We start from the raw sequence: 230,686 nt of genomic DNA on the forward strand, positions 1-230,686 counted from the left end.
AGTAAAAATTTGTTGTTCATAGTTTGCTGAGATCCATACAATGAGTGCTAAGATGGTAACTTTCATTCCGACCTTTGCCTTTTGAAAAACATTCGCACAAAGGACCCCAATAATGATAGATAAGGCAGGATAAATAGGGAGTATATACCACCTAATTTTCGTCTCCGCCATTGAATAAAGGATGAGCGGAATGAAAAGCCATAAATAAAGCCCGATTGCATAGCCATTCAAACTGGGCTTTATTCTATTGGAAGCTTTATATAAATTAGCTAATGTTAAACCGATCAACAACATGATCCAATCCTTTGAAAATCTCCAGATTATCTCTAAATAATAGAGTCTTGAACCAAAATGCCCTTCAATGGTGGTTGATGATCTTTTTAACAAATCATATGTAATCATATTTTTAAAAAATTCTATCCCATCATATTGATATCTGAGTAATCCCCATATGATAATGGGGCCGAACATAAAGCTTAACAATAGAACCCAATTTTTTAAGGTAAGGCGTTTATAAACACCTGTAAAAATAAGATAGAGAAAAATTATAATAAAAAGATTACAAGCATGCCAGCTCTTAGTTAAGAAGGCTAAAGAGAATGAGATGGCAGATACATAAAACCATTTAGACGAATGCGCGCTTAGTACTAAAGAAAGTATAGAGGAAGTGAATAATAATACAAAAAGAGAATCCGCATCAGCTGTTCTTGCACTATGATTAATTAAAAATTGTGTACTGGTAGCTAATGATAGAGTAGCTATGAATGATGCTAGGATGCCATGCTTCTTTAAAACAAAAAGGAATATGATCAAAATTGTAAGCAAAGCTGATGCAGCTGAAAGGAGTCTTAAACCGAGTGTATTAAACCCGACTAATTTGTACCCGGCTATTGTTATTAAAAAACTAAGTGGAGGTTTTAAGTTCCAATAATCAATTTTATTTTTATATGTATTAACAATAAGATTGTTCTTTTTTAACATTTCATAGGCACTTGCTCCGTGTCTTGCTTCATCCCAACTGAAAATTGGAAAATCGGATAAACCATAGAAAATATTATAAAAAGCAAGGATTAATAAAATAGTAGCGATCAGGGTATAAATTATTTTTGATGTAAAGTATGAACGAAACATTTACATCCTCCTGATAATGTTAGACTTAAGGTAGTTAGACCGAGTTTCATGATGATTCCCACCTACATTAATCGGATTCCCTGCTCGAAGAACTTTCATACCTTCCATGTTCAACCAAAATAAACAGAACGCATGAGAAAAAATATATGAAAAAGTGTTGACGATTCTAAAATGGGGTGTTATTATATTCAAGCAGTCGTTGATAGCAACACTCATTGAAAAAGTATTTAAAAAGTTATTGACAATAACTTAGTGAAGTGTTACTATGATAAAGCTGTTTTAAAAAATTGTTCTTTGAAAACTAAACAAACAAAAACGTCAACAATAAAAATATAGTGAATCTAGTATTCACTAGCCAACGTAACATTTATGAGCTAACTCATACTCTTTAATGGAGAGTTTGATCCTGGCTCAGGACGAACGCTGGCGGCGTGCCTAATACATGCAAGTCGAGCGAATCTTGAGGGGCTTGCCCCTCAAGATTAGCGGCGGACGGGTGAGTAACACGTGGGCAACCTGCCTGTAAGACTGGGATAACACCGGAAGTCGGCGCTAATACCGGATAATTCTTCACCTCTCATGAGGTGAAGCTGAAAGTCGGTTTCGGCTGACGCTTACAGATGGGCCCGCGGCGCATTAGCTAGTTGGTGAGGTAACGGCTCACCAAGGCGGCGATGCGTAGCCGACCTGAGAGGGTGATCGGCCACACTGGGACTGAGACACGGCCCAGACTCCTACGGGAGGCAGCAGTAGGGAATCTTCCGCAATGGACGAAAGTCTGACGGAGCAACGCCGCGTGAGTGATGAAGGCCTTCGGGTCGTAAAACTCTGTTGTTAGGGAAGAACAAGTATCGGAGTAACTGCCGGTACCTTGACGGTACCTAACCAGAAAGCCACGGCTAACTACGTGCCAGCAGCCGCGGTAATACGTAGGTGGCAAGCGTTGTCCGGAATTATTGGGCGTAAAGCGCGCGCAGGCGGTCCTTTAAGTCTGATGTGAAAGCCCACGGCTCAACCGTGGAGGGTCATTGGAAACTGGGGGACTTGAGTGCAGAAGAGGAAAGCGGAATTCCACGTGTAGCGGTGAAATGCGTAGAGATGTGGAGGAACACCAGTGGCGAAGGCGGCTTTCTGGTCTGTAACTGACGCTGAGGCGCGAAAGCGTGGGGAGCAAACAGGATTAGATACCCTGGTAGTCCACGCCGTAAACGATGAGTGCTAAGTGTTAGAGGGTTTCCGCCCTTTAGTGCTGCAGCTAACGCATTAAGCACTCCGCCTGGGGAGTACGGCCGCAAGGCTGAAACTCAAAGGAATTGACGGGGGCCCGCACAAGCGGTGGAGCATGTGGTTTAATTCGAAGCAACGCGAAGAACCTTACCAGGTCTTGACATCCTCTGACACTCCTAGAGATAGGACTTTCCCCTTCGGGGGACAGAGTGACAGGTGGTGCATGGTTGTCGTCAGCTCGTGTCGTGAGATGTTGGGTTAAGTCCCGCAACGAGCGCAACCCTTGATCTTAGTTGCCAGCATTTAGTTGGGCACTCTAAGGTGACTGCCGGTGACAAACCGGAGGAAGGTGGGGATGACGTCAAATCATCATGCCCCTTATGACCTGGGCTACACACGTGCTACAATGGATGGTACAAAGGGTAGCGAAACCGCGAGGTGGAGCCAATCCCATAAAACCATTCTCAGTTCGGATTGTAGGCTGCAACTCGCCTACATGAAGCCGGAATCGCTAGTAATCGCGGATCAGCATGCCGCGGTGAATACGTTCCCGGGCCTTGTACACACCGCCCGTCACACCACGAGAGTTTGTAACACCCGAAGTCGGTGGGGTAACCGTAAGGAGCCAGCCGCCTAAGGTGGGACAGATGATTGGGGTGAAGTCGTAACAAGGTAGCCGTATCGGAAGGTGCGGCTGGATCACCTCCTTTCTAAGGAAAATGTCCTAACGGACATCACAGATTGTTCGACGGATTTTGTTTGTTTAGTTTTGAGAGAACAATCTCTCAAAACCTTGTTCCTTGAAAACTAGATAATCGTATAAGAAGAAGTCAAGAAAGAACCGAGTAATCGCCATTTTAGTTTTCTCTCTTATTTAATTAAGAAGAAAAAACCTTTTAGGTTAAGTTAGAAAGGGCGCACGGTGGATGCCTTGGCACTAGGAGCCGATGAAGGACGGTACTAACACCGATATGCTTCGGGGAGCTGTAAGTAAGCTTTGATCCGGAGATTTCCGAATGGGGGAACCCACTGCTCGTAATGGAGCAGTATCTTTATCTGAATACATAGGATAATGAAGGCAGACCCGGGGAACTGAAACATCTAAGTACCCGGAGGAAGAGAAAGCAATTGCGATTCCCTAAGTAGCGGCGAGCGAAATGGGAACAGCCCAAACCGAAAGGCTTGCCTTTCGGGGTTGTAGGACACTCTACATGGAGTTACAAAGGAACGGGGTAAATGAAGCGATCTGGAAAGGTCCGTCATAGAAGGTAAAAACCCTGTAGTTGAAACTTCGTTCCCTCCTGAGTGGATCCTGAGTACGGCCGGACACGTGAAATCCGGTCGGAAGCTGGGAGGACCATCTCCCAAGGCTAAATACTCCCTAGTGACCGATAGTGAACCAGTACCGTGAGGGAAAGGTGAAAAGCACCCGGAAGGGGAGTGAAACAGTTCCTGAAACCGTGTGCCTACAAGTAGTCAAAGCCCTTTTATGGGTAATGGCGTGCCTTTTGTAGAATGAACCGGCGAGTTACGATCCCATGCAAGGTTAAGTTGATGAAACGGAGCCGCAGCGAAAGCGAGTCTGAATAGGGCGATTTTAGTATGTGGTCGTAGACCCGAAACCAGGTGATCTACCCATGTCCAGGGTGAAGGTAGGGTAACACCTACTGGAGGCCCGAACCGACGCACGTTGAAAAGTGCGCGGATGAGGTGTGGGTAGCGGAGAAATTCCAATCGAACTTGGAGATAGCTGGTTCTCTCCGAAATAGCTTTAGGGCTAGCCTCACGTTGTAAGAGTCTTGGAGGTAGAGCACTGTTTGGACTAGGGGCCCTCATCGGGTTACCGAATTCAGACAAACTCCGAATGCCAAAGACTTATCCGTGGGAGTCAGACTGCGAGTGATAAGATCCGTAGTCAAAAGGGAAACAGCCCAGACCACCAGCTAAGGTCCCAAAGTATACGTTAAGTGGAAAAGGATGTGGAGTTGCTTAGACAACCAGGATGTTGGCTCAGAAGCAGCCACCATTTAAAGAGTGCGTAATAGCTCACTGGTCGAGTGACTCTGCGCCGAAAATGTACCGGGGCTAAACGTATCACCGAAGCTGTGGGTGGACACCATTAGGTGTCCGCGGTAGGAGAGCGTTCTAAGGGCGTTGAAGCTAGACCGTAAGGACTGGTGGAGCGCTTAGAAGTGAGAATGCCGGTATGAGTAGCGAAAGATGAGTGAGAATCTCATCCACCGAATGCCTAAGGTTTCCTGAGGAAGGCTCGTCCGCTCAGGGTTAGTCGGGACCTAAGCCGAGGCCGAAAGGCGTAGGCGATGGATAACAGGTTGATATTCCTGTACCACCTCTTTATCGTTTGAGCAACGGGGGGACGCAGGAGGATAGGGTAAGCGCACTGCTGGATATGTGCGTGTAAGCAGTTAGGCTGGTGAATAGGAAAATCCGTTCACCGTGAAGGCTGAGCTGTGATGCCGAGGGAAATATAGTACCGAAGTTCCTGATTCCACACTGCCAAGAAAAGCCTCTAGCGAGATAAAAGGTGCCCGTACCGCAAACCGACACAGGTAGGCGAGGAGAGAATCCTAAGGTGAGCGAGAGAACTCTCGTTAAGGAACTCGGCAAAATGACCCCGTAACTTCGGGAGAAGGGGTGCTCTTTGGGGTTAATCGCCCTGAAGAGCCGCAGTGAATAGGTCCAGGCGACTGTTTAGCAAAAACACAGGTCTCTGCGAAGCCGCAAGGCGAAGTATAGGGGCTGACGCCTGCCCGGTGCTGGAAGGTTAAGAGGAGGGGTTAGCGCAAGCGAAGCTCTGAATCGAAGCCCCAGTAAACGGCGGCCGTAACTATAACGGTCCTAAGGTAGCGAAATTCCTTGTCGGGTAAGTTCCGACCCGCACGAAAGGCGTAACGATCTGGACACTGTCTCAACGAGAGACTCGGTGAAATTATAGTACCTGTGAAGATGCAGGTTACCCGCGACAGGACGGAAAGACCCCATGGAGCTTTACTGTAGCCTGATATTGAATTTTGGTACAGCTTGTACAGGATAGGTAGGAGCCTTTGAAGCCGGAGCGCCAGCTTCGGTGGAGGCATTGGTGGGATACTACCCTGGCTGTATTGAAATTCTAACCCGCACCCCTTATCGGGGTGGGAGACAGTGTCAGGTGGGCAGTTTGACTGGGGCGGTCGCCTCCTAAAGAGTAACGGAGGCGCCCAAAGGTTCCCTCAGAATGGTTGGAAATCATTCGCAGAGTGTAAAGGCACAAGGGAGCTTGACTGCGAGACCTACAAGTCGAGCAGGGACGAAAGTCGGGCTTAGTGATCCGGTGGTTCCGCATGGAAGGGCCATCGCTCAACGGATAAAAGCTACCCTGGGGATAACAGGCTTATCTCCCCCAAGAGTCCACATCGACGGGGAGGTTTGGCACCTCGATGTCGGCTCATCGCATCCTGGGGCTGTAGTCGGTCCCAAGGGTTGGGCTGTTCGCCCATTAAAGCGGTACGCGAGCTGGGTTCAGAACGTCGTGAGACAGTTCGGTCCCTATCCGTCGTGGGCGCAGGAAATTTGAGAGGAGCTGTCCTTAGTACGAGAGGACCGGGATGGACGCACCACTGGTGTACCAGTTGTCTTGCCAAAGGCATCGCTGGGTAGCTATGTGCGGACGGGATAAGTGCTGAAAGCATCTAAGCATGAAGCCCCCCTCGAGATGAGATTTCCCATAGCGTCAAGCTAGTAAGATCCCTGAAAGATGATCAGGTTGATAGGTCAGAGGTGGAAGCACGGTGACGTGTGGAGCTGACTGATACTAATCGATCGAGGACTTAACCAAAAATGATTATTCGTTCTTTACACTTCTTTTTGATTATCTAGTTTTGAGGGAATGAACCTCAATTCAATAAGTCTGGTAATAATGGCGAGAAGGTCACACCCGTTCCCATACCGAACACGGAAGTTAAGCTTCTCAGCGCCGATGGTAGTTGGGACGAAAGTCCCTGTGAGAGTAGGACGTTGCCAGGCGGAAAGACAAAGAATTTATTCTCTGTCTTTTTTAATCCCTATTGTAAGGGTGACATTATTTTACTATAGTATTTTGACTCCGATGGTGTTAAAATACTAGTGTAGATTTGTTATCGGTATAAAACTTTTTTCGAAAGAAAATCTTTCGTAGAAGTTGACAATAACGAATCGTTATGGTAAGATAATTTTTGTCGCTAAGATAATTAATTGTTCTTTGAAAACTAAACAAACAAAAACGTCAACAATAAAAATATAGTGAATCTAGTATTCACTAGCCAACGTAACATTTATGAGCTAACTCATACTCTTTAATGGAGAGTTTGATCCTGGCTCAGGACGAACGCTGGCGGCGTGCCTAATACATGCAAGTCGAGCGAATCTTGAGGGGCTTGCCCCTCAAGATTAGCGGCGGACGGGTGAGTAACACGTGGGCAACCTACCTGTAAGACTGGGATAACACCGGAAGTCTGGTGCTAATACCGGATAATTCTTCACCTCTCATGAGGTGAAGCTGAAAGTCGGTTTCGGCTGACACTTACAGATGGGCCCGCGGCGCATTAGCTAGTTGGTGAGGTAACGGCTCACCAAGGCGACGATGCGTAGCCGACCTGAGAGGGTGATCGGCCACACTGGGACTGAGACACGGCCCAGACTCCTACGGGAGGCAGCAGTAGGGAATCTTCCGCAATGGACGAAAGTCTGACGGAGCAACGCCGCGTGAGTGATGAAGGCCTTCGGGTCGTAAAACTCTGTTGTTAGGGAAGAACAAGTATCGGAGTAACTGCCGGTACCTTGACGGTACCTAACCAGAAAGCCACGGCTAACTACGTGCCAGCAGCCGCGGTAATACGTAGGTGGCAAGCGTTGTCCGGAATTATTGGGCGTAAAGCGCGCGCAGGCGGTCCTTTAAGTCTGATGTGAAAGCCCACGGCTCAACCGTGGAGGGTCATTGGAAACTGGGGGACTTGAGTGCAGAAGAGGAAAGCGGAATTCCACGTGTAGCGGTGAAATGCGTAGAGATGTGGAGGAACACCAGTGGCGAAGGCGGCTTTCTGGTCTGTAACTGACGCTGAGGCGCGAAAGCGTGGGGAGCAAACAGGATTAGATACCCTGGTAGTCCACGCCGTAAACGATGAGTGCTAAGTGTTAGAGGGTTTCCGCCCTTTAGTGCTGCAGCTAACGCATTAAGCACTCCGCCTGGGGAGTACGGCCGCAAGGCTGAAACTCAAAGGAATTGACGGGGGCCCGCACAAGCGGTGGAGCATGTGGTTTAATTCGAAGCAACGCGAAGAACCTTACCAGGTCTTGACATCCTCTGACACTCCTAGAGATAGGACTTTCCCCTTCGGGGGACAGAGTGACAGGTGGTGCATGGTTGTCGTCAGCTCGTGTCGTGAGATGTTGGGTTAAGTCCCGCAACGAGCGCAACCCTTGATCTTAGTTGCCAGCATTTAGTTGGGCACTCTAAGGTGACTGCCGGTGACAAACCGGAGGAAGGTGGGGATGACGTCAAATCATCATGCCCCTTATGACCTGGGCTACACACGTGCTACAATGGATGGTACAAAGGGTAGCGAAACCGCGAGGTGGAGCCAATCCCATAAAACCATTCTCAGTTCGGATTGTAGGCTGCAACTCGCCTACATGAAGCCGGAATCGCTAGTAATCGCGGATCAGCATGCCGCGGTGAATACGTTCCCGGGCCTTGTACACACCGCCCGTCACACCACGAGAGTTTGTAACACCCGAAGTCGGTGGGGTAACCGTAAGGAGCCAGCCGCCTAAGGTGGGACAGATGATTGGGGTGAAGTCGTAACAAGGTAGCCGTATCGGAAGGTGCGGCTGGATCACCTCCTTTCTAAGGAAAATGTCCTAACGGACATCACAGATTGTTCGACGGATTTTGTTTGTTTAGTTTTGAGAGAACAATCTCTCAAAACCTTGTTCCTTGAAAACTAGATAATCGTATAAGAAGAAGTCAAGAAAGAACCGAGTAATCGCCATTTTAGTTTTCTCTCTTATTTAATTAAGAAGAAAAAACCTTTTAGGTTAAGTTAGAAAGGGCGCACGGTGGATGCCTTGGCACTAGGAGCCGATGAAGGACGGTACTAACACCGATATGCTTCGGGGAGCTGTAAGTAAGCTTTGATCCGGAGATTTCCGAATGGGGGAACCCACTGCTCGTAATGGAGCAGTATCTTTATCTGAATACATAGGATAATGAAGGCAGACCCGGGGAACTGAAACATCTAAGTACCCGGAGGAAGAGAAAGCAATTGCGATTCCCTAAGTAGCGGCGAGCGAAATGGGAACAGCCCAAACCGAAAGGCTTGCCTTTCGGGGTTGTAGGACACTCTACATGGAGTTACAAAGGAACGGGGTAAATGAAGCGATCTGGAAAGGTCCGTCATAGAAGGTAAAAACCCTGTAGTTGAAACTTCGTTCCCTCCTGAGTGGATCCTGAGTACGGCCGGACACGTGAAATCCGGTTGGAAGCTGGGAGGACCATCTCCCAAGGCTAAATACTCCCTAGTGACCGATAGTGAACCAGTACCGTGAGGGAAAGGTGAAAAGCACCCGGAAGGGGAGTGAAACAGTTCCTGAAACCGTGTGCCTACAAGTAGTCAAAGCCCTTTTATGGGTAATGGCGTGCCTTTTGTAGAATGAACCGGCGAGTTACGATCCCATGCAAGGTTAAGTTGATGAAACGGAGCCGCAGCGAAAGCGAGTCTGAATAGGGCGATTTTAGTATGTGGTCGTAGACCCGAAACCAGGTGATCTACCCATGTCCAGGGTGAAGGTAGGGTAACACCTACTGGAGGCCCGAACCGACGCACGTTGAAAAGTGCGCGGATGAGGTGTGGGTAGCGGAGAAATTCCAATCGAACTTGGAGATAGCTGGTTCTCTCCGAAATAGCTTTAGGGCTAGCCTCACGTTGTAAGAGTCTTGGAGGTAGAGCACTGTTTGGACTAGGGGCCCTCATCGGGTTACCGAATTCAGACAAACTCCGAATGCCAAAGACTTATCCGTGGGAGTCAGACTGCGAGTGATAAGATCCGTAGTCAAAAGGGAAACAGCCCAGACCACCAGCTAAGGTCCCAAAGTATACGTTAAGTGGAAAAGGATGTGGAGTTGCTTAGACAACCAGGATGTTGGCTCAGAAGCAGCCACCATTTAAAGAGTGCGTAATAGCTCACTGGTCGAGTGACTCTGCGCCGAAAATGTACCTGGGCTAAACGTATCACCGAAGCTGTGGGTGGACACCATTAGGTGTCCGCGGTAGGAGAGCGTTCTAAGGGCGTTGAAGCTAGACCGTAAGGACTGGTGGAGCGCTTAGAAGTGAGAATGCCGGTATGAGTAGCGAAAGATGAGTGAGAATCTCATCCACCGAATGCCTAAGGTTTCCTGAGGAAGGCTCGTCCGCTCAGGGTTAGTCGGGACCTAAGCCGAGGCCGAAAGGCGTAGGCGATGGATAACAGGTTGATATTCCTGTACCACCTCTTTATCGTTTGAGCAACGGGGGGACGCAGGAGGATAGGGTAAGCGCACTGCTGGATATGTGCGTGTAAGCAGTTAGGCTGGTGAATAGGAAAATCCGTTCACCGTGAAGGCTGAGCTGTGATGCCGAGGGAAATATAGTACCGAAGTTCCTGATTCCACACTGCCAAGAAAAGCCTCTAGCGAGATAAAAGGTGCCCGTACCGCAAACCGACACAGGTAGGCGAGGAGAGAATCCTAAGGTGAGCGAGAGAACTCTCGTTAAGGAACTCGGCAAAATGACCCCGTAACTTCGGGAGAAGGGGTGCTCTTTGGGGTTAATCGCCCTGAAGAGCCGCAGTGAATAGGTCCAGGCGACTGTTTAGCAAAAACACAGGTCTCTGCGAAGCCGCAAGGCGAAGTATAGGGGCTGACGCCTGCCCGGTGCTGGAAGGTTAAGAGGAGGGGTTAGCGCAAGCGAAGCTCTGAATCGAAGCCCCAGTAAACGGCGGCCGTAACTATAACGGTCCTAAGGTAGCGAAATTCCTTGTCGGGTAAGTTCCGACCCGCACGAAAGGCGTAACGATCTGGACACTGTCTCAACGAGAGACTCGGTGAAATTATAGTACCTGTGAAGATGCAGGTTACCCGCGACAGGACGGAAAGACCCCATGGAGCTTTACTGTAGCCTGATATTGAATTTTGGTACAGCTTGTACAGGATAGGTAGGAGCCTTTGAAGCCGGAGCGCCAGCTTCGGTGGAGGCATTGGTGGGATACTACCCTGGCTGTATTGAAATTCTAACCCGCACCCCTTATCGGGGTGGGAGACAGTGTCAGGTGGGCAGTTTGACTGGGGCGGTCGCCTCCTAAAGAGTAACGGAGGCGCCCAAAGGTTCCCTCAGAATGGTTGGAAATCATTCGCAGAGTGTAAAGGCACAAGGGAGCTTGACTGCGAGACCTACAAGTCGAGCAGGGACGAAAGTCGGGCTTAGTGATCCGGTGGTTCCGCATGGAAGGGCCATCGCTCAACGGATAAAAGCTACCCTGGGGATAACAGGCTTATCTCCCCCAAGAGTCCACATCGACGGGGAGGTTTGGCACCTCGATGTCGGCTCATCGCATCCTGGGGCTGTAGTCGGTCCCAAGGGTTGGGCTGTTCGCCCATTAAAGCGGTACGCGAGCTGGGTTCAGAACGTCGTGAGACAGTTCGGTCCCTATCCGTCGTGGGCGCAGGAAATTTGAGAGGAGCTGTCCTTAGTACGAGAGGACCGGGATGGACGCACCGCTGGTGTACCAGTTGTCTTGCCAAAGGCATCGCTGGGTAGCTATGTGCGGACGGGATAAGTGCTGAAAGCATCTAAGCATGAAGCCCCCCTCGAGATGAGATTTCCCATAGCGTCAAGCTAGTAAGATCCCTGAAAGATGATCAGGTTGATAGGTCAGAGGTGGAAGCACGGTGACGTGTGGAGCTGACTGATACTAATCGATCGAGGACTTAACCAATAGTAATGATTATTCGTTCTTTACACTTCTTTTTGATTATCTAGTTTTGAGGGAATGAACCTCAATTCAATAAGTCTGGTAATAATGGCGAGAAGGTCACACCCGTTCCCATACCGAACACGGAAGTTAAGCTTCTCAGCGCCGATGGTAGTTGGGACGAAAGTCCCCGTGAGAGTAGGACGTTGCCAGGCTTTTATTTTGGAGGATTAGCTCAGCTGGGAGAGCATCTGCCTTACAAGCAGAGGGTCGGCGGTTCGATCCCGTCATCCTCCACCATATTTTTTTGCCGTCGTGCTGAAAAACTAATATTACCATCTAAAAAATGCCGGCCTAGCTCAATTGGTAGAGCAACTGACTTGTAATCAGTAGGTTGGGGGTTCAAGTCCTCTGGCCGGCACCATTTTTTTAATAATGCGGGTGTGGCGGAATTGGCAGACGCACCAGACTTAGGATCTGGCGCCGCAAGGCGTGGGGGTTCGACTCCCTTCACCCGCACCATTTACATTTAAATAAATTGCGGAAGTAGTTCAGTGGTAGAACATCACCTTGCCAAGGTGGGGGTCGCGGGTTCGAATCCCGTCTTCCGCTCCAATGTTGCCGGGGTGGCGGAACTGGCAGACGCACAGGACTTAAAATCCTGCGGTAGGTGACTACCGTACCGGTTCGATTCCGGTCCTCGGCACCATTTTAAAAGATATGCGCCAGTAGCTCAATTGGATAGAGCGTCTGACTACGGATCAGAAGGTTATGGGTTCGACTCCTTTCTGGCGCGCCATTTTTTTACGGGAAGTAGCTCAGCTTGGTAGAGCACTTGGTTTGGGACCAAGGGGTCGCAGGTTCGAATCCTGTCTTCCCGACCATATTTAATATAATCATTTGGGGCTTTAGCTCAGCTGGGAGAGCGCCTGCTTTGCACGCAGGAGGTCAGCGGTTCGATCCCGCTAAGCTCCACCAAATAATATCATACGGAGGAATACCCAAGTCCGGCTGAAGGGATCGGTCTTGAAAACCGACAGGCGGGTTAAACCGCGCGGGGGTTCGAATCCCTCTTCCTCCGCCATGTTATTTTTTTTTATATTTAGCTTAATAGTTTCTATTGTCGCGGGGTGGAGCACGTTCGAATATGCTTCTTCGAATGTCTACAGCGCACCGATTGAGCTGCTGCTTGAGTAAGCTTTCTGAAATCGGGGCGGTTACCCAACTAAGAGCATGATTAATCTAAATAATTTTCTATTATCGCGGGGTGGAGCAGTTCGGTAGCTCGTCGGGCTCATAACCCGAAGGTCGCAGGTTCAAATCCTGCCCCCGCAATATGGTCCGGTAGTTCAGCTGGTTAGAATGCCTGCCTGTCACGCAGGAGGTCGCGGGTTCGAGTCCCGTCCTGGACCGCCACTATTTTTTAAGAAGAAAAATGGAGGGGTAGCGAAGTGGCTAAACGCGGCGGACTGTAAATCCGCTCCCTCAGGGTTCGGCGGTTCGAATCCGTCCCCCTCCACCATTTAGGGGTATAGTTTAAAGGTAGAACGAAGGTCTCCAAAACCTTTGGTGTGGGTTCAATTCCTGCTACCCCTGCCAATAGCGTAATGGCGGCTGTGGCGAAGTGGTTAACGCATCGGATTGTGGTTCCGACATTCGTGGGTTCGATTCCCATCAGCCGCCCCATAATAATCTAAAAAAATTTTTGGGCTATAGCCAAGCGGTAAGGCATCGCACTTTGACTGCGACATGCGTTGGTTCAAATCCAGCTAGCCCAGCTTATGGCAGCATAGCCAAGTGGTAAGGCAGAGGTCTGCAAAACCTTTATCCCCGGTTCGAATCTGGTGCCGCCTCCAAAAAATTTTGCGGGTGTAGTTTAATGGTAAAACTCCAGCCTTCCAAGCTGATGTCGTGGGTTCGATTCCCATCACCCGCTCCAAAATGGGCCTATAGCTCAGCTGGTTAGAGCGCACGCCTGATAAGCGTGAGGTCGATGGTTCGAGTCCATTTAGGCCCACCATAATTTTCCGCAGTAGCTCAGTGGTAGAGCTATCGGCTGTTAACCGATCGGTCGTAGGTTCGAGTCCTACCTGCGGAGTATATTTTCAGGAAAAATGTGTTAAAGCTGAAACATTCATGTTTCAGCTTTTTTTCGTTAGAAAGAAATTCCTATATCTGCCAGCAAAAAGTATGGAGAGGGATTGTGTTAAAGAGATAGTGCCCATGGTTAAAGAAAAAGAGGTAGCACGGGAACTAAAGAGTCCTACTAGTTCCCGTGCTCAAGAAAAACCAAGCGAGTAGAGGCATTAGTCGCAAAAACTCGAATTCACCTTATCCTATATTTTACCAATTCGGAATAATTGTGATTCCCCAAGATAAATTCCATCAAATAAATATATAATAAACTTAATATATATATATAGAAAGGAAACAACAAATGGGAAAAAGTAAACTGACATTTGAGGTTCAAGAAAATGAGTCTATTGGTGAATGTATCGAGCGAATGAAAAAGCTAGGGTATTCACCAACACGAAGGATAGAGAAACCAATTTTTCAAGAAGTCATAAATAATGATCAAACAACCTATGAACCGATCGGCAGACAAATTATTTTTGAAGCAAAAGAAAACGGTTAAAAATACGAACGTTAAATATTAACAGAAAAATATTGTTCGTTTTTGTTGACCGTTCTTAACATTAGTTGTTAAAATGAATGTGCGATAAGTTAATAGACGAATAACCCTCGTATAATAATGGGAATATGGCCCGTAAGTTTCTACCCAATTACCGTAAATAATTGGACTATGAGGGAAAGTGGATTGTATCAGAAATGATTAGCTTTTTTCGGTCATTTCATGGTACTTTTTCTGAGCGATTTATAAGCCCGGACAGACTGCTTTCTCTCACCAAGAAATATGGAGAAGAATCTGTTTTCGGGCTTTTTATTTTGATCATTTTGAGGTGGTATAACTTGGAAATGAAAGTAGCCGTCATTATGGGTAGTAAATCAGATTGGGAAACCATGAAGCATACCTGTGACGTTTTAGAAGCATTAGAGATTCCATATGAAAAAAAGGTAGTATCAGCACATCGTACGCCAGATTTGATGTTTGAGTACACTGAAACAGCCAGACATAGAGGAATTCAGGTGATTATTGCAGGAGCCGGAGGAGCCGCACATCTTCCTGGTATGGTTGCTGCGAAAACAACCCTTCCCGTCATCGGTGTTCCCGTTCAATCAAAGGCCCTAAATGGTCTTGACTCGCTTTTATCGATTGTTCAAATGCCTGCTGGAGTCCCGGTAGCAACTGTTGCGATTGGTAGGTCCGGAGCAGCCAACGCTGGGTTGCTTGCTGCCCAGATTTTGTCGATTACTGACAAAGAATTAGAAAAAAGGATAGAAAAGAGACGAGAAACAGCGAAAATTGCAGTATTGGAAAGTAGTGATGAACTTGTCTAAAAGGCATATACTGCCAGGACAAACTATTGGCATTATTGGTGGGGGACAACTTGGCAGAATGATGGCTCTTGCTGCAAAAGCAATGGGATACAGAGTCGCCGTACTTGACCCAGAGCCAGATTCTCCTTGTGGTCAAGTGTCTGATGAAAAAGTGGTAGGTGCATACGACGACCTGTCAGCTATTAAAAAGTTAGCAGAATTAAGTGATGTTATAACATATGAATTTGAAAACATCGATGCAGCCGCACTTGCATGGCTTTGTGAAAATGCTTATGTGCCACAAGGAACGAAGCTGCTTGACATATCACAGGATCGGATCAAGGAAAAGAGAGTCATTCAAAGCGCTGGTGTACAGGTAGCTCCTTTTGCAGTCATTCACTCGTTAGCAGAAATATATGATAATATGGAAAGGCTTAGCTATCCGGCAGTGTTGAAGACTTCTCGTGGAGGTTATGATGGGAAGGGCCAGCTAGTAATAAAGGAAAGTCAAGATATCGTAAAGGCTTCAGCCCTTCTTGAGCATGGTCCATGTGTCCTTGAAAAATGGGTTCCTTTTAAAAAAGAAATATCGGTCATCTTAACAGGTAGCATAAGCGGTGAAATCGCAGTGTTCCCCGTTGCGGAAAATACTCACTTTAACAATATTTTACATCAAACCATTGTACCGGCAAGAATTAGTGAACGTGCAAAAGATAAAGCAATTCAATATGCTAAAAAGCTTGCTCAACAATTTCATCTTGTCGGTACCTTGGCAGTAGAGATGTTTTTGACCGATGATGATGAGATTTACATAAATGAGCTTGCTCCTAGGCCTCATAATTCAGGTCATTATACGATTGAGGCTTGTGAAACTTCGCAATTCGAACAGCAGATCAGAGCAGTTTGTAATTTGCCGCTTGCATCGACTGATCTATTAAAACCAGCCTTAATGGTCAATATATTAGGAGAGCATCAAGCAATGGTATTAGAAAGAATGCCTGAGATGAAGGATTGGAAGGTACACTTTTACGGAAAAAAAGATCCTAAGGTAAAAAGAAAAATGGGCCATGTTACCATTCTAAGGGAGTCCGTTGAGACTGCCATTGAAGAAGCAAGCAAGAGCAATATTTGGGTAACTAATTAAGAAAAAAGTTTGGAGGCAAAGTTATGATCGATCGTTATACTCGCCCGGAAATGGGAGCAATTTGGACAGAGGAAAATCGTTTCAAAGCATGGTTGGAAGTTGAAATTTTAGCTTGTGAAGCATGGTCTGTTCTTGGGGATATTCCAAAGGAAGATGTTCAAAAAATTCGTAAAAATGCATCCTTCAATGTAGAGCGGATTAAAGAAATTGAAGAAGAAACAAGACATGATGTTGTTGCATTTACAAGAGCCGTTTCCGAAACTCTTGGCGAAGAACGAAAATGGGTTCATTACGGATTAACTTCAACAGATGTGGTAGACACTGCCCTTTCTTATCTATTAAAACAAGCGAATCAAATTTTATTAAAAGATATTGAAAATTTCATTGAGATTTTGAAAAACAAAGCAAAAGAGCATAAGTACACGGTTATGATGGGCCGTACACACGGTGTTCATGCAGAACCAACAACATTTGGCTTAAAGCTTGGCCTTTGGTATGAAGAAATGAAACGAAACCTGGAACGCTTCAAGCAGGCAGCAACAGGAATTGAGTTTGGAAAGATTTCTGGAGCAGTCGGCACATATGCAAATATCGACCCGTTTGTTGAAAAATATGTTTGCGAAAAGCTTGGGATTCAGCCAGCACCAATCTCTACGCAAACCCTGCAGCGTGACCGTCATGCCCATTACATGGGAACCTTAGCATTAATTGCCACTTCTATTGAGAAGTTTGCGACAGAAGTACGTGGGCTGCAAAAGAGTGAAACACGTGAGGTTGAGGAATTCTTTGCTAAAGGTCAAAAGGGTTCTTCGGCTATGCCACATAAACGAAATCCAATTGGTTCTGAAAATATGACAGGAATGGCAAGGGTCATCCGCGGTTATATGCTTACTGCTTATGAAAATGTAGCATTATGGCATGAGCGTGATATCTCCCATTCATCAGCAGAACGCGTCATTCTGCCAGATGCCACAATTGCTTTAAACTATATGCTTAATCGTTTTGCCAATATCATTAAGAACCTGACTGTTTTCCCTGAAAATATGAAACGGAATATGGATCGTACGCTTGGATTGATTTATTCACAGCGCGTTTTACTTGCTCTCATTGATAAAGGTCTCTCCCGCGAAGAGGCATATGACACTGTACAGCCAAAGGCTATGGAGGCATGGGAAACGCAGGTGCCATTCCGCCAGTTAGTTGAAGGTGAAGCGAAAATTACATCATTGCTGTCTCCAGAAGAAATTGCCGACTGCTTTGATTACCATTACCATTTGAAAAATGTCGATACCATTTTTGACCGTTTAGGTTTAGGCGAATAAGGGAGGGGGGTATACTCCTCCTTCCCAAACTTCGCAACGCAAAGATTCCCAATATTGAAAAATCAGGAGGCATTCCCATGAAAGAACTTCTCTATGAAGGAAAGGCAAAGAAAATTTATAGCACGGACGATAAAAATGTAGTTTTGGTTGAATATAAGGATTCTGCTACAGCTTTTAATGGGGTAAAAAAAGCGGAGATTACTGGTAAAGGCCGTTTAAATAATCAAATTACTAGTTTGCTCTTTTTGAAGCTAAAAGAACAAGGAATTGACTCCCATTTTATCGAGCAACTGTCTGAGACGGAGCAACTTGTTAAAAAAGTATCAATTATCCCTCTTGAAACAGTCGTTCGAAATTTTGCAGCCGGAAGCTTTTCTAAAAGATTGGGAATTGAAGAAGGAAGACCGCTAAAGAAACCGATCGTAGAGTTTTACTATAAAGATGATGAATTGGGTGACCCGCTGATTACAAACGATCACATTCTTGAATTGGAAGCAGCGACACTCGAAGAAATTGAAGTTCTTAAAGAAAAGGCACTACAAGTTAATGCAGTTTTATCAAGCTTTTTTGATGGACTTGGAATTCGCCTGATTGATTTTAAATTAGAGTTTGGTAAAGACCAGACAGGCAAAATTCTGCTTGCCGATGAAATTTCCCCTGATACATGCAGATTATGGGATAAACAAACAAATGAAAAGCTCGATAAGGATGTATTCCGCCGCGATTTAGGCAGTTTGACAGATGCCTATGAAACTATTCTAGCAAGATTGGGAGGAACACAAAATGTATAAAGTTAAGGTATTTGTAACGTTAAAGGAAAGTGTATTGGATCCACAAGGAACGGCTGTAAAGAATTCATTGAATTCTTTAAATTATAAAGAAATTGCTGATGTAAGAATTGGGAAATATATGGAATTAATCGTGGATAAATCTGATCGTAATCTTGATGAAGTTGTCAATGAAGTTTGCGACAAGCTCTTAGCAAATCCGATTATTGAGAACTATCGGTATGAAGTAGAGGAGGTCGTTACTAAGTGAAATTTGCGGTAATCGTCTTCCCAGGCTCCAATTGTGACATTGATATGTATCACGCAATTAAGGATGAACTTGGTGAACAAGTCGAGTATGTATGGCATGACGCAGAAAATCTTGCTGAATTTGATGGAATCTTGCTGCCAGGTGGATTTTCATATGGCGATTACTTAAGGACTGGTGCGATTGCCCGTTTTAGTAATGTCATGAACGAAGTAATCAAAGCTGCAGAAGCTGGCAAACCAGTTTTAGGTGTCTGCAACGGATTTCAGATTCTTCTTGAAGCAGGGCTTCTTCCAGGGGCAATGAAACGAAACGAGAGTCTTCATTTTATTTGTCGGCCGGTCGAATTAAAGGTTGAAAATAATAAAACGATGTTTACAGGTGAATATAATGAAGGTGAAATTATTACGATTCCAGTCGCACATGGTGAGGGAAACTACTATTGTGATGAAGAAACCTTTCAAAAGTTAAAAGAGAATAACCAAATCGTATTTACTTATGAAAATAATCCTAATGGAAGTTTGGCAAATATTGCAGGAATCGTAAATGAAAAAGGAAATGTTCTTGGAATGATGCCACATCCAGAAAGAGCGGTTGATGAGCTTTTAGGCTTCGCTGCTGGCTTAAAATTATTTCGATCAATTGTAAAGCATTGGAGGGAAGCAAATGTTATCAACGCTTGAACCAAATCCACAGCAAATTAAGGCAGAAAAAGTATACAAACAGATGGGATTATCCGATGAAGAATTTACATTGATTGAAAAAATTCTTGGACGTACTCCAAACTATACAGAAACAGGTCTTTTCTCTGTTATGTGGTCTGAGCATTGTAGTTATAAAACATCAAAACCAGTTCTTAAGAGATTCCCAACAACCGGGGAACGAGTTCTTCAAGGTCCTGGAGAAGGGGCGGGTATTGTTGACATTGGCGATGAGCAAGCGGTTGTTTTTAAAATCGAAAGTCACAACCATCCATCTGCCATTGAGCCCTATCAAGGAGCAGCAACAGGCGTAGGCGGAATTATCCGTGATGTTTTTTCAATGGGTGCAAGACCAATTGCCATGCTTAATTCACTTCGCTTTGGTGAATTAGATTCAGCAAGGGTCCGATATTTATTTAAAGAGATCGTTGCAGGGATCGCGGGTTATGGAAATTGCATCGGTATTCCGACTGTAGGTGGGGAAATCCAGTTTGATCCATCTTATGATGGCAATCCGCTCGTAAATGCGATGTGTGTCGGCTTAATCAATCATAAAGATATTAAAAAAGGGCAGGCCCATGGTGCAGGCAACACAGTGATGTATGTTGGAGCGAAGACAGGCCGTGACGGAATTCATGGTGCCACTTTTGCCTCCGAGGAATTATCCGCTGAATCGGATGAAAAACGTTCCGCTGTTCAAGTGGGCGATCCGTTCATGGAAAAGCTCTTGCTTGAAGCATGCCTGGAACTTGTTCATTATGAATCCCTTGTTGGTATTCAGGATATGGGAGCAGCCGGTTTAATCAGCTCTTCATCTGAAATGGCAAGTAAAGCGGGAATGGGTCTTGAAATGAACCTGGATCTTGTACCGCAGCGTGAAACAGAAATGACCCCATATGAAATGATGCTTTCGGAATCTCAGGAACGCATGTTGATCGTGGTTAAAAAAGGTCAGGAGCAGGAAATTGTTGATCTGTTTGCAAAGTATGGCTTAGAAGCTGTCTCAATCGGAAAAGTTACAGATGATAAAATGCTGCATTTATACCATAAAGGGGAATTGGTTGCAGATGTTCCAGTTGATGCTTTAGTAGCAGATGCACCTGTTTATCAGATGCCATCACAAGAACCTGCCTACTACCAGGAATTCCAAGCAATCGAAAATACAGTACCTCAAGTAGATAATAATAAAGAAACACTTTTAAAACTTTTAAGCCAGCCTACCATTGCAAGTAAAGAATGGGTATATGACCAATATGACTATATGGTACGGACAAACACAGTTGTTGCTCCAGGTTCTGATGCCGCAGTTCTAAGAATCCGCGGAACACGTAAAGCGTTAGCGATGACAACAGACTGTAATGCCCGCTATGCCTACTTGGATCCAAAAGTGGGCGGAGCGATTGCTGTAGCTGAAGCAGCGCGCAATATCATTTGTTCTGGTGCAGAGCCATTAGCAATCACCGATAACTTAAATTTCGGAAATCCGGAAAAACCTGAAGTATTCTGGCAGATTGAACAGGCTGCAGATGGAATGAGTGAAGCATGCCGCGCATTAAACACACCTGTTATCGGCGGAAACGTATCATTATACAATGAAACAAGCGGTACGGCGATTTACCCAACACCAGTTGTTGGAATGGTTGGACTAGTGAAGGATCTTAACGATATTACAACCCAGCAGTTTAAAAATGCCGGTGATTTGATCTATATAGTAGGGGAAACGAAGGATGAGTTTGGCGGCAGTGAACTGCAAAAGATATTAAATGGCAAGATCTTTGGTAAAGCTCCGGAATTAAACATTGAAGTTGAAAAAGAAAGACAAGACCAGATTTTGAAAGCTATTCAGGCTGGAGTAGTTGAATCTGCCCACGATCTTTCCGAAGGTGGACTGTCTGTGGCCTTATCAGAATGTCTCTTTGGAGCAAAAAATCTTGGAGCGACTGTAAAAATTTCTGGGAACCCAATTTCCGCTTTATTCAGTGAAACACAATCCCGTTTCCTTATTTCTGTGAAAAAGGAAAACCAAAGTGAGTTTGAAAAATTAGTAGAAGCAGAACTTATTGGGGAAGTAACATCATCAGAAAACTTACAAATTTTAGCTGAAGAAGCTCCTGTTTTAGAAGCCTCTGTTGTTGAGTTGAAAGAAGCCTGGAAAGGGGCGATTCCATGCCTGCTGAAATCAAGGGATTAAATGAAGAGTGCGGTGTTTTTGGAATTTGGGGACATATTGATGCAGCACAAATCACGTATTATGCGCTGCATGCCCTTCAACACCGCGGTCAGGAAGGTACAGGGATCGTGGTTTCCGATGGAAAAACACTGAAGGGTGCAAAAGGTGAAGGGCTTGTTACCGAAGTGTTTTCCTCTGATGTGATTCAAAAATTAACAGGAACAGCAGCAATTGGTCATGTTCGGTATGCAACAGCGGGCGGAGGCGGATATGAAAACGTCCAGCCGCTCTTGTTCCATTCTCAAACTGGCAGCCTTGCACTTGCCCACAATGGAAATCTTGTGAATGTTAGGTCATTGAAACATCAGCTTGAAGGACAGGGAAGTATCTTCCAAACGAGTTCAGATACCGAGGTTTTAGCGCATTTAATGAAACGGAGCGGTTATCAGGCAGTAAAGGACCAGGTTAAAAATGCTTTAACGATGTTAAAAGGGGCTTATGCTTATTTAATCATGACAGAAACGGAAATGATGGTCGCCCTTGACCCTCAAGGATTAAGGCCGCTTTCACTTGGCAGCCTGGGGAATGCATTTGTTGTTGCTTCTGAAACATGCGCACTTGATGTCGTTGGCGCAGAGTTTATCCGTGACATTATGCCTGGGGAATTGTTGATCATCAACGATAATGGAATGACATCAGAACGCTTTGCTGTTAATACTAAAAGATCCATGTGTGCGATGGAATATATTTATTTTTCAAGACCAGACAGTGATATTTTAGGAATCAATGTACATTCTGCACGTAAAAGAATGGGTAAACGCCTTGCAGCGGAAGTACCAATTGAAGCAGATGTGGTTACAGGTGTTCCCGATTCAAGTATCTCGGCAGCAATTGGTTATGCGGAAGCCTCAGGTATTCCTTATGAAATGGGATTAATAAAGAACCGCTATGTGGGCAGGACTTTCATTCAACCATCTCAGTCGTTAAGGGAGCAAGGCGTAAAAATGAAGCTGTCTCCTGTTCGCGGGGTTGTTGAAGGAAAGCGTGTCATCATGGTTGATGATTCAATTGTTCGGGGGACCACAAGCAGACGGATTGTAAAAATGTTAAAGGATGCAGGTGCGTTGGAGGTTCATGTCGTGATTAGCTCTCCACCGATTAAAAATCCTTGCTTCTATGGCATTGATACTTCATCGAAGGAAGAATTAATTGCCTCTGATAAGTCTGTTGAACAAATCAGGGAAATAATCGGTGCGGATTCCCTTACGTTCATTTCTTTAGAGGGTATGATTGAGTCAATTGGAAAACTTGATGATGGAGAGTCATCAGGCTTTTGCCTTGGCTGCTTTACTGGGAACTATCCGACAGAAATTTATCCAGATACATTGCAATACTATTACCAGAGTAAATAAATTAAAAAGCGGAAGCGACCGTTTAGCGACGTATGGACTGGAGCCAACCGACTGAGATAAAGGAAACACGAAGAGCGTAAGCGATTCGATGTTGACTTATCGTAGGGAGGTGGGCGAAGTACACTAGTCGCTGGGAGCTGGAGCTAGACAATTTGGGGGTGCCAACAATATGTCAAATGCTTATAAACAAGCAGGTGTAAATATCGAGGCCGGATATGAGGCTGTTACAAGAATGAAAAAACATGTCCAAAAAACAGTTAGGGCCGAGTATTAGGCGGCTTGGGCGGATTTGGAGGCATGTTTGATCTTTCAGTTCTAAACCTAAAAGAGCCAGTGTTAGTATCCGGAACGGATGGAGTTGGCACTAAACTGATGATCGCCTTTATGATGGACCGTCATGATACAATCGGGATCGATGCAGTAGCTATGTGTGTGAACGATATTGTCGTTCAAGGAGCCGAGCCACTTTATTTTCTTGATTATATTGCTTGCGGTGCAGCCGATCCGGCTAAAATTGAAGCCATTGTCAAAGGTGTGGCAGACGGCTGTGAGCAGGCAGGCTGTGCCTTAATTGGCGGCGAGACAGCTGAGATGCCCGGCTTGTATGACCAGAATGAATACGATCTTGCTGGATTTGCCGTTGGTGCAGCGGAAAAATCAAAATTGATTACAGGCGAAACGATTCAGCCTGGAGACGTGTTGATCGGACTTTCTTCAAGCGGTATCCATAGCAATGGTTACTCCCTTGTTCGAAAGGTATTTTTCAATGATGCAAAATGGTCGTTAACAAAATATGTAGAAGAACTAGGCTGTACACTTGGCGAGGAGTTGCTGAAGCCTACAAAAATATATGTAAAACCAATTCTTGCAGCACTAAAGAAGTTTAATCTTAAAGGGATTGCTCATATTACTGGCGGCGGATTTATTGAAAATATTCCAAGAATGCTGCCAGAGGGTTTAGGGGTAAAAATTAAGGAAAACAGCTGGCCGGTTCCACCTGTTTTTGATCTGATTTCTAAGCTTGGCCAAATTGAGCCAAAAGAAATGTACAATGTCTTTAACATGGGCATCGGTATGGTTATTGCTGTAAGTAAAGAGGAAGCTCCAGGCTTACTTGAACTATTAGCTCAATCTGGTGAAAAAGCCTTTGAAATTGGCGAGGTAACGAATCAAGAGGGCGTTGAAATTAATTAACGATTACGAGGTGTAAAAATGAAAAGTATCGCCATTTTTGCCTCTGGAAGTGGAAGCAATTTTCAAGCGATTATTGATGCCATTCAAGAGGGTAAACTTGATGCGCAGGTGAATCTTCTTGTTTGTGATCAACCGAATGCCTTTGTGATCGAACGTGCTAAAAATGCTGGCATTCCAAGTTTTGTTTTTCAAGCAAAACAATACAAGAGTAAGGAAGCATACGAAACGGAAATAATCGAGGAATTAAATAAACGGGATGTTGAATTTGTAGTATTAGCTGGTTATATGCGCTTAATTGGTCCTGGGTTCTTGAATGAATATCAAGGCCGTATTGTAAATATTCATCCATCCTTGTTGCCTGCTTTTCCGGGCAAGGATGCAATTGGTCAAGCGATCAGGGCAGGGGTAAAGGAAAGCGGCGTAACCGTTCACTTTGTCGATGAAGGCATGGATACTGGTCCAATGATCGCCCAGGAGGCTGTTTCCATTGATGTAAATGATACAAGCGAGAGCTTGCAACCAAAAATTCATGCGATTGAACATAAGCTGTATCCAGCTGTGCTCCAAAGACTATTTTCCCAAGGAGGAAATAAAAATGACGAAAAAGCGCGCACTTATTAGTGTTTCAGATAAAACAGGTGTGATTGATTTTGCTAAAGAATTAATTGAGCTCGGCTTTGAAATTGTTTCAACAGGCGGTACGAGTAAAGCTCTTCAAGAAAATGGAGTTCCAGTTATCGGAATCAGTGAAGTTACTGGATTTCCTGAAATTTTGGAAGGCCGTGTAAAAACCCTTCATCCAATGGTACATGGCGGCTTGCTTGGAAAACAGGACGATGAAGACCATTTAAAACAAATGAATGAACATCAAATCAAGCCTATTCATTTAGTGTGTGTTAACCTCTATCCATTCCAACAAACCATTGAAAAACCAGATGTAACAGTTCCGGATGCCATTGAAAACATCGATATTGGCGGACCTTCAATGCTTCGTTCTTCTGCAAAAAATCATCAGTATGTTACGGTTGTTGTTGATCCAATCGATTATGAAAAGGTAATCGCTGAATTCAAAGAAAATGGTGAAACTACGCTTGAAACAAGAAGAAAGCTTGCAGCAAAAGTATTCCGTCATACAGCAGCATACGACGCCATTATTGCAGATTATATGACCAACTTGGCACATGAGGAAACACCAGAAAAACTAACGGTTACATATGAATTAAAGCAGACACTTCGTTATGGGGAAAACCCGCATCAAAAAGCTGCTTTTTATCGTAAACCGCTGGGATCTAAGTTTTCAATTGCCAGTGCTGAGCAGCTTCATGGGAAAGAACTTTCTTATAATAATATCAATGATGCAAATGCAGCACTTGAAATTGTCAGAGATTTCAATGAGCCAGCTGCAGTAGCAGTTAAACATATGAATCCATGCGGAGTTGGAATTGGAAGTACTGCGTTTGATGCATTTACAAAAGCATTTGCGGCTGACCCTGTTTCGATTTTTGGCGGGATTGTTGCCTTTAACCGTGAAGTAGATGCGCAAACAGCCACAAAGCTTCATGAAATATTCCTTGAAATCGTAATTGCTCCCTCATTCTCAGATGAAGCTATGACTATTTTAACGGGGAAAAAGAATATTCGCTTATTAACAATTCCTTTTGACCAGCAGGAAAAACCAGAGTCGAAGATGGTAACCATTGAAGGTGGCTTATTGGTACAAGATCAGGACCGCTATACATTAGATGATGCGACCATTACAATTCCAACAAAGCGCCAACCGACAGAAGAAGAATGGAAAGCATTAAAACTTGGATGGGCTGTTGTGAAGCATGTTAAATCAAACGCCATTGTTGTTGCAGATAAAGATATGACACTTGGAATTGGTGCCGGACAAATGAATAGGGTTGGCTCTGCGGAAATTGCTCTTAAACAAGCCGGTGACAAAGCAACAGGTGCAGGACTCGCTTCAGATGCTTTCTTCCCTATGGACGATACTGTGGAAGCAGCAGCTAAAGCAGGTATTACAGCGATTATCCAACCTGGCGGATCTATTAAAGACGCAGATTCGATTAAAAAATGTGATGAATACGGAATTGCCATGGTATTTACGGGAGTAAGACATTTTAAACATTAATGGATGGAGTGGTGCAGGTGAACGTATTAGTGATTGGACGCGGCGGAAGAGAGCATGCCATCTGCCGAAAAGTTAGCGAAAGTGCCTTGGTTGAAAAAGTATTTGTTGCACCTGGAAATGACGGAATGGTGGATGTTGCTGAACTAGTTCCAATTGATGAAAAGTCTGGAGAACAGCTGATCCAATTTGCCAAGGAACAACAGATCGGTTTGACCATTATCGGACCAGAAATTCCCCTTCTTGATGGTCTTGCAGACCAATTTCAAGCGGAAGGATTGAAGGTATTTGGGCCAAGTAAGGCTGCTGCTGAAATAGAAGGAAGCAAGTCTTTTGCCAAAGAACTAATGAAAAAATACAAGATCCCAACCGCTGCATACGAGGTTTTTACTTCTTATGAAGAAGCAAGTAAATATGTGGAAGAAAAAGGGGCACCAATTGTCATTAAGGCCGATGGTCTTGCTGCTGGAAAAGGTGTTACTGTTGCTATGACGAAAGATGAGGCTTTAAAAAGCTTAGAAGAGATGTTACTTGGCAAAAAATTTGGTGAAGCCTCAAGCCAGGTTGTCATCGAAGAATTTTTAAGCGGGGAAGAGTTTTCATTAATGGCTTTTGTTAATGGTGAAAACGTGATTCCGCTTGAAATTGCACAGGACCATAAACGGGCTTTTGATGGTGACCAAGGTCCCAATACAGGGGGCATGGGAGCATATTCACCTGTGCCACACATTGGTGATGACACGGTTAAAGTCGCCATTGAAACGGTTTTAAAACCTGCAGCACGTGCAATGATTCAAGAGGGAAGAAGTTTTTGCGGTATTTTATATGCAGGGCTTATCAAAACGGCTGATGGTCCAAAGGTTATTGAATTTAATGCCCGCCTTGGTGATCCAGAGACGCAGGTGATTTTACCAAGGTTAACATCAGATTTGGTTGGAACGATTTTAGAAATCCTTGAAGGTGGTACACCTAAGCTTTCTTGGGACCAAAAGAAGATGATTGGTGTTGTTGTTGCTTCAAGTGGGTACCCTGAAAACTACGAAAAAGGTGCGGTCCTTAAGGGAATAGAAACTTTTTCAGATGAGATTTTTACTTTCCATGCAGGAACTGTAAAAAATGAGTCAGGAGAATTTGTAACGGCCGGAGGCCGAGTTCTCCTTGTGGGTGCAAAGGCAGAAAATTTAGGGGAAGCAAGTAAAAAGGTTTACAAGGAATTAGAGAAATTAAACTGTGACGGAGTTTTCTACCGAAAAGATATTGGATATAAAGCTATCGGGCACCTCACTTATTAGAAATTTCAGAGTCTCCTCTGCCTAAAGAAGGCAGAGGAGACAACTTTACTATTATGGTTAAATCATTTGCTCTTCAAAAATCCCTTCCATGGAGTCTCTTGATGCATTACAGCTATCCGCATGGCTTTGTTTGCTTTCATTTTGCTTATTTTTTTCGTATAGGAGAGTTAACGGGCAGAAACGAAGAATGCCTTCAGCAACCTTCATGGCACCAAGCATGGTCAAGATTAAATAAGAATCACGCCATGGGCGCTTTACAATTTTTGCTGTACTCCAAGCCACTACGGTCAGTCCTAGGGTAATTCGAATTAAGGCGTTAACGATATTTATATTTTGTTTTACAATCATAATTGTTCACTCCTTCACAAGGTTTCAAAAAATGTTCAAACTTCTTTAATGCGTTACTACCATATATATGGTAGTATTAACTTACAAGTTTTTGTAAGGGCTTTCTTTTATAGAGATATAATATTACTATCCGAATATTTTGTAATTTAAACTGAAATTTTATTATAAATTGTTATTTTAATAAAACGAAAAGCTTTACTTAACTAGAATAAACTATTATCCCAAAAGGAGGGATGGACATGCTTGAACAGCGTTATCGATGGAAAAACAGGCAAATACGTGAACATGTATCGGTACTGGAAGGCAAAACTTCTCCCACCATTTTATTAAAAAATGCATTATATTTAAATCAAGCTCTACGTCAATGGATACGCGGGAATATTTGGATTTACCAAGATCGGATCGTTTATGTTGGTAACCAATTACCGGAATGTGTGGAGGACTGCGAAATTGTTGATTGTACAAATGAAATCATTGTACCCGGATATATTGAGCCACACAGCCATCCGTTTCAGTTATATAATCCCCATTCTATTGCAGAATATGCAGCAAAAACAGGAACAACAGCCTTAATCAATGACAACATGGCCATTATTTTGCACTTAAATAAAAAGGAAGCGTTTTCATTGATGAGGGATTTGCGGTCGATTCCCTCAGCGATGTTTTGGTGGTGCCGTTTTGATGCACAGTCAGAGATCATGCATGAGGAAGAAATTTTTTCACATAGTAATGTTAAATCATGGTTAGAACATGATGCCGTCTTACAGGGCGGTGAACTATCCGGCTGGCCAAAGCTATTGGACGGCGATGATATGATGCTTCATTGGATCCAAGAAGCAAAAAGGATGCGTAAACAGATTGAAGGCCATTTTCCGGGTGCATCCGAAAAGACGCTCGCAAAAATGATGCTGTTTGGGGCAGATTGTGATCATGAAGCAACATCAGGTGAGGAAGTATATGACCGTTTAATGCAGGGGTATATGGCAACATTGCGTCATTCATCAATTCGTCCTGATCTGCCTAATATATTAGATGAATTAAAACGGTTAGGCGTTCAAGCCTATGACAAATTGATGCTTACAAATGATGGATCTTCGGCCAGCTTTTATAAAGATGGCATGATCGACCGAATGATTAAAATTGCGATTGACAAGGATATACCGCCAATTGATGCATACAATATGGGAACCATAAATGTTGCACGGTATTATCATATTGAACATTTACATGGAAGTATTGCAACAGGCAGAGTTGCTAATCTCAATTTTCTTTCGGATATTAAAAACCCAACGCCAACAGCTGTACTTGCAAAAGGAAAGTGGATTAAGAAGGAAGGAAAAGAATACCAAGCTTTTACGCCATTAAATTGGGATGAATATAATTTAAAACCACTAAAGCTTGATTGGGATTTAACGTATGATGATTTACAATTTTCCATGCCATTTGGGATTAAAATGGAGGATTCCGTTATCACTAAGCCTTATTCAATTTCGATTGATTCCTTAGATGATATGCTTTCCTTTGACCATGATGAGTGCTTTTTTGTCCTTATTGATAAAAATGGTAATTGGCGGATAAACACATTCTTAAAAGGATTTGCGAACAAGTTATCAGCATTGGCCAGTTCATTCTCAAGCACGGGAGACATTATATTAATTGGAAAAAGCAAGGCTGATATCATTTGTGCTTTCAATCGCATGAAAGAACTGGGCGGGGGGATTGTCTTAGCTGAAAATGGACAAATTGTTTCCGAACTGCCATTGCCGCTTCATGGGATTATGTCCGATCTATCTGTTGAGGAATTAATGGGTCAGGAGCAAAATTTACAGGAAGAATTAAAAAAACGCGGCTACTCATTTAGCGATCCTATTCATAGTTTACAGTTCTTTTCCGCAACTCATTTGCCATATATTCGTATTACACCAAGAGGAATGTATGATGTTATGAACAAAACAGTACTCTTTCCGTCAATAATGCGTTAAAATGTAAAAGTAAATAGTGTTAATATAAAGACTTAAGTACGGGCGGAGGAAAATAGGGATGTGTTAAGGTAATGAAAAAATGGGCGATTTTGCTGCTGGCATTTCTGTTACTCCTTGCTGGCTGTGGTCAAAAACAAGCTAATAATAGCAGCCAAAAAGAAGTTAAAAAGCCAGAAAAAAGTGAAAAGAAAGTAAGCGATGTCATTACTGAACCAAAAGACCCATATACCTTTCCACTAACAGGTAAGGGCTCAAAAACAAGCACTGACGGCAGGGCTGTTGCCGTTATGATTAATAATCACCCGGATGCAAGACCTCAATCTGGATTGAATAAAGCCGATCTTGTTTATGAGTTGTTAGCGGAAGGAGATATTACTCGCTTTCTTGCCGTTTTTCAAAGTGAAAAACCTGAAAATATTGGACCTATCCGCAGTGCAAGAGCGTACTATCTAGAATTGGCAAAAGGGCTAAGTGCTTTATATATTGCACATGGTTATAGTCCAGAGGCAAAACAAATGTTAGACAATGGCTATCTTGATAATTTAAATGGGATGGTTTATGACGGTACTCTTTTTCAAAGAGCAAGTTTTCGGAAAGCACCGCATAATTCATATATTACATATGAAAATGTGCTAAAGGGTGCTCAGCTGAAAAAATATTCGATGACAGGTGCGCCGCCAGCTTTTTCATTCTTAACCGATGAGGAGAGTAAAAACATAACAAGTGACACAGCCACATCTGCACTCATTACCTATTCATCAAACAAAATGTTTGATTGCTTGTATCAATATGATTCCGAACTTGGTCGATATAAGCGTTTTTCAGGCGGGGCACAAACGGTTGACCTAGAAACTAAGGAGCCCATTCTGCTGGATAATATTTTTATTGTCGAGGCGGTACATCAAGTAATCGATTCTGCGGGTCATCGTAATATCAATTTACAGTCTGGCGGAAAAGGTTATTTACTCCAAAAGGGTAAGGTGAACCAAGTTGAATGGAAAAATGTGAACAATCGAATTGTTCCATTTAAAGATGGTAAGGAAGTCCCTTTTGTTCAGGGGAAAACGTGGGTGAATGTTGTCCCAACAACCCCAGGCCTGCTAAAGAGTGTATCATTTAATGTAAAATAAGACTAAAAGGGGCATAATGGATGCAAATAGATAAATTACGAGGAAAAGAACTTGATCAATTGTTTAAAGCCGTTCTTTCTTTAAAGGATTTAGAGGAATGTTATCGTTTTTTTGATGATTTATGCACAATTAATGAAATCCAATCGTTAGCACAACGACTTGAAGTAGCAAGAATGTTGCGCGAAGGAAACACCTATCATAAAATTGAAACAGAGACAGGGGCAAGTACAGCCACAATTTCACGTGTGAAACGGTGTTTAAATTATGGAAATGATGCTTATGAATTAGCCCTTGAACGGATTAAAGAGAAAAAAGAAACCCCAATAGACGAATCCTAAAAAGCCGAAGTGAAAACAAACTTCGGTTTTTTCTTTTACTGGATATCATTTCTATCATTACAACTACTGTTTTCTTTTTGAATCGTTTCAGCTAATGCTATAATGTTGTAATGGAATAGTGAATTGGAGGATTTAAAGGATGTATAACTTTCGAGAATGGCGCCACGTGTTTAAACTTGACCCTAATAAAGAACTTTCTGATCAGGATCTGGAAAAAATCTGCGAATCAGGAACTGATGCAGTCATTGTTGGTGGAACAGATAACGTCACCCTCGAAAATGTCCTGGACTTAATGGCAAGAATCCGGCGTTATACCGTTCCATGCGTACTTGAGGTTTCAAGTGCCGAGACCGTAACACCAGGTTTTGATCTATACTTTATTCCCACCATTTTAAACACTAGTGATGCTAAATGGATTACCGGACTGCACCATCAGGCAGTAACAGAATTTGGTGAAATTATGAATTGGGAAGAAATCGTCATCGAAGGCTATTGCATCTTAAATGAAGAATGCAAGGCAGCAAAGCTTACAAGTGCCAATACAAATTTGGGTGTTGAGGAAGTTAAAGCCTATGCCATGATGGCAGAAAAAATGTTCCATCTGCCGATCTTTTATCTTGAATATAGCGGTATGTATGGTGATGTAAACCTGGTTGCTGAGGTGAAGAAAATCCTCGGAGAAAATACCATTCTATTTTATGGCGGCGGTATTTCCAGCTCTGAGCAGGCGCATGAAATGTCCGAGTTTGCTGATGTTACAGTTGTAGGAAATGCGGTTTATGAAAATCTGAATGCAGCCATAGGTACAGTTAAAGCAGTAAAATCTGTGCTTTCTTAGCCATTGTTAATTTTTCGAAAATAAGTTAAACTTTAGAGAACAAATGTTTGTATAAAGGGTGAAATATAAATGCAATATTTGACGGATAAGCTCCTAAATGGCTTAAATCCTGAACAGCAAAATGCAGTTAAAGCTACTGACGGCCCGTTATTAATCATGGCTGGCGCCGGAAGTGGAAAAACAAGAGTATTAACCCACAGAATTGGTTATTTAATTGTTGAAAAAGGGGTTAATCCATATAACATCTTGGCGCTTACATTTACGAACAAAGCAGCCCGCGAAATGCGCGAACGGATCGGAAAAATGATGGGCGGTACAGCTGATGAAATATGGATCTCCACATTCCACTCCATGTGCGTTCGAATACTAAGGCGCGATATCGACAGACTTGGATTTAACCGTAACTTTACAATCCTTGATACCACCGATCAGCAATCTGTCGTTAAAGGAATTCTCAAGGATAAAAATATTGATCCGAAAAAATTTGACCCGCGTGCCATTTTAGGTTCGATTAGCTCCGCAAAAAATGAAATGATTGATCCTGAAGAATACGCAAAGCTTGCGGGCGGTTATTTTGATCAGGTGGTAAGTGATGTTTACACGGAATATCAAAAGCGCCTCCGGAAAAATCAGGCACTGGATTTTGATGATTTGATTATGACGACGATTCAATTATTTAAACGGGTCCCTGATGTTCTTGAATATTATCAACGTAAATTTCAATATATTCATGTCGATGAGTATCAAGATACAAACAAGGCACAATATTTGCTTGTAAAGCAATTAGCGAACCGCTTTAAAAATCTTTGTGTGGTCGGTGACTCTGATCAGTCGATTTACAGATGGCGGGGAGCGGATATTGCCAATATTCTTTCCTTTGAAAAAGATTATCCCAATGCAAAAGTGATACTGCTGGAGCAAAATTATCGCTCGACAAAACGGATTCTTTTAGCAGCCAATAAAGTGATTGAAAACAATGCTAATCGAAAAGCTAAAAATCTTTGGACGGAAAACCCCGAAGGCAACAAGCTGGTTTATTACAGAGCTGATAGCGAACAGGGTGAAGCCCAATTTGTTGCAGGTAAAATCAAAGAATTAACAAGGGACAAGTACAAGTATTCCGACATTGCCGTTCTTTACCGTACCAACGCCCAATCCCGTGTAATGGAGGAAGTACTTCTAAAATCAAATATTGAATACTCCATTGTTGGCGGAACTAAGTTCTATGACAGAAAAGAAATCAAGGATATGTTGTCTTATTTACGATTAGTCTCCAATCCGGATGATGATATTAGTTTGCGGCGTGTTATTAATGTTCCAAAAAGGGGAATTGGTTCAACATCCGTTGATAAAATCGCTAATTTTGCAGCAATGCATGATCTATCCCTCTATCAGGCTCTTGAATCGATAGAATTAGTTGGCTTAAGCCCAAAAACAACTAAAGCAGCTATTGAGTTTCGTGATTTAATCGGCAATTATACCCGTATGCAGGAGTTTCTTTCCGTTACAGAGCTGGTTGAGGAAGTTTTGGAAAAGTCAGGTTACCGTGAAATGCTAAAGGCTGAAAAATCACTTGAAGCCCAAAGCCGCCTTGAAAACCTTGACGAATTATTATCTGTTACAAAAAGCTTTGAAGAGTCAAGTGAAGATAAAACCTTGGTTGCTTTTTTAACAGATTTAGCTCTTGTAGCTGATATTGATTCGATGGATGACGATGGTGAAAAAAGTGATGCGGTTGTTCTCATGACGCTGCATTCAGCTAAGGGTTTAGAGTTTCCTGTTGTTTTTCTTATTGGTTTGGAAGAAGGAGTATTCCCGCATAGCCGTTCCTTAATGGAAGAAGCGGAAATGGAAGAGGAACGTCGTCTTGCCTATGTTGGGATCACAAGGGCAGAACAAACCCTGTTTCTTACGAATGCCCAAATGCGAACATTGTTCGGTAGGACCAACATGAACCCTGCATCCCGATTTATTAAGGAAATTCCTGTGGATCTTATAGAAGGTGTTGAACCTGTCTCAAAAGCTGGCTCGCCGTTTGGCTTAAAAGGGAAGGCATTTGGTGCTTCTGGTGCTTCGTTGGGGTCAACAGTGGCAAGGAAGTCTGTCATGCTTCCTGTTAGGTCAGCCTCATCGACAGGTGGGGATGAACTTTCCTGGAAGGTAGGCGACAAAGCAGCACATGGCAAGTGGGGGACTGGAACCGTTGTAAGTGTTAGAGGTGAGGGTGAATCTACTGAACTTGATATTGCTTTCCCAAGTCCAACAGGTATTAAACGTTTGCTGGCCAAATTTGCGCCAATTAAAAAAGCTTAATGTATGAAAGGGTTGGATATATGGACCTTAATGCAGCACAACAAAAAGTTAACGAACTGCGGGATTTATTAAATCAATATGGTCATGAATATTATGTTTTAGATAAACCAACAGTTCCAGATGCAGAGTATGACCGTTTGATGAGAGAATTAATGGATCTCGAAGAAAAGTTTCCTGAACTAAAATCAGCGGATTCGCCGACAGTACGCATTGGTGGCACTGTTTTAGATATGTTCGAAAAAGTCGTTCACGAGATTCCTTTGCTTAGTTTAGGAAATGCCTTTAATGAACAGGACTTGCGGGATTTTGACCGTCGCATCCGCCAAGTTGTTGGTGAAGATTATTCCTATGTATGTGAATTAAAGATTGATGGCTTGGCAGTATCATTGCGCTATGAGAATGGATTATTTGTCCAAGGTTCCACTCGCGGGGATGGTACGATTGGGGAAGATATTACTTCAAATCTTAGGACGATCAAATCACTCCCGCTCCGTCTTCGCGAAAATGTTTCAATTGAAGTGCGCGGTGAGGCCTTTATGCCAAAGCGTTCTTTTGAAGCATTGAATAAGGTGAAAGAGGAACGGGGAGAAGAACCGTTTGCCAATCCAAGGAATGCGGCAGCAGGTTCCCTCCGTCAGCTGGATCCTAAAATTGCCGCAACACGCAATCTTGATGTCTTTTTATATGGAATTGGAGATGTTGGGGAAAGCGGAGTCGTATCACACAGTGAGGGGCTTGATTACCTCGATCACTTGGGATTTAAAACAAATAAAGAGCGAAGAAAGTGTGCCAACGTCGATGCTGTGATTGAATTTGTGAATAGCTGGGTGGAACGGCGTCCGAACCTTCCATATGAAATTGATGGTATTGTGATTAAGGTGGATTCTCTGGCACAGCAAAGTGACTTAGGGACCACTGCTAAAAGTCCGCGTTGGGCGATTGCATTCAAATTTCCGGCTGAAGAAGTTGTGACGACGCTTTTAGCGATTGAATTAAACGTAGGAAGAACGGGTGTAGTAACACCTACTGCTGTATTAGCACCTGTAAAGGTTGCCGGATCGACGGTTCAGCGGGCTTCTTTACATAATGAGGATTTAATCCGTGAAAAGGACATCAAAATTGGCGACAAGGTTGTTGTTAAAAAAGCTGGGGATATCATTCCAGAGGTCGTAAACGTGATTGCGGAACAACGAACAGGCGAAGAAGTTGATTTCCAGATGCCGACGCATTGTCCTGAATGTGAGAGTGAGCTTGTTCGGCTTGAGGGTGAAGTGGCCTTACGATGCATCAATCCGAAATGTCCTGCGCAAATACGCGAAGGCTTGATCCATTTTGTTTCACGAGATGCGATGAACATTGAGGGCTTGGGTGAAAAAGTAATCAGTCAGTTATTTTCTGAAAAGCTTATTAAAGATGTCGCTGATATTTATAAGCTGACAAGTGAGCAGTTGCTCGGACTTGAAAGAATGGGAGAGAAATCTGTCTCCAACCTCATTACTGCGATCGAAGCTTCGAAATCCAACTCGCTTGAAAAATTGTTATTTGGGCTTGGAATTCGCCATGTAGGAGCCAAAGCTGCCAAAACGCTAGCGCAGGTCTTTGGAACAATGGACAAGTTAGCCGAAGCCACCGAGGATGAGCTCAAATCTATTAATGAAATCGGCGATAAGATGGCTGATTCGATTGCTGCTTTTTTTACAAAAGAGGAAGCACAAGAGCTGCTTAAAGAGCTGGTGATAGCCGGAGTAAATATGGAATATAAAGGTCCGATGCCGATTTCAGTGGAGCAATCCGACAGCTTCTTTGCTGGCAAAACAGTTGTTTTAACCGGGAAACTTGAGCGTCTCACTCGAGGCGAAGCTAAGGATAGAATTGAAAGCTTGGGTGGCAATGTTGCAGGGAGTGTCAGCAAGAAAACAGATCTGGTCATTGCTGGAGAAGATGCTGGTTCAAAACTAACAAAGGCAGAGCAGCTTGGCATTGAAGTTTGGGATGAGGATAAACTGTTGGAAGAATTAGAAAAATAAGAGGTGTTAACGGCGTGAGAAAACTCTCATTACTCGCCTTTTCTCTGATCTTTTTGCTAAGTGCGTGCAGTGCACCAAATTTTCAAAAGCAAAATGATGTGGTTCAAACGAATAAAAAGTCAAGTGGAAAATCCATTATTCCGAAGTATAAAATTTCAGGGGATTACTACCAGACTATTCTGCCGTTTGTGCCAGGAGAAACACGAGGTATGGTCGTAAGTAATTTGAATACAAGATATGATATCGATGAATTTGAAACTGGATTAATGCGAGTAGCACAAAATAAATTTAATCCAAGTAAATATTTTTTCCGTGAAGGCCAGGAAATTAAAAGGGCCGATGCCCAAGCTTGGCTTGGCAGAAAAACGGACCAAAACAGTAATGGACTAAATCCGACTGATACTGCAGGAGATAATTCAACACCAATGTATTTGTCGCAAATCCTGGAGCATGACTATATGGTCAAAGATAGCAATAATACAGTAAAACTTGGCGGGGTCGTTATTGGTCTCGCACTAAATTCAACCTATTATTATCAAACGGTCCAGTATGGTCCTACCTATGAAAAAGCCATTTCAGATCAAGACCTAACGGCACAAGGAAAACAAATGGCACAAACAATCTTGACCAGATTAAGAGATATGAAGGATCTTAAAGATGTTCCGATCACTTTTGCTTTATTTAAAGCACAAAGCAAGTCATCTGTCGTCCCGGGAAACTTTTTCTCTTATAATGAAGTTGATAACAGCAGTTCAAGCCTAGGAAGCTGGAGCAGTATTAATGAGAAATATTCTTTATTTCCATCAACTGAAGCTCAAAACGATCATCGTGATGACTTAACGGCTTTCTTGAACTTCAAGCAAGATGTGGAACAATATTTCCCTAATTTCAATGGAGTTATTGGGAAGGCGTTTTATGTAGATGACCAGCTTCAAAATCTTGATATTAATATTCCGATTCAGTTCTATGGAAAAACTGAAGCCATTGGATTCACCCAATATGTAACAGGATTGGTGATGGAGCATTTTCCAAAATATATCACTGTCACAGTAAATGTAAGTTCCGTAGATGGTCCAGAAGCCTTGATTGAGCGTAAAGCAAATCAAAGTGAACCATATGTTCATATCTATTAGTTTATCCTTCGCGCAAGTACCAAAAAATGGTACCTGCGCTTTTTTATTGTTCATCTTTTCTTGTAAATTTAGATAGTGACAAAAATGTGAAAGATTTCACATAAATAAGCAAAATGTGACGTACTTCACAAATTTTTAGTGCTACTTGAGTTTACAATATTAGCATAGAGAAAACGTCAATCAGCCATATTTTAATATAAATCATTAATCACAAGAGGAGAGGTCAACGATGCATAAGAAAAAGCTAGTCATGATCGGGAATGGAATGGCCGGGGTAAGAACAATTGAAGAAATTATCAAGATTGCACCTGAAAAATTTGAAATTACGATTTTCGGAAAAGAGCCATACCCAAACTATAATCGGATAAAGTTATCCAACATCCTCCAAGGGGATACAAGTTTTGATGAAATTATCATTAACTCATTAGAATGGTATGAAGAAAACCAAATTCAATTATATACAGGCGAAACTGTTGAAAAAATTGATGTACAAGCTAAGCAGGTCGTGACTGCAAACGGACTTGTTGCAGCGTACGACGAACTGATTATCGCAACAGGTTCAGAGTCGTTTATTTTACCAATCCCAGGTGCGGATCAAGAGGGTGTAACCGGTTTTCGTGATATAAATGATTGTGAAATGATGATCAATCAAGCTCGCAATTTTAAAAAAGCAGTCGTCATTGGCGGCGGACTGCTTGGACTTGAAGCGGCTAGAGGCTTGCTGAACTTAGGCATGGAGGTTGAGGTAGTCCATTTAATGGCGGATTTAATGGAGCGCCAGCTGGATCCTGTTGCATCATCCATGTTGAAAAAGGAACTCGAGCAACAGGGTATGAAATTCTTAATGGAAAAAGCAACCGTTGAAATTCTAGGTGATGATCGGGTTACAGGCCTCCGCTTTAAAGATGGAACAGAAACCAAAGCCGATTTAGTTGTCATGGCGATTGGAATAAAACCAAATACTCAAATGGCTAAAAACAGCGGCATTTGTGTTAACCGAGGAATTATGGTTAACGATTTTATGGAAACAACCAGTGAAAATGTTTATGCGGTTGGTGAATGTGCTGAACACCGTGAGATTGTCTACGGTCTTGTTGCACCGCTTTATGAGCAAGGAAAAGTGCTGGCAAGCAAAATCTGCGGCAAAGAAACAAATCCATATGAAGGCTCTATTACTGGTACGCAATTAAAGGTTGCTGGAGTAGACCTGTTCTCAGCAGGAGAAATTTTTGAAGATAACACAACAAAAGCGATTAAAATTCATAATGATTTTGATGGAGTTTATAAAAAAATCCTTATCAGGGATAACAATATCGTCGGTGTTGTTCTTTATGGTGATACAAAAGACAGCACCAAGTTATTCCGGATGCTGACCAAAAAAGAAGACATTAGCGGCATGACAAGTACTTCGATTCTACAAGCGCAAGATGGCGCCGGTGACAGTAATGATGTGGCGTCAATGCCGAATGATGAATTAATTTGCGGCTGCAACGGCGTTACAAAAGGTGCGATTGTGGAAGCCATTAACTCCCAGGGATTAACTACCCTTGATCAAGTGAGTCAATGCACTAATGCCGGCCGTTCATGCGGCCGCTGCAAACCAATGGTGAGTCAAATTTTAGCTCATACCCTTGGTGATAAATTTGATGCATCAGCTCAAAAGACAAGCCTTTGCGGCTGCACTACTTTAAGCCGCGATGAAGTAGTTGCGGAAATTAAGGAAAAAGGCTTAACAACAATTAAAGAAGTCATGAATGTACTTGAATGGAAAAATGAAGAAGGTTGTACAAAATGCCGCCCTGCTCTTAACTATTTACTTGGCATGATCTATATGGATGAATACAAGGATGACCGTGATTCCCGTCTCGTCAATGAAAAAATGCACGCTAACATTCAAAAAGACGGAACATATACCGTTATCCCAAGAATGTATGGCGGTGTCACAACGGCTCAGGATTTGAAAACAATCGGTGAAGTAGCTGAAAAATACAATGTACCACTGGTAAAGTTAACCGGCGGTCAGCGAATTGGTTTATTCGGTGTTAAAAAAGAAGATTTACCTGACATCTGGGCTGATCTTGATATGCCATCAGGATATGCCTACGGTAAAACACTGAGAACGGTGAAAACTTGCGTTGGTGCAAAATTCTGCCGCTACGGAACGCAGGATTCAATGGCATTAGGCATTGAACTTGAGAAGAAGTTTGAACGTCTGGATACACCACATAAAGTAAAAATGGGCGTATCTGCCTGCCCAAGAAACTGTTCTGAGGCAGGAATTAAAGACTTAGGTTTTGTAGGAATTGATGGAGGCTGGGAGATTTACGTCGGCGGAAACGGCGGAGTTGATCTTCGTCCTGGTGATCATCTGATGACGGTAAAAACTCAGGATGAGGTTATGGAAATCGCTGGTGCTTACCTCCAATATTATCGGGAAACAGCCAACTATTTAGAAAGAACTTCAAAATGGCTTGAACGAGTAGGACTCAGCCACGTTCAGGAAGTTCTGGCAAACGAAGAAACAAGAAAAGCGTTAAATGAGCGTATGGACAAAACTTTAAGTAAATATATTGAACCTTGGAATGAAGCCATCCAAAGTGAGGAAATTCAACATAAATATTATGCCAAGCATGAGATTTTAGTAGGGAGTGAATCTAAATGAATCAAACTATTACACGTGTAGCTGTGGCTCGTTATTCTGAACTACCTTTAAAAGCTGGATATGCAGTGAAAACCGAAGATACTAAATTAGCTTTATTTAAACTAACCGATGGCTCAGTGCGGGCGATCGAAAACCGCAGCCCCAACCCAAGGGGAGGGGTCTTATCAGATGGTATGGTTAGCGGTGAATATATCTTTGATGCTATTTATGATTGGAAAATTTCTTTAATAGACGGTAAGGTTCAAGCACCTGATGAAGGACAAGTAAGGATTTATCCCGTTGAGATCGAGGAAGATATCGTATATCTACTGAAGTAGCCTTTATGTGACCGAACGAGCGTGAAAAGGAAAGCAAAGGTAACAGAGAGAGCGTCTATGTGACCCAACGAGCGTGAAAGGAAAAGCAAGGGTAACATAGGGAGGTTCAATGTGACCGAAAGAGCGCAAAAAGAAAGTTAAAAGTAACATAGAGGTTCAATGTGACCGATCGGGCGTAAAAAGGACGGTTAAGGTCACATAGAGGTTCAATGTGACCAAACGAGTGTAAAAAGGAAGGCAAAGGTAACAGAGAGAGCGTCTATGTGACCAAACGAGCGTGAAAAGGAAAGCAAGGGTAACATAGAGAGCATCTATGTTACCTAATGAACTAGAAAAATGATAATAGGGTAACAAAGAGAAAAAAATCTAGAGGAGGGGGCAGCTATATAAAGGCCTCCCTCTTTTTAATAATATAAAAGTGGTATTTTTTAAGCAATGAGGTTATAATTTAATTCACAGTAAACAGATTGGATATGTATGTGTTTATCAAATCTGAGTATTCATTTTAAAAAATTACTATTTAAACAGTAAATCATGCATAATAAAAATAACGATGTGGAGTACTTAGCGCAAGCACCCAAAGGAAGCTTGCCTTTTTTATAGCTTAGAAAGGGGCTTAACATGAACAAGGGGAAGGTTATTTTAGTAGGTGCAGGGCCGGGGACATTGGACTGATTACAGTAAAAGGTTTGGAAGCGATCCAACAAGCAGAAGTGATTCTTTATGATCGGCTTGCGAATCCAAAATTATTGGATTTTGCACCTAGTGATTGTGAGTTAATCTACGGCGGCAAGCTACCTGACCGCCATTTTCTAAGACAGGAACATATCAATGAATTGCTAGTGGCAAAGGCACTCGAAGGAAAACGGGTTGTTCGACTTAAAGGAGGAGACCCGGTGTTTTTGGCAGAGTGGGAGAAGAAGCCGAGTCCCTTGCTGAAGCTGGAATTCCGTTTGAGATGGTTCCAGGTATTTCATCGGGTATTGCTGCCCCGCTTTATGCCGGGATCCCTGTTACGCACCGGGCACATGCTGAATCGTTTGCTGTCGTTACTGCACATGATAAATCACAGGACGGTAAGCCGCTCCTTAATTGGGAAGGACTTGCAAAGGGTGTGGATACCATTGCTTTTTACATGGGTGTTGGAAATTTGCCGTTTATTTGTGAAAACTTAATTAAGTTTGGCAAATCGGCCCATACGCCTGTTATTTTAATTCAATGGGGTACCTTTGGCCGCCAAAAAACATTGGAAGGAACATTAGCAGACATTGTTGTGAAGGTCCAGGAAGCTAAATTCAGCAATCCATCGATTATCCTTGTCGGGCCAGTTATTTCCTTACGCGAAAAAATTAGTTGGTTTGAGAAAAAGCCATTATATGGCCGCCAAATTTTACTTGCTCGTACAGGTGAAAGTAAAAGTGAATTGGCAAAGGAATTGATGAATCTCGGTGCAGATGTGATTGAATTCCCAAAATGGAAAAAGACTAAGTTACCAGTGGAGCAAAAAATCTTAGCCAAATTACCAACTTATGAAAAAATCCTATTTACTGCACCTGAACATGTCAGTGAATTTTTTATCACTCTCATTGAAAACGGAATTGATATTCGCAAAATCAAAGCTGATCTTTTTGGGGGCTCTGTCAAAACCATTAAGGCTTTGAATGAACGGGGGCTTACAGCCAGTCTTGCTGAGGAAATAGCGGAAACTGAAAATCTGCTTCTAGTTGGGGATGAGCGGTTAGATTCTAGAGCAGTTGATATTATGGTAACAAGCAAAAAAGAACTTGACCCGCAATTTTTCCCGATTTTTAAAAGAATGCTTGGGGAAGCCGATATTAATACAGTAGTTTTTCCTTGTAAAGCAGCAGTTGCACCCTTTGTGGCGGGAGTCAATGAATGCGGTCTAAACCCATATGAACTTTTAAAAGACACTGCCATCATCAGCATGGGACAGCAAACATGGAACAAATTAGAAGAAATGGATTTTGCACCGAAGGGAATGCCTTCTAAAGCGACAAGGGAAGTATTAATTGAGTATTTAATACAAATGAACAACCTCTGAGGTGATTTCATGGAATCTTATTACCCTATCATGCTGAAACTTGCTGGAAAAAAGGTTGTCGTGGTTGGCGGTGGAAGGGTAGCGGAAAGAAAAATTTCTGGTTTAATCGCTACAAAAGCCAATATTACGGTTATTGCTCCGGAGATCAGTTTGGAGCTCCAATTGTTTGTAAAGACTGGGAAAATTGAATGGCTGGCCAAGATTTTTTCGGATGAAGACATCGAAGGGGCCTTTCTGGTTTTCGCAGCAACAAATGACAGAGAACTTAATCAAAAGATTAAAGATGCTACGGAAGCAAACTCTCTAATCACAATTGCTGATGATCCTGAGGAATCTGATTTTCACGTTCCTGCAAAAGTTCAGCGCGGCAGGCTGACAGTTGCAGTTTCTACTGGAGGGGCAAGCCCTACCTTAGCTCGAAAAATACGTAGTCAGCTTGAACAAGAATTTGATGAACGGTATGAGGACTATTTGAATTTCCTTTTAGCAGCAAGACAGCAGATCCTGCAAGAAGTGAAGGATCCCTCACTAAAAAGCAAGCTGTTAAACCAAATTGTTACCCCGCAATTTTTAAATAGTAAAAATAGACTAGCAGATTTTCAAGCGTTATATAAGGAATTGATCCATCACTGAACAAATGCAGGTCCCTAAGAACGGGGACCTGCATTTTTTATATTTAAAACCTAGTTAATTTTTACCAAAAATAACTTTTAAATAAAAAATTCAGAAAAAACAGTTCCATTTTTAGAATCTGTGTTATATAATACAAAACATGAGGTGTTACTGTATTATAACAAAGGGGTGGTTTTATTAGACTAGCGAAGGTTTTAAGCTCTACGCCCATTATATTTAACAATGTGGGATGAGATTCTTTAGAAATATTTTTTAATTAGATTTTCCTGTTATCAAAGTTTAAATGCGCTAAAAAACAATATTAATAGACTTTTATTTTTAAGGAGGAATTTATAATGGCAGATCAAAGAGCAAAACAATTACAAGAATCATGGGAACTCGATAATCGGTGGAAAGGAATCCAAAGACCATATACAGCTGAAGATGTTATCAGACTTCGCGGATCCATTGACATCGAACATACGCTAGCAAGAAAAGGATCAGAAAAGCTTTGGAAATTATTGAACGAAGAAAGTTATATTAATGCCCTTGGTGCTCTTACTGGAAATCAAGCTGTCCAACAAGTAAAAGCAGGACTAAAAGCCATCTATCTTAGCGGCTGGCAGGTTGCCGCAGATGCAAACCTCTCAGGACATATGTATCCTGACCAAAGCTTGTACCCAGCAAACAGTGTTCCAAGTGTTGTAAAAAGAATTAACCAAGCATTGCAGCGTGCTGACCAAATTACACATGGCGAGGGAGACCACTCCATTGATTGGTTTGCGCCAATTGTGGCCGATGCCGAGGCAGGCTTTGGTGGACAGCTAAACTGCTTTGAGTTAATGAAAGGAATGATTGAAGCCGGTGCTTCAGGCGTCCATTTTGAAGACCAGCTTTCTTCAGAGAAAAAATGCGGCCATCTTGGCGGTAAAGTTCTGCTCCCTACGCAAACAGCTATTCGGAATCTGATTGCAGCCCGCCTTGCTGCAGACGTAATGGGTGTTCCGACTGTACTTGTTGCTCGTACCGATGCGAATGCCGCTGATTTAATTACAAGTGATGTTGACCCAACTGATGCTCCATTTATTACTGGTGAGCGGACATCAGAAGGATTCTTTAGAACGAAGGCCGGGATTGACCAAGCAATCGCTCGTGGCTTAGCATATGCTCCATATGCCGATCTAATCTGGTGTGAAACGTCAGAACCAAACATTGAGGAAGCAAGAAGGTTTGCTGAAGCAATCCATGAAAAATTCCCTGGTAAACTATTAGCTTATAACTGTTCGCCATCATTCAACTGGGAAGCAAAACTTGATAAGAATACTATTGCAAACTTCCAAGAAGAGCTTGGAAAAATGGGTTACAAGTTCCAATTCGTTACACTTGCTGGTTTCCATGCTCTGAACCACAGCATGTTTGAGCTTGCACGAGGCTACAAGGACCGTGGAATGGCAGCATATTCTGAATTACAGCAAGCAGAGTTTGCAAGTGAAAAACATGGATATACAGCAACAAGACATCAACGGGAAGTTGGAACAGGGTACTTTGATCAGGTTTCCATGGTCATCACTGGGGGAACTTCATCTACAACAGCATTAAAAGGGTCTACAGAAGAAGCTCAATTCACTTCAAAATGATAAAAGATCTAGTCCTTCCCGGCATTAAGGGAAGGGCTTTTAGCTTTGTGAACCAAGTCCATTAAGATGTGAAATGTAAGGGGAACTAATTTTTGTATAAATCACAGAATCTTAATATTTGCGTAACATAATTTTTAATCTATTGAATCATGTTGTTAACAAAAAACTGCTAATCTATAAATAGGTTGGATAGCATGCGTGGCTATCATTGTATTTGGCGAAGGCGGGGCCAATACACTTTATCAATATAATAAAAACTATTTTTCTAACTTTTATGTATAAAAGATTCATAATTTGGGAAGAAAGTAGATAACGAAATCTTACCAAAGGAGGAAATCAAAATGAGAATGGAAATGTCAGGATTTATTCAAAAAGATCAATTTGACTTAAACTCCTATTTAACGTATTTATTTAACAAATTACAGGACCCTAAAGTGGAAAATAAGAAAATATTTAGACCACATGGAGGAAAAGGACAGAGTGAATGTAAATAATAAGGTATAAGCGGCTTTTTATTCTTTGATGGGTAAAGGGCCGCTTATTTTATTTTTACAGATTAATGGAAAGGAACGTTTTTTTTAGGGAAACATATGTATTAAAGGAGAATAAGATGTTATTCATGATTGGAGTTGGTCTATTTGAATAAGCCGTCTGTTGATGATGTGCTAAAAGAAGGAATGTATGGGCCAAAGAAAATCAAGCCTGAGGAAAAGCGCCAATTTTTAGGTACCTACAGGGAAAGAGTAATCATTGCACTGAAGGTAGGCCAAGTAGTGGAACAAAAGGTATACCCGCAGGTGGAGCAAACTATGAAAGAGCACCCAACCTCGCATCTATTTTTAAATGGCAATATCAGTTATGAGCAATTATCCAAATATGTAAAACTGGCAAATAAGTACAAAATTGAAAATACAATTGTGACCAACAAAGAGCATGAGACGGAAATTGGTCTTGTGCTGGCAATGGCTTATGCAATCGATAAAGAAGACATATATGTAGAGAATCCAGAGGAACAGTCAAATCAAACCTCGAATGTAAAAAAGAAAAAGTCTTCATTTTTTGCTAAGTTATTTAGACGCAACAAAGTGTGAAAATACTCCTTAAAGTTAAAATTTCCCCATACTTTTAATTTTTGATATATAATGAAAAGGAAAAATAAAGGATAGCACTAGGGGAGCCTGGGAATGGCAGGCTGAGAAAAAGACCCAAATCTTTGACCCTATTACCTGATCTGGATTATGCCAGCGTAGGGAAGTGTATGCACATACGTACATGCGGATTCCTATTGAGTTGGAGTCCTTTTTCTGTTCCCCTGGTGCTTTCTACAAGATAAGGGGAAATCACGATGAAAAAGACACAAAAACTAACATTAACGGCCATGCTAATTGCCATTGGTACGCTAACGAGCAATGTTTTATTTATTCCGCTTGGTCTAACGAAACTTTTTCCAATGCAGAGTTTTATTAATGTTCTAACGGCTGTCATGCTTGGACCGTACTATGCTTTAGCAGAAGCTTTCTGTATTTCAGTATTAAGAAATATCCTTGGAACGGGTTCAATTTTTGCTTTTCCTGGAAGTATCATTGGAGCCTTGTTGGCAGCAGTATTATTCAAAAAAACAAACAAATTATTTATGGCTTTCTTTGGAGAAGTAGTTGGTACAGGAATTATCGGAGCGATCGCCTGCTATCCAATTTCTACATTGTTACTTGGAAAACAAGCAACCTTATTTGGTTTTATTCCGCTGTTTATTTTTAGTGCTCTTGGCGGAGCCTTAATTGGCCTTCTTGTTTTGGCTGTCTTCATGAAAAACAGTGCTGTTGCAAGGATGATCAACCAAACTGGGCATGTAGGGAAACATTAATATTACCTGATCTGTAAGATGTAGAATCCAGGTTCGGGGATGTAGAATCGTTATGAAAAGATGTAGAATCCCAAACTGAAATGTAGAATCATTCTGTAAAGATGTAGAATTCGAATGTAAATATGTAGAAACGACATGAAAAGATGTAGAATCAATCCCAAGCTAAGATCTACTCAAACTCAACTATCGGCGAAGAAATTTTGCCGATAGTTTTTTATTTTTCAGAAAAAAATCTAATGTAAACGTTTTCTAACTGTTAATGATCGCTTTCGATCGTTGCGAGGTGACTAAATTATTTGGTATGATCAAATAATGAGGATTGAACCGATAGGAGGTAAAGAAAATGTCGCAAATCTCAATAGATCAGGTTAAACATGTAGCCAATTTAGCAAGATTGGCCATAACTGAAGAAGAAGCAGAAAAATTCACAAAACAGCTTGATGCCATTATTACATTTGCTGAGCAGCTGAATGAATTGGATACTGAAAATGTAGAACCAACCTCACATGTATTGGACATTAAAAATGTCTTACGTGAAGATGTTCCACAAAAGGGGCTGCCACAAGAGGAAGTACTCAAAAATGCACCTGAAGAAAAGGATGGCCAATTCAAAGTACCATCTATTCTGGGGGATTAAGGAGGAGAAACAGTGAGTGTATTTGATCATAAAGTTGCTGAGCTTCATCAACTTTTACATAAAAAAGAACTAAGTGTATCCGACCTCGTAGCTGAATCGTATAAGCGTATTGGCGAAGTGGACGGTAAAGTTCAAGCATTTTTAACATTAGATGAAGAACAGGCAAGGGAATCGGCGAAAAAGTTTGATGATCGTTTGTCTACTGACGACCAAAAAGGCCTGTTGTTTGGAATGCCAATCGGCGTTAAAGATAATATTGTTACAAATGGTTTACGGACAACCTGCGCAAGTAAAATTTTAGAAAACTTTAATCCGATTTATGATGCAACTGTTGTTCAGAAACTGCAAAAAGCAGAAACGATTACAATCGGAAAATTAAACATGGACGAGTTTGCAATGGGCTCATCCAATGAAAATTCAGCTTACCAAAAAACGAAGAACCCTTGGAATCTTGAAACCGTACCTGGCGGCTCATCAGGTGGCTCAGCCGCAGCAGTAGCAGCAGGGGAAGTATTATTTGCTCTTGGTTCAGACACGGGTGGATCCATTCGCCAGCCAGCCGCTTTTTGTGGAGTTGTAGGCATGAAACCAACATATGGCCGTGTATCCCGCTTTGGGCTTGTAGCGTTTGCTTCATCACTAGACCAAATTGGACCAGTTACTAGAACGGTTGAGGATAATGCTTATCTCCTTCAGGCTATTTCCGGTGTTGACCCAATGGATTCTACCTCTGCAAATATTGATGTTCCTAATTTTGTAGAGTCACTGACAGGCGATATAAAGGGTCTTAAAATTGCGGTGCCGAAAGAATATCTTGGCGAAGGTGTCAGTGAAACCGTGCGTCAATCTGTACTGGATGCCCTTAAGGTGTTAGAAAAACAGGGAGCCGTTTGGGAAGAAGTGTCATTACCACATTCTAAGTATGCACTGGCAACCTATTATCTCTTGTCTTCATCAGAGGCTTCGGCTAACCTTTCCCGTTTTGATGGAGTTCGCTATGGATACAGAACGCCAAATGCTGAGAATTTAATGGATTTATATAAAAATACCAGAGCAGAGGGCTTTGGTGATGAAGTGAAACGTCGGATTATGTTAGGCACATTTGCACTTAGCTCTGGCTATTATGATGCTTACTATAAAAAAGCACAAAAAGCCCGTACCCTTATTAAAAAGGATTTTGAGGACGTTTTTGAAAAATATGATGTGATTGTAGGACCAACAACGCCTACTCCAGCTTTTAAAATTGGTGAGAAAATTGCTGATCCTTTAACGATGTATGTAAATGATATCTTAACGATTCCTGTAAACCTTGCAGGGGTTCCAGGAATCTCTATTCCGTGCGGATTCGATGGGGGTCTTCCATTAGGTTTGCAAATTATTAGCAAGCATTTTGACGAAGCAACCGTTTATCGCACAGCGCACGCATTTGAACAAGCAACAGAATATCATAAGCAAAAGCCACAACTGTAGGGGGTGAAAGAAATGGAATTTGAAACAGTGATCGGACTTGAGGTCCACGTAGAATTAAAAACAGAATCAAAAATCTTTTCGTCCAGTCCAAACCGCTTTGGAGCTGAGCCGAATACCAATACACACGTCATTGATTTAGGCTATCCTGGGGTACTGCCAGTCTTAAATAAAAAGGTAGTTGACTTTGGCATGAAAGCAGCAATGGCATTGAATTGCCAGATTGCAACCGATACGAAGTTTGACCGTAAAAACTATTTTTACCCGGATAATCCTAAAGCCTATCAGATTTCCCAGTTTGATAAACCAATTGGAGAACATGGCTGGATCGATATTGAAGTTAACGGTTATAAGAAAAGGATTGGTATTACAAGAATTCATCTTGAAGAGGACGCTGGAAAACTGAACCATGGCCGCGGCTACTCGCTGGTGGATTTAAACCGTCAGGGAACGCCGCTGATCGAGATTGTATCTGAACCAGATATTCGGACACCAGACGAAGCTTATGCTTATCTTGAAAAATTAAAATCAATTGTCCAATATACGGGTGTTTCAGATTGTAAAATGGAGGAAGGCTCACTGCGTTGTGATGCGAATATTTCCATTCGCCCTGTTGGACAAGAAGAATTTGGAACGAAAACAGAGTTAAAGAACTTGAACTCTTTTAACTTTGTCCGCAAAGGGCTGGAATACGAAGAATGGCGGCAAAGAGAAGTAGTAAAGTCAGGCGGAACGATTGATCAAGAAACACGCCGTTTTGACGAATCATCGAATACAACAATTTTGATGCGTGTCAAAGAAGGATCTGATGATTATCGCTACTTCCCAGAACCAGACCTTCCTGATTTGTATATTGATGAGGAATGGAAGGCAAGAATTCGCGCCGAAATTCCTGAGCTTCCAGATTCCCGCAGGAAACGTTATGTAGAAGAACTTGGTCTTCCCGTTTATGATGCCGAGGTTTTAACGGTAACAAAAGAGATGGCTGACTTCTTTGAAGCAACGATTAAGGGCGGTGCAGATCCAAAATTAGCGTCCAACTGGATCATGGGCGATGTTTCAGGATATTTAAATGCAGAACAAAAAGAATTGGCTGATGTTCCGTTAACACCAGAAGGTCTTGCAGGTATGATTAAGCTAATTGAAAATGGGACTATCTCCTCGAAGATAGCAAAAACTGTATTTAAAGAACTGATTGAAAATGGCGGAGATGCGGAACAGATTGTAAAAGAAAAAGGACTAGTGCAGATTTCTGATGAGGGCGCATTGCTTAAAATCGTAACCGAAGTACTTGATGCTAATCCGAATATCATTGAAGATTATAAGAATGGCAAAAAGAAAGCAGCAGGTTTCTTTGTAGGTCAAATCATGAAAGCCACAAAAGGACAGGCTAACCCGCAAATGGTAAATAAGCTTATTGAAGAAGAAATACAGAAGAGGTAATGTATTGAAGCTGGCAGAGAACACTCTGTCAGCTTTTTTCGACTTTCTTTTTATATTTCCTGGGGAAACTTTCTTTATATAACAACGATTTATAGATTTTTAATCAAACGTTTGTTTAAAAATCGGCTAGAAAAACTTGTAGATGAATGTAAAAGTTTTATATGGAAGAAAACAAAAATATAGACAACTTTTTTATATCATTTTTCTAAAAAAGCCTTAACAATAAAGTATTTTATGAATTTAATCAAACGATTGATTGAAATAATATCTGTCGTAATGAGTCAGGGGTTAAAATAGCAGCAGGGATGAAGCGCTAAATAGAAGAATATAAATAATAGGACGGGATGTAGCTCAGTTGGGTAGAGCACTTGGAAGGGGCGGAAGGGTCAATTCCAGTTATCCAAACTAAAAAAGGTCCCTTCGTTATTAGAAGGGACCATTCTATTAGCCATGCTTTAACAATTTGACGCTTTCCTGAAAATCTTCTTCAATCTCGTTGTTTTTCCGATATGTCATGTAACTGACTACTACAGAAACTACTAAGTTAAAGACAAATCCAGGCACTATTTCATAGAGAGTATCACCAAGACCAACATTTTTCCAAACAATAACAGTAACAGCACCAACAATCATTCCGAACAAGGCTCCCCAGTTGGTCATCTTCTTCCAAAATAAGCTTAAGAGAATAGTTGGGCCAAAGGAAGCACCAAAACCTGCCTATGCATAGGCTACAAGGTTTAGAATCGTATTGTTTTGCTTAAAAGCAAGTGCTGCTGCTACAATGGAAACGATTAGAACAGCCATTCTTCCAAGGAAAACTAGTTCCTTGTCCTTTGCATCTTTACGGACAACCATTTTGTACAAGTCCTCAACTAGAGCACTTGATGTTACTATTAATTGCGAAGAAACGGTGCTCATAATGGCTGCTAAAATTGCTGCTAATACGAAGCCTGCAAACAGTGGGTGGAATAGAATTTGTCCAAGTTGAATAAACACCGCTTCGGGGTTTTTCAATGAGTACTGGTGATTCTGATGGAAAAAGGCTAAACCAATAAGAGCAGTAAAGATTGTACCAAGTAAAGAGAAGATCATCCAGCTCATACCAATTCTACGTGCATTCTTAATTTCTTTGACAGTCGTAATTGCCATAAACCGTACAATGATATGAGGCTGGCCAAAGTAACCAAGACCCCATGCCATAGCCGAGATAATTCCTAATAAAGATGTTCCCTTAAATAAGTCTAAAATGGTTGGATTAATCGAGTGAATGGTCTCAAATGTTTTAACTGGTCCACCGGTATGGAAAATTCCAATTGCCGGTACGAGCAATAGTGCGATGACCATCATCAAACCTTGGATAAAGTCTGTGTAACTAACGGCAAGAAAGCCGCCAAAAAGAGTATAGGCAATACAGACGCCGCCTACAATATAAAGACCAGTATGATAGCTTGTATGGAATGAGCTTTGAAAGAATACAGCACCTGAAACCAATCCTGCAGAAACATAAAAAGTAAAGAACGCTAAAATAACAATTCCTGAAACAATCCGAAGCATTTTCGTATTGTCTTTAAAGCGGTTTTCTAAGTAGCTTGGAATCGTAATAGAATCATTTGCTACTTGTGTGTAGGTACGTAATCGGGGGGCCACTAATAACCAGTTAAGATAGCAACCGATTGTTAATCCAATGGCAATCCATGCGTCCGCCAATCCGGTGACATACACACCTCCAGGCAATCCCATCAAGAGCCAGCCGCTCATATCGGCTGCGCCTGCACTTAAGGCGGTAACTGCTGGACCTAACGATCGTCCTCCCAGCATGTAATCAGTAAGATTGCTCGTTTTCCGGTAGGCATACCAGCCAATTAAAAGCATACCGGCTGAAGTAAATTCCAATGGAAACAAGCTGTAGAGTTTCCTTTGACATTCATTACCCTCCATTAAAATTATTTTTTTATTCTTGAATTAGAATTCATATTTATAAAATTCTAAATGTAAAAAGTAAAACATCGCCACTATATTGCCCAGGACCACAAACGAGTTTACTTTATCATAAAATATTATTTTTACTAATATTTTATATTGAATAAAAATTCTATTAACTTTATTTATAATACAATTTTTCATGCTTAGTCAATATGATTACTTTATTAATATAGAAAAATATTTTACCATTCTTTCAAGTGGCTTCATAAATTAGCTGCCGCTGCTATCGGTATGATGTATTAACTTTTTGAGAAATATTTCCGAGTTTTTTTGCAAAAAAGGAAAAATGAGTTATGATAATAGTCGGACGTTTCCAAGGGAGATTGGTACGTTTTATTCTATTTTTATACAAATGCAGACCTTTCATAAAATGAGCGAATTTTAGTAATAGGATGATGACGATGAAAAGAGCAAGACTTATATATAATCCTACATCTGGGAGGGAGATTCTTAAGCGTAATCTGCCGGATATTCTTCAAAAGCTGGAAGTAGCAGGATATGAGGCTTCCTGTCATGCAACAACAGGTGCTGGAGATGCTACAAATGCAGCAAAGATTGCGGTTGAACGTGAGTACGATGTGGTAATTGCTGCAGGCGGAGATGGAACCATCCATGAGGTAGTAAACGGAATTGCCGAGCAGAAGTTTCGTCCGAAGCTAGGGATTATTCCTGGGGGACAACCAATGATTTTGCCCGTGCATTGCAGATACCGCGTGATATCGGGGCTGCGGTTGAGATCATTACAAAAGGGGATACCATTCCTGTTGATATTGGCAGGATTAATGATAAGTATTTTATCAACATTGCTGGCGGAGGAAGGATTACTGAGCTTACCTATGAGGTGCCCAGCAAATTAAAAACAATGCTTGGCCAGCTTGCTTACTATTTAAAAGGAATGGAAATGCTACCTTCTATTAAAGCTACCGATTTAAGAATCGAATATGATGGCAAGCTTTTTGAGGGAGAAGCTATGCTCTTCCTTGTCGGTTTGACCAACTCAATTGGCGGATTTGAAAAATTGGCTCCTGATTCTTCTATAAATGATGGATTGTTTTCGTTGTTAATTTTGAAGAAAATTAATCTTGCTGATTTTATTCGAATTGCAACATTAGCTTTAAGAGGTGAACATGTAAATGATCCAAATGTGATCTACACTCAGGCAAATCATATAAAAGTGGATTCAACTGAAAAGGTTGCTCAATTAAATTTGGATGGTGAATTCGGCGGGTTGCTTCCTGCCGAGTTTGAAAACCTTTATCGTCATTTAGAGGTGTTTGTTCCGATCGAAGATATACGACCCCTTGATAAACCAACCGATTGGATATCTGGAACAAGATACAGTTAAAACAAGTTCGTTTCCAACAGGGACGAACTTTTTCTTTATTTAATAAACTGTTAAACTTGCGATAAAGCCGACGGATTTTGCTTAACTGGCGCTTTTTACCTAATAGGTATTTCTGCAATTTTGCAAATAGTGTTATAATGACATAAGAAAAGACAGGATTCCAGACACTATTCAAGGGGGCTGAGGGGGAATGGCAGGCAAAGCGTTAATCAACATCGATTATACATATGATTTTGTAGCGGATGATGGGGCATTAACATGTGGGGAACCTGGACAAAAAATCGAAAATAAAATTGTTGAACGAACAGAAGCCTTCATTCGGAATGGAGATATTGTTGTGTTTGCAATAGATTTGCATGATCAAGATGATTCCTATCATCCTGAAACTCAATTATTTCCACCACATAATATTAGAGGAACAAAGGGCAGAGAGTTATTTGGGGAATTAAAAAACGTTTATGAAAAAAATAAAGAGCTTGAGAATGTTATTTATATGGATAAAACACGTTACTCAGCCTTTGCGGGTACAGATCTAGAGCTGAAATTAAGGGAGCGCAGAATAACGGAAGTGCATCTTGTTGGAGTTTGTACGGATATTTGTGTCCTCCACACAGCAGTTGATGCGTATAACAGGGGATTTAAGATTGTTGTTTATAAAGATGCGGTTGCTTCCTTTAACCAAATGGGTCATGAATGGGCGCTGGGGCACTTTGAGCAGGCAATGGGGATAATAGTTAAATAAACAATAGATGGTTTGCTGTATAACACTCACACATGTCGGAGGTCAATATGAAACATATTTATCAGGATGATAGTTTAACTCTTCACACAGATCTTTATCAAATTAATATGACAGAGACATATTGGAGAGATGGGATACATAATAAACGGGCGGTCTTTGAATTGTTTTTCCGAAAGCTCCCATTTGGAAACGGATATGCGGTTTTTGCAGGTTTAGAGAAGGTAATCCAATTCATTCAAGATTTTCGTTTTACTGATGAAGACATAAAGTATTTGAAAAACGAAGTGGGTTACAAAGATGACTTTTTGGCTTTTCTTAAAGATCTGCGTTTCACGGGAACCATTCGATCCATGAGAGAGGGAGAATTGGTTTATGGAAATGAGCCGATCATGAGAATTGATGCCCCTCTTGGTGAAGCTCAACTGATTGAAACAGCTCTGCTTAACATTGTGAATTATCAAACATTAATTGCCACTAAAGCATCACGAATCAAGCAGGTAGTGGGCAATGAGGTAGCAATGGAATTTGGTTCAAGACGTGCCCAGGAAATGGATGCAGCAATCTGGGGGACAAGGGCAACCTACCTTGCAGGTTTTGACGCAACAAGTAATGTACGGGCAGGTAAATTATTTGGAATTCCAGTTGCAGGCACCCATGCACACTCGATGGTCCAGGCCTATAAAGATGAATACATTGCGTTCCATAAGTACGCAGCAACACATAAGGACTGTGTATTTTTAGTGGATACATACGATACACTCCGACTCGGTGTACCAAATGCCATCAAAGTAGCAAATGAACTCGGCGATAAGATCAATTTTATTGGCATCCGCATTGATAGCGGTGACTTGGCCTATTTATCAAAAGAAGCACGCAAAATGCTCGATGAGGCTGGGTACAAGAGTACTAAAATTTTTGCCTCAAGCGATTTAGATGAATATACAATTATTAACCTGAAGGCTCAAGGTGCACAAATTGATAGCTGGGGAGTTGGGACTAAGCTAATAACGGCGTTTGATCAGCCTGCACTTGGAGCAGTATACAAAATTGTCGCCATTGAAGATGAGAATGGAAACATGGAGGACACGATTAAAATTTCATCAAACCCGGAAAAAGTAACAACTCCAGGGTTAAAGAAGGTTTATCGAATTATTAATAACGTGAACCACCATGCAGAAGGAGATTATATTGCAATGGAGGAAGAAAAACTGCCAGAAAAACGGCTAAGAATGTTCCATCCAACGCATACCTATATTAACAAAGTTGTGACCAATTTTTCTGCCCGTGAACTGCACGAAGAAATTTTTGTGAATGGTGAATTAGTTTACGAATTGCCTCCAATCGAGGAATCTCGCGAGTATTTAAAGCAAAACCTTGCATTCCTATGGGATGAATACAAGCGGATTTTGAATCCAGCCGAATACCCGGTTGACCTAAGCAAAAAATGCTGGGATAACAAGCTGAAAAATATTGAAGAAGTGAAAGAAAAAGTCGAAGCGATGCGAAGCTAAGATTAAGGACGCCCTATTTTTGGGGCGTTTTTTTTATTTGATAAAACGTTTGAATAAAAGTGGGGAAAAGCTTGGTAAATGACGGTTTGGGGAAAGAAGGGAGAGGAGAAGCGGCCCAAAACTTAGTTTTTAGGTAGACAGCTGCCACTTGCCATACAGGCACACCCTCTTACAGTGGATATTTTTCATATAATATCTGTGTCTACTTTTTAGTTTAGATAGCATCAGATTTTTCGTTGCGTGATATCATTTGAAGATAACGATAAACACTTGATTCCGACATTCCCATTATCTCAGCAACTTCATTTATTGTACCTTTAATATCAAATACCCCATATTCCTTTAATTTGGAAATAGCAAGTTTCTTTTGTTCAGGTGATAATTGAGCACCAGATTCTAATATATCTTTATCTATTACTGTATAAATGATATCACGAACATTACCGGTAAGTTTTTCAACTGGGTGTTCCTGATCATTGTTATTTTCAATACGCTTTATATCTAAGCTTAGATTAGCCAGCTTTAATACATCCTTTGCGACTTTCCAATAGGTATCTGCATCAAAGTTTATACATAAAAGGCCCTGTAATTGACCTTGACCATCTTTTATAAACAAAGTTGATGAACGAAATTTTTTACCTCTTGGTCCTTCACCAACATAATTTACAACATGATCATTATTTAAATATACTTTCTCATCAATTAGCTTTTTTGCATAGTTAGTTAATGGGCCGCTTAAAGATCTTCCACTTAATTCTCCATTGACTATGTGACCGATTTGAGAACCTCCATTAGGATTTAAAACATGTAAAACAAATTCATAATTAGATCCCAAAATTTCACCGAAATAATTCATTATATTTTTATAGTGTCGAAATAGCTCATTATCCAATTAATTATTCCTCCTTCTACGAAACGCTTTCTTTTTCATGGGGAGCAACGTCAATCTTTAGAGTTTTTAACTAATTAAACGAAGAAAATTATATATAATACTAAAAATTATAACAGACTTTGGCAACATTCCAAGGAGTAATAATAAATTTCTATAAAAATAATTTATTATTATTATTTCGTTGACATCACGTTCTTTTATGTGATACTTTTTACATGTAGTAATAAAAAATAATTATTGCAATAAATTATTCCGAAAATTTGAGAAAGGATTGGGTTAAAAATTTAAAGTTTTATAACAATCCATATAGGGGTTTTCGCAATCACGGGAGTCCTCGGGTGAATCAATTTTAATTGATAATAATGAAAACCCTTACGCGATGAGTGCCATTGATGTTTAGTGATAATTCTAATACGATATCAGTTGCTATTGAACCTCTTAGATAAGTCGATATTATCTAGCTAATCCTGTCCCGATTTTTGGAACATATAATGCAAGAATAATAGCAGAAAAAGCAACTACATATTTCGGATTGGTAATTCCAATAACTGGTATGGCAACTTTGGGAGGAATCTTATATGAATATGAATGTAGTACCTATTAAAGAAAAAAAGGTAGTTAATTACAAAAGCTGTTTTGATGTGATAGGACCGATTATGATAGGTCCCTCCAGTTCACATACTGCAGGTGCCTTAGCTATTGGAACAGTTGCCAATAAATTATTTCAAGGTCTTCCAAAAAAAGTGGTGGTAAAGTATTATGAATCATTTGCTGAAACCCATAAAGGACACGGAACGGATTATGCCATTATTTCTGGGATCATCGGATTTTCTACTGATGACAGTAGAGTGCCTGATGCTATTAAAATAGCAGAATCTAATGGAATTGATATTACCTTTATTGAAGAAGTAGATGATAGTCCTGCAGGTCATCCAAATACAGTAGATGTTTATTTGGAGGATGAAAGTCGAAGTATTAGAACGATGGGTATTTCGGTAGGTGGGGGATTAATTGAAGTCAAACATATTGAAATTGAGGGTTTTAGCTTAAATCTTCAAGGACCATTGCCGATTATTATAGCAATTTCCGAAAGAGATGACCTTGAAATGATCTTACGCAGGATCTTTAAACAATATAATGTGGAAATTAATAATTTTAATAGTTTGGAGAAAAACGGAAAATATTTATATGAATTTGCTTTGGAATCTCAATTACCTAGTGATGTTCAGAAGGAATTAGAGATTTTTAGCAATACAGCTAATATCATTATTCTTTAATTATATTAGGGAGGTGGAAAATTTTATGTACATGACCATAAAAGAAATTATAGATGCGGCTAATAAAAGACAAAAGCCAATCTATGAATTAGCAATCGAGCAGGAAATCAAGCAAACAAAAAGTTCTTATGAAGAAGTTTGGCGTAAAATGGAAAAGAATTTAGCGGTCATGGAAAATTCCGCAAATAAAGGTATTGAGGGCAACGGAGTAGTTTCTCCGACTGGTTAACCGGAGGAGATGCTGTTAAAATAAAAAAATATCGTGAAAGAGGGAACACTCTTTCCGGAGATTTGATGATGTTAGGGGTCCAAAGTGCTGTCGGTGTTAATGAAGTAAATGCTGCGATAGGGGTTATTTGTGCAACCCCAACAGCAGGTGCGAGTGGAACGATCCCGGGAGTACTATTTAGTATTAAAGATTCGCTACAGTTAAGTCATGAAGATATGGTCCATTTTCTATTCACTTCAGCTTTATTTGGAATGATTGTAGCAAATAACGCTTGTATTTCCGGAGCATTCGGCGGCTGTCAAGCTGAAGTAGGCAGTGCTTCAGCAATGGCGGCAGCAGCAGCAGTAGAAGCTGCTGGAGGAACACCACAGCAATCTTCTGAAGCATTCTCAACTGCGCTGCAAAATTTACTCGGTTTAGTTTGTGATCCGGTGGCGGGTTTGGTAGAAGTTCCGTGTGTAAAGAGAAATGCCGTTGGAACAGCAAATGCTTTAGTAGCAGCGGACATTGCATTAGCCGGCGTAGGCAATATCATCAATGCTGATGAAGTCATTGAAGCGATGTTAAAAGTAGGGAGACAGATGCCTCGCGAGTTAAGAGAGACAGGTTTAGGCGGTATAGCAGCGACACCTACAGGAGTTGCTATTAAAAATAAAATTTTTGGTGAAAAAAAATAATAGGTTAACGAGGAGGAATTAGAGTATGAATGGAAATACAGCTAGAAAACTTGATCTAATAGATGAAAGTATTGTAGAAAACAGTAAGCAATTTCCAGATCCTAAAAAATGGCATAAACAAGATACCACCTGGGCATTGAGCCTTTTTGGAACAGCAATTGGAGCAGGAGTACTCTTTTTACCTATTAATGCAGGAGCAGGAGGTTTATTTTCATTACTGCTCATTACCATACTGGCATTTCCTGTTATGTTCTTCTCGCATAGAGCGCTTGCTAAAATGATTTACTCTTCCGAAAATGCTGAGGAGGGAATTACAGGTACGGTAAGAAGTTATTTCGGAAATACTGCAAGTAAAGTTTTTAACATTGTATTTTTCCTTTCAATCTATACGATCGTCCTGTTGTACTCGGTTGCGCTAACAAATACTGCAAATAGTTTTATCGTGAATCAATTACACATGCCGGCACCGCCAAGAGCTATTTTATCGCTTGTATTAGTACTCGGTCTTATAACTATATTGAATTTTGGCCAAGAAATTACTGTAAAGGTAATGAGCACGCTTGTATATCCTTTTATCGCTTCACTGCTTTATATCGCAATATCTTTGATTCCAAATTGGAATACGTCAATGCTTAGTTTTTCAAGTGTTTCTGCTGGTTCAACAGGAACAGGGTATATTGGAATGATCTTCTTGGTTTTACCAATTATCGTATTTTCATTTAACCATTCGCCTATTATATCGCCATTTGTTATTAAGCAGAGGGCAACGTATGGTATAGAAGGTACTGACGCTAAATGTGCCCAAATACAAAAATTCACTTATATTTTAACATTCAGTGTCGTTATGTTCTTTGTTTGGAGCAGCTGCTTGAGCTTAACTCCACATGATCTACAAATTGCAAAGGAACAGAATCTGTCAATCCTTTCATATCTTGCAAATCGTCTTAATTCGCCATTAATCACGATTGCAGCTCCTATCATTGCATTGGTTGCTATCACCAAGTCCTTCCTTGGCCATTATGTAGGAGTATACGAGGTAATGCGTGACATAATTCTTGAAACTAGCAGAGCACGTGGGAAAAACCCTTCAGAAAAAACAATTAAGTATTCAATTCTTGTCTTTGCAGTATTAACATGTTGGTATGTTGCTTATGCAAATCCGAGCATTCTTGGAATTATCGATAGCCTCAGCGCGCCATTAGTTGCTGCTATCTTATGTATTTTACCAATGATTGCGATCCGTAAAATTCCTGCACTAGCTAAATACAGAGGAAAACTTAGCAACGTGTTTGTCCTTATTATCGGTTTGCTAACTATCATAGCAAGTATTAAAGGATTTTTCTAATTAAATTCGCACCAAATCTGAGGGTGGTACGGCATGTCCGTACCATCCTCTGAATTTTGTGACCAGTGAGGAAAGCTTGACTATTTCAACAGTATTTTGAACAAAGTAAAACAAATGAACAGGGTTTTCCAATCATTCGTGTGCTCGACTATTGGATGCCCTTTTCTGCTCATTTAAAGGGTATAATAAAAGTTCTTAATTTATTATTTGCGCAGGAATGGCTGCTATCAAGGAGTGACACCATGTCTTTTACAAACTTGCAGGAACTAATTGGAATGGCAGAGCAGGAGAACACAACCATTTCAGAATTAATGATAAAAACAGAAGCGGTACAGAATGGTTTATCTAGAGCGACAATTATTGAAAAAATGTCAGAACAATTTAAGGTCATGGAGGAGGCTGTCCGCAAAGGAACTCAGAATCCAGTAATGTCTCGTACTGGTTTAACTGGGGGAGATGGAAACCGTCTTTATGAGTATGCCAATAAAGGGAACTCCTTTGTTAATTCCACTACCTTACATGTCGCAGCCAATGCTCTGGCCGTATCAGAAGTTAATGCGGCAATGGGGAGAATTGTCGCGACACCTACGGCCGGTGCGGCGGGGATTTTGCCAGCTGTACTTGTTCAGGCTCTAGACAGCGGAAGATTTACCCGTGACCTGATTGTACAGTCAATTTTCACTGCTTCTGCACTTGGCTTAGTGATTGCTAATAAAGCCTCGATATCAGGGGCTGAAGGAGGTTGCCAGGCCGAGATTGGGTCAGCAACTGCAATGGCTGCAGGTGCATTAGTGGAACTAGCTGGCGGAACACCGAAGCAGGTGGGAAACGCGGTCGGGATTGCGTTGAAAAATTCATTGGGATTGGTTTGTGATCCTGTTGCCGGGCTGGTGGAAATTCCGTGCATCTATCGCAACGGATTACATGCCATTACCGCTCAAGCTGCGGCAGATATGGCGTTAGCTGGGGTGGTTAGCATCATTCCTCCAGACGAAGTCATTCAAGTGATGCATGAAGTCGGACAGCAAATGCCCGAATCGTTAAGAGAAACGGGAATAGGAGGTTTGGCTGGAACTCTAACAGGGCAAAAATTAAAAGAGAAGATTCTAGGGGGAAAATCTAGTGACGGCGCACCAGCAAAATACAAAAGCGCATATGAGATCATCGGTCCTGTAATGGTAGGACCTTCGAGTTCTCATACTGCGGGGGCTGTTCGGATTGGTAATATTGCTTACCAGCTTTTAAAAGAAAAACCTCTATTTGCAAAGTTTACACTGATGGGCTCTTTTGCTGAAACTTATCAAGGACACGGGACAGATTTAGCTCTGATAGGAGGCGTCCTGGGGTTAACAACAATGGATGATGACATTCCGAATGCGAAAGAAGTAGCTGAAAAAAATGGACTAAAATATGAATTTACAAAACGAGTTCTTGGGAGCTACCATCCGAATACCGTTTTGATTGAATTAGCGGGAGAATCGCATGAGGTAAAGGTATTAGCCAGCTCATTGGGCGGAGGTAAAGTGGAAGTTCAGGAATTTGAAGATTATCCGTTAAAATTTAGCGGTGAACGCCCAACCCTTGTGATCCGTCATTCTGATCGAAAAGGAGTAATTGCGGAACTATCGAAGATTCTGCAGGAAAAAGGGTTCAACATCGCCCGTATGGCAAATGAACGTTCGAAAATCAAAGGTCCTGCGATTACGATTTGCGAAGTTGATAATCCCGTTGACGAGAGTCTTTTAACTCTACTAAGAAGAGAGATTCCGACTATAGAAGAAATTCTTTTGGTTCAAACCGTGTAAGGGATGATAAAAAAAAACCATGGCAGATTTCGTCGCCCATGGTTTTTTTTATCAATAAGCGCTTACGGTTTAATTAGAACTATTACTAGCTATCATCGTGGAAAAAAATCAATAATGATTTTGAGGTATTCAAACCAGGGTAGATTCGCATCTTTAATAAAAATAATCCAGAATATCAAAGATAAATCCATATTATCAAAATAAATTAACGGTTTTACCTCTCTTTATCGTCATCCTTATGTATATTGGTTTTTTTGCAAGCAGCGACGTACTCGGTGCTCAAGCGATCAGCAGTGCTTTTTCACTCCCGGTAAACTGGGGTATTATCTTGGTTAGTTTAATCGCATTTGTTATTACTCTTTTTGGTTATGACTTAATTCATAAGATGGAGAAACTTTTTGCTATTATTTTTGCCATCGTATTTATTTTTGTAACGGTAGAAGCTTTTCGTCTTCCGATGTCAGCTCATGCTTGGGCACCAGGTCATCTTGCGATAGGACCATTTTTATTAACGGTAAGTATTGCTGCAACATGGCAACTAACGTATGCCCCTTATGTAGCTGATTACTCAAGATACTTGCCAAGTAATACGCCTTCTTCAAAAACATTTGCTTATACTTATGCTGGAACGGTTATTGGTACTGTATGGATGATGTGTTTAGGTGTTATCTTAAAGGCACTTATTCCTAAATTCTTGAGCAATTCCAGCGCAGCTCTTGCAAAACTTGTCGGTCCTCAATTTGCTGTTGTTATGTATGTGGTAATTGTTCTAGGTGTTCTAGCAGTCAATGTGCTTAATCTTTACGGGGCTTTTATGTCGATTACAACAACTTTGGAGGCTTTTACAAAATTAAAAGCAACAACGAAAGCCCGCTTTTGGCTGGTCTTATTTACTCTCATTATCGGAACATTTTTAGCCATCTGGGGTAATGGTAATTTCTTGGGTAATTTTGAAAATTTTATTCTGCTGCTTTCCTATTTTATGGTTCCTTGGACGGCTATTAACTTGATTGACTATTATCTCTTGCGTCGTGGAGATTATCAAATATGGGATGTTTTTGATGTAAACGGGCAATATGGGAAATATAATTGGGTTGCCATTACTGCATACCTTATTTCAGTTATCCTGGAAATTCCATTCGTAAATACGACCATGTATGTTGGACCTATATCTAAAGCTTTACACGGAACAGATATTGCTTGGATAATGGGGCTTATTGTACCTTTAGCGTTTTATTACTTTCCTATGAGAAAAAAGATGAATCAGCCTATAAGCAATCTGGTATTATCCAATGTACTAGAAGCTGAGGAGTAAATGTTTTATTAGGGTGGCCCCGGTGGGGTCACCCGTATTTTTTATTTACCGTAAATATTTTTCCATGGACAAAGCTGAATAGATAAATATACGTCTTAAGACTTAGAATCTTTTCAGATTGAAGGTCTATGGAATAAACGGACAGTTGGTGTATGATGGAGTGAGAAAGAGATTTGAAAAATTGAAACCTGTATGCGACTTTGTTCGTATTATGTTATCAGGAGGGTCTTTACCATGAACCCATTTTTAGCTTTTTTAATCAAAATATCGATCGCTGTTCCGATTATGGCTGTCATAGGTTTGGTAAGTCTTTTTGGATTTCATCAAGGATGGCTGTCGATTGGCATTTCCGTAGTGGGAGGAATACTCAGCTACTGGTTTACTTCCCTTTCTTTAAATCATCGCTTTTTAAAAAAGCAGGGATTAACAAGAAGAGAATACCGCTATATAAAAGGAAATTTGGATGAGGCGAGAGGAAAAGTGATTCGCCTGCATAAATCCTTATTATCGATTCGTCATATTCCTTCCATCAAGCAACGAGTTGAATTAATAAAAGTCTCGAAGAAAATTTACAGTTTAACAAAAAAAGAACCAAAGCGTTTTTTCCAAGCTGAAGAATTTTATTTTTCCCATTTGGATTCCGCTGTCGAGCTTGCTGAAAAGTATGTATTTCTTTCCAAACAACCAAAAAGGACACCGGAACTCGATCAGTCTCTACATGAGGCACTTTGGACACTGGAGAAGCTGAATAAAACGGTCGAAGAAGATTTATATAAGGTCATTTCAAATGATATTGAAAAGCTGGACTTTGAAATTGATGTTGCCAAGCATTCGTTAAAAAAACATGAACAATCTTAATTGGATGGAAAGCGGGAGATTTTATGGAAGAAAAGAGTCCAAATTTAATGGATGAGTTATTATCAAATCCGTTTGGAAGCAGCCAGCCATTGCCGAGTCTGCAGCCAGAAGAGAAAAAAGAGCTTAAACTCATTGATCGGCTTCCTGAAGAAAATCGGGCTCGAGCTTATCAGCTTGCACAACAGATTGATCCGAAAAACCACGAGGCCATCATTTCCTTTGGAACACCTGCACAGTCCAAGCTGTTGTCATTTTCACACGTCATGCTTGAGCATGTACAAAAGAAGGATGTAGGTGAAGTCGGTGAGATTATCAGCGACTTAATGAAAAAGTTAAATGATGTTAATCCAGATGAGCTAAGTTCTGAACGAAAATCACTTTTTTCACGCATGTTTAACAAATTTTCCAGTTCAGTCCAAGAAGTGCTATCGAAATATCAAAAAACTGGAGCACAAATTGATCGGATCAGCGTACAACTGGAGCGGAGCAAAGGTGCCTTGATTTCAGATATAAATATGATGGAAAAGCTCTATGAAAACAATAAAGAGTATTTCCAGGCATTAAATGTCTATATCGCTGCAGGAGAAGTGAAGCTTGATGAGCTTTATCAGAAAACGATCCCCGAACTGAAGAAGGCTGCAGAAGCAACAGATGACCAAATGAAATTTCAAGAAGTAAACGATATGCTGCAATTCGCGGACCGCTTGGATAAGCGCCTCTATGATTTGAAGCTGAGCCGCGAGATTACGATTCAAAGTGCACCGCAAATACGTTTAATTCAAAATACCAACCAAACGCTCGTGGAAAAAATTCAATCTTCGATCATGACAGCCATTCCATTATGGAAAAATCAAGTTGCCATTGCATTAACATTAATGAGGCAGCACCATGCAGTCGAGGCGCAAAAGCAAGTATCGAAAACAACCAATGAGCTGTTACTTAAAAATGCAGAAATGTTAAAAACCAACACCATTGAAACGGCAAAAGAAAACGAGCGCGGCCTCGTTGATATTGAAACCTTAAAGAAAACCCAAGAAAGCTTAATCACCACCCTAGAAGAAACGCTAAGGATTCAGGAAGAAGGGCGCCATAAACGCCGTCAGGCCGAGCAGGAGCTTGCTTCAATGGAAAATGACCTCAAGCAAAAACTATTGGAGATAAAAGGGAATTAATTGAATTTCGGCTGAATGAGGTATACACTAAAGATAGAAAAAGCCCCATGGCATGTACAACAAGTACATTTCCAATGAGGGCTTTTTTTAATGGGGGCAGCTCCACTATGCGGACCACTTTATTACTTTTTCGGGGGCAGTCCCTAGAAACTTTTTGTGGTGGAACTTTTTTAAAATGATGATGAAGCCAAAACAAGGCTTGGGATCCTTCATGCGGACCATGAAAGACAAAATCAGGCTAGGAAATACAGGAAATATCCTTCATGAGTACGATGAAAGACAAAACCAGGTTAGGAAATACAGGAAATGTCCTTCATAAAATTGGTGTAGAAAAAGTATTCTATTCGTAATAAGTCCATTGATGAACCCCCATAATTTTATAATGCTTCCCTAATATCCTACTAATTCTCTTCTTGGAATCAATGCCCTCGCACCACTCAAAAATCTCATTGGTTGTAATCTTTTTTTCTGGAAACAGGAGTTTGAATTCACGCACGTGACGTAACACTGCTGATTCAACATCCTCTACGTGATAACATTGTCCACATACACATTTGTTTCCCACAACATAGATGAAAAAGGAATGGCACACCTTACATATGAGTCCCTTTTTCAATCTAGGATAATCATAAGCTGGTAGCCTTTCATAAGGGGATTCATCGATATGCAGCGAAACTAATTTGTCTGTAAGTCTCTCGTGCATTCCATTTAGTTTGGAAGGTGTTGTACTAAGTCTTTTCATGTAACGGTTAAGCTGTGTAGGAAAAATGATTGGAGCGTTTAGAGGAGCTTGGTAAAGAGTAAATTCCGAATTGATAAAGACAACCGATCCTTCAATTTGGATAGAATATCCAAGGCTTTGGAATAATTGGCGCAATAGTGATTCACTTCGCCTTAACTGAAGTAAGGGATCTTTAATTTCTGTTTTGTTTTTGATGTACAATTTATCCTCTTCGTAAAAAAAGTCACCTTCATAATTTTTTACCTCAAAAACCCGAATGATTTTTTGAAAAATTATGAGTGTATCGATTTGAAATACACTGTTATTAAACATTAGCCTCAGGTCATTTAAAATATAGCAATCACAATTAAGTTTTTCAGTTAATGAATCAAACATGACCTCACCATCATAACCTTTTTTTAGGTTAAAATAGTTCTGTTTGTCCTCAGTAAGTAAATACATTCTAGTGTCTAGTGATTCAAGAATTGCTAATTTTGCAGGTTTAGTACGGATTTTTTTTAACATATGTCACTTCCTTTCATCTCTATTTTATAAAAATATCCGGCGCTATTTATCAGAAATAAATGGATAGTTCGTTAACAATTATCCAGCTCCTAGCTCTTTTCGCATTGTCTGGTGCTTTGTGATACAATTTTGCTAGCGATTATCTTGCAAAGGAAGAAAAAAATGAACAGAACATTACCTGTAACGAAAAATGATTATATAGATGTGGTTTTTGAGGATTTGACCCACGATGGTGCGGGAGTGGCAAAGGTCGATGGTTATCCGCTCTTCGTTCCAAATGGGCTGCCAGGTGAAAAGGCAAAGGTAAAGGTCATTAAAGTAAACAAAAGCTACGGGATTGGGCGGTTAATTGAGCTCTATGAAAAAAGTCCATATCGAGTTGAAATTGAACAACAGGACTTACATAAATATGGAGGCTGCCAGCTTGAACATATCAGCTATGAGGGTCAGCTAAAATACAAAGAAAATCAAGTTCGCCAGGTACTAACCAGGATTGGCAAACTGGAGGATGTTGTTATTCATCCTATTTTAGGAATGGACAGCCCTTGGCGTTATCGGAACAAGGCACAGGTTCCTGTTGGTGAGAAAGATGGGAAGCTGATTGCCGGGTTTTTTAAACCAAGAAGTCATGAAATAGTCGACACGAATGAGAGTTTGATTCAGATTAAAGAAGTTAATGAAGCTGTGAATGCTGTAAAAGAGATTTGCAGCCAGCATAGTATTCCTGCCTATCAAGAAGAAACACATAAAGGTGTGCTCCGCCATATTATGGCTCGTTACGGAAAACAGACTGGAGAACTTATGGTCGTTCTGATTACCAGAACTGCGGAGTTGCCTCATAAAAATAAATTGGTGGATGAAATCGTTGCACGTCTTCCACATGTGAAATCGATTGTACACAATGTGAATTCGAAACGAACTAATGTCATTTTAGGAGAAAAAACTACTGTTCTTTGGGGAAATGAAGTGATCTATGACTATATTGGTAATGTGAAATTTGCCATATCAGCATTATCCTTCTACCAAGTAAACCCGGATCAAACAAGGGTCCTATACGAGAAAGCTCTGGAGTATGCGGATTTAAACGAGAAAGAGACAGTAATCGATGCTTATTGCGGCATTGGCACGATCTCGTTATTTTTAGCCCAGAAAGCACGAAAGGTCTTTGGAGTTGAAGTTGTATCGGAAGCGATTGAGGATGCAAAACGAAATGCCAAGTTAAATGGCATCAATAATGCCGAGTTTGCCGCAGGGGAAGCAGAGGTTGTGATTCCAAAATGGTATAAGGAAGGGAATGCAGCCGATGTTATGGTGGTAGACCCGCCTCGTAAAGGCTGTGATGAAGCATTGCTTCAAACAATTATTGAGATGAGACCTAAAAAGGTTGTCTATGTTTCCTGCAACCCGGCGACATTGGCTCGGGATTTACGGATTTTAGAGGACGGAGGCTACAAAACGGTTGAAGTTCAGCCAGTTGATATGTTTCCGCAGACGACACACGTTGAGTGCGTCTCGAAGATAGCTTTAAAAGAAGAAGCAGGAGCCCAATAAGGGTTTAAACCTGCTTCTATTCAAATGTTGGGGCCGAGAATCGATAGTGGATGATGGGGGGGTTCCATCATCCACTACTTCAATTCGATTAATTAAACGATGTAAAATCTCAGGTGTTAACTCATCAAAATTTAGAAAATGAAGAAGTTCTTGTTTAAGCTTGTCAAGGTTATTAATAACTTCTTCACTTTCTAAGACAGATAACATTTCATTTTTCTTCTTTACTAATTGGGCTAATTCATTGTTATTGTCTTCGATAATTTCTAAATAGTCATCTTGAGTGATTGCTTTGTCAGCTAGCAAATTGATGTACTTCTTTTTACAGCCTTTTTAATACATCAATTTGCTTATTTAGTTTATAGAGCTTTTGTTGAAGATCTTTCTTTGACTTTTTTGATTTTGTCTCCAATTCCTTTAAATAATGTTCTTTATCGATTTGTTTAAGGAGCGTTTTTATATCGGACAAAATCGTATCTTTGAGAAAGTTCTCTTTAATGGTGGAGCACTACAAGCTATATAATTTGTATTAGTTTTAATGTGCTCCATCAACAAGCTGCTTCATTGAGTTTAACTTGGAAGAAAGCTCAAGAAACCAATCTTCATCACCTGTTGATAATGCCAAGTCTATGAGAAATATAATTTGTTCCTTGTTTACCGCCTTAGAAGGTGGCAGTTTCTTAACACTTTTGCTTAAGATCGGAATTGTTTTGCCAATCGTTTCCCGATTGTCACTTGTAACAACAGTTACTTTAACAACTCCATCCAGAATACTCAGTGATTCAATATAACCAATTATTAATTGCCCATCCACTGATTTTCCCTTAATCCAATCACCTGTTTTTAAAACGGAATTATCATGGGTCAACATCTCTTTTCACCTTCTTAAATTATTTTTTTATTTTATGAATGTAATCTTAAGAAACTCTTTTTTGAGCTAAAGCCATCGGGATAGGCTAACTTGATAAATCTGTAATTTTTTTTATTACATTTTAATTAAAAAGAAGTCTGCGACAATAAATCTGTGAAAGCTGCTTATTGTTCTTGGTTGACAAGATCGACAACTTCTTTAATTGTATAGTTTCTTAAATATTCGCCCAAATGTTCTTCCGCACCTAAGAAAATTGTAAATAGTACTCTATGCATATTTGCGCCCACAATACACTTTTCATTTGAATCAGGACACTTTGGCTGCAAAGCACCTTCAGAGGTGATCTTATATATATCCCAGAGATTAACTTCGCTGGGGTCTAGAGTAAAAATGAATCCGCCGCCAGTTCCCTCTTTTGATGTTATAAATCCATGTTTTTTTAACAAGCTTAGTACTTTACGAATACGTACCTGGTGGACACAGGCACTCTCTGAAATAGCATCACTTGTTGACATCCAGTCGGCTGCAACGCAAGATAAGTTAAACTATGAACCGCAAGGGTAAAATCACTATTCATGACGTGCCTCCTAAGAAATTAAAAAAGCTACTTATTACTATTACATCTAGCTTCTGCATTTTTTCAGTTTGAACATAATGTAATAATAAATGTTACAGTTTAACTTGTCAAGGTCTAACCAGGAATTAGTAATTTTCGTTATATTTTAAATTTAAATATACCATTGTTTTTTAACTTAATATAGTGCTATTTTCCATTGTGAAGAAATGTTACTTTAGGACTCTGTTGACAAATCAGAGTTTGAGAAGGGACATTGACAGGTTCTCCTAGGCAAAGAGTACAGATCCTTTGTCCCCATTCATTTTATATAATATCCAAAGGTATTTTTCTTGTTGGTTTTGGAAATACCTCGTCAAGTCTGTTCAGATCTTCTATGGTCAATTGAATAGAAGCAGCTTGAGCATTGGCTAAAACATGTTCTTCCTTAACAGCTTTTGGGATAGCAATTACGTTGTTCGAACGAATGGTCCACGCAAGAGCAATTTGTAATGGTTGCACATTATATTTTTCTGCAATCTCAATGATGGTTGGATCGCTTAGTAATTGTCCTCTTAAGCTCCCTCCCTGGGCCAGGGGACTATAGGCCATGATTGGCATGTTATGTTCATGATGCCATGGTAGGAGATCATAATCAATTCCTCTAGAACCTAGATGATATAACACTTGATTTGTCACACATTTTTTTCCGTTAGCGGTATCCCACAACTCTATCATATCATCCGTATCAAAATTAGAAACTCCCCATCTTACAATTTTACCATCCTTGCGCAGTCTCTCCATTCCTTCAATCGTTTCTTCCAAAGGAACACGACCTCTCCAGTGTAAAAGATACAAATCAAGATGATCTGTTCCTAGTCGTTTTAGACTATTTTCACATGCTCTTTCAATCAAATCTAACCCGGAATGATGAGGATATACTTTCGATACTAAAAAAACTTTATCTCTACGCCCCTTGATTACCTCACCAACTAAACATTCGGAATCGCCATTTCCGTACATTTCAGCCGTATCGATTAGCTTCATGCCTAGTTCTATGCCAAGTTGCAAAGCTTTGATTTCTTTGTTTTTCGATTGAGGATTTTCACCCATGTACCATGTTCCTTGACCAATACTTGGAAGAAAGGTTCCGTCAGGTAAAGTTACTACACGTTTTTCAAGTGAATTCTTAATTCTCAATATTTTTTCATGGTCACGTATACTCATTTTCATCATTCCTTTCATATCTCACCTTGTTTTTCTTGAACTGCAATTCTTCAATCATTACCATTTATTAAAAAATTAGATTATTATTTAAAAAATAAATGTGGCTATACATTGTTGTAGTATAGCCACAAAAATAACATTATAATGCTCACTTACACCAAGTGAGCCCCGCCATCAATAAGAAGAACAGTACCAGTTGTAAAACCATTTTTCACTAAGTACACGTAGGCCTCAGCAATGTCTTCAGGCTGTGCCACGCGATTAACAGGTAGCTGCTGTGCAATGTTGCTGTATAAATTTTGTCTTTGCTCGTCAGGCATTCCTCCGTAGAGTGGGGTGTCTACGATACCAGGTGAAACAACATTTACCCGTATAGGAGCCAGGTCTACTGAAAGCCCTCTAACCAATCCATCGATCGCTGAATTGATCGAAGCAAGTGTAGTTGCCCCCTGTGGTGGACGGATTCCATAAACACCAGAGGTCAATGTGATAGAACTGGTATCATTTAAGTACGGAATAGCAGCACGAACGGTTAAGTATTGCCCCCAAAACTTACTATCAAACGCTTCTCTAACATCCGCAACAGGTAAGTCACTAAAATGACCCATTGCACCTTCACCTGCCGTAACGACAAGGTGATCAAAATTCCCTACCATTTTAAAAAAGTCAGCTAGTTTTTCTTCACTGCGAAAATCAATATTGTATGCTTCCACATTACCACCAAGTACATTCTTTGCCTCCGATAGTTTTGCATCAGAACGACTTGCAATAATGACTTGAGCAGATTCATCAAGAAATGCCTTTGATGCTGATAATCCGATACCAGAAGTACCTCCTATTACAACCACACGTTTTCCTTTTAATGACATTGTATGAACCCTCCTTAAAAAATTCTTTTTAGGTTGTATCTGAAAACAATATTACATACTACTTTTAGTGAAAATAATATAAACCAACGCTTCATTATTTTATTTTTCTAATAGTTTTAGCGCTTCACGATTGAATGCCGGGATATCATCTGGAAAACGGCTAGTCACAATATTATTGCTTACCACAACTTCTTCATCTTTGTAGTTAGCCCCTGCATTTTTTAAATCATTACGAATAGATTTGAAACCAGTTATGTCGACGCCTTTTAATAGGTCAGTATCGATCAATACTTGTGGTCCATGGCAAATGGCAAAAACAGGTTTGTCTTTTTGAATAAATTCTTTTGCGAATTGACCAAAGCGGTCATCTTCACGTAGTAAATCAGGGGAGAAACCACCTGGAATAAGCAAAGCATCAAAGTCTGCAGAATTAACTTCATCAATGGCTTTATCAATTTTTACGGTTGCGCCTTTTTTTCCAGTTACTTCATTTCCTGCATGTTTATCAATTGTAATCACTTGATGACCAGCTTCTTTGAATGCTTCTGCAGGTTCTGTAAATTCAACATCCTCAAATAAATTGGTGATAAGTGTAGCAATTTTTTTGCCCAAACTAAAAACCCTCCTTGTAATCGAAAAAACTTATTATTCTCACAAAAAATGCTTATATTTAATGGAAGCGGTGGGTTCGAAATTTACATCCGAACCACACTCTATCCAACTAAAATGTAGAACTAACGTAATGCTTTAACAAGGGCTTTTCCAAATTCTTTCGCACCTTGTGGACCATCGCCAGTAATAATATCATCATGGGCAACAACATGTTGTTCAACATATTTAACGTCAACAGCTATCAATTCGTTCTTTTGAACATCTACTGGATAGCAAGTTGCTTCTCTTCCAGAAAGCAAACCAGTTTTAGCAACTGTAACAGCCCCTGCACAAATTCCCGTTACAAGAACTTTCTCATTGTAAGCTCGCTTCAAAAAGCCTTGTAATTCTTGATTTCCCCATAGATGATCATTTGTACCAGATCCTCCAATTACCGAAACAACATCAAATTCTGTGGGCGATACGTCTGAAAAGATAACCGAAGAAGTTGCTTTCCCATCATAGTCACCAGTAATTTCACCTGCCACGGTGCTAGCAATGGTTACTTCGACTCCTGCATTTTCAAGCTCTTCTTTTGGATGGAATAACTCATCTTCATTAAAACGTTCTGGCGGTATAATTAAGAGTGCTTTTTTACTCATTATTTTTTCCTCCTCAAAAAGAAAAAGATTTGTTGATAACACTTTTTCATATATTCGTATTTTTACCTGTTACTGTTAACAATTTCAGCGAGCTGTGCAAGTTCTAGTGTATTTCGAAAAGCATCAGCTGGAGAACTTCCAACGTGCAATCGGTGAAAGGTCTAGCAATGAGAATAGTATATCAAATACTTTTTTTGTATGTTCAGATATAGATTCATCCTCTTTCTAAAAAGTCTGTATTACATATGCTTTGAAATTATTTCTGTCAAAGCTTCTTTTGGATAGAACCCGATAAGCTTATCTACAGCCACTCCGTCTTTGAAAAGAATCAAGGTTGGAATGCTCATGACTCCAAATTTTCCTACTGTTCCTGCGTTTTCATCTACATTGAGCTTGATAATTCTAACTTTGTCACCCATTTCACCATCGATTTCCTCCAATACAGGTGCAATCATTTTACAAGGACCACACCATGGTGCCCAAAAATCCACTAAAACCAATCCCTCTGTGATTTCAGTGCTAAATGTTTGATCTGTTACGTGTGAGATAGCCATTATTATATCCTCCAATTCATTGTTATAATTTTAATAAAATTATTTTTTAATGCTTACAAAAAATACAAAATTACCCCCCTTTTTAATGTAACAAAAAAAGTTACAGTTTGTTTTTATAAAACGAACTGTAATAAAATAAGTTACAGTATAGACATTACAAAGCAATGGTCTGGTAAATGTCCCTAACAAACTAATTTTAATAGCCACTTTTCAAATTGATTGCTTCCTGTTCAAAAGGAATTACTGTAATTTTAATATTTACAGTTTATGAAGTCAAGAAAAATTAACTCGATATTTTCAAATTCCATTATAGTGGGTATACACCGATGAAAAGTTCTCATCGCATGTTGCGTTTTTCGCCTGAAGCAGATTTTTGTTTATTTTGTTTATGATAATACTCGAAAGTATCTGACTTTGCTAATGCCTCCTATTTCACCTACAACGGTATTTTTGTGTTGTGCTATTTCCGATAGATCTGGTGGAGTAGAGGATTAGTGATCTTAGGTTCGAAAACGACTAAGGTAAAAATAAACTATTTAAAAAGAAAGAAGTGAAGGTTTTGTTTAGATATAAATGTCTCCATTGTGTAAGTCTTAATAGAAGTTTACGGGAAAATTTTATGTTTAAAAGAAATACCTCGTCCTAATTTTGATTTTCAAGGTGCATGAAATAGGGGGACAGCTACTCCACTTGATAGTCGAGCCAGATTCACAGACGATTCGTCAATATGAAAGTGTATCCGACATAGAAGGTCACTTTTCATTTAAAGTTGAGAACTATTACGACACTCTTAAATGGCTTTCAAGTCAAAGTATGGTTCGCTTTTTTAATCTTTCGTCATAAACCCAGAGAGACTAGTCAGTATATTGCCACAATATTAATTGCAATCTTTTTGTATCAACATCTAGATATTCTTCCTAATGAACATTTTTTGCTTTATATAAATAAACACAAATAAAAACGGAATGTATAAATAAACAAAATAAAAAGCAATTTTTGAATAAATTTCACCTAATCGTACGATTAGACTATTCTCAATCAGTAAATTAGCTAGAAAAAAGAATAATACCAAGACAATTAATAAGCTTAATCGGTGCTTCAAATTTACTAATTTCTTAAGGCCGCGGCAGGCTGCCCATATTTTTAAACTGACATTAGGCAAGATAAGCAGCAGCCAGATAGAGACAACAATATATTCGACCCTTTCTATAAGTGGAAATTGCGCAATTTTCATCAAATTTAATGTAGGCCATAAAGTATTTTTTAAATGCTCTTGGCTAAAGAATGCAAATGAAATCAGCGCTACAACCAAATAAAGTAAGGTTGAAAACAGCAGTCCAAAGTGGGCCCATTTTTGTGATTTACCAGAGTTCTTAACAAATGGGTAAAACATAAATAATGGTTCAAAACCCAAGTATTGAAACAACATCTCTTTTGAAGATAACAAGATGTCCATAGCTGAATGATTAAAAAGCGGCAATAAATGTTCCCATTGGGCAAATTCTAAGGCAAAGAAAATAAGGGGAGTTAAAATAATAAAAGGAATGATCGTTCCCCAAAAACAAATACCAGTAATTACTCGGAATCCGCTTGAAACCGTATAATAGATAAGCATTAGAAATGGGATGCTGATTTGCCATGTCTTCATTAAGGGGAAAATCCACACCTGAACCACTTCAATATAAACACGGAAAACAATAAGGGCCAGTACAAGAAAATAAAAAATAATAAACAGGTTGATGATGCCGCCAATCCATTTCCCAAATAAAAATCTTTGAATATAAATAATGTCGTTATCGGCAATCGCCAGTATTCGATACATCATCCAAATTAATATATGGATACTTATCCCAGATATTATAATGGAAATCCATGCATCATAGCCGGCATTCTTAATAATGTTCCTCTGGAAACCCATAATACCTACACCAATAATATTAGGGAAAATTAAAAAGAAGACTAAATAAGGTGATACAGTATATTGCTCTCTAATTAAATTTTTCAAATGGCATCACCTCTATAATTAATGTACGATTGATTCCAGAGTTTCATGGCATCTGTCTGTACTCTTGTTTTGAGTTTGCAGTGTTTCAATTATTTGAAATTTATCGAAAGTCCGATCATTTAGAGATCCTGTTAAAAAGACAAGAAAGTAGCTAAGTGAAAAAGATGTTTGCTTTTTCCTTTGTCATTCATCAAACTCACTTCCTTTTTTGTCTGGGCGGCTAGGATTATATCTCCAAAGAGAGTTAGGACGCAAGAAGCCTGGTCTTTTAGTTGTTATACTATATGACGCACGTATTAAGCTATCATTTAAATCACCAGGTCTTAGTGGATATAACGGAACGGTATAAGGCGATTCTAAGGATTCTAAACGAGTAAGATGCACGATTAAAAAGCATAAACCTAGTACGATACCAAATCCCCCCCAGATCGAGGAAATAATAATTAAAGGAAATCGTAGGAAACGAATCGTGTTAGACATCTGATAGATGGGTGTTGTAAACGAAGCTAAAGCCGATAGAGCCACAATGATCAATAATACGTTGCTTGTAAACGCAGCCTCTACTGATGCTTGACCGATAACAATACCACCTACGATACCGAGAGTTTGTCCTACTTTGGTTGGTAAACGTGCTCCTGCTTCACGCAGTAATTCAATTGTAAACTCTAAAAAAAGCACTTCCAAAACCGGTGGAAACGGAACGTTATGCCGAGAGAAACTAAGCGGGCCAAGTAAAACTTTAGGAATCATTTCATAATGATACGTTAAAACCGCTATATAGATAGAAGCAGAGAATATAGAAAATAGAACACTAAATATTCGTATCAAACGGAAGAAGGAGCCAAGCACCCACGGTAAGTAGTAATCTTCTGGAGAAATAAAAAAATCCGACAATGTAGCGGGTCCAATAATCGCATATCCTGATCCATTACTAAACACAGCTACCTGTCCCCTAATTAAACTAAAAACTGTCCGGTCTATTCGTTCGGTTGATAACAGAAGGGGAAACGGCGTAAAACCATTATCAGAAATCATTTGATGTAATTGAGAAGAATCAAAAACGACATCAAAATCAATCTTCTTTAAGCGTTGGGTCATGGTTTCAATGTACTTTTTATTAGTAACCCCCTCAATATAAGCCACGATGACTTTGGTTTGGGACATAGACCCTATGTTGATTTCTTCCGTAATTAAATCAGGTGTATTAATCTGCTGTCTTAATAAATGGATATTAATATTTACGTTTTCAACAAAACCGATTTGCGGGCCTACCACACTGAACTCATTTTCTACATTATTTTGCTCACGAAGACCGACTTTTTCGTTAGATAAATTAATTAACGCAACCTTTTGATCATTTTCTTTAATTTGCAGAATCGCATAGCCTTTAAGCAGTTTTGATTCGATTATCTCAATGTCTTCAGTAACCAAAACATCCTCAATTGGGATTAGTAGCTTAATATCCTCAATTTTCTTAATATGACTGATATTAAAAGATGGTTCCTGAAAAATAAGCAAGACTCTGCGCTGAAGCAGTTGGCGATCAATTAAGGTATTATAGTAAGAAAGGATGAAATGTCCTTTTTTATTCATAAGTGAAAACTGACCGAAATCATTTGATTTACTAGCCTTCGTAAATAATTGCTCGATATTTTGAGAAATTCTTTTCTTTTTCTGATTTTTATTCCTTAAAAGCTTTTGTTTGAAGAACATCCAAACACCTCACACTCAGCATTCCCTACAATCATTCTGTTGCATTATATTTTCTTTTAAATTCAGGGATTTTTCTTAACTACTTTATTATTTCCAGCCCTATCATGAATATCCCAATTTAAGCTTTGGGAATAGGAAAATTACTTCATAATGTATTCATGATAGTGGACATCTATTTGGACTAAAAACTAGATTGGTATGGTTACTTATGAAAGGTGTTCGTTGGGGGTCCTTGATTACTATTATCGGGATTTATCCTGCCGTTTGCTTCAATATGGAGTAAGGCTTTTTTCTTCTTCAACTATTGGAGTTTAGCTGATCAAGGATTCACACTATGTTACAACGCTTTAACATTATATTAAATGTCTCGCACTCTAAATTACTGTACAATTCCAGAGTTTACAATATGGATATGTGTATGTACTGTTGGTTTGAGTTTAGGATAATTTTGCCTAAATTTTTGATAGTTCCAATTCCTGGAGTGAGCTCTTACCTTATCCCCAAGCCCAATCGGGTCTACGCTGTACTTTTGAAACAATGAAACTAAGTCCGACACTTCATCATTAAAATAGTTTTGTAATAACTTTTCTGTATAGTTATTCTTTTCAGATATTATTGATGATTGCGGTTCATATCTAACCTGAGCATTAAGCGTTAAATCAATTAGGATACGAGGAATAGGCTTGTTGGTTTCAACGGTGTAGGTTGTTTTGGAAGCAAGATTTCTCAACAATAAGCTAATCTCTTGATTATTAACTTTTATTTTGGCTTTATAGTTTCCATTTCCGAAATGTTGCTGCAATAGCATTTTTAAAATAAAAGCCTGTCTCATATTAATTTTTTGGACATACTGCCCATGTCTTAACAAAGCTAAACCGTTAATCTTCAATTGACCTTTTTCAATGATGATATAAGGTAAGCATGCGTCCTTTCCTTCCGTATAATAATCGCTTAAAAATACATGCAGGTTCATTTTGGGTAGATTTCCTTTTTCGATATTGTGATTGATTTTTTCACTTATATGAAATGGAAGCTGGACTTTTTCACTTGACGTTAAAATCTCTTCAGCCGAAGGATCGGCTATAGCGATCTGCATACGACTCCCAGCAGTCGGGTCTTTACTGAGACTTATTAAAGCTTCAGCGACTCCTCTTTTTGCAAACTCTTTACCAAACAAAACCATGTCCAATTTTCCTATTCCGATCGGGTAAGCGGCTTTTGTATCCAATCTTGGAAGGATGTCCTCAAACGTACCGGTAACGGTTTTAAAATCTTTTAATACGGTTTTCCCTTTTTCCGTGAAGAGAGGATAGATCACCATTCCTTCGATTTTGTCTCCTTTCTTATCATAAGCTAGTGTATCAATGATTTGAATTTTATCGATAATTCGGTCATTACCACACCCTGATAATAGAACAAGAATGAACACTTCTACGAGGAAAAGGATTTTATTTTTTCCTTTTTCATTCATTAACGTCACTTCTCCTTCTTCAGGATCAAACTTACTATTTAATTATGTTTTCCATCTCTTTCATTATTATCCAATATCTCATTCAAGAGGCTAGTTTAAGTACAGTAATTTTTAAAAGTTACAAACTCTAATGCGTTCTGATATCTAATCCATAAATTTACAGTTGACTTCACAAACTGTAATGTTTAAATTTACAGTATAGTCGGTAGGAAATGGGCTTAATAATATGAAGGAGTGTGTGTAAGTATGGTAAATCTGTATATAACACCAAGTTGTACTTCTTGCCGAAAAGCAAAAGCATGGCTTGAAGAACATCATATTGAGTATATTGAAAGAAACATATTATCCAATCCCCTTACAGTCGATGAGATTAAATCAATTCTTCGCTTGACTGAAGATGGGACTAATGACATTGTTTCAACTAAATCAAAAACATTTCAGGAATTAAATGTAAATATTGAATCTCTTCCGCTTAATGAATTTTATAAATTAATAATCAAGTACCCTCAAATGTTGCACCGGCCAATTATCCAAGACGAAAAAAGATTACAAGTTGGATATAACGAGGAAGAGATCCGCAGTTTTTTGCCTCGTAGACTTCGCATATTTTCGAATGTCGAATGGCAAAAAGTGGCCAATTAATATTATTTCGGAAGGAGGAAGAAAGTGATGATTGAAGTATTCGTTACAGTTAATTATAAAGATAAAAATTATCAAACCAATGTCATTGTAAATAAAAAAATGACATGGGAAAAAATTAAACAGTTAGCAGAAGAACAAGTAAAAAAACAATGGGATTTTTAAACCTACTTATACAAAAATTTCAAAACACGCAAATTTGTTTACGCACCTTTAAGGAAGAGAACGTGATGCGTAAAGCTTTACAGGACGCTTGGAATTCCTTATTCATGGTTAAGGGTTGATACAACACTTCTAATTAGATACTTGACAAGAAAAACTGTAATATTTATTATTACATTATGTTGATTGATTTTAAAAAAAGATGCAGAAGCTATATGTAAAGCAAAAAGGTGATTAGCTGTGTTGATTTCTAAGGAGGCAGGCCATGAATAGTGATTTTACACTTGCCATTCATAGTTTAACTTATCTTGCGTTGCAGTCGGACCGTATGTCAACAAGTGATGATATCTCAGAGAGTGCTGGTGTCCACCCAGTACGCATTCGTAAAGTGCTAAGCTTGTTAAAAAAACATGGATTTATAAAATCAAAAGAAGGAACCGGCGGCGGATTTATTTTTACTCTAGAGCTGAGTGAAGTTAATCTTTGGGATATATATATGATAACCTCTGAAGGTGCTTTGCAGCCTAAGTGTCCTGATTCAAATGAAAAGTGTATTGTGGGCGCTAATATGAAAAGAGTATTATTTACAATTTTCTTAGGTGCGGAAGAACATTTGGGCGAATATTTAAAGAACTATACAATTAAAGAAGTTGTCGATCTTGTAAATCAAGAACAAAATAGCGGCTGTGACTGATGGCCGTAGACTTCTTTTTTTAAAATGTAATAAAAAATATTACAGATTTATCTAGGTGATATATCCCCGATGGCTGTAGCTTAAAAAAAGGTACTTTCTTGATTACATTCATAAAATACAAAAATAACTTAAGAAGGTGAAAAAGGATGTTGACGAATGGTAATTCCGTTTTGAAAACAGGTGATTGGATTAAGGGAAAATCAGGGGATGGGGAATTAATAATTGGTTATATTGAGTCACAGAGTATTCTGGATGGAGTTGTTAAAGTAACGGTTGCAATGAGTGACAATCGTGAAACGCTTGGCAAAACAATTCCGATTTTAAGTAAAAATGTTAGGAAACTGCCACTTTCTAAGGCGGTAAACAAGGAACAAATTCTATTTCTAATAGACTTGGCATTATCAACGGGGGATGAAGCATGGTTTATTGAGCTTTCTTCCAAGTTAAACTCAATCAATCAGCTTGTTGATGGAGTACATTAAAACTTATACAAATTATATATAGATTTTTAAATTAAATTACAATGTGTTTGGAAATATTCATTTTTTGTGAAAAATTTGCGATTATCCAATATATTTTTATTTTTTGAGGAGTGTTAAACATGGCTAATATGAAAGTAAATGTGAACGCTGTTTGGAATGACGGAGTAAAAGGGAATGGAACGCTTAATGCAAACTTCCTTGAAACAAAAATTGCAATACCTGCATCCATAGGAGGAAGCGGGGATGGAGCAAATCCAAAAGAGGTACTTGTTTCATCTGTGACAACTTGTTATATAGCAACTCTTGTGTTTGTGCTCGAAAGTAGAAAGTTACCTGTAGTGGAGCTTACGGTGGGTTCTGAGGCCAACATAGCTGATAATGAGTTTAAAATTACGCATTATCCACATATTGTTTTATCCTCTGATGCAACTCAAGAACAGATCGAATCCGCACAAAGAGCTGCAGAAGCGGCAGAAAAGGGATGCGAAGTGGGAAATCTATTGAAAAAAGCAGATGTAAAAATTGAGGTTCAAGCCAAAGTTTCCGCTAAGTAAAGCATTGACCTGAATATTTAAATAATTTGTTAGCGTAGAGGGGCAGGCAAATGAAGCACATAATGTGAATTTTGGCAATGCATCAAGTATCCACTCATTTGGGCGGGAAGCACGTCACCTGTTAGATCAGGCTCGTGAGACGATAGCTGCTAGCATTGGGGCAAAGCAAAATGAAATTATTTTTACCAGCGGCGGAACTGAAGCAGATAATATGGCACTTTTTGGCGTTGCCGAAAGCTATCAAAAAAATGGAAAGCATATTATCACAACTCAAATCGAACACCATGCTGTTCTGCATGCGTGTCAAAAATTAGAGAAAATGGGCTTTGAAGTTACCTATTTGCCAGTAGATAAAACAGGCAGAATTCGTTTAGATGATTTTAAGGCTGCTTTAAGAGATGATACGATTCTCGTTTCTGTCATGTATAGCAACAATGAAGTCGGAACACTACAGCCAATTGCAGAGATTGGCCAGATACTGGCAGAACATCAGGCCTTTTTTCATACGGATGCGGTTCAGGCCTATGGTATTGAAGATATTGATGTGAATAAAAGCTCCATTGATCTCTTAGCGGTTTCTGCTCATAAAATTAATGGCCCAAAAGGAACCGGCTTCTTATTTGCCAGGGAAAATGTAAAGCTGGCTCCGCGTTCCTTTGGTGGTGATCAAGAAAAGGAAAGGAGAGCAGGGACAGAAAATGTGCCATCCCTTATCGGCTTTCGTGAAGCTGTCCTCATCTCACAAGAGGACAGCGCGGATAAAAGAGAAAAATTTAAACAATTTAAAGAAACGTTTATTAATGTCCTCAAACAAGAGGATGTAGAATTTTCCTTAAACGGATCGCTTCAAGATTCTCTGCCACAAGTATTAAACTTGAGCTTTCCGGGTACTAATGTCGAAACAATGCTTGTCAATTTGGACATGGCCAGGATCGCAGTATCCGGCGGTTCAGCTTGTACAGCAGGATCAGTTGAACCTTCACATGTGCTTGTAGCAATGTTTGGGGAAAATTCAGAGCGTTTGATCAATTCCATTCGGTTTAGTTTTGGTTTCAACACGACAGATGAACAGATTGTAGAAGCTGCCCATGAAACTGCAAAAATTGTGAAGCGCTTAAGAAAATAAATCTTTTAAAGTATGTTTCACGGAAAGTCGAAGTGAAAGAATTGGCAACAAAGGATCCAAAAAATATAAGAGTTGTTGTTGGAATGTCTGGTGGTGTGGACTCATCAGTTGCAGCCCTTCTTTTAAAACAACAAGGCTATGATGTTATCGGTATTTTTATGAAAAACTGGGACGATACAGTTTCAAAAGATGCCAACTTAGAACAAATCAAAGGAACCATGCATTCTTCAGGAGAAGGAAAGTGGACAGTGGAAACGGCTTTGGATTTGTAGGCAGCCATCCCTGTGATTGCCATGTCTCTTTTGATGCGCTATCGCTCCTTAGATCATGACACCTTTACCGGGAAAGTGGTCGCTGCTCTTCGGAACGAGTTTGGTGGACATGAAGTCGAAAAAAGCAATTAGCCTAATATTGAGTGGATTTTAGTAAACAAGCTACTTAAAATATCAAAACAATCCGCAAAGTGAAAAAGGGAGTGAAATCATGAATGTAATGGATGCAAAAATCATTAGTACCCAATATGGTTTGGAGACCTATTTAGACGTTGTAAAAAATGTTGATGTAAGAGATCTTCATTATCCTACAGAGACAGAACTCTTTTATGAAATCACAGTAGGGATAGAGTATTTTCTATTAAAGGAAGAAAGATATTATGACAGTAGAAAGAATTATTTTCGTATCCGTATGGATTCCGATTTCGGTTCAGTAACGCTCGTAGAAACAAAAATGGAAAGTTTATTTGCTGTCAAAAATGAAGGCGAGAGAGACACAACAAAGGAACTGGTTGGAGAATGGCTTATAAAGACCCATGCTTTCAAACAAGTTATCAATGAACTGATTGTTCAAAAGAAAATGGAAAACGTTCAAACAGAGGGGGATATTCAAGTAGTACTAGGAACTATAAGATTCCTAGAGAAATTACTCGAGATCAAAACAGAAGACATTTTAAGTACCAATGTTGAGAGAGACCTTGAGTATGTTCATTAGTAACTTTTAAGATAATGACCCTCATTGGATAAGTAAAGTGCTGGAGGGAAAAGAAGATACGATCAGAAGAGTACTAGTTGATCAACTTTTTACATGGTTGTGACGAACGTAGAAAGTTTACGTTCGTCACGATATTCTAGAAAAATCATATCATACGGCGTTATTTCTAAGTTAGAGTACGTTAAATGTATAAGGAATGTGTTATCTTTTAGAAAGGGACGATGATGAAATGGTTACAGAAATCCAACTAAATGATACTAAAATTAGAATCACACAATATGATGAAAAAAAGATAGAAGGTAAAACTCAGATATCGGTAACTTTTTATGTTACAAGTGACGACTACCATGACATAGCAACGTTATTTTACAAAGGAACATTTGATGTAATCGTACTCGAGAGACATCTTGAGTTCCGCGGAACGATTCAAGAATATTCAACATCAATTACGAATCTATACGAAAAAGGGCAAATTGGTGAATATAAACTGACTTTGAAAGAAGCGGAATAATAGAAAAGGGGATTTTCATCTTATGAAATTAAGCATTTTAGATCAGTCTCCCATTTCAACTAATCAAACGGCAAATGAAGCATTACAGGAATCAATGAATCTCGCACGCATAGGGGAGACATTAGGATATTCACGTTATTGGATTGCTGAACATCATGCAATGCCAGGGCTTGCATGCTCCGCGCCCGAGGTAATGTTAGGTTATATTGGGGCAAATACAAAAAATATACGAATTGGCTCTGGAGCAGTTTTATTGCCATACTATAAGCCGTATAAAGTAGCAGAAACCTATCACATGTTATCCACTCTATTTCCTAATCGAATTGATGTAGGGATTGGAAGGGCACCGGGTGGTCCTGCTGAAGCATCAAATGCATTATCGGATAACTATTTACAAAATGTCTATAAAATGCCTGATTTAGTAAATGAATTAATTAAATACATAGATAATGAAGGGACCGTATTAGAGGCTTCTCCGTTACCGCAAATTAGTCCTGATCTATGGATGTTAGGTACAAGTAGAAAAAGTGGAAATTTTGCGGCGGAAAACGGTTTAGCCTATAGTTTCGGACAATTTATGAGTGATGAAAACGGAGCAGAAATCGTCCAACAATATCGTCAGTCATTTCAACCAAGAAAAAAAGGCCAAAAACCATACGTCATTATGGCTTTATCAGTAATATGTGCAGAAACTACTCAAAAAGCAGAAGAAATTGCTTTAAGTTCAATTGTTTGGGAACTACAAAATGAGAGTATGGAAGGAAACAAAGGAGTTCCTTCTGTTGATGAGGCAAAAAAAATTCTATTAAATCTACGTAATCAAAAGTCTATTGAAAGAATAAAAAAGAAAATGATTATAGGTACTCCTAATGAGGTGAAAAGTAAAATATTAGAAATTCAATCTCATGTATTAGCAGATGAAATCATGATTGTAACTATCACTTATTCATCAAAGGATAAGCATCAATCATATCGATTAATCGCAGAACAATTTATTAAATTATGATTGCTTGAAAATTTTAGTAAAAGGTTTAGCTGTATTTAGAAGTGGTATCCTCTGTTAATTTTGAAAAACAATATTGGGACCAGGTTTTTACTCATTTTTTAGAGGAATATAAAGCTGGCCGAACACCTAATCCAGACGTCATGTGTAACAAAGAAATTAAATTTAAAGCCTTTTTAGAACATGCGATTAACCTTGGAGCTGAATATGTGGCAACAGGTCATTATGCTCGGGTTGTTTATCGTGATGGGGAATATAAAATGCTTCGGGGGATTGATCAAAATAAGGACCAGACCTATTTTCTTAACCAATTATCACAGGAACAGCTCAGCAGAGTACTGTTCCCGATAGGTGAACTTGAGAAATCAAAAGTTCGTGAAATTGTCATGGAAGCAGGCCTTGCGACTGCAACGAAAAAAGACAGTACCAGAATTTGCTTCATTGGCGAGCGGAATTTTAAAGATTTCTTAAGTAATTATCTTCCTGCTAAAAATGGAAAGATGGAAACCTTTGATGGTGAAGTTAAGGGTACGCATGATGGATTAATGTACTATACTATTGGCCAGCTCCATGGACTGGGAATTGGCGGTTCAGGTGAACCCTGGTTTGCGATCGGCAAAGATTTAAAACGTAATGTTCTTTATGTTGGACAAGGGTTTCATCATGAAAAACTACATTCTGATTCCATTATCGCCGACAAAGTCAGCTGGGTATCCAATATTATATATATTTTAGGATATTTGGAATGTTATAATTCCAATACTTGTTCCGCTAAATATATAAAATAAAATTTTATACATGTAAAGCTTTACTTGATCCATTTTTATTTGATAAGTACTACCGAAAGCTTCGTGTGAAGAAGAAAACAAATTTTATCTTATTAGAAGTTTTTACAAATAAAATGATTGTTATTGGTTAACCTATTTCTGAAAAGTTAGGGAGGGTGATAAAAATGGAACAGGTTAATCACCAAGATAGGATTAATGCTTCAGAATATGGTGTTATTTGGTCTCAATATGTCAATGACAGTATGTCACGTTGTGTTCTTCGATATTTATTAAATGATGCTAAGGATGAAAATACTCGTGATTTACTTCAATTTGCCCTGGAACTATCAGAAACTCATTTAGTGAAAACGAAACAAATTTTAACACAAGAAAACTATCCTATTCCAATCGGGTTCACAGATAAAGATGTCACATTAGACGCCCCTAGTTTATTTACTGATACATTTAAAATTGTTTATTTGCAAATTATGACGATTCACGGTTTGACGAGATATGCAGGTGCCACTAGTGTCTGTATACGAGAGGATGTCAGAAAATACTTTATTGATTGTACTTCTCAAACGTTGGAATTATATGATAGGGTTACAAACGTCGCTTTATACAAGGGGATTCTTAGTAAACCTCCTACTTTAAACAATCAACAAAACATTGATTTTGTAAGGAAGCAAAACTATTTAACAGGCTGGTTCGGAAAACGTAGACCCATCAATGCAATAGAAATCAGTGGAGTACACCTTAATATGCAGAAAACAATGGTGAAAATGGTGTTAGAGTTAGGATTCAGTCAAGTATGCCACTCTAAAGAAGTACGAGTCTTTATGGAACGTGCTCGAAAGCTTTGTAAAAGACACTTTCATATTCTTGGTTCAATTTTAGAAGAGGAGAATCTTCATATTCCAAGGATATTTGAAACAGAAGTAACCGATTCAACAGTCGCACCCTTTTCGGATAAGCTTATGCTATTCCATATAGCAACACTGCTTTCTGCCGCACTTGGTTATTATGGTGAGGCGTTATCAATGTCTCATCGAAGAGACATGTCCGCCGACTACACACGAATGAATATAGAAATTGCCCTAATTGCAGAAGATGGAATGAATCTTTTAATAGAAAGGGGCTGGATGGAACAACCTCCCACTGCTGCAGACCACGAAAGCTTGGCAAAGGATTAGAAGAATGTAGATGCAAAAGAAAGGTTATTTTGGTACAACGCTTTTCCTGAATTTGGACAATTGTTTAATGAAAAATACATCAAAGAGAAATTTTTCATACTATTAGAGTTAATTATTAGTATGAAATCCAATTTTAACGAGGTTATTTACCTTAGTATTAATGGAGAGATCGAAAAGGCTATTTTCACATACAAATTACCAATGGCTTATGTTTTATCAATGTGTATACTTTTTTTCAATATGAGATGAATTCAAGGATGCAGGCGGAGGAAAAAAACCATATTCTTTCCTGCCTATTCTGTTACAGTAGGTATTATATACTCAGCAAAAATTACATTGTTCGGACTTTTGTTGGGAGCAGTTTGGTTTCCAATGTAGTGTTATTCCTGGAATCTTTATATGATTTTGTCTAAAAAGGATTTTAAGTGAAAAAATAAACGATCCAGTTTAATGAAAATATATGTATCCCTTTAGAACTAGGAGAGAATACATAATTTTTTTTCTGTATCTATTCCCTGGTATAGATTGTAATCTGACTTTTCACAGTTTCTGTCATTGCCTCATGTCGTTTTTATACCTTCATTGATTCGCGTAGTTCTTCTAAGTTATTACAAAATCCGCGAGATGATCCCCCGCGGATTATATTTATTAACCATTCAGTTTTTTGATGAATTCCTTCATGAGCATGGGAACTTCAGGCCATGCCTGACCGAAAAATAAATTACCGTCAACCGCAACCGTCTTCAACAAGGAGGACCTGAAACAGTTACGAATTTCATAATAAATTATCCAGACCCAAATCATCCTGCCAAATTGTAAACGTAATAAAAAGAGAACAGGGTAGTAAACCTTTCTTTTTATTGCTTATAGCATTGAGATAACAAACATTATTCTCGGTGTAACTGTGGTCTTTTATTTCCTATCCAAAGGAAAAGAACGTCATGCTAGTTGCTTCGAACTTATTTTACATTCGTTAAAGGTTTAGGGTGAAGATGATAGTCCACGTTAATCTTCATTCGTTTCCAGTAATGCGACCATTGTTTTTCACTTAGTGGTTTCTCCCAGGGGTTAAGGGAGAGTGTTCCAATCTGTAATGGGTCCACGTTCCAATTTTGCATATTTTTAAAAAAATCCATTGATTGTTTATCCAAATAGGACTCGATCTCTTTATTAAGACTCGCTAGTTCATCATGATCAAGTATATTTTTATTTCCTCTATACTCCTCGATTCTACTGTTCAGATTGACTTTGATTGACAGGGACGAATAGTTTTGATCTAATTTCATATGGACATTTGAGCGAACATGACCTAACATGACGGATGATGTCGGTATAGGAAGATATTTAAGGTAGTGATTGTTGTTCATGAGTTGGATAATTTGATCGTCTGTGTTTTTGACGGTCGCTATTAGTTTGTCGTGATGGAACAAAGCCGTTCCTTTATATGTGAAATTTTCTTTGTCAACCTTAAAGACTGGCAGAATTGGATACGAAAATGGGGAATAGAACGTCTTCATAAATTGATGTAAATTAACGACAGTAATCTCCCCCTGATTACTTTCCTCGTAGTGTCTGAGCATGCGATAAAGGAAATAATCAAGGTTTGTTTGCTTAACGAGTTGTTTTTTTATGTAAGTGTCAAAATTCCCATCCACAATGACGAGATAAAGACGTTGGGAAACATCAGGGTCTGTAGCTACGGTATTTAGCAGCGATAGAATTCCTTTTTTTGCAAGCCTTTCATTGATTAACAACATTCGAAGTTGTCCGGGTTTCAATTCACGGTAATAAGCTAAATTAAAGCGCTTTGTCCCCTCATTCAGCAAGTCAACTTCTCGAGTCAGCAGATACTTCTTTTCTTTAATCAGTGGCGGCGCCATCGTGCTGATTTTTAACTTTCCTTCTCTTCCCTCATCCATATACCAGAACACCACAGGGGCGATTTCTTCAATTATATTGTTCTCCGAAAATGGGGAAGAACATCCTGTCGTCAACACGCTCCTTTGGATTGATGGAAACCAACAGGAATGCTGGAACCAAGAAGTAGGTGAATGCCCCCAACCATATTTGAATATTGAACCAAATGTTCTGTTCTGGTTCTGATTCCCAGAACCACGTATATATAGCCATCATACATACAAAAATGGTAATACAACTGGACATGAACCCTATTCTGGTGGTCTGTTCATGTATCCTTCCACCGATGATTCGGAAAGCCCCATAAAAGAATAACAAGAGGATGGCAATAAAAAAAATGTAATTAAACAATTCTATACAAATCAAAATGATATCAATTCGCTCAAAAATAGGAGACTGCAGGTACCGAACCATATTAACAACTGGAAAACTGGTTTTGCTTAAGTAATTGGAACCGAAAAACAGTAACGATGTAACAAAGAATAACAAATATTCTAGGATAGTCAGGGCATTCCCAACGGCCCAATATTTTGACATCTTTTGTTTCAGGTTTAACCAAGGACCTAAACATATCAAATATTCTGGTCCTGAAAAAGATGACCCAATCAATAACAACCCTTTCAAAGAATGCATCGACCAATCTGTCGGTATCAAGGGATATAAATCTTGAAGTGATCCAATCTTCATAAAGAAAAAGAAAACAAATATTGTAATAATCAGCATACTACTTAAAAATGCAATCACAATAAAACGAATTGTGTTCTCCATTCCATGACTGGCTACAATAACACTAATCAGAAAAATAAAAAATAACAGCCAATTTGAATGCATAGTTGCGAATAAAAATTGGTGAATGATATCCGCGTAACCCAGTGTGATGATGGTCATTTTGAATACAATCAAAAATAAACCGATAAAAGCAAAAAAACGAATCATCGGTTCACCAAAAAGCTGCCTGAATCCTTGGTAACCTTTTGCAGGATACCCTGAAGCGAACACTCTGGATAATATCATGAGATTAATCTGCGATAACATTCCTATCGCGACAATTCCCCAAATCATGTAGGAATGTACCAAATACATGGGCATAATTAAGGTAAAGTAAAGTATTTGCATTCGGTTCACCATCAACATAACATAAATACCGCCTAGGGTGGTAGACGTTTTTTCAAATAACGAAAATGCTTTCACGCTACCATCTCCTACGATTGACTCGCCATTTCTTTAGGGGATGTAAGGATTCAGGTCGCTCTTTCGTCCAAATTAATGGACCCCGAATGAAAAGATCCAACCAATCCTTCCCGTAAAATGGGGTTAGTGGTGCTAAATAAGGTTGTTTCAATGAAGTAAGTGCATTCAGATGAGCCAGAATTCCAATGATCCCAAGCGTCATTCCAGGTCTTCATTTAAATCATTTAATATCATTAGCGTGCAAAAAGAAATAAAAAAGGATAGCAATTTGCTATCCTTTACGCTTACAAATTATCTACTTTTGGGTGAATACACTACTTAGTGGAAACTTTTCCTTGAACCTCAATTTTAACATCTGCTTTTTTCAATAAATTTCCCACTTCACATCCCTTAACTGCCGCTTCTGCAGCTCAATGTGCTGATTCTATCTGTTCTTGTGTTGCATCAGAAGATAAAACAATATGTGGATGATGGGTAATTTTAAACTCATTTTCAGAAATGTTTGCTCCAGAATCCACCGTAAGTTCCACTACAGGTAGCTTTCTACTTTCGAGCACAAACACAAGAGTCGTTGTATAACAAGTTGTCACAGACGAAACAAGTACCTCTTTTGGATTTGCTCCATAGTATATTTCAAATTCCTGGCGTTCGCTTGAGGATGCCGAAATTAGGTAAGGAAGTACATTCATATTAGCAATTAAAATTTCATACATAGACAAAGGTAGCGGTTCCGCTGTCTTCACTGTATGGAACTCTTGGGGTTCCCTTTTCACATTGTGATGGAAATATTGATAATTTGAATAATTATCCTTGTGATAAATTCATTTCTTTTTTGAAATCTTCAATCCGTTTTTTTCCCCATTCATACATCATTTCCACGATTGGAAGTAAAGTCATTCCAAGTTCCGTCATCGAGTATTCGACTTTTGGTGGAACTTCAGGATAAACCTCTCTATGAACAATTCCATCTTCCATTAGTTCGTGCAGCTGGTTGGCTAGAATTTTATGGGAAATTTTAGGAAATAGCCTTTGGAGGTCACTAAACCGATGTGGACCTTCCACACCAAGGTGCCATAAAATGACAATCTTCCATTTTCCACTAATAATCGATAAGGTCAGTTCTTTTTCACAATTAAAATCGCCGTTTATAATCTTTTCTTTGATTTCTTCCCGTAATGTATCAGACATGACTTTTCCTCCCTTTTATATAGTAACTTATTTGTAACCTTCTTACAAAAAAGTGCATTCTTCACGGCAAGAAAAGTAAGCAGTAATATGAAATAGTCTTAAACATAAATCTTTTTTATTTTGAGGAGGAAAATATAATGAGTAAAAAAGCACTCTTAATTATACCGCCAGAACGATTTAATGAGGATGAATTATTCCATCCAAAAGAAGAGCTAGAAAATGCTGGAGTCGAAGTAACCATTGCAAGCACCGTAACAGGTGAAATTATGGGGGACTATGAAGGTAAAGCAACTGCTTCAGTTATCTTTTCAGAGGTATCCCCTACTGATTTTGATGTTGTATCGGTAATTGGAGGATCTGGTACAAATGATCATCTATGGGAAAATCGAGAATTACAAGGCTTTTTGAAGGAAGCTTATAATGAGAAAGTTCTTGTAACAGGAATTTGTGCAGGAGCTGTTACGGTTGCTAAAACCGGCTTGCTTTCTGGAAGAGAAGCAACTTGCTATCCAGTAGATGTTCAAAAGAACGAATTGATAGCTGTTGACGTTAAATATGTTGAACAACATGTTGTTGCCCATGATGATATTATTACTGGCGATGGTCCACAAGGTGCGAAAGAATTTGGAAAAGCCCTTGTTAAAGCATTACGTTAGTTCTACATTTTAGTTGGATAGAGTGTGGTTCGAAAGTAAATTTCGAACCACCGCTTCCATTAGATATAAGCATTTTTGGGAATACATCCACCAAAGGGAGCAACTACTCTTGCTTCCATTAATTCAGCGATTTTGATGGATTGGTTAGAGGGCTTTCAGTAGACTTATCCCCAATTAGGGTAAACGTTGTTTCGCCAGGTATCGTAGACACCCCACTCTACGGAGGGATGCCTGACGAAGACCGGAAAATTTGTACAACAGCATTGCTCAGCAATTGCCTGTTAGACGCGTTGCACAGCCTGAAGACATTGCTGAAAACAAAGGCAGCAATTCCGCTGCCTTTAATAATTAGGAAAGTTTATTTTATAGGTCTATATCTTTTCATAACTTTTACTTATAGATCTTTTTGATCAACGTTTAGTTCAATCAAATTTCCATCTGGGTCTGCACAGAAAATTTGAGCGAATCCACTTTTTCCGTATGGTTGTTCCAGGAATTCAACTTGATTCTGCTTTAGCCATTTAAGAGTCTCATAATAGTTCTCAACTCTAAGGGCAAAATGACCTTCTCTGCTGGATAAGCTTTTATTCTGACGAATCGTTTGTGTAGCGGGCTCGACGATCAAATGGAGGTGCTGTCCCTCTATTTCGTACCATGCACCTGGAAAATCAAAATCAGGACGGGGTAATTCTTTTAACCATAAAATTTTCCCGTAAAATTCTTTTGCTTTTTCCAAATCTGTAACATTAAGACTTACATGATGGAGACATTTATATTTAATCAAAACCTTCACTTCTTTCATTTTAAAGTGCAGCCGTTGCTGAAATGAAATGCATTGGCAAAGTTCTATACTTTAATATATTACGATAAACAATAATGAATAATCCGCATCAGGTGATAAAAATCGCGAGAGCAATGTACAGTTCATAACGAATTAATTTTTCTTGACTTTATTAACTGTAAATATTAAAATTACAGTAATTCCTCTTGAAGAGGAAGCAATCTAATGAAATAGTGACACTTTACGCAATTCAGTCTATTTAGCATATTTACCAGATTATATGGCTCACTATAGAGCCATGGCTTTTTCTATCAATACTGTAATTTATTTTATTACAGTATAAAATGGCTAGTAGACTCTTTTTTAAAACGAACTGTAGCTTTTTCTATTACATTAGGGGGGATACTGTATATTTTTCTGTGAGAATCAAAATTGTTTTTATAAAAGTGATAAGAATGATATTGGAGGAATAAATAATGGCTATCTCACACGTAACAGATGAAACGTTTAATGCTGAAATTAAAGAGGGATTAGTATTAGTGGATTTTTGGGCACCATGGTGCGGTCCTTGTAAAATGATTGCACCTGTATTGGAGGAAATCGATGGAGAAATTGTTGATAAAGTTAGGATTATCAAGCTTAATGTAGATGAAAACTCTGAAACCGTAAGAAAATTTGACGTCATGAGCATTCCAACGTTGATGCTTTTTAAAGACGGAGAAGTTGTAGACCAGGTTATCGGTTTCCAACCAAAAGAAGCTTTGACTGAATTAATTTCAAAGCACGTGTAAAACAGAAATTATTTTAGAAAGAAGATAAAGCTATGTCTAAAAATACAAAAAAAGTATTTGATATACCGTTTTCCGTCTTAGATCTTTCACCGATTGCTGTTGGAAGTACTCCAGCTGATGCTTTTCGCCATACACTGGAACTTGCACAGCTTGCTGAAAAATTAGGATATAAACGTTACTGGCTGGCTGAACATCATAATATGCCGTTTATTGCAAGCTCTGCCACTTCGGTAGTGATCGGACATGTAGCAGCTGGCACATCAAAAATTCGGGTAGGATCGGGTGGAATTATGTTGCCAAATCACGCTCCACTTGTTATCGCAGAGCAATTTGGGACACTTGAATCTTTATATCCAGGACGAATTGACCTCGGAATTGGCCGAGCACCTGGTACAGATCAACTGACTGCCCGTGCTCTGAGACGTGACTTGAGAAGTACTGGTGATGACTTCCCAGAACAATTAGCAGAATTGCGCAGCTATTTTAATCCTGATTTAGCACCGGGAAATCAACACGTTAAAGCAGTTCCTGGTGAAGGATTGAATATTCCAATATGGTTGTTAGGTTCGAGTGGTTTTAGTGCCAAACTTGCCGGAGAGCTTGGTTTGCCATTTGCCTTTGCTGGCCATTTTTCACCGCGTAATACGCTGCCTGCTCTTGAGTTATATCGTCGTGCCTTTAAGCCTTCTGAAGTATTGGATAAACCCTATGCAATGGTCGGTCTAAATATCATTGCAGCTGAAACGGATAAACAGGCACGGCGTTTAGCGACTACTTTACAACAGCAGTTTTTGAATTTAAGACGTGGTAACGAAGCCCCGTTGCAGCCGCCGGTTGACGACATTAGTGAAGTGGCGAGCAAATACGAAATGGAAGCATTACAGGAACAGTTAAGCTCATCTATCGTTGGCTCCCCACAGACAGTGAAACAAAAGCTGCAGAAATTTTTAGAGGAAAGCCAGGCTGATGAAATCATGGCCATAGCCCAAGTTTTTGACCAAAAGGCCCGTCTCTACTCTTATGAAATTTTGGCGGAAATTACGACCAGTGGAAGTTAAGAATACGTTTTTAACGGTACAAGAATTTTTTAAGTAATGGCAAAAAGATTGCTACACTTGCTAAAGTTGAATGGAATAAAGTTTTCAGGTACAACCTAAAAACAATTTTTTAAGGAGTGTTCTTACAATGCCATTAAAAGGAAAACGTGTTGTCGTAATAGGAGGTACTTCTGGTATCGGATTATCTGCGGCAAAGGCATTTCTTGATGAATTGGCTCAAGTCATTATTGCGAGCCGTTCTGAGGCAAAATTATCTGAGGCAAAGAAAGTGCTTGGTGGTAATGTAGAAGCATACAATATTGATTTTCGCAGTGAAGAATAATTAGCTGACTTTTTTAAAATGGTAGGTAAATTTGATCACCTTGTCGTTACCGCAGGTGAAGGCTCAATGGGTCATTTTAGTGACTTACCTGTTGCAGATGTTAGAGAAGCGTTTGATAGTAAGTTTTGGGGACAATACTTATCGGTTCGCGCTGCTATTCCGTACTTAAATGATAACAGTTCAATCACATTGACCTCAGGTGTTTATGGGGTCCGTCCACCACAGGGGGCAACTACTCTTGCTTCGATAAATTCAGCGATCGATGGATTGGTTAGAGGGCTTTCAGTAGATTTGGCCCCTATACGAGTAAATGTTGTTTCACCTGGTATCGTAGACACCCCACTCTACGGAGGTATGTCTGATGAGCAACGACAAAATTTATACAGCAGCATTGCACAACATTTGCCTGTTAAACACGTTGCACAGCCGGAAGACATAGCTGAAGCATACGTGTACTTAGCGAAAAATGGATTTACAACTGGTACTGTACTTCTAATTGAGGGCGGGGCCCACTTGGTATAAAAGAAAGTTATAATAATTATTTTATTGAGGCTATACTAAAAGAATGGTATAGCCTTTTTCTTATTCCATTAATAATAATCCAATGTACTTGATATAATAGTAAGGCGTTAATGTTCTTGGACAAATCCAATATATCTCACCATCTTGTAAAAGTGTTTTAGGGTTTTCTCCTGATGAATTCAATGACAAACACTTCTCGATTCTATTTCATAAAGATGATATAGAAGAGGCTCTTCAAGACTTTAAATGGGTTTTATTGGAGCGACGAAGTGGGAGAAGCACTTATTGTCTCAAAAAAAAGATGGCTCCTTTTATTGGGTAGAAGTTCTTTGCAAACCAGTCATGGACCCAGTTTTTTTGTTCTAATAATGATAGGAGTTTATGATGTAGCTTCATTTAAGTTTTAAGTAGCTTTTAATCCTTAATATTTAAATAATACTAGATGGTCCTATTAAGGATTCAAGTGGTATTCCTAATATTATAAGAGAGATTTTGGAGAAACCCGTATTTCTTAATTTAGCGAAAGCTTGAAATAATACTGGAAAATCTCTATCATCTTTTAGTTTTCTAACCTCATCTTTATATACATGTAGCAGCTGTTTTCCGAAAAGGAAAGGGGGGCAAAGACTATTTATAATGGGAATAAAAAATTTTTTTATATGCACTGAAGCAAGTTTTGGGAAGATTAGGTTAAGTCTTTATTTTTTCAACAAAAGGGCCATATAGTGGAATAAATGGTTTAAAGAAAAACACCATGTTCGGTTGCTTTTCTTTATCGAACTGCTTTCATTTTTTAAAATTTAGGATCTGGAGAATTGATTCGTAACATACAGTTCGATAATAATTATGTAAGCTATCATCATCCCTCATTAACCACTGAATTAAGCTACCATCAATCATACACCGAATACTAATGGCAGATTGCTCGATATTATCTACTTTAAACACATTCTCTTCGATTCCTAGTGTGATAATATTTTTACCGATAGACCAACAGTTTTCGTAAAATTGTTGGTTAACTTCTTTATACCGATTATTATTTTTCACCTGTGCTAAAAAGTCTAAGTATACACGATAAAAAATTTTATTTTCTTTAGGACTGATGAAGACCTGATTTATATATGCTTCTAGCTTTTCAATTGCTGTTTCCTTTTCATCAATAGATTTAGCTTCTTTTTCATAAATTCTTGTCGTAATCCATTCAAATAAGTGAGCAAATACATCTGCTTTATTTTCAAAATAATAGTTTGTTACTCCTTTACTTACCTCTGCATAATCTGCAATATCCTGCAATGTCACAGATTCATAACCTTTTTCAGATGCAGCTTGAAAGGCAGCTTTTAATATTTGTTTGCGTCTTTGTTCAGCTTTTTTAACCATTCAATCGAACCTCCATTTGAAACCTAAAAATATTATACAAAATATTATCAACTTGTACGAGTAATTTTATACTGACCGGATAAAATATATTGACCAGTCAGTATAAAATGCATTACGATAAATTTAGATTTAAGATTAAATAACTAGTTTGAAAGGGGAAATCTTTAGATGCCAAAGGAATTTAGCGCTCTTGTCGTAAATAAAACGGAGGAAGATTTTTCAGTAAATATTGAATCATTATCTTTTAATGACTTACCAGATGGAGATGTGACGATACGAGTTCATTACTCAAGTGTAAATTATAAAGATGGTTTAGCAAGTATTCCAAACGGAAAGATTGTTCAAAAATACCCCTTTGTTCCCGGAATTGACCTTGCAGGAACGGTTACTTCATCAAACGATTCTCGCTATAAAGAGGGTGACAAGGTTATTGTGACAAGCTATGAATTAGGTGTTTCTCATTATGGCGGATACAGTGAATATGCAAGAGTTCCGGGGATTGGGTAGTACCTCTGCCAGATAATTTGACATTAAAAGAAGCAATGATCTTTGGGACTGCGGGCTTTACAGCAGCTCTTTCAATTCATCAATTAGAAAAAAATGGACTAACGCCAGAAAAAGGTCCTATTTTAGTAACTGGGGCAACTGGTGGCGTAGGGAGTATGGCAGTTTTAATGCTTTCCAAACGAAATTATCAGGTAACAGCAAGTACAGGAAAAGAATCCGAATATGACTACTTAAAGAAATTAGGAGCAAAAGAAGTTATTTCGCGCGAAGATGTTACACCAGAAAAAATTCGTCCTCTAGGAAAGGAGCGCTGGGCAGGTGCAGTTGACCCGGTAGGTGGTAAGACATTAGCATCTATTTTATGCAACACTAAATATGGAGGATCCGTTGCTGTAAGTGGATTAACTGGAGGAGCAGAAGTGCCAACAACCGTTTTTCCTTTTATCCTTAGAGGTGTCAATTTATTAGGAATAGATTCGGTTTATTGTCCAAAAGATTTAAGAGAAACTTTATGGAACAGAATGGCAACTGACTTAAAGCCAGAAGGTTTAGGGACAATAATAAATGAAGTATCATTAAGAGAGTTACCCCAAACTTTACCTGACATCTTACAAGGTAAAGTAAGAGGCAGAACAGTTGTGAACATACTGGTTTAAAGTAAAATAACTTTTCAGTATCCTCTTGCAATAATAGTAGAATTTATTTTCTTATTCAATTAGAGAGCGCTTATCTTGAATAAAGTATAAGTAATGATCATCAACAATCGGAGTGCGTTTATAGGGTAATGAAGAAATCCTAATTTCTCAATTTTAATGCTGAGAAATTGGGATTTTTATATTGGAATTTCCTTAACGTTGTAAATTCGCCTTTTTTTACATTACCAATATTAACCCTTGTTTTGTTAACATTTTCGATTATTTACAGGAATAACACAGCAATTTCAACTATAAGAAAGTTGAAATTCGTCAACCGTCGACAGTTGACGAATGACGAATACCGTCGATGGCAGGCTGTTATCGCTCGCCGTAGAGGACAGAAAGTTGGATGGGCTAGTTTCTATAGACATTCGAAGTAGAGCAATCTGGGTAAACCGTAGCAGAAGTGCATAATGAATACCCGCTAATTCAAAAACAATCAGGTTATAGCGAAAGGCTATTGGAAAGAAAAATTCAATGGTCGCGTTAAAAGAATTTAAAGTTGATCGTCAAACCTCAGTTTGAACAACCAAGTAATACATTGAAAAAGCTGAAAAATATTCAAAGTATTTGGTATCCATTTTTAGAATCACAAAGGCAGTATCTAAAAAGCAAAATTTTGGTTATAAAAAAGTGCAGCTTTGTTAATGGCTGCACATTTTTTAAGGGTTACATATCAACTTATTCGCCAAGCAGGGATCAAGCCTTTTGGGGTTTATGTACCACCAAAAGAAGATTGGATTCATTTAGAGAGTGGAAAATCCACCACTTTAAATTGTATGTAACGATACTTGAATAAAAGAAAGTTAGGTTGCAACCTTTTTTTATTGAGCAAATGGACAGTTTAATATTTGGACTGGATTTTTATGGTGAATTGTATATTAAATGTTTGTTTAATAAAAGGTGATTCTTCACGTTCGATTAGACCTAGCATAGTTTTACTAACTCCTATCAGCTCGGCAAAGGCTGTTAATGTGGAAATATTGTTAAAAAATAGGTTGAATTTTCTAATTTTTACGAATATAATAAATCTAGTGAATGACATTCACTAAAAATAAGATAGATTTTTGTTGTTACATTCTCAATATAGTAAAGAGAGGTGAAAAAACAATTGGAAACTAAAAAAGGTAGTTCAACTTCATATGGAAACGTTGCCCATGCTTTAGATATTTTACTAGCTTTTAAAACGAAAAGGGGATTTACTCTAGCTGAGATGTCCGAAACATTAAATATAAGAAAAAGTTATTTATTGAAAATCCTGGATAATCTGCAAGAAAAACGATTTATTATGCAGGATTCCGAAACGGGAAAATACCAACTAGGTCTGGCTTGTTTAGAATTGGGAAATGCGTTTGAAAAGCGTTTGGATATCCGAAAAGTGGCCAGTCCTTCACTTGTAGAATTATCGACTGCCACGAATGAACTTGTACACTTAGGTGTGATGGATGCTAATGTAGTCGTTTTATTAGAACGGGTTTCGGTGAATGATTCAAACTTGGGCTTACAGTTTCACTTATCATTAACCTCTCCTCTATATTCAACGGCACTAGGGAAGGTGTTACTGGCCTTTAGTGAAGAAGGCAAAGTGAATCAATATCTTTCTACAACGAACCTGGTGCCATGTACAATGCACACAACAGTCGATCCTGAAATTTTCCGTCTCGAATTAACACAAATTCGAAAGGATGGCTACTATCTATCATATGAAACCTTTGAAAGTGGAATTTCCTGCGTTTCCGCTCCTGTATTTGCAAAAAATGGAATAATCAGGGCTGCTATTAGCATTTGTGCACCTACAATTCGAATTATGTCCAAAAAAGATGAGTTAGTAAAACTTTTACTCGATACAACTTCCAAGGTATCCGAGAAATTAGGATATGACTCTCAATTATTAAAGGTGGCCTATAATAATTGATCGCAGTAAAAAGGGTGGCTTTTTGCGTTTAATGTACCATAGCAAAGGCCGCCTGGCAATCTTTCAAAACAATGAAAACGCTTTATATTAAGTGCATCATCATGATATTCCTCTTGAGTTTAAAATGAGAATGCTATTTCTTAATCATGTATAGCAGCAGCTATTGTAATGTAATTTCGTTTTGATTTATCTTTCCTTCTATGAATTACTAACATGATCAAAAAATTGCAATGACACTTGTATTCTTGTTTACAACATGAATTGACCTCCTAAAAGTAGTAGATTAACAGATTACCTTACATTCAAAATTATTATTAAAAAGAAAATTTATTGAGAGGAAGTGTAATATGTCTCAACAAGCTCAAGTAAGAACTGTAGTCCAACATGAAGTTTCAAAGAAAGTTACAAACAGGGCATTATTAGCAAGTATGATCGGGAGCTCAATTGAGTGGTTCGATTTCTTTCTTTATGGATCATTGGCAGCATTAGTGTTTAATAAACTGTTTTTTCCGACTCATGATCCGGTAGTTGGCTTACTGCTTTCATATCTATCATTTGGACTTTCCTTTTTCATTCGTCCTTTAGGCGGAGTCATTTTCAGCCATATTGGCGATAAGATTGGAAGAAAGAGAACATTGGTGTTGACATTATCCCTGATGGGTGGAGCAACTTTTCTAATAGGCTTATTGCCTGATTATAATGCCATTGGAATATGGGCACCTATTTTACTAATCACGATGCGCTTGCTCCAAGGTCTTGGCATCGGTGGGGAGTGGGGTGGCTCCGTACTATTAGCAGTAGAATATTCAAATCCAAAAAACCGTGGCTTTTTTGGTAGTATTCCCCAGTTGGGTGTACCAGTCGGAATGGTGCTCGGAACGGTTGCCATTTCATTAATCAATAATTTACCAGAATCACAATTTCTATCATTTGGCTGGCGCATACCTTTTATTCTAAGCGCTGTGCTGATTATATTCGGTCTTTGGATACGAAGTGGCATAGAAGAAACACCGGCCTTCAAAGAAGCAAAAGAAACTGGTAACATCGCCAAGGTTCCGCTTGTTGAAACCTTCCGTCATCACTGGAAATCTGTGTTAATCGCTGCATGTGCTAAATTCGTTGAAACAGGACCATATTACATCTTTGCAACATTTTTAATCGCGTACGCGACGAACTATCTTGGTTATAAAACTTCTACTGTGCTTAATGCAGTCACAATTGCTAATGTCGTAACCATTATCATGATCCCAACGATGGGGAAACTGTCTGATAAAGTTGGCAGAAAGCCTTTATACATAGGCGGAACAATTGGAACGATTTTGTTTGCTTACCCTTATTTTTATCTGTTATCGCTAAAATCAGATCTTTGGTTAACAATAGCGACCATTATAGCAGTCGGAATTATCTGGGCACCAATAGAGGCCGTAATGGGAACTATGTTCTCAGAAATCTTTAGCACGAATATCCGTTATACAGGTATTTCAGTAGGAAATCAAATAGGTGCTGCTGTATTCGGAGGTACAGCACCGATGGTCGCTCTTGCATTGCTTAGTGCTTTTCATAACTCATGGGTACCTGTGGCTAGCTATATTGTCCTTGCAGGCACAATTTCTCTTATTGCCCTAGTGGCAATAAAAGAAAAGAGAAATGATGAATTATAGGTAATGAGATTGAAAAATTGAAAGATTTTTTATGCGTAATTTTTTTAGTGAATTTCATTCACTAAAGTAAAAAAGGGAATTGATAGTTTCTGCTAAGAAGTTGTCAATTCCAAAAAATACTGAGTTGCCAGATTAATAGACGGACGAAATATGGTAAATCTAAAAGAATCAAAATTGGAGTGAAATACATGGAAACTGCTGTACAAAGAGCATCATCAAAACCCAGTACTGGTTATGGAATAATTGATTGTGATGTACATCAACATTTAAATAGTTACGAGGAGTTAAAACCATATATGCCTAGAGTATGGTGGGATCGACTTAAAGAATATAATGGAACGTTTCCCTCTCTCGTTTGGCGTTCTATTCCATTAACTCGTCGAGATGCATCACCAGAAGAGGGGAAAATCCCAGGTTCTGACCCTGAATTTGCAAAAAAGCACTTTTTAGACAAACATAACATAAGTAAGGCGATTCTAACAGGAAGTTTACTTACCCTCTCTACTCATCCTAATCCTGATTACGCCGCTGCTATTGCAACTGCATTTAATGATTACACCTTTGACAAATGGATTTCCAGTGATGACAGATGGCGGGCATCCATTGTTGTTGCAACTCAAGATCCGCTATTGGCGGCAAAAGAAATAGATCGTCTGGGCTCTCATCCTAAAGCTTGTCAAGTGGTAGTTACGCCATCATCCAGTCAGCCATATGGACAAAGATGGTTCTATCCAATTTTTGAGGCATGCGTTCGAAATAATTTACCGATTGCTCTTCACAGTGGAGGGGAGGGAGAGGGAATAAACACTCCTCCAATCTCAGCTGTAGGACAACCAACAACAAACTTAGAGCGCCATAATATTTTACCAATACACCAAATGTCACAGCTAAATAGTATTGTTTGCGAAGGTGTCTTTGAAAGGTTTCCAACGCTCAAAGTGGTATGTGTAGAAGGTGGTTTAGCATGGTTGCCACATTTAATGTGGAGGATGGATAAGAACTATATTGCGATGAGAAAAGAAGTACCTTGGTTAAAGCGTAAACCAAGTGAATATATCATTGATCATTATCGTTTTACTACACAACCAATTGAAGAACCTGAAAACTTTGATGAGATGATCCAAATGCTTAAATTTATGAAAGCAGAAAAAACAGTCTTATTTGCATCAGATTATCCACATTGGGATTTTGATGACCCAAAATTTGTACTTCATAAACTACCAGAAGAGATGCGAAGACGCGTAGCCTATGAAAACGCAGCTGAGTTGTATCAATTGAATGACATTCATAGTTAAAGAGGAGGATAGATATGAAGGAAGTTCTAAAAAAAGAAAAACCTAAATACGAGGTAGCAGAGGTCGGAGAGATAGAAGTTGGCTGTTGCAAAATTGTCACAGTGAATGGACGTAGCATTGGTATATATAATGACGGCAAGAAATTTTACGCTATTCGTAATGTATGCCCCCATGAACAGGCCGAATTGTGCAAAGGTACATTTTCAGGAACAACTATGCCCTCAAAACCACATGAATATATTTACGGTATGGAAGGTGAAGTGCTACTTTGTCCTTGGCATGGTTGGGAGTTCAATATTAATAATGGCGAGTGCATAGGGGATCCAAAATACAAGGTCAAAACATATGAAGTATCTGTTGAAAACAACAGAGTTATGGTACAAATCTAGGTTAAATTAAATCGTTTTTTATTTAAAAAAATCATAAATCCAAAGAGGTTACTGTAGAAAGGAAGTTATCAGCCATGTCTTTTAAATATTTTATGCCAACACAAGTGGAAAGCGGTAATGGTATCTCCAATAAAACAGGGGAATTGATTAAAGAATTGGGAGCTGCAAGAGTACTCATCGTAACGGATAAAGGGGTACGGGCAGCTAATCTATTAGAAGGAATTGAGAAATCTCTTCAGGCGGTAAGCTTAGATTATGAAATTTTTGATGATGTAGAGCCAAACCCTTCCGCTGAAACAATTCGAAGAGCTATTGATTATCTGAAGGAACATAATAGTGATGCTGTATTAGCGGTAGGCGGTGGGAGCAGTATCGATACCGCAAAGGCAATAGCCTTAATGGCAAAAAATCCCGGCGATATTTTAGATTACGAAGGTGTAGGAAAGATCATCAATCCTCCACTTCCTTTGATTGCCATTCCAACAACGGCAGGAACAGGCAGTGAGGTAACGAATTCCACTGTTATTACAAATAAAGAAACTTCCTTTAAGTTAGCAGTACTTAGTTCTTATGTTTATCCAAAACTAGCTATTCTAGATCCGGCACTAACTCTAAATTTACCTCAGGGGATAACAGCCTCAACCGGTATGGATGCATTGACCCATGCGATTGAGTCTTATACTTCTAAAGCTGCCAGCCCTATCAGTCAGGCTCTTGCGATTCAAGCTGTTAAAATGATCGGTGAGAATTTAACGAAATGCTACTTTGTTGGAACAGACATCGAAGCAAGGGAAAATACGCTTGTCGCTTCTTTGATGGCTGGAGCAGCATTTGCACAGTCACGCTTAGGAAATGTGCATGCCATTTCTCATACACTTGGAGGGGTCTTTAATATTCCGCATGGATTTGCAAACGCAGCTTTGTTGCCTTTTGTTATGAAATTTAATTTGCCAGCTTGTGCGGAACAATACAAAGATATTGCGGTGGCCCTAGGGAATGATGTTAGCGGTTTATCAACGATAGAGGCAGCTAAAAAAGCAATTGACACGGTCATAGAAATGAACAAATCCATGAACATTCCACTCAACATCCAGGAGTTAGGCGTTTCATTGGAGTATTTGCCAAAATTAGTACAGGATTCTATGAGAAGCGGAAATGTGTTGATCAATCCTAGACTTACAAAAGCTGGAGATATTCAATCAATTATTGAAAAAGCATATTATGGAAATTTAGAAGAAACCGAAGCAGGTGATATTCCACAGCCGAAGATCCCTTCCCTAATATAGGGTTAGGAATCTACAAAAAGAAATTTTGATAAACACGAAGAATAATAGGCTGGAGCAACAAATGTGTGGAAATTGATTCGTATGAAAGGAAGGAAAATGAAATGCAAAACACAATTGAAAAAGGTGTAAAGACTTATTTGAATTATATAAATGGAGAGTGGAGTACTTCATCAACAAAGGAAGTACTAAGCAGTATCAACCCTGCAAATAAAGATGAAATTGTCGGGTATGTGCAATCTTCTTCTCGTGAAGATTTGGATACAGCCGTTGCTGCAGCAAAAGAGGCGCAAAAAGCGTGGAGGAAGCTGTCGGGAGCGGCAAGAGGTGACTTTTTATATAAAGCAGCTGCTATTATGGAAAGCCGTCTGGAGGAAATTGCCGAGTCGATGACTAGAGAAATGGGAAAAACATTTATGGAATCAAAAGGGGAAACCGCCCGTGGAGTAGCGATTCTTCGTTATTATGCAGGTGAGGGGATGCGTAAAGTCGGTGACGTCATACCTTCACAGGAAAGTGATGCATTGTTGTTTACAACGCGAGTTCCACTTGGTGTGGTTGGAGTCATTGCGCCATGGAATTTTCCGGTAGCGATCCCTATTTGGAAGATGGCCCCTGCACTTATTTATGGAAACGCAGTTGTACTAAAGCCTGCCAGTGAAGTAGCAGTTACAGCAGCTAAAATTATGGAATGCTTCGATGAAGCGGGTATCCCGGCGGGTGTTGTCAATGTGGTGACAGGCAAGGGAAGTGTAATTGGACAGGGAATTATCGACCATCCGGATATAAACGGTATTACTTTTACAGGATCGAATACAGTAGGAAAACAGGTTGGAAAGGGAGCACTTAACCGTGGAGCAAAATATCAGCTTGAAATGGGCGGAAAGAATCCGGTGATTATTTCTAAAGATGCAGATCTCGATCTTGCGGTTGATGGGACGATTAGCGGCGGTCTGCGTTCAACAGGACAGAAATGTACTGCAACAAGCCGTGTTTTTGTTCAAAGTGCTGTATACGACGAGTTTAAGGAAAAACTGCTGGCAAAAGTAAAGGAACTGAAAGTTGGAAGCGGAATGGAAGGGGAAACCTGGATGGGTCCTTGCGCGAGTGAAAGTCAACTAAATACGGTTCTATATTATATTGAAAAAGGAAAAGAGGAAGGAGCAACCCTTCTATATGGCGGCGAGAGACCAAGTGAAAATGGTTTAGATAATGGGTTCTATGTACAGCCAACTGTCTTTGAAAATGTAACAATTGATATGGCTATAGCTAAGGAAGAAATTTTTGGCCCTGTTCTTGCCTTAATCAAAGTCGAGACAATCGAAGAAGCATTAGAACTTGCCAATGATACTGAGTTCGGCTTGAGCGCATCGATCTATACAAAAGACATCCAAAACATTCTTTCGTTCATTAACGAAATAGAAGCCGGCCTTGTAAGAGTGAATGCGGAAACAGCAGGTGTCGAGCTTCAGGCACCATTTGGTGGAATGAAGCAATCCAGCTCACACTCACGCGAACAAGGACAAGCAGCAATCGAATTTTTTACTTCTATTAAAACTGTATTTTTAAAAGCATAGATTTCTGTTTATATAAAAGTTTATAAAAATAAATGTATCCGCCTTATTGGGTCTCGTACTCGTTATAGAGAATGAGACTTTCTTTTTGTTCTTTTCATTTTCAACAGTGTGCTGAGCCGTCATCAACGCGTTGAGTAGATAAAGAATGTAAAGAAATTAAGGTGAACTTCAAGGAATTATGGAGGTAGAGAAATGAGTTCACGCCAACAGGTAAATCAATCGCAAATTCAAGAAAATGATAATCCCTCAGAACCGTCTGCCAGACTTAACCTGCTTATATTTGGAATTATCTTTATCGGAATGAACCTTCGGGCACCGCTGACTTCAGTCGGTCCTTTAGTAGGTATGATCCGTGATGATTTAGGAATATCAAATACTTTGGCGGGTGTATTAACTACCTTTCCTTTACTCGCATTTGCTTTGGTATCTCCATTTGCGCCAAAGTTGGTTCGGAGGTTTGAGATTAATAAGGTGTTACTTGCAACATTGCCATTATTAATAATCGGTATCATTTTACGTTCTGTATCCGGGATTGGTACCTTACTTTTAGGTACAACTGTACTAGGGTTTGCTATTTCAATTTGTAATGTTCTATTGCCAAGTTTAATTAAAAAAGAATTTCCGAAAAAAATTGGATTTTTAACTGGTATTTACTCAGTATCTATGAATTTGTGCGGAGCGGTTGCCTCAGGAATAAGTATCCCTCTTGCTTCCGATTTGGGACTTGGATGGAAGGGGGCTATAGGCTGCTGGGCTGTTCTTGCTTTCATTTCGCTATTTGTTTGGTTGCCTCAAACCCGTTATGGGCAGAAACAGATATCAATCGGTATATTAGATAGTAGAGAGGAGTCAGTAAATATATGGCGTTCCGAATTAGCTTGGAAAGTCACTTTTTTTATGGGCCTGCAATCTTTAATGTTTTATACAATTGTCGCTTGGTTGCCCGAAATCCTTTTTGAACGGGGATTAAATTCTAGCTCCAGTGGCTGGATGCTTTCATTACTTCAGTTCTCCTTGCTTCCGTTTACTTTTATCATTCCAGTTATTTCGGTACGTATGACCAGTCAACGATTATTAGTCATTTTTATATTTCTTTTGTTGGTTGTTGGTTACTCGGGTCTTTTGATTGGAGGAAACTCACTGATCCCGGTTTGGGCTATTTTGATTGGCATTGGGGTGGGGTCTGCATTTAGCTTAAGCATGATGTTCTTTACTCTTAAAACCCAAAATTCTCGCCAAGCAGCAGAATTGTCCGGGATGGCCCAGGCGATAGGATATCTTCTTGCCTCAATAGGACCAACCCTTTTTGGCTGGATGCATGATATAACCCATAATTGGACGCTTCCACTGATCATATTGGTTGTAGCTGCAGTTTTCCTTTTAATTTTTGGTCTTGGTGCGGGAAAAAACCAATACGTTTCATTAAATTAGATGTTCCATTTGCATCTGAAAGTTAAAATATAAAATCTTTTTAACCTTCTGGAGGATTGGAAATTCCATCCTTTCCGTCTGGAAGGTAAAAAATAAACTCTACACATAATAATTTGGTAAACGTAATATACCAATATATTAATCAATCACACACTACTACCTGCTTTCTTTTTTCTTATCCCAATAAAATTAGCTTCTTTTATATAAAAATAGAGTAAATTTTGACATTAATTGCTATTATTTTTGTTTATTTGTATATAATATTAAGAATATTAAAAATATATTGACTTTTTAAATAGATTTAAATACAATATCATTAGTGAATATCATTCACTAAATATGATTATTTTCAAAATTTGAATCGACGGCCAGGAGGTGAAAATAATAGATCAAAAAAATTAAATTCATCGTTCTCAACAGATGCTTTAGCTGAAATACAAGACGCTAGGAACAAGAAAATTACGATCCAGAATTAAGGTGTGGAATCATTTAACTAGTCAGAATATTAAAAATTCATTCGTGCAGTTAGATCAAAATGAAAGAAATACAATTCGTTTCCACAAAAAATAATTACATATGCCAAAACTCCAATATGTAATTTAAGTTTTTTATTGAATTATCTTTAGAACAATAAAAGACCAAAGAGGATTTTAAAAAAGTTCAGCCGAAGGAGTGATCCCAATGGAAGGAATTGAAGTGAAACAAACTGGAACAAAAAATAAAGTAAAACGTTCTTTTATTGACAGTGACATCCACAATTACACTTCACTTGATGAAATAAAAAAATATTTGCCTCGAGTTTATCGTGATCAAATCGATTTGTGGGGATGGAGGCTTCCTGGTTCTTTATATTTAAACGGAGGAATTAAAGGTGGACAAAGAGCCGATTCAATTCCACCTAGTGGAGGTTTTCCTGGCAGCGACCTGGACTTCATTAGAAAGCAATATTTGGATCCATTCAATGTAGAGTATGGTATTTTAACCGGCAGTGACTATTCTTGTCAGGCAACACCTGATGTGGACTATGCCGCAGCAATCAGTACAGCGATTAATGAATATACATTGGAGCAATGGGTTGAGAAGGACAACAGGTTGAAAGGATCCATATTGATCCCAAAACAGGATCCGGAACTTGCTGTAAAAGAGATTCATCGTTTTGGTTCACACAATGACATGGTACAAGTCATTGTTGCAAGTGGTGCGGAAAAGCCTTATGGAAATCGATTCTATCATCCGATTTATGAGGCTTGTGTTGAACATAATTTACCTTTTACTATACACGTGCTTATGGAAGGGGTTGGTGTAAATCCGCCTACGACTGGTGCTGGTTGGGTTTCTTATTACCCTGAGTATCGGGCCACCCGTCCACAAGTAATGGCAGCCCATCTAGCAAGCTTTATCTATGAAGGGGTCTTTGAAAAATTCCCTACCTTACAGGTCGTACTCCAGGAGGCGGGTGCGTTTTGGGTTGCACCTTATTTATGGAAGATGGATGAGGATTGGAAAGCTCTCCGGTTTCAGACGCCATGGGTAAAAAAGCGGCCTAGTGAATATTTCCGAAGTAACATTAAAGTATCCTCACAGCCACTTGAACCGACGCCAAATCAAGAAATGTTTAATCAAATGATGAAGGCTATTTACGCTGAGGATACTTTACTATATTGCAGTGATTATCCGCATTGGGATTTTGATTCTCCATCCAATACTTTTCCAAAGCTTGAAGATTCGTTATGGGAGCGAATCTTTTATCAAAATGCCGCTGATTTATATAAATTACCAGCGAGAAAAGATTTCAAGGAGGAGATCCATTAATGAACGGTGTTCTTGTAGGAAAAACTTCTGAGATTCCAGAAGGAGAAAAAAAAATTATTACTGCCAATGGCAAGAGTATTGGTGTTTATAACATTGGTGGAGAATTTTTTGCTATCCGAAACACATGCCCACATCAGGGAGCAGCTCTTTGTTCGGGTATTACAACCGCATTTATCGACTCTTCCGGTCCTGGAAATTTTACTTACCAACGTGAAGGAGAAATCGCCCGTTGCCCTTGGCATCAATGGGAATTCGACATTAAAACAGGGTGTATGATAGTCGATCCGAAAAAAAGAACGAAGAGCTATGAAGTAACAGTAGAACGATTCGATGTTTCGGTTGAAGACAAAGGGATATATGTCCATATTTAATAATTTTTGAGTTTTATATAGGGTTTATAGAAAAAATATAAAAAAAGACCATATATATTTTTTTGCCTCGAAGCTTTTACTGGGCTCCAATTCGAAGAAGTAGTAAAAGGAGGGATTTTATTCATGGAAACACAGGAACAATCAAAAAAAATTTCGAGCAAAGCACTTGTAGCGAGTTTAATAGGAAGCTCGATCGAATGGTTCGATTTCTTTCTCTACGGTACCCTTGCTGCACTTGTATTCAATAAAGTATTTTTTCCTGCTTCCGATCCAACAGTGGGATTGCTTATTGCCTATGCATCGTTTGCACTTCCGTATTTTATTCGCCCGTTAGGTGGCATTATCTTTAGCCATATTGGGGATAAAATAGGAAGAAAGAAAACGCTTGTCTTGACATTATCATTAATGGGAAGCGCAACAGTGTTAATCGGATTGCTACCTACCTATAAAACTATTGGTATTTGGGCTCCTATCTTGCTCATTTTACTAAGGCTTATTCAAGGGCTTGGTATCGGAGGAGAATGGGGTGGTGCCTTGTTATTAGCAGTAGAGTACGCTCCTAAAGGGCGGAGAGGTTTCTTTGGAAGTGTTCCACAAATGGGTGTAACCATCGGAGTGCTTCTTGGCACACTTGCTATTACAGCTATGAAAGCCTTATCTGCCAATCAATTTATGGCATGGGGCTGGCGTCTTCCGTTTATTCTAAGTGCAGTGCTCGTGTTCATTGGTTTATGGATTCGTAAAGGAATTAAAGAGACACCGGCATTTCAGGAGGCAAAACAGAAAAACAATATTGCTAAGGTTCCACTATTTGATACTTTCCGTAACAACTGGAGATCAGTAGTTATTGCCGTGGGATTAAAAGCTGGAGAAACTGCTCCATTTTACATTTTTTCAACGTTTATTATTGCCTATGCAACAGGGAAGCTTGGTTTCTCTTCTACACCCGTACTAAATGCAATTACAATAGGAACTCTTGTTACAACCTTAGTTATACCATACATGGGTTCCCTATCTGATAGAGTAGGAAGAAAGCCTCTCTTTATCATCGGAACTATTGCTATAATTTTGTATGCGTTTCCATATTTCTATATTCTCTCTCTTGGATCAACTGTATGGTTAACGATCGCGACAATTATTGGTCTAGGTATTCTCTGGGCACCTGTAACCGCTGTATTGGGTACATTGTTTTCTGAAATATTTCCTACGAACGTTCGTTACACAGGTGTAACAATTGGCTATCAAATTGGAGCCGCACTGGCAGGAGGTACAGCTCCATTGATTGCAACTGCTTTAATGAATGGTTTTCACAATTCATGGGTTCCTGTTGCAATCTACATGATGTTTATCGGAGTAATTTCTCTTATCTCCATTTTCAGTGTCCGTGAAACAAAGGACCGCAATATTGAGAAAGAGGATAAAAAAGCTGAAAATTATGGTTATACAGAAATGATTATCAAGTAAAGAGAATACGGACAAGGTGTATTCCTTGTCCGTATTTTTTTCCGTGGATAATTGGCTGTACTTTTAAATAATATGGGGAGGTAATTTATGCGAGTTATTCGTTTTTTAAATGACGATAAAAAATCAACTCTCGCTGCTCTAACAGATGATGGGAAAATTTATGCGCTGCCACAACAAGACTTTTTAGAATTGGTTGAGCTTGCAAAACAGAAAGAGAGTTCACCACTAACTGTAGTTCAGGACATTATTAAAAGGAATGAACCAATTCATAGATCTTTTGAGGAATTGACATTGTTGGTTCCAATTTCTGCCCCTGAAGTTTGGGCATGTGGCGTAACCTACGAGAAAAGTAGAGATGCGAGAAATTATGAATCGACTGTAGGAGAAGTGAAAACAGATACTTTCTACGATAAAGTTTATGACGCAGACCGGCCAGAGATTTTCTTTAAATCAACAGCAGCTCGTACTGTTGGACCAAAAGACGACATCTATATTCGCAGTGATTCCAATTGGCAAATTCCAGAACCAGAATTGGGCCTAGTACTAAATAAAGATGGAGAAATATTAGGTTTTACGATCGGGAATGATATGAGTTGTCGAGATATTGAAGGTGATAATCCACTTTATCTTCCACAAGCCAAAATATGGAGAAATTCATGCTCTATTGGCCCAGCTATTCGATTGTCGGAAACGGTTGATGATCCATATTCATTTGGGGTAATTTGTAAGATATACAGAAATGATCAAATTGTGGTAGAAGGTTCAGCAAATACCAGACAGTTAAAAAGAAGATATGAAGAGTTAATCTCTTATCTTTTACGGGATAATCTTATTTTTGAGGGAACCGTTTTATTAACTGGAACATGTATTGTTCCTCCAAATGAGTTCACATTGGAAGACGGTGATCGAATTGAGATAGAGATATCAGGTATAGGCGTATTAACGAATTATGTAAAAAGATAGCAAAGTGATAATACTTATTACTTCACGATGATAAAGTCGGCTGAAAGCGTTTATACATAGGCGGGGCAATTGCCGAATTGTATTAGTTTCCAGAGGGCAAGCGATATAAAAGAATTTGATCATTTATTTCTGTATTGTTCCATAATCGAACCCTATGAGGAAGATTTACCTTACACCTAGGAAGGAATTGATTTCAAACGAATTTACCCTGATAGTAATGTTAAACTCGGAGTTATGCAGAGTGCAGGGGATGAAGAGTATGAGATTGTATTATTCCTAAATTTCCGAATTATTATATTTAGGTGAACGCCCGGAGGATGCAGAACATACAGTCTTACCTGTAGTAAATGAGTTCAATCGTTCCTTTTTGATAGATTTGGCATTGAAAACAATGGATTATGATTGGGCTTTTGAGTTACAAGTAAGGTAAATCTAAGATTGAAACAAGTAATCCGGATTGTGGATCAGCTGGGATTTTATAAGGGCAAGATACTCTAATATTATAGAAGAAACTCGTAAAAATAGCCTATGCTTCAATCGGGAGCATAGGCTATTATGTTAACGAGGTTAACCAAAATTATCAAAATTTGGTTGTTAGGTTCAAGCGGATTTAGTGTCTAGTTGACCGGAGAACTTGGTTTGCCATTGGCTTTTGCCGGCCATTTCTCACCACATAGCACATTGCCTTCTCTAAACTTATATCGACGTTCATTTAAACCTTCTAAAGTACTGGACAAGCCGTATGCAATGGTCGGGCTAAACGTGATTGCAGCAGAAACGGATAAAGAAGAACAGCTTATTGCAACTACTCCCCAGCAACAGTTTTTGAATTTAATGCGTGGTAAGGATGTGCCGCTCAACCACCAGTTGATAACATTCATGAAATGGCAAGCAACTATGAAATAGAGGGTCTTCAAAATTCATTAGGTTTCTCTTTTGTGGGCAGCCCTAAAACAGTGAAAGAAAAGCTTCAGAACTTTATAGAGAGAAGAGGGGCTGATGAAATTATGGCGATTGCCCAGGTGTATGATCACCAAGCACGCCTTCATTCTCATGAAATTTTGGCAGATATTAAAAAAGGGGAATAATGGTAAATGGCTTGGAGGAAACTCCAAGCCATTTTTTGTGACTATTAAACCGATTGGATTGTTTGATCCTGTGAAGCAGAAGGTTTTAAATCTGTTCGATCTAAGAAGAAGGAAGCTAAGGTTCCTCCAACCAATCCCCAAAAAGGTGCCCCGATATGAAAGAGAGAAATTCCAGAAATTGTAATCAAAAATGAAAATAAAGCACCTGTTTTAAAACGCCCTGAAAAGCTCGCCTTCAAAGAGTCAATCAGGACATTAATCATGGCCAGCCCGCCCAGCATTTTAATTAATGAGGAGGGAATCAAATGGGGAACGGCTGCCGCCATTGGTGCAAAAACAGCTAATAAACATGATAAAATTCCTAATACGATTGCAGCGGCATAACGATTTTCTTTCAATCCAGATTCTTTACTTGCTAATAAGGCAGTCATTGGACCGGCAATACAAGCAGAATGGCCGCCCATAAATCCATTTAGAATCGATCCAATCCCGCTCCAACTCGTCATAGAATTAATAGGCGGGAGATAATTCGCACTCTCCAGAACAGCAATTCCTTGAGCATTTTGTATTGCGATGACCGTAAGCACTAACGGAATAACCAGTTCTCCCATCACAGATAGCTTAAATGAAGGAAAGACCACGTGCGGTATAGCCAAAGAAAATGATACACCATGAACTTGAATTCCTGGTAATACTTTTATTAAAACAATAGATGTGAGAATAGCCCCAACAATGGGAGGGAATTTTTTTGACAGCTTTCCGAAAAAAGAAAGAACAAGAAATACTAGAAAAGGAATTCCATTTAACAAGGGATTGTCAAGAACAGAACGAAACATATCTTTACCAAAAGGAAGAAGTACGCCGGAAACCATTCCCATCATGACTGGCATAGGAAGGACCTTCATTAATTTATCGATCATTCCAGATATTCCTAAAAGAAAAATGAGGATGCCTGTCACGAGATAGGCACCAACTACCTGGCTAAATGTGTAATGAGATAAGGATGCTCCAACAAGAATTGCACCAGGAATCGAAAAAGCATATCCAATCGGCTGGCGATAATAAAAGGAGAGACCAATCGATAGCAATCCCCCAATTCCATAAATAGTAAAGATCCAGGATGTAATCGCTGAATCAGATAGGTGGCCTTTCGAAGCTGCTTGTAAAACAATCAGTAATGGTCCAGTTGCGCCGAATAGCCAGGCCACAAAACCATTTGAAATATTTCCAATCGATAATAATCGGGGAAATTCAACAATATTCTTCTTCCACAAAGTACTCACTCCTAAAATAAGCTATAGTATAGTATACTATATTAAAATAGATAAAATGTATATAAAAATATACTAAAAATATGGAGGGCCGAATGAAGGGATTAGAAGATGAACAAACAAGAAAATTAATTCAACAAATGGGCGGGCTGCTTCGGAAAATTAGAAGCGAACAAAAATTGAGCCTCGAGGAGCTTGCAGAAAAAACAGGTGTTAGCAAGCTCACGTTAGGAAAAATTGAAAGAGGAGAAACGAATCCCACATTAGGAGTTGTATGGAAAATTACAGAAGGGTTATCGATCCCTTTAACAAGAATTTTAGTAATGGACGATCATGTCGATCTTTCGAGATGTGGAGAGGGCTTTATGATTTATGGGCCAGACCAAACATGGAGAGTAGAGACAGTTTTTCGGAATACAGATGGACCAACAATGGAAATATATCGAGCATTTCTTGAACCGCAAGCCATGTACTCTCCGGAGCGGCATCATAAAGGAGCAATGGAATTTGTGACGATAATGAGGGGAAATATCAGCTTTAAAGTAGAGGAGAAGGTATACCAACTCAAACAGTTTGATTCCATTAAGTTTGAAGCTGCGAGCAAACATCTTTATAAGAATATCGGTGATGAAGAGGCCGTTTTACATGTAGTGGTGAGATATTCTTCTTAACACTTCAAAGATTAATTTTTTTCATAAAAACCCAAGTGAGTAACCTCACTTGGGTATGTAATTTCAATCCTTTGGAAGAGATGGAACAATTTTACGTTTAAAATAATCAATTAGCATGGCGGGTCTGTTGTTGTAAACAGCATAGAAAATCAAGGCTATGATGTAGACTATCAATCGTAAAAACATTAAAAGAACTAAAGGTGAAAATAAATCATTATATGGTTTACTATAACAATTATCGTTGTCAATAGAATTTAAAAAAGATGACCCCAATTCAATATAGGAATCATCTTTTAGGTGTCTTAACTCTTTTTTTCATATGTCTTTGACAGTTTGTAGTATAGGATCTCCGGCAATTGGGCGCTTTAATATAATAAGGAATATAATTGAAAAGCCTAAAATATGCATGCTTTTATGCGCTCTTGTATATTTTGGGCCTTTTAAACATTCATAAAACATACGTTCAGTCAAAACCTTCTTAGAAACTCTCCATTATCACAGAACCAATTATGCAAATGAATGATTAGAGTGGCTTCCAGGTCATAGATTGGTAGATCATGGACCACCCGCGTGTAAGAACTGTGAGGAAGGTGTGAAATATGACCACAAAAAGGACAAATTGCCGATTTAGTCTCTAGTTTAAAAACTAGGGTTATACGATTGTCCCCTTATCAAAAGGGTATAACCTATAGTGCCAAGCTGGGAACCCAGATGATGATGCCGTTTAATACCTGAATTTCTTCATCTTGTCATTTGCTTTTTAAAGCATAAACAGTTTCACCTGACAGACTTTTTAAATTTCGAAAACAACCAATTCCATCATCTTTTCGTATATAAAAACTTATTAAGAAACATGCACTAGAAAAAATATCAATCATATATAGGAGATATCCGTTTGAATGCTTGAGGAGGATATTATGAAACCTATGTTACCTAGTGAAAAATATTTCGGTAATTTAGAACTAGTTTATGCATTTTATGGGGCTATGCCTACAGGTGTTACTGTTTCAGAAACCGGTCGTATTTTCATTTGTTTTCCGAAATGGGGAGACGATGTTAAATTTACGGTGGCGGAAATTGTTGAGGATAAATTGCAGCCTTATCCTAATTTACAAACCAATTTGGTTAACCCCGAGAATATCACAATGACTTTCATCAGTGTCCAAAGTGTAGTTGCTGATGGAAGGGGAACGCTTTGGATATTAGATACAGCGGCACCCAATTTTTCTGAACCTATTAAAGGGGGGGCAAAATTAGTCGCTGTTGATTTAGAAACCAATACAATAAGAAAAGTATATACTTTTACAGAAGATGTTGTCCTGCCTACAACTTATCTGAATGATGTCCGTTTTGATTTTCGTGTTGGAAAAGCTGGTTATGCCTATATAACCGATTCTTCTTCTAAAGGACCAGGAGCTATTATCGTCGTAGATTTATCAAATGGAAATGCGTTTAGACGGTTAAATGGGGCAAATTCAACTTCACCCGATCCCTATTTTTTACCGAAAGTAGAAGGTCAAATTTTAATGAATCGAAATAAAGACGGTTCAACTTCTCCATTTAGATTGGCATCTGATAGTCTTGCGATTTCTCCCGATGGAAAGATATTATTTTTTGCTCCACTAACCAGTCGTCATTTGTTCTCGATCTCAACAGAAACCCTGAGAGACAGATTGATACCGAACATGGATTTACCTTATCATGTGGAGTATTGGGGAGAAAAAGGTGCGTCTGATGGAATGATCACCGATGCAAAGGGAACTGTTTATGCTGGAGATTATGAAAACAACAGTATCCGTAAGATATTGCCAAATGGCATAATGGAAACTATCGCACATGATCCGAAAATTTTGTGGCCGGATACTTTTTCAATTGGTCCGGATCAATATTTGTATGTCATTGTGAACCAATTACATCGACAGCCTAGATTTCATTATGGAAAAGACTTGCGACAGAAACCTTTTAGTTTACTTCGTATCAAAATTGATGAATTTCCTGCTCCGAACTTTTCATAATAAAAATAGTCAATTAATTGTTTTCAATTATATAGTGTAAAACAAACTCGAGTAAGCAAGAAGTATTAACTTTATTTACTTCTGCAAAATAAACTCAAAATGGTTTAATTGGAACAGTTTATTTGGTGAGTGTTAAACTGTTCCTGGAAATTTTTATAATGTCGGTAAGTTCAATGCTATATTGATATTATTTAAATCCAAAGTGATCTGTTCGTTTGTATCCCAAGCATGGTACCATCCTTTTTCTACCATATATGCGGATATTTGTTCATGCATATCAAGAGCTTCCACTAAATGGCGAGTGAGCATTTCTTTAATTTCCGGTGTTCCTGCCTCCGTAGCTGCCATGGCATAATTTCTAATTCCACTTTTAGCTGAAATGAGTAGATCCATTGCAACGACTTGATCCGATAGTCGGTCCATGCCCGTTAAAGTTTCAATGATTGGATTCATGTTCATTCATCTCCTAATTTACTGCTTAGCGTTGGAAAGGATAGAAGCATATTCTTGTAATTGTCTCGTAGACACATCAATGTCTTGCTGCATAATATCTTTTAATAGCTGATCTGTAACTAACGCTTTCATCGTTTTGGATTTAGTTAAACAAGTGGTTTTAAATGCAGCTATCTCATGGACCTCAAGAATTTCATGTAAGGCGTAGTTCATTTTTTTTATCTCCTTCCTCAAGGTTTCAACACGACTTTTATACAATCATCCATTTTTGTGTCAAAAATCTCATAGCCACGCTTTGCTTCACTAAGTGGAAGTACATGACTTACGACATCTCCTGGATCAATTTTTCCGGTCTGAAACTAATTCAAACATATATGGCATATAGTGGATGACAGGTGCTTGACCGGAGCGGATATTGATATTTCGCTGCATAATATCTCCAAGAGGGAAACCATTATATCTGCCGCCGTAAACGTCAGTAACTTGAATTGTCCCGCCTTTACGCAAAAAATCCTCCTCAAATATGATCTCGCTTTCATTTAAAAGGTAAGGTTTATTAATTTTATATATTTGCGCAAAATTAAATAGGTTTGTCCATATTATGTGATATCAAAATAAGCGTGTCAATACGATTAAGAAAATATGTGTGTCAAATATGGTAAAGAAAAAATTTGTTATCATTCCTTTTAAAAAACGTTAGATTATTATATTTTTTGGAAAAAAATATATTTTAATAGAGGGAAATTCAATATTGACTCTAAATTTGACCGGTGCTAAACTGTGTTTGTAAACGTTTTACGTAAATATAGTAAACGATGAAACGTTAAACCCGTAAATTTTCCCTTTAAACTTTGGGTTTAATAAGAACGAAGAAAAAATCAGTAAAATTTTTCTGGACGGAAGGAGCAGTTAAAATGAATGTAGGTTACATGACCAATGCTTTTGGACCACTTGTTGGATCAGGTGGAGGAGTTACCTCAGCGAAGGATATACGCTATGTCACGATGTGCGACGATGAAGAAGCGGTCAAAGAGATTGCTTCAAAGGGGTTTAATTGCATCGAAATTTTTGACGGGAATCTTTCATTATATGAAAATGAACCAGAAAAATTTACGAAGTTGTTAGAAAAATATAATGTTTCTCTGCTTGGTGTTTATATTGGAGCGAACTTTATATATGAAGATGCCTTGGAAGATGAGCTTTATCGAATTGAAAAAGTAAGCGCTTTGGCCTCTAAACTTGGAGCAAAGCACATCGTTCTTGGGGGCGGCGCTGTCCGGGCCAAAGGGATTTTGGAAACAGATTATAGTTTGCTTGCAAAAGGATTGGATAAAGCCAATGAGACCATAAAAAAATATGGTCTAACTGCCAGCTATCATCCGCATCTAGGCTCGATGGCTGAAACACCGAAACAAATTGATAAGCTTTTTGCCTTAACGGATATTCCTTTCTGCCCGGATATCGCCCATCTTGTTGCCGGCGGGGGAGATGCCCTGGAATTAATTAAAAAATACTATGACCGAATTCATTATGTGCACCTCAAAGACTTAAAAGACGGAGAGTTTCTGCCGCTTGGGAAAGGGAAAATCGAACTGAAGTCAATTATTTCCTTCTTAAAAGAACAAAATTATGCTGGAGATTGGCTTGTTGAAATTGATGGATATTCAGGATCTCCGATTGAAGCGTGTGAAACATCCCGTAACTTTTTGGAAGGAATTCTTCTATAATTTTCAGTAAAAATGTCATGAAAGACCGCTTCTTTTAGCGGTTTTTTTCTTTCTTTCAAATAAATTATGTAAGTGGAGTATCGACCGTAACAATAGGTTCGAATGCAATGAGGGATCCATTTTGCTGAAAGGTACGGTAATGTAAAAAAACTTAAATAAAATTATAGAAAAATATAAGAAAAAATCACAAGAAAAATAAAATATGTATATTGACTGCCTATTTTGAAAGTGCTATCATGTGTTAAAGGGAAAATTTACGCAAATATTTTTACAGAAAACAGTTTAATAGAAATTAGTCCACTTACGGCTTCCGAAGGAATTTTGAATGCCGAATATATTTTTTCGAAATAAATAAACTCTTGGAGGTATTTTTCATGAAAAAACTAAATGTTGGTCTTGTTGGTGCAGGATTTATGGGAAAAGCTCACGTTGTTGCGTATTCAAATATGCCAAAATTCTTCTGGCCAGCTCCTGCGGTGCCAGTATTGAAAACGGTATGTGATATTGTTCCTGAAATTGCAGAAGACGCAAAAGATCGGTTCGGCTTCCAACAATGGACCACTGATTGGAGAGATATCATTAATGATCCGGATATTGATGTAGTCAGTATTTGCACACCAAATGACGCACATGCAGAGATTGCCATCGCTGCGCTAAATGCTGGAAAACATGTTTATTGTGAAAAACCAATTGCAAATACAACTGAAGCAGCGAAAGCAATGGCTGATGCGGCTGAAGCAGCGAAAGCAAATGGTGTTATCAGTATGAATGCTTACCAGTACAGAAGAGTCCCAGCTCTTGTATTGGCAAAAAAATTCATTGATGAAGGTTCTATTGGTAAAATCCTGAATGTACGTGCTACCTACTTACAAAGCTGGAGCGCTGATCCAGATTCACCGCTTTCTTGGAGATTCCAAAAGAAAATTGCTGGCGCCGGTACACTAGGTGATATTGCTACACACGTCATTGATATTTCTCAATATTTAGCTGGTGATATTGAAGAGGTTGTATCCACTGTAAAAACATATATTAATGAAAGACCGGTTAAGAAGGAGGAGTTGACCTCTTAGGTACAGTGAAGCTTGGAACAGATGCAAAAAGAGAAGCTGTCGATGTAGATGATGAAGCTTCCTTCTTAGTTAAGTTTAAAGATGGAGCAGTAGGAAGCATTGAAGCTACTCGTAATGCTTGGGGAAGAAACAACTTCATTACTGTTGAGGTTCACGGAACAGAAGGTTCGATTTACTTTAACTACGAACGTTTAAACGAACTTCAAGTCTGCTTTGCGAAAGATCCGGATGATAGAAGAGGCTTCAAAACAATTTATACAGGTCCTGCACACTTCTATGGAGAAGTTACATGGAATATTCCAGGAATGAACATTGGTTATGGTGAATTAAAAACAATCGAAGCGTACGAATTTATCAAATCAGTTGTAACAGGTGAACAGCCTTCCACTTGCTTTGCAGAAGGATATAAAGTGGATCGGGTTTGTGAGGCAGTGTTGAAATCTTCTGAATCCCGCCAATGGGAAAAGGTTAACAACAGCGTATTAGTTTAATAAGACCTCCTGGGAATTACGGGATAATCGAATTAATAAAAAGGAACGGGAAAATTAAATCCTGTTCCTTTTTATATTTTTATATAGAACTTGCATAGGGTACACTTCTTTAGGAAAATAATTCCACCAAACAGAGAACAGGGATGAAAGGGGAAAAAGATGTTAGATCTATTTCATTTAAATATATCGGAATGGATATGGTTAATGATAGCTACGGCATTAATCGGATTTTCGAAAACGGGGATTAGTGCTTTCTTGATGCCAGTTATTCCCATGGTTGCGGTGATTTTCGGAGGGAAAGAGGCTACAGGAATTTTATTACTAATCTTAATTGCAGGGGATATTTTTGCCATCATTTTTTATCACAGACATGCTGACTGGAAAAACATAAAAAATCTGTTGCCATGGGTAGTTGTTGGTTTAGTTTTGGGGCTTGTAGTTGGCGATTATACGAATGATCAACAATTTAAATGGATTATTTCCATTTGTGTTATTCTATGTTTAATTATTTTAATATACATGGAAAAAAAGGGAGAGGAAGCCAAAGTTCCAATTGGTGCTTGGTTTTATATTTTAACAGGGGCTCTCAGTGGTTTTGCAACGATGATTGGTAATGCTGCAGGACCCATTTTTAGTGTGTTTCTGCTTGCAAAAGGGTTTAATAAAAATAAATATCTGGGCACAACAGCCTAGTTCTTCTTTATCATCAATTTAATAAAGGTGCCGTTGCAAACAATGTTCTGGCATAATATTTATTATAAAACAGTTTTACTTGCTGTTTTGATGATTCCGGCAATTGCGATTGGTGCTATATTGGGTGCTTTCATTATTAAAAAAATCAATGAAAAGCCTTTTCGATTATTAATTATCGGAGTAACAGCTATTTCCGCCATAAGATTATTGTTCTAATGTAAATAGAGTTAACATGAATTTAAAAAAGCTTGCAGGGTAAGAATCCACTGCAAGCTTTTGGTTTTTTAGAAAACCCCATTAACTTAACCCGATATATCTTGGATGATCTTTTAATGCTTCCTTTAATTCGGCCGGCGGCTCTTCTCGATATACTTCCACCCATGATTTGGGCAGATTTTCTGTGGTCACAAAGAGCGGATCTAAACCAATGAAAGACGGTACATTTTTTCCGATCAGTGCATTTGCTGCTGCCAAAGCCAGTGTTTGCCCCTGCTTGTAAGGGCATTGAGCACCAATCATTTTTACCATCCCGCCTTTGGCCATATTTAAAGCAATGGGAAACTCCAAATCAGAGGTTACGATTGCCACATCGGAACGGTCAATATCAGCGAGAGCCTGCATCGATTTTACTGCAGGGCCTTCCCAAGAGGTATAAATGCCTTCTATCTCTGGGTACAGATTCATCAATTCAATGGTTTTTTTGTAAGCATCTTCTTCAGAATCGAAAGTAACTTTACCGCGTACTTTAAGTTCGGGGTATTCTTCTGTAAGAATTTGCTCTGCAGCGTTATCGCGCTGATTTGTGGCATAAAACTCTGCACCATACTTCATTATGCCGATGTTTGTTTTATTATGTTTTGTCATGTATTCCCCTAAGCCTCTGCCCAAAAGGCGCCCATGGTTTCGCTCATTGACAGAAACACAGGTAACATAGTCCTTTGGGGTTAATCCATTCGGAACATTTGTAATTAACACAAGTTTTGTCTTGCTTTTAGCCACTTTTTTAAAAGCATTTGAAGTCTTCGTGTTATCTGTTGGAATGCTAATAAGTATATCAGGTTCCAATGAAAGCAGACTCTCGAGCTGTTTGCTTTGCAGTACAGGATCGAAATGGGCATCTGTAATGGCGATCAGGGATATTCCCAAAGAATTAAATACATCTTTGATGCCTTGCTCATGCAAATTCATCCATGCCTTTCCTGTATAATGAAAGGATACGGCTGCGGTGTAATTTCCATCCCGAATTAATTTCTTTTCTGTATCAGTTAGATGTAAAAGTTCGGAAGAGGCAGCTTTTTCTCCAAAAGGCCCCCTGCCAATGCCAATCGTTGATTCCCTGACGCGAAGTTCGGTAGGAACAACGATTTTTTTATGTTCACCATAGGGAGTTAATTTTAAATTTGGCTCATCACTGTCTTCGGCCGTGTTAATACGGGCAAGGAGAGATTCTGCTGCCTCGATGGCGATTTTTTCGGTGTTTTGGGCGACCGTGGTGATCGCAGGGGTATGTAAGGAAGCCCACTCGAAATCATTAAAACCGACAACCGAAAGGTCTTTAGGACAATGGATATTATTTTCCTTGATAAATTTAAATACCGCCAGAAGGGTATTGTAATTGGCTGCGAAAATCGCAGTCGGAGGATTTTGGCCTAAGAGCAGCTCCTTTATTTTAGAGAATATGGAGTTCTCGTCAGCTAAACCACTTATAATATATTCTGGGTTAGAACGAATGCTATTATCCTCAAGTGCCTGTTTAAAACCGTTAATTCGTTCTGTAATAGCATAAGAGTTTGGATCTTCGCATAGGAGTGCAATGTTCTCGTGGCCGCTCTTAATCAAATGGTTGGCAGCCATGTAGGCGCCTTTTACATTATCGGATAGAATGACATCGGCTCCAACTCCATCCAGCATTTTTCCGACAAGAACAATAGGAATCTTCGTACGTTTAAGTAATTTTATGATTGGGTCATCCAATTTATCTACAAAAACAATAACGCCCAGGGCGTTGGGCTGAGATAAAAGAAGTTGTGAATATAAATCAAGCTTTTGTTTTTCGTTTGTTGGACTAACAGTAATCAAAGAATAGCCAGCCGCATTGATCTTTTTTTCAATTTGCTCCTCTGCCTCCAAGTGAAAAGGGGTATGTGTGTCACCGGCAATCAGCACAACATATTGCTGTTCTGTGGTAACGGGTGCCGAAGCCTTGCCTTTCTTTACAACAAAGTTTGGCGGGAATTCTAATGAGTTAATGGCATCTTCTACTCGTTTGACCAATTCTGGGCTAACGTATCTTGTTTTGTTGACAACATGGGATACGGTTGCAGCAGAAACACCTGCCATTTTTGCGATATCATTAATCGTTGCCATTTCTATTACCATCCTTACTTGATATCCGTATAAAAAAATATAGAAAAATTTTCTTAACAGTATAGTATTACAATTTTCCTTATTATATATTATCCCATTAAATGAGTAGTTAGGACAATAAGTAATTTACTAAAAGTAAAGTTAAAGTATTGACTATTTTAATAGGAAAGCGCTACAATAGCAACATAGAGAAAAATTTGCGCAAATATATTAAAACCATTACCGTAAAGGAGATAATCTATCTATGAAACTGGGATTTGTAAGCGCTATTCTTGGGGATTCTACGTTTGAAGAAGTTATTGATACAGCAGCAGAACTTGGATATGAGTGTGTAGAGGTTGCCTGTTGGCCAAAAGAAAAGGCCGCCCGGCGTTATGCGGGTATTACGCATATTGATATTGAAGAACTTTCTGATGACCAAATTGAATATATTAAAGATTATTGTAAACAGAAGGGTGTTGAAATCTCAGCCCTCGCTTATTATCCTAATACTCTCGACCCTGATCTTGAAAAACGGACAAAATATGTCGAGCATTTAAAAAACATGATCCGAACCGCACCAAAATTAGGTGTATATACTGTAACCACTTTTATAGGAAGGGTGCAGGATAAGACGGTTGAGGAAAACCTTAAAATATTTGCAGAAGTGTGGCAACCGATTGTGGCCCTCGCTGAAGAATACAGTGTACGGATTGCCATTGAAAACTGCCCAATGTTATTCACTGTTGACCAGTGGCCAGGGGGACAAAACTTAGCCACAACACCAGCCATTTGGAGAAAAATGTTTGAGATTATCCCAAGTGACAATCTCGGCTTAAACTATGACCCATCCCATTTTGTCTGGCAGCATATTGATTATATCCGTCCACTTTACGAATTTAAGGATAAAATTTTTCATGTACATTATAAAGATATCAAGCTTTACCCTGAAAAACTTAATGAAGTGGGCATTATGGCTTACCCGCTGGAATATATGTCACCTAAACTTCCTGGACTGGGCGATGTAGATTGGGGTAAATATGTTTCTGCTTTGACAGATATCGGTTACGATGGGTATACGTGCATTGAAATTGAAGATAAAGCATTTGAAGGAACGGCAGAAAAGATAAAAAATTCCATGGAATTAAGCTATCGTTATATGAGACAATTTATCATTTAATCACTGTTTCTAGTCTCTGTTCATGATGCGAATGATTAAAGACCAACTGAGGGATTTTCGGAGCTTGCTTGAAGCAACGAATGTTCCTTTTTTTAGATATAACAGTTTTTATGATACAAGGCGCTTCATGCCTGCAATTAGTTTATAAGGCGGGGGTAAAATGAGAAAATTAATAGGTATAGATTTAGGTGGAACAACTGTTAAATTCGCCATTTTGACTGAAAAAGGGGAAATCCAGCAAAAGTGGAGCATCGAGACAGATATTCGAAATGAAGGCAACAATATCATTCCCAGCATTGTCGAATCGATTAATCATCGTCTAAATATATATGGATTATCAGCTAATGATTTTCTGGGGATTGGGATGGGTTCCCCTGGAACCGTTGATCGTGAAAATGGGACAGTTATAGGGGCGTACAATTTAAATTGGAGCACATTAAAGCCAGTGAAAGAATTAATTGAAGCTGGAACTGGCATTCCCTTTTACATTGATAATGATGCCAATGCAGCAGCTTTAGGCGAGAGTTGGAAGGGTGCCGGAGAAGGCGGTGCCGATGTTGTCTTTATCACACTTGGGACAGGGGTTGGCGGTGGCGTTATTGCAGAAGGGAATTTAATTCATGGTAGAGGATCAGCGGGAGAAATTGGCCATATTATTGTAGATCCAAATGGATATCGGTGTACTTGCGGCAATCACGGCTGTCTCGAGACAGTTGCCAGTGCAACAGGTATTGTCCGATTAGCTCGCGACTTGTCTGAGAAATTTGCTGGCGAATCGGAATTGAAATGGTTCATTGATGATGGCCAAGAAGTAACCTCTAAAACGGTATTTGAGCTGGCAAAACAGGAAGATAGACTGGCTGCTATCGTAGTGGATAAATTTTATTTTTATTTAGGACTAGCTTGCGCCAACATTGCTAATATTTTAAACCCTGAAGCTATTGTTATTGGTGGGGGAGTGTCGGCTGCAGGGGAAATGCTACTAAAAGGCGTAGAAGAAAACTTCCATAAATTTGCCTTTCCACAAGTCAAAACAAGTACGGAAATAAAACTAGCCCAGTTAGGAAATGATGCAGGAGTAATCGGAGCTGCATCATTAGTGAGCCATGCCAGAAAGAGATATTAGATTAAAGTAATTTAATAGATTATTTAGGAAAAACGTTTTTACATCTATTCTTAAAGCTGTACAACTCTATATACCGTAAGTAAATAGCGTGCGAGTATTTTATGGTAGATGTTAATTAGACCAATCATTTTTTCAATTAGATGTAAAGCATTACATCAAACGAACTACATGAGGGATGACGATGAGAATTTTGATTGCAGATGATAATGCGGCTTCTAGAAAATTGCTGAGGCAAATGGTTAAATACATGCCTAACTATCAAATTATCGGAGAAGCAGTAAATGGTGAGGATTTAATCAACAAAGTATTTATGGAAAAACCGGACGTTGTTTTAGTAGATATCAGTATACCGTTATTGGTTGGAATAGATGCGGTGAAATCTTGCAAAAAAATTGTGCCTTCTTTACAAGTAATCATCATCGCCGGTAATGATGAATATGCTTTGGAAGCTTTCGGGGTGCAAGCAATCGATTACATTATTAAACCTATTGAACGGAACAGGCTGATCGCAGCTTTAGAGCGCGCGTCTGCCTTTCAGAATCGGACTGTTTTGATGCAGCAGCCGCCAATTAAAAAGGATTTAATGATTAAACAGAATAATCAATACTTTTTTATACCTTTAGATGACATCATTTTTATTAAAAAGGCAGACCGCAAATCTGTCATTCACACTATGAATGAAAAAATAGAGTTCAATGAAGCTTTAACCAATCTTGAAGAAATCCTTGATTCACGGTTTGTATCATCCCACAGGTCATATATTATTAACTTGCAATATTTATACAAGATAGAAGTGTCAGGTCAAGCCTATGTAGCTCATTTTAAAAATTACAATGATACAGCAAAAGTTTCTAAGACTAGATTAGCAGAATTGCAGAAAAATAAATCGTTGTGAGGTCCGGTTTCACTGCCTCTATTTTTTTAGCTGAAATAATAAAAAGCCGCCCCAATTCCTGATGCTAAGGACACTCTAGCATAACCTGACAAGACTTACCCTAAACCATCATTATTTAAAAATTGTGTAGGTTTTGCTCGAATGGAAAAATAGAGTGTCCGAATGAAATGAAAATGGTTTCAAACGGACGAAATCATCGTTTTAAGCCAATTAGACATCATTTTTGTAATCGATTACAATTTCCTTATAGAGTTAGGGAAAGGAAAAGGGGAAAAATGGTTGGGATTGTGGATGTTGCAAAAAGGGCAAATGTTTCAACTGCCACAGTATCAAGAGTACTAACCAAGCCTGAAGCGGTAAAGCAAGAAACCACCGAAAAAGTATTAAAGGCGATAAAAGAAATGAATTATCAGCCTAATGCCTTAGCCCGGCATCTCAGAAGACTTGAAACCAAAACCATACTGGTTGTTGTGCCTGACATTACTAATCCATTTTTTTCGAAGGTGCTAAGGGGAATTGAGTCTATTGCTGCTGCGAATGGATATCAGGTATTACTTGGAGATACAGAAAATAATGTGGAACATGAAAAAAGGTATCTAAATATCCTTCAACAAAAAAAGGCAGATGGAATGGTGTTGTTAACCGCTAGAATCGATTCCGATCTTGTGGAGAAAGTGGCCCGAAGTTTCCCGGTTGTTCTTGCATGTGAGTATATTGAAGGTCTAAGAATCCCGACAGTATCCATTGATAATATCAGCGCTGCCAGAAAGGCAACGGAATATTTAATCGAAATGGGGCACGAACGAATTGGCTGTATCACGGGACCTCTCAATGTTGTATTGAACACATGCCGTCTAAAAGGATTTTATCAAGCCATGGCGCGGAAGAATCTTCGGGTTGATCCCGTTTTGGTTCAAGAGGGAGACTTTTCTTTTGAAAGCGGTTTTAATCTTATGATGAAATTTTTCGCGCTAGATCAACTTCCAACCGCGATATTTGTAGCAAACGATGAGATGGCGATGGGGGTAGTAAAAGCAGGGAAAGTGAAGGGAATAAGGGTGCCTGAGGATCTTTCTATTATTGGGTTTGACGATTTGGAATTTTCCTCGATTATCGAACCGGCGCTCACAACGATTGCCCACCGGCGTTCGAAATTGGAAAAAACGCGATGGAATTATTGATAAGGCTCATGAATAAAGAGGATGTCCGGCGGGACCAAATCATTTTAGCTGATCACTTGATTGTAAGAGAGTCATGCCGAAGTATTTTATAAAAGAAAATGAAAAGGTTTACACATTCAATATCAACTCGATGTTTACCTTAAAATGAAATCCATTACATTTGGGGAGGTGATGCATGCCATTGGCTCGATCTGATTCTCACTGTATATAAAATAAACGAAGAGATTCAGTAATCTACTGGAAGGCGCTCCGAAATTAGAAAAATAGATCCAAAAAACTTTGAGACTAAAATTGTACCCAAATAATCATTTTAATGGAGGAAATTATGAAAAGATTATTTTCAGTATTTTTCGTCGTTTTGTTATTTAGCAGTATAGCACTAATGGGGTGTGGCAAGAGCAATTCCAAAACCTCAAGTGCTGTATCGACAAATGCTGCAGCTGATGATCCAACTACCGGTTCGATTACGATTAACCCAGCATTGCCGACTGGCGGACAGATTCTAAGTAAAGGCCCCCACGGAGAAACTGCAGTTCCGGCTAGTACGTTGAAATTAACTGAAGCTGATATTGCTAAAATCAAAAAAGGCCATTATAAAGCAGCACTTGTCATGCACTATGCAGGAAATGACTGGGCCACGGCACAAATCGCCGGATTAAAGGCAACATTCAAGCGGATGGGCATTGACGTAATCGCTGTTACGGACGCTCAGTTTAAGGCTGAAAAGCAGGTTTCTGATATAGAAACTGTTCTTGCCAAAAAGCCGGATATTATTGTCAGTATCCCTGTTGATGCTGTTTCAACGGCAGATGCCTATAAAAAAGCGGCTGAAGCAGGTGTGAAACTTGTTTTCATGGATAACGCCCCTAATGGATTGCAGGCTGGAAAAGACTATGTAAGTGTTGTCTCTGCGGACAACTACGGAAATGGTGTTGCAGCGGCTGATATTATGGCAAAACAGCTTGGTGGAAAAGGAAATGTGGGAGTTGTCTACCATGACGCTGATTTCTTTGTAACAAAACAAAGAACAGATGCGTTTGAACAGACTATAAAGGAGAAATACCCGAATATTAAAATTGTAGCACGTGGCGGAATCTCAAGTCCTAATGATGGTGAAAAGGTGGCATCTGGTATGTTAACCAAAAACCCAAATTTAGATGGAATTTTCGCAGTATGGGATGTTCCGGCAGAAGGCGTTCTTGCTGCAGCCCGCACAGCTGGAAAACAAAAACTAGTCATCACAACTTGTGACTTGGGAACAAACGTTGCTCTTGATATTGCCCAAAATGGACTTATTAAAGGTTTAGGGGCTCAGCTTCCATATGACCAAGGTATTTCAGAAGCCATTTTAGCCGGCTATTCATTACTTGGAAAACAAGCACCCGCATATGTAGCTGTTCCTCCTTTAAGTGTAACCAGAGATAATATTTTAAAATCTTGGAAACTAGTTTACCATACGAATGCTCCGGACACGATCCAAAATGCAGCGAAGTAATTGATTGAAAGATATTTCGCTAAGAACTTATATTTAAATGCCTTTTTGACTCTACTTTACTCAAATTACTAAAACGCAACCAATAGGCAAAATAATTTTTATAGAGGCTGCTCGTTGAAGAGCGGCCTCTAGTAAAAAAGAAGGTGAAAACACTTGGAACAGGCAATTCTTTCAATGAAAAATATTTCAAAATCCTTTAATGGAGTCACCGTTTTAGACTCAGTTGATTTCTCTTTGAAAAAGGGTGAAGTTCATGCCTTAATGGGGGGAAACGGAGCCGGAAAATCCACATTGATGAAAATACTTACGGGTGTGTATACAGCAGATAGCGGAAGTATTTATATTGAAGATAAACAAGTGGAAATAAAAGATACCAACGATGCAAGAGCAAGTAAAATATCAATGATTTATCAGGAGTTTAGTCTCATACCCACTTTAACAGTTGCCCAAAATATTTTTTTAACCAGAGAATCAAAAACAGCCATCGGCTTGCTAAATGACAGAGAATGTATCGAACGTACCAAGGACTTATTAAATGAATTGGAAGTGGATATAAATCCGAACGATGTCGTTCAGAATCTTGGAGTGGGCTATTGGCAAATGACTGAAATCGCAAAAGTCTTATCCCAGGAAGCAAAAATATTAATAATGGATGAACCGACTTCTTCCTTAACCAAGAAAGAAACGGAAGTCCTATTCTCATTTATCAATAAGCTAAAAAATAAAGGGATTTCCATAATATATATATCCCATCGTATGGATGAAATATTTGAGGTCTGCGACAGAATTACCGTTTTAAGAGATGGTAAGAACGTTGTGACAGAGAATTGTAAAGATATTAGTATGGAAACCGTGATTCAACATATTGTCGGCTCGCAAATGGATAAGGCATTTGAATGGAAGGAACGCATATATTCCAATGATGCCACACCAGTTTTAGAAGTAAATCATCTGACTGTTGGGAACAAAGTGCAAAATGTGAGTTTTAAACTTTACCCCGGAGAGATTTTAGGCATCGCCGGCCTTATGGGCAGCGGTCGGTCGGAAATGGCACGAGCGGTTTTTGGTATTGACGCAAGGGATAGCGGCGAAATTATTGTAAAAGGCAAGAAACAGACGATCAAGAGCCCTTCAGATGGAATTAAAGCCGGCTTGGCCCTTATACCTGAGGATCGTCGCGTGCAAGGTCTGGTTCTCGAACATTCCGTAAAAGATAATTTAATTCTGCCTTTCCTCAAAAATCTGAAAAAAGGATTTTTGCTGGATGACCGCAAGGCTGATGAACTTTCTAATTCACTTGTAAAAAAGTTAAATATCAAAACGGATGATATTTTTAAAATGACGAAACTGTTATCCGGAGGCAATCAGCAAAAAATCGTTTTGGCCAAATGGCTCTCCAATAACCCGGATGTGTTAATTTTGGATGAACCAACCATTGGTGTTGATATCGGGGCAAAGACGGAGATTATTGAAATTATTCGCGAATTGGCAGACAGCGGCAAGGCGATTATCGTGATTTCTTCGGAACTCCCGGAGCTTTTGGCTGTAAGTGACAGGGTCATTGTGTTGCACGATGGAAAAGTCACGAAGGAATTAAAGAGAAAAGAAATTAGTGCAGAGGAGGACCTGCAACATGCCATCCAAGGACTATGAAATTAAAGTGGATAACCAAGCAGTTGGTACAAAATTAAAAGTTGTTAAAAAGTTTGATTGGCGCAATTATATTGTATACATCGCCTTTATTGGCGTCATCATCTACTTCTCTATTACATTAGGAGATCAGGGATTTGTTTCCACCGACAATCTATTAAATATTGTTCGTCAGACTGCCATGATTTCGATTATGGGTATAGCGATGACGTTTGTAATCTCTACAGGCGAAATCGACTTATCGGTTGGATCAATTACAGCGCTTTCATCTTTAGTTGCTGCATTAGCTTTACAGGCTGGATTTGGCCTTGTCGGTGGTTTAGTTGCCGGAGTTGGTTCAGGTCTTTTGGTCGGTTTAATAAACGGATTATTAATTACGAAAGTTGCCATTCCTTCTTTCCTTGTAACTCTTGGAACAATGGGAATCGTCAGAGGGGCAGCTATGTGGATGACAAATACTGCTCCAGTTCCTATTATTGATAATAATTTTAACTGGCTGTTCGGTTCAGGGGATATCGGCTTGATCCCAATTCTATTAGTTTGGACATTAATCTTTACTGTCATTGGGCATATCCTTTTGAAAAAAACAGCTTTTGGCCGACAAACATTGGCTACAGGCGGAAATGAAAGTGCAGCGAAATTTTCCGGTGTAAAAACGTGGAAGATTAAATTATTTGTATTTTTAGGTACTGGATTGATGGCCGGGTTTGCTGGTGTTCTGTATGCAGGCCGAATGCATGCCGGACGTTATACTTTCGGAGACGGGGATGAACTTTCCGTTATTGCTGCAGTTATCCTTGGAGGTACTGCGCTGACAGGTGGAATGGGGACCGTAATCGGAACTGTTATCGGTTCATTAATGATTGGAGTTATTAATAATGGACTCATTATTATGGGGCTGGATGTCAGTCAGCAAATGATGATTAGAGGTTTAATCATTATTCTTGCTGTAGCTTTCGGTAAAAAATCAGGAGCTAAATCATAATAGGTCCAGATACATTTATGTAACAAATCAGCGATATGAAGGATTTGTTGCTCGGTAAAAAGCAAAATATCCCGATATTAATCTTGTAGTAGTCCAAGGATTCCAGGATCCGAACAAATCCCAAGAAGTAGTAGATGCTTTATTGACCAGATTTCCTAAATTAAAATGAATGTATGCCTGCTGGGATGTTCCTGCAATGGGTGCTTTAGCAGCAGTAAGCGTCAGGTTAGCCATCAAGACTGCACAAATAAACTTAGTACCAAGAATGTAGTTATGAAAATATATTCTTTGGGTTCATTACTTTAAAGACCGTGCCGAAAGCTCGGTCTTTTTACTTACAATAAATTATTTTATTTATAGTTGATACCAAAAATCCTGGTAAAAGACAATTTTTAATGAAATCAAGATTATACCTATAAGCTGCTTTGTATACTTATTCTTAAACAAATTTCAAATTTATTAGATTTTATTGAACGATCTATAAAAATCACCAATACTATGTAAAACCCCTGTCGTTAGGAAAATAGGCAAAAAAGTGGTAAAAGGGCTTTCTATTAAAACTCATAAAGAAAAATTGAATTCCTTTATGTAATCCATTACGATATTCTTATAAAGATAAACTGAAAGGGAGAAAAAATTATGGTAAGAATTGCTGACGTTGCAAAAATGGCAAATGTCTCAACTGCTACTGTCTCCCGGGTCATAAGCAATGCGGGAACTGTGAAACAAGAGACAGCCGATAAAGTATTGGAAGCCATAAACAAATTAAATTACAAACCAAACATGCTGGCAAGGCAATTGCGAAGATTAGAAACGAAAACCATTATTGTCATCATTCCAGACATAACCAATACATTTTTTTCAAATGTCTTAAGAGGGATTGAATCGGTGGCAACTGAATATGCATACCAGGTGCTCCTGGGTGATGCTCAAAACATCGTAGAACGTGAGAGCAGTTATTTGGCTGTTTTAGGAGAGAAAAAAGCGGACGGTGTCATACTATTAACTGCGAGGACGGATCAAAGGGCATTGGAGGAGATATCAAAAGAGTTTCCTGTTGTACTGGCTTGCGAATACTTTGAAGGTTCCAATTTGCCCACTGTTTCCATCGATAATATCAGCAGTGCCAGAAAGGCAACTGAACATTTAATCAGCTTGAACCATAAGAGAATAGGACATATTTCAGGGCCCCTTAAGGTGGTGGTCGGCCGTGATCGTTTAAAAGGATTTAATCAAGCGATGGCACAGCATGGCCTATTTGTTGATCCGCTTTTGGTTCAGGAAGGTGATTTCTCCTATGCGAGCGGCTTTAATTTGATGAAGAAATTATTGACATTGGAAGTTCCTCCTACAGCAGTTTTTGCAGCAAACGATGAGATGGCTATGGGAGCTATTAAAGCCGCCAAGTCTAAAGGATTTAAGGTCCCGGAAGATTTATCGGTTGTCGGTTTTGATGATATTAAATTTGCTTCCATCTTTAACCGGCCCTTACGACGATTGCGCAGCCAACGTTCGACATGGGAAAAAAAGCAATGGAACTGCTTTTAAAATTAATCAATAATAAAGAATTGGGAAAAAATCAAATAATACTTGCTGATGAACTCATTGTACGTGACTTATGCAGAGAAAGAATTTAAAGCGATTGGCATCAGGATTTATCAATCTAAAGGGGGAATGTTCTTTATACTTCCCTTTTTATTTGTTTAGGTTCAAATGCAATGAAGGATCCATTTTGCTGAAAGGTAGGGTAATGTAAAAAAAACGAAATAAAATTACAGAAAAATATAAGAAAAAATCATAAGAAAAATAAAAAAATGTATATTGACTGCCAATTTTGAAAGTGCTATCATATGTTCAAGGGAAAATTTACGCAAATATTGTTGTAGAAAACAGTTTAGTAAAAATTAGTACACTTACGGCTATCAAAGGAATTTGAATGCTGAATATAGATTAATATTTTTTATAAATGTAATCCATTACATTATCCGTTACTCCATCAAAGTCAATAGGAGTTAAATTTTCCCTTAGTCCAAGCTTTTTATTTTTTGTTACCTGTGTAATCGATTACATTTTTATTTCCGATTATAAAAAATAGGAGGATGAAGGCTTAATCCGGTATTTACTCATTTTGGCAGGATATTATTTAAAGTTGAATTAATGGAAAATGTAGTGAACTTCACAGATAGGAGAGAATTCTCCTCCTGACAAAAAAGCATAATAAAATTCGAGGTGTTAAAAATGAAAACGGTTGTAGGCGAACAACGTACTATAGGCGGTCTTCCGATGGGAGTGGTTTGGGGATTTGTTGCAACATTAATTTTCATGGCCGGGGACGGCCTCGAGCACGCATGGTTATCTCCATATCTTATTGAAAAAGGATTGACTGTGCAGCAGTCTGCCACTCTTTTTGCAGTGTATGGAGCCGTGTTAGCTGTTGCATCTTACTTTTCTGGGGTACTCACCGAAATGTGGGGACCGAGGAAAGTAATGATTATTGGATTAGCCGCTTGGCTCATTGGCCAGGTTTTATTTATTGAATATGGTTTAAAGCCAAACAATTACGCCCTAATGTTACCAACGTATGGAATAAGAGGCTTAGGTTATCCTTTATTTTGTTATTCATTCTTAGTGTGGGTTACTTACCGCAGTCCAGATCGCATCTTGGCTACAGCTGTAGGATTGTTTTGGGCTGCCTGGAGCGGCGGACTCTATGTTGTTGGAAGTTTCTTCCCTGCCTTTATGCTTCCAAAAATCGGATACATCGGGCTGTTGTGGAGTGCAGTGGTTTGGGTATTTGTTGGCGGTTTAGTTGGTGTGCTTGTGGTTAATGACGATGCAAGGTCACAAGGCGGCAATCCAAAAGAAAAGTTGAAGAGCTTATTAAGTGGATTAACGATTTGTATTGAAGAACCGAAAGTCGCAATAGGCGGCGTGGTCCGGATTATCAATTCCACAGGCATCGGTTCATTGCCAATCTTTTTCCCGTTGTACTTGCATTCTAAATATGGATTCACGACTGAACAATGGCTGCAAGTTTGGGGCACAATGTGGTTTGCGAATATCATATTTAACCTGATCATACCTTATATTAGCGATAAATGGCTGGGCTGGCGCAAAACAATTATGTGGCTGGGCAGCTTCGGAATGGGTGTGATGCTGCTGGTTTTGCTTTACACGCCACAGGTCTTTGGAAGCAATTTCTTGGTCTTAAATATTGTCGGGATTATCATGGGTATTGTTCTCTGCGGTTTCGTTCCTCTTTCTGCTCTTGTTGCATCAATGGCTCCTGAGAAAAAAGGGTCTGCGATGGCGATTGTAAGCTTTGGTGCGGGAATGTCTTACTTTATCGCACCGGCAATTGTTGGGGCTTTCATTGGACTTATTGGTGTACATGGGGTTATTTGGGTGTTTGCGGGTATGTACTTCCTTGGTACAGTTTTAATGCACTTTATGAAACTGCCATCTGAAGACAAAAAAAATCAAAACGATATTCATTTGGAGAAACAAGTAGGTTAAGACTATGTGGACTGACAAAAATTAAAAGGTCTTTATCTCGGAAGGAAATAAAAGTGATTATTATACACGCATACTTCAAGGTAAATCCGCAGTACCGTAAAGAATTTCTTGAGCTGGCTGAACATGTAACATATCCTTCTCGAGCTGAAGAGGGAAACATAAGTTATCATTGCTATAAAGATCCAGTACGGGCTAATCACTTTCTATTTTTAGAAAAGTGGAACGATGAATCAGCAATCCAGGAGCATGAAGGAACTTCTCACTTTAAAAGCTTTGTGAAAGAAGTTTCGAAATTTTTAATCGCCCCCATTAAGGCAGAATTATATAATGCAACCGTAAAACAATAGTTGCTAAAGGATAAATGGAAAATTTTTGGAATGTATCAGAACTCTCTTAAAAAAATGAAATAAAATGAATCTGGAATGATGGTTTTATGAAGAGAGGCTGCAGAAGTTTTAGGGTAAGTTAATTTTGAGAAGTAACGATTCTGAACAATATAAGAAAAATAACAAGTAGGTGGAAAATAAAATGAGAAAATTAAATGTTGGAATGATCGGCGGAGGCTTTATGGGGAAAGCACATGCACTTGCATATGCAGCAATGCCAATGTTCTTTTGGCCGGCACCAGCGATTCCACATCGCCATACCATTGTAGATGTCAATGAAGCATTAGCAAAAGAAGCTGCAGCAAAATTAGGTTTTGAAAATTATTCAACCGACTGGAGAGCAGTCGTCAATGATCCCGAAATTGATGTTATTGATATTGTAACTCCAAATAATACGCATGCTGAAATTGCTATTGCAGCAGCAAAAGCCGGTAAGCATATAATCTGTGAAAAGCCGCTGGCATTAGGGGCGGAGCAATCTAAGGAAATGCTGGAAGCAGTAGAGTCAGCAGGTGTTAAGCATGCGGTAGCTTTCAACTATAGAAGAACACCTGCCGTTGCACTTGCGAAAAAATATATCAAAGAAGGCCGAATTGGTAAAATTCTTAATTTCCGTGGTACCTACCTCCAGGACTGGTCTGCTGATCCGAATTCACCATTATCATGGCGTTTCCAAAAGAAAATTGCCGGGTCAGGTACATTAGGGGATATTGGAACACATGTAGTTGATTTAGCGCGTTATCTGGTGGGTGAAATTACAGATGTAAATGCTGTTACAAAAACATGGATTCCAGAAAGACCCCTTCAAACAGGCAGTATCGACAATCTAGGGACAGTTAGAAGCAGTGGAGCAGATGTACCAAAAGGTGCAGTTGATGTTGATGATGAAGTTATGACAATGGTTAAGTTTGAAAATGGAGCTATTGGAAGTATTGAAGCAACTCGTAATGCTTGGGGACGCAACAACTTCATAACCTTTGAAATTCATGGTGAAAAAGGTTCTTTATTTTTTAACTATGAGCGGCGTGATGAGCTTCAAGTTTGTTTTGCAGATGACCCAAGCGATGCAAAAGGCTTCAGGACAGTGTATACAGGACCGGCCACGCCATATGGTGAAGGATTATGGCCTATTCCTGCACTAGGTATTGGCTACGGTGAAACAAAAATTATTGAAACCTATGATTTCTTTAAAGCCATTGTTGAAGATACACAAGCTTCACCAAACTTCGGTGACGGCTATCGTATTGAGGTAATCGCAGATGGCATCCTTAAATCAGCTCAAAAGGGTGAATGGGTAAAAATCGATAAAACCCAACTGTAAAATAATAACAAAAGGAGGCTTCTACAGGGGTTGAAGAAGTTTCCTTGTTACTGTTTATTTCTCTAAAAGAGTATTTTATTTATTATTCAGGGGAAGACTCGGACATCACAAAAAAATTTAAAGGTAAACGCTACTACATCAAAATATTTCTGCGATCACCACTCAACACATGTGGAGTGCTATTCACTACTCGTATTAAAATGATAGAAATGTTGACGTGTTTAAAAGAGCTCTCTGATGGCAGAGGGCTCTTTTGATTAATGCATGACGTAGAAAACAAAACTGAACAGATTAACCGCAAGGGTCGTTTTTTGTAGATACAAAAATACTGTGTATCGAAAAGGTTATTTCTTGAAATCATAAAAACAGTTCTACTAAAAAATGAAGAAGCAGAGAGACTTTGCTCTTCACTTTCCTTCACACTTTACCATATTAGTCGGGGGCAGTTTATAACATTCATCTCAAATCAAGACTTTATGTAAAAGAACCGTCACACGCTTACCCAACACTTTCGATTGACGTTGCACCTGAACGACGGCGCTCGAGTTCTACATCCATTTCTGCCCGTTTACCATCGAGTTTGTAGGGAATTATGGTGATTCCGATCAGTACACAGAGGACTAGTGGTACCCAGATAAAACTTATTTCAATATAATTTAAAGCGGTTGCAGTTTGTTTAACATTCGGAATATACCCCCCCATTTTCAGAAGAGCTCCTACAAGTGCACTCCCAAGGCCCAAGCTGACTTTTACAGAAAAGCCTTGAAAAGCTGCAACCATCCCTGCGATACTTCGATTATTTTTGTACTCTGAATAATCAATAATATCTGGCTGAATCGCAAAGGTTGTCCCGAAGATGCCATAAATGCCAAGCCCGGTAATCGCCAAACCTGAAATCAGTACAACTGGTGATGTCTTTCCGAAATATATTACTAAATCTCCAACAATATAAATGACCGTGCTTAAAAGCAATACATTTTTCTTCGGCATTTTCTTTTGAAGCCAAGGTAAAATTAGCAGCATTGGCAGACCAGATAGAATTCCAAATAGACCTACAAACGTGAGCCAATCCGTATGTCCCAGATTATAAGTGAAATAGTAGATTACAGTTGAATTTCTAATTACAAAAAGAGCAAAATAGAGAAAATTCAAGACAAAGAAAATTAGTGCCTGGCCAGTCAATCCTTTAAAATCCTGTTTAAAAGAGGATTTCCCGGTTTGAACGGACGGTGGAACCACCTCTTTTGTATTCATAAAGGTAAACACAAATACAAACACAGCTGCGATGCCGTATAATGTCATCGTAATTAAATAACCTTTATGGTTATCTCCGTGACCAAAGAAGTTAACTAGCGGTGTCGTAACCGACATGACTAAAGCGGTTCCAATTAATGCACAAATCATTCTGGTCGATACTAACCAGTTTCGTTCATGGTTATCAGAGGTTAACCTTGGTACAAGTGTATTTAATGGTATATTTACCACCGAATAAGCAATATTCAATAAGCAATAAGTGATATAAGCCCATAGAATTTTACCTGACATACTGAAATCGGGAACAATAAAGGTCATGATTGTAAAGACAGCAAATGGAATTGCTCCAATCAGAATATAGGGCCTTCCTTGCCCCCATCTAGTATGAGTTCTATCAACCAATAATCCCATACCTGTATCGGCAAAAGCATCTATGACTTTGGTTACTAACATTAAAGTACCGGCAACGGTTGCGGTGATTCCAAAGACATCCGTATAAAAAAACAGCAGGTATGATGCCATTGTACTAAATACGAGGTTGCAGGCGAAATCACCAGCCCCGTATCCAATTCTTTTTTTCCATTTATCCATCTGCATCACGTATCCTCCTTTTAATATTGGAATATTTGTTTAAAGCAAAAGCCCAAATTATATTGTAGCGAGTCTTGTCAACGCTTTCATATCAGACTTTAAATTTTGATAGATCGATTTATAAACTTTGTAATAGTCATTATATTTTTCATGATTCTGTTGATTTGGCAAAATCTTTTGATCTAACACCTGCCACTTCTTCACGTCTTCATAAGATAGAAGACCGGTTCCTATTCCTGCAAGCATTACATCCCCCATATTCGCTTCGACATCATGAATTGGACAGACCACTGGATAGCCTGTGACATCGGCAAAGATTTGTCTCCACAATTTTGACTTGGTGACCCCGCCAGCAAGCAGGATATATTCTCCGAATCTTTCTCCAGTTGTTTCCATCGCATCTCTTAAAGAAAATGCTACCGCTTCCAGAAAGGCACGATAAATATGCGCTTTTGTGTGTGCCAAAGAAAGCCCCACGATGGTTCCTTTTGCGTCAGAATCCCAAATCGGACTTCTTTCTCCCATAAAGTAAGGAAGGACAACCAACCCCTCGCTTCCAACTGGAATGTCCGCAGCCAGTTCATTTAAAACATCATAAGCATTTTTCCCGCCCGCTTTTTCTGCTTCCAATTCAAATTGACACATTGTTTGACGGAACCATTTCACAATCGCTCCAGCTGTCGCTCCGCCGGCAAAATAATAGGAAAGTTTTTTTGCATCATATAAATAAGGCCAAACAATTAGATCCTTGCCTTTCACTGGTTTATCGGAAATTAAGGCTGCGCACATCGAAGTTCCAATAGCCGCCGCATAAATACCAGATTCAAATACACCAAGGCCGATATTGGCAGCACCGCAGTCAATACCACTGGCGATTACAGGCATTCCTTCCGAAAGGCCCAGCTCCAACGAGACTTCTTTTGTCAATCCTCCAACAATATCCGTTGATTCCACAATTTTATCTGGCATCAAGGACAGAGGAATTCCCATTGCATCCATCATTTCTTTAGACCAGGTTCGTCTATTCATATCGAAAACTCCGCCGATATTTCCTGCAGAAGAATAATCAATCGCAATTTCTCCGGTCAGTTTATAAATCACATAATCATTCGGCGGGAGAAAGAGCTTGGTCCTCTGCCAATTTTCCGGTTCGTGATTTTTCATCCATAACATTTTGGTATAACCGTAATAAGGGTCGGCACCATTATGGGTAATTTCCTGAAGTTTTTCTTTTCCAATATGATTTAAGACCCATTGTGTTTCGGCTTCTGCTCTTCGGTCCATCCAAATCATGCAAGGCCTAACAGGTTCCATTTTTTCGTCCAATGGAATTCCCGAACCCCCATATAGCCCGCTAATGGCGATTCCACGGATTTTTTCGATAGGAATTTCTGACTTTTGTACCGTGTTTTTAATCGATGTTTTCGTTGCATCAAGCCATACATCTGGCCACTGCTCTGCCCATAATGGCTTTGGTGTTAACACATCGTATTCTTGAAGATCTTGAGCAATCAGATTGCCTTCTGTATCCATTAGGACCGTTTTGGTTCCGGATGTTCCGATATCTGTACCGAGTAAGTAATTCATAGAAGCTTCCTCCTAAAGAATTTTATTAATCTATTAGTCTATTAAATACAAGTGAAAGCACCATCGATGACAAAGTCAGATCCTGTAGTAAAGCTGCTAGTATCTCCTGCTAAATAAACGCAAATGGACTGAAGTTCTTCTGGTCTACCCATTCGGTGAAGCGGTGCCATTTCATTCCACTGTTTGATCAATGGCTGTAAGCTTGGAGAATTTAAGGTAAGTTCTGTTCCAATATATCCTGGACTGATACAATTTACCCGAACACTTCTTGATGCCCATTCTACTGCCAGCGATTTGGTTAACTGGATGACTCCTGCTTTGGAGGCATTGTACGAACACTGCGGCTGCGGCACATTCACAATATGTCCTGACATCGAAGCAGTATTAATAATCGAACCGCCACCTTGTTTTAACATGACTTTTCCAGCTGCTTGGGCCGTTAGAAATACACCTGTAAGATTAATATCAATGACTTTTTTCCACTGTTCAAAGGTCATTTCCTCTGCCGAAACATTCAGGCAGATTCCAGCATTACAGAACGCAACATCTAAACGTCCAAAAACCTCGAGTACCTTTTCAATCATGGTATCAACATCTTCTGGGTTGGTAACATCTGCTTTAATCGCAATTGACTTAATCCCATTATTTTCTTCAAGCTCTTTTGAAGTCTTTGTGGCTTCCTCGATATCCAAGTCAACAATCGCTACGTCCGCTCCAGCTTCAGCGAAAGCGGTTGCAACACTTTTACCAATTCCCCTTGCCCCACCTGTTACAAAAATTTTCTTTCCGTCTAGTCTCATTTTTTCAATAATGCCCATATTTACCATCCTTTTTGTAAATATATTTTGTAAAACGATTTTATAAAATATATTTACATAATAAAACGTTTTTCTTTGATAGTCAATAAGATAAATTCGAAATTGACAGATACCTTCGGAACAACTGTGTTTGTATCAGTTTTTGTGATATATTAAAAAAAGATTAAATTAAATGATTTTATAAAACTATTTTATAAAATGAGGTATTTTCATGGAAAATAGCATCACATTTAAAGATATAAAAAAAGGCAACTACTCATCGATCTACCATCTCATTTATAAAAATGAGAAGCTTTCTAAACAAGAGATTGCCAATCAACTTCAATTGAGTTTACCAACTGTAACTCAGAATCTAGTTCGCTTGGAAAAAGAAAAGCTGATAGAGAAGAGTGGACAGTTTGAATCTTCCGTTGGCAGGAGAGCAGCTGCTTATTCTATCTGCCCTCGGGCTCGTATCAGCATTGGGGTAGAGATTCAGAAAAAGACTGTCCAAATTCTAGCCATAGATTTGCTTGGTCAGGCCTTTCAGCAAGAGAGACTAATGATGAATTATGCATATGAAGAGCGTTATTTCAAAGCGTTAAGTGAGGTTGTCAAGTCTTTTATAACATCTCTTGATGTGACACAAGAGCAGGTTCTAGGTATTGGCTTTGCCGTACAAGGATTAACATCCAATGACGGAAAAAAAATCACTTACGGAAAAATATTGATCTCTACAGGGTTAGATATTGAAATGTTTTCACAGTATCTTCCTTATAGATGTATGTTTTTACATGATGCCAAGTGTGCGGCAACAACAGAGTTGTGGGTAAGAAATGATATTGGCGATGCGGTCTATCTATCGATTGGTCCGCACCTTGGGGGTGCGATTATCATAAATAATCAAATTTATATGGGAAAAGAAGGTCATGGTGGAACGGTCGAACATATGACGATTAATACTGATGGTCCTACTTGTTACTGCGGGAAGAAAGGATGCATGGAGACATATAGCTCTTTGAATGCGCTTCTAGAGGAAGATGAATCCCTAGATTTCTTCTTCCAACAGTTACGTTCCGGTATCTCTTCTTATGTGAAGAGGTGGAATTCCTTTTTAGACCATTTAGCCATTTCGATCAACAACATCCATCTTGTCCTGAACAGAGAATTTATTCTTGGTGGCCATCTATCTCCCTACTTAACGGAAGAAGATATTAAAACTCTTCATGAAAAGGTCAATGAAAAAACGGCATTTCCTAGCAATGATCCATTTATTTATATCAGCCGTTCACCGGTAAATGGAGTAGTACCTATAGGCGCCGCTATACCATTTGTTCAATCATTTTTGAATGAAATTTAACTGAGCATGGTTCGAAGAAAGGCAACTAACTCTTTGTGATTTTAATTGAATAAAGTGAAGAGGCTTTTATTAAAAGTAAAAGCTACCAAGTGAGAAACCGTTCAAACTACTTAGTATGAACGGTTTCTTTTTTGTTTATTAATGAACTGGGAGTAGAAACCTCACTGTTAGTATAAAATGTACATAGTAAATAAATATTTATTATAATGTTGAATTTATATTGATTTGTTTTGAATATAGTAATAATATTATTACTGTTATCAAAGGGGATGTAGTAATGATAAATGAGGAAATTGCTAAAGAGTACATTGCGTTAATACCAAATTTATTTATTAGCTTTAAGGAGTTAAACAAAGATGCTTCCGAATTAACTCATATTCAGAATCACGTAATAGAGTTTTTATATATGCAACAAAGAGCATTGAATATCAAGGAAATCAGCAAAGGGTTGGGTATTACAAAGCAACAGCTAACAAATGTTATTAGTGATTTGCAATTGGGTGGGTACTTGGTTAAAGTGCCTGATACTAAAGACAAACGTGCAGTGCAAGTTTTGATCACACCAAAAGGTAAAGAAATCCAACAAAAAAAATGGACTGAGATCTATCAAAAATTCACAAGTAACTTATCGAAATTAACGGATGAAGAGAAACTGGATATAGCCTTTTCTCTTCATAAAGTAAACGTTCTATTAAAAAAGATGGAGGGATAATATGAGCCAAAGAGAACTATCTGGATTAACCTTTGGAATTTATCCATTAAGTGTGGCAGGAACACCTTTTGGGCTGGCTCAAGGCCCAGAGGATAATTATGAAAAGATTCAAATAGCAATACGTGATCTTAAAGGTGATTCAAAAAAGCTATTTTCAAGAAACTATCTCATTTATTCAAAGAAATGGGAAGAAAAAATGTTAGCACGTGCAGAGCAGTATCTTGATGCTGGTTTATTAGAAGATGTGACCTTGGGGGTTGGTGATTGGACGGACGAACAGGAAACAGAAATAGATATTTTTAATTGGCTTGAATTTATTCGAAATGTTATTACTATACACGGCTCTCGTTTGACCTCTCTGCAAATAACAAACGAACCTAATCTATCCTTTATGGAAGGTTCAAAACCGTATATCATGCAAGCCCTTGTGGAAGGAGTTATTACAGCAAAACAAGAAGCCAAGAAGCTCAATCTACCATTAAAGATTGGGTTCGGTTCGGTTCCTGAAAGTCAGGCGGCGGTTCCTCATTTTTGGGAAAACCTTGCTAAGGCAGGTGGGGAATTATTTTTAGATTCCGTTGATTTTGTTGGACATAATTTTTATGTGGATGTATTCGATGAACAGCCAATAGATTTAAAGGACATACCGACCTCAGTTGAACGTACGCTTCGGAATCTAAGAGAAATACATCTTCGCACTGCTGGGATCCCTTCATCAGTTCCTATACGAGTTACAGAAAATGGATGGCCAACTGGAAAGAATCCTATTACTAATAGACAGAGATCCTATGAGGACCAATCAAAAATTCTTGAAGTCATTATTCAAACGATTTATAAATTGCGTTCGGAACTTACTATCTCACATTATGAACTATTTGGTCTCCGAGATGCAGATAGTAATAAAGAGGACTTATTCCATCAATATGGAATTATGCGGGATGATTACTCTCCTAACCGGCTTATTTTATATTCAAAAAGTTAATTCAAGAGCTGGGAGAATGAAAAGAGACGAAGAAGAAGCAGGAACCCAATAAGGGTTCCTGCTTCTTTTAATATTTGTACTCCAAAACTGAACTAACTACCAAAAGGTGTTTTTGTATTTGAATTCCTTTTATTTTGAAATACCTTGTTCGTTTTTGGGTACCAATGGAATTCGATTGTAGATGGTGATAACAACACGACCAATTGGTGCAAAAACTGATTGCATTGCAAAAACAAGTCCACTTACTACCAGTGATACGATGATACTTGCTAGTACATCAAATGGATAATGGTTTCCTACATATACACGGGAAATCCCTGTACATAGCGCAAACAAAAGCATACCAATTCCAATCTTACGATGCTTTCGCCATAATATCGCTAAAGCAATTGAAAATGTCCCCGTTGCATGATCACTAGGAAACGAAGAATCCTTTACGTGCTGAACCAGAAGATTCACATGGTGGGTCACAAATGGACGATTCTCATAAAAGATATGACCTAAAATAAAATTAATAACCAAACCTATCACAGCAGTTATGACTGCATTTACAACTGTATATTTTTCTTTTTCTTTGCCCAAAAACCACATTAAAAGCAAAACCAGTGCAAAAAACGGAAATGCAAATTGGGTAAAGAAAACCATTAATCCGTCTAAAAAAGGCTGATGGCCTGCATTATGATTAATTGCTTGAAATATTTCGTAATTCATTTCGACCCCTCACTTCTATTTGAACTTTTGATGTCTATCATCTATTTAATCAAGGCTCTTGCCATAAAAATGACAAAAATAAGTATAGCAAAATAAATCTTATTGTTCACTAAGAAAAATCTTAAGAATTTCTTAAGACGGAAAATGTATTGCTTCCAAGCTTTAATAATACTACGCTGATTTCTTCCTGCTTTTAAGTACTTTTACAGCTAAAAATACTAATATAAAGAACACAATAGCTGCAACAACGTATGCGATAGGGTGTAAGAAGTTTTGTATATGATCCCAATTGTTGCCTAGTACATATCCTACGTAAGTTAGGATTGAAGACCAAATTACACTACCAATGGCAGTGTAGATTAAAAATTTACTGAGAGACATTCGTGCAATTCCGGCAGGTAAAGAAATAAAAGTACGAATAGCTGGTAAAATACGTGAAACAAAAACCGTGATTTCACCACGTTTATCAAACCATTTTTCAGCAGATTCTAAATGTTTTTTTGATAGGAATACATATTTTCCAAAGCGGTCGATGAATCTTTTTCCACCCCAAAGCCCAACCACATATGCAATTAAAGATCCGATGATATTACCAAGAGTTCCAATTACAATAACTCCAATAATATTTAAATGGCCTGTTGAAACTAAATAGCCACCAAAAGGCATAATCACTTCACTGGGAATGGGGATACAGGCACTTTCCAAAACCATTCCTAAAAGGATCCCCCAATATCCAATGGAATTGATCCAGTTTATTGCTATGTCTCCCAATTGATGTAAGATACTCACTTTAAACTCACCCTTATATACTTTTTTGTAAAAATCTTTGACAATACTATATAACAGTTTGCCATAATAAATGCATTTTGCAACTTAGTAATTTATTAAGTTTTTCTTAATTTATTAACTTAAATAGAAAAAACCCCAATTCAGGGTTTTACATTGGGGGGCAACATTATAGTTCCTTTTTAGGGTAAGTACCAATATTTTCATTTGCTTAATTACTGAAAATTTATAACTAAAATGTACGATAAGCCTATTAATATCAAAATTTAGAACTTAATAGACACTTAAGATACATTTAATTAATTCTTAATAAATAAAGATAAATATTATATTATAGTTAAATTTGTTGATTTTATTGAGTAAAACAGAAAGGAAGTTATGAATGCAACAAGCAGATCAAAATAAATTGAAAATATTACTTAACAAGGTACCAGAAGTGACTATTTTTTTCTGGATCATCAAAATTTTATGCACCACAGTGGGTGAAACATTTGCCGATTTTTTGAATTTCAACCTTGGATTTGGATTAACTAACACTACCATCATTATGGGAGTAGCATTTTTTATTCTATTATTTTTTCAAATTAGAGCCACGAAATACGTTCCAGGCATCTATTGGACAACGGTTGTACTTATAAGCGTTTTTGGAACTTTGGTAACTGATAATTTAACAGATGGTATGGGTGTACCTCTTGAACTTAGTACAGCTGTTTTCTCCGTGCTGCTAGGATTAACTTTTTTGTTTTGGTACCTTAGTGAAAAAACACTGTCGATTCACTCGATTTTCACAAGAAAAAGAGAAGTTTTCTATTGGCTCACCATTCTTTTCACATTTGCACTGGGTACTGCGGTAGGAGATTTATATTCCGAACAACTTGGTCTTGGGTATCTTAACACAGGAATTACAGTCATTATTATCATAGCTTGTATATTCTTTGCATGGAAATTAAAACTTGATGGGGTACTAGCATTTTGGATTGCCTATATTTTGACTCGCCCGCTTGGAGCATCTTTAGGAGATTTCCTTTCTCAACCAAAGGTTAACGGTGGGATTGGTTTGGGTACAACCTTGACTAGTGTCATTTTCCTACTAGCTATTTTAGCGATAATTGTTTTTCTTGCGGTTTCAAAAATTGATATAAATGCAAAGAGTAAAACAGCACAAACTGACCAAACAAATGGAAATAAGAAAAATGTAATAACCCAAACCATAGTGGCACTGTGTGTTTTCTTAGTTGTTGGTATTGGGGGTTATGTGTGGAGGAGTAATAATATAGTATCTAAAAATGTTTCTTCACAAGCTACATTAGGTGGAGAATTATCTGGCTTTATTAAAATCGAAAATGACATGTTAACAGATGTAAACTCCAAAAACTACACTTCAGCTAAAAAAAGTGCTGACGATTTGGAACATCAATGGGACACATCCGAAGCGAAGCTTAGAAAAATCGATGGCACCACATGGACGAAAATCGATGGCACAATTGACATTGTGTTAGCAGCTGCTCGTTCGGCCAATCCTGATGCCAGCAAGTGTCAAGCGGCATTAAATAATTCACTCAGTGTGCTAAACACAGCTAATAAATCAGCCGCAAATACTGCATCTTCAACAACATTAGTTGGTCAATTAACAGATTTCACGACCATTGAGAATAGTATGCTAAAAGATGTTAACTCCAACAACTTTATTTTGGCGAAGAAAAGTGCGGATGATCTGGAACATCAATGGGATACATCAGAGCCTAAACTTAGGAAAATCGATGGCACCACATGGACAAAAATTGATGGTACGATTGACGTTGTGTTAGCAGCTGTTCGTTCATCAAGCCCTGATGTGAGCAAATCCAAATCTGCACTTACCAAATCGCTCAGTATTATAAATGGTGTAAATAAATAGAAATCTTAAAAGCCCCTTTCATGAAAGAGGGAGGAATAAGACTAGGATTCAATGTATGAAATAAAGCTGTCATAATTGGCGGCTTTTTCTATTATCAAAGAAAAGTCAATGAAATCGTTAGTCTTATTATTTTTCTTTTATAATCAACGTTTTTCTGAAGTTCTATTTTTACTCTTAAGAAATTCTTAAGAATGAACATGCTATTGTGGATGATATGGCAGCAATTTTATTGGTTGAGTGTTTATTTAAGATAGTAGAGGTCGTGTATACTTGGATAACTTTATCAAAACCGACATTGAAGCAAGCTGCGGAGAAATCATACTCAGTATACCAATATGATTTGAATAACAGGCTGGTAAAAGCAGGGACACAAGACACATAAAAAAAGTAAGAGCATCTAAATAAGTGGGGGAGAATAATGTCTATAAATAAAGAAAAAATCCTTATACTTACAGGAAATTATGGTGATGGTCATGTTCAAGTTGCCCAAGCTATATATGAAGCCATACAACTTAGATTTCCAACATTAGAACCAGTGATTATTGATTTTATGGAATACACACATCCGTATTCCAAACATGTAAGCCGTTCTCTTTACTTCCAAGGAATTAAAAAATTTCCTAAAGTGTATGGTTATGTATACCAAAAAACACGGAGAATGAACACGATCTCTAAAATGATGAAGAAGATATTCTCTACAGGTATGGGACGAATGTTAAAGTTGATTGAGGAAGTCCATCCGACAGTTGTTGTCAGTACGTTTCCTTTAGCAGCAGCTGTTCTGTCAAAATTAAAGTCTTTAGGATTAACAGATATTCCTGCCATTACAGTCATTACGGACCATACCGATCATAGCTGCTGGATTTATCCGTATACAAATAAATATATCGTTGGCTCTGGAGTTGTCCGTGACTCTCTGATTAATTTAGGAGTAGGAGAAGAGAGAATCTCTGTTACAGGTATTCCTATTCGTCAGCTTTTTTTACAATCGCTTCAAAAAGAAACAATTTTTAAGAAACACAATTTAGATCCAAATTTGCTTACCGTATTAATAATGGGAGGCGGTTGCGGATTAATTGGCGATGGTAGTTCCACTATTAAGGAGTTTGAAAAATTACCGCAGACTGTTCAATTTATCATTGTGTGTGGACGTAACGAGAAGCTTCAAATGAAATTAAAGGATAAGCTTCAAAATTCGAAACATCACATCCATCTCACTGGTTATATCAATAACGTTCACGAGTTAATGGCTGTTTCAAATCTCATGGTCACGAAGCCAGGAGGAGTCTCAACGTTTGAGGCGATAGCCATGGAATTACCAATGCTTTTATATAAACCGATTCCAGGTCAAGAGCAGGATAACGCCAAATTTCTGGTTCAATCAGGGGTAGCGATTCAAGCTATGAAGGAACGGGATTTAATTGATCACATATCCAAAATATTGAGCAATGCAGAATTACTTCAACAAATGAGTGAAAATGCGAAAAACTTTCATCCTAAAGAATCTGCCTTTGCATCAGCAGAAGTAATTATCAGGACAATGAAGGTTCATAACAATTTACAGGATCAATTGTTTACGTGTGGTTAATCAATAAAAAAGGAGGAAATATCAAGCCGAGGAATGTCTGGTGTAAGAATTGATGAATTATAGACTTTAAAGACTTTAGTACAAAACTTTAGTCTTTTTTCTTCAACATTTTGATAATTAATAAATATTTAATGATTTCTTAATATAGTGTTTATCCCACATATCTAAACTTGTTTATAGCAATATATTTATTGAGTTCAAGACACATTCATTATTTTGTATATATGTGTGATCAATTAACATATGGAAATTAATTTCATTAAAGGAAGCAGTGAGTAGATGTCAATTCGTTTTAGGCTCGTTATTTCTTATTTAACCATGATTCTTGTTCCTATTGTTTTTATTATTTGTTCCGCCTTCCTAGTGGCACTGCTTTTCAGAGGGGATCTTAAAGAAATAAAAAACATCTACTTGCCGCCTGAACACAAACATGAAATATCCAAAAGTGATAAGTTACTTATCAACTTACGTATTCAAACATTGAAGAAACCAGGTGAATTTTCTAATCAAGTCTATTTAAAGAAGATAAGTAATCAATTAAAGAAAGAAGATGAGGCTGGACTCATTATTAGAAAGGGAAATAATATTATATTTAATTCGTCATCGCTAAAGAAAGTAGACAAAGATGAGCTTCCTCTATTTGGAGTATTTGGTGATGTAAATCCAGTTGATGATATAAACAATCAAGTTATTTCTATACAAAAAATTGATTTTTTATTTCCAAATCATGAAGAGGGAACCATTTTTTTAATTACGGAGGCAAGCAATCTTACCAAATATGTTCACTCGTTTTTCCCGCTATTATTTATTAGTCTCATTCTAATCTTAGTTATCACCAATGGGACACTTACTTACTTTGTATCAAAAAGAATCATTGTTCCTATTAAAGAATTACAAAAGGCAGCGAAAGAAATAAAGGAAGGAAATCTCAATGTTCCAATCAAGCCTCATTCAAATGACGAATTAGGTCAACTTGCTCTAGGTTTTGATGAAATGAGAATAAGATTAAAAGAATCTATTGAGCAACAATTAGCCTATGAAGAAAACAGAAAAGAGCTGGTAGCAAATATATCACATGATCTAAAAACGCCAATTACTACTATAAAAGGATATATTGAAGGAATTCGAGATGGGGTTGCAAACACGCGGAAAAAATAAATCGTTATATTCAAACAGTTTATTCGAAGTCCATCGACTTGGATCATATGATTGATGAGCTGTTCTTATATTCAAAATTGGACTTACACCGTCTTCCATTTCATTTTGAAAAAATTCTTTTTGACCAATATTTACAGGATTTTGTAGAAGAACTTCGTTTAGATGTAGAAGGACAAAAGGTAGAGGTAGAATTAACAATAGAAAAAAATAATAACTACGAAATATACGGTGACAGGGAACATTTAAAACGGGTCATCATGAATATTGTCAATAATTCTTTAAAATATATAGAAAAAGATAATAAAAAGCTTTCATTTCATCTTTCTACTATAGATTCAAAAATTCTTTTTAAAATGGCAGACAATGGCCCTGGTATTGCAGAAGAAAACCTGCCGTTCATCTTTGACCGCTTTTATCGTGCAGACATGGCGAGAGGAACTGAGAAAGGCGGAAGCGGACTTGGATTGTCCATTACAAAAAGAATTATTGAAGAACACCAAGGTAATATATGGGCAGAAAGTAAGAAAGGACAAGGCACTACTATTCTATTTACTTTGGAAAAAGCAGGTGATATAAATGAAAACCATATTAATTATAGAAGATGACAAAAGCATTGCTGAGTTGGAGAGAGACTATTTAGAAATAGAGGGTTTTTCTGTTGACATTGCATTTACAGGACAGGATGGATTGAAAAAGGCATTGTTCAACGAAAAAATAGACTTAGTATTACTTGACCTTATGCTTCCCGGTACAGATGGATATCAGATCTGTAAGGAAATAAGAACTAAGAAAGATATCCCTATTCTGATGGTTTCTGCCAAAAAAGAGGATATTGATAAAATTCGAGGTTTGGGATTAGGTGCAGATGATTACGTAGTGAAACCATTTAGTCCATCCGAGCTCGTTGCAAGAGTAAAGGCACATCTTTCGCGATATGATCGGCTCATTGGCAAGGAAATTGGGAATGAAGAGATTATGATCCGTGGTTTAAGAATTGACCAAGGTTCAAGAAAAGTATTTGTTAACAACATTGAAGTGATCCTTACGGCAAAGGAGTTTGATATTTTAACATTTTTGGCCCTCCATCCAAATCATGTTTTTAGTAAAGAGCAATTATTTGAAAAAATATGGGGAATTGATTCATTGGGAGATATTTCTACCGTAACTGTTCATATTCGTAAAATTCGTGAAAAAATCGAAACTGAATCTTCAGATCCTCAATATATTGAAACTGTTTGGGGGGCAGGCTACAGATTTAAGGGATAGAGAAAATCAATATGCAAAAAAAGGAGGGAGTTCATATGAGGGTTAATAAAGTTTTAATTCGGGATATAGAGGTCCCAATAAAAGATGGAATAGTTCGAAGGTTAAATTTTGGAGATAAGATGTCTGTAGAGGTAGAACTGAATGTCCATCCAACAGTGGTAAACTTTGTGAATGTATCTGGATTTTTTAAAGAACGAGTAAGGATTCTAACTGAGAATGAGGCTGAAATTACAGGGAAGTTTACCATACTCACGGGAACATCTGGTATCTTGCTAACCAGTGATAATAATGATGTAGATGTCTCAGATGAATTCAATCTTATTCCTTCTTATTCAAGTACGTTTTTCCCTAACTCGGATCGAGAGTGCTCTCTTAATAACGAGTTAAAGTCAAAACAAATATCCGTTTTTATTACTTTTTTAACAAGCTTACTTGAGAGTGAGATAAAAGATTCAGGAAACCATGAGTTTATATTTGCAGTAGCAGAAAAGTTAAAACAAGGGCAAAGTCTCAACAACTTTGATCAATATATCATGAAAGAAATTCGTTATTTCTTGGAAGATACTATAAATGACTCAAGGTGTTTTTGCAAAGTAACTAAATAAAAGTTTGTAAAGTAGTTAAGCCACGGTCATGTTTGCTTAAGTGCTACTTCTTAAAGGAGTTTTTTCAATGATTAAGCCTTTTTTAACGATTGTTGTTCCATGTTTCAATGAGGAAGAGGTATTTATAAAGACATCAAATCAATTAACAGCTGTAGTAACTGATTTAATACCGAAAGAAGGGAACTTTGTCTCTTTATTTAAATCTTATCGATTGAAGGTTATTGCCTCTAATCAATGGGGTTACATGGCTTATAGATAAAGTTGAGGACCATTTCAAGGTAAATAAGAAGGAAAACAAAATAATAGGAAATGATTATCAACCTAGAGGAGTTATTAGATATGAATAAAGGAATATATCCAGAAAACACAAAACAATTACTCACCAAAGTCCCTGAAATCACAATCTATTTCTGGATCATAAAGTTATTATCAACAGCAATGGGGGAAGCAACATCAGATTATCTCGTTTTTCATATAAATCAATATCTTGCTGTTATATTAGGCACGGTAGGATTTATTGCAGCATTAATCCTACAATTTAAAGTTAAACATTATATACCGTGGGTTTATTGGTTTACAATCTGTATGGTTAGTATTTTTGGAACAATGGCAGCAGATGTAGCACATATTGTTCTTCTTATTCCATATTGGTTGTCTGCAGTAGTGTTTTTCCTTGCTTTAATGATTATTTTTCGGATGTGGTTTAAATTAGAAAACACCTTGTCCATTCACAGCATCTATACAAAACGCCGTGAATTATTTTATTGGGCAGCCGTACTCGCAACATTTGCAATGGGAACAGCAACAGGAGATTTAACTGCTGAAACATTTCATATGGGATTTTTAGCCTCCGGGATCATGTTCGCAATTTTGTTTGCGATTCCTGGATTATGTTTTTGGTTATTGGGAGCAAATGAAATTGCAATGTTTTGGATTGCCTATATTTTTACTCGCCCATTAGGTGCATCGTTTGCAGATTGGATTGGTAAGGAGCCAAGTACTAGTGGATTAGGATATGGAACGGGAATAGTTAGTGTGATTTTGACTATTATCATTGTTATATTTGTTGGATATTTATCTGTAACTCATAAGGATGTTCAAGAAAAAACAAAAGTAGCTACTGAGAAATCGAATAAGCTTAAAACTGAATGAGAGTGGTCATACTTGGCGGAGTGAGAATTGTAACTCACTCCTTTATTTAATTTATTTATCCGTTCTTAATTTCCATAGTGTTTAGTTTTTGACGATTTTGTGAAGTTTTTCATATACCCATACTAGTAAAAGTATATCGTGATACAATTCACATATAAGCTCCTAGGAGGGATTTACAGATGAAAAAAAAGATCATTATTATTGGCGGAGTTGCGGGGGGAGCCACTACAGCAGCTCGATTAAGAAGATTAGATGAACAAGCTGAGATTATCCTTTTTGAAAGAGGCGAATATATTTCTTTTGCAAACTGCGGGTTACCTTATTATATCGGTGGAACTATATCGGAACGTGATCAACTTTTAGTTCAAACAGTGGAAGGTATGTCAGAGAAGTTTCATTTAGACATTCGTAATTTATCAGAAGTGACAAAAATTAATCGTGAGAAAAAAACGGTTGAAGTAAAAAGTGTTAAGACAGGTCAAATTTACGAGGAGTCATACGATAAACTTGTGTTATCTCCTGGTGCAAGTCCAATAAAACCACCTATCCCAGGAATTGAAAAAGCAGAATCCTTATTTACTTTAAGAAATATTCCAGATACCGATAAAATTAAATCATATGTAGTAACTAGGAAACCTAAAAGAGCTGCAGTTATTGGTGGAGGTTTTATTGGGATTGAAATGGCCGAGAATCTTTTCGATTTAGGAATTCAAGTAACCCTTGTTGAAATGTCCAATCAAATCATGGCACCGATTGATTACGAAATGGCAGCTATTTTACATTCACACCTCCGTGAAAAAGGAATAAATTTGGTGCTAGAGGACGGAGTTGCGGAGTTTAGAGAAAACGGGAAGATCGTAAGCTTAAAAAGCGGTAAACAAATTGAAACGGATATGATTATATTAGCAATTGGAGTCAAACCGGAAAACCAATTAGCCATTGGGGCAGGCCTGGAAGTTGGGGCTCGGGGAGGCATAAAAGTAAACGAACACCTACAAACGGAAGATCCTGATATTTATGCCATAGGAGACGCTATTGAGGTGAAAGATTATATTAATGGTCAGCCAACTCAAATCCCACTTGCATGGCCAGCCAATCGTCAAGGGAGAATCGTTGCAGATCATATAAATGGAATACAAGCTAAATATAACGGAACGTTAGGGACGTCGATTGCTAAAGTTTTTGATATGACTGTAGCTGCAACTGGTAATAATGAAAAAACATTAAAACGTCTTGGAACACCTTTTGAAGTAGTTCACGTTCACCCTGGTTCACATGCCGGATATTATCCAGGATCATTTCCTATTTCCTTAAAATTAATTTTTGATAAGGAAACTGGGAAAATTTTTGGTGCTCAGGCAGTTTCTTATGATGGGGTGGATAAACGAATTGACGTCATTGCAACAGCCATAAAAGGTGGATTGACTATCTTTGATTTGCCGGATTTAGAATTAGCTTATGCACCTCCATATTCCTCTGCAAAAGATCCGGTTAATATGGCTGGATACGCTGCATCCAATATCGCAAATGGATTAGTTGAAACTGTTCAATGGCATGAAATGAATGAAATTATTCAAAATGGCGGTTTGTTAATTGATGTTAGAGAACCAATTGAAAGGGAAATGGGATATATTGAAGGATCCATCAACATTCCCTTGGGTCAATTGCGGGACCATCTTTCTGAATTACCAAAGGATCAAACAATTTATTTGACTTGTCAGGTAGGGTTAAGAGGATACCTGGGTGCAAGAATTTTAATGCAGCATGGATTTAAGGTGAAAAATCTTGACGGTGGTATCAAAACTTATTCCTGTGTATTCGAACCTAATGCAATAGAGAATTGCGGGACTTCTATCAATGATTCAGGGGTCATGGAAACAAAATCAGCCGTTTTAAAACAGACAATTTTAGTTGACGCCTGCGGATTACAATGTCCTGGACCAATTATGAAAGTTTATCAAACCATGAATAAAATGAATTCAGGAGAAATATTGGAAGTTCATGCTACAGATCCGGGGTTTACAAAGGATATCAAAGCATGGACAAATAAAACTGGAAATACCTTATTAAAGACTGCTTTCGAAGATAAGAAATTTAAGGCAATAATCCAAAAAGGAATCCAAAATGAAGTTGCTGCCACAAAGGATACATCAACTCTTCCAGAGAAAGATGGAACTACCATGGTTGTATTTAGTGGTGATCTGGATAAAACGATTGCCTCGTTTATTATTGCTTCTGGTGCTGCAGCAATGGGGAAAAAGGTAACCATGTTTTTCACTTTTTGGGGTCTCAATGTATTGCGTAAAAAAGACGCTCCGCCAGTTGAAAAAGATTTTATGGAAAAAATGTTTGGAATGATGATGCCGAAGGGTATTGAAAAACTGCCTCTTTCCAAAATGAATATGGGAGGAATGGGGGCAAAAATGATCAATCATGTCATGGAAAAGAAACACGTGGATAATTTAGAGACTTTAATGAAAAATGCCCTTGATGCAGGCGTTAAGTTAGTGGCTTGCTCCATGTCCATGGATATTATGGGAATTAAAAAAGAGGAATTAATAGATGGTGTCGATATTGGGGGAGTTGCCACATACCTTGGAGACGCTGAACAATCTGGACTTAATTTGTTTATCTAATGTTGTTGAAATACTATAGGTGATCGAAATAGATTGCAGTTTCTGTAGAGATTGAATACTGCTGAAAGAACCAGCCCCTGATAGACAAAGGATTTGGTCTTTCAGGGGGCTGGTATTGTTTAATTTTTTTCTTTTCTTCTTTTTTGCCTGTTGTTTGTTTGATTTTAATAATTTAAAACACAAAACGTAATACCATTATCGAGATGATTCCCGCTACAACTGTTCCTAATAAACTGCGTGTTACAATGGCGATAGTAAAAGCAGGCAACGCGGCAATTAGTTCAAGGTTTTTTTGCAAAGGTTCCAGTTTTCCGTTGGGCATTAGCAACTCTTGCCCCACTAAGGCTGCCATTACAGCAATGGGAACGTAGCTCAACCAGCGCATGGCCCATTTTGGCAGTTCAACACGACTCAGAATCGCAATTGGAAGCACTCTTGGAATAAAAGTTACAAGGGCTGAGCCAAAAATAATTAAAAAGATTGACCATCTTACTTCCATTTTTCCACCGCCATTCCTATGGTGGAGGCAATGATTGTCGCCACAATGACACCTACGCTTCCAGATGCTACTAAACTTACTCCGACAACAATGGCAACCGCACTTAGAGCAACAATCACATCTCTCAGCAATTTTCTTCGGCTGACCATTTGCAGGACAAGAAGGCCAATAAACATTCCCGGCAATGCAAAATCAAGACCGAATTTTTCCGGGCTCGAAATCCATGCTCCAAAAAATGCTCCTGCAATATTGGCAAGGAACCAATTTAAATAAGCCGTTACATTGAGACCATACATCCATTTTTCGCTGAGCCATTTCTTACTTGCTGCTTCATTCATTGCCACACCAAATGTTTCATCAGTAAGTAAAGAACCGATTAATATATTCTTGAAGGGTGTAAGATGACGGAAATAGGGCGATATAGCTGCGCTCATTAAAAGATGGCGGAGGTTTATAAAGAAAATAGTAAAGATAATTGCTAGAGCGGGACTATTTGCCCCAATCATCGCTGCAGCAATAAATTGACCAGAGCCTGCATATAAAAGCAAGGATATCAATCCAATTTCAACAATCGAAAGTCCTGCTGTCTTTTCCACAACACCGGCCGCAAATCCAATGCTTAAGTACCCTAAAACGGTGGGAAGGCAATCCCGTGCACCTGCAAAGAAGCTGCTTTCTTCTTGCGGCAGAACGTTTTGGCTTATGTTCATTTTTTTCACCAACTTTTAACCAATTTTGCATATATTCTAACTTTATCATCCGTATTGTATGGGTTCAATGATATAATTGTATGCAATACAATTTTCCAGGGGGATTAAGGATGCCAGTTAATTCATTTGAAAATTATCCTATGTCGTGGAGGCCAGGATAAAAAAAAGCTGGTCACTCCAATGTATCGATCGATTGCCAGTTTACTGGAATATGATATTCTCAATGGCTTTCTCGCACCCAATACAAAACTTCCTCCGCAACGGGAATTAGCGGATTATCTTGATATTAACCTTAGCACTGTCACAAGGGCGTTTAAAATATGCGAGGTGAAAGGTTTAATCTATGCCGTTACCGGAAGGGGAACCTTTGTTACTCCGAATATAAAAAATGCAATTTTCATGGCAGATAGTGATGAGAATAAGAGTTATATAGAGATGGGGATCATCAAGCCTCTTGATAGCGCAAACTCTATCGTCGCACAGGCAATTAGAAGCATTGCCGCCAAAGATTACCTGGAAAATTTATTAGATTACAGACACCCGTTGGGAATGCCTTATCATCGAATGGCAGCTAAAAAGTGGATGCAGCGCTTTAACATGGATGTACACATTGAAAATATTGCAATCACTTCAGGAGGGCAGAATTCATTTTCGCTGATTCTAATGGCCTTGTTTCATCCGGGAGATAAAATAGCGGTTGATATTTATACGTATCCTAATTTCATTGAACTGGCTAAAACATTGAATATCCAATTAGCCCCTATTGAGGGAGATGAGTTAGGCATGAAGCCGGAGAGATTAGATGCCGTTTGTAGAACAAATTCATTGCAGGGTATTTATTTGAGTCCATCTTGCAATAATCCTACAGCTGTCACAATGAATATGAATCGTAGAAGGGAAATAGCAACGATCATCAATAAACACGGGCTTATTTTAATAGAGGATGACGTATACTCTTTCCTGGCTCCTCATGGTTATTTCCCTATCTCACATTTTGTACCGGAGAGGTTTGTTTATATCCTGAGTGTTGCCAAATCACTTAGCTCTGGTATTCGAGTTGCCTTTATCGCTTACGCCAATCAGTTTGTTGATAAAATTACATATGGAATTTTCAATCTAAATGTAAAAACATCGGCCTTAAATGCAGAAGTTATAACAGAACTAATAAATACAGGAGCTGCAGAACAAATCATTAAGAAAAAGCGAGAAATTTCAAAAGAACGGAATCGGATTTACCAGAAATATTTTCAAATCAATCATCCGAGCGAAAACCCCATTAGTTTTTTTCGCTGGTTACCATTGCATAAAGAATGGCAGCTTAACCAGTTTGAGCATATTGCTTTAACTCGGGGGATCCACGTTTATCATTCTCATCGTTTCTTGGTCAAAAAAGATGAATCTCCCCAATTTATTCGTATTTCACTTACATCTCCTAAGGACTCCGATGAACTGGAAAAAGGGCTTAGGATTCTAAAAGGATTTTTGCTAGAGTCATAAATATCTGATTACCAACATCTCATGTGTTGCCATCATAGATCGGATAGATGATTCAAAGAAGGCAACGAACCTTAGGTTGTTGCCTTTTTACATGTTTATAAAGTGAATATGTGTCTATTATGGTATCTTAAACTTAATACTTTGAAGTTTTGTCCCTATTGACTGCGATGGAACGATCTTTTCATATTATGGGCAGTCCCTTTTACAGGGGCTGCCTTTTTCTATTTTAATAGTAGAAAAGTTTGATGGTAATCAATTTATTTATAGATGATCGGTATTAAGATATGAGTATAAAAGCGAGGGAGGAAAGCAAAATGAAAAACGGGGTATTTCAATTAGAACCATTAACATGTCCATCATGTATTAAAAAAATAGAAACGACGCTTCATAAAGTGACTGGTGTTGATTCGGTGAAAGTTTTATTCAACACCAGCAAAGTAAAAACACAATTTGATGAATCACAAATTGAAGCAGATCAGCTCATTGAAACTATTAAAAGGTTAGGGTACGCAGTATTATCGACAAAAGTCTCCTAATTAAGAACTTTGAAGAAGGGAAGGAAAAAGCGAATGGCGAAGGTAGTATTTCAAGTCGCATTGGAACCGTTTGACTGTGCAGGATGTTTTAAAAAAATGGAAGAACAATTCACTCGCGTGATCGGAATTACTTCTGTTAATGCTTTTCCCCAATTAGGGAGAATTCGAATTGAATTTAAGGAAAAAGAGGTTAGTCCAAAACAATTGGAGACAATAATTGTAAATTCCGGTTACCAAGTTGAATTGAAAAAATTAACCTGATGAACAGGAGAAACTATGGCTAAAATCATATCAAAACCAAAAGATATTATTACCTTCATTTCAATTGCCTTGATTTTAGTTGGTTTTATTTTTGGGCAATTCGGTGATATATTTATAAAAAACCTTGCGCTCATTCTAGCCACCGGGATCGCTGCTGTCCCCATATTTCTTAAAGCAATTCAAGCGCTGAGAATGAAAGCCTTTAGTATCGAGTTATTAGTAAGCATTGCTATTGTTGGCGGATTATCCATTCAAGAATATAGTGAAACAGCGATTGTCTCTTTCTTATTTTTGTTTGGGAATTATTTAGAAGTACGTACATTAGAAAAAACACGCTCATCATTAAAAGAGCTAGTAGAAAAAACACCACAAGAGGCAATTGTTTTTCGAAATGGAGAATATATATCGATTCCCATTGAGGATGTGGAAAAAGGAGATCGTGTTAGGATTCGCTCCGGAAGTAAAGTTCCAGTAGATGGAATAATTGCGACTGGTCATGCTTTGTTAATTGAAGCTGCGATCACAGGTGAATCGGTTCCTGTATGGAAGAAAGAAGAGGAGAAAGTCTACTGCGGCACCATTTTGGATAATGGTTATCTTGAAGTAATTGCTGAAAAGGTCGGAGATGACACCACTTTTGCAAGAATCATTCAATTGGTTGAAGAAGCGCAGGAATCAAAAACGAAAATAGAAAGGTTTCTTGATAAATTTGCAAGTTACTATACGCCTGCTGTTGTGCTTTTATCCATTATCGTATTTGCAATCACCAAGAATCTTAATCAAAGTATCACATTCCTAGTTGTTGCATGTCCGGGTGCTTTGGTAATTGGAGCGCCAGTCTCAGCCATTGCTGGTATAGGCAATGGTGCTAAAAAGGGAGTGATTGTAAAAGGCGGAGAAATCATGGACAAATTCTCTAAGGTAGATACAATCGTTTTCGATAAAACGGGCACCCTTACAGAAGGTAAACCGCAGGTTATTGCTATGAAAGTGTTTGATCACCTTGATGATAATGAATTATTGAGATTAGCGGCTATCGCAGAAACCATTTCGGAACATCCTTTGGGACAAACAATTGTTAAAGAAGCAAAAAGTAGGAAATTAAATCTCGATGGCGAGCTTGAATCTGCCGAAATCATTAAGGGTAATGGTATCCGAGTGAAAATGAATGAGCAGGAGTTGGTGGTTGGAAACCAAAAGTTATTAAGCAGTGAACACATCGAGATTTCGGAAGAAGCTGCTTATTATGCAGTCAACCAAGCAAAAAAAGGAAGTACCGCAATTTTTGTTGCAGTAGATGGAAGTTTAGCCGGAATCATCTCAGTTGCTGATAAACTTCGCGAAGATGCACATAAGGCTTTAGATGAATTAAGAAAAAATGGTATTAAAAGAATGGTTATGTTAACAGGTGATAATAAACATACAGCAAAATTAGTGGCTCAGGATTTGGGATTAGATGAATACCATGCTGAATTATTGCCGAAACAAAAGGTGGATTACGTTCAGAAACTAAAGGAAGATGGCCATGTAGTGGCAATGGCGGGCGATGGTATTAATGATGCCCCAGCCATTGCGGCAGCAGACATAGGATTGGCGATGGGTAAAGGTGGAACAGAAATTTCTATGGAAACGGCCGATATTGTCTTAATGTCAGATCAACTGCTGCAATTTTCTCATGCCTATGCTTTATCTAAAGCAACGATAAATAATATGAAACAAAACACCTACTTTGCTATTGCTACCGCCATGATTCTATTACTTGGTGTCCTACTTGGCTCCGTTCATTTGGCTTCAGGTATGTTCATTCACGAGGGTAGTGTGTTATTCGTTATCTTAAATGCGATGCGGTTAATTAAATTTAAGCTCAAGAATGGAACAATAATAATGGAATCAATTAAGCCGGAAAAACATAATAACAAACTTATCAAAAATATATCATAAGGATAACGCTCTTAATAATGTTAGAAAAAACTTTGAATGAAGGAGGGAAAATAATGGAGTCAAAGGGTACATCCTGCTCTGTCCATCATTGTCATCATGGAAGTCAAAATGCGTGTATTTCTCTGGTTCCCATTTTTAATCATTTGGAAGAGGATCAAATGAATGAAATTATGGGAGCAATTCAGTCAATTACGTATAAAAAAGGGGAAATTATTTATAATGCCGGTGATCAATCGGACTCTTTATATATTGTAAACAAAGGTAAAATCAGAATCTACCGGCTATCTGAGGCAGGAAAGGATCAGCTTGTTCGGATTTTGAGTCCCGGGGATTTTACGGGAGAACTTGCATTGTTTAGCCAGAAAATTCACGAATCGTATGCGGAAGCAATGGTAGAATCTCAAGTTTGTACCATCAAACGCTCTGACCTACAGCAATTTCTCTTAAAATATCCATCCATCTCGATAAAGATTCTAGAGGAATTTTCGAATAGACTAGAGCAGTCGGAAAAACAAATTACTCGTTTTGCAACAGAAAAGGTGGAAACACGACTTGCCCTTTTTTTAGCCGAATGTTTGGATCTTGAGAGTGGAATGAAAGAGATTATATTACCAATGAGCAGAAAAGACTTGGCCTCTTTTTTAGGGACCACTCCTGAAACGCTCAGTCGTAAGTTATCATATCTGGAAACGTCTGGTTATATTAAACAAAAGACTGGTAAAAAGATTGAAATAATAGATTTGGACGGACTACTCCTTATTTAAGAATTTTACGAGTACCATAAAATATAGCAAGGAAGGTGATAGGTATGGGATCCACTTTAATTGTATATGCCAGTATGACAGGAAATACAGAAGAAATCGCTGATCTGATAGCAGAAGGGATTCATCAGGCAGGTGCAACTTTTGTACAAAAAGACATTCTAGAGATAGATGCAGCAGAGCTTCAACATTATGATGGAATTCTTTTAGGAACGTATACATGGGGGGATGGAGATCTTCCTGATGAGTTTCTTGATTTTTATGAAGAAATGAATACGTTAAATTTAACAGGGAAAAGAGCCGCAGTTTTCGGCTCATGTGATTCTTCCTATGAGCATAGAGGAGGAGCAGTAGATCATTTAATGGAAAAATTAAGAGAACTTGGTGCAGATATCGTTCTCGATGAATTAAAAATCGACCTCTCCCCGTCAAAGGAAGAACAGGAACAGTGTATTCAATTTGGGCGGTCCTTTGTTGAAAAATCGTATTCTGTTTTGGAAGCTCGGTAGCCCCCCGATATCTCTTAAAGGTGATTGTGTTCATCAACAGCCCACAGGATAAAAGTAACTGTTAGTATTGGGGTCTCGACAGTAAAAGGCAATGGTAAAGAAGATATTGATATCGATCACCTTATAGACCAAGCAGACATGGCATTGTATCATGCAAAGAACAATGGGAGAAACCGAGTTTGCAATGCAACTGAAGTAGAAAGGCTATCTTGGGTCTAACTGAGCCATTTTTAAATAGAAAAGGCCTTTCAAACGGGAAAGGCTTTTTCTAATCTTCTATCTTGTTTGAATTTCTTTAATCCCTTTTCCCCCTATATAGGCGTGCCCTGTTTTTAAGGTAGTGATGGTTTGAAAGCCATATCTTTGGTATACTTTTTCAACAGATTCATTGATGGGAAAAACCCAGAATTGCTCAATTCCTCTATTCTTCACTTCATTTTGAATAAATTGTATGAGTTCACCGATTAATCGTTTTCCTCGATATTCTTCCAGTGTTGCGACACTTTCCATTCTAGATTGATTGCCATGCTCAAAAATGCAAGCTGTGCTGCAGGCTTTATTGTTATATCTGAGTAAATAGTGGGTAAAGGCAGGATGGTGAAATTGTTCTAAAAATACCTTTTCAACCGCATTCTTCCCTCCGAATTCTTTAATACTACACTCAATCTCTAAAGCCTCTTGAACATTTTCTTCTGTGACTTTTTCAATCACCGTGTTTGGATTTTGTTCGATCTCAATGATTCTGTTATTCCATAATTGTACGGAATTAAGGAATTCCTCGTAGTTGAATCCTTTGTTCTTCAACTCTGAAAGCAGATGCTGCTGTTGTTCTACATGATAAATATAGAATCTTGGGATTATATTTTTAGCCTTGTAATAGTTGATCACTTCATCAATGACCAGTCTTGGATCAACAGCTGGCTCGCTAATATGGGCGTGGTTAGAATCATAATGAACGGGCTGATTTTCATTACAAAAAATCGCGCCCCACGTTGTATCGATCCGATTTGTAAAGGTTTCTATAAAAGCAAAATCAAGCTTAAGAATATCTTCTACGAGCATATAATCACTCCTGACTGTATTCGGGTAAAATAGAAGTGGATTAACCTATACTTTAAAAAGTGGCTACAAATAATTCCTGATATAATGTTTATTAAACATTTAGTAAATAGTATAAGGTGGCGTTGGTATTCTCCGCCTTATACTACATACTTTAGCATCTTTAATTTAAAAATAACAAAAAATAGGAGTCTTTATAATGGATCTACAATTAAAAGGTAAAAACGTACTTATTACAGGAGGCTCAAAGGGAATTGGCAAAGCCATTGCAGAAGTGTTTGTTTCGGAAGGAGCTAATGTTGCGATTTCTGCCCGAGGGTTAGAAGCATTAGAAAAAGCCAAGGAGGACCTCGGTGGTAACCTGCCGATTTTTCCAGCAGATATTACAGATGCTGACGAGAGGGAAAAGTTGATCCGATCATTTATCAAGGAAAAAGGCCGAATAGATGTCCTAGTCAATAATGCTGGAGGCAGCAATGGAGGAAAAGCGACAGAAACAGAAATGAATCTGTATTATCAAGCAATGGAATTAAATTATTTTTCAGCCGTTCATTTAAGTAAATTAGCAGTTGAGCATATGAAAGAGTTTGGCAGTGGGTCGATTATCAATATTACCTCTGTTTTTGGAAGAGAAAGTGGAGGAAAAGTAACTTATAACAATGCAAAGTCAGCCCTCATTAGTTTTACCAAGTCGTTAGCGGATGAAGTTATTTCCTATGGTATAAGAGTAAACAGCATCGCACCAGGAAGTATTTTGCATGAAACAGGAAATTGGATTAAACGCCTCAAGGCGGACCCGAAGGGAATTCAAGAGTTTGTCGAGCGTGATATTCCAGCAGGTCGTTTTGGTACGCCGGAAGAAATAGCCAATGTTGCAGCCTTTCTAGCATCCGATAAATCATCCTGGATTGTTGGGGCAAGTATCAATGTTGATGGCGGGCAGTCGAAGATGAATTTTTAAGATATAAAGTAAAATAGATTAAACCTGAGGGGAAAGGCTGCGGGGCACCGTGGCTTTTTCTATGAAAAATATAACAACTATTTGGTAAAATTTACAATGATGATTATCGTAGATTTTTGTAATATTGTGACAAGTTTTGTAGAAGCTATTTTTATTTTAGCGAAAATGAGTAATAATGATTTTACCTACAGAAATAGGGGAAACAAACGAAGAATATTTTTTCGCAACATGTGGGACATAATTTGTTATAGTGGGTCAAAAAATGTCCATTATGTGCATGTTGGAATTACAAAGTATTCAATTTTCGCTCTTATTCTACAATCATCAGAGGAGGAGTTTTTATGGCAATCAACGCAATAACTGTATCAACCTATCAGTATTACATTAATGGTGAGTGGAAAGAAAGTCAGTCAGGCCAAACAATAGACATCATGTCACCCTACCTTTATGAAGTAATCGGAAAAGTACAGGCTCTTACAAAAGAAGAGGTTGATGAAATCATTGGCTTTGCTCATACAGCACAAAAAGAATGGGCGAAGACATCCCTCCAAGAACGGGCGAGTTATTTATATAAATGGGCAGATGAATTAGTCAGTAGGCAAGAAGAAATTGCTGACGTGATCATGAGAGAAGTCGGCAAAAGCTTTAAAGATGCAAAAAATGAAGTAGTACGTACAGCAGATTTTATCCGTTACACAATCGAAGAGGCCCTGCATATGCATGGTGAAAGCATGAGGGGAGATAGTTTCCCAGGTGGTTCTAAACAGAAAGTGGCGATTGTTGATCGGGTGCCATTAGGAGTAGTATTAGCGATCTCTCCGTTTAACTACCCCGTCAACCTTGCAGCAGCAAAAATAGCACCTGCACTAATGGCAGGAAACGCTGTTGTTTTTAAACCTGCTACACAAGGTTCCATCAGCGGTACAAAAATGATTGAAGCACTTGACGAAGCAGGTCTGCCAAAAGGTCTTGTCGGTCTCGTAACTGGTAAAGGCTCTGTAATTGGTGATTACTTAGTAGAGCACAAGGGAATAAATATGATTTCTTTTACAGGCGGTACGAATACTGGTGTTGCATTAGCGAAAAAAGCAGCCATGATTCCTCTGGTTCTTGAACTCGGCGGAAAAGATCCTGGCATCGTTTGTGAAGATGCGAACTTGAATGAAGCGGCCAAACAAATTATAAGCGGCGGTTTCTCCTATTCCGGCCAACGCTGCACAGCCATTAAGCGTGTACTAGTCCATGAAAACGTAGCAGATGAGCTCGTGGCATTATTAAAAGCTGAAATTGAAAAGCTGTCAGTTGGTTCTCCGGAAGATGGATGTACCGTCGTTCCTCTAATTGATAATAAGTCGGCCGATTTTGTGCAAATTTTAGTTGCAGATGCACTTGGAAAAGGTGCAGAAGTAGTAATCGGGAACAAACGGGAGCATAACTTGATTCATCCGACTCTTCTTGACAATGTGACAGGGGATATGCGTGTAGCGTGGGAGGAACCGTTTGGACCTGTACTTCCGGTGATCCGTGTGTCATCTGAGGAAGAAGCGATTAAGATCGCCAATGAATCAGAATATGGCTTGCAGGCAAGTATTTTTACAAAAGACGTGAACAAAGCATTTAGCATTGCCAATAAAATTGAAGCTGGTTCTGTCCAAATTAATGGACGTACAGAGCGTGGACCAGATCATTTTCCGTTCATCGGTGTCAAAAACTCTGGCATCGGAGTACAAGGTATACGTAAGAGCATCGAATCAATGACTCGCGAAAAAGTAACAGTCTTAAATCTTGCTTAATAAAAAAGCTGCGAAGCAAAATGCTCCGCAGCTTTTTTACGACTTATCGAATACCTTTCATAAAGCCCTGAATTTTTGGTGATAGAGCAAACAATATGAGCGATAGAACGATTGATGCTCCACCAATTACACCAAAATAGGTCATTTCAGATGCAGGTGTATAAAACTTAACCAGCTGTGCATTAAGTGCTTGAGCTGCGGCGTTAGATAAGAACCATAAACTCATCATTTGAGCTGAGAAGGCAGCAGGCGCAAGCTTAGTTGTTGCTGATAATCCAACAGGAGATAAGCACAATTCGCCAATAACGACAATGAAGTAGCTAAGTACAAGCCATAATGGATTTACAAGTGCATGTGTTCCGCCGATCCATGCTGGAACGAGGATCACGACAAATGATAAACCGGCAAACAATAAACCAACCGCAAATTTTTGCGAAATGGTTGGCTGCCTGTCACGTAATTTTACCCAAAGCCAGCCTACAATTGGTGCAAAAACAACAATAAATAATGGGTTTAGTGACTGGAACCATGAAGGATTAATATGCATTCCAGCAAAATTTAATTGTGTACGTTTATCGGCAAAGTTAGCCAAAATCGTTGAACCCTGTTCTTCAATTGCCCAAAACATTACGGATGCAATAAAAAGAGGGATATAAGCAATGATTCTTGAGCGTTCTTCCTTTGCTGTATGCTTACTGCGATACATAACAATGAAGTAAATGGTAGGAATGATAAATCCTAAGAATCCAACTAAACCAATAAAGGATTGAATAGTTAACAGTCCTGCTGTAATCGCAATAATTAGCAGGATTGCAATAACCACGACGCCTGCACCGATTCTAGTAAATGCTTTTTTCTTTTCAACAGGTGATAGGGGATTTAACACAAATGTTCCAGCGAGTCCGAGAGTCTTTTTCCGAGTAAAAACATAAATTACTATTGCTAAAAACATACCAATTGCAGCAAGGCCAAAGCCAAGGTGGAAATTATAGTTCATTCCAACTGTTCCGACAATTAAAGGCGAAATAAAGGCACCAAGGTTTACACCCATGTAAAAAATACTAAAACCAGCATCACGTCTTGCGTCTTTAATATCATACATTTCACCAAGAATAGTGGAGATATTTGGTTTTAACAATCCTGTCCCTAGAACAATCAAGATCATTGAAACAAAGAACATCGTCATGCTGCCTGGTATGGCAAGAGCAATGTGTCCAAACATGATTAAAATTCCGCCATAAAAAACGGATTTTGAAGAACCTAGCATTCGGTCAGAAATCCAGCCGCCGATAATACCTGACATATATACTAATGATCCATAAACAGATGCAATAGCAAGTGCTGTCTGCTGATCAATTCCTAAGCCTCCCTTAGAAACTTGGTAATACATATAATATACAAGGATTGCTTTCATACCATAGTAGGAAAATCGCTCCCAGAATTCCGTAAAGAACAGTGTAAACAATCCTTTAGGATGTCCAAAGAAACCTTTTTGCGGAACACTATCCACAATTTTCTGTCTATTAAAGTCTGACATCGTACAACCTCCTTATTGCTATTTTACTATAATACTTTGAATTTAAAACCTAGTCAATATTCTTTCTAATCAAAAAAAGGAGGTAATTTTTGGAGGAATGTATGAATAAGTTATTTTTTTAAAATAATTAAAAAAAGATATTGAAGCTGGATAAAAAAGTAAGGGGACTATTTGTCCCCTTAGTAAATTAAAACTTATAGATGAGCTTTTATTTTTTCAATCACAACCGCATATTCTTCATCGGATAAGTAGGTTTTTCCAGGATTCATTTCGAAAGTTGACCCCCAATTTTCTTTTCCTTCATATTTGGGAACGGCATGCATATGTAAATGATGCAATGTATCTCCGTAAGCACCATAATTAATCTTATTTGGTTGGAAGGCCTTGTCTATTGCTGCTGCAACCTTTTTGACATCATTCATAAACGCTGCCAAATCTTGTTCGTTAAGATCAAACAGTTCTTTTACATGATCCTTATAGACCACATTACATCTGCCTCTATAGGTTTGCTCCTTAAAAAGAAAGACGGTGGATACACTAAGTTTCCCAATTTCAATCATTAGGTTGTCACGTCTTTCATCTTCCATGCAATACATACAATCTTTGTTTTTTTCCATCATTCTCATCCTCTTCTTGTTAGACTGTAATATGGTTAGTATATCTACGCAATACTAACCAGAATGATATCGTCTAATACCTCAAGTTCTTGTTTTAAGACAGGAATAAGCTGGGGATTAAACTCTTCACCATCAACCTCACAAATGGTAATCGCATCGCCATTTTTTTTCGATCGTTCGAGAGCCAGTCTGGCAATGTTACAACCATTTTTATTAAGAATTCCCGATAATTCAGCAAGAAATCCCTTTTTATCAATATGGCGGATGACGAGTGTTGGCCGTTCCCCCGAAAATTTTAACGGGTAATCATCAAATTCCTGAACCTCTACTTTACCCCCGCCAAGCGAACTAGCCAGGACCTTTACCTTCCGACCTTTTCCTTCTACTTCTATGAGAACCGTATTAGGGTGGTAACTACCAAGAATTCGTTTAGTGAATTCATATTGCAAGCCGTTTTCATCCGCTACCTGCTTGGCATTCGGAATTCTTTCATCCATCGTCGATAAACCAAGTACACCTGCAAGCAGGGCTAAGTCTGTTCCGTGCCCTTCATAGGTTTCGGCGAATGAACCCATCAAGGAGAACCTGACATGCAGTGGTTTTTCGTTTAATAGTTGGTGGGCAATATTACCGATTCGTACCGCCCCTGCAGTATGGGAACTTGAAGGTCCTACCATAATAGGGCCGATGATTTCATAGGCACTTTGGTATTTTGCAGGTTCACTTCCAGTTTTTTTGCCAAAAATCTGTTCCCTAATCTTTTTACCAGTTGGAGTTCCTGCCAATCCGCCTATCCCTGTCTCTCTTAATGCTTCAGGCATTTGCTGTCCTACCTCATGCATGACATGTATTACTTCGTCAGGAGGGATGACACTATTTACTCCCGCCAAGGCCATGTCAGCTGCAGCCTGAGCTGTTAATGCATGTAACCCATTTCTGAATATGCAGGGGATCTCTACAAGACCTGCAACAGGATCACATACAAGTCCTAACGAGTTTTTTAAGGCGATGGATATGGCATTTCCAACCTGAGCAGGAGTTCCTTCTCCTAATTCAACAAGGGTGCCTGCTGCCATGGCTGTCGCTGATCCAATCTCAGCTTGGCAGCCTCCAGCGGCTCCGGATATTGACGCTTTATTAGCAATGACTAAACCGAGTGCAGAAGCGGTAAACATCGAAAGCACGATATCCTCTCGTTTATATTTCCCACTATCAAGGGCATGAATAAGAACGGCAGGTAAAATGCCCGCTGACCCCGCTGTGGGCGTGGCGACAATTCGGCCCATTGCAGCATTGACCTCCGAAACACTGAGTGCATATGCTAAGACGTTTAATGTATAAGGGTGTACGTAAGATTCCCCCTTTAATGCGTACTGATGTACACGGTAGCCATCTCCGCCGGTTAAGCCAGTCCGAGATTTAACAGGACTGGCTGTCCCCTTGCGCACGGCTTCTTCCATCACATCGAATTGAAGTGCCATATTTTTGATTAGCATTTCCTTTGAAATGCCTTTTTGATCTCTTTCTGTATCTAACATAATTTGAGCAATTGAAGTGTGTTCCTTCTCCGCTCGTTCAATTAGCTCAGTTAAACTAGTAAATGACATTTAAAAAACTCCCTTTCTTTGAAGCCTAAACAGTTGAAGATGGAGTATATTCTTTTTCATTAGTAGTGCCTGATTGTAATGAAAATATTCCAATATGTAGCCTACACTAGGTTGTTTCGTTATTCCAGAAAAAAGTTCCAAAAAAATAAAAGGAATTTTTTACTATATAATAGAAGATACTTGAATTTAGGTGCAAAAAAAAGCACGCTTGGAGACTTCCAAACGTGTTTTTTTATCAACTTGCTTTTGTTAGTTTTTCTTTTGCTTTATTCAATGTTGAATGTTTCTGTCCGTAACTGAAATAAATCACTAAACCGATCACAAGCCAAACGAAGAAGCTTACCCATGTGATCGATGGAAGCTGCAGTACGAGATATCCGCAGGATAAAAAGGCTAAAATTGGAATCACCGGAACAAAGGGAACACGAAATCCTTGTTTTGGCGGGCCTTGTTTTTTTCGAAGATATAAAATCCCAATTGACACCGACATAAATGCGAATAATGTACCAATATTCGTTAACTCAGCAAGCTTACCAAGTGGGATTAGGCCAGAAAAAATCGAAACAAGAACGAATGTAATCCATGTATTTACGACAGGAGTTTGTGTTTTCTTATCTATTTTTGAAAAAACCTTAGGAAGTAAACCGTCACGGCTAATAGAATAAAAAAGCCTGGTTTGTCCATAAACCATAACTGTTAGAACGGTTGTAATCCCAGCGATGGCTCCAAGGGAAATAAATCCTGCCACCCAATCTTGGTGGATATAATTAAGTCCAAATGCAACAGGGTTTTTAACATCAAGAAGGTGATAAGGGACAATTCCTGTTAACACAGCTGAAACGGCTACATATAGGATTGTACAGACAAGAAGTGAAGCAATAATCCCAATTGGCATATTGCGCTGCGGGTTCTTAACCTCTTCCGCCGCCGTTGAAACTGCATCAAAACCAATATAGGCATAAAAGGCTGTTGCCGCACCAGCGGTTACACCGGAAAAACCGAATGGCATGAATGGAGTCCAGTTTGCTGGTTTCACATACCAGGCTCCGACACCAAGGAATAGAAGAACGACTGCAATTTTAATAATAACCATGATTGCGTTAAATCTAGCAGATTGTTTTGCTCCGCGAGTTAATAGGAAAGTAATAACGAGAGTAATTAGGATAGCAGGTAGATCAATAAATGTTCCATGTGCTGGGTCATAGGCACTTGATAAGGCTTTAGGGAAATGGATGCCAAAACCAGCAATTAAGCCTTGAAAATAACCTGACCAGCCACTGGCAACAGAAGCGCTGGCAAAACCGTATTCCAGGATTAAATCCCAGCCTAATATCCATGCAATGATTTCGCCAAATGTTGCATAACTATATGTGTATGCACTGCCTGACACAGGTACAGTTGATGCGAATTCAGCGTAACAAAGGGCAGCAAAGACACAAACGATTCCAGATAGAATAAAGGAAAGAATGAGTGCAGGGCCTGCATGTTCAGCAGCTGCCACTCCTGTAAGAACAAAAATCCCAGTTCCAACGATGGCACCAATCCCTAGCATAGCTAAATCAAAGGCGCCCAATTCTTTCTTTAACGAAACGTCCTTTTTGCCTGTTCCCTTTATTAAATCTTGAATGGATTTTTTTCTAAACAAATCCATAATAATATCCTCCTACGTAAATATAAAATGAAATCATCATAATATTCTGATAAAACAATCCGACGAATTTTGTCGAAATTTATCAACAACGAGATATATCATATAATGTATTTTGAAAAAAATCAATATATTTGAAAAATAAAATTTATCGAATATTAATTTAAGAACAATTTGTGACCATTTTGTTAACATCACTAATATTATTTAAGAATATAAAAAAACCTTCGATTGAGAGAAGGCTTCATGCGTTAATTCACTTTTCTGGTCAAAAGTTCATTTTATTATTATAACGTATAAAAAGTGACTGCTGTATTTTATAAGGAAAGGGGTTAAAGAAATTATTTCGTTTTTACCTGAGTATAAGAAGAATTCATTTTATTCCATTCAAAAATCCCTTCGTTTAATTTGATTACAGGATCAAAGGGAGGGGGAGTGATTTCTGCCTCGCTTATTTTATCTGATAGGTACTCTTTCTTGTATTCAAGTAAATCATTTTTCGAAGCAATACGAAAAATCATATTCAAGCTAATTTGGCTAATGGCGACCTGGTTTGCATCGCAGATGGATTCTTGAAATTTTTTATTATATTGAATCATAATGGGAAGGTCACTCACGAGAGCAACACCAAAAACATCCTTTATGATATTTTCGTATTTTATTTGGGATTCTGTAACCCATCTTTTTACTCCATCCTCAGGATTCTCTAAATAGTAGATCGTTTCAATTTGCATTGACACCATATAACAACCTTTCATTAAACAATTAATTTACTTTACTTTAACTATAACACATTTTAGTAAAGTAAATTAAACTTGGTATTATCTGTAATTCAGGCAAAAAAGCCCTGATAGGCCAGGGCTTTCTGTTAGTCCATTTTTAAATTTAATTTTTTCATTCGATATTGTAAGCTTTGCCTGCTTAGACCTAAAATAGCTGCCGTGCGTGAAATATTAAACCCATTTTTACTCAAAACTTGTTTGATATATGCTTTCTCAAACAGTTCCATTTGGTCCTTGAGCGGTGCTGACATGTCTTTCATGTCATTCATATAAGGATCAATGGTAGAAATGGGGTCTAATTTTTCCTTCATGTGCATTTTGCTTCGATATTGATATGGCAAATGAGCATATAGAATGATTTCTTCATCATCCATCATAATATTCATCGCCGCTTCAATAATATGCTCGAGCTCCCTGACATTCCCATGCCAATCATATTCTTGGAAAGAATGGATGACTTCGTTCGATAACCCTTTTACATTCATTTGAAAGCGTTCATTGTATTTTTCAATAAAATGCTGCACAAGTGAAGGCAAGTCTTCCTTTCGCTCTCTTAATGGAGGGATAAAGACGGTTACGACTCCAAGACGATAATATAAGTCTTCACGAAGATGATTGTTCCTCACTGCCTCAAGCGGTTCCTCGTTTATGTTGGCAATGACACGTACATCAACAGGAATATCCTTCGTATCCCCAACACGACGAATTGTTTTTTCTTGAAGAACCCTGAGCAGCTTAGCCTGAAGATTTAAATTAAGCGAGTTAATCTCATCGAGCAGCAGAGTCCCGCCATTTGCCTGTTCAAATAATCCGGGTTGATCAATGGCCCCGGTAAATGCCCCTCGTTTTGTCCCAAAAAGAAGACTTTCAATTAGGTTATCGGGTAACGCCGCGCAATTTTGGGAAATAAATGGTGCCGAGAAGCGATTGCTGGCATTGTGAATGCTTTGTGCAAAAAGCTCCTTCCCAGTTCCCGTTTCCCCCACAATTAATACATAGGAGGAAGTACGGGTTGCTCGTTTCGCACTTTCAATCACTTGTTTAAAAACAGGACTATTTCCGATGATCGTATCAAAGGTAAACCTTGGTGAAACCCTTTGATTTATATTACCCTTGATTAAGCGTTCCAGCTTCGTAACGTCATGGGCAATTTCAACAGCACCTTGAATTTGGCCATCCTGTTTAAGCGGAATCGTGTTGTTAATTGTAGTGATTTCCCGACCCTTGTTATTAAAATAAGTCTGTTTTACATTGGTTGTTTCTTTGCCTTCTTGTAATGCTTTTACAAGAGTACTAGATTGATCCTCCTTAAACATAAAAACGTCCAATAAGTTTTTATGCATCACATCCCGAATATCCATCGATTCCATTTTCATCATTTTCTTGTTATAAACAATGGTCGTTCCGGTTTTATCCACCGCATGAACACCAACGTCAATTTCATCTAATATTTGTTTATACATTTGATTAACAAATTCTAAATAGTGTATTTTATAGTCTGAATTTTCCATGGTGATTCATTCCTTTATACGAGACTTTATACCATCATTTAAGCAAATAATGATGACGAATGCAAAATATTTTTGCACTAAATGATTTTTTATAAATTTTGCGCAAAATTATTTGGCAGAAGATAGGCTAAAGTCCTTTATTTTCGCCAAATCCTTTTTGGCACGGAACTTGCATAATATATAGTAACCAAACAACAGGGGGAAAAATGATGAAACCTTATTCACAAGAACTATTAACTGATTTTTCTATTGAAAAAAATAAACTATGCTTTCAAGAAGCACTCTCAAACGTTGAAGCTCAGCTTGGAAAAGATTATCCAGTTGTCATTGGAGGAGAGAAGATCTTCACTGAAGAAAAAATTATCTCTACTAATCCAGCAAATAAAAAAGAAGTAATCGGGAGAGTATCAAAAGTCGATCAAGAATTAGCTGAAAAGGCGATGCAAGCTGCATTAACTACATTTGAAACCTGGAAAAAATGGCGCCCAGAACATCGTGCCAACATTTTATTTAAGGCTGCTGCGATTTTAAAACGCCGTAAACATGAATTTTCCTCATGGATGGTTAAAGAAGCAGGGAAGCCATGGGTGGAAGCTGACGCAGATACAGCAGAAGCAACAGATTTCTTAGAATATTATGGCCGGCAAATGCTGCGCCTTAAAGATGGATTCCCTGTCGTAAACCGCGAAGGCGAGTTCAACCAATATAACTATATTCCACTGGGAGTTGGAATTATTATTTCACCATTTAACTTCCCATTAGCAATTATGGCCGGAACAACGGTAGCAGCCATTGTAACAGGTAACACCGTTCTTCTTAAACCAGCAAACAGTACACCAATTATCGCAGCAAAGTTTGTAGAGTTAATGGAAGAGGCGGGGCTTCCAAAAGGAGTACTTAACTTTGTTCCTGGCAGCGGTGCCGAGATTGGCGATTATCTTGTAGACCATCCACTGACACGCTTTGTTTCGTTTACAGGTTCCCGTGAAGTTGGCTGCCGCATTTATGAACGGGCTGCTAAAGTACACCAGGGACAAAAATGGCTCAAACGTGTGATTGCGGAAATGGGCGGAAAAGACACCGTTGTTGTCGACCAAGATGCAGATATCGATTTAGCGGTTCAAAGCATCGTCTATTCAGCTTTTGGATTCGCTGGGCAAAAATGTTCTGCAGGTTCCCGTGCAGTTGTTCATCAGGATATTTATGATGAAGTCCTGGAGAAAGCAGTCGCTCTTACAAAAACACTTACAGTTGGGAATCCGGCAGAGGGCTTATACATGGGACCTGTTATTGATGGTCGCTCATTTAAGAAAATTATGAACTACATTGAAATTGGAAAACAAGAAGGTAGACTGATGACTGGCGGTGAAGGCGATGATTCGAATGGCTACTTCATCCAGCCAACTATTTTTGCCGATTTAGATGAAAAAGCACGTTTAATGCAGGAAGAAATTTTTGGCCCTGTTGTAGCTTTCTGTAAAGCACGTGATTTTGACCATATGATGGTAATTGCCAATAACACAGATTATGGTTTAACAGGCGCATTCCTTTCCAAAAACCGAGAGCATATTGAACGGGCACGTGAAGAGTTCCACGTTGGAAACCTGTATTTTAACACGAAATGTACAGGTGCGGTTGTTGGGCATCAGCCGTTTGGCGGATTTAACATGTCTGGTACCGATTCAAAAGCGGGTGGACCAGATTACTTAGTTCTTCATATGCAAGCAAAATCAACATCTGAAAAACTTTAATCGATCGAAGTAAGTCCGAAATGTGGAGGGTGCTCTCTCTTCATCTTTCGGGCCAATTTACAAGGGGGATAATAAAATGATGGCAACAAAAACAAATTCATCTGAAATTATTGAGAAAACAGACAAGTTTGGGGCACATAACTATCATCCGCTGCCAATTGTGATTTCAAAAGCCGAGGGAGTATGGGTAGAAAATCCTGAAGAAACTCGCTATATGGACATGCTTAGCTCCTATTCTGCATTGAACCAAGGGCATCGTCATCCAAAAATCATTCAAGCCTTAAAAGACCAAGCAGACAAAGTAACGTTAACATCAAGGGCTTTCCATAATGACCAGCTAGGTTTCTGGTATGAAAAAATTTGTCAACTAACCAATAAGAATATGGTGCTGCCAATGAACACAGGAGCGGAAGCGGTTGAAACCGCTCTCAAAACAGTAAGACGCTGGGGCTATGATGTGAAAGGAATTCCTGGCAACCAAGCAGAAGTTATTGCTTGTGTCGGAAATTTCCACGGTCGTACTATGGGAGCTGTTTCATTGTCATCTGATCCAGAGTACAAACGGGGCTTTGGTCCGCTTTTATCAGGAATAAAATTAGTTCCATATGGTGACATTGAAGCATTAAAGGCAGCCATCACACCGAATACCGCAGCATTTTTAGTTGAGCCAATTCAAGGAGAGGCTGGGATTGTGATTCCGCCGCATGGATTCTTAAAAGCAGCATCACATTTGTGTAAAGAAAACAATGTATTGTTTATTGCTGATGAAATCCAAACAGGCCTTGCTCGTACTGGAAAAATGTTTGCATGTGATTGGGAAGATTTGATACCTGATGTCTATATTTTAGGAAAAGCACTAGGCGGCGGAGTGATGCCAATCTCCTGTGTTGCTGCAAATTCTGATATTCTTGGCGTCTTTAACCCGGGTTCACATGGGTCCACATTTGGAGGCAATCCACTTGCTTGTGCCGTTTCCCTAGCAGCTTTGGAGGTAATTGAGGAAGAAAGCCTTGCCCAAAGATCACTTGAATTAGGGAAATACTTCATTGACGAATTAAAAACGATTGAAAACCCTATTATTAAAGAAATTAGAGGAAAAGGTTTATTTATCGGGGTTGAGCTGACTGAAGCAGCAAGACCTTATTGTGAGAAGTTAAAAGAGGAAGGTCTATTGTGTAAGGAAACCCATGATTTTGTTATCAGATTTGCACCGCCTCTGATTATCACGAAAGATGAAATTGATTGGGCATTGGAGCGGATTAAAAAGGTATTATCATAGGCCCTATAAAAAATTATCCTATTAGAGGTGGCAACCATGGCTGTAATAGAAAAGATATTGAAGCAAGAGCAAGAAGATCAGGAGTCGTTAACTATGCTTCAGTCCACACAATCCGTAATCCATGAGGCCTTAACGAAATTGGGCTATAAGGATGAAATGTTTGAATTATTAAAAGAACCGTTAAGGCTGCTAACAGTCCGCTTTCCGATCAGAATGGATGACGGCTCTGTTAAAGTATTTACCGGGTACCGTTCACAGCATAATGATTCGGTTGGTCCGACAAAAGGCGGCATTCGCTTCCATCCTGAAGTAGATGCAGCTGAGGTTAAAGCATTGTCGATTTGGATGAGTTTAAAATGTGGTATTACCAACCTGCCATTTGGTGGAGGAAAGGGTGGCATTATCTGCGACCCGCGCCAAATGTCATTGCGAGAATTAGAGAGATTGAGCAGGGCTTATGTTCGCGCGATCAGTCAAATTGTGGGTCCTAATAAAGATATTCCAGCACCAGATGTTTATACCAATTCTCAAATTATGGCGTGGATGATGGATGAATACAGCCATTTACGCGAATACGATTCACCAGGGTTTATCACCGGGAAACCAATCGTATTAGGCGGATCCCAAGGACGTGAAACGGCAACTGCCCGTGGGGTAGCCATCGTGATTGAAGAAGCCGCAAAGAAAAAGGAATTGATCTAAAGGGTGCTCGTGTCGTTATTCAAGGGTTTGGGAATGCCGGCAGTTATTTAGCTAAATTCATGCATGATGCGGGAGCTAAAGTGGTTGGGGTATCCGATGTATACGGAGCCATTGCAGACCCTGATGGACTTGATATCGATTACTTACTAGATCGAAGAGACAGTTTTGGAACTTTTTCAAAGTTATTTACAAATACGATTTCAAATAAAGAATTGTTTGAGTTAGATTGTGATATTCTTGTTCCGGCTGCGATATCAAATCAAATTACAGAAAAAAATGCTTACGATATTAAAGCATCGATTGTCGTAGAGGCAGCGAATGGGCCAACTACTCTCGAAGCAACGAAAATCCTGACAGAACGTGGCGTTTTCCTTGTTCCAGACATTTTGTCCAATGCCGGAGGCGTAACCGTTTCCTACTTTGAATGGGTTCAAAATAATCAAGGCTATTACTGGACCAGTGAAGAAATTGATGAAAAACTTAAGAAGATCATGGTAGATTCTTTTGAAAATATTTACCGTGTTGCAAACACACATAAAGTTAATATGCGTCTGGCTGCATATATGGTAGGGGTTAGAAAATTGGCAGAAGCCTCAAGTTTTCGGGGCTGGGTATAAAGACATGGGGATTGCTCTTCAAAAAAAGAGCAGTCCCCTTTTCCTTTTAAATTGGAACATTAAATAATAGAATGGTTTTATTAATATAACTTAATTAATTAGGGGGAACCATCTTGTCAAAAACAATTTTTACAAATGGAATTATTTATACCCTTGATGAAAACCACCCAATCGTTGAAACAGTCGTCGTCGAAGATGGAAAAATTATCGACTTGGGTTCCCATCATGATATGGCTCTTCAATGGGGAAGATACCATTCAACAACAATTGATTTAAACGGAAAAATGGTCACACCCGGATTAATTGACAGTCACTTGCACCTTTCAGGTATTGCCTTTCATTTCTTGGATTTGGACCTAACAGGGGTTACTTCCAAAAGCAAAATGCTGGATAGAATCAAGGAAAGAGCGAATACAACGGCACCCGGGCAGTGGCTAGTTGGAATGGGCTGGGATGAAAATCTATTTGAAGACGGGGCCATCCCAACTATCGATGAGTTGGATCATGTTGCCCCGCATTGTCCCATCTATCTTAAACGGATTTGCCACCATGCTTTTTTAGTGAACAGCAAAGCTCTGGAAATGTCAGGATACCAACCCGGCAACCCAGTTCCGAAGGGTGGCACTATCGTGCTAGATCCGATTACCAATAAACCAACTGGAATGCTGCTGGAATCCGCCTCTATGCTTATTACTGATCACATTCCTGAAAAAACATATGAAGAGTTAAAAAGCGGTTTGAAAGCAGCCATGGGGTTTGCTGTGAAAAAGGGCTTAACAGGTGCGCACACCAATGATCCTGCTTATTTGGGCGGTCTTGAACAAACGTACAGCCTATATGACGAATTAATTAATAAAGAACAAATTGGATTACGCTGTAATTTGCTTATTGATTTCTCTTTTCTAAAAAGAATGAAAGAAACTGGACTTGTTACGGGATTTGGCAGTGAAAAACTGCAAATTGGCGCAGTAAAGCTTTTTGCCGATGGAGCATTTGGAAGAAGAACAGCATTACTTTCTGAACCCTATCATGACCAGCCCGGCCAGTACGGTGAAGCAATAAAGACAACAGAAGAACTCTATGAAATGGTAAAAGAAGTAAGAGGGGCAGGAATGCCTGTTGCTATCCATACAATCGGGGATCAAGCTTTAGAAAATGTGTTAGATATTCTTGATCAGTTTCCAAGCGTGAACTATCGTGATCGGCTCGTTCATACGTCAATGATCCGAACGGAATTGCTTCCCCGTTTGGCAGTCCCAAACAGGATAGCTGACATTCAGCCGCGTTTTGTGGTTAGTGATTATCCATGGGTATTGGAGAGGATTGGCTTAAAGAGAGAGCAGGACTTATATGCTTGGAAAACCCTGTTATCATCAGGTGTATTATGTGCAGGCGGCTCTGATGCCCCGGTTGAACCTCTTGATCCGTTATTGGGTATTCATGCTGCTGTCACCCGCAAATTCCCTGGCAAAACGGATAAAGGCTGGAATGAAAAAGAAAAGCTGGGGATGCTTGAAGCACTAAAGTTGTTTACCATTGGCGGTGCTCAGGCAACAAACGAAGAAAAGATAAAGGGTACGCTAAGTAGAGGTAAGCTGGCAGATATGACGGTTTTTTCAAATAATCTAATAGCGATGAAGGACCCAGATGAACTTTTGCAAACGAAAATTGAAATGACCATTATTAATGGCAAAATCCAATAGGGACGGTTCGAGAACCGTCCCCATGTATTACCCATATATTAATCATTCCTTGTAAAATCAAACTCAAACTCGCATTCTTCCAGCGGAACCACTTTGGTTTTCCTAATGAATTTATAGCCAAGCCATAAAACAAGGAAGAACGGAATTCCTAAATAAGCTGCTATGACATTGCCCCAATCAATGTGAGGAGCGAGAAATGCCTGATAATCTTGAGCTATAGTTACGATTAAACAAACTGCAATCGCAAATATAGGTCCAAAAGGATACCATTTTGCATGGTATGGCAATTCACTCAAGCTGTGGCCTTGTGCCAGAAATGCTTTTCGGAAGCGATAATGGCTCAATGAAATTCCAAGCCAGAAAATAAAACCAGTAATCCCAATCGAATTCATTAACCACATATAAACAACGCCATCTCCGAAAATAGAGGAAAAGAAAGCAAGCATACCCACGACTGTTGTTAAAATGACGGCTGCTACTGGCACGCCGCGCTTATTTAATCTTGCAAAGATACGAGGTGCCTGTCCTTCTTTTGCCATCGCGTATAACATCCGAGTGGATGCATATAAGCTTGAGTTGCCCGCAGATAACACAGCTGTTAAGATGACGGCGTTCATTAGGGATGCTGCAAATGCAAGACCTGCTTTTTTGAATACAAGCGTAAATGGACTAACCATTACACTATCGCTTTGTAAATTATGATTGGTGTACGGGACAATAAGGCCGACAACGAGTATGGCGAGAACGTAAAAAAGAAGGATTCTCCAAAAAACACTTTTTATAGCCTTTGGTATATTTTTACCAGGATCTTCACTTTCTCCTGCTGCGACACCAACGATCTCAGTCCCTTGGAATGAAAATCCAGCTGCTATGAAAATGATAAAAGTACCTAACATTCCTCCAGGGAATGGTGCCTTACCGACGGTAAAGTTTTTAAAGCCGATCATCTCTCCGCCCATAATTCCAAAAATCATCAGGATACCAACGACGATAAAGATCGTAATGGCTGCCACTTTTATAAAAGAAAACCAATATTCTCCTTCACCATAGCCTCTGACAGATAGATAATTTAACAGGAAAATAAGAACTAAGAATGATAGACTCCATAATAATGAGGGACTGTGTGGAAACCAAAATTTCATAATCATTGTCGATGCCGTTAATTCTGCAGCAATGGTCATTGCCCAGTTAAACCAATACGTCCATCCGAGTGCGAAACCAAATGCGGGGTCAATAAACTTTGTTCCGTACGTGCTAAAAGCTCCACTAGTAGGCATAAAAGCTGAAAGTTCTCCTAAACTAGTCATGACGAAATACACCATTGCTCCTACGAATGCATATGCGAATAAAGCACCACCAGGTCCGGCGGTGTGAATCGCTGCCCCGCTTCCAAGGAAAAGTCCTGTCCCAATTGCCCCTCCAATCGAGATCATCGTTAAATGCCGAGACTTCAACCCTCTTTTAAGCGTTCTTTCTTCTTGTCCTGAACTTTCCGAGACAATAATTTCCTGTTTTTGTATAGCCATTCTCCCTTTGTCCCCTTTCTTATCTTTGAATGGTTGAAAAGTAAACAGTAAAGCGCTTACAATGTTTTAACTAAGAAAAATATTGTAAGTAGAAATGATAAAGATAGAAAGTTATTATGTAATTCGATCATTTCTGAATATTGATATTAGATGCAATTTTCATACCAATGTCATTATGTTACTAAAATATATGAAAATAGCAATATGTGCAAACATATTTTGCAGTTAGGTGCAAAAAATCTCAAGTAAAGTGCAAATAAATTTTGCACAAAAAGGTAGTCGCAAACAAGGGCACAACCAGCTGATATTAGTTGGTTATGCCCTTTTTTAATACTTAGAGGTTAATAAGCTCGTCTTGAAAGCTTTCTAATTGTTGCTGGAGAACTTCTATGTAATGCATCATGGCCATTCTTACAATAGTAGGATAATAGCGATTGTAAAGTTCTTGTTCACATTCTTCTAAATCCATCTTTTTTACTGCAATTGTCTTGTTCAATTCATTTCTATCCATACTCATAAGGAAACTCCTCCACTCTCCCAAGCTATCTATATAGTTAAAGGATAGACAACTTTTTCATAGATTATACAAAAATAAAAGGCAGATGAATCGTCAGAATGAAAAGATGTATAATGAAAGAAATGGGCTGAAAAGGGAGGGCTTCAATTGCTTGCTGCAGGTCAGAAGGAAATGCAAAAGATGGACCAGTATACAATGGAAAAGCTCGGTTTGCCTGGGATTGTCTTAATGGAAAATGCCGGGGCGAAGGTAGTGGAAGAAGTACTAGCGAACTCTTCATTAAAAAATCCACGGGTTGTCGTCATTGCCGAAGGAGGAAATAATGGTGGCGACGGGTTTGTGATTGCCCGCAGATTGTATGATTTGGGAATTGAGACGCTTCTTTGTTTATTGGTGGACCCTGTTCGGATTAAGGGGGATGCAAAGGTCCATTTTGATGTATACATAAATCGAAAGCTGCCGACTTTTTATCTTCATGAAAATACTTTTGAGGCACTTCGAGACGAAATTAACCATGGAGATATCATTGTTGATGCCATTTTGGGAACCGGTGTCAATGGCCCCGTGAGAGATCCTTTTGATAAAGTAATTTCATTAATAAATGAATTTGCAGGGAAGAAAACAATTATCTCTGTCGATATTCCTTCAGGGGTAAGCAGTGATACTGGAAAAGTCGAAGGTTGTGCTGTCAAAGCGGATAGGACCATTACCTTTGTTTTTCCTAAAAAGGGTTTTTTCTTGCTAGATGGTCCTCAATACGTTGGGGAATGGAAAGCTGTTGATATTTCGGTGCCGCCATCCGTTGTCAAAACAATAGGACTGGATTTACCTAAGTTGATTACGGAAGAACTTGGGTCTGCATCCATTCCTGTAAGGCCTAAGCATGGTCATAAGGGAACTTTTGGACATGTTCTTGTCTTTGGGGGATCGCGTAATTTTGTCGGTGCTCCTATCTTTGCAGCAAAAGCTGCCTTATATGCAGGTGCAGGCCTGGTAACCTTGGCTGTTCCAGAAGGGATTTATCCAATGGCTGCAGCGCAAAATCCAGAATCGCTCTATTTGCCATTACCAGAAGAAGATGGATTTTTTGGGGCAGAGGCAATTGAAACCATTTCTTCGCAGCTTGCCCAATTTGACTGTATCGCAGTTGGTCCTGGAATGGGCCGATTTCCTGGGGGAGAAGAGATGCTAAAATCCTTGTTCTCTACCCTTACAGATCAATCGGTTGTTGTTGATGCAGATGCGCTCTTTTTACTGCGAAACAATCTGGATTTGGTACACCAGTATCAGAGGAATGTCATTTTTACTCCACATCCTGGTGAAATGGCTAGATTGTTAAATGAAACAGTTAAGGACGTTGAAGAGAACCGTCTTGAAATCGCTAGTACATTTGCAAAAAATTATCATGTGTATTTGCTTTTGAAAGGACACCGCTCGATTATTGCGACTCCCGATGGAGAGATTTACATCAATCCATATGGTCATGATGCGTTGGGTAAAGGGGGAAGTGGTGATGTACTGACAGGATTGACAGCATCATTCCTTGCCCAAGGTGCAACTCCGCTAGCTGCACTAATATCCGCCAGTTACTTGCATGCCAGGGCAGGGGAAGCGAAAGCAAAAACCTTATCCCATTACGGTGTAGCACCATTGGATATTATTGATGGGGTGAAGGAATTGTTATGTAAACTTGGGGGTTGAGAAAGAAGCGAATAAGAGCTAATCGTTCCACTTCTTAGTGGAAAAGTGAGAGAAGTGGAACGAATAGGAGCTAATCATTTCACTTCTCAGTGAAAAAGCGTTAGAAGCGGAATGAATATGACTCGGCACACGAACCCATTATTCATACCGAATTCTCGTCATCCCAACAACAAGGAATGTTACAGCAAAGGCAAGCAGCACACATACAGGTCCAATGATATCGGAGATGGTTCCGCCCCGTGCAATTAACTCCGTAAACCCTCTCATCGCCCATGTTTGAGGGATAAAGTCAGCAATTTTTTGCATAAAGGTTGGTACAATATCAAGCGGCCAGTAAACACCGCCGAGCATACATGTAGCCGTAATAATCACACTTCCAAGGGCGCTCTGCTGTTCGGCTGTTTTGACAAATCCGGAAATAAACAAACCTAAACCAACAACACATAATAACAAGGCGGACACGAGAACGGCGATCCCTGCTGCATTGCCCCATTGTACTCCAAAAAGGAGGCTTGAGGCGGCCATTAATACGCCAAATTGAATCCAGCCAATTAGAAAGAATGATAAGAAATATCCAGCCATTATTTCATATCTGGCTGTTGGTGTCGATAACAAGCGCGCCCACACCCCGCTTTTCTTGCTTCTAACAAAACCCCCGTCACACTCATCATGACAATCATCACAAACATTATCGAAAAACCAGCAGAACGAGCTGAATTGCCTCCCATTTCCTGTTTCTGTGTATTTTTTGTAACCGAAACTTTTTGAATAGCTGAAGTGGAGCCAGAACTCTGATGATCCAATTTCTTATACATCCCATCCCATGGCTGATGTGAATAGCTGCTCCATACAGTGGAAGCCTTTGTTTCAATCGCAATTTTTGAAAGGGCATTTGAAACAATTTGGTCTACCATACTTGTGCTTGTAAAATCAGCACTATGCTTAAAATCCACTTTTGGCTGGCTATCGGCAACCAGTTTATTTTGAAATCCTTTTGGTATTTCCAAAAATCCGGTCAGTTTTTTATCTTTTACTTGTTGCACTGCTTCGTCATGACTCATTTTTTTTAGGGTAAAAAGATTGTTATCGCTTAGCGAATCATGGAAACTTTTAGACATCGTTGTGTTGTCTCCGTCAACAAATCCAATTGTCATTTTTGCTGTTGAAGAATCTCCGATTAGGCCGCCAAACAGAAGCGTGAAGAGCAAGGGCATACCAAACATCAGAATATATGACTGCGGCTTCTTTAATAGTTTTTTTAACTCAAATGAGCAAATTGCCCAGATTCTTTTCATCATTAAGCCCCCTTATTTAACCTGCAATCGCCATGTTCCCAGCATGATTGAAACAATGCCGATCAAAAGCAATACAATCATTGGTGTGGTTAATGTATTCCAGGTAGTGCCTGCCATAATATCGATAAAGCTGGATAATGCCCATTTGTTTGGAGCAATATTGGCTACCATTTGCATTGTTTTTGGAAAAATGGTCAATGGAATCATTGAACCGCCGAGGATTGAGAATACTTGAACACCCACTCCGCCAACTGTATCTGCTGTTTTTGAACTTTTCATGATAGCTGCAAACAGCATGGCAAGACCTGAAACTGCAATCGAGTATGCCAAACCAATTAATCCTGTTTGCAGTATATTTCCGCCCCAATTCACGTGAAAAAGCAAATTTGTTACAACTAGGAATATAGTAAATTGTGCGACAACAAAATACAGATTGCCTAAAAATTTCCCTGCTAAGATCGAAAGCTTGCTAGTTGGTGAGCTCATTAAACGGGCTAATGTTTCCGTCTCGCGCTCATTGATAATTGATTTAGCCCCATTTATAACATTAAATAATAGGAACATCGCCGCCATGGCTGCTGCATAATACTGCATCCCGCTGACTTGTTTTTTTCCAATCGAGCTTGCTTGAACATAACCTTGATTCTGTTTAGCCAGCTGATTTAGCGAGGAGGTTAATTCACTAGCTAAGTTTTGCATTCCAACAGGTGTTAAGGTTTGTGCAGATGCTGTCAGGACTGTTTTGGTAGAAGAAGATGTAATCTCAACTCGGTTAACAAAGGTTTGTAACACTGATTCAATAATCGAGCCATTAAGTTCTTTACCAGGGTCGGTTAATAGCTTAACCTGCTTTAACTGCCCATCCTGTAGATTCCCGCTCCATTCTTTAGGGATACTAATGCCTGCATCTATTTTTTCATCCCGCAGTAAACTCTTAAGCTCATTCTCTGACTTAACTTTCTTCACTGATACTAGTTTTTTTAAGTCTTTTCCTTTTAAAACGTCATCAACGAAAATTTTGGCAATGGCATCGTTATCCGGCTGCACGATCCCTACAGTGGTTTTCGGGAGACTTGTTTCTGCCATTATTCCGCTCAAGGCAGTACCCAAAATTGCGGTTAAAATAATCGGGAAAAAGATCATCATGAAAAATCCCTTTCGGTCAGTAAAGCGGATCTTGAAATCTTTCCAAGCGATAATTAAACTTTTCATAAGTTCATTCCCCCTAATCCCGTAAAAGGCCAGGTTAATTGTAAAAACAATGATTCCAGGTTAGGCTCCTGTACTTGAATAGAGGAGACCACCACGTTGTTTTTAACAGCAGCAGTTACTAATTCACCTAAAGCTTGATGGCCTGAGTTTACGAAAATTTCTATAGTCTTTTCTTCTTCATTCCCTATCACCTTTTCTGTAATTGGCAGGGAATTTATTTCATCTAATAAACTAGATTTGAAAACATTGACTTCCATTTTGATAATGGTTCCGCCGGAAAGGCGATTGCATAAATCGTCTTTCGTTCCAATGGCAATGACTTCTCCATGGTCAATGATACCGATGCGTTCGCACAGAAATTCAACTTCCTCCATATAATGGCTCGTATAGATAATGGTCATTCCCTCTTTATTTAGCTCTTTTACAGTCTCTAATATATGATTTCTTGATTGAGGGTCAATCCCGACTGTCGGTTCGTCCATAATTAATAATTCTGGTTTATGCATGAGGGCAGCCCCGATATTAATCCTGCGTTTCATGCCGCCTGAAAATGTTTCAATCTTGTCTTTTGCCCGGTCATGAAGCCCGACGAAATCCAATACTTCATCGGCCCTTTTTTTCACATTGCGGCCTGATAATCCGTACATTTTTCCCCAAAAAAGCAAATTATCTCTGGCAGACATGGTTGGATATAAGGCGATATCCTGGGGAACGACCCCAATCTTTCTTTTAATCTCTAATGGACGATCCTTCACGGAAAATCCACCAACGGTAATCTCGCCCTCATTGTAGGGGAGGAGACCGCAAATCATTGAAATCGTTGTTGATTTGCCAGCCCCATTTGGCCCCAAGAGCCCAAAGGCTTCTCCTTTTTCAACTGAAAAGGTAACGCCCTTTACTACTTCTGTTTTCCCAAAGCTTTTTCTTACTCTATTTACATGAAGCATATTTGCCCAACTCCTTGCTCTTTGTTTATAGTCATATCTTATAATGAATCCCTTTTTATTCCATCTGTCTTGCGATAGAATCTAAAAAAACGGGACAACCATATTTGAGTTGTCCCGTTGTCGATCCATATGCTAAAAGTCATGTCTCAAAAGTAGTGATCCCATAACGGACGGCAAATATAGCGGCCTGTGTGCGATCTCTTAACTCCAATTTACTTATGATATTGGATACATGATTTTTTACTGTTCCTTCAGTGATAAATAGTTTATCAGCCATTTCTTTATTGCTGCAGCCATGACCTAATTGAACTAACACTTCCCGTTCCCGTTCCGTTAATTCTTTAATACTGTTTGGTGCTTGAAGTGAATTCTTCTGGGTTTCAAGTTCATTTGTTCTTTTTAACTCTTTTAATACTTGTGTTGTTAATTCAGGTGGCAGTACCACTCCACCTGCATAAACCGTCATGATTGCTTGGACAATGGTATCTGTTGGCATATCCTTGAGAAGATACCCACTTGCTCCTTCTTCCAAAGCTTCAAAAATCAGCTCGCTATCTTTAAATGTCGTTAACATTAATACCTTAACATTTGGCAGGTGCTTACTGATCAACTTTGTTCCTTCAACGCCATTTATGTTTGGCATGCGTATGTCCATTAATACTAAGTCGACACCAAGTTCTTTGGCTTTTTCAAATGCTTCCTGGCCATTTTTTGCAGTCCCCGCCACATTGATTTCTGAGCGTAAGTTTAAAATAGTGGCCAGTCCGTCTCTCATTAATTCTTGGTCATCTGCGATAAGAATATTGATCATTGTGTCCCCCTTAAACTCCAGTGAAATGTTTTGATCGGCAACTCCACTTTTACCTTAAATCCTTTTCCTGCATTACTTTCATATTGGATGGACCCGCCATGCTCTAACACTCTTTCGCGCATATTAACGAGACCAAAGCCTGGTTGTACCTTTTTAACACCAATTCCATTATCATCTATTGATATCCCGATAAAATCAGGCTGGCAATCAATACGAGCGTGGCATTGGGATGCATCCCCATGACGTTTAGAGTTAGTGAGTGATTCCTGGATGATGCGAATAATGGTCGGCTGCAGGGAAGTAGGGGTTTTCGCAAGATCACCGGTTATGTCTAGCGACACCTGAACCTTGGTCATTTCGGAAAACTCTTCTAATATATTTTGAATGCGTGCTAAAAAGGTTGTATTGATTCCGTCATCCTCACGTAAAGTCCTGACGGAGGTCCGAATTTCCTCTAAGGCTTCTCTTGTGAGTTTCTCGCATACTTGAATTGTTTCCTTGCTTTTATCAGCATTGAGTGCCATGATTTCACGTGCCAGCTGCAGTTGGACAATTAGAGCAGTCATCTTATGTCCAACCGTATCGTGGATTTCTCTTGCGATTTCGTTTCGCTCCCGAATAACGGTCAATTCTTCAACTTGTTCTGAGTAGAGTCTGAGCTGATCATGAACGCTGGATAATTCTTGATGGGATTTACTTAAGAGTTGATATTGGTTGGCTACTGTTTCCCTTGCTGAATGAAGCTTTCTTATTAGACTGCCTACTCCAGCACAGAATACAATAAACATAAAATTCACTATGTTACTAGGTAGATCAAAGTGATGGGTTTTTGTATAAGTGAAATACAAGATGAAACTCCAAATCAGGAAAAATAAGAAGGTATATGTATAATGGACTGATTTTTGGTCTGTCATAATAAATAGAGTAACAGCAAGGATTCCAAACATAATTAAGTACAAATCAGCTTGGCCGGCAAACAGTACCCCATAACAGGCAATTAATACTAAATCGATAGCGAGTAACCACTTATGATAGGGGACCAATTGGGAAGAAAACTGCAGAAAGTGATTACCGATTAATAAAATCATGGCCATAATCACAAAGATTTTTCGCCAAAGATCACCGTCCCCGCATAGGGAATAATAAATAGCCCCTAAAATGATAAACGTGAAAATCCTGGTTAAACTCAACAGGCTAAAAGGCGGTCTTAACAAAGTGATATTCCCCCTTGAAGTGGATGGAAGTGTAAGTATATTTTACCATTTATAAACAGTTGTAGGAAAATTTTTAGAAGGTTAATAGGGTTTTGAATACATTTTATTTCAGATAAATTTTTACAAAAAGGAATTGACCTTCACGTTACGTAAAGGTGTATCGTGTGAATAGGGGGTTATCAAAGATGGAATATACAGTGCAAAAACTTGGGAAATTAGCAGGAGTCAGCACAAGGACGCTGCGGTATTACGATGAAATTGGTATTCTTAAGCCGGCAAGAATCAATTCATCAGGATATCGGATCTATGGTCAAAAGGAAGTTGACCGTCTGCAGCAGATTCTTTTTTATAGAGAATTAGGTGTTAGCTTGGAGGATATACAAAAAGTCGTAACAGATCCTTCCTTTGATGGGGCAAGCGCACTGAAAGAGCATCGTGAGAAACTCCTGGAAAAAAGAGCGCAATTAGATTTGCTAATTGCCAATGTAGAAAAAACGATTAATCATTCAGAAGGGAGAATCTCTATGTCAAATAAAGAGAAGTTTGAAGGCTTTAAGAAAAAGATGATCGAAGATAATGAGAAACAGTACGGTAATGAAGCCCGTGAAAAGTATGGAAACGAATCGGTTGATCAATCAAATGCCAAACTAATGAATATGACGGAAGAACAATACAAGGAAGTGACTGGATTAGAAAAGCAGCTGAAGGAAACGTTGGCGCAAGCTTTTGCAACTGGTGATCCCGCAGGTCCGCTAGCACAAAAAGCTGCCCAATTACACAAGGAATGGCTCTGCTATTTTTGGAGTCAATATAGTAAGGAAGCTCACGCAGGTCTAGCCCAAATGTATGTCGATGACGAAAGATTCAAAGCAAATTATGATAAAGAACAGCCAGGTACCGCTGAATTTTTAAGAGATGCCATTCTAATTTACACTGGCGTTAATTAGAAGTTATATTTTTAAATAAAAATTCCTTCAAATCTGGAGGGATTTTTTTCTTTCTATAGAGATATATTTAAAATCACTTCAAAAATAGGATACTATATTAGTAAACAATCTTTTAGAGATGCATCGTTTTGTGAAGCGGTGCCAGATTTAATGGGAGAGGTTAGATGTGAAGAGTAAATATAAAATTATTACAGCCATGCTGATCTTCGGAAGTATTGGAATTTTTATCAAAGGAATCCATCTTTCCTCAAGTGAAATTGCATTACTTAGAGGGGTTATAGGTAGTGTATTCCTTATACTAGCAAGTCTTTTTGCTAAACAAAAGCTTTCCTTTCAATCAATTAAAAAAAACCTGGTTCTGCTCATTTTTTCAGGGGCGGCGATCGGGTTTAATTGGATATTGTTGTTTGAAGCATATCGATATACAACCATATCGAACGCTACATTAAGTTATTACTTTGCACCAGTATTTGTGATGATCCTGGCACAGTTTGTACTGAAAGAAAAACTTACACCAGTGAAGACAGGATGCATTTTAGCAGCAATGGCGGGTTTGTTTCTGGTCGTGAACATTGGTGGCTCTTCCGCAGGTACTTCCTATAATCATCCTCTTGGTATTTTATATGGGTTTTTAGCAGCAGCCCTTTATTCAAGTGTAATTTTAATGAATAAATTTATTAAAAACTTATCTGGATTTGAAACAACATTGATACAATTATTGGTTTCTGCCTTGGTACTTTTGCCATATGTGTTGATAAGAGATCATTTTGATTTTTCAGGGGTGGATTCCAAATCCATTGTACTGATCTTGATCGTGGGGATTGTCCATACCGGTATTGCTTATTTTATGTATTTTGGCTCTGTAAAAGAATTATCGGGACAAACTATTGCTGTTTTAAGTTATATCGATCCGATATCAGCGGTATTAATGGCTGCAATCTTTTTAGGGGAGAGCATGAGTATCATTCAAATCATTGGAGGAATACTAATCCTTGGTTCAACTTTTGTCAGCGAGAAAATGGATGTGAAAATGAAAGCGAAGAAAGAGGGTGTTATTTGACATCCTCTTTTTATCGTATGATTGGTAATAAATAATCCGATAATTCCATTTCTATCATTATTGACGTAAGAAAAAATAACACATATAATCAGACTAAGTAACAAATTATGTGAGGAGATATGACATGGTTGTTGTGGACGAAGTTTATAATCAAATTGTTTTTCAGTTTTCTTCAGAACAATTAGTCAAGATTTTACAAGATATTAAGATTCATAAAGAAAAAGAAATCAATGATCTTAAAGAAAAAATTAAAAAGTTTGAGCACACGAGAAGGGCACATGAAGTTTGGTATCAGTCGTTATCTCCTGTACGTAAATTTTTCACAGGACGTCCGCCCAGCCACCATCAAGCAGTAGAATATATTGTAAACGTAAAGGAAAGATTTAATAATATTGAAAAGATTAAAATTCTGGTTTCTCAACTGGATCGAGTTATTTCCTTGATCGAGAAAGACCCTAAAATGGAACAGATTGTCTTACCGACTTTTATGATTGATGATATAAAAACATGGAAGGAAAAGGAGGACCGCCAAGTATGAGCATGCAAGCCTTAAATTTCGGTTTAAATACAATTTGGGTGGTTCTTACGGCTGCGATGATCCTATTAATGGAAGGCGGCTTCGCTTTGTTAGAAGCAGGCTTTGTCCGTTCCAAAAATAGTGTCAATATCATCATGAAGGTTTTTGCTGATATCACCATTGGGACGCTATGTTATTACCTTGTCGGGTTTGCGCTAATGTATGGCGGTGACCTTTTAGGTGTTATCGGGAAAAGTGGATTTATGCTTCAAGGTGATTTTTCTTATTTACATCTCTCCGTTTCAAAAGATACCTTTTGGTTGTTCCAAGGTGCGTTCGTAATAGCGGTTATTTCCATTGTTTCCGGTGCGGTTGCGGAGAGAATAAATTTTCGGGCCTACCTCCTTTATGTTGTATTGATGACCATGTTGATCTATCCAATTGCAGGTCACTGGGTATGGGGCGGCGGCTGGTTAGAGAAGTTAGGTTTTGAAGATTTCGCCGGCTCGGCGGTCATTCATGCTTTAGGCGGCTTTTCAGCATTGGCAGCAGCGATACTTGTTGGGGCTAGGAAAGGGAAATTCACGAAAGAAGGTTCAAGTACGATCGCACTGCCAAGTAACCTGCCGTTAGCATCTGTAGGTGCGTTTTTGCTATGGTTCGGCTGGTTTGGGTTTAATGCAGGAAGCACCTTGCAAGCTACCGATGTACGGATTGGGCATATTGCCATCGTGACCATGCTTTCAGCTGCTGCAGGCGGTGCGACGATGTTGATCTATACTTTATTTCGTTATGGGCGTTCAGATGCGCCTTCTGTTATTAATGGTTCGTTAGCCGGCCTAGTTGGGATTACAGCAGGCTGTGCATTTGTAAGTGATCAATCATCCATTTTGATCGGGATTGTATCAGGTTTGTTGATGATGGCAGCAACCAATTGGCTTGAGGCCAGAAAAATCGATGACCCTGTTGGGGCGTTTCCAGTCCATGCTGCATCAGGAGTGTGGGGGACCATTGCCGTGGGATTATTTTCAACAAAAGGCGGTCTGTTCACTGGCGGGGGCTTCCATTTACTTGGAATTCAAATTCTTGGTTTAGCGATTTTATGTATTTGGGGATTTTTATTAACATGGGTTGGTTTGAAGATGATTAAATTATGGGTGCCAATTCGTGCAACTTCCGAAGAAGAAGAACTTGGATTGGATATCAGTTATCACGGAATTATGGCGACACACACCTCGCCTGAATTTATTAGGCTAGAGGAATTTTTTGACGATGAGAAACAAGAAGACTAGAATATAAAAGCAGAAACCGATTAAACTGGTTTCTGCTTTTTACTATGTTGAAGGAAAGTGAATGTGCATGCATATATTTTTTTATTATTTAATAGGAGCCTTTTTATTAGGGATTATCCCTGTTGTTGGGAAGTATGTCACTGTGATTAATACATTTATTCATGAAGTCGGCCACGCTTTAATGGCCCTTATACTCGGAGGTCAGGTTCGTTCGATCTCTTTGTTTGCAAATACGGAAGGAACTGCCGTTACAGCACATTCAGGGCGGATTGCGCAAAATTTTACAGCCTTTGCAGGTTATCCGTTTTCATCTATTTGCAGCTTTATTATGGTTTGGGCCTTGAAGAATGGCTATAGCAGTTACGTTCTTTTAGGATGGTGCAGTCTCTTAGTCGTTGCCTTTTTTCTATGGATTCGCAATCTTTACGGCTTTTTTTGGGCCATCAGTTTTGGGGCCATTACTTATTATGTGATGTTTCAAAATATATCGTTCAAAGAGCCATTTGTCTATTTTATTACCGCTGTTGTCGTTGTGCAGTCCGTGTTATCAGCACTTACGATTTTATATTTAAGTTTTACACGTCCTGATGATTCCGGCGATGCTACCCATTTATCACGCTCTACTGTCTTTATCCCAACTTTCATTTGGGGGATTATCTTTGCTGGGCAAGCTGTCTATTTTTTTATCAAAGAAGTTCAGTTGATGTTTTAAATAGTTTAATGAATGATCAATAGAAAAAAGCTTAGATACCCAAATAATGTTCCTAATAGGGCGCCAGCCAAGACATCTGAAGGATAATGCAGCCCTAAATATATTCTTGAGATCCCAACACAAATCCCTAAAGGAATAAGGAGGAGAGCAAGGATTGGAGTTAGAAAGACAAATGGAATTACTACTGAAAAAAACGCCGTTGTGTGTCCGGAAGGAAAAGAATGGTCTTGAAGCGGGTTTGCAGGGAACCTTGTTTCTTCCAAGGTCAAATACGGTCTTTTTCGTGGAAAAAGTTTTTTAGCAATTTGTACAGGTAAATGACTAAGTGCTAAAGCAAGGGCACTTGCGAAAGCAGCCAGTCTTGTCTCTTTAGAGGTGAAGATCAGTAAAATAAGCATAATCCCAATTGTAAAGACAGCACTGCCTAAATGCGTTATCGTGCGAAAAAAGAAATTTAACTTTTTTTTATCAAAATGCTGATTCACATATTTAAAGATATGGACTTCAAATTTAGAAAAGGCATGAAAAACTTTCATCAGTCTCTTCCCCTTTCTCATGAATATGAAAACTTTATCGCCATCCCTCATTTTAATACATGTATCTTAACTCTATTTTGAGCCAGTTTTAAGAAAATGTAAAATAATTAAATGAATTTTATAAAAATTATTGGTACCAAAGATTCTCCAGCAAAAAAAATACCTAACCCCTGTAATGGGGTCAGGCTCAAAAGAGGATGAGTAATAAAATGAAATAAGCATGATGTTATTGGAACATCTGTAAAGATGTTGCACACGTTTACTTTGTGAATTGTTTACTTAAAGAAGGTAGTTCCGACAAGTGAATCAGGAGCCATGCCTAAAGCTAAAAGACAAATCTTTGTAGAATCCATATTTTTGTTTTCAATAAAAAATTGTTCTAAAACATGAAAGTCAACATCATCTTTAAGCTTTTGCACTTCTCTCTTATATAGGCGGAGTACGGAGCCATAGACAAAGTTTGGTGTATCTTGTCTAGGATCCTCATTCAAAATTAATGAGACTAAATAATGATATTTAAATTGAAACGCACGAGTAAGATTTACAGCATCTAAGAATTTTACAAAAAGATCCGGATAAGCTTTTTTAAGATCCACCAGGGCTATGTTCGTAGTTTCTAATTCATTAAGACTTGTAAATGTAACCATTTTAATTTTTCCTCCTAAAAAATCTTTTAAGATTTTTCATTATAATTTTCGACTTACTTTATCGAGTGATATTAATCGCTATGCAAAGGGTTTTTCTTCTTTTTCACCAATATTCCGACAATTGACGACATAATCATTTATTTGGATTTGACTCCAGTTACCTGTATTCCATCATAGAACTTTGTTTACTTCCTTTCATTTTAGAATCATGAATACCAAGTTCTATATGTCTTTCACTATCTAACCCAAGTTTATGACCGCTTTTATCGAAAGTAAAATGGTTATATTTTATTTTTTATATAGATACAATCTATGTATCCGCTTTCATTCATATGAAATAAGGATCTTTTATTTCGACAAAAACGGTTCTTGATTAAGAACCGTTTTCGACAAATGTTTCCGAAATATGTAATTATTTGTTTGTTAGACCTTGTGCATTTGGCATGTAAACTCTTTTTTCGTGAATTGCAGCAACTCTTTTGCGGCAAAAGAAAGGTACTGATTTTTCCCCCAAATAATGGCGAGCCTCCAGCTGATTGAAGGGTTTACGACTTTTATGGATTTCACAGTGGTGGGTAATTGCTGACAAATGCTTTCTGGTAAAAGCGAAATTCCCAGTTTACTTGAAACCATTTCCTCGATAAAAGACCGTTGTGAGCATTCTGATATCGTTCGAGGAATGAACCCCACACTACTACAGGCTGAAATAATGAGATCGTTAAGAACAAAATCTTTATTTAATAAAATAAAAGATTCATTTTCCAATTCGGTTAAATTGACCTCTTTCTTGTTCGCTAAAGGATGTGAAGCATGAAGAATGAGATTGAGGTCTTCTTCTAAAAATGAAAAATGATCAAACATCTCATCCTTAGTGGGAAGAACAACAACGCCTACATCAAGTAAATTTTTACTTACATCATCCTCAATTTTTTTTGAGCCGTCTTCGACAATTTGAAAAGTAATTCCTGGATACTTTTCATGAAAAATCCCCATTATTTTGAGGAAAAGACGAGCATCAAAAATGGGAGGCAAGCCAATCCGAATATGTCCTTTTTTAAGTCCTAATAGATTATCTAATTCCATTTCTAGATTATTAAAAGCTCTGTTAATTAATTTTGCCTGCTCTAAAATAACCTGTCCGGTATCCGTTAAGGTTACTTGCTTTCGGGATCGGTCAAACAGGGCAACGCCAAGCTCTTCCTCCAGATTTTTAATCATTTTACTAATAGTAGGCTGCGTAATAAAAAGATGATCAGCAGCACGGGAAAAACTATTAAAATTTGTCACTTCAATAAAATATTGCAAATGTTTGATATCCACGAGCTTACACCTGCTTTTGATTGGTCATTGGAAATTTTCCGCCAGCTTAAAAGCCATAATAGTATGTAATTTCTTGCGTTTGAAAAATAATACTGAAGATTCTTAACCTTTAATGTTATATTACAGTAATTCCTGTACTATTGGAACTATTGTTTTTTGAATTAAATGGAATTGGCGAGTACACCCGAAGAAATGGAGAATCTGCCCTTGAATGTGTAGAATCATTGGCCGGTAGTGTAAAATCCGCTAATTTCCTCGTAGAATCATGAGTCAGAGCCAAATGAAAAAGCCGTTTCTCGTCGTAGAAACGGCCAATTACTTGCGAACACTTTCACTTTCTTACTAGTTTACAAATCTTCCTGCTTTACCATGCGTTTCCCAGTATTCATTTCTTAGATGAACCTTTTGAATTTTTCCTGAGGCCGTTTTCGGTAATTCTTTTACAAAGGTTACTCCGGTAACGGCTTTGAAATGGGCTAGTTTTTCCCTTGAAAAAGCAATGACTTCTTCTTCCGTTAACTGTTGTCCTTCTTTTAATACAACAAAGGCATGTGGAGTTTCTCCCCACTTTTCATGTGGTGCAGCGACTACAGCTGCTTCAAGAATGGATGGATGATCATACAGGACACCTTCTACTTCAATCGAGGAGATGTTTTCTCCACCGCTGATAATAACATCTTTCTTGCGGTCAACAATATCAATGTAGCCATATTCATCAACAGTACCCATGTCACCGGTATAAAGGAACCCGTCACGGATTGCTTCCATTGTGGCGGTTTCATTTTTCCAATAACCCAACATAACACCATTACTTCTCATCACAACTTCGCCGATCTCTTTTCCGTTATGTGCAACATCTTCACCAAACTCATTTACAACCCTTACATCACACCCGATCATGGAATATTCGGCTTTGGCCTTTAATCGATATTGCTCTTTTACAGGCACATCAAGATGCGAGCGGATTGTTGAAATGGTGTTCAACGGGGAAGACTCAGTCATTCCGTAAACCTGAATGAACTCCCAGCCAAGTTCTTTTTCCACACGTGTTACGAACGCAGGAGGAGGGGCGGAGCCAGCAATGACAACCCTTACATTCTGCTGAATTTCAGGAACATTTTTTTCATAGAATTGCATTAATGAATTGAGTACGGTAGGTGCCATATGCATAACGGTAGCTTTGTGTTGTTCTAATGCTTGAAAAATAGTTTCAGGTGTAGCCTTTCTTAAGCAAACCTGTGCAGCACCGTTAGCCGTATAATAAAATGGTGAACCCCATCCGTTAACATGGAACATTGGCAGTACATGCACTAAAACATCTTGATCAGATACACGTAAATGGTGCATGCAGCTCATGGCGTGCATGTAGTTATTTCGATGTGTAAGCATAACGCCTTTAGGATTTCCGGTTGTACCGCTGGTATATAAAAGACTGCAAACGTCATTTTCGTCAAGTTCTTCACGGTCAAACAGGAGAATGCTTTGAGTAGCAAGCCACTGGTCGTAGCTTGTCTCTTCTGTGAGCTCATCCTTATAATGAACGATAATTTTTTCTACTGTTACTAGTTTGTCTTTGATGGGAATGATTAAGTGATAGAGGTCTTGGTCGACAAATAGTACCTTCGCTTCGCTGTGGTTTAGAATGAAGAGATAATCATCGGGCTTTAATCGGATATTTAACGGCACCATTATAGCGCCTAATTGAAAGATTCCATAGAATCCTTCGAGCATTTCAACTGAATTTGGGGCAAGGTAGGCTACCCTGTCTCCTTTTGTTATCCCTAAGTTGCGAAGTCCATGTGATAATTGATTCACTCTGGTGTTTAACTCTTGGTAGGTAAGGGCTCTTTCATCACAAAAAATGGCTTTTTTTGTTCCATAAAGTGATACAGCTCGATCCAAAAAGTGAGTTAAAACTAAAGGTACATTCATCTTATTCTCATTCCCCCTAAAATAGTAAAAATATCAGAATATACCTAATATTAACATTATATAACACAGGTTTATGTCGAAAGTTGTCTGTTATAATACAATTTTTTAGATTTTTTTCAAAAAATAGGGAATTTAGTAACATTATGAAGGTGAAAAAGTATTTAATCGGGAATAAAAACGAAAACAGGCGTCTTTTGGCGCCTGTTTTTCATAATGACGAGAAAGAGTATCTTCTCTGTAATTGTTGTTTTGTAGTAATATATCAAACTACTGTCCCTGCTAGTGGGCCTGTTGATTTCCACTCCGGGCACTCGCTTTCCGCGGGGAGGGGGTCCTGGAGCCTCGCTTTGGCGCCTGTGGGGTCTCCAGTGACCTCTGATCCCGCAGGAGTCGAGTGCCCTCCGCTCCAATCAACAGGGTGGCAAATCAACCTAAAGTATTGCAACACACTTTTTCTAACCTTGCCATGTGTGTTGGAATCTTCTTTATATTTTTGTAGGCTGAAGAAATAAGAGTTTGTAATGAAAAATCAATATGTTTATCAATCAAACGAAGAATATGGGGATTATTATCAATTAATCAATAGATACAAATTAATTTTCATTTTGGCTAGAATCTCTGGTTTAAACATTCACCACATATTTTTATTATTTATTAGTTGAGCTGAAGGTCTTTTTTGAAAACACTCTGTTGACTGGTGCGGAAGGCACGAAGACTCCTGCGGGAGTACGGGGCAGGGGAGACCCCGCAGGAGCGAAGCGACGAGGAGGCTTCCTGGCACGCCCGCAGAAAGCGAAGTGCCTGGAGCGCCAATCAACAGACATGTTGAAAGCAGATATACTATAAATTATTACGGTGGATTATTTAACAAAACCGATCATAAATGGCAAAGCAATAAAAGAGATAAGTGTGGTCCAGAGGATACATTTTGAAACAAATTTAGGCGAGGCATTAAATTTTTCAGCTAAGATGACGGCATTGACGGCAACGGGCATACACGCCAATATAAACAAAACGGAATGCAAGATTCCTTTGACATGTAAGATCGAAAGGCAAAGTAACGCAACAAAGGGTGATAATAGCATTCGTACAAACATTCCAGCCCAGAAAGATAATTGTACCTTAGGGTCTAACTTGGCAACTTTAACGCTTACCATTTGTGCACCTAAGATTGCTAGAACAATCGGTGAATAAGCGTTTGCGATCATAGCAACGCCCTTTGCAACGCCACTGGGCAAGTGGAGATCAAAGCTGCGGAGAACAAGGGCCAAGATCGCAGCATAAATGGATGGGAGTGAAAAAACCGATTTAATAGCATTTTTTACAGAAAATTGGGAGCGAGCTGCAAAATACACGCCAATCGTATTCACGATTACCATTTGCGAAATGACGTAAACCGATGCTTTATCTAAGCCAAGCTTACCAAAAGCCAGTAAAACCAGCGGGAGACCATAATTTACACTGTTTGTGAAGGATGAAACTAGCGTAAGCCCTGATACTTCTGGGGTTGGTAACCTCAAGAGTCTGCCAATACCATTTGCAACTGCCCATAATAATATAAGATCTAAAATAGAAAATGCTAGCGTCATATAGATATCGTTGTGAGAGACTTGGGCTTTCAGTAATGTATCGAGAATAAGGGCGGGGCTTAAATAATATAATGAGACGGTTAATAAGGCTCTCGTTTCAAGGTTTTTATAGCGTGCAAGCAAAGCCCCGATTATAACTGGTATAGAAAGTGGAACAATTACACCAAACAACGTTGAGAATACATTTTGAATCATAAACTATCCCTCTCTATCTCGTTTTTCTATAATTTAAAATATAGCAAAAAATAGGAGAGATACAACAGATTTAAGCCTTTTTTTATTAATCAAACGTTTGATTAATAAAAAAGAGACACGTTAATGTGTCTCGGTAACTTTGGTAACTTTTTGGAGAGAAATCGGTGATTTTAATAGTCTGTAAGCTAAATAGGATGCTAGGATTGCTTTTAAAATATCTCCTGGTATATACACTAAACAGAATTTCGCAGCTGTTAGAACCGAAATATGCATCACGAATGCTTGAACAGGGACACCGATTAAATAGATTAAGAATATCCCTACAGTGAGATTAACGAGTAAAATTTTCCATAACTTTATACTGTGAAAACGGTGGACCAACAATCCGACCAAGCCTGCAGTAATCGGATAAGAGAGCAGGAATCCAGCCGTAGGTCCGACAAAAACGCTAACCCCACCTCGGCCGCCAGATAAAAGCGGCATCCCGGCAGCAACCACTAATAAAAAGACAACCATTGAAAGAAAACCACGTTTCGCACCTAATACGGTACCGGCAAGAAGAACCCCTAATGTTTGCAATACGATAGGAACAGGTGTGAACGACAGCATAATCGGCGGGACAAAACCCATTGCCCCCATAATAGCTGCAAAAAAGCTATGTATGTAAGATCTAAGACCTTCATAATTTACCTCCATGTTTAAAAAGAATAGTATTTTTTCTAATTTTCATTTTATTTTCAAACACGCTATATGTCAACTTAAATTTTAATTTAGTTTACATTAAAAAATTTGGGCTGTGTTACGTTTTAAAAATCCGTGTCAGATTTTATAACAGGTTTATAGAATCTTTTGAATAATAACATTACGATGTTATGTATATTAACAACTAGTAACTTGAGGGGGATTCATCTTGGTAAAGGAAAAGTTAGTCTTAGTCGGGAATGGAATGGCAGGTGTTCGCTGCATTGAGGAAATTTTAAAACTCGAGCCTAACCGCTTCGAAATTTTTATCTTTGGAAGTGAACCACATCCTAATTACAATCGCATCCAGCTTTCGAAGGTGTTACAAGGTGATACATCCATAAAGGACATCACGATTAACGATTGGAGCTGGTATGAAGAAAATAAAATTCATTTATATCCTGGGGAAACAGTTGTCAAAATTGACCCAGCCAATCAAATCGTCATTTCAAATAAAGGCCGCATGGTCGAATATGACAAATTAATTCTGGCAACCGGCTCTGTTCCTTTTATTCTGCCAATCTCTGGGGCTAATAAAAAAGGAGTAACGGCTTTTCGAGATATAAGTGATTGCGAAAAGATGATCGAGTATTCGAAGAAATATAAGAAGGCAGCTGTCATTGGCGGAGGTTTATTGGGTCTTGAGGCAGCAAGGGGGCTTCTAAACCTAGGAATGGAAGTAGATGTCATTCATATAGGCAGCCACTTAATGGAAAGGCAGCTTGATTCCATTGCAGGGAAACTGCTACAAACAGAGTTGGAAAAACAAGGGATGAATTTCCTGCTGGAAAAGCATACAAAAGAGATTCTTGGCGGTGAACATGTTGAAGGATTAAGCTTTAGTGATGGTCAGGAAATACAAGCAGACTTAGTTGTCATGGCAGTGGGAATCGTGCCCAATGCCAAGTTGGCTCAAGATAGCGGTATTTCCATTCATCGCGGCATTCTTGTCAATGACTACATGGAAACGAGCCATTCCAATATATATGCAGTCGGAGAATGTGCGGAACACAGGAGCATGATCTATGGGTTAGTTGCACCACTATATGAGCAAGGTAAGGTATTGGCCCAAAGGATTTGTGGTATGCAAGAAACACCCTACACTGGCTCGACGGTATCAACCCAATTAAAGGTTTCAGGCGTAGATGTTTTTTCAGCAGGACAAATAGTGGAAGATCAAGGTACGAAAACAATGAAGTCTTTCAATGATTATCATGGGACATATAAAAAAATTCTCATTAAAGAAGGCATGATCGTTGGCGCTGTTTTGTTTGGTGATACAAGTGAAGGGAATCGGTTATTAAATCTTATAAAAAAAGAAGCAGATATTTCAGCCTATATAACAGCGGAACACAAGGAACAAGAAGGTGTTAGTTTGGTAGCGGCAATCGCTGATGAAGAAATCATTTGCGGCTGCAATGGGGTAACAAAGGGAGCTATTGTGAATGCAATTCAATCACAAGGATTGACGACAGTCGAACAAGTGAAAGGATGCACGAATGCATCTAGATCATGCGGCGGCTGCAAATCGTTAGTTGCCGATATACTAGCGTACACCTTAGGTGATCAATTTAACAAAGCGGAACAAAAAGAGCCGATTTGCAGTTGTACAACGTTATCAAGGGATGAGGTCGTTGAGGAAATCCGTAATAAGGGTCTTACCCATATAAAAGAAGTCATGAATGTTCTTGGCTGGGGAACAGATGATGGCTGCTCCAAATGCAGGCCTGCCCTCAATTACTATTTAGGAATGCTCGATCCTCTTCATTATGAAGATGAGCGAGAATCGCGATTTGTTAATGAAAGGCTCCATGCCAATATTCAAAAGGATGGGACCTATTCCGTTGTCCCAAGAATGTATGGCGGGGTAACGAATGCTGAGGAGCTTCGGAAAATTGCCAATGTCGCTGAGAAATACAATGTCCCATTAATTAAACTGACAGGCGGACAACGAATTGATTTGCTTGGGGTCAAAAAGGAAGACCTTCCAAGTATGTGGGCCGATCTTGAAATGCCCTCAGGCTATGCTTATGGAAAATCATTGAGGACGGTAAAAACTTGTGTAGGGCAAAACTTTTGCCGATTTGGGACACAGGACTCGATTGGAATGGGTATTAGAATGGAAAAGAAATTTGAGAGGTTAAGTACACCACATAAAGTAAAAATGGCGGTATCTGCCTGTCCACGGAACTGCGCTGAATCGGGCATAAAAGATCTAGGCGTGGTTGGTGTTGATGGAGCATGGGAAATTTATGTCGGCGGTAATGGAGGAACACATCTTCGAGCAGGTGATCTTCTTTGCAAAGTGAAACACGAGGAAGAAGTACTCGAAGTCACTGGAGCGTATCTCCAATATTATCGGGAGACAGCTCATTATTTAGAGCGTACCTCCAAATGGGTGGAACGCAAGGGACTCGAAACGATTAAAACGGTGCTTGAAAACAAACAGACCCGACAAGAGCTGAATGAGCGTTTAGATTTAGCATTAAGCGTATTGAACGATCCATGGGAGGAAGCCATTCATAGTAAAAAAATTCAGCAGGAGCTTTATGAGAGTGTTAATGTGCCAGTTGAAATGAATTAAGGGGGGAAAAATGATGGAGGTTACCCAATATCGCATCAAAGTGGCAAAAATAACTGATTTACCGATGAATCTTGGAAAAACGGTAAAAATTGGGGCTCTGGAAATTGCCTTGTTCCGTCTGGCAAATGGAGATGTTCGGGCAATTGAGAACCGCTGCCCGCATAAAGGCGGTGTATTAGCGGAAGGAATCCTTAGCGGAGAGCATGTTTTCTGTCCAATGCATGATTGGAAAATCAGTGTTGTCGATGGGAAGGTCCAAGAGCCCGACTTCGGCTGTGTCAAAATCTATGAAACTGAAATTGTAAATGAGGATGTAATTGTGATTTTGTAGAAAGAAAAACATGACTTGGAGGTCAAATCTAGAGAGAAATCAGCTCGGTTATAATGCTTATATGAGTGATTACTCACTATAAAAAAATAACAGGAACAATATTTGATTTCTGTTATTTTTTTTGCGACAACATTGGAGGTAAGAGCATGAAAAACGAAACGATTTATAAGGGAAACAAAAAAATTCTTTTTTTAACGACATTCGCCTTTTTTCTTACATTTGTAGTGTGGTTTAATATGGCTCCGTTCGCCACAACGATTATAAAGGTACTTCACTTATCAAAAGAGGAAATGGGAATTTTAATGAGCTTTAACGTTGCCTTAACCATTCCTGCCCGAATGATCGTTGGTTTGTTAGTGGACCGATTTGGACCAAGAAAGGTTTACTCTGCATTGTTGATAAGCATGAGCATCCCCTGTTTTTGCTTTGCACTAGGCACTTCTTTTTGGCAGCTGTTTATCTCTAGACTTTTTCTAGGAGTAATCGGAGCAGGGTTTGTGATTGGGATTCGAATGGTTTCAGAATGGTTTCCTGAAAAACAAATTGGTTTGGCAGAAGGAGTCTATGGAGGCTGGGGAAATTTCGGTTCTGCAGCAGCCGCTTTTACCTTGCCCCTTCTTGCGCTTTGGATGGGGGAGAGAACGGCTGGCGCTACTCCATCCTGCTAACCGGAGCGGCATCACTTATTTATGGTGTTTTCTATTATTTTTCTGTTCAGGATACACCAAAAGGAAAAAGCTATAAACGGGCCAAACGGGGAGGTACACTGGAAGTCACATCTCTGAAGGATATGTTTGGATTAATGATGATGACGTTTCCTATGTATGGTATTTTAGGTGTTCTTATCTGGAAACTAGCCACAACATCGCTGATCACAAACAATGTTGCTGCTATCATTTATGGCCTGCTCGCTATTTTTTACCTTGTTAATCTTACTAAAATATGGACAGATAACAATGAGATCTTCGACAAGGAAATCCCTGAAAGTGAAAAATATTCATTCGCACAAGTGGCCATTCTTAATTTTGCTTATTTGATTACTTTCGGCTCAGAGCTTGCGGTTGTATCCATGCTTCCGATGTTTTTTCAGAATACCTTTAACTTATCCGTGATTCACGCAGGCATGATCGGTTCCAGTTTTGCTTTTATGAACCTGGTTGCCAGGCCTCTTGGCGGATTCGTGAGTGACCGATTTGGCAGGAAGAAAACCTTATTATTCGTTTTACTCTGCTTAAGTATTTGCTACTTTGGTATGTCCATGATTTCTGCCAAATGGCCATTAATTCTCGCTTTGGTGTTAACCGTAGGTTGTTCGATTTTTGTTCAGGCAGGTGCAGGATCTGTGTTTTCGTTTGTGCCTCTGATCAAAAAGCGGATAACGGGTCAAATAAGCGGCATGGTGGGGGCCTTTGGGAATATTGGCGGCGTAGCTTTTTTAACAGTCTTGAGCTTCGTGAGCCCTTCCATCTTTTTTCGGGTGATTGGCATTGTTGCAATTTCCTGCTTTGCGATTGCGATTTTCCTTAAAGAACCTGTTCTTCAAGAAAACCGTCTTATTGCTGATAAAAAAGAAATTAAGGTCGGATCAGCAGCAAGGGGATTTGATCGGGTATGAATAACTTTCTTTCAAACTTTCAAGCTAAATCCAAGGAATTTAATAGTGAAAAAATTTATGATGCGAGATGCCCGTACTGCAGTGTTCAATGCACGATGCAGGTCATAGAAGAAAGAATAGTCAACAGGAAAAGGTATAAAGTGAAACCAAATAAAGAGGATCCAACATCTGAAGGCAGGTTATGCATAAAAGGGATCAACGCTCATGAACATGCCGTCAATCATGAGCGTCTTTATTATCCAATGGTCAAAGTGGACGGTGAATTTCAGCGGTCATCATGGGATTTTGCCATTCGCTATATTTGTGAAAAATTTCAGCAGCTGCAGTCCGAACACGGGGCAGATACAATTGGGGTTTATGGCGGCGGTTCATTAACGAACGAAGAGGCCTATCTGCTGGGCAAATTTGCAAGAGTGGGCTTAAAATCCAAATACATTGATTATAATGGGCGGTTTTGTATGTCTTCAGCAGCAACAGCAGCTAACTTCGCTTTTGGAATGGATCGTGGTCTAACTTTCGAATTAAACGATATCCCTCAAGCCGAGTGTATTATTCTCGCGGGAACAAACATTGCTGAATGTCAGCCAACATTAATGCCCTATTTTTTAAAAGCAAAGAAAAACGGCAGCTTTATCATTGTGATTGACCCAAGGGAAACACCGACAACGAAACTGGCTGATCTTCATATTAAAATAAAGCCTGGCACAGACAGGATACTAGTAAATGGAATCCTAAAGGTTTTAATGGAAGAGGGCTATACCCACAAGGACTTTATCGGGGAGCGGACAAAGGGCTTCCAAGAACTGAATACTTATCTTCAATCTATTAATTTAGCAGAAATAACGTTGATGACAGATGTGTCGGAAAATGAAATTAAGCTTGCTGCAGAAAAATTTGGAAAAGCGAAGACAGGGATCGTACTAACGGCAAGAGGAGCAGAGCAGCATTCGACCGGTGTGGAAACGGTGAAAAATTATATTAATCTTGTTTTAGTTACAGGTAAAATTGGCAAACCCAGCTGCGGGTATGGAGCAATTACTGGTCAAGCAAACGGCCAGGGAGGCAGGGAACATGGGCAAAAAGCCGATCAGCTTCCAGGGTATCGATCGATTATGAATCCTGAACATCGGCGTTATGTCGCTGGTGTTTGGGGGATTGAGGAACATGATCTTCCGGCAAAAGGTGTCTCTGCCTATGAGATGATTGAAAAAATGGCGGAAAAGGAAATAAACGGACTTTTGATAATGGGATCCAACCCTGTCGTATCGAATCCAAATGCTCTTTTTGTTGAAAAAGCCCTAAAACAACTCGATTTTTTAGTGGTAGTCGACTTATTTTTATCCGAAACAGCAAGGATGGCGGATGTTATTTTACCGACGACGTCATACTTAGAGGATACCGGAACACTGACAAATTTGGAGGGAAGGGTAGTCCTAAGGGAAGGGAACCGCAGGAATCCAGGCGAAACAAAGCATGATTGGGAAATTCTCAGAGATCTAGCTTTTGGGTTAGGAAAAGGGCAGTACTTCTCATATTCCAACGCCCAGGAAATATTTGATGAGCTTCGGCTGGCAAGTAAAGACGGTATTGCGGATTATTCCGGGATCACCTACCAGCGGTTAAAGGAGGAGCAAGGAGTATTTTGGCCATCGCCATTGGAGGGGCATCGCAGGAGTGTTCTTCTTTTTGAAAAGAGCTTTGCCCATGAGGACGGAAAGGCAGTAATTTCGACAGTGATAAATCGTGACCTAAAGGAGCCTGTTAACGTGGAATTCCCATTATTGCTGACGACAGGCCGGGTCATGCATCACTACTTAACTGGAGTGCAAACAAGAAAAAGTCCAAAGCTAAAGCAGCTTTGTGATGAGCCGCTTTTATCCATTCATCCTGAAACCGCCAAAAAGTATCAATTGGATGATCAAGTATTAGCCAAAGTGCAATCAAAATGGGGCAGTGCTGTATTAAGGATTTGTTATACAGCTGGAATACGGGAGGATACTCTTTTTGTTGCTTTTCATTGGGGGGATCTACAAAGCATAAATCGGGTGGTAAACCCAAATCTAGACCCAAGTTCCAAAATGCCAGAGTTTAAAGTAACTCCTGTTACAATTAGTAGGTTTTAGTAGTAAGGAATCTAACAAACAAACGAGCGCTTACATTTTTAAGCGCTCGTTGCGACAAAATCGCTGACATATTTGTTAAAGAGATCCTTTTTCTCAATATTACTAAGGTGTCCAGTGTTCTTTAATAAGGCGGTTCGTGCCCGTCTTAAAAATATACCCATCATATATAGGTTTATTGAAGGTGTAACCTTATCATGGGTACTTCCGATCAGCAGGACAGGTTTTTTTATCGTTGGAAGGATAAAAAAGTAGTTAATTCCTAATGATGCTTTTGCGGACTCAAGATATGTGTCTCGAATATGAAAGGCCTTTTTTGCCTCTTCCTTGTATTTAGAATCGTACAACCCTCTTGTCACAATGTGGTCTACCAATGTTTCTTCGCCTTCTTGCAGCAATTTGCGTGACTCGGTGAGGATTCGTTGACCTAATATTGAAGGAACATAAGAAGTGGTGTTAGAAAGAATTAATCCTCTTACCATTTCAGGTCGTTGCCGGTACAATTCCTGAGCAACAATTCCGCCTAACGATAATCCACAAAAGAAGGCTGAGCGGATTTTTAGATGTTCCAACAATTCAATGACGTCTGAAGCAAAGTTCTTAACGGTTAGGTCTTCGTTTAAATCTGTTTCCCCGTGGCCTCTTAAATCAGGAATAATTAATCGATAATGATTGGCGAGTTCATGCTGTGGAGCCCAAGCCTCTTTTTTACTGCCAAGACCATGAATCAGTACAATAGGCTTTCCTTTCCCTAGATCGTCGAACTTTAACATTTTCACTACCCCTCATTTCATTCCCTCAAAAAGCAACTACAAAACGTTGATATTTCTAGGCACTAATGTGTAGGAGGGAAATAATTTATTAAAAACAGTATGAACAAAAGTTGTTTAAAGCAAACCGCTGCAACTGTTAAATTACCGACCAACCCATATTCTTGCCTTAAAACGAAAGATGATAGTTATTCATCCCCAAAAGGCCGGTTGTAAGCGTAAGCAAAATTTGAGACAAATGGGGAAAATGTTGCATTCCGAAAAATATGCAATCGACAGAGCTCTTCCATTTTTCGATTTCTGATCTAAATGTCTGTATATTTTTATGCAATAAGACAAAATTTGTGCAAGTACCTTGAAAATTGTTCGTATGGCCGTTTTTTTTAGAGAAATGATAATATGGAGAAAAATGGTTTTTGGCTTCAACGAAGGAGGTTGATTTTGAATGGATTTAATTGAAAAAGCATTGCAGGTTGCAGCTATGGCTCATGATCATCAATACCGTAAAAAGACCAAGATTCCGTATATCACTCACCCAGTAGCGGTAGGGATGATCTTAATGAAAGCAGGTTATGATGATGAACTTATTGCTGCTGGTATTTTACATGATACGGTTGAAGACACACCGCTTACCTTGAAAAATATAGAGGAAACTTTTGGGCTAAAGATTGCCAGGATTGTTGAGGGATGTTCGGAACCTGATAAGACACTAGGTTGGGAAGACAGAAAAAAGCATACAATTGAGTATTTAAAGACAGCACCCCTTGAGATCCGCGTTGTTGTATGTGCTGATAAACTGCATAATATTCGATCGATCAGTGATGATTATGAACAAATGGGAGAAGATGTATGGACGAAGTTTAAGCGAGGAAAGGATCAACAAAAATGGTACTACCAAAATGTACTGGCAAGTCTGGGATTGCAATCTTCATTTAACTTGCTTGAGGAATTAGAAATTGAAGTTAATCGGTTATTCAATTAATAGCAGCCCAAAGAATATAAAATGGATCCTGTAAATTATCGCAGGGTCTTTTTATTATTTGAAAATAAATAATTTTGTATAATAATCACTATATTTAAAAAATAATTTAATGACCGTTTATATATCAATATGCGATTATTCTTATCTAAATTATATATTGTTAATATGAATCAAATGAGTTAAAATGAGTTTATGTTATTTTAAGAAAGTTTTGGATAAAGAACTTCCTATTTTAAAATACTTTTATGTAGGGAGATATATCTTTGTCTGTCTAAATACTATATAGATGGGGGAGAGACATTAGTGAAAAAGATCAGTTTGGCGTGGCAAATTTTCATTGGTTTAATACTCGGAATCATTGTTGGTGCGATTTTTTATGGTAATCCACATGTTGAGCAAATTCTTACACCATTTGGTGCTATATTCTTACGATTAATTAAAATGATTGTTGTTCCGATCGTTATTTCATGTCTAGTCGTTGGGGTTGCAGGTGCAGGTGACATGAAGTCATTAGGAAAACTTGGTGGAAAAACGCTGATTTACTTTGAAGTCATCACTACCATTGCAATTGTTGTCGGACTGCTGGTAGCGAATATGGTTCATCCAGGTACAGGTGTTGACCGTTCACAGCTTATTAAATCAGATATGACCGCTTATGTAACAACTGAAAAAGCAACAGAGTCACATTCGAAAATTGATACATTTGTAAATATCGTACCGACTAACGTTGTTCAAGCATTTGCAAATGGCGATATGTTATCGATTATTTTCTTCTCTGTTATGTTCGGACTTGGTGTTGCCGCAATCGGTGAAAAAGGTGAGCCGATTTTGAAATTCTTTAGGGGAACGGCAGATGCCATGTTTTATGTTACTAACCAAATCATGAAGGTTGCCCCAATCGGTGTTTTTGCCTTAATCGGTGTTACCGTTTCTAAATTTGGTTTATCATCTCTTATTCCGCTCGGAAAACTTGTTATCACTGTTTATGGCGCTATGATCTTCTTTGTGATCGTTGTCCTTGGAATTGTTGCCAAAATGGCAGGATATAATATCTTTAAGCTTTTAGGTTACCTAAAGGACGAGTTAATTTTAGGTTATTCAACAGCCAGCTCGGAAACGGTTCTACCAAGAATAATGGAAAAAATGGAGAGAATCGGTTGTCCAAAAGGAATCACTTCTTTCGTTATTCCTACAGGCTACTCTTTTAATCTTGATGGTTCGACCCTTTATCAAGCAATTGCAGCATTGTTTATTGCACAAATGTATGGAATTCATTTGAGCATTGGACATCAAATTACATTGGTTTTAATTTTAATGGTAACTTCTAAAGGTATTGCCGGAGTTCCTGGTGTTTCCATCGTGGTCCTTCTTTCTACATTAGGTAGTGTTGGCATTCCAGTTGAAGGTTTAGCGTTTATCTTAGGAGTTGACCGTCTCTTGGATATGGCTCGTACAGCCGTAAACGTTGTTGGAAACTCTTTAGCAGCGATAGTTATTTCAAAATGGGAAGGTCACAAGTTAAAAGACCGTCCAGAAAAAATAGCTGCGTAAAAGTAAATAAGTCGAATAAAACCTGTTCCCTTGGGGGCAGGTTTTTTGATGGTTAATTTCTTACTTTAGTAAAGTACGAAGATTGTAAAGCAGGAACAATGACTGCTTAAATCGAATTGAAAATAACATGAATATAAATAAGGGGGATATCATGTTTATCATTCAGCCATTTGACGAGTTTTTAGGATTAGAATGTGTGAAAATTAGTGAAGGTCGTGTAAAAGTAACATTGCCTGTGAAACCTCTATATATCAATAGTGCAGATGTAGTACATGGAGGCATTATCTCTTCACTTGCAGATGTTGCCATGTGCAATACAGTTGGTGCTGATGAGAATAATGTCCAAAAAGTGGTGACGGTAGATCTGAATGTTACCTTTTTAAAGGGCACAAAGGCGAAATACTTAGTAGCAGACGCACAAGTTTCAAAGGGAGGAAGAAGTCTTACCCATGCAGATTGCATGATTTATGATGACCAGGAAAATCTGATCGCCAAAGCAAAAGCAATTCTTTTTAATAGATAATACAGTTAAAACCTTAGCTCATTCCCGCTATAGGTTTTTTTATTTTTAATAAAATAGTTGTGAAAACTAATGACGTTAGTTAAAATAAAACTAATGATATTAGTTAAAGGGGATTGGGATATGAGAGTGATAAAGGATGGTTTTTTGTACCAATTAACGTTTATGCCAAGTTTTTTCCCGGTTAATTGTTATTTTGTTGAAGAAGAGGATAGTTTAACATTAATAGATGCAGCGCTTTCCTTTAGTTCGAAGGGGATTTTAAACAGTGCACAAAGAATTGGAAAGCCCATTTCAAAAATTATTCTTACACATGCGCACGGGGACCATGTTGGCGCATTAGACCGTTTGAAAGAAGAACTCCCCAATATACCGGTCTATATTTCAAAACGGGATTCACGGTTGATGGAAGGAGATTTATCTCTTGATCTGCATGAAGACCAAAGTCCAATTAAGGGCGGTGTTCCTAAAAGTCTAAAAACGCGGGCTGACGGCTTATTAGAAGACGGAGATACAATCGGTTCCCTTATTGCCATTGAAACTCCTGGTCATACTCCAGGTTCAATGTCATTTTTAGATAAAAGAACAAACACCATTATTGCCGGTGATGCGTTACAATCAAGAGGGGGGATTGCCGTAGCGGGAGATTTGAAACTGTTATTTCCGTTTCCAGCATTCGGCACCTGGAGTAAAAAAACCGCTTTGGTAAGCGCAAAAAAAATTGTTAGCTATCAACCAGAAGTTCTTGCAGTTGGCCATGGGGAGATTATCAAAAAACCAGTTCATGCAATAGAGACGGCAATTTTACATCTGGAAAAATAATGGAATAAAGGGGAAAGAAAGATGTCACCAAGACCAAAAGTAGCACTTGATCTAGAAACCGTAATCGAAGCTGCAGCAGATATAGCCGATCAATTTGGTGTACAGGAAGTTACCTTAGCGAACCTTGCTAAAAGATTAAATATTCGCCCGCCATCCTTATATAATCATGTAGAGGGTTTACCTGGGTTACGAAAAGAATTAGCCATCCTCGGTTTAAATAAATTGTATGCGGAATTATCAGCAACGGCAGTTGGACTTACAGGGGAAAATGCCATCATAGAATTAAGTAAAACCTATATTAACTTTGCAAGGAAACATCCAGGGCTATATGAAGCAACCTTACTTGCCCCTGACCCAAAGGACCAGGATGTTCAATTATCTGGCGGAAAAATTATCGACTTAACCATTAATGTTTTACGGGAATATGATTTAGAAGGGGATAGTGCCTTGCATGCTGTAAGAGGGCTTCGCAGCATTTTGCATGGCTTTTCCTCATTGGAGCAAAAAGGCGGACTTGAGCTTGCACTTGACTTGGATGTCAGCCTAAGGTTAATCATAAAAGCTTTCCTTGCTGGGATTGGGGAATTAAAAAAATAGATCTTGATCTACAGGATAGTAATGCAAACCTAGCTATATTATGATTATGATAAGAAGATTAGTAAAAGGATGGTTAACTTGAGTAAACAGAATAAGCTAGGTTTGGTAGTGGATGTTGAAACAACGGGATTGGGTCCGGATTCAGATGAAGTCATTGAGCTTGCTTTAAAGTTATTTTCTTATCGGAATGAAACCGGTGAAGTGATTGAGATTCTTGAGGAAGATTCCTTTTTAAGGGAGCCTAAATCGAGCTCAGCACTTAAAAATTATAATCAGGCATTTAAGGTTCATGGTATTCCCTTTGAATCGGTACGAGGAAAAAGTTTTTCAGATATGAAGATTAAAACTTATTTCCACCGGGCCGATTCTGTGTTTGCTCACAATGCTTCTTTTGACCGTAGTTTTTTGTACCGGCTTTATCCTGAGGTAAATGATTTAAAATGGTATTGTACAATGCGGGGGGTTCCATGGAAAAAATACGGATTTCCTAACGGAAAGCTCTTGACCCTTTTACAATCTCATCAGATAACAGAATTTCAAACACACCGAGCAATGGATGATATTACATACCTCCTGGAGCTCCTCAAAAAGACTAGTCCGAATGGTAACCTTTACCTTCGTGAGGTTCTTGAAAAAGGACCGATGAGAAAATACCAATCAGCCGGACAGGCAAAAATGGGCTAAAACGAATGATAGACAGGGCTAGGCTTACCTTACCTAGTCCTTTTTTGTTTTAAAAAGAAAATATATAAAAAAGCAACATATAAATGTTACAATTAAGTGAACAAAATTTACATTTATATGGTGATTACAGTGGAGTTTTTTTACCTATACCTATTTTTTACATTTAGCATCAGCCTGTTTATCTTTTTAAAAAAAATATATGTCAGTACAGCTGCAATGGCCGTCGTTATGTCATTAGGGATCACGACACAGGGTGTTCTTTTAAATTTCTTTGGAACCCGATTTTTTTATAGCATACCTGGAAGAATCCTTAGTATTGTTGATTTGGTCTTATGGAGCTCTTTTGTATTTTCCTTTTTGTTAGCTTGCCTCAATAAAAAATTTAATGAATTGCATTATTCGAATCCCATTAATCGTTTTGGGATCGGGACATGGGTTGCTGGAACTTCAATATGTGGAATCTTGCTTGACAAGCAGTTTAACGAATGGGGCGTGTTCGTGAAAATCCTTTTATGCATGAATATAGGTCTATGGGCTTTATATATATGGATTTCGTTACGAGCACTAGTAGATGTAATAAAAAAACGTCTTACCCACCGCGTTCATGGTGTCCTTTTACTTACAACGGTAAGTACGCAATCCATCGTGCTATTGGCTAGTACAGTTTACAAAGGTGTACCAGAATCAATTGCTCTTTTTTTCACAATATTTGGGATTAGTTTCTATATCGTTAGTGCTTTATTGATTATTAAGCGGTATAGTAAGCTCGGGTCATGGTCGATCCGAATGGATTGGAATAATACCAACTGTATTCTACATGGAGCATTGTCCATAACAGGGCTCGCCTGTCTTGTTTCGCATTTGTTAACAAAGCAAAGTGTGATGATCCTTTGGATTTGTGCCGCCATTGTATTTCTGGTGATCGAAATAGTTGAGCTTGTGAGGCTTTTTATCCGAATTAAATATGATGGATGGAAGCAGGCTATGTTCGTTTATGATGTCAGTCAATGGAGCCGAGTATTCACGTTTGCAATGTTCTATACTTTTACGTATTTAAGTCAATCGAATTCATCTTCCTTTCCTTTTTATGTTCAAAGATTAATTATTATCTCAGGGATATGGGTGATTTTTACATTAGTTATTTTTGAAATTGGACTTGTAGTAAAATCCATTGTTGAAAATTACCCAAGAAAGTGGAGAAAACGAAATTCACCAAGTGAATTTCATTCTTCTTTTTAACGAAGTTTTGACAAAAGCAATGAGAAATTTACAAAGTTTTCGGCGATTTAGACTTGAAATTGGCGATAATTTATCGACATTTGTATAATGACAATAAACATCTTTACAAAACTTAAACTTTTAATAAAATCGATATATGTGTATCGATATTTTTTTGGAATAATAATAAGATAGGGAGGGGAAAAAGTGGAACCGATTATACGCCTGGAACATGTCTTTTTTTCTTATAAAATCAATGAACAAACTTCCGTTCCAGTCTTAAAAGATGTATCTTTTAAGATTTTCCCTGGAGAATACGTCGCCATTATTGGACACAATGGCTCTGGCAAGTCAACATTATCCAAGCATTTAAACGGCTTATTGAAACCAAATTCGGGTGATGTGTGGGTTCATGGACTGAATACGAACGACGAAAGTAAAAAGAGGGAAATCCGCCAAGCAGTTGGCATGGTTTTTCAGCATCCAGATAATCAAATTGTTGCGACAATTGTAGAAGAAGATGTGGCATTTGGTCTTGAAAACATTGGAGTTCCCAGGGAAGAAATGAAGAAGCGAATTGATGAGGCATTAAGTGTTGTGAAGATGTCTGATTTTCGCAAAAGGCCGCCACATCATCTATCGGGAGGACAAAAACAAAGGGTTGCTATCGCAGGAGTGTTAGCAATGCATCCCGATTGTATCGTGTTTGATGAAGCAACAAGTATGCTCGATAGCTTTGGCCGTAAAGAAGTTCTTCAAGTTATGAAAAACATGAATGATATGGGAATGACGATTGTTACGGTCACTCACCGAATGTCCGAGGCAGCCGAAGCAGACCGCATAATTGTGGTCGAGGGCGGACAAGTTGTGATGGATGGATCACCACGCGAAATTTTTCAACATAAAGATCAATTAACTGAGCTTCAATTGGATGTACCATCTGTTAGCCAAATAGCTGAAATCATTCACAAACAATTTCCAAACTTTTCAAATGATTTGATTCAAGAAGATGAGCTCGTCTCTGAAGTAGTAAGGCTAGGTAGGAATACAGGGGGGAATAAAGCTGAACAGTCCCAAGCAACCTCTCATTGAGGTAGATAATTTATCGCATACATATATGAAAAACACTCCAATGGAACATGTTGCGCTAAAAGGCGTAAATATGTATGCGGAAGCAGGAGAATGTATTGCCATCATTGGGCATACTGGTTCGGGAAAATCGACGTTAATTCAGCATTTTAATGGGTTAATGAGACCCGAAGCAGGAAAGGTTGTAATCGATGGGCATGATTTATCAAAAAGAACTGTCGACCTGAAAAAACTGCGGCGAACAGTTGGCCTTGTTTTTCAAAATCCAGAAGATCAAATTTTTGAGAAAATTATTGGTGATGACATCGCCTATGGGCCATTTAAGCTTGGATTGCCACTGAAAGAAGTGAGGGAGCGGGTTAAATGGGCAATGGGTGTAGTTGGACTGGATTTTGAAGAAATGAAGGACCGTCAAACTTTTGCCCTAAGCGGCGGGCAAAAACGAAAAGTTGCACTTGCCGGCATATTGGCGTTAAAACCAAAAATTTTGGTTCTTGACGAGCCAACTGCAGGGTTAGACCCAAGGTCCAGAAATGAATTGTTAGATAAAATTAAGTATCTGAATAAGGAAGAAAAGTTAACGGTGTTATTTGTTTCACACAATATGGAGGAAGTGGCCTTTTTAGCTGATCGAGTTTATGTAATGGCAAATGGAACGGACGTATTAAATGGAACACCTAAAGAAATTTTTTCAGATAAAGAAAAACTTGAGCGTTTCCAAATCGGAACACCTGAAACCGTCCAGGTTCTTTATCGACTTGCCGGCCTTGGATACAAGGTTAATACATCGGCCTTTACAATCTCAGAAGCATCCACCGAAATTATGAAGGTTCTTACCAGTGCAGAGGGGGGGCACAATGGCTAGTGAATTTGAACTGACCCGGAATATTACCATCGGGCAGTATGTGCCAACGGATTCTTACATCCATCGATTAGACCCAAGAATTAAGTTATTCTTATTTATCATTCTTGTATTAGCGATTGCCTTTAATACGAGTTATATCGGAAACCTTATTGGCCTTATCTTATCTTTTTATTTATTTTGGGCATCAAGAATTCCTATTAGCTATGGTCTGTCAGGTGTAAAGCCGGCGATTCCTTTTATTGTTATCTTAGCAATCTTGCAGCTGCTTTTTCAGGGTGAGGTTTTTTCACACGGAAGGGTATTTGTACATTACGGATTTATTCTGATTACGAGTGAAAGCATTCGTTTAGTTATTGTTTCAACTGTTCGGTTTATAGAAATTATCTTTTTAAGTAGTGTGTTAACTCTATCCACATCGATCACAGAGTTAACACATTCGATCCAAAGTTTATTAAGTCCACTTCATAAAATTAAATTTCCAGTCCATGAAATTTCATTAATCACCACGATTGCGATTCGCTTTGTTCCCACCTTTGCAATGGAAATGGAAAAAATGATGAAGGCGCAGGCATCAAGAGGCGCTGATTTTGGATTCCGGGAGCTGGTGGAGGATCATCCAAAGAACGAAGGATATGTTCCCGATTATCATTCCTTTATTTAATACAGCCTTATCCAGGGCTGAAGATCTTATTTTAGCGATGGAGTCACGCTGCTATACTCCAGGCGGTGAGCGGACATCCTTTCTAGTTTATAAAGCTGGGATGAAGGATTACATCATTCTTGTTATTGGAATAATAATTGCCTTGTTTTTGTTTTTATATAGCTTTCCTTATTAAGTTCTTGGAGAAAAAATTAAGGGTGTTTAAAAGGAGGAGCATGCAGTGAAAAAGTCATTAACGGTACGGGATATCGTTATTGCTGGTGTTTTGGGGGCAGTTGCGATTTTATTAGGTGTTACGAGGCTGGGGTATATTCCAGTTCCAACTGCAGCTGGTAATGCAACGATTATGCATATACCAGCGATTATCGGTGGTATTATGCAAGGACCCGCTGTGGGTCTAATTGTCGGTGCAATCTTTGGAGTGTCTTCGTTTTTAAATGCAACAGTACCACTGTTTAAAGATCCCCTTGTAGCGATTGTACCGCGCTTGTTTATTGGAATCGTGGCATGGCTTGTCTATGCAGGCATTCACCGCAAGAGTGAGTTCCTGGCTATTGCTATTTCATCATTTTTAGGGACATTAACAAATACGGCGCTGGTGCTGGGTATGGCGGTAGTCCGTCATTACATGGATGCAAAGGTAGCTTGGACTGTAGCGATAACAAATGGAATTCCTGAGGCAATTGTGGGAATGATCGTGACATTAGCAGTTGTTTTGTCATGGAAACAAATTGGGAAAAGCAAAAAGTCAAAGATATCTGATGATGTTGAATGATGGGACAAATTACAGATGTACCTGGTGTAAAGGTCGGACAAAAAGAGAATATGGACGCCTTAACGGGCTGTACAGTTGTTCTTTTTGAAGATGGAGCTGTTGGGGGAGTAGATGTAAGAGGGTCTGCTCCCGGCACGAGAGAAACCGATTTGTTGAACCCAATCAACCTCGTTGAAAAGGTTCATGGTATTCTTTTGAGCGGCGGCAGTGCATTTGGCTTGGATGCTGCGTCTGGTGTGATGCAGTACTTAGAGGAAAAGGGAATTGGTCTTGATGTAGGTGTCGCCAAGGTCCCCATTGTTCGGGGGCAGTTCTGTTTGACCTTGCTGTGGGCGATTCAAAGGTGCGTCCCAATAAAGAAATGGGTTATGAAGCGGCACAATTAGCTTCCTCAGAAAAATTCAAAATAGGTAATGCTGGAGCAGGATGCGGGGCAACAGTCGGCAAACTGGCTGGACCTGACTACTGTATGAAAGGAGGACTAGGCAGTGCTTCGATCCGTTTAGAAAGCGGGATTGTCATTGGAGCTATTGTGGCTGTAAATGCAGTGGGCGAGGTCCGTGATCTGGCTGCTGGAAAAATAATGGCTGGTGCCTATGATCGAAAAAGGAACACAATGATTGATAGTATGGCATTACTTGAGAAAAACTACCAAGCGGTCATTCCGGCGGGCACCAATACCACGATTGGCGTTGTAGCCTTAAATGCTAATTTAACAAAGAGTGAGGCTAACAAAGTTGCGCAAATGGCGCAGGATGGATATGCAAGGACCATTTATCCAGTACATACCATGAACGACGGTGATACCATTTTTGCAGCAGCAACTGGTGGAATCCGAATTCCAGTCGACATGGCTGGAGCCTTGGCGGCAAAGGTCATGGAATTGGCCATTTTAAATGCGATCCAATCAGCAGAAGGTATTGCGGGTATACCTGCCTATCAAGATATTTAAAGTACCCAAAAGGATTTCATTTTATCGGAGTCCTTTTTTCTTTCGGCTGTTTCTCTTAATTTGTAAATTTTTTGGAAAAAGTTACGATTGTTATCACTCTTTTTTTTGATAGATTTAAGTGAAAGTAGGCTTTTTTCGAAACTCAGAATAGAGGGTGTCTCCTGGAGACACCCTCTAAAATGCTTTCTTTGAATCAGCCTTGCCTACAAACATATTGGTCGCACGTTCCCAAGGCTTACCCATCCAGCGGCGATAAGCAAAGCAGCCGCGCAGCCATTCATCGGCACCTTGTGCAAGCCAAACTCCCAGAATTCCCAAACCATAGTAAACACCAAGTAAATAACTGAATCCTACTGCGACTCCCCACCCGGCAGCGGCATCATCTGAGTAATGGCTCAGCACCAAGGTTGCAATAATCCCCATGCCCATATGAAGGGCGAGTTCGATAAAAAGCGGCCATGAAATACTAAATAGTGTCTGTTCTTGATAGCGATTTGTTTGAACGTCCAAAACAGTTTTCCCCTTCATTTAAAAATTACATAGTTTCCATTTTACAACTAAAAATAAAAAAACCTGACCCATATGAGGGACCAGGTCTTAGTTAAGATATGATTTAATTATGGAAGATATGGTCAATTTTTTCAATTTCCTCTTGGGATAAGCTAATTTCTAAGGTTTTCAGGTTTTCCATCACTTGATCTGGCTGTTTTGCCCCTGGAATTAACGCATCAATCGAATCTCTTGTCAGGTACCAGGCAAGAACAACATGGGCTGTTTCAGCATCTTTAGCCTGAGCGATTTCTCGGATTTTCTCAACCTTCTCAAGATTTTTTAAATACGTCTCCCCTTGGAAGAGAGGGTTTTTCGCCCTGCCGTCAATAAAGGTGGAATCCTTATGATATTTTCCACCTAATAATCCAGAGGCTAGTGGAAAATATGGAATAAAGGAGATATTATTTTCGGCTGTGTATGGTAATAAATCTTTTTCAGCCCAACGTTTAAAAAGATTGTATTCGGACTGGATGACATCCACATAACCGTCTTTATTTGCTTCCTTTAATTGCTCAATCGAAAAATTAGAAACACCTATGGCTCTAATTTTTCCTGCCTCTTTTAATTCCTTTAAGGCTCCGACGGCTTCATTCTTAGGTGTATCATTGTCAGGGAAGTGGATATAAAACAAATCAATATAATCTGTTTGTAATCGTTTAAGGCTGCTCTCTACAGATTCTTTTAAAAATGCTGGGGAATTGTCAAAGACTACTTTTCCATCAACGAATTTGTGGGCACCTTTTGTGGCAATGACCATTTCTTTACGGTTGCCTGTTTCTTTTAATACTTCGCCAATTAATCGTTCTGAATGCTCAGGACCGTATATGTAGGCCGTATCTAAAAAGTTAATACCATTGTTGATGGCAGTTCGAACCATCTCTTTACCAGTTTCATCATTAAGATTTGGAAAAAGATTGTGTCCACCAACAGCATTTGTTCCAAGTCCGATGGGGGAAACATAAAGATCTGTTTTGCCTAATTGATTTTTCTTTACCATAAACTCATCCTCCTCACTTTAAATTAATCATAACAAATTCCAAAGTAAGGATAAAATTGAAGTGCTTGGACAATTTAAACAAACGATTGATTAATAAATAAGGCTGTGTTGAATTTTTAACACAGCCATAAATAAAAAGCCTGTAAAGTGAACCTTTGACAGGCTTGAAGGTATTAATGTCCCCACTTTATGGCAAAGGACAGTGAACAACAGTTTTCAAATGGGTCCAGTGTTTCCCGTGAATGTAATGTGAAAACAATCCCTGTTGGGGAAAAATGCGTTGTAACGGGAACAGTGAGGCCGATTGATTTTACTAAAGCTTCAACCTGGGCTTTTCTCCCATGCTGGGCAGCATCCATTAATTTATGAGCAAAGGAAGGATTGTTTAGATGACTTAACAATTTATTTCCCTGATACATTAATGGTGAAAAGGCCTTTACGGATTTGGAAAAAATCTTTGTATCAATGGCTGGATAAGCAAAACGGAAATTGGCTTGTGTTGCTGGGAAGTAAAAAGGGAATGGAGGATCGTATCTCATGTATGGGAACATATAGACTCTCCTTTGATAATAAATTAAAATCCTCCCTCAGTAGGAGTAAATGGAATGGTAAGTCTGTTCTCAACGACACGAAGTCTGGTGTTTAAGCGATTTAGTTGACGTGTTTGCTTCACATTCATGTCATTTAGTCTTGTCAGCTCATGATTAATCCGATTGATTTCTCCATTTAGACGATGAATTTCTTTGTTTTGTCGGGACAATTCCTCGCTTAGTCGACTAAGTTCTTTAACTTGATGAGCATTCTGACGTTCTAAACTGCTGACTCTTTTTTCGATCGTTTGTGCTTGTGGTGGCTCTCTGAATGGGTCAAAATGGTGCTCGTGGTAGTACGGCTGAGGTACATAATAATATGGATTCATTGGGCAACGCTCCTTTTAAAGTACGGGCTAATTCCCTATAAGATATGTAGTTTAATGTGGGTTGGCACGGCGAGTACCCAACTGCCATTAACCAAAAAGCTCCCAGTCTTTTGGACATGGGAGAGGAGCTTGAGAGGAAAGATGTAGAATCGTTTTGTAAAGATGTAGAATCGCCGGGCAAGGATGTAGAATCGCTTTGCAAAGATGTAGAATCTCCGGCAAATGTAGAATTTCAGAGCAAAGTTGTAGAATCTAATACTCAATAGGAATGTGTTTAAAGCGTGATACTTGAAATAGTCCCATATCTGTTAACTTTAATTCTGGTATCACCGGGAGAGCCAAAAACGATAATGTTAAAAAAGGATTGAAATCATGGCTAGCACCTATTTTATTTAGTGCCTGATGTATGGAAGCAAGGCTTGAATAGACCTTCTTGTATGGCTGATCGGAGAGTAATCCGGCAATAGGTAAGGGAAGAGATGCTAGAATTTTTCCATTTTGGACGACCATTAATCCGCCTTTTATTTTTCGTATTTCTTCAGCCGCAAATAAGAGGTCAGCATCATTTGTACCCGCAAGAATAAGATTATGAGAGTCATGGGCAACGGTAGTGGCGATTGCTCCAGATTTCAAACCTAAGCCTTTAACGATGCCTAAGCCAATATGCTTGGTCATGTGATGGCGTTCTATCACAGCGAGTTTTAGCTGATCTTTTTCAATCGAAGGTTGAAATAAATGGTTTGTATCTATTGCAACTTCCTCTACAATGTGGCGGGTGAGCAAGCTGTTTGGGATAATTTCGATGATGTTTGCTTTTGGGTTTTTAAAATAAATATAGAAATCCTCTTGGGATAAGTCACGAAAGTGAACAGTATTTGTTAATTGCTCCGAAATAAACGAAGTGACATTAACGGGTACATCCACCAAACGCCCATTTTCCATAACGAGTTTTCCACTTTTAACAACTTTGGAAATGGCTACAGTTTCGAAATTGCTTAGAATGAGTAAGTCAGCCTTATAACCAGGAGCGATGGCACCTTTTTCTGTAAGTCCAAAGCATTCAGCAGTGTTTAAAGATGCCATTTGGTAAGCAGTAATTGGATCCAAGCCTTCTGTGATGGCTAACCTCACGTTATGATCGATACTGCCTTCGTTGATTAAATCATCTAAGTGTTTATCATCAGTTACAAACAAGCAGCGGCGTGAATTCCGTTCATTAACAGTTGGAAGCAATTGGCGTAAATCCTTTGCAACCGTACCTTCCCTTATCATCAAATACATTCCCTTTTTTAATCTTTCCTTTGCCTCTTTTGCTGTGACACTTTCATGATCTGTTCGGATACCAGCAGCCATATAAATATTTAAGTCATGTGAAGATAGTCCAGCCGCGTGCCCATCAATTTTTTTTCCCGCTTTTTTGGTTTCCACGATTTTTTCAATCATGGAATTTTCGCAATGAAGAACCGCAGGGAAATTCATAACTTCGGCTAATCCGAGGACCATGGGATGCTGATAAAAAGGTTTTAAATCATCTATACTTAGGGTCGCCCCTGAATGCTCAAACGTTGTGGCAGGAACACATGAAGGCAGCATCGTATAAAGATCCACTGGAAGGTTTTTGGCTGTGTCAAGCATGAATTGAATCCCTTTTGCCCCTAATACGTTCGCAATCTCATGTGGATCCGTAATGGCGGTGGTAACTCCGTGTAAAAGGAGGACTTTGGCAAATTCATTCGGGAGGACCATAGAGGATTCTATATGAACATGGCCATCAATAAAAGCAGGAGCTATAAAACAACCCTTTGCATCTATCATCGTTTCGCCAATGTATTCTCCTATTCCAACGATATATCCGTCCGCAATTGCAATATCGCCACTAATAATTTCACCGTTAAAGACATCAAGAATTTGTCCATTTTTAATCACAAGGTCTGCTGGAGATCTTCCTGCTGCAACATCAATTCTTCGTATTAGTTGGTTTTTGTTCATCTCCTTTGCTCCTCTTCTGTTTAATAGGAAATCTTCGAGTTGGAGGATTTCCAGGCTGTGAATGGAGAGTTAATATTTTGGGGATTAAGTTGTTTCATTTTAATTGATCTTTTTTCTATTGGCAGTGCAATTTGTTCATAAATAAAATGATCATCAAAGCCTGCCATAGCTGCCTCGTCTTTTGTATATGCATAGTAAACAGCCCTTGGTCTTGCCCAGTAAATGGCTCCGAGACACATAGGACAAGGTTCGCAACTTGTGTAAATATCACAATCCTTTAACTGAAAATCCTTTAGATACTCACAGGCTGCTCGAATTGCCTGTATTTCTGCATGGGCAGTAGGGTCATGTTGGGCGGTCACTTGATTTTTGCCAATTCCAATAATTTTTCCGTTCTTTATCACAATAGCTCCAAAGGGGCCCCCTTGATTACTTTCAACATTCTCCAATGCGACTTCAATCGCCTTATTTATATAATGCCTTTCATCCAAAAAATCACCCCATTTGAATAATAGTTAATTACTAATATGTTTTCATTTGCCTATATAGTCTGCGGTATGATTTGTTTGTTAAAATTATTCATGATTGGAATTCTAAAATCTATTTCCGTGTCAGCATATCTCCTATATTTTTTTATTGCTTGTCCATAATCAGTAAATGTGTTTATTCTTTTTTGGGGAAAAATAAAACCGCTAAACAAACTTTTTGCTTTTTAAAGGGGGATTTTTCTATGAATGATAAATATAAGGGCTTGTTTGAGCCTTTTCAATTTAAAAATGGAGTAAGTTTAAAAAATCGAATTATTATGGCACCAATGACCAATTTTTCATCAAACTCAGATGGGACGGTATCTGATGCGGAAGTCAATTACTACGCCCGCCGCTCAAAAGGAGTCAGTATGGTGATTACTGCCTGCACATATGTAACACCCAATGGAAAAGGATTCCCGGGAGAGTTTGCCGGGGATCGTGATGAGATGATCCCGAGTCTCAATCGGCTGGCTTCTGCGATTAAGGAAGAAGGAGCAAAAGCGCTTTTGCAAATTTTTCATGGCGGCAGAGAGTGCCCGCCAAATCTAGTTCCGAATGGGGAAACAGTCAGTGCAAGTGCTGTAGCTTCTGAACGTGCGGGTTCTGTCACTCCAAGAGAATTAAGTGAGGAAGAAATTGAAGACATTATTCATGCATTTGGTGAAACAACCCGCCGTGCAATTAACGCCAATTACGACGGAATTGAGATTCATGGAGCAAACGGATATCTGATTCAGCAATTCTTTTCGCCACACTCCAACCGAAGAGAGGATAAATGGGGAGGCACCCTTGAAAAACGCTTAACCTTTCCGCTTGCGATCGTTGATGAAGTGAAGAAGGTTGTGAAAGAACATGCAAAAGCACCTTTTATTATCGGCTACCGCTTTTCTCCAGAGGAACCAGAAACCCCAGGTATAACAATGGCAGATACTTTAAGATTAATGGATGTATTAGCGGACAGAGGCTTAGATTATCTTCATGTATCGCAAACGGATTATAAAGCCGTACCAAGAAGGGGAATAGAGGATAAGCGAACTAGGCTTGAGATTATTCAAGAAAGAGTCGGCGATCGAATTCCGATTATTGGCGTGGGTTCCATTTATCAGGCTGAGGATGCCCTTGATGCAATTAAAATGGGTGTCCAGCTTTTGGCGCTGGGGCGTGAGTTGATTATTGATCCAGATTGGGTCGAGAAAATTGAGAGCGGTCGTGAAGGAGAGATTGTCACAAAGATTGATAAAAATGCCCAACAGCGATTAGTTGTTCCAGATCCTCTTTGGAAGGCAATTGTGAATTCTCCAGGCTGGTTTCCAGGAGTAGATTGAATTTTTCCCAATGGGCTTCTCCCTCATGTAGAAGAGAGGTCCATTTTGGGTTTGTGCAAATAGGCATTAATTTTTAATTATGTATGAAATGATTCTTTATCACGAAGAATATTCTTAAGTATGATAATAATATATTGACATAGTAAATTTGGTGTATTAATCTAAAAACGTTGTTAAATAAAACCTATAAGAATACGGGGGATTAAAATATGAAGAAGTCATTATTACTTTTTCTTAGTTTATTTTTAGTGCTTGCACTAGCAGCTTGCAGCGGAACTAGTAAAAATACAGACAATAAGACAACAGCTGCTAAAACGCTTTATGATCAAATTAAAGCTAAAGGCGAAGTGACAATTGGGACAGAAGGCACTTATGCTCCATTTACTTTTCATGATAAAAGCGGTAAGCTAACTGGTTTTGATATTGAGGTTGCTCAAGAAGTCTTTAAGCGTCTTAACATTAAACCAAAATTTATTGAAACAAAATGGGACGGTATAATCGCGGGCTTAGATGCCAAACGCTATGATATGGTTGCCAACGAAGTGGCCATTCGTCCTGATCGTCTTCAAAAATATGACATGTCAGACCCTTATATTGCTTCAAAAGCCGTTTTAATTGTTAAGTCAGATAACACAACCATTAAAACGTTAGATGATTTAAAAGGGAAAAAGGTTGGACAATCGCTAGATAGTAATTATCGTGTTGTTGCCGAGCAACATGGTGCAACAAATACCGTTGTTGATGGTTTTAACCAATCTATTGATCTGATTACATCCAATCGGGTTGATGCAACGCTTAATGATAGTCTTTCATATTTAGACCTTAAAAAACAGCGTCCGGAGCTTCCAATTAAAGTGGTTTATACAGAACCAAATGCAACGAACAATGGTTTCTTATTCCGCAAAAACAATTCGGATTTAGTCAAGGCTGTGAATAAAGAACTTGCAGCTATGAAGAAAGACGGCACATATTTAAAAATCTCGAAAAAATACTTTGGTGAAGACGTTTCTAAGTAAAGGATTGATTCAATATGACCGATGATCGTTTCCACAGAATTGCAGGAATCCTTAGTGATTCCTTTTTTCCTATTTTACAGGCGGGATTGTATTTTACAATCCCGTTAACCTTGATTTCTTTTGTACTAGGTATATTATTAGCTTTTTTTACAGCATTGGCGCGTTTATCAAGTGTAAAACCGCTAAAGGCGATTGCCAACTTTTATGTATGGATTTTTCGCGGTACGCCATTATTGGTCCAATTATTTATTTTATTTTACGGATTCCCAAGCATTGGACTTACATTAAACCCATTTCCAGCGGCTGTTATTGGATTTACCCTCAATGTGGGTGCATATAGCTCGGAAATTATTCGCGCTGCTATTCAGTCAATACCTAAGGGACAATGGGAAGCCGCTTTTTCCATTGGGATGACAAAGTCTCAAGCGATGCGAAGAATTATTTTGCCGCAGGCTGTAAGGGTGTCACTTCCTCCACTTGGGAACTCCTTTATTAGTCTTGTAAAAGATACCTCTCTGGCTGCAACGATTACCGTTACCGAGATGTTTCAAAAAGGACAACAGATTGCGTCGGTTACTTATGAACCACTATGGTTATATATTGAGGTTGCCTTCATTTACCTGATTTTCAGCACCTTCTTATCTTACCTCCAAGCAAAGCTTGAACAGCGATATGAAAGAGGCGTTGCCAAATGATGAATGGAGGAAAGAATATGATTTCGGTTGAGAATTTGCATAAGCGGTTTGGAGAATTAGAGGTTTTAAAAGGGATTAGTTTATCCATCGATAAAGGAAAAACAGCCGTTGTTATTGGTCCATCCGGTTCAGGGAAAACGACATTCCTCCGCTGTTTAAATTTATTAGAAACACCTGATCAAGGTAAAATAACCTTAGGCGAAAAGTCAGTAGAGTTTTTAGGAAAAACAAAACTGTCTTCTTCGGCCATCACTTCGTTTCGTCAGCAGACAGGCATGGTTTTTCAAAGCTACAATTTATTTCCGCATTTAACAGCGCTTGAGAATGTAATGGAAGGACAGGTTGTTGTTCTGAAACGGGAAAAGTCAGCTGCCCGTGAAAAAGCTCTAACCCTTCTTGAAAAGGTTGGTTTGAAGGATCGCGCAGATATGTATCCGCATCAGTTATCAGGCGGTCAGCAGCAGCGTGTAGGGATTGCACGTGCCATGGCGATGGACCCGGCGGTATTATTATTTGATGAGCCGACTTCTGCACTTGATCCTGAACTTGTTGGTGAGGTATTAAAGGTTATGAAAAACCTCGCCGATGAAGGGATGACAATGGTTGTCGTCACACATGAAATGTCGTTTGCCAGGAATGTTGCGGACCAAGTTATTTTCATGGACCAGGGGATTGTTGTTGAAAAAGGGACGCCAGATGAAATTTTTGGAGGTTCACAAAATCCAAGAATGGCTCAATTTCTAAATAAAGTAATTGGAAGATAATTCATTCCAAAAACGGGAACAGTGGGTTGTTCCTGTTTTTTTATAGCTAGATTTTGGAAAAAGTCTGCCATAGTAGTATGTTATGGATGAATTTCGCACTATTTATATAAGGAGCAATTTTTATGAAAGAAACAAATAATAAAGGGAGCAACGGTATTTTAGCCGGCATTCAAGGGATACAGTGGGCGGTATTTATGCTTACCAATGTTGTGGCTGTTCCTGTTGTGGTTGGCGGGGCATTTGAGATGTCCCCTTCGGAAATTTCAACATTTATGCTGCGGATGCTGTTTGTAACGGGTTCAGCCACTTTAATTCAAATCTTTCTCGGTCATCGTCTTCCAATTGTTGAAGGCGGGGCCGGTATGTGGTGGGCTCTATTTATTCTGTTGGGAACGATGACCGCCCCTGGAGCAAGGGGACAGCTGTTGCAGCAGTTAGAGTTGGGGTTAATTCTGGCTGGAGCCTTTTTGATCCTACTCAGCTTTTTGCCGATCATATCGAGAATTCGCAAGATGTTTACACCGATTGTAACGGGTGTATATTTAATTTTACTTGTATGTCAGATGAGCGGTTCTTTTCTTAAAAGTATGCTTGGTATTACAGCGACCAATCATTTAGATGGAGCAATAACTGGTATTTGCTTCATAGAGGTGCTAATCATTCTACTTATTTCATTAAAGGCATCTGGAATTTGGAGAAGTTTAGGACCGCTTATTGGAATTATCGTTGGCTGGCTGCTGTTTCACTTATTCGGGTTAATACAAACAAAAACATATAAACCATCAAGCTGGTTTCAAGTGCCAAAATTATTTAGCTGGGGAATGCCTCACTTTGACTTCGGTATTGTGTTGACTTCTATTCTTACTGGCATTGTTTTAATCTCGAATGTGATTGCAAGTATTCTTGTTATAGGAATGGCTTTAGAAAAAAAAATCCAGGAAACTGAGCACAAAAAAGGGATTTTTGGAAATGGCGTAAATTTAGTTTTGTCGGGGTTGTTTTCGGTTGTCGGCGTGGTACCATTATCTGTTGCTGGAGGATTTATCAGTACAACCGGAATTAAACAAAAAAGACCACTTATAATTGGGGCTATCATAATCTTAATAACAGGATTTTTTCCATACATCGGAGAATTTTTTGCAACTTTGCCCTTGGAAGTAGCATATGCCTCGTTGTTTATTCCCTTTTCACAAATGTTAGGATTTGGGATACGAGATTTGATGGGACTGGAGCCTACCTCAAGAAATTTACTTGTGATCGGCATTTCATTAATTGTTGGGGTAGGGATGATGTTTGTACCGCCATCCGCTCTTGAAAATGTTGTCCCATGGCTTCGAAATATTATTGCTAATGGTTTATTGATGGGGTTAATTCTCTGCTTACTGCTTGAACATCTCATATTTCCTGAAAAGATGCAGACCAAAAATTAAACATGTAAGTTGCATAAAGCCGTTAATTAAATATGATAAAATAACCAAAAATGCCATTTTGTGAGGAGATCAGGCAGATGAATATTATCGACCTTCATTGTGATGCATTATTAAAGCTTTGGGAAGGAAAAGGAAGATTACGCTTTAGGGATGCGCAAGAATTACAAACAAATCTATTGCGATTGCAACAGGGAAAAGTAATGGTACAATGCTTTGCCATCTTTCTTGAACCAGAGATCGTCTCTGATCAAAAGTTCCAAGCAGCACTTGAACAAGTTGATTATTTTTATAAAGAAGTGCTGGGAAAAAATCCAGAAATGAAGCATATCAAGGAATGGTCTGATTTTATTAAATTACAGGATGGAGAAATTGGCGCGATGCTGACGCTTGAAGGAGTGGACGCTATCGGCAATGATTTAACAAAGCTTCGCATTCTCCATCAGTTAGGTGTTCATTCTGTCGGTCTCACTTGGAACAATGCTAATTTAGCTGCGGATGGCGCTGGTGAACCGCGTGGCGGCGGTCTTACTCTCTTTGGTAAAGAAATTGTTGCATTTAACAATCAGCATCATATACTAACAGATGTTTCCCATTTAAGTGATAAAGCATTTTGGGATGTACTCGAGCTCGCTGACTATCCTATTGCCAGCCATTCCAATTCCAAAACCCTATGCAATCACCCGAGAAATTTAACGGATGAACAGGCCGTTGCGATGTTTCAAAAAGGAGGTTTGATTCATGTGGTTTACAATCCTCCATTTGTAAAGGAAGATGGAAATGCAACCATCACCGACCTTGTCGAGCATATTGACCATTTTTGTTCATTAGGCGGGCTGAAGCAAATTGGATTAGGTTCAGATTTTGATGGGATCTCAGAACTTATTCCAGGGTTGGAGGATGCCGGGAAAGTTAAGAATTTAATAAATGAGCTTTTAAAGTATTACAGTGAAGACGCTGTTAAG

General features: G+C 39.0%; 193 protein-coding genes, 19 tRNA genes, 6 rRNA genes, 17 pseudogenes and 2 riboswitches (2 of these 237 only partly in view). Of the genes and pseudogenes, 170 read left to right on the forward strand and 65 right to left on the reverse strand.

Translation table 11 applies throughout. The features are described 5' to 3' along the window. A protein-coding gene (locus RCG17_RS14935; RefSeq protein ID WP_308170982.1) for an ArnT family glycosyltransferase crosses the window boundary here: on the reverse strand, nucleotides 1-1,131 show its 5' portion. Its footprint begins 315 nt before the window's first position; only the first 1,131 of its 1,446 coding nucleotides appear in the window; the start codon lies at nucleotides 1,129-1,131; its stop codon lies beyond the left edge, outside the window. A 388-nt stretch (nucleotides 1,132-1,519) separates the two neighbouring features. Between RCG17_RS14935 and RCG17_RS14940 the strand changes: the two genes are divergently transcribed. The 38 genes and pseudogenes from RCG17_RS14940 (at nucleotide 1,520) to purD (ending at nucleotide 27,179) form a co-directional block, all read left to right on the forward strand. Further along, nucleotides 1,520-3,068: ribosomal RNA gene (locus tag RCG17_RS14940) — 16S ribosomal RNA — on the forward strand. Between the two features lie 189 nt (nucleotides 3,069-3,257). Further along, nucleotides 3,258-6,193, forward strand: a 23S ribosomal RNA gene (locus tag RCG17_RS14945). Between the two features lie 71 nt (nucleotides 6,194-6,264). After that, nucleotides 6,265-6,381, forward strand: a 5S ribosomal RNA gene (gene rrf, locus RCG17_RS14950). Between the two features lie 308 nt (nucleotides 6,382-6,689). Then, a 16S ribosomal RNA gene (locus RCG17_RS14955) occupies nucleotides 6,690-8,239 on the forward strand. Between the two features lie 189 nt (nucleotides 8,240-8,428). Then, nucleotides 8,429-11,364 (forward strand): 23S ribosomal RNA (locus RCG17_RS14960). Nucleotides 11,365-11,438: 74 nt separating this feature from the next. Then, a 5S ribosomal RNA gene (gene rrf / locus RCG17_RS14965) occupies nucleotides 11,439-11,555 on the forward strand. The 16S, 23S and 5S rRNA genes sit together here with 19 tRNA genes alongside, the layout of an rRNA operon. Nucleotides 11,556-11,564: 9 nt before the next feature. Continuing rightward, nucleotides 11,565-11,640, forward strand: a tRNA-Val gene (locus tag RCG17_RS14970). Between the two features lie 48 nt (nucleotides 11,641-11,688). Then, a tRNA-Thr gene (locus RCG17_RS14975) sits at nucleotides 11,689-11,764 on the forward strand. A 13-nt stretch (nucleotides 11,765-11,777) separates the two neighbouring features. Next, nucleotides 11,778-11,862: transfer RNA gene (locus RCG17_RS14980), tRNA-Leu, on the forward strand. 18 nt (nucleotides 11,863-11,880) lie between these two features. Further along, nucleotides 11,881-11,955: transfer RNA gene (locus RCG17_RS14985), tRNA-Gly, on the forward strand. Between the two features lie 5 nt (nucleotides 11,956-11,960). Continuing rightward, nucleotides 11,961-12,049: transfer RNA gene (locus tag RCG17_RS14990), tRNA-Leu, on the forward strand. Nucleotides 12,050-12,062: 13 nt separating this feature from the next. Then, a tRNA-Arg gene (locus RCG17_RS14995) sits at nucleotides 12,063-12,139 on the forward strand. An 8-nt stretch (nucleotides 12,140-12,147) separates the two neighbouring features. Then, a tRNA-Pro gene (locus RCG17_RS15000) sits at nucleotides 12,148-12,224 on the forward strand. 18 nt (nucleotides 12,225-12,242) lie between these two features. After that, nucleotides 12,243-12,318, forward strand: a tRNA-Ala gene (locus RCG17_RS15005). A 13-nt stretch (nucleotides 12,319-12,331) separates the two neighbouring features. Next, nucleotides 12,332-12,424: transfer RNA gene (locus RCG17_RS15010), tRNA-Ser, on the forward strand. 177 nt (nucleotides 12,425-12,601) lie between these two features. Continuing rightward, a tRNA-Met gene (locus RCG17_RS15015) sits at nucleotides 12,602-12,675 on the forward strand. A gap of 3 nt (nucleotides 12,676-12,678) precedes the next feature. Beyond that, nucleotides 12,679-12,756 (forward strand) — tRNA-Asp (locus tag RCG17_RS15020). 21 nt (nucleotides 12,757-12,777) lie between these two features. Beyond that, nucleotides 12,778-12,862, forward strand: a tRNA-Tyr gene (locus tag RCG17_RS15025). 3 nt (nucleotides 12,863-12,865) lie between these two features. Further along, a tRNA-Trp gene (locus RCG17_RS15030) sits at nucleotides 12,866-12,939 on the forward strand. Nucleotides 12,940-12,950: 11 nt separating this feature from the next. Further along, nucleotides 12,951-13,026, forward strand: a tRNA-His gene (locus tag RCG17_RS15035). A gap of 20 nt (nucleotides 13,027-13,046) precedes the next feature. Continuing rightward, nucleotides 13,047-13,118 (forward strand) — tRNA-Gln (locus RCG17_RS15040). A 5-nt stretch (nucleotides 13,119-13,123) separates the two neighbouring features. Continuing rightward, nucleotides 13,124-13,196: transfer RNA gene (locus RCG17_RS15045), tRNA-Cys, on the forward strand. 9 nt (nucleotides 13,197-13,205) lie between these two features. Beyond that, nucleotides 13,206-13,279: transfer RNA gene (locus RCG17_RS15050), tRNA-Gly, on the forward strand. A 4-nt stretch (nucleotides 13,280-13,283) separates the two neighbouring features. After that, nucleotides 13,284-13,360, forward strand: a tRNA-Ile gene (locus RCG17_RS15055). Between the two features lie 6 nt (nucleotides 13,361-13,366). Further along, nucleotides 13,367-13,438 (forward strand) — tRNA-Asn (locus RCG17_RS15060). A 339-nt stretch (nucleotides 13,439-13,777) separates the two neighbouring features. Continuing rightward, nucleotides 13,778-13,975 (forward strand): NETI motif-containing protein, encoded by a 198-nt coding sequence (locus RCG17_RS15065; protein WP_308170983.1) that lies wholly within the window; start codon nucleotides 13,778-13,780, stop codon nucleotides 13,973-13,975. 87 nt (nucleotides 13,976-14,062) lie between these two features. Continuing rightward, nucleotides 14,063-14,164: riboswitch (purine riboswitch) on the forward strand. A 152-nt stretch (nucleotides 14,165-14,316) separates the two neighbouring features. Further along, nucleotides 14,317-14,799: a 5-(carboxyamino)imidazole ribonucleotide mutase gene (gene purE / locus RCG17_RS15070; RefSeq protein ID WP_374120958.1), complete on the forward strand. Its 483-nt coding sequence runs from the start codon at nucleotides 14,317-14,319 to the stop codon at nucleotides 14,797-14,799. After that, nucleotides 14,786-15,922, forward strand: coding sequence for a 5-(carboxyamino)imidazole ribonucleotide synthase (gene purK / locus RCG17_RS15075; protein ID WP_308170985.1), 1,137 nt, complete (start codon nucleotides 14,786-14,788; stop codon nucleotides 15,920-15,922). The genes purE and purK overlap by 14 nt, the downstream gene beginning before the upstream one ends. Nucleotides 15,923-15,945: 23 nt before the next feature. Then, a complete protein-coding gene (gene purB, locus RCG17_RS15080) occupies nucleotides 15,946-17,244 on the forward strand; it encodes an adenylosuccinate lyase (RefSeq protein WP_308170986.1) in 1,299 nt (432 codons plus the stop codon). A gap of 77 nt (nucleotides 17,245-17,321) precedes the next feature. Next, a complete protein-coding gene (gene purC, locus RCG17_RS15085; RefSeq protein ID WP_374120828.1) occupies nucleotides 17,322-18,035 on the forward strand; it encodes a phosphoribosylaminoimidazolesuccinocarboxamide synthase in 714 nt (237 codons plus the stop codon). Then, a complete protein-coding gene (gene purS, locus RCG17_RS15090) occupies nucleotides 18,028-18,282 on the forward strand; it encodes a phosphoribosylformylglycinamidine synthase subunit PurS (RefSeq protein ID WP_308170987.1) in 255 nt (84 codons plus the stop codon). The genes purC and purS overlap by 8 nt, the downstream gene beginning before the upstream one ends. After that, the gene (purQ, locus tag RCG17_RS15095; protein WP_308170988.1) at nucleotides 18,279-18,962 is read left to right on the forward strand and encodes a phosphoribosylformylglycinamidine synthase subunit PurQ; all 684 of its coding nucleotides are present in this window, start codon (nucleotides 18,279-18,281) and stop codon (nucleotides 18,960-18,962) included. The genes purS and purQ overlap by 4 nt, the downstream gene beginning before the upstream one ends. Next, on the forward strand, nucleotides 18,946-21,171 hold the full coding sequence (gene purL, locus RCG17_RS15100) for a phosphoribosylformylglycinamidine synthase subunit PurL (RefSeq protein WP_308170989.1): 2,226 nt from the start codon (nucleotides 18,946-18,948) through the stop codon (nucleotides 21,169-21,171). Before purQ ends, purL begins: the two co-directional genes overlap by 17 nt. After that, nucleotides 21,147-22,562, forward strand: coding sequence for an amidophosphoribosyltransferase (gene purF, locus RCG17_RS15105; RefSeq protein WP_308170990.1), 1,416 nt, complete (start codon nucleotides 21,147-21,149; stop codon nucleotides 22,560-22,562). The genes purL and purF overlap by 25 nt, the downstream gene beginning before the upstream one ends. Nucleotides 22,563-22,731: 169 nt before the next feature. Then, nucleotides 22,732-23,756 (forward strand): annotated as a pseudogene (gene purM / locus RCG17_RS15110) (phosphoribosylformylglycinamidine cyclo-ligase). A gap of 18 nt (nucleotides 23,757-23,774) precedes the next feature. After that, nucleotides 23,775-24,377, forward strand: a complete 603-nt coding sequence (gene purN / locus RCG17_RS15115) for a phosphoribosylglycinamide formyltransferase (protein ID WP_308170991.1) — start codon at nucleotides 23,775-23,777, stop codon at nucleotides 24,375-24,377. Further along, nucleotides 24,352-25,890, forward strand: a complete 1,539-nt coding sequence (gene purH, locus RCG17_RS15120) for a bifunctional phosphoribosylaminoimidazolecarboxamide formyltransferase/IMP cyclohydrolase (RefSeq protein ID WP_308170992.1) — start codon at nucleotides 24,352-24,354, stop codon at nucleotides 25,888-25,890. Before purN ends, purH begins: the two co-directional genes overlap by 26 nt. Before the next feature lie 17 nt (nucleotides 25,891-25,907). Further along, the gene (gene purD, locus RCG17_RS15125) at nucleotides 25,908-27,179 is read left to right on the forward strand and encodes a phosphoribosylamine--glycine ligase (protein WP_308170993.1); all 1,272 of its coding nucleotides are present in this window, start codon (nucleotides 25,908-25,910) and stop codon (nucleotides 27,177-27,179) included. Between the two features lie 57 nt (nucleotides 27,180-27,236). Here the strand turns inward: purD and RCG17_RS15130 are convergent, their stop codons facing one another. Further along, nucleotides 27,237-27,527 carry a YgaP family membrane protein gene (locus RCG17_RS15130; RefSeq protein ID WP_308170994.1) on the reverse strand — a complete coding sequence of 97 codons (291 nt, stop codon included), beginning with the start codon at nucleotides 27,525-27,527 and terminating at the stop codon, nucleotides 27,237-27,239. A gap of 239 nt (nucleotides 27,528-27,766) precedes the next feature. Here RCG17_RS15130 and RCG17_RS15135 point away from each other — a divergent pair, with 239 nt between their 5' ends. From RCG17_RS15135 to gatB, 18 genes and pseudogenes are all read left to right on the forward strand, one after another. Then, the gene (locus tag RCG17_RS15135; RefSeq protein WP_308170995.1) at nucleotides 27,767-29,509 is read left to right on the forward strand and encodes an adenine deaminase C-terminal domain-containing protein; all 1,743 of its coding nucleotides are present in this window, start codon (nucleotides 27,767-27,769) and stop codon (nucleotides 29,507-29,509) included. Between the two features lie 71 nt (nucleotides 29,510-29,580). Then, nucleotides 29,581-30,639: a DUF3048 domain-containing protein gene (locus tag RCG17_RS15140; RefSeq protein ID WP_308170996.1), complete on the forward strand. Its 1,059-nt coding sequence runs from the start codon at nucleotides 29,581-29,583 to the stop codon at nucleotides 30,637-30,639. Nucleotides 30,640-30,659: 20 nt separating this feature from the next. Further along, nucleotides 30,660-30,977, forward strand: a complete 318-nt coding sequence (locus tag RCG17_RS15145; protein WP_308170997.1) for a YerC/YecD family TrpR-related protein — start codon at nucleotides 30,660-30,662, stop codon at nucleotides 30,975-30,977. Between the two features lie 139 nt (nucleotides 30,978-31,116). After that, entirely contained in the window at nucleotides 31,117-31,815 is a 699-nt protein-coding gene (locus tag RCG17_RS15150; RefSeq protein WP_308170998.1) for a heptaprenylglyceryl phosphate synthase, read from the forward strand. A gap of 69 nt (nucleotides 31,816-31,884) precedes the next feature. Next, a complete protein-coding gene (gene pcrA / locus RCG17_RS15155; protein WP_308170999.1) occupies nucleotides 31,885-34,128 on the forward strand; it encodes a DNA helicase PcrA in 2,244 nt (747 codons plus the stop codon). Between the two features lie 20 nt (nucleotides 34,129-34,148). After that, nucleotides 34,149-36,155 carry an NAD-dependent DNA ligase LigA gene (gene ligA, locus RCG17_RS15160; protein ID WP_308171000.1) on the forward strand — a complete coding sequence of 669 codons (2,007 nt, stop codon included), beginning with the start codon at nucleotides 34,149-34,151 and terminating at the stop codon, nucleotides 36,153-36,155. Between the two features lie 14 nt (nucleotides 36,156-36,169). Further along, the gene (locus RCG17_RS15165) at nucleotides 36,170-37,288 is read left to right on the forward strand and encodes a CamS family sex pheromone protein (protein WP_308171001.1); all 1,119 of its coding nucleotides are present in this window, start codon (nucleotides 36,170-36,172) and stop codon (nucleotides 37,286-37,288) included. Nucleotides 37,289-37,517: 229 nt separating this feature from the next. Beyond that, complete coding sequence (gene nirB, locus RCG17_RS15170; RefSeq protein WP_308171002.1) at nucleotides 37,518-39,950, forward strand: nitrite reductase large subunit NirB; 2,433 nt, start codon at nucleotides 37,518-37,520, stop codon at nucleotides 39,948-39,950. Further along, nucleotides 39,947-40,267: a nitrite reductase small subunit NirD gene (nirD, locus tag RCG17_RS15175; RefSeq protein WP_308171003.1), complete on the forward strand. Its 321-nt coding sequence runs from the start codon at nucleotides 39,947-39,949 to the stop codon at nucleotides 40,265-40,267. The genes nirB (RCG17_RS15170) and nirD (RCG17_RS15175) overlap by 4 nt, the downstream gene beginning before the upstream one ends. A 713-nt stretch (nucleotides 40,268-40,980) precedes the next feature. Next, nucleotides 40,981-42,329 (forward strand): annotated as a pseudogene (gene cobA / locus RCG17_RS15180) (uroporphyrinogen-III C-methyltransferase). Between the two features lie 9 nt (nucleotides 42,330-42,338). Further along, nucleotides 42,339-42,962, forward strand: a complete 624-nt coding sequence (locus RCG17_RS15185) for an NAD(P)-binding protein (protein ID WP_308171004.1) — start codon at nucleotides 42,339-42,341, stop codon at nucleotides 42,960-42,962. A 335-nt stretch (nucleotides 42,963-43,297) separates the two neighbouring features. Next, complete coding sequence (gene aceA / locus RCG17_RS15190) at nucleotides 43,298-44,578, forward strand: isocitrate lyase (RefSeq protein WP_308171005.1); 1,281 nt, start codon at nucleotides 43,298-43,300, stop codon at nucleotides 44,576-44,578. 341 nt (nucleotides 44,579-44,919) lie between these two features. Continuing rightward, a complete protein-coding gene (locus RCG17_RS15195; protein WP_308171006.1) occupies nucleotides 44,920-45,072 on the forward strand; it encodes a hypothetical protein in 153 nt (50 codons plus the stop codon). 144 nt (nucleotides 45,073-45,216) lie between these two features. Next, nucleotides 45,217-45,669, forward strand: a complete 453-nt coding sequence (locus RCG17_RS15200; RefSeq protein ID WP_308171007.1) for a YueI family protein — start codon at nucleotides 45,217-45,219, stop codon at nucleotides 45,667-45,669. 69 nt (nucleotides 45,670-45,738) lie between these two features. Further along, nucleotides 45,739-45,848, forward strand: a riboswitch (TPP riboswitch). A 75-nt stretch (nucleotides 45,849-45,923) separates the two neighbouring features. After that, nucleotides 45,924-46,442: an energy coupling factor transporter S component ThiW gene (thiW, locus tag RCG17_RS15205; RefSeq protein ID WP_308171008.1), complete on the forward strand. Its 519-nt coding sequence runs from the start codon at nucleotides 45,924-45,926 to the stop codon at nucleotides 46,440-46,442. 343 nt (nucleotides 46,443-46,785) lie between these two features. After that, entirely contained in the window at nucleotides 46,786-47,079 is a 294-nt protein-coding gene (gatC, locus tag RCG17_RS15210) for an Asp-tRNA(Asn)/Glu-tRNA(Gln) amidotransferase subunit GatC (RefSeq protein ID WP_308171009.1), read from the forward strand. 12 nt (nucleotides 47,080-47,091) lie between these two features. Then, complete coding sequence (gatA, locus tag RCG17_RS15215) at nucleotides 47,092-48,549, forward strand: Asp-tRNA(Asn)/Glu-tRNA(Gln) amidotransferase subunit GatA (RefSeq protein WP_308171010.1); 1,458 nt, start codon at nucleotides 47,092-47,094, stop codon at nucleotides 48,547-48,549. Between the two features lie 12 nt (nucleotides 48,550-48,561). Continuing rightward, nucleotides 48,562-49,989 (forward strand): Asp-tRNA(Asn)/Glu-tRNA(Gln) amidotransferase subunit GatB, encoded by a 1,428-nt coding sequence (gene gatB / locus RCG17_RS15220; RefSeq protein ID WP_308171011.1) that lies wholly within the window; start codon nucleotides 48,562-48,564, stop codon nucleotides 49,987-49,989. 444 nt (nucleotides 49,990-50,433) lie between these two features. Here gatB and putP read toward each other — a convergent pair. Then, nucleotides 50,434-51,913: pseudogene (gene putP, locus RCG17_RS15225) on the reverse strand (sodium/proline symporter PutP). Nucleotides 51,914-52,373: 460 nt separating this feature from the next. Here putP and RCG17_RS15230 point away from each other — a divergent pair. From RCG17_RS15230 to RCG17_RS15240, 3 genes and pseudogenes are all read left to right on the forward strand, one after another. After that, nucleotides 52,374-53,317: pseudogene (locus tag RCG17_RS15230) on the forward strand (diacylglycerol kinase). A 190-nt stretch (nucleotides 53,318-53,507) separates the two neighbouring features. Continuing rightward, entirely contained in the window at nucleotides 53,508-54,059 is a 552-nt protein-coding gene (locus tag RCG17_RS15235) for a cysteine hydrolase family protein (RefSeq protein WP_308171012.1), read from the forward strand. Nucleotides 54,060-54,106: 47 nt separating this feature from the next. After that, complete coding sequence (locus RCG17_RS15240) at nucleotides 54,107-55,570, forward strand: nicotinate phosphoribosyltransferase (protein WP_308171013.1); 1,464 nt, start codon at nucleotides 54,107-54,109, stop codon at nucleotides 55,568-55,570. Nucleotides 55,571-55,784: 214 nt separating this feature from the next. Here RCG17_RS15240 and RCG17_RS15245 read toward each other — a convergent pair whose 3' ends face one another. Next, nucleotides 55,785-56,462 (reverse strand): helix-turn-helix transcriptional regulator, encoded by a 678-nt coding sequence (locus tag RCG17_RS15245; protein ID WP_308171014.1) that lies wholly within the window; start codon nucleotides 56,460-56,462, stop codon nucleotides 55,785-55,787. A 578-nt stretch (nucleotides 56,463-57,040) separates the two neighbouring features. Here RCG17_RS15245 and sdaAB point away from each other — a divergent pair. The 7 genes and pseudogenes from sdaAB (at nucleotide 57,041) to RCG17_RS15280 (ending at nucleotide 65,140) form a co-directional block, all read left to right on the forward strand. Beyond that, nucleotides 57,041-57,739, forward strand: a complete 699-nt coding sequence (gene sdaAB, locus RCG17_RS15250; RefSeq protein WP_308171015.1) for an L-serine ammonia-lyase, iron-sulfur-dependent subunit beta — start codon at nucleotides 57,041-57,043, stop codon at nucleotides 57,737-57,739. A gap of 25 nt (nucleotides 57,740-57,764) precedes the next feature. Continuing rightward, nucleotides 57,765-58,645: pseudogene (sdaAA, locus tag RCG17_RS15255) on the forward strand (L-serine ammonia-lyase, iron-sulfur-dependent, subunit alpha). A 25-nt stretch (nucleotides 58,646-58,670) separates the two neighbouring features. Then, nucleotides 58,671-59,990, forward strand: a complete 1,320-nt coding sequence (locus tag RCG17_RS15260) for an aromatic amino acid transport family protein (protein WP_308171016.1) — start codon at nucleotides 58,671-58,673, stop codon at nucleotides 59,988-59,990. Nucleotides 59,991-60,232: 242 nt separating this feature from the next. Next, the gene (gene sdaAA, locus RCG17_RS15265; protein WP_308171017.1) at nucleotides 60,233-61,795 is read left to right on the forward strand and encodes an L-serine ammonia-lyase, iron-sulfur-dependent, subunit alpha; all 1,563 of its coding nucleotides are present in this window, start codon (nucleotides 60,233-60,235) and stop codon (nucleotides 61,793-61,795) included. Between the two features lie 181 nt (nucleotides 61,796-61,976). Beyond that, nucleotides 61,977-63,110 carry a purine-cytosine permease family protein gene (locus RCG17_RS15270; RefSeq protein ID WP_308175854.1) on the forward strand — a complete coding sequence of 378 codons (1,134 nt, stop codon included), beginning with the start codon at nucleotides 61,977-61,979 and terminating at the stop codon, nucleotides 63,108-63,110. 234 nt (nucleotides 63,111-63,344) lie between these two features. After that, nucleotides 63,345-63,968: a 5-bromo-4-chloroindolyl phosphate hydrolysis family protein gene (locus RCG17_RS15275; protein ID WP_308171018.1), complete on the forward strand. Its 624-nt coding sequence runs from the start codon at nucleotides 63,345-63,347 to the stop codon at nucleotides 63,966-63,968. Between the two features lie 23 nt (nucleotides 63,969-63,991). Then, entirely contained in the window at nucleotides 63,992-65,140 is a 1,149-nt protein-coding gene (locus RCG17_RS15280) for a toxic anion resistance protein (protein ID WP_308171019.1), read from the forward strand. A 340-nt stretch (nucleotides 65,141-65,480) separates the two neighbouring features. Here RCG17_RS15280 and RCG17_RS15285 read toward each other — a convergent pair whose 3' ends face one another. After that, a complete protein-coding gene (locus tag RCG17_RS15285; protein ID WP_308171020.1) occupies nucleotides 65,481-66,386 on the reverse strand; it encodes a nuclease-related domain-containing protein in 906 nt (301 codons plus the stop codon). A 162-nt stretch (nucleotides 66,387-66,548) separates the two neighbouring features. Here RCG17_RS15285 and rlmD point away from each other — a divergent pair, with 162 nt between their 5' ends. Continuing rightward, a complete protein-coding gene (gene rlmD, locus RCG17_RS15290) occupies nucleotides 66,549-67,937 on the forward strand; it encodes a 23S rRNA (uracil(1939)-C(5))-methyltransferase RlmD (RefSeq protein WP_308171021.1) in 1,389 nt (462 codons plus the stop codon). Here rlmD and RCG17_RS15295 read toward each other — a convergent pair. The 11 genes from RCG17_RS15295 to RCG17_RS15345 form a co-directional block, all read right to left on the reverse strand. Next, nucleotides 67,911-68,240 carry a DUF4368 domain-containing protein gene (locus RCG17_RS15295; RefSeq protein WP_308171022.1) on the reverse strand — a complete coding sequence of 110 codons (330 nt, stop codon included), beginning with the start codon at nucleotides 68,238-68,240 and terminating at the stop codon, nucleotides 67,911-67,913. The genes rlmD and RCG17_RS15295 overlap by 27 nt on opposite strands. 229 nt (nucleotides 68,241-68,469) lie before the next feature. Next, complete coding sequence (locus tag RCG17_RS15300) at nucleotides 68,470-68,805, reverse strand: IDEAL domain-containing protein (RefSeq protein ID WP_308171023.1); 336 nt, start codon at nucleotides 68,803-68,805, stop codon at nucleotides 68,470-68,472. Between the two features lie 164 nt (nucleotides 68,806-68,969). Then, nucleotides 68,970-69,320 (reverse strand): RrF2 family transcriptional regulator, encoded by a 351-nt coding sequence (locus RCG17_RS15305; RefSeq protein ID WP_308171024.1) that lies wholly within the window; start codon nucleotides 69,318-69,320, stop codon nucleotides 68,970-68,972. 365 nt (nucleotides 69,321-69,685) lie between these two features. After that, complete coding sequence (locus RCG17_RS15310) at nucleotides 69,686-70,585, reverse strand: aldo/keto reductase (RefSeq protein WP_308171025.1); 900 nt, start codon at nucleotides 70,583-70,585, stop codon at nucleotides 69,686-69,688. Between the two features lie 152 nt (nucleotides 70,586-70,737). Beyond that, the gene (locus tag RCG17_RS15315; protein ID WP_308171026.1) at nucleotides 70,738-71,454 is read right to left on the reverse strand and encodes an SDR family oxidoreductase; all 717 of its coding nucleotides are present in this window, start codon (nucleotides 71,452-71,454) and stop codon (nucleotides 70,738-70,740) included. Between the two features lie 99 nt (nucleotides 71,455-71,553). Next, the gene (locus RCG17_RS15320) at nucleotides 71,554-72,066 is read right to left on the reverse strand and encodes a cysteine protease YraA (protein WP_308171027.1); all 513 of its coding nucleotides are present in this window, start codon (nucleotides 72,064-72,066) and stop codon (nucleotides 71,554-71,556) included. 122 nt (nucleotides 72,067-72,188) lie between these two features. Further along, nucleotides 72,189-72,707 carry a DJ-1/PfpI family protein gene (locus RCG17_RS15325; protein WP_308171028.1) on the reverse strand — a complete coding sequence of 173 codons (519 nt, stop codon included), beginning with the start codon at nucleotides 72,705-72,707 and terminating at the stop codon, nucleotides 72,189-72,191. Between the two features lie 239 nt (nucleotides 72,708-72,946). Then, nucleotides 72,947-73,261 (reverse strand): thioredoxin, encoded by a 315-nt coding sequence (trxA, locus tag RCG17_RS15330; RefSeq protein ID WP_308171029.1) that lies wholly within the window; start codon nucleotides 73,259-73,261, stop codon nucleotides 72,947-72,949. A 904-nt stretch (nucleotides 73,262-74,165) separates the two neighbouring features. Then, on the reverse strand, nucleotides 74,166-75,266 hold the full coding sequence (locus RCG17_RS15335) for a GerAB/ArcD/ProY family transporter (RefSeq protein ID WP_308171030.1): 1,101 nt from the start codon (nucleotides 75,264-75,266) through the stop codon (nucleotides 74,166-74,168). A 183-nt stretch (nucleotides 75,267-75,449) separates the two neighbouring features. Further along, nucleotides 75,450-76,979, reverse strand: coding sequence for a spore germination protein (locus tag RCG17_RS15340; protein ID WP_308171031.1), 1,530 nt, complete (start codon nucleotides 76,977-76,979; stop codon nucleotides 75,450-75,452). Between the two features lie 379 nt (nucleotides 76,980-77,358). Beyond that, nucleotides 77,359-78,450: a Ger(x)C family spore germination protein gene (locus tag RCG17_RS15345; RefSeq protein WP_308171032.1), complete on the reverse strand. Its 1,092-nt coding sequence runs from the start codon at nucleotides 78,448-78,450 to the stop codon at nucleotides 77,359-77,361. A 246-nt stretch (nucleotides 78,451-78,696) separates the two neighbouring features. Between RCG17_RS15345 and spxA the strand changes: the two genes are divergently transcribed. The 12 genes and pseudogenes from spxA (at nucleotide 78,697) to RCG17_RS15405 (ending at nucleotide 86,568) form a co-directional block, all read left to right on the forward strand. Further along, nucleotides 78,697-79,092, forward strand: coding sequence for a transcriptional regulator SpxA (gene spxA / locus RCG17_RS15350; protein WP_308171033.1), 396 nt, complete (start codon nucleotides 78,697-78,699; stop codon nucleotides 79,090-79,092). A 27-nt stretch (nucleotides 79,093-79,119) separates the two neighbouring features. Then, nucleotides 79,120-79,254, forward strand: a complete 135-nt coding sequence (locus RCG17_RS15355) for a BA3454 family stress response protein (RefSeq protein ID WP_308175855.1) — start codon at nucleotides 79,120-79,122, stop codon at nucleotides 79,252-79,254. A gap of 262 nt (nucleotides 79,255-79,516) precedes the next feature. After that, on the forward strand, nucleotides 79,517-79,945 hold the full coding sequence (locus RCG17_RS15360; protein WP_308171034.1) for an RrF2 family transcriptional regulator: 429 nt from the start codon (nucleotides 79,517-79,519) through the stop codon (nucleotides 79,943-79,945). Nucleotides 79,946-80,091: 146 nt separating this feature from the next. Continuing rightward, on the forward strand, nucleotides 80,092-80,427 hold the full coding sequence (locus RCG17_RS15365) for an IDEAL domain-containing protein (RefSeq protein WP_308171035.1): 336 nt from the start codon (nucleotides 80,092-80,094) through the stop codon (nucleotides 80,425-80,427). Nucleotides 80,428-80,546: 119 nt separating this feature from the next. Next, nucleotides 80,547-80,981 carry an OsmC family protein gene (locus RCG17_RS15370; protein WP_308171036.1) on the forward strand — a complete coding sequence of 145 codons (435 nt, stop codon included), beginning with the start codon at nucleotides 80,547-80,549 and terminating at the stop codon, nucleotides 80,979-80,981. Nucleotides 80,982-81,045: 64 nt separating this feature from the next. After that, nucleotides 81,046-82,107, forward strand: coding sequence for a cysteine desulfurase family protein (locus tag RCG17_RS15375; protein WP_308171037.1), 1,062 nt, complete (start codon nucleotides 81,046-81,048; stop codon nucleotides 82,105-82,107). Between the two features lie 41 nt (nucleotides 82,108-82,148). Continuing rightward, entirely contained in the window at nucleotides 82,149-82,379 is a 231-nt protein-coding gene (locus RCG17_RS15380; RefSeq protein ID WP_308171038.1) for a hypothetical protein, read from the forward strand. Nucleotides 82,380-82,590: 211 nt separating this feature from the next. Continuing rightward, the gene (locus tag RCG17_RS15385; RefSeq protein ID WP_308171039.1) at nucleotides 82,591-83,094 is read left to right on the forward strand and encodes a hypothetical protein; all 504 of its coding nucleotides are present in this window, start codon (nucleotides 82,591-82,593) and stop codon (nucleotides 83,092-83,094) included. 229 nt (nucleotides 83,095-83,323) lie between these two features. Further along, complete coding sequence (locus RCG17_RS15390) at nucleotides 83,324-83,605, forward strand: DUF3219 family protein (RefSeq protein WP_308171040.1); 282 nt, start codon at nucleotides 83,324-83,326, stop codon at nucleotides 83,603-83,605. Nucleotides 83,606-83,627: 22 nt separating this feature from the next. Then, the gene (locus tag RCG17_RS15395) at nucleotides 83,628-84,611 is read left to right on the forward strand and encodes an LLM class flavin-dependent oxidoreductase (protein WP_308171041.1); all 984 of its coding nucleotides are present in this window, start codon (nucleotides 83,628-83,630) and stop codon (nucleotides 84,609-84,611) included. Nucleotides 84,612-84,661: 50 nt separating this feature from the next. Beyond that, nucleotides 84,662-85,387 (forward strand): annotated as a pseudogene (mnmA, locus tag RCG17_RS15400) (tRNA 2-thiouridine(34) synthase MnmA); the annotation flags it as partial. Between the two features lie 173 nt (nucleotides 85,388-85,560). Continuing rightward, nucleotides 85,561-86,568, forward strand: a complete 1,008-nt coding sequence (locus RCG17_RS15405; RefSeq protein ID WP_308171042.1) for a DUF3231 family protein — start codon at nucleotides 85,561-85,563, stop codon at nucleotides 86,566-86,568. Nucleotides 86,569-87,527: 959 nt separating this feature from the next. Here RCG17_RS15405 and RCG17_RS15410 read toward each other — a convergent pair. From RCG17_RS15410 to RCG17_RS15430, 5 genes and pseudogenes are all read right to left on the reverse strand, one after another. Further along, nucleotides 87,528-88,487: a Ger(x)C family spore germination protein gene (locus RCG17_RS15410; protein ID WP_308171043.1), complete on the reverse strand. Its 960-nt coding sequence runs from the start codon at nucleotides 88,485-88,487 to the stop codon at nucleotides 87,528-87,530. A 28-nt stretch (nucleotides 88,488-88,515) separates the two neighbouring features. Beyond that, nucleotides 88,516-89,676: a GerAB/ArcD/ProY family transporter gene (locus RCG17_RS15415; protein WP_308171044.1), complete on the reverse strand. Its 1,161-nt coding sequence runs from the start codon at nucleotides 89,674-89,676 to the stop codon at nucleotides 88,516-88,518. A gap of 1 nt (nucleotide 89,677) precedes the next feature. Continuing rightward, a pseudogene (locus RCG17_RS15420) lies at nucleotides 89,678-89,881 on the reverse strand (spore germination protein); the annotation flags it as partial. Between the two features lie 205 nt (nucleotides 89,882-90,086). Continuing rightward, on the reverse strand, nucleotides 90,087-90,419 hold the full coding sequence (locus RCG17_RS15425) for an OsmC family protein (RefSeq protein WP_308171045.1): 333 nt from the start codon (nucleotides 90,417-90,419) through the stop codon (nucleotides 90,087-90,089). Nucleotides 90,420-90,480: 61 nt separating this feature from the next. Beyond that, nucleotides 90,481-90,864 carry a winged helix-turn-helix transcriptional regulator gene (locus RCG17_RS15430; RefSeq protein ID WP_308171046.1) on the reverse strand — a complete coding sequence of 128 codons (384 nt, stop codon included), beginning with the start codon at nucleotides 90,862-90,864 and terminating at the stop codon, nucleotides 90,481-90,483. 137 nt (nucleotides 90,865-91,001) lie between these two features. Between RCG17_RS15430 and RCG17_RS15435 the strand changes: the two genes are divergently transcribed. Then, on the forward strand, nucleotides 91,002-91,520 hold the full coding sequence (locus tag RCG17_RS15435) for a DJ-1/PfpI family protein (protein WP_308171047.1): 519 nt from the start codon (nucleotides 91,002-91,004) through the stop codon (nucleotides 91,518-91,520). 394 nt (nucleotides 91,521-91,914) lie between these two features. Here RCG17_RS15435 and RCG17_RS15440 read toward each other — a convergent pair whose 3' ends face one another. Next, nucleotides 91,915-92,304, reverse strand: a complete 390-nt coding sequence (locus tag RCG17_RS15440) for a VOC family protein (protein ID WP_308171048.1) — start codon at nucleotides 92,302-92,304, stop codon at nucleotides 91,915-91,917. A 473-nt stretch (nucleotides 92,305-92,777) separates the two neighbouring features. On the opposite strand from RCG17_RS15440, the gene trxA (RCG17_RS15445) reads away from it, so the two are divergent. The 4 genes and pseudogenes from trxA (RCG17_RS15445) (at nucleotide 92,778) to RCG17_RS28360 (ending at nucleotide 95,316) form a co-directional block, all read left to right on the forward strand. Beyond that, nucleotides 92,778-93,092: a thioredoxin gene (gene trxA, locus RCG17_RS15445; RefSeq protein ID WP_308171049.1), complete on the forward strand. Its 315-nt coding sequence runs from the start codon at nucleotides 92,778-92,780 to the stop codon at nucleotides 93,090-93,092. A gap of 32 nt (nucleotides 93,093-93,124) precedes the next feature. Then, a complete protein-coding gene (locus RCG17_RS15450) occupies nucleotides 93,125-94,150 on the forward strand; it encodes an LLM class flavin-dependent oxidoreductase (protein ID WP_308171050.1) in 1,026 nt (341 codons plus the stop codon). A gap of 127 nt (nucleotides 94,151-94,277) precedes the next feature. Then, nucleotides 94,278-94,994 (forward strand): annotated as a pseudogene (locus tag RCG17_RS15455) (SDR family oxidoreductase). A 124-nt stretch (nucleotides 94,995-95,118) separates the two neighbouring features. After that, the gene (locus RCG17_RS28360; RefSeq protein WP_374120959.1) at nucleotides 95,119-95,316 is read left to right on the forward strand and encodes a PAS domain-containing protein; all 198 of its coding nucleotides are present in this window, start codon (nucleotides 95,119-95,121) and stop codon (nucleotides 95,314-95,316) included. Nucleotides 95,317-95,780: 464 nt separating this feature from the next. On the opposite strand, the gene RCG17_RS15460 is transcribed toward RCG17_RS28360, so the two are convergent. Further along, a complete protein-coding gene (locus RCG17_RS15460; protein ID WP_308171051.1) occupies nucleotides 95,781-96,374 on the reverse strand; it encodes a TetR/AcrR family transcriptional regulator in 594 nt (197 codons plus the stop codon). A 168-nt stretch (nucleotides 96,375-96,542) separates the two neighbouring features. Between RCG17_RS15460 and RCG17_RS15465 the strand changes: the two are divergent. The 15 genes and pseudogenes from RCG17_RS15465 (at nucleotide 96,543) to RCG17_RS15535 (ending at nucleotide 112,825) form a co-directional block, all read left to right on the forward strand. Further along, nucleotides 96,543-97,537, forward strand: a pseudogene (locus RCG17_RS15465) (acryloyl-CoA reductase). 686 nt (nucleotides 97,538-98,223) lie between these two features. Continuing rightward, nucleotides 98,224-98,361, forward strand: a complete 138-nt coding sequence (locus RCG17_RS15470; RefSeq protein ID WP_308175985.1) for a hypothetical protein — start codon at nucleotides 98,224-98,226, stop codon at nucleotides 98,359-98,361. A 326-nt stretch (nucleotides 98,362-98,687) separates the two neighbouring features. Continuing rightward, a complete protein-coding gene (locus tag RCG17_RS15475; RefSeq protein ID WP_308171052.1) occupies nucleotides 98,688-99,491 on the forward strand; it encodes an IclR family transcriptional regulator in 804 nt (267 codons plus the stop codon). Between the two features lie 347 nt (nucleotides 99,492-99,838). Further along, complete coding sequence (locus RCG17_RS15480) at nucleotides 99,839-101,152, forward strand: MFS transporter (protein WP_308171053.1); 1,314 nt, start codon at nucleotides 99,839-99,841, stop codon at nucleotides 101,150-101,152. A 188-nt stretch (nucleotides 101,153-101,340) separates the two neighbouring features. Then, a complete protein-coding gene (locus RCG17_RS15485) occupies nucleotides 101,341-102,447 on the forward strand; it encodes an amidohydrolase family protein (RefSeq protein ID WP_308171054.1) in 1,107 nt (368 codons plus the stop codon). Between the two features lie 14 nt (nucleotides 102,448-102,461). Continuing rightward, a complete protein-coding gene (locus tag RCG17_RS15490; protein ID WP_308171055.1) occupies nucleotides 102,462-102,836 on the forward strand; it encodes a Rieske (2Fe-2S) protein in 375 nt (124 codons plus the stop codon). Between the two features lie 74 nt (nucleotides 102,837-102,910). Beyond that, the gene (locus RCG17_RS15495; RefSeq protein ID WP_308171056.1) at nucleotides 102,911-104,122 is read left to right on the forward strand and encodes an iron-containing alcohol dehydrogenase; all 1,212 of its coding nucleotides are present in this window, start codon (nucleotides 102,911-102,913) and stop codon (nucleotides 104,120-104,122) included. Between the two features lie 101 nt (nucleotides 104,123-104,223). Further along, nucleotides 104,224-105,696 carry an alpha-ketoglutaric semialdehyde dehydrogenase GucD gene (gucD, locus tag RCG17_RS15500; RefSeq protein ID WP_308171057.1) on the forward strand — a complete coding sequence of 491 codons (1,473 nt, stop codon included), beginning with the start codon at nucleotides 104,224-104,226 and terminating at the stop codon, nucleotides 105,694-105,696. Between the two features lie 192 nt (nucleotides 105,697-105,888). Continuing rightward, nucleotides 105,889-107,127 carry a CynX/NimT family MFS transporter gene (locus RCG17_RS15505; RefSeq protein ID WP_308171058.1) on the forward strand — a complete coding sequence of 413 codons (1,239 nt, stop codon included), beginning with the start codon at nucleotides 105,889-105,891 and terminating at the stop codon, nucleotides 107,125-107,127. A gap of 681 nt (nucleotides 107,128-107,808) precedes the next feature. Next, nucleotides 107,809-108,939 (forward strand): amidohydrolase family protein, encoded by a 1,131-nt coding sequence (locus RCG17_RS15510; protein WP_308171059.1) that lies wholly within the window; start codon nucleotides 107,809-107,811, stop codon nucleotides 108,937-108,939. After that, nucleotides 108,939-109,310: a Rieske (2Fe-2S) protein gene (locus RCG17_RS15515; RefSeq protein ID WP_308171060.1), complete on the forward strand. Its 372-nt coding sequence runs from the start codon at nucleotides 108,939-108,941 to the stop codon at nucleotides 109,308-109,310. The genes RCG17_RS15510 and RCG17_RS15515 overlap by 1 nt, the downstream gene beginning before the upstream one ends. Before the next feature lie 123 nt (nucleotides 109,311-109,433). Beyond that, nucleotides 109,434-110,774: an MFS transporter gene (locus tag RCG17_RS15520; RefSeq protein ID WP_308171061.1), complete on the forward strand. Its 1,341-nt coding sequence runs from the start codon at nucleotides 109,434-109,436 to the stop codon at nucleotides 110,772-110,774. 87 nt (nucleotides 110,775-110,861) lie between these two features. Then, nucleotides 110,862-111,737 carry a fumarylacetoacetate hydrolase family protein gene (locus RCG17_RS15525; RefSeq protein ID WP_308171062.1) on the forward strand — a complete coding sequence of 292 codons (876 nt, stop codon included), beginning with the start codon at nucleotides 110,862-110,864 and terminating at the stop codon, nucleotides 111,735-111,737. Nucleotides 111,738-112,376: 639 nt separating this feature from the next. Further along, on the forward strand, nucleotides 112,377-112,643 hold the full coding sequence (locus RCG17_RS15530) for an LLM class oxidoreductase (RefSeq protein WP_308171063.1): 267 nt from the start codon (nucleotides 112,377-112,379) through the stop codon (nucleotides 112,641-112,643). A gap of 32 nt (nucleotides 112,644-112,675) precedes the next feature. Further along, nucleotides 112,676-112,825: a hypothetical protein gene (locus RCG17_RS15535; RefSeq protein WP_308171064.1), complete on the forward strand. Its 150-nt coding sequence runs from the start codon at nucleotides 112,676-112,678 to the stop codon at nucleotides 112,823-112,825. 44 nt (nucleotides 112,826-112,869) lie between these two features. Here the strand turns inward: RCG17_RS15535 and RCG17_RS15540 are convergent, their stop codons facing one another. Next, on the reverse strand, nucleotides 112,870-114,099 hold the full coding sequence (locus RCG17_RS15540) for a benzoate/H(+) symporter BenE family transporter (RefSeq protein WP_308171065.1): 1,230 nt from the start codon (nucleotides 114,097-114,099) through the stop codon (nucleotides 112,870-112,872). A gap of 92 nt (nucleotides 114,100-114,191) precedes the next feature. Between RCG17_RS15540 and RCG17_RS15545 the strand changes: the two genes are divergently transcribed. Then, complete coding sequence (locus RCG17_RS15545; protein WP_308171066.1) at nucleotides 114,192-114,767, forward strand: helix-turn-helix domain-containing protein; 576 nt, start codon at nucleotides 114,192-114,194, stop codon at nucleotides 114,765-114,767. A gap of 467 nt (nucleotides 114,768-115,234) precedes the next feature. Here RCG17_RS15545 and RCG17_RS28365 read toward each other — a convergent pair whose 3' ends face one another. Then, nucleotides 115,235-115,423, reverse strand: a complete 189-nt coding sequence (locus RCG17_RS28365; RefSeq protein ID WP_374120960.1) for a transposase family protein — start codon at nucleotides 115,421-115,423, stop codon at nucleotides 115,235-115,237. Between the two features lie 261 nt (nucleotides 115,424-115,684). On the opposite strand from RCG17_RS28365, the gene RCG17_RS15550 reads away from it, so the two are divergent. Continuing rightward, nucleotides 115,685-116,782, forward strand: a complete 1,098-nt coding sequence (locus RCG17_RS15550; protein ID WP_308171067.1) for an L-dopachrome tautomerase-related protein — start codon at nucleotides 115,685-115,687, stop codon at nucleotides 116,780-116,782. Nucleotides 116,783-116,935: 153 nt separating this feature from the next. On the opposite strand, the gene RCG17_RS15555 is transcribed toward RCG17_RS15550, so the two are convergent. The 3 genes and pseudogenes from RCG17_RS15555 to RCG17_RS15565 all read right to left on the reverse strand — a co-directional run. Continuing rightward, nucleotides 116,936-117,235 (reverse strand): spore coat protein, encoded by a 300-nt coding sequence (locus RCG17_RS15555; RefSeq protein WP_308171068.1) that lies wholly within the window; start codon nucleotides 117,233-117,235, stop codon nucleotides 116,936-116,938. Nucleotides 117,236-117,253: 18 nt separating this feature from the next. Next, complete coding sequence (locus RCG17_RS15560; RefSeq protein ID WP_308171069.1) at nucleotides 117,254-117,448, reverse strand: hypothetical protein; 195 nt, start codon at nucleotides 117,446-117,448, stop codon at nucleotides 117,254-117,256. A 17-nt stretch (nucleotides 117,449-117,465) separates the two neighbouring features. Beyond that, nucleotides 117,466-117,742 (reverse strand): annotated as a pseudogene (locus tag RCG17_RS15565) (glutathione-dependent formaldehyde dehydrogenase); the annotation flags it as partial. Nucleotides 117,743-118,149: 407 nt separating this feature from the next. On the opposite strand from RCG17_RS15565, the gene RCG17_RS15570 reads away from it, so the two are divergent. From RCG17_RS15570 to RCG17_RS15585, 4 genes and pseudogenes are all read left to right on the forward strand, one after another. Further along, complete coding sequence (locus RCG17_RS15570; protein ID WP_308171070.1) at nucleotides 118,150-118,962, forward strand: sugar phosphate isomerase/epimerase family protein; 813 nt, start codon at nucleotides 118,150-118,152, stop codon at nucleotides 118,960-118,962. A 374-nt stretch (nucleotides 118,963-119,336) separates the two neighbouring features. Continuing rightward, complete coding sequence (locus RCG17_RS15575) at nucleotides 119,337-120,032, forward strand: Gfo/Idh/MocA family protein (RefSeq protein ID WP_308171071.1); 696 nt, start codon at nucleotides 119,337-119,339, stop codon at nucleotides 120,030-120,032. Between the two features lie 5 nt (nucleotides 120,033-120,037). Beyond that, a complete protein-coding gene (locus RCG17_RS15580) occupies nucleotides 120,038-120,523 on the forward strand; it encodes a Gfo/Idh/MocA family protein (RefSeq protein ID WP_308171072.1) in 486 nt (161 codons plus the stop codon). Nucleotides 120,524-120,727: 204 nt separating this feature from the next. Then, nucleotides 120,728-121,432, forward strand: a pseudogene (locus RCG17_RS15585) (sulfite exporter TauE/SafE family protein). An 81-nt stretch (nucleotides 121,433-121,513) separates the two neighbouring features. Here RCG17_RS15585 and RCG17_RS15595 read toward each other — a convergent pair. After that, on the reverse strand, nucleotides 121,514-123,583 hold the full coding sequence (locus RCG17_RS15595; RefSeq protein ID WP_308171075.1) for a LacI family DNA-binding transcriptional regulator: 2,070 nt from the start codon (nucleotides 123,581-123,583) through the stop codon (nucleotides 121,514-121,516). Nucleotides 123,584-123,827: 244 nt separating this feature from the next. On the opposite strand from RCG17_RS15595, the gene RCG17_RS15600 reads away from it, so the two are divergent. From RCG17_RS15600 to RCG17_RS15630, 7 genes and pseudogenes are all read left to right on the forward strand, one after another. Further along, nucleotides 123,828-124,742 (forward strand): sugar phosphate isomerase/epimerase family protein, encoded by a 915-nt coding sequence (locus RCG17_RS15600; protein ID WP_308171076.1) that lies wholly within the window; start codon nucleotides 123,828-123,830, stop codon nucleotides 124,740-124,742. A 160-nt stretch (nucleotides 124,743-124,902) separates the two neighbouring features. Next, the gene (locus RCG17_RS15605) at nucleotides 124,903-125,868 is read left to right on the forward strand and encodes an ROK family glucokinase (protein ID WP_308171077.1); all 966 of its coding nucleotides are present in this window, start codon (nucleotides 124,903-124,905) and stop codon (nucleotides 125,866-125,868) included. A gap of 181 nt (nucleotides 125,869-126,049) precedes the next feature. After that, nucleotides 126,050-126,763 carry a LytR/AlgR family response regulator transcription factor gene (locus RCG17_RS15610; RefSeq protein ID WP_308171078.1) on the forward strand — a complete coding sequence of 238 codons (714 nt, stop codon included), beginning with the start codon at nucleotides 126,050-126,052 and terminating at the stop codon, nucleotides 126,761-126,763. Nucleotides 126,764-127,038: 275 nt separating this feature from the next. Further along, nucleotides 127,039-128,036, forward strand: a pseudogene (locus tag RCG17_RS15615) (LacI family DNA-binding transcriptional regulator). 233 nt (nucleotides 128,037-128,269) lie between these two features. Then, a complete protein-coding gene (locus tag RCG17_RS15620; RefSeq protein WP_308171079.1) occupies nucleotides 128,270-129,439 on the forward strand; it encodes a substrate-binding domain-containing protein in 1,170 nt (389 codons plus the stop codon). 153 nt (nucleotides 129,440-129,592) lie between these two features. After that, nucleotides 129,593-131,092 (forward strand): sugar ABC transporter ATP-binding protein, encoded by a 1,500-nt coding sequence (locus tag RCG17_RS15625; protein ID WP_308171080.1) that lies wholly within the window; start codon nucleotides 129,593-129,595, stop codon nucleotides 131,090-131,092. Then, nucleotides 131,073-132,074 (forward strand): ABC transporter permease, encoded by a 1,002-nt coding sequence (locus RCG17_RS15630; protein ID WP_308171081.1) that lies wholly within the window; start codon nucleotides 131,073-131,075, stop codon nucleotides 132,072-132,074. Before RCG17_RS15625 ends, RCG17_RS15630 begins: the two co-directional genes overlap by 20 nt. Before the next feature lie 27 nt (nucleotides 132,075-132,101). Here the strand turns inward: RCG17_RS15630 and RCG17_RS15635 are convergent, their stop codons facing one another. Continuing rightward, nucleotides 132,102-132,308, reverse strand: coding sequence for a hypothetical protein (locus RCG17_RS15635; RefSeq protein ID WP_308171082.1), 207 nt, complete (start codon nucleotides 132,306-132,308; stop codon nucleotides 132,102-132,104). Between the two features lie 405 nt (nucleotides 132,309-132,713). On the opposite strand from RCG17_RS15635, the pseudogene RCG17_RS15640 reads away from it, so the two are divergent. From RCG17_RS15640 to RCG17_RS15655, 4 genes and pseudogenes are all read left to right on the forward strand, one after another. Then, nucleotides 132,714-133,711 (forward strand): annotated as a pseudogene (locus RCG17_RS15640) (LacI family DNA-binding transcriptional regulator). Between the two features lie 601 nt (nucleotides 133,712-134,312). Further along, on the forward strand, nucleotides 134,313-135,590 hold the full coding sequence (locus RCG17_RS15645; RefSeq protein WP_308171083.1) for an MFS transporter: 1,278 nt from the start codon (nucleotides 134,313-134,315) through the stop codon (nucleotides 135,588-135,590). Nucleotides 135,591-135,643: 53 nt separating this feature from the next. After that, entirely contained in the window at nucleotides 135,644-135,937 is a 294-nt protein-coding gene (locus RCG17_RS15650; RefSeq protein WP_308171084.1) for a putative quinol monooxygenase, read from the forward strand. Nucleotides 135,938-136,118: 181 nt separating this feature from the next. Next, the gene (locus tag RCG17_RS15655; protein ID WP_308171085.1) at nucleotides 136,119-137,297 is read left to right on the forward strand and encodes a levoglucosan dehydrogenase; all 1,179 of its coding nucleotides are present in this window, start codon (nucleotides 136,119-136,121) and stop codon (nucleotides 137,295-137,297) included. Between the two features lie 498 nt (nucleotides 137,298-137,795). Here the strand turns inward: RCG17_RS15655 and RCG17_RS15660 are convergent, their stop codons facing one another. The 3 genes from RCG17_RS15660 to RCG17_RS15670 are packed head-to-tail and all read right to left on the reverse strand — an operon-like array spanning nucleotide 137,796 to nucleotide 141,547. Further along, nucleotides 137,796-139,148, reverse strand: a complete 1,353-nt coding sequence (locus RCG17_RS15660; protein WP_308171086.1) for an MFS transporter — start codon at nucleotides 139,146-139,148, stop codon at nucleotides 137,796-137,798. 51 nt (nucleotides 139,149-139,199) lie between these two features. Then, nucleotides 139,200-140,729: an FGGY-family carbohydrate kinase gene (locus RCG17_RS15665; RefSeq protein ID WP_308171087.1), complete on the reverse strand. Its 1,530-nt coding sequence runs from the start codon at nucleotides 140,727-140,729 to the stop codon at nucleotides 139,200-139,202. Nucleotides 140,730-140,770: 41 nt separating this feature from the next. Beyond that, a complete protein-coding gene (locus RCG17_RS15670; RefSeq protein ID WP_308171088.1) occupies nucleotides 140,771-141,547 on the reverse strand; it encodes an SDR family oxidoreductase in 777 nt (258 codons plus the stop codon). Between the two features lie 211 nt (nucleotides 141,548-141,758). Here RCG17_RS15670 and RCG17_RS15675 point away from each other — a divergent pair, with 211 nt between their 5' ends. From RCG17_RS15675 to RCG17_RS15685, 3 genes are all read left to right on the forward strand, one after another. After that, a complete protein-coding gene (locus RCG17_RS15675; RefSeq protein ID WP_308171089.1) occupies nucleotides 141,759-142,886 on the forward strand; it encodes an ROK family transcriptional regulator in 1,128 nt (375 codons plus the stop codon). 277 nt (nucleotides 142,887-143,163) lie between these two features. Then, nucleotides 143,164-143,598, forward strand: a complete 435-nt coding sequence (locus RCG17_RS15680; protein ID WP_308171090.1) for a MarR family winged helix-turn-helix transcriptional regulator — start codon at nucleotides 143,164-143,166, stop codon at nucleotides 143,596-143,598. Nucleotide 143,599: 1 nt separating this feature from the next. Beyond that, a complete protein-coding gene (locus RCG17_RS15685; protein WP_308171091.1) occupies nucleotides 143,600-144,580 on the forward strand; it encodes a hypothetical protein in 981 nt (326 codons plus the stop codon). Between the two features lie 129 nt (nucleotides 144,581-144,709). Here RCG17_RS15685 and RCG17_RS15690 read toward each other — a convergent pair whose 3' ends face one another. Together RCG17_RS15690 and RCG17_RS15695 are read right to left on the reverse strand one after the other, a co-directional pair. After that, complete coding sequence (locus tag RCG17_RS15690) at nucleotides 144,710-145,291, reverse strand: undecaprenyl-diphosphatase (RefSeq protein WP_308171092.1); 582 nt, start codon at nucleotides 145,289-145,291, stop codon at nucleotides 144,710-144,712. Between the two features lie 171 nt (nucleotides 145,292-145,462). Beyond that, entirely contained in the window at nucleotides 145,463-146,080 is a 618-nt protein-coding gene (locus tag RCG17_RS15695) for a DedA family protein (RefSeq protein ID WP_308171093.1), read from the reverse strand. A 379-nt stretch (nucleotides 146,081-146,459) separates the two neighbouring features. Here RCG17_RS15695 and RCG17_RS15700 point away from each other — a divergent pair, with 379 nt between their 5' ends. From RCG17_RS15700 to RCG17_RS15740, 9 genes and pseudogenes are all read left to right on the forward strand, one after another. Beyond that, nucleotides 146,460-147,974 carry a hypothetical protein gene (locus RCG17_RS15700; protein WP_308171094.1) on the forward strand — a complete coding sequence of 505 codons (1,515 nt, stop codon included), beginning with the start codon at nucleotides 146,460-146,462 and terminating at the stop codon, nucleotides 147,972-147,974. Nucleotides 147,975-148,392: 418 nt separating this feature from the next. Then, complete coding sequence (locus RCG17_RS15705; protein ID WP_308171095.1) at nucleotides 148,393-149,562, forward strand: MGDG synthase family glycosyltransferase; 1,170 nt, start codon at nucleotides 148,393-148,395, stop codon at nucleotides 149,560-149,562. 279 nt (nucleotides 149,563-149,841) lie between these two features. Continuing rightward, nucleotides 149,842-150,720: a HAMP domain-containing protein gene (locus RCG17_RS15710; RefSeq protein ID WP_308171096.1), complete on the forward strand. Its 879-nt coding sequence runs from the start codon at nucleotides 149,842-149,844 to the stop codon at nucleotides 150,718-150,720. A gap of 47 nt (nucleotides 150,721-150,767) precedes the next feature. Next, nucleotides 150,768-151,325 (forward strand): sensor histidine kinase, encoded by a 558-nt coding sequence (locus RCG17_RS15715; protein WP_308175856.1) that lies wholly within the window; start codon nucleotides 150,768-150,770, stop codon nucleotides 151,323-151,325. Continuing rightward, nucleotides 151,297-151,986 (forward strand): response regulator transcription factor, encoded by a 690-nt coding sequence (locus tag RCG17_RS15720; protein ID WP_308171097.1) that lies wholly within the window; start codon nucleotides 151,297-151,299, stop codon nucleotides 151,984-151,986. Before RCG17_RS15715 ends, RCG17_RS15720 begins: the two co-directional genes overlap by 29 nt. A gap of 35 nt (nucleotides 151,987-152,021) precedes the next feature. After that, nucleotides 152,022-152,591: a hypothetical protein gene (locus tag RCG17_RS15725; RefSeq protein WP_308171098.1), complete on the forward strand. Its 570-nt coding sequence runs from the start codon at nucleotides 152,022-152,024 to the stop codon at nucleotides 152,589-152,591. Nucleotides 152,592-152,658: 67 nt separating this feature from the next. After that, nucleotides 152,659-152,769 (forward strand): annotated as a pseudogene (locus RCG17_RS15730) (glycosyltransferase); the annotation flags it as partial. 161 nt (nucleotides 152,770-152,930) lie between these two features. Next, the gene (locus RCG17_RS15735) at nucleotides 152,931-153,743 is read left to right on the forward strand and encodes a COG4705 family protein (RefSeq protein WP_308171099.1); all 813 of its coding nucleotides are present in this window, start codon (nucleotides 152,931-152,933) and stop codon (nucleotides 153,741-153,743) included. A gap of 179 nt (nucleotides 153,744-153,922) precedes the next feature. After that, a complete protein-coding gene (locus tag RCG17_RS15740; protein WP_308171100.1) occupies nucleotides 153,923-156,379 on the forward strand; it encodes a CoA-disulfide reductase in 2,457 nt (818 codons plus the stop codon). Nucleotides 156,380-156,551: 172 nt separating this feature from the next. On the opposite strand, the gene RCG17_RS15745 is transcribed toward RCG17_RS15740, so the two are convergent. Further along, nucleotides 156,552-156,878 (reverse strand): AzlD domain-containing protein, encoded by a 327-nt coding sequence (locus RCG17_RS15745; RefSeq protein WP_308171101.1) that lies wholly within the window; start codon nucleotides 156,876-156,878, stop codon nucleotides 156,552-156,554. After that, nucleotides 156,869-157,588 (reverse strand): AzlC family ABC transporter permease, encoded by a 720-nt coding sequence (locus RCG17_RS15750; RefSeq protein WP_308171102.1) that lies wholly within the window; start codon nucleotides 157,586-157,588, stop codon nucleotides 156,869-156,871. Before RCG17_RS15750 ends, RCG17_RS15745 begins: the two co-directional genes overlap by 10 nt. A 126-nt stretch (nucleotides 157,589-157,714) precedes the next feature. On the opposite strand from RCG17_RS15750, the gene RCG17_RS15755 reads away from it, so the two are divergent. The 7 genes from RCG17_RS15755 (at nucleotide 157,715) to RCG17_RS15785 (ending at nucleotide 163,312) form a co-directional block, all read left to right on the forward strand. Next, nucleotides 157,715-159,085, forward strand: a complete 1,371-nt coding sequence (locus RCG17_RS15755) for an aminotransferase-like domain-containing protein (protein ID WP_308171103.1) — start codon at nucleotides 157,715-157,717, stop codon at nucleotides 159,083-159,085. A gap of 314 nt (nucleotides 159,086-159,399) precedes the next feature. Beyond that, nucleotides 159,400-159,621 (forward strand): heavy-metal-associated domain-containing protein, encoded by a 222-nt coding sequence (locus tag RCG17_RS15760; protein WP_308171104.1) that lies wholly within the window; start codon nucleotides 159,400-159,402, stop codon nucleotides 159,619-159,621. Nucleotides 159,622-159,654: 33 nt separating this feature from the next. Further along, complete coding sequence (locus tag RCG17_RS15765; RefSeq protein WP_308171105.1) at nucleotides 159,655-159,882, forward strand: heavy-metal-associated domain-containing protein; 228 nt, start codon at nucleotides 159,655-159,657, stop codon at nucleotides 159,880-159,882. A 15-nt stretch (nucleotides 159,883-159,897) separates the two neighbouring features. After that, nucleotides 159,898-161,823 (forward strand): heavy metal translocating P-type ATPase, encoded by a 1,926-nt coding sequence (locus RCG17_RS15770; RefSeq protein ID WP_308171106.1) that lies wholly within the window; start codon nucleotides 159,898-159,900, stop codon nucleotides 161,821-161,823. Between the two features lie 53 nt (nucleotides 161,824-161,876). Beyond that, complete coding sequence (locus RCG17_RS15775; protein WP_308171107.1) at nucleotides 161,877-162,587, forward strand: Crp/Fnr family transcriptional regulator; 711 nt, start codon at nucleotides 161,877-161,879, stop codon at nucleotides 162,585-162,587. A 44-nt stretch (nucleotides 162,588-162,631) separates the two neighbouring features. Then, nucleotides 162,632-163,093, forward strand: a complete 462-nt coding sequence (locus tag RCG17_RS15780) for a flavodoxin (RefSeq protein ID WP_308171108.1) — start codon at nucleotides 162,632-162,634, stop codon at nucleotides 163,091-163,093. A 24-nt stretch (nucleotides 163,094-163,117) separates the two neighbouring features. Then, nucleotides 163,118-163,312 carry a diguanylate cyclase gene (locus RCG17_RS15785; protein ID WP_308171109.1) on the forward strand — a complete coding sequence of 65 codons (195 nt, stop codon included), beginning with the start codon at nucleotides 163,118-163,120 and terminating at the stop codon, nucleotides 163,310-163,312. 57 nt (nucleotides 163,313-163,369) lie between these two features. Here the strand turns inward: RCG17_RS15785 and RCG17_RS15790 are convergent, their stop codons facing one another. Next, nucleotides 163,370-164,155: a GNAT family N-acetyltransferase gene (locus RCG17_RS15790; protein ID WP_308171110.1), complete on the reverse strand. Its 786-nt coding sequence runs from the start codon at nucleotides 164,153-164,155 to the stop codon at nucleotides 163,370-163,372. Nucleotides 164,156-164,351: 196 nt separating this feature from the next. Here RCG17_RS15790 and RCG17_RS15795 point away from each other — a divergent pair, with 196 nt between their 5' ends. Further along, on the forward strand, nucleotides 164,352-165,113 hold the full coding sequence (locus RCG17_RS15795) for an SDR family NAD(P)-dependent oxidoreductase (RefSeq protein WP_308171111.1): 762 nt from the start codon (nucleotides 164,352-164,354) through the stop codon (nucleotides 165,111-165,113). Nucleotides 165,114-165,454: 341 nt separating this feature from the next. Beyond that, complete coding sequence (locus RCG17_RS15800; protein WP_308171112.1) at nucleotides 165,455-166,906, forward strand: NADP-dependent glyceraldehyde-3-phosphate dehydrogenase; 1,452 nt, start codon at nucleotides 165,455-165,457, stop codon at nucleotides 166,904-166,906. Nucleotides 166,907-166,949: 43 nt separating this feature from the next. Here RCG17_RS15800 and RCG17_RS15805 read toward each other — a convergent pair whose 3' ends face one another. From RCG17_RS15805 to RCG17_RS15830, 6 genes are all read right to left on the reverse strand, one after another. Then, a complete protein-coding gene (locus tag RCG17_RS15805; protein WP_308171113.1) occupies nucleotides 166,950-168,443 on the reverse strand; it encodes a peptide MFS transporter in 1,494 nt (497 codons plus the stop codon). Nucleotides 168,444-168,637: 194 nt separating this feature from the next. Further along, nucleotides 168,638-169,069 (reverse strand): HIT family protein, encoded by a 432-nt coding sequence (locus tag RCG17_RS15810; RefSeq protein ID WP_308171114.1) that lies wholly within the window; start codon nucleotides 169,067-169,069, stop codon nucleotides 168,638-168,640. Nucleotides 169,070-169,104: 35 nt separating this feature from the next. Then, nucleotides 169,105-170,667: an L-serine ammonia-lyase, iron-sulfur-dependent, subunit alpha gene (gene sdaAA, locus RCG17_RS15815; protein ID WP_308171115.1), complete on the reverse strand. Its 1,563-nt coding sequence runs from the start codon at nucleotides 170,665-170,667 to the stop codon at nucleotides 169,105-169,107. 235 nt (nucleotides 170,668-170,902) lie between these two features. After that, on the reverse strand, nucleotides 170,903-172,318 hold the full coding sequence (locus tag RCG17_RS15820; protein ID WP_308171116.1) for a branched-chain amino acid transporter BcaP: 1,416 nt from the start codon (nucleotides 172,316-172,318) through the stop codon (nucleotides 170,903-170,905). Nucleotides 172,319-172,656: 338 nt separating this feature from the next. Further along, complete coding sequence (locus RCG17_RS15825; RefSeq protein WP_308171117.1) at nucleotides 172,657-173,058, reverse strand: hypothetical protein; 402 nt, start codon at nucleotides 173,056-173,058, stop codon at nucleotides 172,657-172,659. A gap of 125 nt (nucleotides 173,059-173,183) precedes the next feature. Further along, complete coding sequence (locus tag RCG17_RS15830) at nucleotides 173,184-174,560, reverse strand: sigma-54 interaction domain-containing protein (RefSeq protein ID WP_374120961.1); 1,377 nt, start codon at nucleotides 174,558-174,560, stop codon at nucleotides 173,184-173,186. Between the two features lie 254 nt (nucleotides 174,561-174,814). Here RCG17_RS15830 and pruA point away from each other — a divergent pair, with 254 nt between their 5' ends. The 4 genes and pseudogenes from pruA to RCG17_RS15850 all read left to right on the forward strand — a co-directional run bounded on the left by pruA (nucleotide 174,815) and on the right by RCG17_RS15850 (nucleotide 180,660). Beyond that, nucleotides 174,815-176,359 carry an L-glutamate gamma-semialdehyde dehydrogenase gene (gene pruA, locus RCG17_RS15835; protein WP_308171119.1) on the forward strand — a complete coding sequence of 515 codons (1,545 nt, stop codon included), beginning with the start codon at nucleotides 174,815-174,817 and terminating at the stop codon, nucleotides 176,357-176,359. A 79-nt stretch (nucleotides 176,360-176,438) separates the two neighbouring features. Then, a complete protein-coding gene (locus RCG17_RS15840; protein WP_308175857.1) occupies nucleotides 176,439-177,638 on the forward strand; it encodes an ornithine--oxo-acid transaminase in 1,200 nt (399 codons plus the stop codon). 93 nt (nucleotides 177,639-177,731) lie between these two features. Beyond that, nucleotides 177,732-178,957 (forward strand): annotated as a pseudogene (locus RCG17_RS15845) (Glu/Leu/Phe/Val dehydrogenase). A gap of 113 nt (nucleotides 178,958-179,070) precedes the next feature. Then, nucleotides 179,071-180,660 (forward strand): amidohydrolase, encoded by a 1,590-nt coding sequence (locus RCG17_RS15850; RefSeq protein WP_308171120.1) that lies wholly within the window; start codon nucleotides 179,071-179,073, stop codon nucleotides 180,658-180,660. Between the two features lie 38 nt (nucleotides 180,661-180,698). Here the strand turns inward: RCG17_RS15850 and RCG17_RS15855 are convergent, their stop codons facing one another. Both RCG17_RS15855 and RCG17_RS15860 read right to left on the reverse strand, forming a co-directional pair. Further along, nucleotides 180,699-182,186, reverse strand: a complete 1,488-nt coding sequence (locus tag RCG17_RS15855; RefSeq protein ID WP_308171121.1) for an amino acid permease — start codon at nucleotides 182,184-182,186, stop codon at nucleotides 180,699-180,701. Nucleotides 182,187-182,520: 334 nt separating this feature from the next. Beyond that, a complete protein-coding gene (locus RCG17_RS15860) occupies nucleotides 182,521-182,703 on the reverse strand; it encodes a hypothetical protein (RefSeq protein WP_308171122.1) in 183 nt (60 codons plus the stop codon). Between the two features lie 147 nt (nucleotides 182,704-182,850). Between RCG17_RS15860 and RCG17_RS15865 the strand changes: the two genes are divergently transcribed. After that, nucleotides 182,851-184,404: an NAD(P)H-hydrate dehydratase gene (locus RCG17_RS15865; protein WP_308171123.1), complete on the forward strand. Its 1,554-nt coding sequence runs from the start codon at nucleotides 182,851-182,853 to the stop codon at nucleotides 184,402-184,404. Nucleotides 184,405-184,542: 138 nt separating this feature from the next. On the opposite strand, the gene RCG17_RS15870 is transcribed toward RCG17_RS15865, so the two are convergent. The 6 genes from RCG17_RS15870 to RCG17_RS15895 all read right to left on the reverse strand — a co-directional run bounded on the left by RCG17_RS15870 (nucleotide 184,543) and on the right by RCG17_RS15895 (nucleotide 189,883). After that, the gene (locus RCG17_RS15870; protein ID WP_308171124.1) at nucleotides 184,543-185,019 is read right to left on the reverse strand and encodes an ABC transporter permease; all 477 of its coding nucleotides are present in this window, start codon (nucleotides 185,017-185,019) and stop codon (nucleotides 184,543-184,545) included. Further along, complete coding sequence (locus RCG17_RS15875; RefSeq protein ID WP_308171125.1) at nucleotides 184,986-185,702, reverse strand: ABC transporter permease; 717 nt, start codon at nucleotides 185,700-185,702, stop codon at nucleotides 184,986-184,988. The genes RCG17_RS15870 and RCG17_RS15875 overlap by 34 nt, the downstream gene beginning before the upstream one ends. Nucleotides 185,703-185,711: 9 nt before the next feature. Further along, the gene (locus RCG17_RS15880) at nucleotides 185,712-186,911 is read right to left on the reverse strand and encodes an ABC transporter permease (protein WP_308171126.1); all 1,200 of its coding nucleotides are present in this window, start codon (nucleotides 186,909-186,911) and stop codon (nucleotides 185,712-185,714) included. Then, on the reverse strand, nucleotides 186,908-187,858 hold the full coding sequence (locus RCG17_RS15885) for an ABC transporter ATP-binding protein (RefSeq protein ID WP_308171127.1): 951 nt from the start codon (nucleotides 187,856-187,858) through the stop codon (nucleotides 186,908-186,910). The genes RCG17_RS15880 and RCG17_RS15885 overlap by 4 nt, the downstream gene beginning before the upstream one ends. 139 nt (nucleotides 187,859-187,997) lie before the next feature. Beyond that, entirely contained in the window at nucleotides 187,998-188,669 is a 672-nt protein-coding gene (locus RCG17_RS15890) for a response regulator (protein ID WP_308171128.1), read from the reverse strand. Next, on the reverse strand, nucleotides 188,666-189,883 hold the full coding sequence (locus RCG17_RS15895; protein ID WP_308171129.1) for a sensor histidine kinase: 1,218 nt from the start codon (nucleotides 189,881-189,883) through the stop codon (nucleotides 188,666-188,668). Before RCG17_RS15895 ends, RCG17_RS15890 begins: the two co-directional genes overlap by 4 nt. A 185-nt stretch (nucleotides 189,884-190,068) precedes the next feature. Between RCG17_RS15895 and RCG17_RS15900 the strand changes: the two genes are divergently transcribed. The 5 genes from RCG17_RS15900 (at nucleotide 190,069) to RCG17_RS15920 (ending at nucleotide 194,411) form a co-directional block, all read left to right on the forward strand. Then, on the forward strand, nucleotides 190,069-190,830 hold the full coding sequence (locus tag RCG17_RS15900; protein WP_308171130.1) for a MerR family transcriptional regulator: 762 nt from the start codon (nucleotides 190,069-190,071) through the stop codon (nucleotides 190,828-190,830). Between the two features lie 166 nt (nucleotides 190,831-190,996). Continuing rightward, nucleotides 190,997-191,890 (forward strand): DMT family transporter, encoded by an 894-nt coding sequence (locus RCG17_RS15905; protein ID WP_308171131.1) that lies wholly within the window; start codon nucleotides 190,997-190,999, stop codon nucleotides 191,888-191,890. Between the two features lie 124 nt (nucleotides 191,891-192,014). Continuing rightward, on the forward strand, nucleotides 192,015-192,428 hold the full coding sequence (locus RCG17_RS15910) for a hypothetical protein (protein ID WP_308171132.1): 414 nt from the start codon (nucleotides 192,015-192,017) through the stop codon (nucleotides 192,426-192,428). Continuing rightward, complete coding sequence (locus RCG17_RS15915; protein WP_308171133.1) at nucleotides 192,425-193,699, forward strand: ammonium transporter; 1,275 nt, start codon at nucleotides 192,425-192,427, stop codon at nucleotides 193,697-193,699. Before RCG17_RS15910 ends, RCG17_RS15915 begins: the two co-directional genes overlap by 4 nt. A 61-nt stretch (nucleotides 193,700-193,760) precedes the next feature. Continuing rightward, nucleotides 193,761-194,411, forward strand: a complete 651-nt coding sequence (locus RCG17_RS15920) for a M50 family metallopeptidase (RefSeq protein ID WP_308171134.1) — start codon at nucleotides 193,761-193,763, stop codon at nucleotides 194,409-194,411. Nucleotides 194,412-194,416: 5 nt separating this feature from the next. Here the strand turns inward: RCG17_RS15920 and RCG17_RS15925 are convergent, their stop codons facing one another. From RCG17_RS15925 to RCG17_RS15950, 6 genes are all read right to left on the reverse strand, one after another. Further along, nucleotides 194,417-194,947 (reverse strand): phosphatase PAP2 family protein, encoded by a 531-nt coding sequence (locus RCG17_RS15925; RefSeq protein WP_308171135.1) that lies wholly within the window; start codon nucleotides 194,945-194,947, stop codon nucleotides 194,417-194,419. 275 nt (nucleotides 194,948-195,222) lie between these two features. Continuing rightward, the gene (locus tag RCG17_RS15930) at nucleotides 195,223-195,594 is read right to left on the reverse strand and encodes a hypothetical protein (protein ID WP_308171136.1); all 372 of its coding nucleotides are present in this window, start codon (nucleotides 195,592-195,594) and stop codon (nucleotides 195,223-195,225) included. Nucleotides 195,595-196,017: 423 nt separating this feature from the next. Continuing rightward, on the reverse strand, nucleotides 196,018-196,914 hold the full coding sequence (locus tag RCG17_RS15935) for a cidABC operon transcriptional activator CidR (RefSeq protein WP_308171137.1): 897 nt from the start codon (nucleotides 196,912-196,914) through the stop codon (nucleotides 196,018-196,020). Between the two features lie 342 nt (nucleotides 196,915-197,256). Beyond that, entirely contained in the window at nucleotides 197,257-198,846 is a 1,590-nt protein-coding gene (locus tag RCG17_RS15940; protein WP_308171138.1) for a long-chain-fatty-acid--CoA ligase, read from the reverse strand. An 860-nt stretch (nucleotides 198,847-199,706) separates the two neighbouring features. Next, nucleotides 199,707-200,630, reverse strand: coding sequence for an AEC family transporter (locus RCG17_RS15945; protein WP_308171139.1), 924 nt, complete (start codon nucleotides 200,628-200,630; stop codon nucleotides 199,707-199,709). Between the two features lie 120 nt (nucleotides 200,631-200,750). After that, nucleotides 200,751-201,260, reverse strand: a complete 510-nt coding sequence (locus tag RCG17_RS15950) for a biotin transporter BioY (RefSeq protein WP_308171140.1) — start codon at nucleotides 201,258-201,260, stop codon at nucleotides 200,751-200,753. A gap of 280 nt (nucleotides 201,261-201,540) precedes the next feature. On the opposite strand from RCG17_RS15950, the gene nirB (RCG17_RS15955) reads away from it, so the two are divergent. From nirB (RCG17_RS15955) to RCG17_RS15975, 5 genes are all read left to right on the forward strand, one after another. Then, a complete protein-coding gene (gene nirB, locus RCG17_RS15955) occupies nucleotides 201,541-203,955 on the forward strand; it encodes a nitrite reductase large subunit NirB (protein ID WP_308171141.1) in 2,415 nt (804 codons plus the stop codon). A 10-nt stretch (nucleotides 203,956-203,965) separates the two neighbouring features. Further along, complete coding sequence (gene nirD, locus RCG17_RS15960; protein WP_374120832.1) at nucleotides 203,966-204,286, forward strand: nitrite reductase small subunit NirD; 321 nt, start codon at nucleotides 203,966-203,968, stop codon at nucleotides 204,284-204,286. A 146-nt stretch (nucleotides 204,287-204,432) separates the two neighbouring features. Further along, a complete protein-coding gene (locus RCG17_RS15965) occupies nucleotides 204,433-204,954 on the forward strand; it encodes an MFS transporter (RefSeq protein ID WP_308171142.1) in 522 nt (173 codons plus the stop codon). Next, nucleotides 204,912-205,901 carry an MFS transporter gene (locus RCG17_RS15970; RefSeq protein WP_308171143.1) on the forward strand — a complete coding sequence of 330 codons (990 nt, stop codon included), beginning with the start codon at nucleotides 204,912-204,914 and terminating at the stop codon, nucleotides 205,899-205,901. Before RCG17_RS15965 ends, RCG17_RS15970 begins: the two co-directional genes overlap by 43 nt. After that, nucleotides 205,898-208,024, forward strand: a complete 2,127-nt coding sequence (locus RCG17_RS15975; protein WP_308171144.1) for an assimilatory nitrate reductase catalytic subunit NasC — start codon at nucleotides 205,898-205,900, stop codon at nucleotides 208,022-208,024. Before RCG17_RS15970 ends, RCG17_RS15975 begins: the two co-directional genes overlap by 4 nt. Before the next feature lie 38 nt (nucleotides 208,025-208,062). On the opposite strand, the gene RCG17_RS15980 is transcribed toward RCG17_RS15975, so the two are convergent. Next, nucleotides 208,063-208,794 carry an alpha/beta fold hydrolase gene (locus RCG17_RS15980; protein WP_308171145.1) on the reverse strand — a complete coding sequence of 244 codons (732 nt, stop codon included), beginning with the start codon at nucleotides 208,792-208,794 and terminating at the stop codon, nucleotides 208,063-208,065. A gap of 442 nt (nucleotides 208,795-209,236) precedes the next feature. On the opposite strand from RCG17_RS15980, the gene RCG17_RS15985 reads away from it, so the two are divergent. The 12 genes and pseudogenes from RCG17_RS15985 (at nucleotide 209,237) to RCG17_RS16040 (ending at nucleotide 219,507) form a co-directional block, all read left to right on the forward strand. Beyond that, complete coding sequence (locus RCG17_RS15985) at nucleotides 209,237-209,773, forward strand: HD domain-containing protein (protein ID WP_308171146.1); 537 nt, start codon at nucleotides 209,237-209,239, stop codon at nucleotides 209,771-209,773. Nucleotides 209,774-210,076: 303 nt separating this feature from the next. After that, complete coding sequence (locus tag RCG17_RS15990; protein ID WP_308171147.1) at nucleotides 210,077-211,324, forward strand: cation:dicarboxylate symporter family transporter; 1,248 nt, start codon at nucleotides 210,077-210,079, stop codon at nucleotides 211,322-211,324. Between the two features lie 151 nt (nucleotides 211,325-211,475). Then, the gene (locus tag RCG17_RS15995; protein WP_308171148.1) at nucleotides 211,476-211,847 is read left to right on the forward strand and encodes a PaaI family thioesterase; all 372 of its coding nucleotides are present in this window, start codon (nucleotides 211,476-211,478) and stop codon (nucleotides 211,845-211,847) included. Nucleotides 211,848-211,967: 120 nt separating this feature from the next. Further along, entirely contained in the window at nucleotides 211,968-212,666 is a 699-nt protein-coding gene (locus tag RCG17_RS16000) for an MBL fold metallo-hydrolase (RefSeq protein WP_308171149.1), read from the forward strand. 21 nt (nucleotides 212,667-212,687) lie between these two features. After that, nucleotides 212,688-213,263 (forward strand): TetR/AcrR family transcriptional regulator, encoded by a 576-nt coding sequence (locus tag RCG17_RS16005; RefSeq protein WP_308171150.1) that lies wholly within the window; start codon nucleotides 212,688-212,690, stop codon nucleotides 213,261-213,263. A 69-nt stretch (nucleotides 213,264-213,332) separates the two neighbouring features. Further along, nucleotides 213,333-213,947, forward strand: coding sequence for an exonuclease domain-containing protein (locus RCG17_RS16010; protein ID WP_308171151.1), 615 nt, complete (start codon nucleotides 213,333-213,335; stop codon nucleotides 213,945-213,947). A gap of 129 nt (nucleotides 213,948-214,076) precedes the next feature. After that, entirely contained in the window at nucleotides 214,077-215,186 is a 1,110-nt protein-coding gene (locus tag RCG17_RS16015) for a TDT family transporter (protein ID WP_308171152.1), read from the forward strand. A 186-nt stretch (nucleotides 215,187-215,372) separates the two neighbouring features. After that, entirely contained in the window at nucleotides 215,373-216,257 is an 885-nt protein-coding gene (locus RCG17_RS16020; protein WP_308171153.1) for an energy-coupling factor transporter ATPase, read from the forward strand. Nucleotides 216,258-216,297: 40 nt separating this feature from the next. After that, nucleotides 216,298-217,119 (forward strand): energy-coupling factor transporter ATPase, encoded by an 822-nt coding sequence (locus RCG17_RS16025; protein ID WP_308171154.1) that lies wholly within the window; start codon nucleotides 216,298-216,300, stop codon nucleotides 217,117-217,119. Further along, a pseudogene (locus RCG17_RS16030) lies at nucleotides 217,112-217,955 on the forward strand (energy-coupling factor transporter transmembrane protein EcfT). The gene RCG17_RS16025 and the pseudogene RCG17_RS16030 overlap by 8 nt, the downstream one beginning before the upstream one ends. A 45-nt stretch (nucleotides 217,956-218,000) precedes the next feature. Continuing rightward, nucleotides 218,001-218,555 carry an ECF transporter S component gene (locus RCG17_RS16035; RefSeq protein WP_308171155.1) on the forward strand — a complete coding sequence of 185 codons (555 nt, stop codon included), beginning with the start codon at nucleotides 218,001-218,003 and terminating at the stop codon, nucleotides 218,553-218,555. Further along, nucleotides 218,552-219,507: pseudogene (locus RCG17_RS16040) on the forward strand (P1 family peptidase). Before RCG17_RS16035 ends, RCG17_RS16040 begins: the two are co-directional and overlap by 4 nt. 174 nt (nucleotides 219,508-219,681) lie before the next feature. Here RCG17_RS16040 and RCG17_RS16045 read toward each other — a convergent pair. The 6 genes from RCG17_RS16045 to RCG17_RS16070 form a co-directional block, all read right to left on the reverse strand. Next, nucleotides 219,682-220,017 (reverse strand): hypothetical protein, encoded by a 336-nt coding sequence (locus RCG17_RS16045; RefSeq protein WP_308171156.1) that lies wholly within the window; start codon nucleotides 220,015-220,017, stop codon nucleotides 219,682-219,684. Nucleotides 220,018-220,120: 103 nt separating this feature from the next. Next, the gene (locus tag RCG17_RS16050; RefSeq protein WP_308171157.1) at nucleotides 220,121-221,056 is read right to left on the reverse strand and encodes an aldo/keto reductase; all 936 of its coding nucleotides are present in this window, start codon (nucleotides 221,054-221,056) and stop codon (nucleotides 220,121-220,123) included. Nucleotides 221,057-221,229: 173 nt separating this feature from the next. Beyond that, nucleotides 221,230-221,607, reverse strand: coding sequence for a YuzC family spore coat inner layer protein (locus tag RCG17_RS16055; protein WP_308171158.1), 378 nt, complete (start codon nucleotides 221,605-221,607; stop codon nucleotides 221,230-221,232). A 23-nt stretch (nucleotides 221,608-221,630) separates the two neighbouring features. After that, nucleotides 221,631-221,975 carry a hypothetical protein gene (locus RCG17_RS16060; RefSeq protein ID WP_308171159.1) on the reverse strand — a complete coding sequence of 115 codons (345 nt, stop codon included), beginning with the start codon at nucleotides 221,973-221,975 and terminating at the stop codon, nucleotides 221,631-221,633. Nucleotides 221,976-222,227: 252 nt separating this feature from the next. After that, complete coding sequence (gene ade, locus RCG17_RS16065; RefSeq protein ID WP_308171160.1) at nucleotides 222,228-223,964, reverse strand: adenine deaminase; 1,737 nt, start codon at nucleotides 223,962-223,964, stop codon at nucleotides 222,228-222,230. Between the two features lie 20 nt (nucleotides 223,965-223,984). Further along, complete coding sequence (locus tag RCG17_RS16070; protein WP_308171161.1) at nucleotides 223,985-224,455, reverse strand: nucleoside deaminase; 471 nt, start codon at nucleotides 224,453-224,455, stop codon at nucleotides 223,985-223,987. 239 nt (nucleotides 224,456-224,694) lie between these two features. Here RCG17_RS16070 and RCG17_RS16075 point away from each other — a divergent pair, with 239 nt between their 5' ends. The 6 genes from RCG17_RS16075 to RCG17_RS16100 form a co-directional block, all read left to right on the forward strand. Then, entirely contained in the window at nucleotides 224,695-225,819 is a 1,125-nt protein-coding gene (locus RCG17_RS16075) for an NADH-dependent flavin oxidoreductase (protein WP_308171162.1), read from the forward strand. A 209-nt stretch (nucleotides 225,820-226,028) separates the two neighbouring features. Next, nucleotides 226,029-226,835 carry an amino acid ABC transporter substrate-binding protein gene (locus RCG17_RS16080; protein ID WP_308171163.1) on the forward strand — a complete coding sequence of 269 codons (807 nt, stop codon included), beginning with the start codon at nucleotides 226,029-226,031 and terminating at the stop codon, nucleotides 226,833-226,835. A 14-nt stretch (nucleotides 226,836-226,849) separates the two neighbouring features. Beyond that, a complete protein-coding gene (locus RCG17_RS16085; protein ID WP_308171164.1) occupies nucleotides 226,850-227,530 on the forward strand; it encodes an amino acid ABC transporter permease in 681 nt (226 codons plus the stop codon). Between the two features lie 17 nt (nucleotides 227,531-227,547). Further along, nucleotides 227,548-228,294, forward strand: coding sequence for an amino acid ABC transporter ATP-binding protein (locus RCG17_RS16090; protein ID WP_308175859.1), 747 nt, complete (start codon nucleotides 227,548-227,550; stop codon nucleotides 228,292-228,294). Nucleotides 228,295-228,416: 122 nt separating this feature from the next. Then, nucleotides 228,417-229,724 carry a purine/pyrimidine permease gene (locus tag RCG17_RS16095; RefSeq protein WP_308171165.1) on the forward strand — a complete coding sequence of 436 codons (1,308 nt, stop codon included), beginning with the start codon at nucleotides 228,417-228,419 and terminating at the stop codon, nucleotides 229,722-229,724. A 77-nt stretch (nucleotides 229,725-229,801) separates the two neighbouring features. Further along, nucleotides 229,802-230,686: the 5' portion of a dipeptidase gene (locus RCG17_RS16100; protein WP_308171166.1), read on the forward strand. 51 nt of this gene lie beyond the right edge of the window; 885 of the gene's 936 nt are visible here — the first part of the coding sequence; the start codon lies at nucleotides 229,802-229,804; the stop codon falls past the right edge of the window.

It is taken from the genome of Neobacillus sp. PS3-12 (assembly GCF_030915385.1).
Lineage (GTDB): Bacteria > Bacillota > Bacilli > Bacillales > Cytobacillaceae > JAEVLT01.

Coding starts and splice junctions, on each gene's coding strand:
- RCG17_RS15065 (WP_308170983.1), top strand. CDS start 13,778: ATGGGAAAAAGTAAACTGACATTTGAGGTTCAAGAAAATGAGTCTATT.
- purE (WP_374120958.1), top strand. CDS start 14,317: ATGAAAGTAGCCGTCATTATGGGTAGTAAATCAGATTGGGAAACCATG.
- purK (WP_308170985.1), top strand. CDS start 14,786: ATGAACTTGTCTAAAAGGCATATACTGCCAGGACAAACTATTGGCATT.
- purB (WP_308170986.1), top strand. CDS start 15,946: ATGATCGATCGTTATACTCGCCCGGAAATGGGAGCAATTTGGACAGAG.
- purC (WP_374120828.1), top strand. CDS start 17,322: ATGAAAGAACTTCTCTATGAAGGAAAGGCAAAGAAAATTTATAGCACG.
- purS (WP_308170987.1), top strand. CDS start 18,028: ATGTATAAAGTTAAGGTATTTGTAACGTTAAAGGAAAGTGTATTGGAT.
- purL (WP_308170989.1), top strand. CDS start 18,946: ATGTTATCAACGCTTGAACCAAATCCACAGCAAATTAAGGCAGAAAAA.
- purF (WP_308170990.1), top strand. CDS start 21,147: ATGCCTGCTGAAATCAAGGGATTAAATGAAGAGTGCGGTGTTTTTGGA.
- purN (WP_308170991.1), top strand. CDS start 23,775: ATGAAAAGTATCGCCATTTTTGCCTCTGGAAGTGGAAGCAATTTTCAA.
- purH (WP_308170992.1), top strand. CDS start 24,352: ATGACGAAAAAGCGCGCACTTATTAGTGTTTCAGATAAAACAGGTGTG.
- RCG17_RS15130 (WP_308170994.1), bottom strand. CDS start 27,527: ATGATTGTAAAACAAAATATAAATATCGTTAACGCCTTAATTCGAATT.
- RCG17_RS15135 (WP_308170995.1), top strand. CDS start 27,767: ATGCTTGAACAGCGTTATCGATGGAAAAACAGGCAAATACGTGAACAT.
- RCG17_RS15140 (WP_308170996.1), top strand. CDS start 29,581: ATGAAAAAATGGGCGATTTTGCTGCTGGCATTTCTGTTACTCCTTGCT.
- RCG17_RS15145 (WP_308170997.1), top strand. CDS start 30,660: ATGCAAATAGATAAATTACGAGGAAAAGAACTTGATCAATTGTTTAAA.
- RCG17_RS15150 (WP_308170998.1), top strand. CDS start 31,117: ATGTATAACTTTCGAGAATGGCGCCACGTGTTTAAACTTGACCCTAAT.
- pcrA (WP_308170999.1), top strand. CDS start 31,885: ATGCAATATTTGACGGATAAGCTCCTAAATGGCTTAAATCCTGAACAG.
- ligA (WP_308171000.1), top strand. CDS start 34,149: ATGGACCTTAATGCAGCACAACAAAAAGTTAACGAACTGCGGGATTTA.
- nirB (WP_308171002.1), top strand. CDS start 37,518: ATGCATAAGAAAAAGCTAGTCATGATCGGGAATGGAATGGCCGGGGTA.
- nirD (WP_308171003.1), top strand. CDS start 39,947: ATGAATCAAACTATTACACGTGTAGCTGTGGCTCGTTATTCTGAACTA.
- RCG17_RS15185 (WP_308171004.1), top strand. CDS start 42,339: ATGGAATCTTATTACCCTATCATGCTGAAACTTGCTGGAAAAAAGGTT.
- aceA (WP_308171005.1), top strand. CDS start 43,298: ATGGCAGATCAAAGAGCAAAACAATTACAAGAATCATGGGAACTCGAT.
- RCG17_RS15195 (WP_308171006.1), top strand. CDS start 44,920: ATGAGAATGGAAATGTCAGGATTTATTCAAAAAGATCAATTTGACTTA.
- thiW (WP_308171008.1), top strand. CDS start 45,924: ATGAAAAAGACACAAAAACTAACATTAACGGCCATGCTAATTGCCATT.
- gatC (WP_308171009.1), top strand. CDS start 46,786: ATGTCGCAAATCTCAATAGATCAGGTTAAACATGTAGCCAATTTAGCA.
- gatB (WP_308171011.1), top strand. CDS start 48,562: ATGGAATTTGAAACAGTGATCGGACTTGAGGTCCACGTAGAATTAAAA.
- RCG17_RS15235 (WP_308171012.1), top strand. CDS start 53,508: ATGGCAGGCAAAGCGTTAATCAACATCGATTATACATATGATTTTGTA.
- RCG17_RS15240 (WP_308171013.1), top strand. CDS start 54,107: ATGAAACATATTTATCAGGATGATAGTTTAACTCTTCACACAGATCTT.
- sdaAB (WP_308171015.1), top strand. CDS start 57,041: ATGAATATGAATGTAGTACCTATTAAAGAAAAAAAGGTAGTTAATTAC.
- RCG17_RS15260 (WP_308171016.1), top strand. CDS start 58,671: ATGAATGGAAATACAGCTAGAAAACTTGATCTAATAGATGAAAGTATT.
- sdaAA (WP_308171017.1), top strand. CDS start 60,233: ATGTCTTTTACAAACTTGCAGGAACTAATTGGAATGGCAGAGCAGGAG.
- RCG17_RS15275 (WP_308171018.1), top strand. CDS start 63,345: ATGAACCCATTTTTAGCTTTTTTAATCAAAATATCGATCGCTGTTCCG.
- RCG17_RS15280 (WP_308171019.1), top strand. CDS start 63,992: ATGGAAGAAAAGAGTCCAAATTTAATGGATGAGTTATTATCAAATCCG.
- RCG17_RS15285 (WP_308171020.1), bottom strand. CDS start 66,386: ATGTTAAAAAAAATCCGTACTAAACCTGCAAAATTAGCAATTCTTGAA.
- rlmD (WP_308171021.1), top strand. CDS start 66,549: ATGAACAGAACATTACCTGTAACGAAAAATGATTATATAGATGTGGTT.
- RCG17_RS15300 (WP_308171023.1), bottom strand. CDS start 68,805: ATGTTGACCCATGATAATTCCGTTTTAAAAACAGGTGATTGGATTAAG.
- RCG17_RS15305 (WP_308171024.1), bottom strand. CDS start 69,320: ATGTCAACAAGTGATGCTATTTCAGAGAGTGCCTGTGTCCACCAGGTA.
- RCG17_RS15310 (WP_308171025.1), bottom strand. CDS start 70,585: ATGAGTATACGTGACCATGAAAAAATATTGAGAATTAAGAATTCACTT.
- RCG17_RS15315 (WP_308171026.1), bottom strand. CDS start 71,454: ATGTCATTAAAAGGAAAACGTGTGGTTGTAATAGGAGGTACTTCTGGT.
- RCG17_RS15325 (WP_308171028.1), bottom strand. CDS start 72,707: ATGAGTAAAAAAGCACTCTTAATTATACCGCCAGAACGTTTTAATGAA.
- trxA (WP_308171029.1), bottom strand. CDS start 73,261: ATGGCTATCTCACACGTAACAGATCAAACATTTAGCACTGAAATCACA.
- RCG17_RS15340 (WP_308171031.1), bottom strand. CDS start 76,979: ATGTTCTTCAAACAAAAGCTTTTAAGGAATAAAAATCAGAAAAAGAAA.
- RCG17_RS15345 (WP_308171032.1), bottom strand. CDS start 78,450: ATGAATGAAAAAGGAAAAAATAAAATCCTTTTCCTCGTAGAAGTGTTC.
- spxA (WP_308171033.1), top strand. CDS start 78,697: ATGGTAAATCTGTATATAACACCAAGTTGTACTTCTTGCCGAAAAGCA.
- RCG17_RS15355 (WP_308175855.1), top strand. CDS start 79,120: ATGATTGAAGTATTCGTTACAGTTAATTATAAAGATAAAAATTATCAA.
- RCG17_RS15360 (WP_308171034.1), top strand. CDS start 79,517: ATGAATAGTGATTTTACACTTGCCATTCATAGTTTAACTTATCTTGCG.
- RCG17_RS15365 (WP_308171035.1), top strand. CDS start 80,092: ATGTTGACGAATGGTAATTCCGTTTTGAAAACAGGTGATTGGATTAAG.
- RCG17_RS15370 (WP_308171036.1), top strand. CDS start 80,547: ATGGCTAATATGAAAGTAAATGTGAACGCTGTTTGGAATGACGGAGTA.
- RCG17_RS15385 (WP_308171039.1), top strand. CDS start 82,591: ATGAATGTAATGGATGCAAAAATCATTAGTACCCAATATGGTTTGGAG.
- RCG17_RS15390 (WP_308171040.1), top strand. CDS start 83,324: ATGGTTACAGAAATCCAACTAAATGATACTAAAATTAGAATCACACAA.
- RCG17_RS15395 (WP_308171041.1), top strand. CDS start 83,628: ATGAAATTAAGCATTTTAGATCAGTCTCCCATTTCAACTAATCAAACG.
- RCG17_RS15405 (WP_308171042.1), top strand. CDS start 85,561: ATGGAACAGGTTAATCACCAAGATAGGATTAATGCTTCAGAATATGGT.
- RCG17_RS15410 (WP_308171043.1), bottom strand. CDS start 88,487: ATGGATGAGGGAAGAGAAGGAAAGTTAAAAATCAGCACGATGGCGCCG.
- RCG17_RS15430 (WP_308171046.1), bottom strand. CDS start 90,864: ATGTCTGATACATTACGGGAAGAAATCAAAGAAAAGATTATAAACGGC.
- RCG17_RS15435 (WP_308171047.1), top strand. CDS start 91,002: ATGAGTAAAAAAGCACTCTTAATTATACCGCCAGAACGATTTAATGAG.
- trxA (WP_308171049.1), top strand. CDS start 92,778: ATGGCTATCTCACACGTAACAGATGAAACGTTTAATGCTGAAATTAAA.
- RCG17_RS15450 (WP_308171050.1), top strand. CDS start 93,125: ATGTCTAAAAATACAAAAAAAGTATTTGATATACCGTTTTCCGTCTTA.
- RCG17_RS15460 (WP_308171051.1), bottom strand. CDS start 96,374: ATGGTTAAAAAAGCTGAACAAAGACGCAAACAAATATTAAAAGCTGCC.
- RCG17_RS15470 (WP_308175985.1), top strand. CDS start 98,224: ATGGCTGCACATTTTTTAAGGGTTACATATCAACTTATTCGCCAAGCA.
- RCG17_RS15480 (WP_308171053.1), top strand. CDS start 99,839: ATGTCTCAACAAGCTCAAGTAAGAACTGTAGTCCAACATGAAGTTTCA.
- RCG17_RS15485 (WP_308171054.1), top strand. CDS start 101,341: ATGGAAACTGCTGTACAAAGAGCATCATCAAAACCCAGTACTGGTTAT.
- RCG17_RS15490 (WP_308171055.1), top strand. CDS start 102,462: ATGAAGGAAGTTCTAAAAAAAGAAAAACCTAAATACGAGGTAGCAGAG.
- RCG17_RS15495 (WP_308171056.1), top strand. CDS start 102,911: ATGTCTTTTAAATATTTTATGCCAACACAAGTGGAAAGCGGTAATGGT.
- gucD (WP_308171057.1), top strand. CDS start 104,224: ATGCAAAACACAATTGAAAAAGGTGTAAAGACTTATTTGAATTATATA.
- RCG17_RS15505 (WP_308171058.1), top strand. CDS start 105,889: ATGAGTTCACGCCAACAGGTAAATCAATCGCAAATTCAAGAAAATGAT.
- RCG17_RS15510 (WP_308171059.1), top strand. CDS start 107,809: ATGGAAGGAATTGAAGTGAAACAAACTGGAACAAAAAATAAAGTAAAA.
- RCG17_RS15515 (WP_308171060.1), top strand. CDS start 108,939: ATGAACGGTGTTCTTGTAGGAAAAACTTCTGAGATTCCAGAAGGAGAA.
- RCG17_RS15520 (WP_308171061.1), top strand. CDS start 109,434: ATGGAAACACAGGAACAATCAAAAAAAATTTCGAGCAAAGCACTTGTA.
- RCG17_RS15525 (WP_308171062.1), top strand. CDS start 110,862: ATGCGAGTTATTCGTTTTTTAAATGACGATAAAAAATCAACTCTCGCT.
- RCG17_RS15545 (WP_308171066.1), top strand. CDS start 114,192: ATGAAGGGATTAGAAGATGAACAAACAAGAAAATTAATTCAACAAATG.
- RCG17_RS15550 (WP_308171067.1), top strand. CDS start 115,685: ATGAAACCTATGTTACCTAGTGAAAAATATTTCGGTAATTTAGAACTA.
- RCG17_RS15555 (WP_308171068.1), bottom strand. CDS start 117,235: ATGAATCCAATCATTGAAACTTTAACGGGCATGGACCGACTATCGGAT.
- RCG17_RS15560 (WP_308171069.1), bottom strand. CDS start 117,448: ATGAACTACGCCTTACATGAAATTCTTGAGGTCCATGAGATAGCTGCA.
- RCG17_RS15570 (WP_308171070.1), top strand. CDS start 118,150: ATGAATGTAGGTTACATGACCAATGCTTTTGGACCACTTGTTGGATCA.
- RCG17_RS15575 (WP_308171071.1), top strand. CDS start 119,337: ATGAAAAAACTAAATGTTGGTCTTGTTGGTGCAGGATTTATGGGAAAA.
- RCG17_RS15595 (WP_308171075.1), bottom strand. CDS start 123,583: ATGGCAACGATTAATGATATCGCAAAAATGGCAGGTGTTTCTGCTGCA.
- RCG17_RS15600 (WP_308171076.1), top strand. CDS start 123,828: ATGAAACTGGGATTTGTAAGCGCTATTCTTGGGGATTCTACGTTTGAA.
- RCG17_RS15605 (WP_308171077.1), top strand. CDS start 124,903: ATGAGAAAATTAATAGGTATAGATTTAGGTGGAACAACTGTTAAATTC.
- RCG17_RS15610 (WP_308171078.1), top strand. CDS start 126,050: ATGAGAATTTTGATTGCAGATGATAATGCGGCTTCTAGAAAATTGCTG.
- RCG17_RS15620 (WP_308171079.1), top strand. CDS start 128,270: ATGAAAAGATTATTTTCAGTATTTTTCGTCGTTTTGTTATTTAGCAGT.
- RCG17_RS15630 (WP_308171081.1), top strand. CDS start 131,073: ATGCCATCCAAGGACTATGAAATTAAAGTGGATAACCAAGCAGTTGGT.
- RCG17_RS15635 (WP_308171082.1), bottom strand. CDS start 132,308: ATGGCTAACCTGACGCTTACTGCTGCTAAAGCACCCATTGCAGGAACA.
- RCG17_RS15645 (WP_308171083.1), top strand. CDS start 134,313: ATGAAAACGGTTGTAGGCGAACAACGTACTATAGGCGGTCTTCCGATG.
- RCG17_RS15655 (WP_308171085.1), top strand. CDS start 136,119: ATGAGAAAATTAAATGTTGGAATGATCGGCGGAGGCTTTATGGGGAAA.
- RCG17_RS15660 (WP_308171086.1), bottom strand. CDS start 139,148: ATGCAGATGGATAAATGGAAAAAAAGAATTGGATACGGGGCTGGTGAT.
- RCG17_RS15665 (WP_308171087.1), bottom strand. CDS start 140,729: ATGAATTACTTACTCGGTACAGATATCGGAACATCCGGAACCAAAACG.
- RCG17_RS15670 (WP_308171088.1), bottom strand. CDS start 141,547: ATGGGCATTATTGAAAAAATGAGACTAGACGGAAAGAAAATTTTTGTA.
- RCG17_RS15675 (WP_308171089.1), top strand. CDS start 141,759: ATGGAAAATAGCATCACATTTAAAGATATAAAAAAAGGCAACTACTCA.
- RCG17_RS15680 (WP_308171090.1), top strand. CDS start 143,164: ATGATAAATGAGGAAATTGCTAAAGAGTACATTGCGTTAATACCAAAT.
- RCG17_RS15685 (WP_308171091.1), top strand. CDS start 143,600: ATGAGCCAAAGAGAACTATCTGGATTAACCTTTGGAATTTATCCATTA.
- RCG17_RS15690 (WP_308171092.1), bottom strand. CDS start 145,291: ATGAATTACGAAATATTTCAAGCAATTAATCATAATGCAGGCCATCAG.
- RCG17_RS15700 (WP_308171094.1), top strand. CDS start 146,460: ATGCAACAAGCAGATCAAAATAAATTGAAAATATTACTTAACAAGGTA.
- RCG17_RS15705 (WP_308171095.1), top strand. CDS start 148,393: ATGTCTATAAATAAAGAAAAAATCCTTATACTTACAGGAAATTATGGT.
- RCG17_RS15710 (WP_308171096.1), top strand. CDS start 149,842: ATGTCAATTCGTTTTAGGCTCGTTATTTCTTATTTAACCATGATTCTT.
- RCG17_RS15715 (WP_308175856.1), top strand. CDS start 150,768: ATGATTGATGAGCTGTTCTTATATTCAAAATTGGACTTACACCGTCTT.
- RCG17_RS15720 (WP_308171097.1), top strand. CDS start 151,297: ATGAAAACCATATTAATTATAGAAGATGACAAAAGCATTGCTGAGTTG.
- RCG17_RS15725 (WP_308171098.1), top strand. CDS start 152,022: ATGAGGGTTAATAAAGTTTTAATTCGGGATATAGAGGTCCCAATAAAA.
- RCG17_RS15735 (WP_308171099.1), top strand. CDS start 152,931: ATGAATAAAGGAATATATCCAGAAAACACAAAACAATTACTCACCAAA.
- RCG17_RS15740 (WP_308171100.1), top strand. CDS start 153,923: ATGAAAAAAAAGATCATTATTATTGGCGGAGTTGCGGGGGGAGCCACT.
- RCG17_RS15745 (WP_308171101.1), bottom strand. CDS start 156,878: ATGGAAGTAAGATGGTCAATCTTTTTAATTATTTTTGGCTCAGCCCTT.
- RCG17_RS15750 (WP_308171102.1), bottom strand. CDS start 157,588: ATGAACATAAGCCAAAACGTTCTGCCGCAAGAAGAAAGCAGCTTCTTT.
- RCG17_RS15760 (WP_308171104.1), top strand. CDS start 159,400: ATGAAAAACGGGGTATTTCAATTAGAACCATTAACATGTCCATCATGT.
- RCG17_RS15765 (WP_308171105.1), top strand. CDS start 159,655: ATGGCGAAGGTAGTATTTCAAGTCGCATTGGAACCGTTTGACTGTGCA.
- RCG17_RS15770 (WP_308171106.1), top strand. CDS start 159,898: ATGGCTAAAATCATATCAAAACCAAAAGATATTATTACCTTCATTTCA.
- RCG17_RS15775 (WP_308171107.1), top strand. CDS start 161,877: ATGGAGTCAAAGGGTACATCCTGCTCTGTCCATCATTGTCATCATGGA.
- RCG17_RS15780 (WP_308171108.1), top strand. CDS start 162,632: ATGGGATCCACTTTAATTGTATATGCCAGTATGACAGGAAATACAGAA.
- RCG17_RS15790 (WP_308171110.1), bottom strand. CDS start 164,155: ATGCTCGTAGAAGATATTCTTAAGCTTGATTTTGCTTTTATAGAAACC.
- RCG17_RS15795 (WP_308171111.1), top strand. CDS start 164,352: ATGGATCTACAATTAAAAGGTAAAAACGTACTTATTACAGGAGGCTCA.
- RCG17_RS15800 (WP_308171112.1), top strand. CDS start 165,455: ATGGCAATCAACGCAATAACTGTATCAACCTATCAGTATTACATTAAT.
- RCG17_RS15805 (WP_308171113.1), bottom strand. CDS start 168,443: ATGTCAGACTTTAATAGACAGAAAATTGTGGATAGTGTTCCGCAAAAA.
- RCG17_RS15810 (WP_308171114.1), bottom strand. CDS start 169,069: ATGAGAATGATGGAAAAAAACAAAGATTGTATGTATTGCATGGAAGAT.
- sdaAA (WP_308171115.1), bottom strand. CDS start 170,667: ATGTCATTTACTAGTTTAACTGAGCTAATTGAACGAGCGGAGAAGGAA.
- RCG17_RS15820 (WP_308171116.1), bottom strand. CDS start 172,318: ATGGATTTGTTTAGAAAAAAATCCATTCAAGATTTAATAAAGGGAACA.
- RCG17_RS15825 (WP_308171117.1), bottom strand. CDS start 173,058: ATGGTGTCAATGCAAATTGAAACGATCTACTATTTAGAGAATCCTGAG.
- RCG17_RS15830 (WP_374120961.1), bottom strand. CDS start 174,560: ATGTATAAACAAATATTAGATGAAATTGACGTTGGTGTTCATGCGGTG.
- pruA (WP_308171119.1), top strand. CDS start 174,815: ATGATGAAACCTTATTCACAAGAACTATTAACTGATTTTTCTATTGAA.
- RCG17_RS15840 (WP_308175857.1), top strand. CDS start 176,439: ATGGCAACAAAAACAAATTCATCTGAAATTATTGAGAAAACAGACAAG.
- RCG17_RS15855 (WP_308171121.1), bottom strand. CDS start 182,186: ATGGCTATACAAAAACAGGAAATTATTGTCTCGGAAAGTTCAGGACAA.
- RCG17_RS15860 (WP_308171122.1), bottom strand. CDS start 182,703: ATGAGTATGGATAGAAATGAATTGAACAAGACAATTGCAGTAAAAAAG.
- RCG17_RS15875 (WP_308171125.1), bottom strand. CDS start 185,702: ATGATGAAAAGAATCTGGGCAATTTGCTCATTTGAGTTAAAAAAACTA.
- RCG17_RS15880 (WP_308171126.1), bottom strand. CDS start 186,911: ATGAAAAGTTTAATTATCGCTTGGAAAGATTTCAAGATCCGCTTTACT.
- RCG17_RS15885 (WP_308171127.1), bottom strand. CDS start 187,858: ATGCTTCATGTAAATAGAGTAAGAAAAAGCTTTGGGAAAACAGAAGTA.
- RCG17_RS15890 (WP_308171128.1), bottom strand. CDS start 188,669: ATGATCAATATTCTTATCGCAGATGACCAAGAATTAATGAGAGACGGA.
- RCG17_RS15900 (WP_308171130.1), top strand. CDS start 190,069: ATGGAATATACAGTGCAAAAACTTGGGAAATTAGCAGGAGTCAGCACA.
- RCG17_RS15910 (WP_308171132.1), top strand. CDS start 192,015: ATGGTTGTTGTGGACGAAGTTTATAATCAAATTGTTTTTCAGTTTTCT.
- RCG17_RS15915 (WP_308171133.1), top strand. CDS start 192,425: ATGAGCATGCAAGCCTTAAATTTCGGTTTAAATACAATTTGGGTGGTT.
- RCG17_RS15920 (WP_308171134.1), top strand. CDS start 193,761: ATGTGCATGCATATATTTTTTTATTATTTAATAGGAGCCTTTTTATTA.
- RCG17_RS15925 (WP_308171135.1), bottom strand. CDS start 194,947: ATGAAAGTTTTTCATGCCTTTTCTAAATTTGAAGTCCATATCTTTAAA.
- RCG17_RS15930 (WP_308171136.1), bottom strand. CDS start 195,594: ATGGTTACATTTACAAGTCTTAATGAATTAGAAACTACGAACATAGCC.
- RCG17_RS15940 (WP_308171138.1), bottom strand. CDS start 198,846: ATGAATGTACCTTTAGTTTTAACTCACTTTTTGGATCGAGCTGTATCA.
- RCG17_RS15945 (WP_308171139.1), bottom strand. CDS start 200,630: ATGATTCAAAATGTATTCTCAACGTTGTTTGGTGTAATTGTTCCACTT.
- RCG17_RS15950 (WP_308171140.1), bottom strand. CDS start 201,260: ATGGGTTTTGTCCCGCCGATTATGCTGTCGTTCACACCTGTTCCTATC.
- nirD (WP_374120832.1), top strand. CDS start 203,966: ATGATGGAGGTTACCCAATATCGCATCAAAGTGGCAAAAATAACTGAT.
- RCG17_RS15965 (WP_308171142.1), top strand. CDS start 204,433: ATGAAAAACGAAACGATTTATAAGGGAAACAAAAAAATTCTTTTTTTA.
- RCG17_RS15975 (WP_308171144.1), top strand. CDS start 205,898: ATGAATAACTTTCTTTCAAACTTTCAAGCTAAATCCAAGGAATTTAAT.
- RCG17_RS15980 (WP_308171145.1), bottom strand. CDS start 208,794: ATGTTAAAGTTCGACGATCTAGGGAAAGGAAAGCCTATTGTACTGATT.
- RCG17_RS15985 (WP_308171146.1), top strand. CDS start 209,237: ATGGATTTAATTGAAAAAGCATTGCAGGTTGCAGCTATGGCTCATGAT.
- RCG17_RS15995 (WP_308171148.1), top strand. CDS start 211,476: ATGTTTATCATTCAGCCATTTGACGAGTTTTTAGGATTAGAATGTGTG.
- RCG17_RS16000 (WP_308171149.1), top strand. CDS start 211,968: ATGAGAGTGATAAAGGATGGTTTTTTGTACCAATTAACGTTTATGCCA.
- RCG17_RS16005 (WP_308171150.1), top strand. CDS start 212,688: ATGTCACCAAGACCAAAAGTAGCACTTGATCTAGAAACCGTAATCGAA.
- RCG17_RS16010 (WP_308171151.1), top strand. CDS start 213,333: ATGGTTAACTTGAGTAAACAGAATAAGCTAGGTTTGGTAGTGGATGTT.
- RCG17_RS16025 (WP_308171154.1), top strand. CDS start 216,298: ATGGAACATGTTGCGCTAAAAGGCGTAAATATGTATGCGGAAGCAGGA.
- RCG17_RS16050 (WP_308171157.1), bottom strand. CDS start 221,056: ATGGTAAAGAAAAATCAATTAGGCAAAACAGATCTTTATGTTTCCCCC.
- RCG17_RS16055 (WP_308171158.1), bottom strand. CDS start 221,607: ATGTTCCCATACATGAGATACGATCCTCCATTCCCTTTTTACTTCCCA.
- RCG17_RS16060 (WP_308171159.1), bottom strand. CDS start 221,975: ATGAATCCATATTATTATGTACCTCAGCCGTACTACCACGAGCACCAT.
- ade (WP_308171160.1), bottom strand. CDS start 223,964: ATGAACAAAAACCAACTAATACGAAGAATTGATGTTGCAGCAGGAAGA.
- RCG17_RS16075 (WP_308171162.1), top strand. CDS start 224,695: ATGAATGATAAATATAAGGGCTTGTTTGAGCCTTTTCAATTTAAAAAT.
- RCG17_RS16080 (WP_308171163.1), top strand. CDS start 226,029: ATGAAGAAGTCATTATTACTTTTTCTTAGTTTATTTTTAGTGCTTGCA.
- RCG17_RS16085 (WP_308171164.1), top strand. CDS start 226,850: ATGACCGATGATCGTTTCCACAGAATTGCAGGAATCCTTAGTGATTCC.
- RCG17_RS16090 (WP_308175859.1), top strand. CDS start 227,548: ATGATTTCGGTTGAGAATTTGCATAAGCGGTTTGGAGAATTAGAGGTT.
- RCG17_RS16095 (WP_308171165.1), top strand. CDS start 228,417: ATGAAAGAAACAAATAATAAAGGGAGCAACGGTATTTTAGCCGGCATT.